General features: G+C 56.0%; 215 protein-coding genes, 3 tRNA genes, 1 other RNA gene and 1 other annotated feature. Of the genes, 86 read left to right on the top strand and 133 right to left on the bottom strand.

Features of this window, described 5'->3' with window-relative positions:
• The first annotated feature begins 403 nt into the window (after positions 1-403).
• Positions 404-1,036 (top strand): fimbria biosynthesis transcriptional regulator FimZ, encoded by a 633-nt coding sequence (fimZ, locus tag AC0TN7_RS16500; RefSeq protein ID WP_024906886.1) that lies wholly within the window; start codon positions 404-406, stop codon positions 1,034-1,036.
• A gap of 51 nt (positions 1,037-1,087) precedes the next feature.
• Here fimZ and sfmF read toward each other — a convergent pair whose 3' ends face one another.
• The 6 genes from sfmF to fimA all read right to left on the bottom strand — a co-directional run bounded on the left by sfmF (position 1,088) and on the right by fimA (position 7,099).
• On the bottom strand, positions 1,088-1,609 hold the full coding sequence (sfmF, locus tag AC0TN7_RS16495; RefSeq protein WP_024906885.1) for a fimbria assembly protein: 522 nt from the start codon (positions 1,607-1,609) through the stop codon (positions 1,088-1,090).
• Between the two features lie 9 nt (positions 1,610-1,618).
• Positions 1,619-2,626 (bottom strand): type 1 fimbria D-mannose specific adhesin FimH, encoded by a 1,008-nt coding sequence (gene fimH, locus AC0TN7_RS16490; protein ID WP_024906884.1) that lies wholly within the window; start codon positions 2,624-2,626, stop codon positions 1,619-1,621.
• Positions 2,619-5,180, bottom strand: a complete 2,562-nt coding sequence (locus AC0TN7_RS16485) for a fimbrial biogenesis usher protein (RefSeq protein WP_473702273.1) — start codon at positions 5,178-5,180, stop codon at positions 2,619-2,621. Before AC0TN7_RS16485 ends, fimH begins: the two co-directional genes overlap by 8 nt.
• Before the next feature lie 14 nt (positions 5,181-5,194).
• Positions 5,195-5,887: a type 1 fimbria chaperone FimC gene (fimC, locus tag AC0TN7_RS16480; RefSeq protein WP_024906882.1), complete on the bottom strand. Its 693-nt coding sequence runs from the start codon at positions 5,885-5,887 to the stop codon at positions 5,195-5,197.
• A 34-nt stretch (positions 5,888-5,921) separates the two neighbouring features.
• Positions 5,922-6,467, bottom strand: coding sequence for a type 1 fimbrial protein subunit FimI (gene fimI, locus AC0TN7_RS16475; RefSeq protein WP_048991450.1), 546 nt, complete (start codon positions 6,465-6,467; stop codon positions 5,922-5,924).
• 68 nt (positions 6,468-6,535) lie between these two features.
• Complete coding sequence (gene fimA / locus AC0TN7_RS16470; RefSeq protein WP_023310641.1) at positions 6,536-7,099, bottom strand: type 1 fimbrial major subunit FimA; 564 nt, start codon at positions 7,097-7,099, stop codon at positions 6,536-6,538.
• A gap of 309 nt (positions 7,100-7,408) precedes the next feature.
• Here fimA and folD point away from each other — a divergent pair, with 309 nt between their 5' ends.
• The 5 genes from folD to AC0TN7_RS16445 all read left to right on the top strand — a co-directional run bounded on the left by folD (position 7,409) and on the right by AC0TN7_RS16445 (position 11,967).
• Positions 7,409-8,275, top strand: a complete 867-nt coding sequence (folD, locus tag AC0TN7_RS16465; protein ID WP_008499332.1) for a bifunctional methylenetetrahydrofolate dehydrogenase/methenyltetrahydrofolate cyclohydrolase FolD — start codon at positions 7,409-7,411, stop codon at positions 8,273-8,275.
• A 1-nt stretch (position 8,276) separates the two neighbouring features.
• Positions 8,277-8,489 (top strand): ribosome-associated protein YbcJ, encoded by a 213-nt coding sequence (gene ybcJ / locus AC0TN7_RS16460; RefSeq protein WP_023310640.1) that lies wholly within the window; start codon positions 8,277-8,279, stop codon positions 8,487-8,489.
• A gap of 283 nt (positions 8,490-8,772) precedes the next feature.
• Positions 8,773-10,272 (top strand): PTS transporter subunit EIIC, encoded by a 1,500-nt coding sequence (locus AC0TN7_RS16455; protein WP_024906880.1) that lies wholly within the window; start codon positions 8,773-8,775, stop codon positions 10,270-10,272.
• 83 nt (positions 10,273-10,355) lie between these two features.
• On the top strand, positions 10,356-11,372 hold the full coding sequence (malI, locus tag AC0TN7_RS16450) for a Mal regulon transcriptional regulator MalI (protein ID WP_473702272.1): 1,017 nt from the start codon (positions 10,356-10,358) through the stop codon (positions 11,370-11,372).
• Between the two features lie 73 nt (positions 11,373-11,445).
• Positions 11,446-11,967 carry a metal-dependent hydrolase gene (locus AC0TN7_RS16445; protein ID WP_032646207.1) on the top strand — a complete coding sequence of 174 codons (522 nt, stop codon included), beginning with the start codon at positions 11,446-11,448 and terminating at the stop codon, positions 11,965-11,967.
• Between the two features lie 86 nt (positions 11,968-12,053).
• Here AC0TN7_RS16445 and cysS read toward each other — a convergent pair whose 3' ends face one another.
• A complete protein-coding gene (gene cysS / locus AC0TN7_RS16440) occupies positions 12,054-13,439 on the bottom strand; it encodes a cysteine--tRNA ligase (protein ID WP_473702271.1) in 1,386 nt (461 codons plus the stop codon).
• A gap of 174 nt (positions 13,440-13,613) precedes the next feature.
• Here cysS and ppiB point away from each other — a divergent pair, with 174 nt between their 5' ends.
• From ppiB to mnmH, 6 genes are all read left to right on the top strand, one after another.
• On the top strand, positions 13,614-14,108 hold the full coding sequence (gene ppiB / locus AC0TN7_RS16435) for a peptidylprolyl isomerase B (RefSeq protein WP_023334762.1): 495 nt from the start codon (positions 13,614-13,616) through the stop codon (positions 14,106-14,108).
• A 3-nt stretch (positions 14,109-14,111) separates the two neighbouring features.
• Positions 14,112-14,834, top strand: a complete 723-nt coding sequence (lpxH, locus tag AC0TN7_RS16430; RefSeq protein ID WP_473702270.1) for a UDP-2,3-diacylglucosamine diphosphatase — start codon at positions 14,112-14,114, stop codon at positions 14,832-14,834.
• Between the two features lie 136 nt (positions 14,835-14,970).
• Positions 14,971-15,180 carry a YdgH/BhsA/McbA-like domain containing protein gene (locus AC0TN7_RS16425; RefSeq protein ID WP_024906875.1) on the top strand — a complete coding sequence of 70 codons (210 nt, stop codon included), beginning with the start codon at positions 14,971-14,973 and terminating at the stop codon, positions 15,178-15,180.
• Between the two features lie 171 nt (positions 15,181-15,351).
• Entirely contained in the window at positions 15,352-15,861 is a 510-nt protein-coding gene (gene purE, locus AC0TN7_RS16420) for a 5-(carboxyamino)imidazole ribonucleotide mutase (protein ID WP_290094546.1), read from the top strand.
• Positions 15,858-16,925: a 5-(carboxyamino)imidazole ribonucleotide synthase gene (gene purK / locus AC0TN7_RS16415; protein WP_024906874.1), complete on the top strand. Its 1,068-nt coding sequence runs from the start codon at positions 15,858-15,860 to the stop codon at positions 16,923-16,925. The genes purE and purK overlap by 4 nt, the downstream gene beginning before the upstream one ends.
• A gap of 84 nt (positions 16,926-17,009) precedes the next feature.
• The gene (mnmH, locus tag AC0TN7_RS16410) at positions 17,010-18,080 is read left to right on the top strand and encodes a tRNA 2-selenouridine(34) synthase MnmH (RefSeq protein WP_024906873.1); all 1,071 of its coding nucleotides are present in this window, start codon (positions 17,010-17,012) and stop codon (positions 18,078-18,080) included.
• A gap of 88 nt (positions 18,081-18,168) precedes the next feature.
• Here the strand turns inward: mnmH and AC0TN7_RS16405 are convergent, their stop codons facing one another.
• The 3 genes from AC0TN7_RS16405 to ybbA all read right to left on the bottom strand — a co-directional run bounded on the left by AC0TN7_RS16405 (position 18,169) and on the right by ybbA (position 22,595).
• The gene (locus tag AC0TN7_RS16405) at positions 18,169-19,314 is read right to left on the bottom strand and encodes a porin (protein ID WP_024906872.1); all 1,146 of its coding nucleotides are present in this window, start codon (positions 19,312-19,314) and stop codon (positions 18,169-18,171) included.
• A 183-nt stretch (positions 19,315-19,497) separates the two neighbouring features.
• The gene (ybbP, locus tag AC0TN7_RS16400; protein WP_024906871.1) at positions 19,498-21,912 is read right to left on the bottom strand and encodes a putative ABC transporter permease subunit YbbP; all 2,415 of its coding nucleotides are present in this window, start codon (positions 21,910-21,912) and stop codon (positions 19,498-19,500) included.
• On the bottom strand, positions 21,909-22,595 hold the full coding sequence (gene ybbA, locus AC0TN7_RS16395; RefSeq protein WP_024906870.1) for a putative ABC transporter ATP-binding protein YbbA: 687 nt from the start codon (positions 22,593-22,595) through the stop codon (positions 21,909-21,911). The genes ybbP and ybbA overlap by 4 nt, the downstream gene beginning before the upstream one ends.
• Here ybbA and tesA point away from each other — a divergent pair.
• From tesA to AC0TN7_RS16380, 3 genes are read left to right on the top strand one after another with little or no spacing between them, the layout of a single operon-like run.
• Complete coding sequence (gene tesA / locus AC0TN7_RS16390; protein WP_024906869.1) at positions 22,566-23,189, top strand: multifunctional acyl-CoA thioesterase I/protease I/lysophospholipase L1; 624 nt, start codon at positions 22,566-22,568, stop codon at positions 23,187-23,189. The two genes, ybbA and tesA, sit on opposite strands and share 30 nt — an antisense overlap.
• 28 nt (positions 23,190-23,217) lie before the next feature.
• Entirely contained in the window at positions 23,218-23,988 is a 771-nt protein-coding gene (locus AC0TN7_RS16385; RefSeq protein WP_014882827.1) for an SDR family oxidoreductase, read from the top strand.
• 58 nt (positions 23,989-24,046) lie between these two features.
• On the top strand, positions 24,047-24,901 hold the full coding sequence (locus tag AC0TN7_RS16380; protein ID WP_024906867.1) for a co-chaperone YbbN: 855 nt from the start codon (positions 24,047-24,049) through the stop codon (positions 24,899-24,901).
• A 48-nt stretch (positions 24,902-24,949) separates the two neighbouring features.
• Here AC0TN7_RS16380 and fetB read toward each other — a convergent pair whose 3' ends face one another.
• Positions 24,950-25,732, bottom strand: a complete 783-nt coding sequence (gene fetB / locus AC0TN7_RS16375) for an iron efflux ABC transporter permease subunit FetB (protein ID WP_024906866.1) — start codon at positions 25,730-25,732, stop codon at positions 24,950-24,952.
• A complete protein-coding gene (fetA, locus tag AC0TN7_RS16370) occupies positions 25,725-26,396 on the bottom strand; it encodes an iron efflux ABC transporter ATP-binding subunit FetA (protein WP_473702269.1) in 672 nt (223 codons plus the stop codon). Before fetA ends, fetB begins: the two co-directional genes overlap by 8 nt.
• 143 nt (positions 26,397-26,539) lie before the next feature.
• Between fetA and AC0TN7_RS16365 the strand changes: the two genes are divergently transcribed.
• From AC0TN7_RS16365 to AC0TN7_RS16355, 3 genes are read left to right on the top strand one after another with little or no spacing between them, the layout of a single operon-like run.
• On the top strand, positions 26,540-27,379 hold the full coding sequence (locus tag AC0TN7_RS16365) for a hypothetical protein (RefSeq protein ID WP_024906864.1): 840 nt from the start codon (positions 26,540-26,542) through the stop codon (positions 27,377-27,379).
• Between the two features lie 44 nt (positions 27,380-27,423).
• Positions 27,424-28,338, top strand: a complete 915-nt coding sequence (locus AC0TN7_RS16360) for an SPFH domain-containing protein (protein ID WP_024906863.1) — start codon at positions 27,424-27,426, stop codon at positions 28,336-28,338.
• Positions 28,335-28,787, top strand: a complete 453-nt coding sequence (locus AC0TN7_RS16355; protein ID WP_032646195.1) for an NfeD family protein — start codon at positions 28,335-28,337, stop codon at positions 28,785-28,787. Before AC0TN7_RS16360 ends, AC0TN7_RS16355 begins: the two co-directional genes overlap by 4 nt.
• On the opposite strand, the gene cueR is transcribed toward AC0TN7_RS16355, so the two are convergent.
• The gene (cueR, locus tag AC0TN7_RS16350) at positions 28,784-29,194 is read right to left on the bottom strand and encodes a Cu(I)-responsive transcriptional regulator (protein ID WP_024906861.1); all 411 of its coding nucleotides are present in this window, start codon (positions 29,192-29,194) and stop codon (positions 28,784-28,786) included. The genes AC0TN7_RS16355 and cueR overlap by 4 nt on opposite strands.
• Before the next feature lie 108 nt (positions 29,195-29,302).
• Between cueR and copA the strand changes: the two genes are divergently transcribed.
• The 3 genes from copA to ybaK all read left to right on the top strand — a co-directional run bounded on the left by copA (position 29,303) and on the right by ybaK (position 33,325).
• On the top strand, positions 29,303-31,801 hold the full coding sequence (gene copA / locus AC0TN7_RS16345) for a copper-exporting P-type ATPase CopA (protein ID WP_267217125.1): 2,499 nt from the start codon (positions 29,303-29,305) through the stop codon (positions 31,799-31,801).
• A gap of 50 nt (positions 31,802-31,851) precedes the next feature.
• A complete protein-coding gene (locus AC0TN7_RS16340; RefSeq protein WP_248163508.1) occupies positions 31,852-32,646 on the top strand; it encodes a TraB/GumN family protein in 795 nt (264 codons plus the stop codon).
• 199 nt (positions 32,647-32,845) lie between these two features.
• A complete protein-coding gene (gene ybaK / locus AC0TN7_RS16335) occupies positions 32,846-33,325 on the top strand; it encodes a Cys-tRNA(Pro)/Cys-tRNA(Cys) deacylase YbaK (protein ID WP_045286621.1) in 480 nt (159 codons plus the stop codon).
• Between the two features lie 92 nt (positions 33,326-33,417).
• On the opposite strand, the gene ushA is transcribed toward ybaK, so the two are convergent.
• On the bottom strand, positions 33,418-35,070 hold the full coding sequence (gene ushA / locus AC0TN7_RS16330; protein ID WP_061715851.1) for a bifunctional UDP-sugar hydrolase/5'-nucleotidase UshA: 1,653 nt from the start codon (positions 35,068-35,070) through the stop codon (positions 33,418-33,420).
• A gap of 169 nt (positions 35,071-35,239) precedes the next feature.
• Here ushA and AC0TN7_RS16325 point away from each other — a divergent pair, with 169 nt between their 5' ends.
• Both AC0TN7_RS16325 and ybaL read left to right on the top strand, forming a co-directional pair.
• Positions 35,240-36,460, top strand: a complete 1,221-nt coding sequence (locus AC0TN7_RS16325; RefSeq protein WP_024906857.1) for an MFS transporter — start codon at positions 35,240-35,242, stop codon at positions 36,458-36,460.
• Between the two features lie 229 nt (positions 36,461-36,689).
• On the top strand, positions 36,690-38,366 hold the full coding sequence (gene ybaL, locus AC0TN7_RS16320; protein ID WP_024906856.1) for a YbaL family putative K(+) efflux transporter: 1,677 nt from the start codon (positions 36,690-36,692) through the stop codon (positions 38,364-38,366).
• A 92-nt stretch (positions 38,367-38,458) separates the two neighbouring features.
• On the opposite strand, the gene AC0TN7_RS16315 is transcribed toward ybaL, so the two are convergent.
• The 9 genes from AC0TN7_RS16315 to AC0TN7_RS16275 form a co-directional block, all read right to left on the bottom strand.
• Complete coding sequence (locus AC0TN7_RS16315) at positions 38,459-39,763, bottom strand: inosine/guanosine kinase (RefSeq protein WP_024906855.1); 1,305 nt, start codon at positions 39,761-39,763, stop codon at positions 38,459-38,461.
• Positions 39,764-39,825: 62 nt separating this feature from the next.
• Positions 39,826-40,788, bottom strand: a complete 963-nt coding sequence (hemH, locus tag AC0TN7_RS16310) for a ferrochelatase (protein ID WP_032646187.1) — start codon at positions 40,786-40,788, stop codon at positions 39,826-39,828.
• Between the two features lie 125 nt (positions 40,789-40,913).
• Entirely contained in the window at positions 40,914-41,558 is a 645-nt protein-coding gene (adk, locus tag AC0TN7_RS16305; protein ID WP_006809841.1) for an adenylate kinase, read from the bottom strand.
• Positions 41,559-41,786: 228 nt separating this feature from the next.
• On the bottom strand, positions 41,787-43,661 hold the full coding sequence (gene htpG, locus AC0TN7_RS16300; protein WP_267217128.1) for a molecular chaperone HtpG: 1,875 nt from the start codon (positions 43,659-43,661) through the stop codon (positions 41,787-41,789).
• Positions 43,662-43,771: 110 nt separating this feature from the next.
• Complete coding sequence (gene recR, locus AC0TN7_RS16295) at positions 43,772-44,377, bottom strand: recombination mediator RecR (protein ID WP_008499298.1); 606 nt, start codon at positions 44,375-44,377, stop codon at positions 43,772-43,774.
• Complete coding sequence (locus tag AC0TN7_RS16290; RefSeq protein WP_003858972.1) at positions 44,377-44,709, bottom strand: YbaB/EbfC family nucleoid-associated protein; 333 nt, start codon at positions 44,707-44,709, stop codon at positions 44,377-44,379. Before AC0TN7_RS16290 ends, recR begins: the two co-directional genes overlap by 1 nt.
• A gap of 53 nt (positions 44,710-44,762) precedes the next feature.
• The gene (gene dnaX / locus AC0TN7_RS16285) at positions 44,763-46,691 is read right to left on the bottom strand and encodes a DNA polymerase III subunit gamma/tau (RefSeq protein ID WP_024906852.1); all 1,929 of its coding nucleotides are present in this window, start codon (positions 46,689-46,691) and stop codon (positions 44,763-44,765) included.
• Positions 45,369-45,433: a sequence feature (DnaX frameshifting element), on the bottom strand. Its footprint overlaps the gene before it by 65 nt.
• Before the next feature lie 88 nt (positions 46,692-46,779).
• Entirely contained in the window at positions 46,780-47,331 is a 552-nt protein-coding gene (apt, locus tag AC0TN7_RS16280) for an adenine phosphoribosyltransferase (RefSeq protein WP_006176947.1), read from the bottom strand.
• 151 nt (positions 47,332-47,482) lie between these two features.
• Positions 47,483-47,860 carry a DUF454 family protein gene (locus AC0TN7_RS16275; protein WP_024906851.1) on the bottom strand — a complete coding sequence of 126 codons (378 nt, stop codon included), beginning with the start codon at positions 47,858-47,860 and terminating at the stop codon, positions 47,483-47,485.
• Between the two features lie 50 nt (positions 47,861-47,910).
• On the opposite strand from AC0TN7_RS16275, the gene priC reads away from it, so the two are divergent.
• On the top strand, positions 47,911-48,438 hold the full coding sequence (gene priC, locus AC0TN7_RS16270; RefSeq protein WP_061715855.1) for a primosomal replication protein N'': 528 nt from the start codon (positions 47,911-47,913) through the stop codon (positions 48,436-48,438).
• 14 nt (positions 48,439-48,452) lie between these two features.
• Positions 48,453-48,629 (top strand): pleiotropic regulatory protein RsmS, encoded by a 177-nt coding sequence (gene rsmS / locus AC0TN7_RS16265; protein ID WP_048991481.1) that lies wholly within the window; start codon positions 48,453-48,455, stop codon positions 48,627-48,629.
• A 1-nt stretch (position 48,630) separates the two neighbouring features.
• Here the strand turns inward: rsmS and mscK are convergent, their stop codons facing one another.
• Both mscK and acrR read right to left on the bottom strand, forming a co-directional pair.
• Entirely contained in the window at positions 48,631-51,978 is a 3,348-nt protein-coding gene (gene mscK / locus AC0TN7_RS16260; protein ID WP_248163504.1) for a mechanosensitive channel MscK, read from the bottom strand.
• A 113-nt stretch (positions 51,979-52,091) separates the two neighbouring features.
• Positions 52,092-52,745 (bottom strand): multidrug efflux transporter transcriptional repressor AcrR, encoded by a 654-nt coding sequence (gene acrR, locus AC0TN7_RS16255; protein ID WP_024906848.1) that lies wholly within the window; start codon positions 52,743-52,745, stop codon positions 52,092-52,094.
• Positions 52,746-52,885: 140 nt separating this feature from the next.
• Between acrR and acrA the strand changes: the two genes are divergently transcribed.
• From acrA to AC0TN7_RS16225, 6 genes are all read left to right on the top strand, one after another.
• Complete coding sequence (gene acrA, locus AC0TN7_RS16250; RefSeq protein ID WP_024906847.1) at positions 52,886-54,079, top strand: multidrug efflux RND transporter periplasmic adaptor subunit AcrA; 1,194 nt, start codon at positions 52,886-52,888, stop codon at positions 54,077-54,079.
• A 22-nt stretch (positions 54,080-54,101) separates the two neighbouring features.
• Positions 54,102-57,248, top strand: a complete 3,147-nt coding sequence (acrB, locus tag AC0TN7_RS16245; RefSeq protein ID WP_267217129.1) for a multidrug efflux RND transporter permease subunit AcrB — start codon at positions 54,102-54,104, stop codon at positions 57,246-57,248.
• Positions 57,249-57,758: 510 nt separating this feature from the next.
• The gene (gene tomB, locus AC0TN7_RS16240; protein WP_008499288.1) at positions 57,759-58,133 is read left to right on the top strand and encodes an Hha toxicity modulator TomB; all 375 of its coding nucleotides are present in this window, start codon (positions 57,759-57,761) and stop codon (positions 58,131-58,133) included.
• 27 nt (positions 58,134-58,160) lie between these two features.
• Positions 58,161-58,379: an HHA domain-containing protein gene (locus tag AC0TN7_RS16235; RefSeq protein ID WP_010428174.1), complete on the top strand. Its 219-nt coding sequence runs from the start codon at positions 58,161-58,163 to the stop codon at positions 58,377-58,379.
• A 205-nt stretch (positions 58,380-58,584) separates the two neighbouring features.
• Positions 58,585-59,136, top strand: coding sequence for a maltose O-acetyltransferase (gene maa, locus AC0TN7_RS16230; protein WP_024906845.1), 552 nt, complete (start codon positions 58,585-58,587; stop codon positions 59,134-59,136).
• 117 nt (positions 59,137-59,253) lie between these two features.
• Positions 59,254-59,721, top strand: a complete 468-nt coding sequence (locus AC0TN7_RS16225) for a YlaC family protein (RefSeq protein ID WP_024906844.1) — start codon at positions 59,254-59,256, stop codon at positions 59,719-59,721.
• Here AC0TN7_RS16225 and pdxR read toward each other — a convergent pair.
• Positions 59,693-61,153 carry a MocR-like pyridoxine biosynthesis transcription factor PdxR gene (pdxR, locus tag AC0TN7_RS16220; RefSeq protein ID WP_157188698.1) on the bottom strand — a complete coding sequence of 487 codons (1,461 nt, stop codon included), beginning with the start codon at positions 61,151-61,153 and terminating at the stop codon, positions 59,693-59,695. The genes AC0TN7_RS16225 and pdxR overlap by 29 nt on opposite strands.
• 101 nt (positions 61,154-61,254) lie before the next feature.
• Here pdxR and AC0TN7_RS16215 point away from each other — a divergent pair, with 101 nt between their 5' ends.
• Entirely contained in the window at positions 61,255-61,965 is a 711-nt protein-coding gene (locus AC0TN7_RS16215; protein WP_248272964.1) for a GNAT family N-acetyltransferase, read from the top strand.
• Here AC0TN7_RS16215 and ykgO read toward each other — a convergent pair.
• Positions 61,962-62,102, bottom strand: coding sequence for a type B 50S ribosomal protein L36 (ykgO, locus tag AC0TN7_RS16210; RefSeq protein ID WP_003859006.1), 141 nt, complete (start codon positions 62,100-62,102; stop codon positions 61,962-61,964). The two genes, AC0TN7_RS16215 and ykgO, sit on opposite strands and share 4 nt — an antisense overlap.
• A 2-nt stretch (positions 62,103-62,104) precedes the next feature.
• Positions 62,105-62,365, bottom strand: a complete 261-nt coding sequence (locus tag AC0TN7_RS16205; protein ID WP_006176933.1) for a type B 50S ribosomal protein L31 — start codon at positions 62,363-62,365, stop codon at positions 62,105-62,107.
• 219 nt (positions 62,366-62,584) lie between these two features.
• Here AC0TN7_RS16205 and AC0TN7_RS16200 point away from each other — a divergent pair, with 219 nt between their 5' ends.
• A complete protein-coding gene (locus tag AC0TN7_RS16200; RefSeq protein ID WP_267217130.1) occupies positions 62,585-64,150 on the top strand; it encodes an EAL domain-containing protein in 1,566 nt (521 codons plus the stop codon).
• On the opposite strand, the gene AC0TN7_RS16195 is transcribed toward AC0TN7_RS16200, so the two are convergent.
• Positions 64,143-64,415 (bottom strand): metal/formaldehyde-sensitive transcriptional repressor, encoded by a 273-nt coding sequence (locus AC0TN7_RS16195; protein ID WP_024906840.1) that lies wholly within the window; start codon positions 64,413-64,415, stop codon positions 64,143-64,145. The two genes, AC0TN7_RS16200 and AC0TN7_RS16195, sit on opposite strands and share 8 nt — an antisense overlap.
• A gap of 133 nt (positions 64,416-64,548) precedes the next feature.
• Between AC0TN7_RS16195 and AC0TN7_RS16190 the strand changes: the two genes are divergently transcribed.
• The gene (locus tag AC0TN7_RS16190) at positions 64,549-65,364 is read left to right on the top strand and encodes a nickel/cobalt efflux protein RcnA (protein WP_061715862.1); all 816 of its coding nucleotides are present in this window, start codon (positions 64,549-64,551) and stop codon (positions 65,362-65,364) included.
• A gap of 38 nt (positions 65,365-65,402) precedes the next feature.
• Here the strand turns inward: AC0TN7_RS16190 and AC0TN7_RS16185 are convergent, their stop codons facing one another.
• From AC0TN7_RS16185 to yczE, 3 genes are all read right to left on the bottom strand, one after another.
• On the bottom strand, positions 65,403-68,492 hold the full coding sequence (locus AC0TN7_RS16185) for a beta-galactosidase (RefSeq protein ID WP_267217131.1): 3,090 nt from the start codon (positions 68,490-68,492) through the stop codon (positions 65,403-65,405).
• A 102-nt stretch (positions 68,493-68,594) separates the two neighbouring features.
• Complete coding sequence (locus tag AC0TN7_RS16180; protein WP_267217132.1) at positions 68,595-69,665, bottom strand: LacI family DNA-binding transcriptional regulator; 1,071 nt, start codon at positions 69,663-69,665, stop codon at positions 68,595-68,597.
• Between the two features lie 78 nt (positions 69,666-69,743).
• Positions 69,744-70,355 carry a membrane protein YczE gene (gene yczE / locus AC0TN7_RS16175; protein ID WP_024906836.1) on the bottom strand — a complete coding sequence of 204 codons (612 nt, stop codon included), beginning with the start codon at positions 70,353-70,355 and terminating at the stop codon, positions 69,744-69,746.
• 86 nt (positions 70,356-70,441) lie between these two features.
• Here yczE and yczR point away from each other — a divergent pair, with 86 nt between their 5' ends.
• Entirely contained in the window at positions 70,442-71,863 is a 1,422-nt protein-coding gene (yczR, locus tag AC0TN7_RS16170; RefSeq protein WP_024906835.1) for a MocR-like transcription factor YczR, read from the top strand.
• Positions 71,864-71,946: 83 nt separating this feature from the next.
• Here the strand turns inward: yczR and AC0TN7_RS16165 are convergent, their stop codons facing one another.
• The 3 genes from AC0TN7_RS16165 to ffs form a co-directional block, all read right to left on the bottom strand.
• Entirely contained in the window at positions 71,947-72,162 is a 216-nt protein-coding gene (locus tag AC0TN7_RS16165) for a hypothetical protein (protein WP_023334722.1), read from the bottom strand.
• Entirely contained in the window at positions 72,159-72,410 is a 252-nt protein-coding gene (locus AC0TN7_RS16160; RefSeq protein ID WP_023310587.1) for a hypothetical protein, read from the bottom strand. Before AC0TN7_RS16160 ends, AC0TN7_RS16165 begins: the two co-directional genes overlap by 4 nt.
• 262 nt (positions 72,411-72,672) lie before the next feature.
• An RNA gene (gene ffs, locus AC0TN7_RS16155) (signal recognition particle sRNA small type) lies at positions 72,673-72,769 on the bottom strand.
• A gap of 170 nt (positions 72,770-72,939) precedes the next feature.
• On the opposite strand from ffs, the gene AC0TN7_RS16150 reads away from it, so the two are divergent.
• Complete coding sequence (locus tag AC0TN7_RS16150; protein ID WP_024906834.1) at positions 72,940-73,251, top strand: MGMT family protein; 312 nt, start codon at positions 72,940-72,942, stop codon at positions 73,249-73,251.
• 33 nt (positions 73,252-73,284) lie between these two features.
• Here the strand turns inward: AC0TN7_RS16150 and AC0TN7_RS16145 are convergent, their stop codons facing one another.
• On the bottom strand, positions 73,285-73,812 hold the full coding sequence (locus AC0TN7_RS16145; RefSeq protein ID WP_024906833.1) for a YbaY family lipoprotein: 528 nt from the start codon (positions 73,810-73,812) through the stop codon (positions 73,285-73,287).
• A gap of 200 nt (positions 73,813-74,012) precedes the next feature.
• Between AC0TN7_RS16145 and tesB the strand changes: the two genes are divergently transcribed.
• On the top strand, positions 74,013-74,873 hold the full coding sequence (gene tesB / locus AC0TN7_RS16140; RefSeq protein ID WP_024906832.1) for an acyl-CoA thioesterase II: 861 nt from the start codon (positions 74,013-74,015) through the stop codon (positions 74,871-74,873).
• 191 nt (positions 74,874-75,064) lie between these two features.
• Here the strand turns inward: tesB and amtB are convergent, their stop codons facing one another.
• From amtB to AC0TN7_RS16115, 5 genes are all read right to left on the bottom strand, one after another.
• Positions 75,065-76,354: an ammonium transporter AmtB gene (gene amtB, locus AC0TN7_RS16135; RefSeq protein ID WP_024906831.1), complete on the bottom strand. Its 1,290-nt coding sequence runs from the start codon at positions 76,352-76,354 to the stop codon at positions 75,065-75,067.
• A 35-nt stretch (positions 76,355-76,389) separates the two neighbouring features.
• Positions 76,390-76,728 (bottom strand): P-II family nitrogen regulator, encoded by a 339-nt coding sequence (gene glnK, locus AC0TN7_RS16130; RefSeq protein WP_008503304.1) that lies wholly within the window; start codon positions 76,726-76,728, stop codon positions 76,390-76,392.
• A gap of 220 nt (positions 76,729-76,948) precedes the next feature.
• A complete protein-coding gene (locus tag AC0TN7_RS16125) occupies positions 76,949-78,730 on the bottom strand; it encodes a SmdB family multidrug efflux ABC transporter permease/ATP-binding protein (protein ID WP_024906830.1) in 1,782 nt (593 codons plus the stop codon).
• Entirely contained in the window at positions 78,723-80,495 is a 1,773-nt protein-coding gene (locus tag AC0TN7_RS16120) for a SmdA family multidrug ABC transporter permease/ATP-binding protein (protein ID WP_267217141.1), read from the bottom strand. Before AC0TN7_RS16120 ends, AC0TN7_RS16125 begins: the two co-directional genes overlap by 8 nt.
• A gap of 30 nt (positions 80,496-80,525) precedes the next feature.
• The gene (locus AC0TN7_RS16115) at positions 80,526-80,984 is read right to left on the bottom strand and encodes an Lrp/AsnC family transcriptional regulator (protein WP_023310581.1); all 459 of its coding nucleotides are present in this window, start codon (positions 80,982-80,984) and stop codon (positions 80,526-80,528) included.
• Between the two features lie 115 nt (positions 80,985-81,099).
• On the opposite strand from AC0TN7_RS16115, the gene AC0TN7_RS16110 reads away from it, so the two are divergent.
• A complete protein-coding gene (locus tag AC0TN7_RS16110) occupies positions 81,100-82,146 on the top strand; it encodes a PLP-dependent cysteine synthase family protein (RefSeq protein ID WP_267217142.1) in 1,047 nt (348 codons plus the stop codon).
• 41 nt (positions 82,147-82,187) lie between these two features.
• On the opposite strand, the gene cof is transcribed toward AC0TN7_RS16110, so the two are convergent.
• A complete protein-coding gene (cof, locus tag AC0TN7_RS16105; RefSeq protein WP_024906827.1) occupies positions 82,188-83,006 on the bottom strand; it encodes an HMP-PP phosphatase in 819 nt (272 codons plus the stop codon).
• A 101-nt stretch (positions 83,007-83,107) separates the two neighbouring features.
• On the opposite strand from cof, the gene AC0TN7_RS16100 reads away from it, so the two are divergent.
• Together AC0TN7_RS16100 and queC are read left to right on the top strand one after the other, a co-directional pair.
• Positions 83,108-84,808 (top strand): SgrR family transcriptional regulator, encoded by a 1,701-nt coding sequence (locus AC0TN7_RS16100; protein ID WP_473702268.1) that lies wholly within the window; start codon positions 83,108-83,110, stop codon positions 84,806-84,808.
• Between the two features lie 66 nt (positions 84,809-84,874).
• Positions 84,875-85,570: a 7-cyano-7-deazaguanine synthase QueC gene (queC, locus tag AC0TN7_RS16095; protein WP_473702267.1), complete on the top strand. Its 696-nt coding sequence runs from the start codon at positions 84,875-84,877 to the stop codon at positions 85,568-85,570.
• A gap of 2 nt (positions 85,571-85,572) precedes the next feature.
• On the opposite strand, the gene AC0TN7_RS16090 is transcribed toward queC, so the two are convergent.
• From AC0TN7_RS16090 to bolA, 11 genes are all read right to left on the bottom strand, one after another.
• Positions 85,573-85,902, bottom strand: a complete 330-nt coding sequence (locus AC0TN7_RS16090; RefSeq protein ID WP_024906824.1) for an addiction module antidote protein — start codon at positions 85,900-85,902, stop codon at positions 85,573-85,575.
• Positions 85,889-86,242: a type II toxin-antitoxin system RelE/ParE family toxin gene (locus tag AC0TN7_RS16085; RefSeq protein WP_024906823.1), complete on the bottom strand. Its 354-nt coding sequence runs from the start codon at positions 86,240-86,242 to the stop codon at positions 85,889-85,891. The genes AC0TN7_RS16090 and AC0TN7_RS16085 overlap by 14 nt, the downstream gene beginning before the upstream one ends.
• A gap of 47 nt (positions 86,243-86,289) precedes the next feature.
• Positions 86,290-86,688, bottom strand: a complete 399-nt coding sequence (locus tag AC0TN7_RS16080) for a YbgC/FadM family acyl-CoA thioesterase (RefSeq protein ID WP_024906822.1) — start codon at positions 86,686-86,688, stop codon at positions 86,290-86,292.
• A 99-nt stretch (positions 86,689-86,787) separates the two neighbouring features.
• The gene (locus tag AC0TN7_RS16075) at positions 86,788-87,168 is read right to left on the bottom strand and encodes a helix-hairpin-helix domain-containing protein (RefSeq protein ID WP_417926962.1); all 381 of its coding nucleotides are present in this window, start codon (positions 87,166-87,168) and stop codon (positions 86,788-86,790) included.
• Positions 87,169-87,316: 148 nt separating this feature from the next.
• Complete coding sequence (gene ppiD, locus AC0TN7_RS16070; protein WP_024906820.1) at positions 87,317-89,188, bottom strand: peptidylprolyl isomerase; 1,872 nt, start codon at positions 89,186-89,188, stop codon at positions 87,317-87,319.
• 212 nt (positions 89,189-89,400) lie between these two features.
• Positions 89,401-89,673 (bottom strand): nucleoid-associated protein HU-beta, encoded by a 273-nt coding sequence (gene hupB / locus AC0TN7_RS16065; RefSeq protein ID WP_002444653.1) that lies wholly within the window; start codon positions 89,671-89,673, stop codon positions 89,401-89,403.
• A gap of 210 nt (positions 89,674-89,883) precedes the next feature.
• Positions 89,884-92,238 (bottom strand): endopeptidase La, encoded by a 2,355-nt coding sequence (lon, locus tag AC0TN7_RS16060; protein WP_023334706.1) that lies wholly within the window; start codon positions 92,236-92,238, stop codon positions 89,884-89,886.
• A gap of 182 nt (positions 92,239-92,420) precedes the next feature.
• A complete protein-coding gene (gene clpX, locus AC0TN7_RS16055; protein WP_024906819.1) occupies positions 92,421-93,695 on the bottom strand; it encodes an ATP-dependent protease ATP-binding subunit ClpX in 1,275 nt (424 codons plus the stop codon).
• Positions 93,696-93,821: 126 nt separating this feature from the next.
• Complete coding sequence (gene clpP, locus AC0TN7_RS16050) at positions 93,822-94,445, bottom strand: ATP-dependent Clp endopeptidase proteolytic subunit ClpP (protein WP_010428105.1); 624 nt, start codon at positions 94,443-94,445, stop codon at positions 93,822-93,824.
• 259 nt (positions 94,446-94,704) lie between these two features.
• Positions 94,705-96,003 carry a trigger factor gene (tig, locus tag AC0TN7_RS16045; RefSeq protein ID WP_024906818.1) on the bottom strand — a complete coding sequence of 433 codons (1,299 nt, stop codon included), beginning with the start codon at positions 96,001-96,003 and terminating at the stop codon, positions 94,705-94,707.
• Positions 96,004-96,333: 330 nt separating this feature from the next.
• Positions 96,334-96,651 carry a transcriptional regulator BolA gene (gene bolA, locus AC0TN7_RS16040; RefSeq protein WP_021241655.1) on the bottom strand — a complete coding sequence of 106 codons (318 nt, stop codon included), beginning with the start codon at positions 96,649-96,651 and terminating at the stop codon, positions 96,334-96,336.
• Between the two features lie 305 nt (positions 96,652-96,956).
• Here bolA and AC0TN7_RS16035 point away from each other — a divergent pair, with 305 nt between their 5' ends.
• The 8 genes from AC0TN7_RS16035 to AC0TN7_RS16000 all read left to right on the top strand — a co-directional run bounded on the left by AC0TN7_RS16035 (position 96,957) and on the right by AC0TN7_RS16000 (position 105,830).
• Entirely contained in the window at positions 96,957-97,535 is a 579-nt protein-coding gene (locus AC0TN7_RS16035; RefSeq protein ID WP_023310568.1) for a lipoprotein, read from the top strand.
• Between the two features lie 46 nt (positions 97,536-97,581).
• The gene (ampG, locus tag AC0TN7_RS16030; RefSeq protein WP_024906817.1) at positions 97,582-99,057 is read left to right on the top strand and encodes a muropeptide MFS transporter AmpG; all 1,476 of its coding nucleotides are present in this window, start codon (positions 97,582-97,584) and stop codon (positions 99,055-99,057) included.
• Positions 99,058-99,534: 477 nt separating this feature from the next.
• Complete coding sequence (cyoA, locus tag AC0TN7_RS16025; protein WP_014882770.1) at positions 99,535-100,482, top strand: cytochrome o ubiquinol oxidase subunit II; 948 nt, start codon at positions 99,535-99,537, stop codon at positions 100,480-100,482.
• 16 nt (positions 100,483-100,498) lie between these two features.
• Complete coding sequence (gene cyoB / locus AC0TN7_RS16020; protein WP_014168864.1) at positions 100,499-102,490, top strand: cytochrome o ubiquinol oxidase subunit I; 1,992 nt, start codon at positions 100,499-100,501, stop codon at positions 102,488-102,490.
• On the top strand, positions 102,480-103,094 hold the full coding sequence (locus tag AC0TN7_RS16015; protein ID WP_023334703.1) for a cytochrome o ubiquinol oxidase subunit III: 615 nt from the start codon (positions 102,480-102,482) through the stop codon (positions 103,092-103,094). The genes cyoB and AC0TN7_RS16015 overlap by 11 nt, the downstream gene beginning before the upstream one ends.
• Positions 103,094-103,420, top strand: coding sequence for a cytochrome o ubiquinol oxidase subunit IV (locus AC0TN7_RS16010; RefSeq protein WP_006176899.1), 327 nt, complete (start codon positions 103,094-103,096; stop codon positions 103,418-103,420). Before AC0TN7_RS16015 ends, AC0TN7_RS16010 begins: the two co-directional genes overlap by 1 nt.
• Before the next feature lie 11 nt (positions 103,421-103,431).
• Entirely contained in the window at positions 103,432-104,319 is an 888-nt protein-coding gene (cyoE, locus tag AC0TN7_RS16005; protein ID WP_013095848.1) for a heme o synthase, read from the top strand.
• 149 nt (positions 104,320-104,468) lie between these two features.
• Positions 104,469-105,830, top strand: coding sequence for an MFS transporter (locus AC0TN7_RS16000; RefSeq protein ID WP_248272976.1), 1,362 nt, complete (start codon positions 104,469-104,471; stop codon positions 105,828-105,830).
• A gap of 31 nt (positions 105,831-105,861) precedes the next feature.
• Here the strand turns inward: AC0TN7_RS16000 and AC0TN7_RS15995 are convergent, their stop codons facing one another.
• A complete protein-coding gene (locus tag AC0TN7_RS15995; protein WP_417926955.1) occupies positions 105,862-106,353 on the bottom strand; it encodes a YajQ family cyclic di-GMP-binding protein in 492 nt (163 codons plus the stop codon).
• A 121-nt stretch (positions 106,354-106,474) separates the two neighbouring features.
• On the opposite strand from AC0TN7_RS15995, the gene panE reads away from it, so the two are divergent.
• The gene (gene panE, locus AC0TN7_RS15990; RefSeq protein WP_024906815.1) at positions 106,475-107,386 is read left to right on the top strand and encodes a 2-dehydropantoate 2-reductase; all 912 of its coding nucleotides are present in this window, start codon (positions 106,475-106,477) and stop codon (positions 107,384-107,386) included.
• On the top strand, positions 107,349-107,939 hold the full coding sequence (gene yajL, locus AC0TN7_RS15985; RefSeq protein ID WP_024906814.1) for a protein deglycase YajL: 591 nt from the start codon (positions 107,349-107,351) through the stop codon (positions 107,937-107,939). The genes panE and yajL overlap by 38 nt, the downstream gene beginning before the upstream one ends.
• 69 nt (positions 107,940-108,008) lie before the next feature.
• Here yajL and thiI read toward each other — a convergent pair whose 3' ends face one another.
• Positions 108,009-109,457 (bottom strand): tRNA uracil 4-sulfurtransferase ThiI, encoded by a 1,449-nt coding sequence (thiI, locus tag AC0TN7_RS15980; protein WP_024906813.1) that lies wholly within the window; start codon positions 109,455-109,457, stop codon positions 108,009-108,011.
• A 191-nt stretch (positions 109,458-109,648) separates the two neighbouring features.
• Here thiI and xseB point away from each other — a divergent pair, with 191 nt between their 5' ends.
• The 4 genes from xseB to AC0TN7_RS15960 all read left to right on the top strand — a co-directional run bounded on the left by xseB (position 109,649) and on the right by AC0TN7_RS15960 (position 113,717).
• Positions 109,649-109,891 (top strand): exodeoxyribonuclease VII small subunit, encoded by a 243-nt coding sequence (gene xseB / locus AC0TN7_RS15975; RefSeq protein ID WP_008503331.1) that lies wholly within the window; start codon positions 109,649-109,651, stop codon positions 109,889-109,891.
• Positions 109,892-110,791: a (2E,6E)-farnesyl diphosphate synthase gene (ispA, locus tag AC0TN7_RS15970; RefSeq protein ID WP_008503332.1), complete on the top strand. Its 900-nt coding sequence runs from the start codon at positions 109,892-109,894 to the stop codon at positions 110,789-110,791. It begins immediately after the preceding gene.
• Between the two features lie 24 nt (positions 110,792-110,815).
• Positions 110,816-112,678 carry a 1-deoxy-D-xylulose-5-phosphate synthase gene (gene dxs, locus AC0TN7_RS15965; RefSeq protein WP_024906812.1) on the top strand — a complete coding sequence of 621 codons (1,863 nt, stop codon included), beginning with the start codon at positions 110,816-110,818 and terminating at the stop codon, positions 112,676-112,678.
• A gap of 64 nt (positions 112,679-112,742) precedes the next feature.
• Positions 112,743-113,717, top strand: coding sequence for an aldo/keto reductase (locus tag AC0TN7_RS15960; RefSeq protein ID WP_148769544.1), 975 nt, complete (start codon positions 112,743-112,745; stop codon positions 113,715-113,717).
• A 54-nt stretch (positions 113,718-113,771) separates the two neighbouring features.
• Here AC0TN7_RS15960 and thiL read toward each other — a convergent pair whose 3' ends face one another.
• From thiL to nrdR, 5 genes are all read right to left on the bottom strand, one after another.
• A complete protein-coding gene (gene thiL, locus AC0TN7_RS15955) occupies positions 113,772-114,743 on the bottom strand; it encodes a thiamine-phosphate kinase (protein WP_024906810.1) in 972 nt (323 codons plus the stop codon).
• A 77-nt stretch (positions 114,744-114,820) separates the two neighbouring features.
• Positions 114,821-115,240 carry a transcription antitermination factor NusB gene (gene nusB, locus AC0TN7_RS15950; protein WP_024906809.1) on the bottom strand — a complete coding sequence of 140 codons (420 nt, stop codon included), beginning with the start codon at positions 115,238-115,240 and terminating at the stop codon, positions 114,821-114,823.
• Positions 115,241-115,261: 21 nt separating this feature from the next.
• A complete protein-coding gene (ribH, locus tag AC0TN7_RS15945) occupies positions 115,262-115,732 on the bottom strand; it encodes a 6,7-dimethyl-8-ribityllumazine synthase (protein WP_006176874.1) in 471 nt (156 codons plus the stop codon).
• An 87-nt stretch (positions 115,733-115,819) separates the two neighbouring features.
• Complete coding sequence (gene ribD, locus AC0TN7_RS15940; RefSeq protein ID WP_024906808.1) at positions 115,820-116,923, bottom strand: bifunctional diaminohydroxyphosphoribosylaminopyrimidine deaminase/5-amino-6-(5-phosphoribosylamino)uracil reductase RibD; 1,104 nt, start codon at positions 116,921-116,923, stop codon at positions 115,820-115,822.
• A gap of 4 nt (positions 116,924-116,927) precedes the next feature.
• A complete protein-coding gene (nrdR, locus tag AC0TN7_RS15935; RefSeq protein ID WP_008503337.1) occupies positions 116,928-117,377 on the bottom strand; it encodes a transcriptional regulator NrdR in 450 nt (149 codons plus the stop codon).
• 152 nt (positions 117,378-117,529) lie between these two features.
• Here nrdR and AC0TN7_RS15930 point away from each other — a divergent pair, with 152 nt between their 5' ends.
• Positions 117,530-118,069, top strand: a complete 540-nt coding sequence (locus tag AC0TN7_RS15930; RefSeq protein ID WP_473702266.1) for a SadB/YajI family lipoprotein — start codon at positions 117,530-117,532, stop codon at positions 118,067-118,069.
• Positions 118,070-118,336: 267 nt separating this feature from the next.
• Positions 118,337-119,200, top strand: coding sequence for a nucleoside-specific channel-forming protein Tsx (locus AC0TN7_RS15925; protein ID WP_024906806.1), 864 nt, complete (start codon positions 118,337-118,339; stop codon positions 119,198-119,200).
• An 88-nt stretch (positions 119,201-119,288) separates the two neighbouring features.
• On the opposite strand, the gene AC0TN7_RS15920 is transcribed toward AC0TN7_RS15925, so the two are convergent.
• From AC0TN7_RS15920 to queA, 7 genes are all read right to left on the bottom strand, one after another.
• Positions 119,289-119,969, bottom strand: a complete 681-nt coding sequence (locus tag AC0TN7_RS15920; protein ID WP_048992545.1) for a helix-turn-helix transcriptional regulator — start codon at positions 119,967-119,969, stop codon at positions 119,289-119,291.
• Positions 119,970-119,983: 14 nt separating this feature from the next.
• On the bottom strand, positions 119,984-120,349 hold the full coding sequence (locus AC0TN7_RS15915; RefSeq protein ID WP_024906804.1) for a VOC family protein: 366 nt from the start codon (positions 120,347-120,349) through the stop codon (positions 119,984-119,986).
• A gap of 141 nt (positions 120,350-120,490) precedes the next feature.
• A complete protein-coding gene (gene secF, locus AC0TN7_RS15910) occupies positions 120,491-121,462 on the bottom strand; it encodes a protein translocase subunit SecF (protein ID WP_048225871.1) in 972 nt (323 codons plus the stop codon).
• 10 nt (positions 121,463-121,472) lie between these two features.
• Positions 121,473-123,320 (bottom strand): protein translocase subunit SecD, encoded by a 1,848-nt coding sequence (gene secD / locus AC0TN7_RS15905; RefSeq protein ID WP_071994447.1) that lies wholly within the window; start codon positions 123,318-123,320, stop codon positions 121,473-121,475.
• A gap of 27 nt (positions 123,321-123,347) precedes the next feature.
• A complete protein-coding gene (gene yajC / locus AC0TN7_RS15900; protein ID WP_003859109.1) occupies positions 123,348-123,680 on the bottom strand; it encodes a preprotein translocase subunit YajC in 333 nt (110 codons plus the stop codon).
• 22 nt (positions 123,681-123,702) lie between these two features.
• A complete protein-coding gene (gene tgt / locus AC0TN7_RS15895) occupies positions 123,703-124,830 on the bottom strand; it encodes a tRNA guanosine(34) transglycosylase Tgt (RefSeq protein WP_003859110.1) in 1,128 nt (375 codons plus the stop codon).
• A gap of 53 nt (positions 124,831-124,883) precedes the next feature.
• Positions 124,884-125,954, bottom strand: coding sequence for a tRNA preQ1(34) S-adenosylmethionine ribosyltransferase-isomerase QueA (gene queA, locus AC0TN7_RS15890; protein WP_032646148.1), 1,071 nt, complete (start codon positions 125,952-125,954; stop codon positions 124,884-124,886).
• A gap of 92 nt (positions 125,955-126,046) precedes the next feature.
• Here queA and acpH point away from each other — a divergent pair, with 92 nt between their 5' ends.
• Positions 126,047-126,628 carry an ACP phosphodiesterase gene (gene acpH, locus AC0TN7_RS15885; RefSeq protein ID WP_267217151.1) on the top strand — a complete coding sequence of 194 codons (582 nt, stop codon included), beginning with the start codon at positions 126,047-126,049 and terminating at the stop codon, positions 126,626-126,628.
• Positions 126,629-126,755: 127 nt separating this feature from the next.
• Positions 126,756-127,358: a peroxiredoxin gene (locus AC0TN7_RS15880; protein ID WP_008503347.1), complete on the top strand. Its 603-nt coding sequence runs from the start codon at positions 126,756-126,758 to the stop codon at positions 127,356-127,358.
• 43 nt (positions 127,359-127,401) lie between these two features.
• On the opposite strand, the gene AC0TN7_RS15875 is transcribed toward AC0TN7_RS15880, so the two are convergent.
• The 7 genes from AC0TN7_RS15875 to phoB form a co-directional block, all read right to left on the bottom strand.
• Entirely contained in the window at positions 127,402-128,787 is a 1,386-nt protein-coding gene (locus AC0TN7_RS15875) for a DUF3999 domain-containing protein (RefSeq protein ID WP_463727010.1), read from the bottom strand.
• Positions 128,784-131,399, bottom strand: coding sequence for a DUF2339 domain-containing protein (locus AC0TN7_RS15870; protein ID WP_463727011.1), 2,616 nt, complete (start codon positions 131,397-131,399; stop codon positions 128,784-128,786). The genes AC0TN7_RS15875 and AC0TN7_RS15870 overlap by 4 nt, the downstream gene beginning before the upstream one ends.
• Before the next feature lie 88 nt (positions 131,400-131,487).
• Complete coding sequence (gene malZ, locus AC0TN7_RS15865) at positions 131,488-133,305, bottom strand: maltodextrin glucosidase (protein ID WP_463727012.1); 1,818 nt, start codon at positions 133,303-133,305, stop codon at positions 131,488-131,490.
• A gap of 162 nt (positions 133,306-133,467) precedes the next feature.
• A complete protein-coding gene (proY, locus tag AC0TN7_RS15860; protein ID WP_024906796.1) occupies positions 133,468-134,841 on the bottom strand; it encodes a proline-specific permease ProY in 1,374 nt (457 codons plus the stop codon).
• A gap of 81 nt (positions 134,842-134,922) precedes the next feature.
• A complete protein-coding gene (gene brnQ / locus AC0TN7_RS15855; RefSeq protein WP_024906795.1) occupies positions 134,923-136,242 on the bottom strand; it encodes a branched-chain amino acid transporter carrier protein BrnQ in 1,320 nt (439 codons plus the stop codon).
• Positions 136,243-136,651: 409 nt separating this feature from the next.
• A complete protein-coding gene (gene phoR / locus AC0TN7_RS15850) occupies positions 136,652-137,947 on the bottom strand; it encodes a phosphate regulon sensor histidine kinase PhoR (RefSeq protein WP_090418053.1) in 1,296 nt (431 codons plus the stop codon).
• Between the two features lie 21 nt (positions 137,948-137,968).
• Positions 137,969-138,658, bottom strand: a complete 690-nt coding sequence (gene phoB / locus AC0TN7_RS15845; protein WP_008503265.1) for a phosphate response regulator transcription factor PhoB — start codon at positions 138,656-138,658, stop codon at positions 137,969-137,971.
• Positions 138,659-138,845: 187 nt separating this feature from the next.
• Between phoB and sbcD the strand changes: the two genes are divergently transcribed.
• Together sbcD and sbcC are read left to right on the top strand one after the other, a co-directional pair.
• Positions 138,846-140,051 carry an exonuclease subunit SbcD gene (sbcD, locus tag AC0TN7_RS15840; RefSeq protein WP_463727013.1) on the top strand — a complete coding sequence of 402 codons (1,206 nt, stop codon included), beginning with the start codon at positions 138,846-138,848 and terminating at the stop codon, positions 140,049-140,051.
• On the top strand, positions 140,048-143,179 hold the full coding sequence (sbcC, locus tag AC0TN7_RS15835) for an exonuclease subunit SbcC (protein ID WP_463727014.1): 3,132 nt from the start codon (positions 140,048-140,050) through the stop codon (positions 143,177-143,179). The genes sbcD and sbcC overlap by 4 nt, the downstream gene beginning before the upstream one ends.
• A 146-nt stretch (positions 143,180-143,325) precedes the next feature.
• On the opposite strand, the gene mak is transcribed toward sbcC, so the two are convergent.
• Positions 143,326-144,231 (bottom strand): fructokinase, encoded by a 906-nt coding sequence (gene mak, locus AC0TN7_RS15830; RefSeq protein ID WP_148768940.1) that lies wholly within the window; start codon positions 144,229-144,231, stop codon positions 143,326-143,328.
• Between the two features lie 123 nt (positions 144,232-144,354).
• Here mak and rdgC point away from each other — a divergent pair, with 123 nt between their 5' ends.
• Positions 144,355-145,269, top strand: coding sequence for a recombination-associated protein RdgC (gene rdgC, locus AC0TN7_RS15825; protein WP_023310540.1), 915 nt, complete (start codon positions 144,355-144,357; stop codon positions 145,267-145,269).
• 48 nt (positions 145,270-145,317) lie between these two features.
• On the opposite strand, the gene ppnP is transcribed toward rdgC, so the two are convergent.
• The 5 genes from ppnP to AC0TN7_RS15800 all read right to left on the bottom strand — a co-directional run bounded on the left by ppnP (position 145,318) and on the right by AC0TN7_RS15800 (position 147,954).
• Positions 145,318-145,605, bottom strand: coding sequence for a pyrimidine/purine nucleoside phosphorylase (ppnP, locus tag AC0TN7_RS15820; RefSeq protein ID WP_008503270.1), 288 nt, complete (start codon positions 145,603-145,605; stop codon positions 145,318-145,320).
• Positions 145,606-145,676: 71 nt separating this feature from the next.
• On the bottom strand, positions 145,677-146,354 hold the full coding sequence (locus AC0TN7_RS15815; protein ID WP_024906791.1) for an AroM family protein: 678 nt from the start codon (positions 146,352-146,354) through the stop codon (positions 145,677-145,679).
• Between the two features lie 237 nt (positions 146,355-146,591).
• A complete protein-coding gene (gene yaiA / locus AC0TN7_RS15810; RefSeq protein WP_023334675.1) occupies positions 146,592-146,783 on the bottom strand; it encodes a protein YaiA in 192 nt (63 codons plus the stop codon).
• 44 nt (positions 146,784-146,827) lie between these two features.
• Positions 146,828-147,352 (bottom strand): shikimate kinase AroL, encoded by a 525-nt coding sequence (gene aroL, locus AC0TN7_RS15805; RefSeq protein ID WP_061715888.1) that lies wholly within the window; start codon positions 147,350-147,352, stop codon positions 146,828-146,830.
• 143 nt (positions 147,353-147,495) lie between these two features.
• Complete coding sequence (locus AC0TN7_RS15800) at positions 147,496-147,954, bottom strand: YaiI/YqxD family protein (RefSeq protein WP_010428006.1); 459 nt, start codon at positions 147,952-147,954, stop codon at positions 147,496-147,498.
• 97 nt (positions 147,955-148,051) lie between these two features.
• Here AC0TN7_RS15800 and proC point away from each other — a divergent pair, with 97 nt between their 5' ends.
• Entirely contained in the window at positions 148,052-148,861 is an 810-nt protein-coding gene (proC, locus tag AC0TN7_RS15795; protein WP_473702265.1) for a pyrroline-5-carboxylate reductase, read from the top strand.
• 16 nt (positions 148,862-148,877) lie between these two features.
• Here the strand turns inward: proC and adrA are convergent, their stop codons facing one another.
• The 6 genes from adrA to AC0TN7_RS15765 form a co-directional block, all read right to left on the bottom strand.
• On the bottom strand, positions 148,878-149,981 hold the full coding sequence (gene adrA, locus AC0TN7_RS15790; RefSeq protein WP_473702264.1) for a diguanylate cyclase AdrA: 1,104 nt from the start codon (positions 149,979-149,981) through the stop codon (positions 148,878-148,880).
• Positions 149,982-150,083: 102 nt separating this feature from the next.
• Positions 150,084-150,404, bottom strand: a complete 321-nt coding sequence (psiF, locus tag AC0TN7_RS15785) for a phosphate starvation-inducible protein PsiF (RefSeq protein ID WP_023334671.1) — start codon at positions 150,402-150,404, stop codon at positions 150,084-150,086.
• Positions 150,405-150,493: 89 nt separating this feature from the next.
• Positions 150,494-151,909 carry an alkaline phosphatase gene (phoA, locus tag AC0TN7_RS15780; protein ID WP_463727016.1) on the bottom strand — a complete coding sequence of 472 codons (1,416 nt, stop codon included), beginning with the start codon at positions 151,907-151,909 and terminating at the stop codon, positions 150,494-150,496.
• 99 nt (positions 151,910-152,008) lie between these two features.
• The gene (gene iraP / locus AC0TN7_RS15775) at positions 152,009-152,269 is read right to left on the bottom strand and encodes an anti-adapter protein IraP (protein WP_024906786.1); all 261 of its coding nucleotides are present in this window, start codon (positions 152,267-152,269) and stop codon (positions 152,009-152,011) included.
• A 210-nt stretch (positions 152,270-152,479) separates the two neighbouring features.
• Positions 152,480-153,694, bottom strand: coding sequence for a multidrug efflux MFS transporter (locus AC0TN7_RS15770; RefSeq protein WP_024906785.1), 1,215 nt, complete (start codon positions 153,692-153,694; stop codon positions 152,480-152,482).
• 168 nt (positions 153,695-153,862) lie between these two features.
• Positions 153,863-154,546, bottom strand: coding sequence for an extensin-like domain-containing protein (locus AC0TN7_RS15765; protein ID WP_473702263.1), 684 nt, complete (start codon positions 154,544-154,546; stop codon positions 153,863-153,865).
• A gap of 103 nt (positions 154,547-154,649) precedes the next feature.
• Here AC0TN7_RS15765 and ddlA point away from each other — a divergent pair, with 103 nt between their 5' ends.
• Complete coding sequence (gene ddlA / locus AC0TN7_RS15760; RefSeq protein WP_208763549.1) at positions 154,650-155,750, top strand: D-alanine--D-alanine ligase; 1,101 nt, start codon at positions 154,650-154,652, stop codon at positions 155,748-155,750.
• On the opposite strand, the gene AC0TN7_RS15755 is transcribed toward ddlA, so the two are convergent.
• Positions 155,747-155,983 (bottom strand): DUF2754 domain-containing protein, encoded by a 237-nt coding sequence (locus tag AC0TN7_RS15755; RefSeq protein WP_208763548.1) that lies wholly within the window; start codon positions 155,981-155,983, stop codon positions 155,747-155,749. The two genes, ddlA and AC0TN7_RS15755, sit on opposite strands and share 4 nt — an antisense overlap.
• Before the next feature lie 247 nt (positions 155,984-156,230).
• On the opposite strand from AC0TN7_RS15755, the gene AC0TN7_RS15750 reads away from it, so the two are divergent.
• Entirely contained in the window at positions 156,231-156,530 is a 300-nt protein-coding gene (locus AC0TN7_RS15750) for a DUF2755 family protein (protein ID WP_024906782.1), read from the top strand.
• Here AC0TN7_RS15750 and AC0TN7_RS15745 read toward each other — a convergent pair.
• The 3 genes from AC0TN7_RS15745 to AC0TN7_RS15735 form a co-directional block, all read right to left on the bottom strand.
• Complete coding sequence (locus AC0TN7_RS15745) at positions 156,527-157,624, bottom strand: DUF1615 domain-containing protein (RefSeq protein ID WP_048990432.1); 1,098 nt, start codon at positions 157,622-157,624, stop codon at positions 156,527-156,529. The two genes, AC0TN7_RS15750 and AC0TN7_RS15745, sit on opposite strands and share 4 nt — an antisense overlap.
• Before the next feature lie 14 nt (positions 157,625-157,638).
• Positions 157,639-158,859 (bottom strand): peptide antibiotic transporter SbmA, encoded by a 1,221-nt coding sequence (sbmA, locus tag AC0TN7_RS15740; RefSeq protein ID WP_048990430.1) that lies wholly within the window; start codon positions 158,857-158,859, stop codon positions 157,639-157,641.
• Positions 158,860-158,973: 114 nt separating this feature from the next.
• On the bottom strand, positions 158,974-159,507 hold the full coding sequence (locus tag AC0TN7_RS15735; RefSeq protein ID WP_048990428.1) for an isochorismatase family protein: 534 nt from the start codon (positions 159,505-159,507) through the stop codon (positions 158,974-158,976).
• A gap of 204 nt (positions 159,508-159,711) precedes the next feature.
• Here AC0TN7_RS15735 and ampH point away from each other — a divergent pair, with 204 nt between their 5' ends.
• Positions 159,712-160,872: a D-alanyl-D-alanine-carboxypeptidase/endopeptidase AmpH gene (gene ampH / locus AC0TN7_RS15730; RefSeq protein ID WP_024906778.1), complete on the top strand. Its 1,161-nt coding sequence runs from the start codon at positions 159,712-159,714 to the stop codon at positions 160,870-160,872.
• 2 nt (positions 160,873-160,874) lie between these two features.
• Here ampH and AC0TN7_RS15725 read toward each other — a convergent pair whose 3' ends face one another.
• Together AC0TN7_RS15725 and AC0TN7_RS15720 are read right to left on the bottom strand one after the other, a co-directional pair.
• Complete coding sequence (locus AC0TN7_RS15725) at positions 160,875-161,498, bottom strand: helix-turn-helix domain-containing protein (protein ID WP_148768969.1); 624 nt, start codon at positions 161,496-161,498, stop codon at positions 160,875-160,877.
• A gap of 95 nt (positions 161,499-161,593) precedes the next feature.
• Positions 161,594-164,368 carry an autotransporter outer membrane beta-barrel domain-containing protein gene (locus tag AC0TN7_RS15720; protein WP_473702262.1) on the bottom strand — a complete coding sequence of 925 codons (2,775 nt, stop codon included), beginning with the start codon at positions 164,366-164,368 and terminating at the stop codon, positions 161,594-161,596.
• 451 nt (positions 164,369-164,819) lie between these two features.
• Between AC0TN7_RS15720 and hemB the strand changes: the two genes are divergently transcribed.
• Complete coding sequence (gene hemB / locus AC0TN7_RS15715) at positions 164,820-165,794, top strand: porphobilinogen synthase (RefSeq protein ID WP_023334658.1); 975 nt, start codon at positions 164,820-164,822, stop codon at positions 165,792-165,794.
• A 72-nt stretch (positions 165,795-165,866) separates the two neighbouring features.
• Positions 165,867-167,591, top strand: a complete 1,725-nt coding sequence (olsF, locus tag AC0TN7_RS15710; RefSeq protein WP_473702261.1) for a bifunctional ornithine lipid synthase OlsF — start codon at positions 165,867-165,869, stop codon at positions 167,589-167,591.
• Between the two features lie 69 nt (positions 167,592-167,660).
• On the opposite strand, the gene tauD is transcribed toward olsF, so the two are convergent.
• The 6 genes from tauD to mmuP form a co-directional block, all read right to left on the bottom strand.
• Positions 167,661-168,512, bottom strand: a complete 852-nt coding sequence (tauD, locus tag AC0TN7_RS15705) for a taurine dioxygenase (protein WP_463727020.1) — start codon at positions 168,510-168,512, stop codon at positions 167,661-167,663.
• Positions 168,509-169,336, bottom strand: a complete 828-nt coding sequence (gene tauC, locus AC0TN7_RS15700) for a taurine ABC transporter permease TauC (RefSeq protein ID WP_048225831.1) — start codon at positions 169,334-169,336, stop codon at positions 168,509-168,511. The genes tauD and tauC overlap by 4 nt, the downstream gene beginning before the upstream one ends.
• Entirely contained in the window at positions 169,333-170,100 is a 768-nt protein-coding gene (tauB, locus tag AC0TN7_RS15695; protein WP_024906770.1) for a taurine ABC transporter ATP-binding subunit, read from the bottom strand. Before tauB ends, tauC begins: the two co-directional genes overlap by 4 nt.
• Positions 170,101-170,110: 10 nt before the next feature.
• Positions 170,111-171,073: a taurine ABC transporter substrate-binding protein gene (gene tauA, locus AC0TN7_RS15690; protein ID WP_001018397.1), complete on the bottom strand. Its 963-nt coding sequence runs from the start codon at positions 171,071-171,073 to the stop codon at positions 170,111-170,113.
• Between the two features lie 212 nt (positions 171,074-171,285).
• The gene (gene mmuM / locus AC0TN7_RS15685) at positions 171,286-172,218 is read right to left on the bottom strand and encodes a homocysteine S-methyltransferase (protein WP_024906768.1); all 933 of its coding nucleotides are present in this window, start codon (positions 172,216-172,218) and stop codon (positions 171,286-171,288) included.
• Positions 172,205-173,605 (bottom strand): S-methylmethionine permease, encoded by a 1,401-nt coding sequence (gene mmuP, locus AC0TN7_RS15680; RefSeq protein ID WP_008503244.1) that lies wholly within the window; start codon positions 173,603-173,605, stop codon positions 172,205-172,207. The genes mmuM and mmuP overlap by 14 nt, the downstream gene beginning before the upstream one ends.
• 363 nt (positions 173,606-173,968) lie before the next feature.
• On the opposite strand from mmuP, the gene AC0TN7_RS15675 reads away from it, so the two are divergent.
• Positions 173,969-175,078, top strand: a complete 1,110-nt coding sequence (locus AC0TN7_RS15675) for an AI-2E family transporter (RefSeq protein WP_024906767.1) — start codon at positions 173,969-173,971, stop codon at positions 175,076-175,078.
• A 120-nt stretch (positions 175,079-175,198) separates the two neighbouring features.
• A complete protein-coding gene (locus AC0TN7_RS15670) occupies positions 175,199-176,983 on the top strand; it encodes a GGDEF domain-containing protein (RefSeq protein WP_473702260.1) in 1,785 nt (594 codons plus the stop codon).
• Between the two features lie 31 nt (positions 176,984-177,014).
• On the opposite strand, the gene AC0TN7_RS15665 is transcribed toward AC0TN7_RS15670, so the two are convergent.
• Together AC0TN7_RS15665 and AC0TN7_RS15660 are read right to left on the bottom strand one after the other, a co-directional pair.
• Positions 177,015-177,524: a hypothetical protein gene (locus tag AC0TN7_RS15665; protein ID WP_024906765.1), complete on the bottom strand. Its 510-nt coding sequence runs from the start codon at positions 177,522-177,524 to the stop codon at positions 177,015-177,017.
• Between the two features lie 16 nt (positions 177,525-177,540).
• Complete coding sequence (locus AC0TN7_RS15660) at positions 177,541-178,440, bottom strand: LysR family transcriptional regulator (RefSeq protein ID WP_023293192.1); 900 nt, start codon at positions 178,438-178,440, stop codon at positions 177,541-177,543.
• Between the two features lie 109 nt (positions 178,441-178,549).
• On the opposite strand from AC0TN7_RS15660, the gene AC0TN7_RS15655 reads away from it, so the two are divergent.
• The 7 genes from AC0TN7_RS15655 to catA all read left to right on the top strand — a co-directional run bounded on the left by AC0TN7_RS15655 (position 178,550) and on the right by catA (position 185,989).
• Positions 178,550-179,755 (top strand): L-dopachrome tautomerase-related protein, encoded by a 1,206-nt coding sequence (locus AC0TN7_RS15655; protein ID WP_024906764.1) that lies wholly within the window; start codon positions 178,550-178,552, stop codon positions 179,753-179,755.
• A 217-nt stretch (positions 179,756-179,972) separates the two neighbouring features.
• On the top strand, positions 179,973-180,584 hold the full coding sequence (locus AC0TN7_RS15650) for a flavin reductase family protein (protein ID WP_024906763.1): 612 nt from the start codon (positions 179,973-179,975) through the stop codon (positions 180,582-180,584).
• A 162-nt stretch (positions 180,585-180,746) separates the two neighbouring features.
• Complete coding sequence (locus AC0TN7_RS15645; protein WP_267217163.1) at positions 180,747-181,820, top strand: catalase family peroxidase; 1,074 nt, start codon at positions 180,747-180,749, stop codon at positions 181,818-181,820.
• Complete coding sequence (locus tag AC0TN7_RS15640) at positions 181,817-182,404, top strand: cytochrome b (RefSeq protein ID WP_024909479.1); 588 nt, start codon at positions 181,817-181,819, stop codon at positions 182,402-182,404. Before AC0TN7_RS15645 ends, AC0TN7_RS15640 begins: the two co-directional genes overlap by 4 nt.
• A 400-nt stretch (positions 182,405-182,804) precedes the next feature.
• Positions 182,805-183,299, top strand: coding sequence for a putative pterin-binding protein (locus AC0TN7_RS15635; RefSeq protein WP_024909477.1), 495 nt, complete (start codon positions 182,805-182,807; stop codon positions 183,297-183,299).
• Positions 183,300-183,316: 17 nt separating this feature from the next.
• A complete protein-coding gene (locus AC0TN7_RS15630) occupies positions 183,317-185,248 on the top strand; it encodes a putative bifunctional diguanylate cyclase/phosphodiesterase (RefSeq protein ID WP_024909476.1) in 1,932 nt (643 codons plus the stop codon).
• A gap of 63 nt (positions 185,249-185,311) precedes the next feature.
• The gene (gene catA / locus AC0TN7_RS15625; RefSeq protein WP_024909475.1) at positions 185,312-185,989 is read left to right on the top strand and encodes a type A chloramphenicol O-acetyltransferase; all 678 of its coding nucleotides are present in this window, start codon (positions 185,312-185,314) and stop codon (positions 185,987-185,989) included.
• A gap of 49 nt (positions 185,990-186,038) precedes the next feature.
• Here the strand turns inward: catA and AC0TN7_RS15620 are convergent, their stop codons facing one another.
• The gene (locus tag AC0TN7_RS15620) at positions 186,039-186,395 is read right to left on the bottom strand and encodes a hypothetical protein (protein ID WP_230581871.1); all 357 of its coding nucleotides are present in this window, start codon (positions 186,393-186,395) and stop codon (positions 186,039-186,041) included.
• A 341-nt stretch (positions 186,396-186,736) separates the two neighbouring features.
• On the opposite strand from AC0TN7_RS15620, the gene AC0TN7_RS15615 reads away from it, so the two are divergent.
• A complete protein-coding gene (locus AC0TN7_RS15615) occupies positions 186,737-187,546 on the top strand; it encodes a DUF4225 domain-containing protein (protein WP_024909473.1) in 810 nt (269 codons plus the stop codon).
• Here AC0TN7_RS15615 and AC0TN7_RS15610 read toward each other — a convergent pair.
• The 4 genes from AC0TN7_RS15610 to proB form a co-directional block, all read right to left on the bottom strand.
• The gene (locus AC0TN7_RS15610; RefSeq protein WP_020882780.1) at positions 187,543-187,857 is read right to left on the bottom strand and encodes a hypothetical protein; all 315 of its coding nucleotides are present in this window, start codon (positions 187,855-187,857) and stop codon (positions 187,543-187,545) included. The two genes, AC0TN7_RS15615 and AC0TN7_RS15610, sit on opposite strands and share 4 nt — an antisense overlap.
• A 637-nt stretch (positions 187,858-188,494) precedes the next feature.
• Positions 188,495-188,567, bottom strand: a tRNA-Thr gene (locus tag AC0TN7_RS15605).
• Between the two features lie 111 nt (positions 188,568-188,678).
• Positions 188,679-189,932 (bottom strand): glutamate-5-semialdehyde dehydrogenase, encoded by a 1,254-nt coding sequence (gene proA, locus AC0TN7_RS15600; protein WP_473702259.1) that lies wholly within the window; start codon positions 189,930-189,932, stop codon positions 188,679-188,681.
• 11 nt (positions 189,933-189,943) lie between these two features.
• Entirely contained in the window at positions 189,944-191,047 is a 1,104-nt protein-coding gene (gene proB, locus AC0TN7_RS15595) for a glutamate 5-kinase (RefSeq protein WP_008501877.1), read from the bottom strand.
• A 304-nt stretch (positions 191,048-191,351) separates the two neighbouring features.
• Between proB and phoE the strand changes: the two genes are divergently transcribed.
• On the top strand, positions 191,352-192,404 hold the full coding sequence (gene phoE, locus AC0TN7_RS15590) for a phosphoporin PhoE (protein ID WP_024909471.1): 1,053 nt from the start codon (positions 191,352-191,354) through the stop codon (positions 192,402-192,404).
• A 159-nt stretch (positions 192,405-192,563) separates the two neighbouring features.
• Here phoE and crl read toward each other — a convergent pair whose 3' ends face one another.
• From crl to gpt, 3 genes are all read right to left on the bottom strand, one after another.
• Positions 192,564-192,965: a sigma factor-binding protein Crl gene (gene crl / locus AC0TN7_RS15585; RefSeq protein ID WP_024909470.1), complete on the bottom strand. Its 402-nt coding sequence runs from the start codon at positions 192,963-192,965 to the stop codon at positions 192,564-192,566.
• A 57-nt stretch (positions 192,966-193,022) separates the two neighbouring features.
• Positions 193,023-194,267 (bottom strand): esterase FrsA, encoded by a 1,245-nt coding sequence (frsA, locus tag AC0TN7_RS15580; protein ID WP_267217177.1) that lies wholly within the window; start codon positions 194,265-194,267, stop codon positions 193,023-193,025.
• A gap of 104 nt (positions 194,268-194,371) precedes the next feature.
• Positions 194,372-194,830: a xanthine phosphoribosyltransferase gene (gpt, locus tag AC0TN7_RS15575; RefSeq protein WP_010427903.1), complete on the bottom strand. Its 459-nt coding sequence runs from the start codon at positions 194,828-194,830 to the stop codon at positions 194,372-194,374.
• Between the two features lie 260 nt (positions 194,831-195,090).
• Between gpt and pepD the strand changes: the two genes are divergently transcribed.
• On the top strand, positions 195,091-196,548 hold the full coding sequence (gene pepD / locus AC0TN7_RS15570) for a cytosol nonspecific dipeptidase (RefSeq protein ID WP_032646976.1): 1,458 nt from the start codon (positions 195,091-195,093) through the stop codon (positions 196,546-196,548).
• Positions 196,549-196,624: 76 nt separating this feature from the next.
• Here pepD and dinB read toward each other — a convergent pair whose 3' ends face one another.
• The 8 genes from dinB to AC0TN7_RS15530 all read right to left on the bottom strand — a co-directional run bounded on the left by dinB (position 196,625) and on the right by AC0TN7_RS15530 (position 203,831).
• Entirely contained in the window at positions 196,625-197,683 is a 1,059-nt protein-coding gene (gene dinB, locus AC0TN7_RS15565) for a DNA polymerase IV (protein ID WP_008500252.1), read from the bottom strand.
• A 107-nt stretch (positions 197,684-197,790) separates the two neighbouring features.
• Positions 197,791-197,994, bottom strand: a complete 204-nt coding sequence (nqrM, locus tag AC0TN7_RS15560; protein ID WP_023615899.1) for a (Na+)-NQR maturation NqrM — start codon at positions 197,992-197,994, stop codon at positions 197,791-197,793.
• Positions 197,994-199,217 (bottom strand): NADH:ubiquinone reductase (Na(+)-transporting) subunit F, encoded by a 1,224-nt coding sequence (gene nqrF / locus AC0TN7_RS15555; protein WP_267217178.1) that lies wholly within the window; start codon positions 199,215-199,217, stop codon positions 197,994-197,996. The genes nqrM and nqrF overlap by 1 nt, the downstream gene beginning before the upstream one ends.
• Positions 199,218-199,227: 10 nt before the next feature.
• Positions 199,228-199,824 carry an NADH:ubiquinone reductase (Na(+)-transporting) subunit E gene (gene nqrE / locus AC0TN7_RS15550; RefSeq protein ID WP_023334613.1) on the bottom strand — a complete coding sequence of 199 codons (597 nt, stop codon included), beginning with the start codon at positions 199,822-199,824 and terminating at the stop codon, positions 199,228-199,230.
• Between the two features lie 6 nt (positions 199,825-199,830).
• The gene (locus AC0TN7_RS15545) at positions 199,831-200,469 is read right to left on the bottom strand and encodes an NADH:ubiquinone reductase (Na(+)-transporting) subunit D (RefSeq protein ID WP_024909466.1); all 639 of its coding nucleotides are present in this window, start codon (positions 200,467-200,469) and stop codon (positions 199,831-199,833) included.
• Positions 200,462-201,256 carry a Na(+)-translocating NADH-quinone reductase subunit C gene (locus AC0TN7_RS15540; protein WP_024909465.1) on the bottom strand — a complete coding sequence of 265 codons (795 nt, stop codon included), beginning with the start codon at positions 201,254-201,256 and terminating at the stop codon, positions 200,462-200,464. Before AC0TN7_RS15540 ends, AC0TN7_RS15545 begins: the two co-directional genes overlap by 8 nt.
• A complete protein-coding gene (locus tag AC0TN7_RS15535) occupies positions 201,249-202,484 on the bottom strand; it encodes an NADH:ubiquinone reductase (Na(+)-transporting) subunit B (protein ID WP_267217179.1) in 1,236 nt (411 codons plus the stop codon). The genes AC0TN7_RS15540 and AC0TN7_RS15535 overlap by 8 nt, the downstream gene beginning before the upstream one ends.
• 3 nt (positions 202,485-202,487) lie before the next feature.
• Positions 202,488-203,831: a Na(+)-translocating NADH-quinone reductase subunit A gene (locus tag AC0TN7_RS15530; protein ID WP_267217180.1), complete on the bottom strand. Its 1,344-nt coding sequence runs from the start codon at positions 203,829-203,831 to the stop codon at positions 202,488-202,490.
• A 298-nt stretch (positions 203,832-204,129) separates the two neighbouring features.
• Between AC0TN7_RS15530 and dpaA the strand changes: the two genes are divergently transcribed.
• On the top strand, positions 204,130-204,870 hold the full coding sequence (gene dpaA / locus AC0TN7_RS15525; RefSeq protein WP_024909462.1) for a peptidoglycan meso-diaminopimelic acid protein amidase: 741 nt from the start codon (positions 204,130-204,132) through the stop codon (positions 204,868-204,870).
• Here the strand turns inward: dpaA and AC0TN7_RS15520 are convergent.
• Together AC0TN7_RS15520 and lpcA are read right to left on the bottom strand one after the other, a co-directional pair.
• Positions 204,841-205,608, bottom strand: coding sequence for a class II glutamine amidotransferase (locus AC0TN7_RS15520; protein ID WP_008500262.1), 768 nt, complete (start codon positions 205,606-205,608; stop codon positions 204,841-204,843). The genes dpaA and AC0TN7_RS15520 overlap by 30 nt on opposite strands.
• A gap of 46 nt (positions 205,609-205,654) precedes the next feature.
• On the bottom strand, positions 205,655-206,233 hold the full coding sequence (gene lpcA, locus AC0TN7_RS15515; RefSeq protein WP_010427884.1) for a D-sedoheptulose 7-phosphate isomerase: 579 nt from the start codon (positions 206,231-206,233) through the stop codon (positions 205,655-205,657).
• A 239-nt stretch (positions 206,234-206,472) separates the two neighbouring features.
• On the opposite strand from lpcA, the gene fadE reads away from it, so the two are divergent.
• Positions 206,473-208,917 carry an acyl-CoA dehydrogenase FadE gene (gene fadE, locus AC0TN7_RS15510; RefSeq protein WP_024909461.1) on the top strand — a complete coding sequence of 815 codons (2,445 nt, stop codon included), beginning with the start codon at positions 206,473-206,475 and terminating at the stop codon, positions 208,915-208,917.
• Positions 208,918-209,025: 108 nt separating this feature from the next.
• Complete coding sequence (locus AC0TN7_RS15505; protein ID WP_024909460.1) at positions 209,026-209,796, top strand: amidohydrolase; 771 nt, start codon at positions 209,026-209,028, stop codon at positions 209,794-209,796.
• 475 nt (positions 209,797-210,271) lie between these two features.
• Here the strand turns inward: AC0TN7_RS15505 and AC0TN7_RS15500 are convergent, their stop codons facing one another.
• From AC0TN7_RS15500 to dnaQ, 9 genes are all read right to left on the bottom strand, one after another.
• Positions 210,272-211,873 (bottom strand): gamma-glutamyltransferase family protein, encoded by a 1,602-nt coding sequence (locus tag AC0TN7_RS15500; protein WP_473702258.1) that lies wholly within the window; start codon positions 211,871-211,873, stop codon positions 210,272-210,274.
• Positions 211,874-211,882: 9 nt separating this feature from the next.
• Complete coding sequence (locus tag AC0TN7_RS15495; RefSeq protein WP_024909458.1) at positions 211,883-212,758, bottom strand: ABC transporter permease; 876 nt, start codon at positions 212,756-212,758, stop codon at positions 211,883-211,885.
• Positions 212,759-212,760: 2 nt separating this feature from the next.
• Positions 212,761-213,702: an ABC transporter permease gene (locus tag AC0TN7_RS15490; RefSeq protein ID WP_015571382.1), complete on the bottom strand. Its 942-nt coding sequence runs from the start codon at positions 213,700-213,702 to the stop codon at positions 212,761-212,763.
• A gap of 18 nt (positions 213,703-213,720) precedes the next feature.
• On the bottom strand, positions 213,721-215,235 hold the full coding sequence (locus AC0TN7_RS15485; RefSeq protein WP_024909457.1) for an ABC transporter substrate-binding protein: 1,515 nt from the start codon (positions 215,233-215,235) through the stop codon (positions 213,721-213,723).
• 2 nt (positions 215,236-215,237) lie between these two features.
• Positions 215,238-216,320 (bottom strand): ABC transporter ATP-binding protein, encoded by a 1,083-nt coding sequence (locus AC0TN7_RS15480; protein ID WP_024909456.1) that lies wholly within the window; start codon positions 216,318-216,320, stop codon positions 215,238-215,240.
• On the bottom strand, positions 216,317-217,330 hold the full coding sequence (locus AC0TN7_RS15475) for an ABC transporter ATP-binding protein (RefSeq protein WP_208763518.1): 1,014 nt from the start codon (positions 217,328-217,330) through the stop codon (positions 216,317-216,319). Before AC0TN7_RS15475 ends, AC0TN7_RS15480 begins: the two co-directional genes overlap by 4 nt.
• Positions 217,327-218,046 carry a FadR/GntR family transcriptional regulator gene (locus AC0TN7_RS15470; protein WP_463727028.1) on the bottom strand — a complete coding sequence of 240 codons (720 nt, stop codon included), beginning with the start codon at positions 218,044-218,046 and terminating at the stop codon, positions 217,327-217,329. The genes AC0TN7_RS15475 and AC0TN7_RS15470 overlap by 4 nt, the downstream gene beginning before the upstream one ends.
• Positions 218,047-218,425: 379 nt before the next feature.
• A tRNA-Asp gene (locus AC0TN7_RS15465) sits at positions 218,426-218,502 on the bottom strand.
• 132 nt (positions 218,503-218,634) lie between these two features.
• Entirely contained in the window at positions 218,635-219,366 is a 732-nt protein-coding gene (gene dnaQ / locus AC0TN7_RS15460; protein WP_055726119.1) for a DNA polymerase III subunit epsilon, read from the bottom strand.
• Between dnaQ and rnhA the strand changes: the two genes are divergently transcribed.
• Complete coding sequence (gene rnhA / locus AC0TN7_RS15455; RefSeq protein WP_175557791.1) at positions 219,320-219,898, top strand: ribonuclease HI; 579 nt, start codon at positions 219,320-219,322, stop codon at positions 219,896-219,898. The two genes, dnaQ and rnhA, sit on opposite strands and share 47 nt — an antisense overlap.
• Here rnhA and AC0TN7_RS15450 read toward each other — a convergent pair.
• A complete protein-coding gene (locus AC0TN7_RS15450) occupies positions 219,895-220,614 on the bottom strand; it encodes a class I SAM-dependent methyltransferase (RefSeq protein ID WP_024909452.1) in 720 nt (239 codons plus the stop codon). The genes rnhA and AC0TN7_RS15450 overlap by 4 nt on opposite strands.
• Positions 220,615-220,646: 32 nt before the next feature.
• Here AC0TN7_RS15450 and gloB point away from each other — a divergent pair, with 32 nt between their 5' ends.
• On the top strand, positions 220,647-221,405 hold the full coding sequence (gloB, locus tag AC0TN7_RS15445; RefSeq protein ID WP_267214414.1) for a hydroxyacylglutathione hydrolase: 759 nt from the start codon (positions 220,647-220,649) through the stop codon (positions 221,403-221,405).
• A gap of 68 nt (positions 221,406-221,473) precedes the next feature.
• A complete protein-coding gene (gene mltD, locus AC0TN7_RS15440; protein WP_032645479.1) occupies positions 221,474-222,838 on the top strand; it encodes a murein transglycosylase D in 1,365 nt (454 codons plus the stop codon).
• Between the two features lie 52 nt (positions 222,839-222,890).
• Here the strand turns inward: mltD and AC0TN7_RS15435 are convergent, their stop codons facing one another.
• The 3 genes from AC0TN7_RS15435 to AC0TN7_RS15425 form a co-directional block, all read right to left on the bottom strand.
• Entirely contained in the window at positions 222,891-223,664 is a 774-nt protein-coding gene (locus AC0TN7_RS15435; RefSeq protein WP_048990296.1) for a class I SAM-dependent methyltransferase, read from the bottom strand.
• Between the two features lie 75 nt (positions 223,665-223,739).
• Positions 223,740-224,540 (bottom strand): endonuclease/exonuclease/phosphatase family protein, encoded by an 801-nt coding sequence (locus AC0TN7_RS15430; protein ID WP_024909448.1) that lies wholly within the window; start codon positions 224,538-224,540, stop codon positions 223,740-223,742.
• 136 nt (positions 224,541-224,676) lie between these two features.
• Positions 224,677-225,852: an MFS transporter gene (locus tag AC0TN7_RS15425; protein WP_048990299.1), complete on the bottom strand. Its 1,176-nt coding sequence runs from the start codon at positions 225,850-225,852 to the stop codon at positions 224,677-224,679.
• Positions 225,853-225,956: 104 nt separating this feature from the next.
• Here AC0TN7_RS15425 and yafC point away from each other — a divergent pair, with 104 nt between their 5' ends.
• The gene (gene yafC / locus AC0TN7_RS15420; protein WP_024909446.1) at positions 225,957-226,862 is read left to right on the top strand and encodes a DNA-binding transcriptional regulator YafC; all 906 of its coding nucleotides are present in this window, start codon (positions 225,957-225,959) and stop codon (positions 226,860-226,862) included.
• Positions 226,863-226,891: 29 nt separating this feature from the next.
• Here the strand turns inward: yafC and dkgB are convergent, their stop codons facing one another.
• Complete coding sequence (dkgB, locus tag AC0TN7_RS15415) at positions 226,892-227,695, bottom strand: 2,5-didehydrogluconate reductase DkgB (RefSeq protein ID WP_024909445.1); 804 nt, start codon at positions 227,693-227,695, stop codon at positions 226,892-226,894.
• Positions 227,696-227,855: 160 nt separating this feature from the next.
• Positions 227,856-227,932: transfer RNA gene (locus tag AC0TN7_RS15410), tRNA-Asp, on the bottom strand.
• Between the last annotated feature and the right edge of the window lie 56 nt (positions 227,933-227,988).

The following is a 227,988-nucleotide window of genomic DNA, read 5'->3' as shown; positions in this document are numbered from 1 at the left end:
ATCAACATACAGAGATATCTGTTATTTTTTGTTATTACATAAAGATGAAAATATGCGGTAAATGAGATAATAGGATATTTCCGCTAATTTTAAAAAAATAGTGATTCAGATCCAGAAGATAATACAAACCCATACGCGGATATTAATTTACAGGGTTTTCGGAAAAAACTTACCCTGTATAATAAGATGCGTACCAAATTTGAATAAGAAAAACCTTTTTGCCAACACCAGCCTAATGAGATGACCGCGCTGAGGCATAGTTCTTTTCATTACGTAAACAAGGATGCTTTCGCTCTTTCCAGGGAAATACTACGGTATAGGGATCTGCACATTATATCCTTCCGGCATTTCGAGAGTTTTACCAAACTCTGCATAACGCTTTTAACAATCTGAGGCATTAAAAATGAAACCGGCATCCGTTATCATTATGGACGAACATCCTATCGTCAGAATGTCGATAGAAGTCCTGCTACAGAAAAATAAGAATATCGCAGTCAAGCTCAAGTCTGGCGATAGCCATGAAGTCCTTGACTGTATCCGCAATCACCCTATCGATCTGGTGATCCTTGACATTGAACTCACGGGCACGGATGCTTTCGCTTTACTTAAGAGAATCAGAAACTTAAACAAAGAGATTAAGGTTCTGTTCCTCTCGTCTAAATCAGAGCTATTTTACGCGGGTCGCGCCATTCGCGCCGGGGCAAATGGCTTCGTCAGCAAACGGAAAGATTTGGGTGAGATCTACAACGCCGTAGAAATGATCCTGATGGGCTATTCCTTTTTCCCGTCGGAAACGCTGAACTTTATAAACCACCTGGGTTCAGGGAAAGGGATGGCAGTAGATATGCCATTATCGAATCGTGAGGTCACGGTATTACGGTATCTGGCGAATGGATTATCCAATAAGGAAATTGCTGAACAGCTACTATTAAGCAACAAAACTATTAGCGCGCATAAATCCAATATTTATTCCAAGCTGGGTGTGCAAAGCATCGTAGAATTAATTGATTACGCCAAAGCGCACGAACTGCTTTAACCTGAATTCACTCCCTGCAGCTTATCTGAGCTGCAGGGAGTGCGGTCAGTGCTAATTATAGTTAATCATAAAGGTGGCATCCGCATCGGCTCGTCCGGGCTGAGGATTATCTGCGGTGGCAATATAATTGGCATAAAACGACAATGTCGCATTCCCCTGCGCATCAACCGACACCGGCTGGCTGGCCTGCTGGAGAGCCAGACGCGTTTTATCCGCATCCCTGATCTCTACCGCGACATGACTTGCTGTACTGGCGTCATTGAGCGCCAGCAAACCGTTATTGCTCCCGTCAGCTTTACCCGAAAACGTAATGGACGCCGCGCCCGGCGGGCAGCCGGTCAGCTTCAGCGTAAACGGCATGGGCTGCGTGCGGCTTCCGGTGGTGCTGAGCTGTTTCGTGGGCCAGGTGCCCAGCGTGACGGTCTTGTCGCTGTCGCTGCCCTCGGCAACGCAGGTAAAATCGACGATATTGCCGTAGAGCCGAATGTTAATTTCGCCCAACGCGGTGTCCGCCTGAGCCTGTGTGCAAAGCGCAAGAAGCGCCACGGTGATAAAACGGATCCCGTTTCGCATATTGGCTCCTTAGTCGTAATCCACGCGCAAGTACCCGCGCGAGGTGAAACGCCCTTCCGCTGGCTTATTGCCCGTCACGCTCACCGGCCAGACCCGGATCCCCACCTGCGCCTGCGCGCTGTCGTCAAGGCGGAACGGAATTTTGCTTGTCAGGTTGTTAGGCGTGAGCGGCGCTCCGCTCTCGTTGGCAATGATGAACCCCACATCCGGGTTATCCGACACCAGCACATTATCAGAGACTTTTTCCGCCTCGACGCGCATCGTCAGCATGGCGTTCGCCTCCACGTTGGTGCATTTGATCGCAATGGTTTTGCTTTGCGATGAGACGCCCTCCGGCTTGTTACCCACGCCCGCCTTGCTGAACAAAGAGGCGCCAATGTCACCGAAATCAAACTCCACCACGTTACCGGCATTAATGGCGCAGCTTTGCGGCACCTGAATGGTTCCGCTGTAGCTAATGGTATAGACCGGCGTGGTTAGCGGATCGGAGGAGGTAGTGGTGACGTAGACGCGGAACATGGTGGCACGCGGGATCACCACCATGTTGATAAAACGCCGGGTCACCTTAAGACGGAAGACCAGGCTGGAGTCCTGAACGCCAAACGGTTTGTTTTTGGAGACGTTAGGATGGCTCCCCATCTGGATATAGCTTTTTGGCGGGTAAAACACGCCAGCATAGCTGTCCGTGATTTTCATGGCCCCGTCCAGATAGTCGTTCAGCTTCAGATACTGGTAGCCATCGCTGGTCCCGGTGATTGGATAATCCGTCACATAGCTGCGCTTGGTGGTGTTCCCGGTCGTGCCCTTCGGGCAGACGGCATTCACCCCTACCCACTGCGATTTTTCGCTGAGCGTCACGACCTGTCCAATCTGGTTATTCGAGCTATTGAATTTATCCGTCAGGTCGTAATGCACCTCCGTCGGCACGCCTTTCTCATTGACGCACACGGTAGCGAATGCGTTTGTCGCGGGCAGTAACGCCAGCAGCGACAAGGCAAAGATTTGGGTTTTAATCACAGCTGATCCCCTTAAGTGTGATTGCCTGTTGCAGGCTCTGTTCAGACAAGCTGTAAGGTGCGCGACACTGGGACTGCGCCCCGTCGCCCCACTGGATCAGCAGTTCGCCTTCCAGCGGCAGCCCACTCAGGTAAATTTGCCCGTCATCCCCCACCATGCTGGTGACACCGCTTCGGGTTTCACGGACCACCGCGCCGAACGGCACGGGCTGGTTACCGCGCATCACCGTCAGCAGAGCGCGTACGCCAATGCGGGTATCAAAGCTGGCGCGCACCAGCGCGCCTTTCGTCGGCACCACGCTGCTCACGTTGTTTTCGATATCGGTGTTGTTGTTCATGGTGTTGGTATCCAGCGCCACGCGGTTGTAGCGATAGACGGTGGCATACGGCATCACCGCGTAGCCTCGCCAGTCGGTTTTCACCCCGGTCTGGTTTTCAATGCTGACGCCTGATGCCCCCGGCGCTTTGATCAGCACGTTGGTGTCGCCCAGCGGCTGGCTGAAGGTCACGCCGTCGGCGTGTCCGACCACCCCGCCGGAGAGCTGCCAGTTGAGATCGTGCTGATCGTCGCTGTAGTTGTAGCCCACGCCCAATGTGCCGTAAGTCGCCTGCCAGTTGGCGCTGGCGCTTCCGCTTGCGCCGTTGGTGCTGGTGTGTCCCTGGGTCACGCTGTAGTTCAGGTTGCGGTCCTCCAGCAGCGTTCCGCTGACGCCGGTTTGCCAGCTTGTGTCGCCATCGCTGTTTCGACTGGCGGATGCCGTAGCGTAGGCGCGGTCAATCGCGCTGTCCCTGCGATAGCCCTGACGGGTAAAGAGGCTGAACGGCACGGAGACGTTAAATGACGCGATCCGATCGGTGCCGTCTATCCCAACGGATTTGTTCCACGACCACGAAACGGAGTAGTTGATCCCCTTCACGCCGCCCGCATAGCCCAACTGGTACCAGAGGTTCGTCTCATCGGTTCCCCAGTAGGTCTGCTCGCTACCGGAGATATAGACCGAGCCGTAGTCCCCCAGCGACTGAGATACGTTGAGCTGGAAGCGGCCTTTTTTATTCCACGTCAGGTTGTGATAACTCTGCACGTCTGGAACATCGTTATCGTTCTGGCTATCGGCATACTGATAGCCTTCCATTGAGCGCCAGGCGACATCGTCGAGGGTGTAAAAGCCTTTCGTGGAGTAGCGGTAGCCCAGCAGCTGGAAGTTGGTGCCGAAGCCGTTAAGGGATTTCGCATAGAGGAAGCGCAGAGACTGCCCTTCATGCTTGCTGTCGTCCGCAAGCTGGCTGCGGGCGTGGGTGATATCGAGCGAGACCGCGCCCCAGTCGCCCAGGTTTTTTCCGGCTCCGACGGCCACCGCGGTATAGCGTGACGCCAGCTGTGTCCCGCCGTAGAGCGTGTAACCGTTGGCAAGACCGGTAATCAGGGTTCCCTGGGTGAAGAACGGCGTGTCCTGATCGCTGTTACCGCTGCGGTAATCCCCCGCGACGAGGTCGTACTTCCAGCGCCCTTCACGCTGCAGAAGCGGCACGGTGGAGTACGGCACGGTATAGCGCTGCTGGGTGCCGTCTTTCTCTTCGACCGTGACCTCCAGGTCACCGCTTGAGGAGGTCGGGTTAAGATCGGTAATGGCAAATGCGCCCGGCTGGACATAGCTTTGATAGATAACGTAGCCATTCTGGCGAACCACCACTTTGGCGGGCGTACGGGCGATCCCGCGCACGGTCGGCGCGTAGCCCTGCAGGCTGTCCGGGTACATGCTGTCAGACGAGAAGAGCCGCCCGCCGCGGAACCCCATGCTGTCGAAAACGTCATTCCCGGTATTGCTGTCGCCCAGCACCAGTTCGCTTTTCAGCGGGATAACGGTGCGCTGCGCCCAGGTGCCAATATTCTGCCACTCGCTGTGACGCTGCCCGTTATTCTGCGTGTACCGCCATGCGCCGTTGTTACGTAAACGCCAGGCGCCATAGTTCAACCCGCTTTGCAGGTTCAGATAATAGCTGTCGTCTTCGCTTCCCCGGTTACCGGTGAAGCTGTAGTTCACCAGCGCGGCGGGGATGCCTTCATCCCACTGTTCGGGCGGAATATAGCCCCGGGCGCTGTTCTGCAATGCCACCTGCGGCAGGCTGACGTCCAGACGCTGTGAGGCAAAGTTGAATACCGTTTCGCTGCCGGGTATGGCCGTAGCCAGCGGAACGCAGGTCTCGCCCTGCACCTTAGCCAGCTCGGGAAACGCCGCAACGTTGACGCCAAAGCGGTCAAGCATCGCGCGCGTAATGCAGGCCGATAAACCGCCCGCCACCGGCGGCGTGTTCTCGGCCTGCTCAAAACGCACGTCCTGGGTACCGATAAACTCATCGTTGCGCCAGATATCCACGCGATAAACGCCGGGTGCCTGCTGGTGTCCTTGTTCAAAACGCGACAAATCCGCCACGCTGGCGGTGTCGTCGGACAAAAAGGCCGGGTTGAAATAGCTTTCGCTCCAGCCAGCCTGCGGCCAGAGCGCAGCCATCAGCGCCAGCGCAACCGGGCAGTAACGTCTCTGGTGGTTTTTCATCGCCCTGACTCTGCTCACAGGTTGACGCTACGCGCCGGGGTGATGGCACCGTAGTCATTCACGCTCTGCCAGGAAAGCGTACCGCTGGCACCGGCTGGCAGCACCTGCTGAGCCGAGCTTTTCGGCGCAACCATCAGGTTATCCAGCTGCTGCCCGCCCAGCTTCAAATTGACGAGGGTGATGTAATACGGGGACGCGTTGCTAACTTTGAGATGGTTACCCGCGCGTTCGAACCGCAGCTGGGAAAGCGCCTCTTCCGGCTGCATCGCCAGGTTGTTAGGGCGTACAAACAGCTTGATGCGCGAGAGGATCGCCAGCTGCAGCACGTTATTGTTTTCCGTTTTGGCTTTGTTCACTGACGGGATCGCCTTCACGTTCATGTAAAACAGCGATTCGCGGTCGGCAGGCAGCGCCGGCCCGGCGTAAATAATACGCAGCGTGTTTTCACTGTTCGGCTCGCTAACAAACAGGGGCGGCGTGACGGCAAAGGTTTTTTCTTTTTGCCCGTTCGCATTTTCGATCCACGCGTTAATTAAATAGCGTTCCTGTTTGTTGCTGTTGGTGATCGCCAGCGACGTTTGCTTCGCCTCTGCCGGATAAATAACGCGGGTGGCCCCCAGCGCAATACCGCCGGATGCATTTGCGCAGGAAGAAACCATCATCAAAATAAACGATAAAAAAAGTCCTGGTTTAATTAGGGTATTCATCACAACCGTACCTTTAATAATGTGTTCGCAGGTGTTATGGATAAATCAACGTAAACCAGACATCCGACTGAATTTTGCCTGGCTCGAGATGTTCGGAAATAGCCCGATAGCGGGCGCTAAAATGGAACGCGAGCTCGCGAGTTTCGATCGGCAGCCAGCTGATGGCCGTGGCGTTTGGGATAATCTGACGCTGCTGTTCGTCAAAGAGCGCCAGCCCGACGCCGCTGCTGACAGGTGTTTCACCCGGCCGCGATGTCGCCAGAAAGACCTGCGGATCCTCTGCGGGTGTGACGCCCTGAAACTGGATCCCCACGGTGCGCGAAACATCCACGCTGCAGTCCAGCAGCCGCACGGTGAAAGGCACATTCACCGTGGAAAAACTGCCCACGCCGGAAAATGAATTGGTTCGGTACTGCCCCATGTCGATGCGCATATTCTGGCTATCGGGCGCCACGGCGCAGCCGCCGTTCACCAGTTCACCCCGAAGATGAACCTTGCCACCTTCGATCACCACGGTATGCGCCGATGCCGGGCAAGCCATCGCAAGGGTTAACAGCAGTAGTGTTCCAGTCCTTGTCATCCTTCGTTCCTGGCAATAGCGTATGACGGGCCTCGTCCCTGAGGCCTGAACATCCCTGTGCGGAGGAATTACTCGTATTTCATTACGAAGGTGGCGTCAGCGTTCGCCTGGCCCGGCTCGGTGGTGGCAGCCGTTGATTTATAACGCGCGGTGAACTTCAGGGTGTTGGTCCCTTCGATCAGCGTCTGCGCAGCAGAGAAGGTCGCGCCGTCTGGGGTCAGAACGCTGGATTTGCTGTCGAGGATCTCGATACCCACGCCTTTCGCGGTGTTGTCGTTGTTACCGGAGGTCACGGCCAGCAGGGTTTTGTCGGTTGGGTCGATCTGACCGGTGAACGCAACAGCTGCAGTTTTGGCAACCAGCGGATCGCAATCATTCAGTTCAATGTTGAATGGAATATTAGAGGTGGTGTCGCCCACTTTAGTAAATTTCGCGGTGCGATACTGACCCAGATTAACGGTCTGCTCGGAAGAATCCGTATTTACTGAACAAGCGGCATTAACCAGCTCACCTTTAAAATGTACGGTACCGCCATTTACGGAAACCGGCGCAGCAGGATCTGCTGCATTTGCGGCACCCGCAACCAGGGCCAAAGTTGCAATAACAGTAGAAGCAATGTTGCTGAGTTTCATGTCTATTCCTTTAAAATGTAAATAACCCTTCCCGCGAATAATCGGGAATAAGAAATACGTTCAATTGAGTAATTGAAAGCTTATTTCGGAGGAGACAAAGTAGCTCAGGAGGCGATTTTTAAATATGTCAAAACGCTGCCATTTCGCCAGGTCACATCCTAATCCCGCCTAAGAAATTGACCATCCCTTAAGAAGGGTTTTTGCGTCTTGCTGATAAAAACGCGTAAAGGGTGACTGACAGCGAGGCTCGCTTCTGACAAAATACACGCATCCCCCCTTTCAAACGTTACAGACGGAATCTTCTCTCTGATGGCAGCAAAGATTATTGACGGTAAAACGATTGCGCAGCAGGTGCGCTCTGAGGTCGCGGAAAAAGTGAAGGCGCGTAAAGCCGCCGGAAAACGCGCCCCCGGGCTGGCCGTTGTGCTGGTTGGCAGCAACCCGGCATCGCAGATTTATGTCGGCAGCAAGCGCAAAGCGTGTGAAGAGGTCGGCTTCGTCTCCCGCTCTTACGATTTGCCGGAAACCACCAGCGAAGCAGAACTGCTGGAACTTATTGACACTCTGAATGCCGATAAAGAGATCGACGGCATTCTGGTTCAGTTGCCGCTGCCAGCAGGTATCGACAACGTGAAGGTGCTGGAGCGTATCGCACCGGATAAAGACGTGGACGGTTTCCATCCGTACAACGTTGGCCGCCTGTGCCAGCGTGCGCCGCGTCTGCGCCCGTGCACGCCGCGCGGCATTGTGACGCTGCTGGAGCGCTATAACATCGATACTTACGGCCTGAACGCCGTGGTGATTGGTGCCTCTAACATCGTGGGCCGTCCGATGAGCATGGAGCTGCTGCTGGCCGGCTGCACCACCACCGTGACCCACCGCTTCACCAAGAACCTGCGTCATCACGTCGAAAATGCCGATCTGCTGATCGTCGCGGTCGGTAAGCCGGGCTTTATTCCGGGCGAGTGGATTAAAGAGGGTGCGATCGTCGTGGACGTCGGGATTAACCGTCTGGAAAACGGCAAAGTGGTTGGCGACGTGGTGTATGAAGATGCCGCCGCGCGCGCCTCTTACATTACCCCTGTACCGGGCGGCGTGGGTCCAATGACCGTCGCAACGCTGATTCAGAATACTTTGCAGGCATGCGAAGAATATCACGACGTAGAGGACGCGTAAGATGGCGACTTTTTCATTAGGTAAACATCCGCACGTTGAGCTGTGCGATCTGCTCAAGCTGGAAGGCTGGAGCGAAAGCGGCGCGCAGGCGAAAATCGTTATCGCCGACGGGCGGGTGAAAGTCGACGGCGTGGTAGAAACGCGCAAGCGCTGCAAGATTGTCGCGGGCCAGACCGTGAGCTTTGAAGGACAGAGCGTAACCGTTACGGCCTGAGCCCTTTGATGCCCGGTGGCGCTGCGCTTACCGGGCCTACGTACGGTCTCCGTTTGTAGGCCGGGTAAGGCGAAGCCGCCACCCGGCAATTTCTCTCACTATCCCCTCACACCCATCACGGTTATTTATCGATCCACTTCAAATAATCGCTATTTCATCTGTTGAAACGTGAAAATTCAGTTGCGCGTTTTTCACTCTTTGCCCACGATAAGTAGAACGTTCTACTAAAACGTTCTACTTACAATAACAGCGCCAAAAAAAGCGCTACTCGGGGGAAATCAGCATGAGTCTGATATCAGGGTTTGTTAAATCGCTGTCTAAGTTATCGATGATTGGTCGCGCCTTAATGCTGCCAATTTCACTGCTTCCCGCTGCGGGCCTGCTGCTGGCCTTCGGCGATAAGTTCCATCTGCCGCTGATGATGAACGCAGGCGGGGTTATTTTTGATAACCTGCCGATGCTGTTTGCCATTGGCTCCGCCGTGGGTCTGGCGTCAGAATCCGGCATCGCGGCGCTGTCTGCGGCCGTTTCGGTGTTTGTCACCAATATCACCATCAGCACCGTGCTGAGCATCACGCCGGAAATGGCCTCCCAGGGCGGGAAATACGCCATGGTGGTGGGCATTCCGACGCTGCAGATGGGCGTCTTTGGCGGCCTGATCTGCGGTATTCTCGCGGCCTGGTGCTATAACCGCTTCCACACCATGCAGCTGCCGGAGTTCCTGGGCTTCTTTTCCGGCAAGCGCTTCGTGGCAATTGCGACGGCGTTCCTCTCGTTCCTGATGGGGCTGCTGCTGCCGTACGTCTGGCAGCATATCCAGGCCGGTATCGACGCGCTCTCCGTGGTGGTGAACGGCGATAATCAGGCGGCATCGACCTTTATCTTCGGTCTGGTGGAGCGCGCGCTGATCCCGCTCGGTCTGCACCATATCTGGTATCCGTCGTTCTGGTACTCGTTTGGAGATTACACCACCCAGGCAGGCCAGGTGATCCATGGCGACCAGACCATCTGGTTCAAGATGCTGGAAGAAGGGGTGAAATCTTTCAGCAGCGATACCTACCAGAACGCCGGTAAGTTCATGCAGGGTGAATTCCCGCTGATGCTGTTCGCGCTGCCCGCCGCGTGCCTGGCGATGTATCACGAAGCCCATACGAAGAATAAGAAAATCGCGGCCGGTATTCTGTTCTCCGCGGCGCTCACCTGCTTCCTGACGGGGATCACCGAACCGGTTGAGTTTACCTTTATCTTCGTGGCACCGATTCTGTACGTCTTTAACGCCATCATGGCGGGTCTGGCCTACATGACCATGTACCTGCTGCATGCGCATATCGCCAAGTCGTTCTCTGCGGGCTTTATCGACTATCTGTCATTCGGGATCCTGCCGTCGTTTAACGGCTACCAGACCCACTTCCTGAGCGCCATTATCATCGGCATTCCAATGGGCCTGATTTATTACTTCACGTTCCGCTTTGTGATCCGTCGCTTCGACGTGAAAACGCCGGGCCGCACTGAAGTGACCGCCAACGCGGATGAGAAATCGGATTCTGAACTCGCGACCGAGATCATCACCCTGCTGGGCGGGGCGCATAACATCGACTCCGTCGGCGCCTGTATCACCCGTCTTCGCCTGGAAGTGACAAAAAGTGAGGTGGTGGATAAAGACGGCCTGAACGGACTCGGCGCGCGCGGCGTGGTCTTTGTCGGCGACAACGGTATTCAGGTGATTTTCGGTGCCAGAGCACAGTTTATCGCCCAGACCATGTCCACCATGATCGGCAAATAATAAGATGCCTGAACGACACGTCTCCTGTACGCTGGGAGACGTGTTTTATCTGGCTGATAATCGGCAAATTTCAGGGAGCGGTTTTGAAGAAAGTCAGCATTATTGATGTCGCGAAGCACGCGGGCGTGTCGGTTTCAACCGTCTCGCTGGTGCTGCGCCAGAAAGGGAAAATCTCAGAGGCAACGATCGAGAAGGTCAACGCTGCCATCAATACGCTGGGCTATGTTCATAACGTTGCCGCTGCCAACCTCCGCGCCAATACGTCCAACCTGATTGGCCTGATCCTCCGTGACTTTAGCGACAGTTTCTCCATCAAAGTGATGGCGAGCATCGTTCAGGATCTTGAAAAACAGGGGTATATGGTTTTTCTCGGCCAGCCCCAGAACGACCATGACCATCTTGAGCGCTGCCTGCTGTCGTTTAAGCAGCAGTGCGTCGCCGGGGTGATCTATCTGGCCTCGGATACCCGCACCGCCACCCTCCCGGAACAGATTCGCCACTGCCCGCTGCCGCTGGTGGTGGTCTCGCAGTCGCTGCTGGATGAAAAATGCAATCTGGTGATGCGCGATAACCGGCAGGCGGCCAATCTGGCGGTGCGTTATCTTATCGAGCGCGGTCATCGCAATATCGCCTACATTGGTGGACGCGAAGGCTGCCTTATCCGCGAACAGCGCCTGCTCGGTTTTCGCAGCGCGATGACGCAAAACGGGCTGGTCTGGCGCGATGAATACTCTCCGGCCTGCAGCGATGACACCCTGGCTGCGGGTTTCGCCACCCGCCAGCTGCTGGAAAAAAACAATACTATCACCGCCCTGCTCTGCCACTCGCCGGATGCCATGATCGGATCCATCTCCGGTATTCATCAGGTCGGGCGTACGGTGGGTAAAGATGTGTTTTTAACACAGCAGGTCGCGCTGGTCGGTTTCGAAGATATGCTCCACGTTAACCTCACCTCGCCGTCATTTACCTATGTCTCATCCGCCAGCGAAGAGACGGGGCGTCAGGCTGCCGGGCTGATTATTCGCACGCTAAAGGAGCCGACGCTGCAAACCCAGCGCATTACGCTTTCCGGGCAGCTTATCGCGCGCGAGTCGGCGTAAAATCAGAATTTCGCACAGGTTTTTTAGCGCGGAATGGCTGCTATATTTCCATGATTTGCCATGGATAATCACAATGCCTACCGTCATTACACACGCTGCTGTTCCGCTTTGTCTGGGCCTGGGCCTGGGAACCAAAGTGATTCCTCCCCGCCTGCTGTTTGCCGGGATTGTTCTCGCCATGCTGCCGGACGCCGACGTGCTGGCGTTTAAGTTCGGCGTCGCGTATGGAAATGTTTTCGGCCATCGCGGCTTTACCCACTCCCTGCTGTTCGCCTTTGTGGTGCCGATACTTTGCGTGCTGACTGGACGACGATGGTTCAGGGCCAGCCTGACGCGGTGCTGGCTGTTTTTAACGGTATCACTGCTGTCGCACAGCCTGCTGGATTCGATTACCACAGGCGGAAAAGGCGTCGGCTGGCTGTGGCCGTGGTCAGATGAACGCTTCTTTGCGCCGTGGCAGGTGATTAAGGTCGCGCCGTTTGCGCTCTCACGCTATACCACGCCGTACGGGCATCAGGTGATTATTTCAGAACTGCTGTGGGTGTGGCTGCCGGGGGTTGTGCTAATGGGAATGTTGTGGTGGAGAAGAAGGTAAAAAAAAGCCGGGTGGCGGCTGCGCCTTACCCGGCCTACTTTTACCCGTAGGCCCGGTAAGCGTAAGCGCCACCGGGCGTTACAGACTTACTTACGGCGCCAGGTGGTACCCTGCGGGCCGTCTTCCAGAATGATGCCCATCTCGGTCAGACGGTTACGCGCCGCATCGGCCGCCGCCCAGTCTTTCGCCTGACGCGCTTCCAGACGCGCTTTGATCAACGCTTCAATTTCCGCCACTTCGCCGTCATCCGCCTGCGCACCGCTCTGCAGGAACACGTCCGGATCCTGCTCCAGCAGGCCGAGCACGGAAGAGATCTTACGCAGATGGGACGCCAGCGCATTCGCCGCCGCCATATCTTCTGACTTCAGGCGGTTCACTTCGCGCGCCATGTCGAACAGCACGGAGTAAGCTTCCGGGGTGTTGAAGTCGTCGTTCATCACCTCAACAAAGCGTGCTTCGAACGCTTCGCCACCTGCAGCAGGAACAGACCTGTCGGTACCGCGCAGCGCGGTGTACAGACGCTCCAGCGCCGAGCGCGCCTGCTTCAGGTTCTCTTCGCTGTAGTTCAGCTGGCTGCGATAGTGGCCGGACATCAGGAAGTAGCGCACGGTTTCCGCGTCGTAATACTTCAGCACGTCGCGCACGGTAAAGAAGTTACCCAGCGATTTCGACATCTTCTCGCGGTCAACCATTACCATCCCGGAGTGCATCCAGTAGTTCACGTACTCGCCGCCGTGGGCGCAGGTGGACTGCGCGATTTCGTTTTCGTGGTGCGGGAACATCAGGTCTGAACCGCCGCCGTGAATGTCGAAGTGCTTGCCCAGCTGTTTGCAGTTCATCGCGGAACACTCAATGTGCCAGCCCGGGCGGCCTTCGCCCCACGGGGATGGCCAGCTTGGTTCGCCCTCTTTGGACATTTTCCACAGCACGAAGTCCATTGGGTTACGCTTCACGTCAACCACGTCAACGCGCGCGCCGGCCTGGAGCTGATCCAGATCCTGACGGGAAAGCGAACCGTAGGTTGGGTCCGTTGGCACCGAGAACATCACGTCACCGTTGTCGGCAACGTAGGCGTGACCGCGTGCGATCAGCTTTTCGGTGATCTCGATGATTTCGTGAATATGGTGGGTCGCGCGCGGCTCGCTGTCCGGGCGCTGAATATTCAGGGCGTCGAAATCTTTGTGCATCTCGACGATCATGCGATCGACCAGCGCGACAAAGCTTTCGCCGTTCTCATTAGCGCGCTTGATGATTTTGTCGTCGATGTCGGTGATGTTGCGCACGTATTTCAGGGTATAGCCCAGAAAACGCAGGTAGCGTGACACCACGTCGAAGGCGACAAAGGTACGGCCATGGCCAATGTGACAGAGATCGTAAACCGTAATACCACACACGTACATGCCGACTTCCCCGGCATGGATAGGTTTAAATTCCTCTTTTTGGCGCGCCATTGTATTAAAGATTTTTAACATCGAAGATTCCATGTAAACACGTGTGTGGTTGAAAACCGGCTATTCTACCCGTAATTCAAACCCGAAGCAGCACACAATGCAAGGTGATCGCATCCTGTGGTTATGCTATAACAAGCCCCTATAGATGACCCGAACGCGGGTCGACGTACCACAATAACGGAACAGGATGCAAAAATGGTTACTTTCCACACTAATCATGGCGATATCGTAATCAAAACCTTTGATGACAAAGCGCCTGAAACAGTTAAAAACTTCCTGGACTACTGCCGCGAAGGTTTCTACAACAACACCATTTTCCACCGCGTGATCAACGGTTTTATGATCCAGGGCGGCGGTTTCGAACCTGGCATGAACCAGAAAGCCACTAAAGAAGCGATCAAAAACGAAGCGAACAACGGCCTGAAAAACACCCGCGGCACGCTGGCGATGGCGCGTACTCAGGCACCTCACTCTGCAACCGCGCAGTTCTTCATTAACGTGGCTGACAACGACTTCCTGAACTTCTCCGGCGAAAGCCTGCAGGGTTGGGGCTACTGCGTATTCGCAGAAGTGGTTGAAGGTATGGACGTGGTTGACAAGATCAAAGCCGTCTCTACTGGCCGCAGCGGTATGCACCAGGACGTTCCTAAAGAAGACGTTGTGATTACAAGCGTGACCGTCAGCGAGTAATTCGTGGCGATACTCTTTATTGCGGATCTTCATCTGCAAACAGAAGAACCGGCGATAACCGCCGGTTTTCTGCGTTTTTTACGCGGTGAAGCGAAAAGCGCCGATGCGCTGTACATCCTGGGCGACCTCTTTGAAGCCTGGATTGGCGACGATGACCCTAACCCGCTGCACCGTGAAATGGCTTCGGCCATTAAAGCGCTGGTGGATTCCGGCGTCCCCTGCTATTTCATTCACGGCAACCGTGATTTCCTGATCGGCAAGCGCTACGCCCGCGAAAGCGGCATGACGCTGCTGCCGGAAGAGCAGGTGCTCGACCTCTACGGCCGCAAGGTGCTGATCATGCACGGCGACACGCTCTGCACCGACGATACCGGCTACCTGGCGTTTCGCGCCAAAGTCCACACCCCGTGGATCCAAACGCTGTTCCTCGCCCTGCCGCTGTTTATCCGCAACCGCATCGCCGCCAGAATGCGCGCGGGCAGTAAAGCCGCCAACAGCAGCAAATCCATGACCATCATGGACGTTAATCCTCAAGCGGTGGTCAACGTGATGGAAAAACATGGCGTTCAGTGGTTGATCCACGGGCATACTCATCGTCCTGACGTGCATTCCCTTATAGCCAACGGCGAACCGGCCCATCGCGTGGTGTTGGGTGCATGGCACTCAGAAGGATCCATGGTCAAAGTCACGCCACAGGGCGTGGAGCTGATCGCTTTTCCGTTTTAACCCCTTACAGCTCATTCTATTTTTTTGAACAATATTGGCAAATTGTTTCGATTTTAATCAGCCCGTGGTCGGCCTATTATTTATCACATCAGGGCATCACGCCCTATCCAAGATAAATTACTTAAGGAATACGACCATGAAATCCATCAAAACTTTCGTTGCAGTTACCGCTCTTTCCCTGGCTTCCTTCGGCGCTTTCGCGCAGAGCGTCAGCGCAACCGGTTCAACCCTTGACCGCGCAGAAGCGAAAATTGCTGCACAGGCTGCTGAACAGGGCGCGTCTTACAAAATCACCAGCGCGAAGGTCGACAACCGCGTGTATATGACCGCAGAACTGACGAAATAATGATTGCCCTTCGACAAAAACAGACCGCCAGAATGCGGTCTGTTTTGTTATGAATTGATGGCAACAACGGCTCAAGATTTAACCGCGCAACCGTTTTCCTTGCCCGTATAACATGCTATTCTCTGTGCCCTCGAAAGCAGTGTGTTTCGCACCACAGGAGTTTTAAGACGCATGTCTTCCCGCAATAATCCGGCGCGTGTCGCCATCGTGATGGGGTCCAAAAGCGACTGGGCTACCATGCAGTTCGCCGCCGAAATCTTTGAAATCCTGAATGTTCCGCACCACGTCGAAGTGGTCTCCGCGCACCGTACACCGGACAAACTGTTCAGCTTCGCCGAAAGCGCCGAAGAGAACGGTTATGAGGTGATCATTGCCGGTGCGGGCGGCGCAGCACACCTGCCGGGCATGATTGCCGCCAAAACCCTGGTGCCGGTTCTGGGCGTCCCGGTACAAAGCGCCGCGTTAAGCGGTGTGGATAGCCTCTACTCCATCGTCCAGATGCCGCGCGGTATTCCTGTCGGCACGCTGGCGATTGGCAAAGCGGGTGCGGCGAACGCTGCCCTGTTGGCCGCGCAGATCCTGGCGACGCACGATAAAGCGTTACATCAGCGTCTGGCGGCGTGGCGTAAAGCCCAGACCGACGAAGTGCTGGACAATCCGGACCCGCGGGGTGCGGCATGAAGCAGGTTTGCGTCCTCGGTAACGGCCAGTTAGGCCGCATGCTGCGTCAGGCCGGTGAGCCGCTGGGTATTGCCGTCTGGCCCGTCGGGCTGGACGCTGAACCTGAAGCCGTACCGTTCCACCAGAGCGTGATCACCGCCGAGATCGAACGCTGGCCGGAAACCGCGCTGACCCGCGAACTGGCGCGTCATAACGCCTTCGTAAACCGCGACGTGTTCCCGATCATTGCCGACCGTCTGACGCAAAAGCAGCTGTTCGACAAGCTCGGCCTGCCGACCGCGCCGTGGCAGCTCCTGTCCGATAAAAGCGAGTGGAATGATGTTTTCGCGATGCTGGGCGAGCTGGCCATCGTGAAGCGCCGCGTGGGCGGCTACGACGGCCGTGGCCAGTGGCGTCTGCGCGCAGACGACACTGCCGAGCTGCCGGACGACTGCTACGGCGAATGCATCGTTGAGCAGGGCATCAACTTTAGCGGTGAAGTGTCACTGGTTGGCGCACGCGGGCACGACGGACATACCGTCTTTTATCCGCTGACGCATAACCTGCATCAGGACGGTATTCTGCGCACCAGCGTCGCCTTCCCGCACGCCAATGCTGAGCAGCAGGCGCAGGCAGAAGAGATGCTTTCTGCCATCATGCACGAACTCGGATATGTGGGCGTCATGGCGATGGAGTGCTTTATCACCCCGTCCGGTCTGCTGATCAACGAACTTGCACCGCGCGTGCACAACAGCGGCCACTGGACGCAAAACGGCGCGTCCATCAGCCAGTTCGAACTGCACCTGCGCGCGATCACCGACCTGCCGCTGCCGCAGCCGGTGGTGGACAGCCCGTCGGTGATGATCAACCTGATCGGCACCGATCTGAACTACGACTGGCTGAAGCTGCCGCTGGTGCATCTGCACTGGTATGACAAAGAGGTTCGCGCGGGTCGTAAGGTCGGTCACCTGAACCTGAACGACAGCGACACGGGCCGCCTGAGCGCCACCCTGGAAGCCATGATCCCTCTCCTGCCGCCGGAATATGCGAGCGGTATCGTCTGGGCACAGTCAAAGCTCAAGTAAGACATCTGCGCCGGGGAGTTGACCTTCCCCTTCCCCGGCGTACAATCCCCGCCCATTGCTGCTGAGTTTTCTTCTGGAATAACCATGAACGATGGAACGGACTATCGCGCGATCCTCGCGTCTGATACCCCTTTAATCGACGTTCGCGCGCCGATTGAATTTGCCCAGGGTGCGATGCCCGCCGCCATTAACCTGCCGTTGATGAATGACGACGAACGCGCCGCCGTCGGCACCTGCTATAAACGCCAGGGCCCCGAGGCCGCGCTGGCGCTTGGCCATAGTCTGGTGAACGGCGAGACGCGTGAGACACGTATTAACGCCTGGCGTGAAGCCAGCCTTGCCCATCCTGAGGGCTTTCTCTGCTGCGCGCGCGGCGGCCAGCGCTCGCATATCTCGCAGGCCTGGCTTAAAGAGGCGGGCATCGACTACCCGCTGATCCGCGGCGGCTATAAAGCCCTGCGCCAGACGGCGATTCAGGTGACCATTGAGCAGTCACAAAAGCCGATAGTGCTTATCGGCGGCTGTACCGGAAACGGTAAAACCCTGCTGGTGAAGCAGCACGCGCAGGGCATCGATCTGGAAGGGCTGGCGCACCATCGCGGTTCGTCGTTTGGCCGCACGCTCACGCCGCAGCTTTCCCAGGCGAGCTTTGAAAACCACCTTGCGGTTGAGCTATTGAAAAAAGACGCCGCGCGCTGGGTGCTGGAAGATGAAGGCCGGATGATTGGCTCCAACCACCTGCCGGAGTGCCTGCGTGACCGCATGGTTGAAGCGCCTATCGTGGTGGTAGAGGATCCGTTTGAGATCCGTCTTGAACGCCTGCGCGAAGAGTATTTCGACCATATGTGGGCAGATTTTTCTGCTGCCTACGGCGAAGAAGCGGGCTGGAAAGCGTACAGCGAGTACCTGCACCACGGCCTGTTCGCCATTCGCCGCCGTCTGGGGCTACAGCGGTATGCAGAATTCACCGTGCTGTTAGATTCCGCGCTGCTGGAACAGCAACGATCTGGCAGCACGGACGCACACTTCAGCTGGCTTGTACCGCTCCTGAACGACTATTACGACCCGATGTACGGCTATCAGCTGGAGAAGAAAGCGGAGAAGATTGTGTATCGCGGGACGTTTGAAGACGTTGCAGAGTGGCTTGGTCGCTAAAAGAAAGCCGGGTGGCGGCTACGCCTTACCCGGCCTACGCGTGCTTTTGTAGCCCCGGTAAGCGCAGCGCCACCGGGGAACAGACGACTTAGAAGTCGTAACGCAGACGCACCAGGTTCATGTCGCCCAGGTCGTCGGTGCTGGAGGTGAACACGTGCTCGTAGTCCACGCGGAAACCGTAATCCAGCTGGAAGCTGATACCCACGCCGTTGTCGATGCGCTGGTAGTTGCGGCCATTCACGTAGTCAATACGGTCGCCCATGAAGTAAGGCTGGATAGATTTAACCGCATACTGACCAATTGGGAACTTGTAGCCCGCAAAGTATTCAATACCCCATGCATCACCGGCGAAGTAGTCGTTAACAGACACTTTTTTGGTGGTCATGAAGTTCTGATACCAGCCGCCGCCAACGGAGAATGTCCAGTTGTCCGGGGTCCAGCTCAGCGCGGTACCGAGGATGTTCTGGTCGTAGGTTTTGCTGTCGCCATTGGCCGGGTTACGCATATCCGCACGGGTGTAGTTCCACGCGGCACCCCAGGTCAGATCGGTGGTCAGGTGGTAATCCAGACCCAGTGAACCGCCGCCTTTACGCTTGTAGCGCAGGCCGTTGCCCGGCAGGTATTCGCTGTCTTCAAACAGGTAGGATGCATAAATGTCAGCATCGCCCACGGTTTTCTTATATTTCAGCATATTACGTGAACGGTAAGAGCCGTCGTAATCGCCTTTGATCCCGTTACCTGGTGCCTGACCGATCATGTCGTAGTCCCAGATATCGGTTTTCGCGCCCACCACATCATAGTAAACGCTGTTCTGTTGACCGAAGGTCAGCGTACCCCAGGTGTCGCTCTTCAGACCGGTGTAGAGCATACGACGCGTCGTGTCGTGGTCGCTTTCGCTGTAGTGGTTGTCCCAGTTGAACATTGCAGGGAAGTTCACGCCCAGCTCGTAGTAGCTTACCCAACTGATGTCATCAAACAGGTAGTAATCTGCTGCGAAACGGAAACGGGTGCCGCCGTCGAAGCCGTTACGCTTGTAAGAACCTTTGTCGCCGTCACCGGTCATCATGTTGAACTGTGGACGGATACTCCCACCCACAGTGAAGTTCAGGCGGCTCAGCGGGTTACCCGCCTGAGGATCCTGCTTAAGAACGGTGATTTCCGCCTGAGAAGCGAAGGTAGTCAATGCCACTGCCGCGCCGATCGTTGCCGCCAGCGCTGATTTTTTTATAGTCATTATTTTTCCTTAATAGACACGCTGCTAAATATTTAGCGGGTGAATATTAACTGGAAATAATCGGGCTGTGTGGTCGGGTTTTTAATGTTTTGTGCTACTAAATGAGTGGGTATTATCACTTTGTGCTTTTTAAACACTACGCACCGGCATTTGAAACCGGTGCGTAACTTTCACCGTGCTAAATCAACTCGCGAACTGACGGAACAGGGCTTTGCCCTTTAACAGCCGCGTGCCGAGCCAGCCTCCGCAGAGTGAAAGCAGCACAGCGCCACAGAGAGGCAGGATCAACCAGAGACGCCAGTCAGGCTCCCACGGGAAGTCGAAGACTTTTGTCTGCAACACCGCCAGCGCCGTCTCTGCGCCAATGGCTGCCACCAGACCCGCCACCAGCCCCAGCAGCGCAAACTCGCTCCAGAGCGTCATCCGCAGCAGCCGCTTTCCGGCCCCCAGCGTGCGGTAGACCACCAGCTCCTGATGGCGCTGGCGCATGCCTACCTGCACCTGGGCCAGCAGCAACAGCACGCCGCAGATCGTCACCAGCACCACCATGACCTCCAGCGCGCGGCTCACCTGCTCCAGAACCTGCCCTACCTGCTTCAGGATCGCTCCAATATCCAGCAGGCTGACCGTCGGAAACTCCCGGTTAAGCTGGGTCAGCATGCCGTTGCCGTTTTCCCAGCGGAAGCTGGTCAGCCAGCTCTGCGGCTGACCGTCCAGCGCCCCCGGCGGGAAGATAAAGAAGAAGTTTGGCCGCAGGCTTTCCCAGTCCACTTTACGCAGGCTGGTGACCTTCGCGGTAAAATCCTGGGTATCGCCGGTAAAGGTCACGCTGTCCCCAAGCTTCACGTTCAGGCGCGTCGCCAGCCCCTCCTCCATCGACACCTCTCCCGCTTTCGGCGGCCAGATGCCGGCGGTTATCGGGTTGTGGTCAGGGCGTTTCTCCTGCCAGGTCAGGTTCAGCTCGCGGTTAAGCGACTCGTCCTTGTTCCCCTCCGTTGGCTGCCCATTGATCTGCGTCAGACGCGCGCGAACGATGGGATAGAACGACTCAGGGATAATGTGATGCTCCGACAGGAAACCCTTTAGCGGAGTGACCTGTTCTGGGGCAATATTGATCAGGAAAAAGTTCGGGCTTTCCGGGGGAAGCTGCTGCTGCCAGCGATCGAGCAGATCGCCGCGCAGCACTAAAAGCAGCGCCAGCAGCATAAATGACAGCGAAAAGGCCGACAGCTGGCTGAGCGTTGACCAGGGCTGATGCAGCAGGCGGTTGACCGCCAGGCGCACGGGCAGGGATTTTACCGTTAGCCTCTTCAGGACGTTGAGCAGTATCCAGCCCAGCACGCCGCACAGCAGCGCCAGCACAACCGCCCCGGCCAGTACCGCCCAAAGCAGCGTGCTGCCCCCCATCAGCCACGCCAGCAGCCCCACCGCCACCGCAATAATCACCGGAAGGTAGAACTTCAGCGGCCAGACGTTCGCCACCACATCGCTGCGGAGCACGCGCAGCGGCTGCGTCGCGAGCAGCAGTCGGTAAGGACGTAGCCCTACCAGCAGCGAAATTACCGTCATCGCGCCGATTGCCCATAGCCACGGCCAGAGGCTGGCCGGCGGCAATGCGGCCGGTAGCACCGGTTTTAGCATCACCATCAGCAGTTTTTCAAACAGCAGCCCCATTATTCCGCCGGTCAGCGCGGACAGGACCAGCAGCATCAGCCACTGACCGACAATCAGCTTGCGCAGCTGCGCCCGGCCCGCCCCCAGGGTTTTGAGGATCGCCACCAGGTCGTAGCGGCTGCGGCAGTAGTGCCCCATCGCCACGGCCACCGCCGCCACCGCCAGCAGCAGGGTCAACAGGGCCGACAGCAGCAGGAACTGCTGAGAGCGCTCCAGAGATTTACCGAGCGCCCCTTCGTCCTGCTCCAGCCCGTACCAGCGGTGTTCCGGTTTGAGCTGCGGCAGAAGCCATTTTTCATATGCGTCAAGCTGGGCAGGCGTGCCGCCAAACTTATAGCGCCAGGTGACGCGGCTGCCCGGCTGTACCGCATGGGTTGCTGCTACGTCCGCGGTGTTCATCAGCAGGCGCGGCGCAAGCTGGAACGGGTTAAACCCAGAGTCAGGTTCCTGTACCACTTCCCCGGCAATTTTGAGGGTGGCGTCGCCGACGTCGATACTGTCGCCGGGTTTCAGATTCAGCAGCGCCATCAGACGCGATGCCAGCAGCACCGTACCGGGCGTGGGCTTTAATCCCGGCGGGCGGGTCTGCAAGTCACCGTACATCGGGTAGATATCATCGACGGCCTTGACGCTCGCCAGCTGCGGCGTGTCGCCCGCAAAGGTCATGGTCTGGAAGCTTACCTGCTCCCCCACCTTCAGCCCTTCTTTACGCGCTTCGTCAATCCAGCCCGGCGGCACGGGGCGGGAGCTTTGCAGCGCCCGGTCCCCCGCCATAAACTCCCGGCTCTGCTGGCTGAGTCCCTTTTCCATGCGGTCGCTGACGCTGCCGAGCGCCAGCACGCAGGCTACCGCCAGGCTTAACGCCAGCCAGACAATCAGCAGCGAGGGCGAGCGCCACTCGCGCCAGAACCAGCGGGTAATCATGCATCCTCCTGCAGAACACCGTTGACCAGCCGCAGGCGGCGGTCGCAGCGCGCCGCGAGCTGCGGATCGTGGGTCACGAGGATCAGCGTAGTGCCGTGCTCGCGGTTGAGCGAAAACAGCAGGTCGGCAATCCGGTCTCCGGTTTTACGGTCAAGGTTGCCGGTAGGCTCATCGGCAAACAGCACCTCAGGACGGCCGTTAAACGCGCGGGCCAGCGCCACGCGCTGCTGCTCACCGCCAGAAAGCTGGGCGGGAAGATGGTCGAGACGTTTACCCAGACCGAGCTGTTCCAGCAGCGCCTTCGCGTGAGCGCGGCTTTCACGGCTATTTTCACCGCGCAGCAGCGCCGGGAGCTCGACGTTTTCCAGCGCGTTCAGGGTCGGGATCAGCATAAAGGACTGAAAGACAAAACCCACGTGACGCGCGCGCAGCGCGGCCCGCGCCTCTTCATCAAGCTGATGCAGCGGCTGCCCGACAAGGTGGACCTCGCCGCTGCTGCCGTCGTCCAGACCGGCCAAAATCGCCAGCAGCGTGGACTTACCGGAACCGGATTCGCCAATCAGCGCGATGGTTTCAGCGCGTTTGACAACGAGTTCAACTCCAGTAAGGATGGAAAGCTCGTGTTCCCCCTGACCGACGGACTTCTTAAGATGATGAACTTCAACACTGTTTTCCGCTGGCATTTGCCCTTCCTGTTTTTGATTCTGATGACCTTCCGCGCGGCGGCAGCGGACACGTTACTGGTTCTTGGCGACAGCCTGAGCGCAGGCTATCGCATGGCGGCCAGCGCGGCCTGGCCCGCTCTGCTCAATGAAAAATGGCAGAGCAAAACGTCTGTAATCAACGCCAGCATCAGCGGTGATACCTCGCAGCAGGGCCTGTCGCGCCTGCCTGCGCTGCTCAAACAGCATCAGCCGCGCTGGGTGCTGGTGGAGCTTGGCGGTAATGATGGCCTGCGCGGTTTCCAGCCTCATCAAACGGAGAATACGCTGCGCACCATTTTGCAGGACATCAGGGCGGCAAATGCCCAGCCGCTGCTGATGCAAATTCGCCTGCCCGCCAACTACGGTCGTCGGTATAATGAGGCCTTTAGCGCGATCTACCCCAAGCTTGCCAAAGAGTTTGATATTCCGCTGCTGCCATTTTTCATGGAAGAGGTCTATCTCAAACCCCAGTGGATGCAAGACGACGGGATCCACCCCAATCGCGATGCGCAGCCGTTTATTGCCGACTGGATGGCAACGCGGCTGGCTCCTTTAGTTAAACATGACTCCTGATTAAGCGGAGATCCTGACAGGTAAAGTTATGCAAAAATCGGTCTTAATTACAGGATGTTCCAGTGGAATCGGTCTGGAAAGCGCGCTCGAATTGAAGCGCCAGGGGTTTCGGGTCCTGGCGGCCTGCCGCAAACCCGACGATGTCGAACGCATGAACGGGCTGGGCTTTACCGGCGTGCTGCTGGATATGGACTCGCCGGAGAGCGTTGAGCGCGCCGCCGATGAGGTGATCGCGCTGACCGATAATCGTCTGTACGGGCTGTTTAACAATGCCGGCTACGGCGTGTATGGCCCGCTGGATACCCTCTCCCGCGAAACGCTGGAGAAGCAGTTTTCCACCAATTTCTTCGGCGTGCATCAGCTCACCATGCGTCTGCTTCCCGCCATGCTGCCGCACGGTGAAGGGCGCATCGTGATGACGTCGTCGGTGATGGGGCTGATTTCCACCCCGGGACGCGGCGCCTACGCCGCCAGCAAATATGCGCTGGAGGCCTGGTCCGACGCCCTGCGCATGGAGCTACGCCACAGCGGCATTAAGGTCAGCCTGATTGAACCCGGCCCAATTCGCACCCGCTTTACCGAAAACGTGAACCAGACGCAGGCGGATAAACCGGTCGAGAACCCCGGTATTGCCGCACGTTTTACCCTCGGGCCAGAGGCAGTGGTGGCCAAAGTGCGCCATGCTTTTGAGAGCGAACATCCCAAAATGCGCTATCCGGTGACGCTGGTCACCCATGCCGTAGGCTGGTTAAAACGCCTGCTGCCGGGCCGGATGATGGACAAAATTTTACACGGCTGAGTTGAAGCGACGACGCGCATCCCCATGTAAAGAACAAACCGACAAAAGAGAAAGCCGCATGTCCGTACAGAATATCGTCAATATTACAGAAGCTAACCTGCAACAGACCCTTGAACAGTCGATGACCAAACCGGTCCTGTTCTACTTCTGGTCTGAACGCAGCCAACACTGCCTGCAGCTGACGCCGGTGCTGGAAAGCCTTGCCGCCCAGTACAACGGTCAGTTCATTCTCGCGAAGCTGGACTGCGACGCCGAGCCGATGGTGGCGTCCCAGTTTGGTCTGCGCGCCATTCCCACCGTCTATCTGTTCCAGAACGGTCAGCCTGTTGACGGCTTCCAGGGGCCGCAGCCGGAAGAGGCTATCCGCGCCCTGCTGGATAAGGTGCTGCCGCGCGAAGAAGAGCTGAAGGCGCAGGAAGGCATGGCGCTGATGCAGGAAGGCAAATACGACGAGGCGCTGCCGCTGCTCAAAGACGCATGGCAGCTGTCGAATCAAAACAGCCAGATTGGCCTGCTGCTGGCGGAAACGCAGATCGCCCTGCACCGTTCAGAAGACGCGGAAGCCGTACTCAAGACCGTTCCGCTGCAGGATCAGGACACCCGCTACCAGGGGCTGGTCGCACAAATTGAGCTGCTGAAACAGGCGGCGGACACCCCGGAAATTCAGCAGCTGCAGCAGCAGGTTGCCGACAACCCGGCGGACGCCGCGCTGGCAAGCCAGCTGGCGCTGCAGCTGCACCAGGTAGGGCGTAACGAAGAGGCGCTGGAGCTGCTGTTCAGCCATCTGCAAAAGGATCTCGCTGCCGCAGACGGTCAGGCGCGTAAGATGTTCCAGGAGATCCTGGCCGCGCTGGGCACCGGAGACGCGCTGGCGTCGAAGTATCGTCGTCAGCTGTACGCGTTGCTCTACTAACAAAAAATGCCCGGTGGCGCTAACGCTTACCGGGCCTACAAAACAGGCTTAACCCGTTTTCTTTAATTGCGTCACCACCAGCTGGTGACGCGCGTTGTAAAACTTCCGATAGGTCAGGTAGCAGGCAATGATGGTCGACAGGCTTGCCGTGGAAAGCAGCATAAACGTCACCATGATCTGATACTTAATCGCTTTTACCGGATCGATACCGGCAAAAATCAGCCCCGACATCATCCCCGGCAGGCTCACCAGCCCCACCGTTTTGGCGGAATCTACCGTTGGGATCAGCGATGACCGAATGCTCTCGCGAATCAGCCGCGCCGAGGCCACTTTTGGCGTTGCCCCCAGGCTTAGTTTCTCCTGTAGCTGCTGCTGTTCACTGCTGAATCGCTGGCCAAGGTTGTTGTAACAGAGCCCAACGGCCACCATCGCGTTCCCCGCAATCATCCCCGAGATAGGGATAACCTGCATCGGCGTAAACTCAATCGAGCCGGAGAGCACCAGCACCGCCAGCGTGAGCGCCGTCCCGGTGGTAATGGCGATAAACGACGAGATAAACGCTTTATCAATGTATTTACTGCGTTTTTTCGCATTCCACGCCGCGTTAAAGCAGATAAAGAGCACCATCAGCAGCGTCAGCACCGCGTGGTTAACGTTGAAGATATACTTCAGCACATAGCCGACGATGATGAGCTGAATCACCGCACGACAGATGCTCCACACAATATCTTTTTCCAGCCCCAGCTTTTCGCGGTAGCTGACCACAATCGCAATCAATACCAGCACCATCGAAAAGGCCAGCGATTCGTTGGTAATGTTATGTTCACCCACGGTTTGCCTCCTGCATTTTTCCGCCGTGCGGCTGAAGCGTAATCACGTCATCCGCATGGGTTATTTCGTTAGCATCGTGCGTCACCCACAGCACGGCAATATTTTGCTCCCGGGCGTAGCGATGAATAATCTCGTTGACGTTGCGCTTGTTGACGTCATCCAGCGCGCTGGTGATTTCGTCAAGCAACAACACCTTCGGTAAAAACTGCAGGTTGCGGATCAGCGAGACGCGCTGCTTTTCTCCGCCCGACAGCGCGTTGATGGATTTGGTCAGCGTCTCCTGCGCCAGGCCAAAGCGGGCCAGATCGTTGATAAACTGTTCCGGCTCCGGCGTTTTATTGCGGATTTGCCACGGGAAAATCAGGTTGTCATAAACCGTATCGCCAAAAAGCACGGGCGTTTGCACGCAATAGGAGACCTGCTGGCGATAGCTTTCCGGAGAGAGCGACGCAATATCCTGTCCTTCAAACAGAATGGTTCCCTCCGTCGGGCTGAGGAGTAAGGCCACCATCTTCAACAGCGTGCTTTTGCCGCAGCCTGAAGGGCCCGTGATTAACTTAAACTCACCTGGCGACAGGCTAAACCCGACGTGCTGCAGGATCGTGTTTTCCCCGACCCGAAATCCGACATCCCTGAGAAGTAATACGTTTTTTTTATCGTTCATTGCGCTTCCGTTAACCGCTTTTTGTCATAACCGTCTGTAGCATAATCCTTTCGCCCGCACAGAGCGAATAGCCTCACGCTAAAGCAAGTGTTAAACTTTTTGTTTGTTATTTGTCACCACCATCACTACAGGAAGTATGCGACATGGCACATATCTTTTATGAGTTTCCTTCCCTGAAGCCTGGTGTTCCTGATGTCGAAACATTAATGGAAGTCATCAAATCGTCGGAACTCACGCGTTTTGTCATTGGTGCAGAGGTGGTGGATTTTGTTAAGAAGGCGCTCATCGTGAACACCACGATCGGCAGCTTCAAAAATTGCTATTTCGCCTTCGACAACGGAACACACTTTCTGGAATTTGACGGTAAGGGAAAATCAAAACGTTTCAATGACGTACCCGACTGGTTCGTCTCTCCGGCGGAATTTTCACGCACCCAGTGGCTTATCAACCACAATCTTGCGGATGTAAAAGCCACTCAGTTCATTGACGTGCTGATGTCCTACCCGCTGAAAGAACGCCGCGCGCACTGTAATTTGTTATTTGGGCTGGAGCTGGAAAAGGTGAATGCGGTTCCGGCCGCAGGTAAAATCGGCAATAAGAACGGTAAAACCACCAAACCACGCGTGACCGATCTGGGATCGTTTGAATTGTTCCGTCAGTTCTTTGCACGAATGAAAACCGCCGTGCTGGCCGATGAGTTCCCTACCCTGCAGGTCCTGACGGGCATGGATAATCTGACAAAAGCGCCGCATAATTTAAAGCAGGGTATCAGAACCTGGTTTAAGGCCATCGCGGGCGACCTTCCACCGAATAACAAGCGCGTTGAAGCGGGGAATGCCGTACTGTTCTGCGCCCCCATTCGCGAACAGATCCAGCGTATCGAAGCGCTGGGGCTGGAGAATTACTACGAGGGATTATCGAAAGCCATTGCTGAAGCGGGTGATGGATTCATCTCTGACTTTACCTATACTTACGAGCAATAAACACACACTTTCACTCGTCACAGCATGCAAAACAGGAGGTTTTTATGCTTATCGTTGTTCCGGTCCTTATTTTCGTTGCGCTGGTTATCGTGGGCGCCGGCGTCAAAATTGTCCCTCAGGGTTATCAGTGGACCGTTGAGCGTTTCGGTCGATACACCAACACACTCCAGCCTGGCTTAAGCCTGATTGTTCCGTTCATGGACAGAATTGGTCGCAAGATCAACATGATGGAGCAGGTTCTGGACATTCCGTCCCAGGAAGTGATCTCCAAGGATAACGCCAACGTCACCATCGACGCCGTCTGCTTTATTCAGGTGATTGATGCGCCAAAAGCAGCCTATGAGGTCAGCAACCTGGAGCTGGCGATCGTCAACCTGACGATGACCAACATCCGTACCGTGCTCGGCTCGATGGAGCTGGACGAGATGCTTTCCCAGCGCGACAGCATCAACACCCGCCTGCTGCACATTGTCGACGAGGCAACGAACCCGTGGGGGATCAAGGTCACCCGCATCGAGATCCGCGACGTGCGCCCACCGGCGGAGCTGATCGCCTCCATGAACGCCCAGATGAAGGCCGAGCGTACCAAGCGCGCCTATATTCTGGAAGCCGAAGGGGTGCGTCAGGCGGAGATCCTCAAAGCGGAAGGTGAAAAACAGTCGCAAATCCTGAAAGCGGAAGGCGATCGTCAGTCCGCATTCTTACAGGCTGAAGCGCGTGAACGGTCGGCCGAAGCGGAAGCCCGCGCTACCCAAATGGTGTCTGAGGCGATTGCCGCCGGTGATATCCAGGCCGTGAACTACTTTGTCGCGCAAAAATATACCGACGCGCTGAAACAGATTGGCTCGGCGAACAACAGCAAAGTGGTGATGATGCCGCTGGATGCCAGCAGCCTGATGGGCTCTATCGCCGGTATTGCCGAACTGATCAAGGACAGCGGAAACGAGCGTAAAAAATGATTGAGCTGATCGTTGCACATCCTCATGCCTTCTGGCTAAGCCTCGGTGGCTTATTGCTGGCGGCGGAGATGCTGGGCGGCAACGGCTACCTGCTCTGGAGCGGTGTTGCTGCCGTCATTACGGGTCTTCTGGTCTGGATCCTTCCCCTGGAGTGGGCGTGGCAGGGCGCACTGTTTGCTGTGCTGACGCTGGTAGCCGCCTGGCTGTGGTGGCGCTGGCTCAACCGGCGGGTTAACGAGCAGAAACCGCTGGACGCGCACCTTAACCAGCGCGGACAGCAAATAGTCGGCAAACGTTTTACGCTCGACACCGCCCTGGTAAACGGGCGGGGGCATATGCGGGTGGGCGACAGCTCGTGGCCGGTGGTCGCCGACGACGACCTCAGCGCCGGCACGCGGGTTGAGGTCATTGCGGTGGAAGGCATTACCCTGCGGGTGAAAGCCTGTTAGGCAGAGGCCTTACGATGGCAGCAGCCGGCAAGATTGTCGATTATCGGGCAGTCGGCGCTGTCATCCCCCGGACAGGATTCCGCGAGCTGCAGCAGCTGTTCGCGCATCGCCTGCAGCTCGGTGATATGACGTTCAATCTCGGCCACCTTTTCCAGCGTGCGTTTTTTCACGTCGGCGCTGTGACGCTTCGGATCGTTGAACAGGTTAACCAGCTCGCCGCACTCTTCCAGATTAAACCCGACCTGTCTTGCCTGGCGCAGTAGCGTCAGCTCATCAATATGCAGTTTCGTATAGCTGCGGTAGCCGTTTTCGCTGCGCAGCGGCGGCGTGACCAGCCCCTTCTCTTCATAAAAGCGGATTGCCTTGCTGGTTAAGCCGGTTTTTTTTGCCACATCACTGATATTCACATTTCCCCCTTGACCTTCCCCTTGATGGAAGGTTTAACCTTCATAACAGTTAGTGAAAAGCGTTACTCCGGTCAACAACTGACCAAAATATTATACGGGAGTTTTGTTATGTCTCACACTATTGACCTGACGCTGGACGGCCTCTCCTGCGGCCACTGCGTCAAACGCGTTAAAGAAAGCCTGGAACAGCGCCCTGACGTTGAAAGCGCTGAGGTGACTATCGATCATGCCGCCGTCACCGGAAGCGCTAGCGCGGATGCGCTGATCGATACCATCAAGCAGGCCGGTTACGGGGCGGAGTTAAGCCACCCAAAGGCTAAACCGCTGGCAGAGTCATCATCCCCGTCGGAAGCACTGACAGCGGCCACTCCTGAGCTTCCGGTAGCTGATGATATTGATGACAGCCAACAGCTGCTGATCAACGGCATGAGCTGCGCCAGCTGCGTCTCCCGGGTACAAAACGCCTTGCAGGCCGTACCGGGCGTCGCGCAGGCACGGGTCAATCTTGCGGAGCGTACTGCGCTGGTGATGGGCAGTGCCTCCGCCGCAGATTTAGTGCAGGCCGTTGAGAAAGCGGGCTACGGGGCGGAGGCCATCGAAGATGATGCCGAGCGCCGCGAGCGCCAGCAGGAAACGGCTATCGCCACCATGAAGCGCTTCCGCTGGCAGGCCATCGTTGCCCTGCTGGTCGGTATTCCGGTGATGGTCTGGGGGATGATCGGCGACAACATGATGGTTACCGACGACAACCGCACGCTGTGGCTGGTGATTGGTCTGATTACCCTTGCGGTGATGGTGTTTGCAGGCGGACATTTCTATACCAGCGCCTGGAAGAGCCTGAAAAATCGCACCGCGACGATGGATACGCTGGTGGCGCTCGGTACCGGCGCAGCATGGCTCTATTCGATGAGCGTGAACGTCTGGCCCCAGTGGTTCCCGATGGAAGCGCGGCATCTCTATTATGAAGCCAGCGCGATGATTATCGGCCTGATTAACTTAGGCCATATGCTGGAAGCCCGCGCCCGTCAGCGCTCCTCGAAAGCGCTGGAAAGATTGCTCGATTTAACCCCACCGACGGCCCGCGTGGTCACGGACGAAGGGGAAAAGAGCGTCCCGCTGGCCGAGGTTCAGCCGGGCATGACGCTGCGTCTGACCACCGGCGACCGGGTTCCCGTTGACGGTAAGATAACCCAGGGCGAAGCCTGGCTGGATGAAGCGATGCTGACCGGGGAGCCTATCCCTCAGCAGAAATCAGACGGCGACGCCGTGCATGCCGGTACGGTCGTGCAGGACGGCAGCGTGCTGTTCACCGCCAGCGCCGTCGGCAGCCACACCACGCTGTCGCGTATTATCCGCATGGTGCGCCAGGCGCAGAGCAGCAAGCCGGAAATTGGCCAGCTTGCTGACAGAATCTCGGCCATTTTTGTGCCGGTGGTGGTTGGTATTGCCCTGCTGAGTGCGGCGATCTGGTATGTCTTCGGCCCCGCGCCGCAGATTGTTTATACCCTGGTGATCGCCACCACGGTACTGATCATCGCCTGTCCTTGCGCCCTTGGTCTGGCGACGCCGATGTCGATCATCTCCGGCGTTGGCCGCGCGGCCGAATTTGGCGTACTGGTGCGGGACGCGGACGCGCTGCAGCGAGCCAGCACCCTCGACACGCTGGTGTTTGATAAAACCGGCACGCTGACGGAAGGTAAACCGCAGGTGGTCGCCGTCCACACCGTGGGCGTGACGGAAGAGGATGCACTGCGTCTCGCCGCCGCGCTGGAGCAAGGGTCCAGCCATCCGCTGGCGCGCGCCATTCTCGATAAAGCGAATGCTTCTTCCCTGCCGCAGGTCAGCAATTTCCGCACCCTGCGCGGGCTCGGCGTCAGCGGCGAAGCAGAAGGCCACGCCCTGCTGCTGGGCAACCAGGCATTGCTCAATGAAAACGGTATTGATACCACCGCGCTGGAAAGCGAGCTGAAAGCGCAGGCGTCTCAGGGCGCCACGCCGGTTCTGCTGGCGGTGGATGGCAAAGCCGCCGCGCTGCTGGCCGTGCGCGATCCGCTTCGCCAGGACAGCGTGGACGCCCTGCAGCGCCTGCACCGTGCCGGTTACCGTCTGGTAATGCTGACCGGGGATAACCCGACCACCGCCAACGCCATCGCGAAAGAAGCGGGAATTGATGAGGTGATTGCGGGCGTACTGCCGGACGGTAAAGCGGACGCCATCAAGAAACTGCAAAGTCAGGGTCGTCAGGTGGCGATGGTCGGCGACGGCATCAACGATGCCCCGGCGCTGGCCCAGGCTGACGTGGGGATTGCGATGGGTGGCGGGAGCGATGTCGCCATTGAAACCGCTGCCATCACGCTGATGCGCCATAGCCTGATGGGCGTTGCCGACGCGCTGGCCATTTCAAAAGCCACGCTGCGCAACATGAAGCAGAACCTGCTGGGGGCGTTTATCTATAACTCACTCGGCATCCCGATTGCTGCCGGTATTTTGTGGCCGCTGACCGGCACGCTGCTTAATCCGGTGGTCGCGGGTGCGGCGATGGCGCTCTCCTCCATCACCGTGGTCAGCAACGCCAACCGGCTGCTGCGGTTTAAACCGAAGGATTGAACCTTGTACCCGTACGCGCTAGCATGAACCTTTCCGTTCATGGAGCGCGTATGGGTCTGTTTAATCGTATAAAAACATCGTTTCGCGCCCTTTTCCCTCGCCGTTACGCCTGGCCCGGTCTGGATATCTCGCTCCCCGGCGGGCAACACCTGCACCTGGTCGGCAGCATCCATATGGGTACGCAGGATATGTCTCCCCTGCCACCCGGCCTGATCAAACTGCTGAAACACGCCGACGCGCTGGTCGTTGAAGCGGACATTTCGGGTCAGGAGTCACCGTTTGCCGGGCTCGAGAGCGATCTCACCCTGGCGGAGCGCCTGGATGAAACCCAGCTTGCGGAACTGACGCGGGTCGCGGATGAGACGGGCGTCTCGCTCTCTATGATTGACACCCTGCCGCTCTGGCAAATCGCGATGGTATTACAGGCTACGCAGGCGCAGCGTCTGGGCCTGCGCGGTGATTACGGCATTGATTACCAGCTGCTGAACGCGGCAAGGGCGCGCAGTTTGCCCATCATCGAGCTGGAGGGGACGGACAGCCAGATTGCGCTTCTGCGGCAGCTTCCCGACGACGGCTTGATGCTGCTGGATGATACGTTGACCCACTGGCACACCAACGCGCGCCTGCTGCAGACCATGATTGGCTGGTGGCTGGATGCGCCGCCTGAGGACGGTAAGCTGGCGTTACCGTCGACGTTCAGCGAATCGCTGTATGATGTGCTGATGAATGCGCGCAACAAAGCCTGGCGGCAAACGCTGCATGCTTTACCTGCCGGGCATTACGTGGTGGCGGTTGGGGCGTTACATTTGTACGGAGAAGGGAATTTGCCGTCACTGTTAAAATAAAAAAATGGCCAATATTTCTATTGGCCCGTCAAAGAGGAATTTCATCGTTTTTATTATGCCGAAGGAGACCTTCGGTTGAGCCGATTGTCGCTCAAAGTGACCATCACTGCCAATACTATTGCGCAAGATGGTGCTATTTTTTAGACAAACGTCAGGCGTATGCTGTTGGCATGATTTGTCTGTCGTAAGAAGGATAGCTATGACTCCCGCCGTTAAATTACTCGAAAAAAACAACATTTCTTTCCGGATCCACACTTACGATCACGATCCGAACGAGACCAACTTTGGTGATGAAGTGGTGCGCAAGCTGGGGCTGAACGCTGACCAGGTTTATAAAACGCTGCTGGTGGCGGTGAACGGCGATATGAAGCACCTCGCCGTCGCGGTGACTCCCGTGGCAGGACAGCTGGACCTTAAGAAAGTCGCCAAAGCGCTGGGGGCGAAGAAGGTGGATATGGCCGATCCGATGGTGGCGCAGCGCACCACGGGCTACCTGGTGGGTGGGATCAGCCCGCTCGGACAGAAAAAACGCCTGCCGACGCTGATCGATGCCCCTTCACAGGAATTTGACACCATCTTTATCTCCGGCGGCAAACGCGGGCTGGACATTGAGCTGGCGGCGGACGATCTGGCGAAAATGCTGGACGCGAAGTTTGCGGATATTGCCCGCCGGGATTGAGGAAATTGCCCGGTGGCGCTGCGCTTACCGGGCCTACGGTTCGGATGTAGGCCGGGTAAGGCGAAGCCGCCACCCGGCACAAAATCCCCGCACTACTGCCAGCTCACCTCACCTTTCGGCTCATACGCATTCACGTCAATCGGTGAATTCTGCTCGATGAACTGCTTCAGCACTTCGGCATCGATAAAGCCGGTATTCACGTATCCCGGTTTATTATCAATATGCGGATAGCCGTCGCCGCCCGTGGCGTTAAAGCTTAACGTCGCCAGACGGTACGTTTTAGCCGGGTCAACCGGTTCGCCTTTGATCTTCAGGTCGTTAAGCTTGCCGTCTTTCGCGACGAAGCTGACGTTAGCAAACTGCGGATAGGCCCCGGAATCTGGCTTCATCTGCGCCACGGCGGTCAGGTAGTCAACAACCTCTTTCCCACTCATGTCGGCATAGACCACCACGTTGCCGAACGGCTGTACCTTCAGGACGTCTTTATAGGTGATGTTTCCGCCTTCGATGGAATCACGAATGCCACCGCCGCTCATTACGCCAAAGTCAGCGCCGGTGCGCGCTATTTGCGCCGCCAGCACCAGGTGTCCCATGTTGGTCTGCACGAAGCGAACTTTACTGCGGTCCCCTTCCAGGCGGCCATTGAGCGTGCCAATCTTCACGTCCAGCTGCGCCTTGCCTTTGTTCTGGAACGGCGTCAGCAGGGAGAGCATCTGCTGGTTCTCTGCAATTTCAGGCGTGTAAAGTACGCGCTCACTTTTCCCGTCCGGGTAGGTGACCTTCTTCTTCAGGTTGACCGGAATGAGTTGGTAGTGGACCAGCTTCATCTCGCCGTTACGGAACTCGAAATCTGCACGACCCACGTATTTGCCCCACTCGTGCGCCTGTACGATCCAGATACCGTTCTGACGGTCCGGCGCGCACGGCGTGCCCGGCACGTAGTCCACCTGCTTTTTGTTCTCCGAGGCCATACACACCGGATCCTGTGAGTGACCGCCCACAATCATTGCCAGCGAGCCTGCCGGCAGGCTGCGCGCCATCTCGACGTCGCCGGGAGCATTGGAGCCGTGCTCACCGTTGTCGTAGTGCCCCATGTGGGTGGTGGCGATAATCACGTCCGGCTTTTCGTTTTGCTGCAGCTCCTGAATCACCAGCTTCGCTTCGTCTGCCGGTTTGCGGAATTCGATATCGGTAAAGAACTCGGGGTTACCAATTTTCGCCGTATCGTCAGTGGTTAAGCCGATGACCGCGATCTTCAGATCCTGACGCTTAAACAGCGCCCACGGCTTAAACAGGCGTTCGCCGGTGCTTTTCTGATAAATATTGGCTGAGAGGAACGGGAATTTGGCCCATTTTTCCTGCTGACGCAGCACGGTCAGCGGATTATCAAACTCATGGTTACCCACGGCCATCGCGTCGTAGCCAATCAGATTCATGCCGCGAAAGTCGGGTTCGGCGTCCTGCAAATCGGATTCCGGCACGCCGGTATTAATATCACCGCCTGAGAGCAACAGTACGCTGCCGCCCTGAGCCGCCACCTCTTTGCGAATGCCATCCACCAGCGTTTTTTGTGCCGACAGGCCATATTCGCCGTATTCACTGCGCCAGAAGTGACCGTGGTGGTCGTTGGTATGCAGAATGGTAATTTTATAGGTTTTGTCTTTTTCATACGCCTGCGCGGGCAGGCTTACCAGCCCCCACGCCGCGATGAGCGCCAGCGCGACGCCCCGCTTCATTAACTTCATCTTCTCTCTCCCTGACCAATAGACAAAGGCAGAAATTACAGTGACTAATAAGAATAGACAAATAAGTTTTCATAATTGCGACTTTCTTCAAATGTCCCGGGCGGGTATGTTAGTCGGATAATAATTACACCCTGCATCTCTAATAACTAAAGACGTGGTACTTCTCTCTATGGCAATCAGTGAATCAACCCAGCCCGCTCCGGGCGCGCCGGCGTCGCCGCCTGCATCGCGCACCTCCTTTAAAGTCTTAGGCGCAATCAGTCTCTCGCACCTGCTCAACGACATGATTCAGTCGTTGATTCTGGCGATTTATCCGCTGCTGCAGTCTGAGTTCTCACTCACCTTCGTGCAGATCGGGATGATCACCCTGACCTTCCAGCTGGCTTCGTCGCTGCTGCAGCCGGTGGTGGGCTACTGGACGGATAAATACCCGATGCCGTGGTCGCTGCCGGTTGGCATGTGCTTTACCTTAAGCGGGCTGGTGCTGCTGGCCATGGCCGGGAGTTTTGAAGCCGTGCTGATCGCCGCCGCGCTGGTGGGTACCGGCTCGTCCGTGTTCCATCCGGAGTCCTCCCGCGTGGCACGGATGGCGTCCGGTGGTCGTCACGGCCTGGCGCAGTCGCTCTTCCAGGTGGGCGGTAACTTTGGTAGCTCCCTGGGCCCATTGCTGGCGGCGGTGATCATCGCGCCGTATGGCAAAGGCAACGTGGCCTGGTTTGTGCTGGCCGCACTGCTGGCGATTATCGTGCTGGCACAGATCAGCCGCTGGTATGCCGCTCAGCATCGCGTGAACAAAGGGAAACCTAAAGCGAAGGTTATTAATCCCCTGCCGCGCAATAAGGTTATCCTGGCCGTATCCGTGCTGCTGGTGCTGATTTTCTCGAAATACTTCTATATGGCGAGCATCAGCAGCTATTACACCTTTTATCTGATGCAAAAATTCGGATTATCGGTACAAAACGCGCAGATCCATCTGTTTGCCTTCCTGTTCGCCGTCGCGGCCGGTACGGTCATTGGCGGGCCTGTGGGTGATAAGATTGGGCGTAAATATGTCATTTGGGGCTCTATCCTCGGCGTGGCGCCGTTTACCCTTATTTTGCCGTACGCGAGCCTTGAATGGACGGGGATTTTAACCGTGATTATTGGTTTTATCCTCGCTTCTGCGTTTTCCGCCATTCTGGTTTATGCCCAGGAGCTGCTGCCTGGCCGTATCGGTATGGTTTCCGGACTCTTTTTCGGTTTCGCCTTCGGCATGGGCGGGCTTGGCGCAGCGGTGTTAGGGATGGTTGCGGATCACACCAGCATCTTCCTGGTTTATAAAATCTGCGCTTTCCTGCCGCTTCTTGGGATGTTAACCATATTCCTGCCTGATAACCGGCATAAAGCCTGAATTACGGGTAGCCAAAGTTTTACTTTGGCTACCTGACACCCTGATGCCATAAGGGTTTCTTCTTCATCCCCTCTCTGAATTTATCAAAATGCGCTTTTTTACGTGCATATTGCTGTTTTATTCAAACTTCAACAATTATTCATAAACATAAGGGTAAAAATTGTCATAAACTATTACTCGGTTTTTTGGTTTTCGCCAAAAAGGAACACCCACAACGAAAGGAGACGGAATGCACCACGCCACACCGCTTATCACCACCATTGTTGGTGGACTTGTGCTCGCTTTTATCCTCGGCATGATTGCCAATAAACTGCGTATTTCTCCTCTTGTCGGCTATCTGCTGGCAGGTGTTCTGGCGGGACCGTTCACGCCAGGTTTCGTTGCGGATACCAAACTGGCACCTGAACTGGCGGAATTGGGCGTGATTCTGCTGATGTTTGGCGTCGGTCTGCATTTTTCCCTGAAGGATTTGATGGCGGTAAAGTCGATTGCCATACCGGGAGCGATCGCCCAGATAGGGGTGGCGACGCTGCTGGGGATGGCGCTTTCGGCCGTACTGGGCTGGTCGCTGATGACCGGCATCGTATTTGGGCTGTGTCTCTCAACCGCCAGTACCGTGGTGCTGCTGCGCGCGCTTGAGGAGAGACAGCTGATTGACAGCCAGCGCGGGCAGATCGCGATTGGCTGGCTGATTGTGGAAGACCTGGTCATGGTCCTGACGCTGGTACTCCTGCCTGCCGTCGCCGGGATGATGGAAAAAGACAACGTCGGCTTCGCCTCGCTGGCGCTGGATATGGGCATCACCATTGGTAAGGTTGTGGCGTTTATCGCCATCATGATGCTGGTGGGCCGCCGTCTGGTACCGTGGATCATGTCCCGCAGCGCGGCGACCGGCTCACGCGAGCTGTTTACCCTCTCCGTGCTGGCGCTGGCGCTGGGCATCGCCTTTGGTGCCGTTGAGCTGTTTGATGTCTCCTTTGCCCTGGGTGCGTTCTTCGCCGGGATGGTGCTGAACGAGTCCGAGCTGAGCCACCGCGCGGCGCACGATACGCTACCGCTGCGCGATGCCTTCGCCGTGCTGTTCTTCGTCTCCGTCGGGATGCTGTTTGACCCGATGGTCCTGATCCATCAACCGCTGGCCGTGCTGGGCACGCTGGCGATCATCATCTTTGGTAAGTCGCTTGCCGCCTTCTTCCTGGTGCGAATGTTCGGTCACTCTCCGCGGACGGCGCTGACCATTGCCGCCAGCCTGGCACAGATTGGTGAGTTCGCCTTTATTCTGGCCGGTCTGGGCATGGCTCTGAATCTGCTGCCGCAGGCGGGGCAAAACCTGGTGCTGGCGGGGGCGATCCTGTCGATCATGCTGAACCCGGTGCTGTTTGCCCTGCTGGAAAAATACCTCGATAAAACCGAAACGCTGGAAGAGCAGACGCTCGAAGAGGCCATCGAAGAAGAGAAGCAGATCCCGGTTGATATTTGCAACCACGCTCTGCTGGTCGGCTTTGGCCGCGTGGGCAGCCTGCTCGGTGAAAAGCTGATGGCACAGGGCATTCCGCTGGTGGTGATTGAGACCTCACGCACCCGCGTCGACGAGCTGCGCGAGCGCGGTATTCGTGCGGTGCTGGGCAATGCGGCGAACGAAGAGATCATGAATCTGGCGCATCTGGACTGCGCCCGCTGGCTGCTGCTGACCATTCCTAACGGCTATGAAGCGGGTGAGATTGTGGCTTCCGCACGCGCGAAGTGCCCAACAATTGAGATTATCGCCCGGGCGCACTATGACGACGAGGTGGAGTACATTACCGAGCGCGGTGCAGATAAGGTGGTGATGGGCGAGCGCGAGATTGCTAACACCATGCTGACGCTGCTGGAAAAACCGCCAGTTGAAGAGGCGGTGACGGGGTAAGTTTGGTGCGGTCTGATTCCCTCACCCTGGCCCTCTCCCACGGGGAGAGGGAACAAACATTAAAAAAGGCAACTTACGTTGCCTTTTTACATTTACCGATCCCAATAAGCCTCTTCGAGGCTGTCTTCCCGTTCCGGCAGGCCACGCGTTAAGCGCGGTGAGTGCTGGTTCAGTACCTGATAGCTCACGCGGTTGGCGTACTTACACACCTGCGCCAGCGACGAATAGGTCAGCCAGCTGAACTTGTGCTTGCTGGAGTTCGGCACGTTGGTTTTGTGGTAGGCGTTCGCGGTGATGTCATGCAGCAGCGCGGCCAGCGCGCCGTCGCCCGCGCCGTTGGTGTTCATGATCTTCTCCGGACCACCCATATATGGCGCGATGTGAGAGTAGATCCGCAGCGGGTTGATGCAATCCTGATGGCGCATACCGCGGCTGAACTCGTACTGGTTAAACTCGGCAATCGCGCCGGGCAGCAGCGGGTGTTGGGTCTTGCGTTTGCTCTCTTCCTCCGTGAAGCCGGCCATATACAGCCCAACCGGGCCCGCGGTGCAGAGCACCAGGTCCACCCAGTCCAGCGCTTTGTCAGACGCCAGCAGCGGATCGCTTTCGCCGGTCAGCGCTTCGGCCTCCTCTTCGTTCATCGCCAGAATCGAGACGTGCTCTTTCAGGAAGGCCTGCCACCACTCCGGGTTATCGGCGATAACGAATTTCGTGCCCAGCGTCAGAACGACCGGCACGTTGTATTTCTTCGCATACTCAATCGCCTTCATGGTCGCTTCCGGCATGGGCTCACCCGGCTTGCAGCGCACCAGGTAGGAGGTCAGCACCAGCGCCGAGGCGCCCGCGATCACCTCTTCAGGAATACTCTCGGCGCGCAGCTTGTTCATGTGGCCAGGGCTGATGGCAAAGGTACGCTCCCCGGATTCGCCGATCAGCGTGAAGCAGCGGCCAATAGGCCCGTCAACGCCCTGCAGGTAGTTCAGATCGGTACGGCTGGAGGTGTTGCAGAGATAGCGGTAGGCATAGCCACCAATTTCGATATTGCTGCACATCACGCCGAGCAGCACCGAGCGGTCGTCTGCCAGCACGGAGTAGTTATGCATGGTATTGCCGATGGTACCGCCGGCGAACTGATGGGTAATCAGGTTTTCGCGCACCAGCTCCTGGTACAGCGCTTCGGCAACGTCATCCTCAATCACCAGCGAGTGTCCGGCGCTCAGACCGTAACGGGCGACGAACGCATCATCCACTTTCGCCTCAATGTCCACCAGCGTCTGATCGATACCGACGACCCACGCCGCGCTGGTTTCATTTTCTGGCTGGATTTGCTGCAGGAGCGGATCGCGGGCATCGACGGGAAAGTAGTGTTTGGATTTGCGTTTACCGGGAAATTTCATGGTCTGAACTGTACGAAGAATATGGGCCGGGAATGGTAGCACAAACCCGGCCCGGAGTGCGATCAGCGGCTGTTCGTCACCAGTGAGACCATCATGTCGATATGCTCAGGCGAGTCGTTAAGCGCCGGAATGTACTCGTACTTTTCGCCGCCAGCCTCCAGGAAAAATTCCCGGTTTTGCACCGCGATCTCCTCCAGCGTTTCCAGACAGTCTGCCGAGAAGCCCGGCGACATCACCTGAATATGCTTCACGCCCTTCTCACCGAGCATTTTGAGGGTTTCATCGGTGTACGGCGTCAACCACGGCTCGCGGCCGAAGCGCGACTGGAAGGTCATCATCACCTTCTCCGGCGGCAGGCCAAGGGCGGAGACCAGCTCGCGCGTGGTATCTCGGCAGCGCTGCGGGTAATCATCACCCTCGTTAGCGAAACGCTGCGGGATCCCGTGATAGGAAAGCAGCAGCAGATCCGGCTCGCCGTGCTTTTCAAACGACGCGCGCGCGCTGTTGGCAAGCGCCTTGATGTAGAGCTCGTTATCCGCGTAGTCGCGAATAAAGGTCACACCCGGAATGCGGCGGCGGGTCGCCAGAATGCGGGCCAGCTCGTCCCAGACGGCGGCCACCGTCGAGCAGGAGTACTGCGGGTAGAGCGCCAGCACGACGATATGGTCCACGCCCTGCGCCAGCAGGGATTCTACCGCGCTTTCCAGGGAGGGTTTTCCGTAGCTCATGCCGAGCGCGACGGGCATGTCCGGCAGGCGGGCGGCCAGCGCTTTTTCCTGACGGCGGCTGTAAACCATCAGCGGCGAGCCCTCTTCCATCCAGACAGACTGATAGAGTTTGGCGACGCGCGGAGAACGAATCGGCAGAATGACGCCACGCAGCAGCGGCCACCACAGCAGTCTCGGAAAATCCACGACGCGCGTGTCGCTTAAAAACTGTCGCAGGTAGCGTTTTACCGCGTCTGATGTAGGTGCTTCTGGAGTGCCCAGATTGGCAAGCAGGATGCCGGTTTTCGCCTGACTCATTCACGCCTCTTAACCATTTGATAGGTTGTCAATTGTAGCGGAAATGCGTTTAAACGAAACCCATTGCTGTAATAGGTAAGATGAGAATATTTCTCACCCGGAGGGCCCGGGTGAGAGAAATGCAATTAGCCGAGGATTTTTTCCAGCTCTGCACGTACGTCAGCCACGGCTTTGGTGCCGTCAACTTTAGCGTATTTGGTGTTACCCGCCTGCGCTTCTTTGGTGTAGTAGCCGATCAGCGGCGCGGTCATCTGATGGTATTCCACCAGGCGCTTGCGCACGGTCTCTTCCTGATCGTCTTTACGGGTGGTCAGCTCTTCGCCGGTCACGTCGTCTTTGCCTTCAACCTTAGGCGGGTTGAATTTGATGTGGTAAACGCGGCCAGAAGCAGCGTGTACGCGACGGCCAACGATGCGGTCAACGATCAGCTCGTCCGGTACGTCGAACTCCAGAACGTAGTCCACGTTGATGCCCGCTTCTTTCATGGCGTCAGCCTGAGGAATGGTGCGTGGGAAGCCGTCCAGCAGGAAACCGTTACGGCAGTCTTCCTGAGCAATGCGCTCTTTGACCAGAGCAATTACCAGCTCGTCGGTCACCAGCTTGCCTGCGTCCATGATGTCTTTCGCCTGTTTACCCAGCTCGGAGCCAGATTTTACAGCGGCGCGCAGCATATCACCGGTGGAGATTTGCGGAATACCGTATTTCTCCATGATGAACTGAGCCTGAGTTCCTTTACCCGCGCCCGGAGCGCCAAGCAGAATAATACGCATTGCGAAAATCCCCTCAAAAGTCGTTTCAATTTTTCAAAAGCGCTAAACAATACCACCAGAACGGGCATCGCTCAAGGAAGGCAGGAAGGCTGAAACGGTTAACGGGGGGAGATTATTTGGGAGGGTGCGAGGGATCCCCCTCACCCTAACCCTCTCCCCAAAGGGGAGAGGGAACTTGAACACCCTCTCCCCTTTGGGGAGAGGGCAGGGTGAGGGGCAGGTGTTTAATTACGCCAGCAGCAGCGCATTCACACGTTTAATGAACAGGTTAGGATCTTCCAGCGTGCCGCGCTCGGCCAGCAGGGACTGATCCAGCAGCAGTTCAACCCACTCGGCAAAGCGGGCGTCGTCCTGGGTATCCGCCGCGCGTTTCACCAGCGGATGATCCGGATTAAGCTCAAAGATATATTTCACTTCCGGCATCGCCTGGCCCGCCGCCGCAAACAGTTTCGCCATCTGAGTGCCCATTTCGTCGGCATCGGTGGTGACGATGGCTGGGGTGTCGGTCAGACGGTGCGTGAAGCGCACCTCTTTCACGCGGTCGCCCAGCAGGGTTTTCACGCGCTCAACGAACGGCTCCAGCGCCTTCTCGGCTTCTTTCGCGCTTTCGTCCACTTCATCCGCCAGCTTGTCGATGGACTCGTCGGCTTTGGCTACAGACTGGAAGGATTTACCGTCGAACTCGGTCAGGTAGTTCATCATCCACTCGTCGATGCGATCAGAAAGCAGCAGCACTTCGATGCCTTTCTTGCGCAACAGCTCCAGGTGCGGGCTGCTCTTCGCCGCCGCGTAGCTGTCGGCGGTGATGTAGTAGATCTTCTCCTGCCCTTCTTTCATGCGGGAGACGTACTCTTCCAGCGACACGGTCTGCGCGGAGGAGTCGGTATGCGTTGAGGCGAAGCGCAGCAGTTTGGCGATGGTTTCAACGTTCGCGGTGTCTTCTGCCGGGCCTTCTTTCAGCACCAGGCCAAACTGTTTCCAGAAGGTCTGATATTTTTCCGCATCGTCTTTCGCCAGTTTTTCCAGCATCTGCAGCGCACGTTTGGTCAGGGCGTTGCGCAAGTTACGGGTGACGGTGCTGTCCTGCAGAATTTCACGGGAGACGTTCAGCGGCAGATCGTTAGAATCGATCAGGCCGCGCACAAAGCGCAGGTAGTTCGGCATGAACTGCTCGGCGTCGTCCATGATAAAGACGCGCTGCACGTACAGCTTCAGACCGTGCTTGTGATCGCGGTTCCACATGTCCCACGGCGCCTGTGTCGGAATGTACAGCAGGCTGGTGTACTCCTGCTTACCTTCCACACGGTTGTGGCTCCAGGTCAGCGGGTCGGTAAAATCGTGGGCGATGTGCTTGTAGAATTCGTTGTACTCGTCGTCTTTAATTTCAGACTTGTTGCGCGTCCACAGCGCCTGCGCCTTGTTGATTTTCTCCCAGGAAACCACGGTTTCGCCGTCTTTCTCTTCCTGTTTTTCTATCTCGACCGGCAGGGCGATATGATCGGAATATTTGCTGATGATGGAGCGCACGCGCCAGTCGTTCAGGAAATCGTCTTCCCCTTCACGCAGGTGCAGGGTGATTTCGGTGCCGCGATCCGCTTTGGTGATGTCATCAACGGTGTATTCGCCTTCCCCTTTGGATTCCCACAGCACGCCGTTCTCGGCGCTGTCGCCCGCCGCGCGGGTACGCACAGTAACTTTGTCGGCCACGATAAACGCCGAGTAGAAACCGACACCGAACTGACCGATGAGCTGGCTGTCTTTCGCCTGGTCCGAGCCCATGGACTCGAGGAACGCTTTGGTGCCGGATTTGGCGATGGTGCCGAGGTGGTCGATCACCTCGTCGCGGTTCATCCCGATGCCGTTATCGGCGATGGTCAGGGTGCGGTTCTCCTTATTGAACGAGACGCGCACGCGCAGCTCGCCGTCGCCTTCGTACAGATCCGGGTTAGACAGCGCGCGGAAGCGCAGCTTGTCCGCCGCATCGGATGCGTTGGAAATCAGCTCACGCAGGAAAATTTCTTTGTTGGAATACAGGGAATGGATCATCAGGTGCAGAAGCTGTTTTACTTCTGACTGGAAACCACGGGTTTCTTGTCCTTTCATCTATGTCGACCTCAACAATGCCATTTAATGGGGTTTTAAAACGTTGAGTGAGAGATGGGGATACGGGGGGAAATTTTCAAGCGGAGGCCGCGCGCGCAGCCTCCGTTTGGTCAGAAAATAATCTTGTGACGCCCGGCCAGAGAGTGTGACAGCGTGGTGCCGTCCACCATCTCCAGCTCGCCGCCGACCGGCACGCCGTGGGCGATGCGGCTGGCGTCAACGCCGTACTGCGAGCACAGCTCGGCGATGTAGTTGGCGGTTGCCTCCCCTTCCACCGTCGGGTTGGTGGCGAGGATCACCTCTTTGATGGTTTCGGACTCAAGACGCTGTTCAAGGCGGTCAAGACCGATATCATCCGGACCAATGCCGTCGAGCGGGGAGAGATGCCCCATCAGCACGAAGTAGCGGCCGGAAAACTGCCCGGTTTGTTCGATGGCGTAGATGTCCGCAGGACTCTCCACCACGCAAATCTGACCGTTTTCCTGACGACGCGGGTTCGTACAGATGTTACACACGTCCTGCTCGGTAAAGGTGCGGCAATCCGCACAGTGACCAATTTCTGACATGGCGCGGGTTAAAGCCTGCGCCAGGCGCATCCCGCCGCTGCGGTCGCGCTGCAATAGCGTAAACGCCATGCGCTGCGCCGACTTCGGGCCAACGCCCGGCAGGCAGCGCAGTGCTTCCATTAACTGCGTGAGCAGCGGACTGGTTTGCATCAGAATGGCATCTTGAAGCCAGGCGGCAGCTGCATACCGCTGGAAACAGAGGCCATTTTCTCTTTCTGAGTTTCGTCGATACGGCGAGCGGCATCGTTAAACGCGGCTGCAACCAGATCTTCCAGCATCTCTTTGTCGTCTTCGAGCAGGCTTGGGTCGATTTCCACGCGACGGCAGTTGTGCGCACCGTTGATGGTCACCTTGACCAGACCGGCACCGGACTCACCCGTGACTTCCAGCTGAGCGATCTCTTCCTGCATCTTCTGCATTTTTTCCTGCATCTGCTGAGCCTGCTTCATCAGGCCACCCAGACCGCCTTTTCCACCAAACATAGGCTTCTCTCTTTTTCACGTTTAAGGATTACAACCGTAAGTCAGACTCACGATCAAATGGGGCGAATACTCTCTTCATCCAGATCGGCGTCGAAGAACCGGCGCAGGGTCTGAATGTTGTTATCCGCAATAATCGCCTCGCGCGCCTGCGCGAGCTTTTCTTCATAAATGGCCTGGCGCCACTCGAGCGGCGTTTTCACTGCCGGATTATCATCTTCAATGATAGTCAATTCAACCGGCGCGCCCTGTAATGTGGCGAGCGCCTCGGCCAGCGCCTTTTGCGCACCAGGGGAATTGAGGTGCCGCTGGCCCGGACGCAGGTGCAGACGCACCTGATTGCCGTCCTGCTCTTTCCAGGCGTTCAACGCGACCTGCTCCACCAGCTTCGGCAGCTGGAGTTTGCTGACCTCAGCGGCCCAGGCGTCGCGCGCAATGGACTCTTCGGCAAGCTTCGCGGAAAGCTCCGGCGTTTTCTCATGCTCCAGCGCCTTTTTCAGCGCTTTCGGCGTGGCGACCTCTTCCTTCACCTCTTCGGTGATGGTGGTTGCCTTCCAGCGGTAAGCCTCTTCTTTCACCGGGGCTTTCTGCTCGAGCGCGGACGGTGCCGGACGCGACTGTACGCGCTCCGTTACCGAGGCCAGTCGTTCAAGCGCGGCGTTGTTCACCGGCCGCGCTCTTCCTGGCGCTGCCGGTTCACTCTTTTTTGGTTTGGTTACTCCCTGGGCACGCTGCAGCTGGCTGCGTGCGGCAAGCACCGAACTGGTGGCATCCGACAGCGGTACGTTCTGCTGCGGCGGCGGTGTCGGCTGCGGTGGCACCTGCTGCGGCGACATCACCGCCGTAGGGGCGACCGGCGCGAAAGACTGCCGCGGCACTTCCGGCTCCGGCAATGGCATGCGCGGGTGGAACGCCAGCGCGCGCAGCAGCGTCATTTCAACGCCCATACGCGGATCCGGCGCGAACGGTAACTCTTTGCGGCCAATCAGCAGCGTCTGGTAGTACAGCTGCACGTCGGCAGGCGGCACGGTGCGGGCAAGTTCACGCATCCGCTGTTCAATGGTCGCCATATCCGCACCAATGGCGGAGGGAGAAAGCTGCAGCATAGCCACGCGGTGCAGCAGGCTGAGCATCTCAACCAACAGCCCTTCCCACTCAATACCCCGGGCAGCGGCGGCATTCACCTGCGACATCACGCGTTCGCCGTTGGCGGCAATCATTGCTTCGATAAGCGACAGCGCCTGATCGTCATCCAGCGTGCCGAGCATAGTGCTGACCGCCTCGGTGGAGAGCTTGCCGTCACCGCTGGCAATCGCCTGGTCGGTCAGGCTGAGCGCATCACGCAGGCTGCCGTCCGCCGCGCGGGCCAGCAGCTGCAGGGCGCGCGGTTCGTGGACAATCTTCTCTTCATCAAGAATATGCTCAAGCTGCGCGCGGATCTGCTCAACGTCCAGCGCCTTCAGATGGAACTGCAGGCAGCGCGACAGGATCGTGACTGGCAGCTTTTGCGGATCGGTGGTCGCCAGCAGGAACTTCACGTGCGCGGGCGGCTCTTCCAGCGTTTTCAGCAGAGCGTTAAAGCTGTGGCGCGACAGCATGTGCACTTCATCGATCAGGTAGACCTTGAAGCGGCCGCGCGCCGGGGCGTACTGCACGTTATCGAGCAGATCGCGGGTATCTTCCACTTTGGTGCGCGAGGCGGCGTCGATCTCGATCAGATCGACAAAACGCCCCTGCTCGATCTCCCGACAGTTATCACACACGCCGCACGGCGTGGCGGTGATCCCGGTTTCGCAGTTGAGACCTTTTGCCAGCAAACGGGCAATAGAGGTCTTACCGACGCCGCGGGTGCCGGAAAAAAGATAGGCGTGATGGATGCGACCTAGCGACAAGCCGTTCGCCAGGGCCGTCAGCACATGTTCCTGACCGACAACGTCAGCAAAGGTTTGTGGTCGCCATTTACGGGCTAACACCTGATAACTCATGGGCAGGCTCTGCAACGCTGGAAGGTGAATTTATGGAGGGGAATGCTATCACAACCTCACCCATTGAGCGAGGTTGTGAAAACCGGGATTAGTGACCCGGGAAAGGCACCAGGCAATAGCTGGTAATACCCTGTTTTTCCAGGCGCTGTTCACCGCCGAGATCGAACAGGTTGATGATGAAGGCCGCGTCGGTCACTTCCCCACCCAGACGACGGATCAGCTTCACGGTCGCTTCAATGGTGCCGCCGGTTGCCAGCAGATCGTCGACCACCAGCACTTTGTCGCCCGGCTTGATCGCATCAACGTGGATCTCCAGCTGATCGGTGCCGTACTCCAGCTCGTAGCTTTCTGCGATGGTTTCACGCGGCAGCTTGCGCGGCTTACGCACCGGCACAAAACCCACGCCCATTGCCAGCGCAACCGGTGCGCCAAACAGGAAACCACGGGCTTCGGTACCTACTACTTTGGTGATCCCGGCGTTTTTATAACGCTCGACCAGCAGTTCAATGCTGAGCGCGTACGCTTTCGGGTCTTCCAGCAAGCTGGTGACATCACGGAAAAGAATGCCAGGCTTTGGATAGTCCTGGATGCTTTTGATGCTGTTTTTCAGATATTCAAGCTGCTGTGCAGTTGCGGTCATCGGTTTGTGCCTAAATAAAACAGTGTTACTCACAGCGCGCAACGAGTCGGCCAAGGCAACAATTGTTTAACCTTTGACCAGGCGCACCTGTGCTCGAAAACGGTCGAATTTACTGGCTGCGCGTGATAATTGCAACAGCCATGATGAGGCTTCAGTGCTTTTGTTGCTTTTCATCAACCACGGGGATCCGCCACATAAAGAAAAGCAGGCAGGTCAGGATCGCCAGCAGCAGAATACGTACCCACATCATTTTCACCAGCCATAATGAAATAGCGAAGGTGATGAGGATCACTGCGATCGCGCGCGGCTTCGCGCCGGGCGGCATGGCCCGGTGTTTTTGCCAGTGCCGCAGATAGCCGCCAAACCATGAGCGGTAGAGCAGCCAGTGGTGAAAACGCGGCGACGAGCGGGCGAAGCACCAGGCCGCCAGCAGGATAAATGGCGTGGTCGGCAGTAAGGGTAAAAACACACCCAGCGTGCCAAGCACTACCGCGAGCCAGCCAATGATGATTAAAATAGTACGCTTCATAATGCGAATCGTTATCAAACTGAACGGCTACTTTACCACTGGAGAGCGCCTTGAAAACAGCACTGCTTCTTGAGAGGCTGCAAAATCAGCTGATTGCTCTGCGGGAGCAGGCTACACCGCTAATGGGGCACGCCACGCTGAAGCCGCGCTTTGACCGACAGCTTTTTCGTACCCGCAGCACCGTTATTCAGGATTACCTGGCGGAAGCGCAGACGAATCTCGACGAGCTTCGCCATGCGGTTGAGAGTGAACAGCAGGAACAGGTGGCGTGGCTTGCGGCGCATCTCACCGAGCAGATCACCGCGCTGCATCGCGAAATCGCCGCCTGGCCGCTGCGCGCCTGGGACAGCGCCTCCCCGGGGCTCGGTAAATGGCAGCGCAAGCGGCTGGAGAACCAGGAGTTTGAACGCCGACTGTTTGAGATGAAGCGCGAACGCGAGGTGCGTCTGAACAACAGCGAAACGCTGGAAGAGCAGCAGCTATTGATGCGCGAGATTAGCGCGCTGGAAGGACGCATCGTCCGCTGCCGTCAGGCACTGGATGACATTGAGCGCGTCATTGAACGTTTGACCCGTTAACAGGAGCCACACCCATGTCACTGGAAAATGCACCCGATGAGGTCAAGCTGGCCGTCGATTTGATTATGCTGCTGGAGAATCATGAGATCCCCGCCGAAACGGTGCTTAAGGCACTGGAGATTGTACGGCGGGATTTTGAGGGGAAACTTCCCCCCCACTCTAACCCTCTCCCACAGGGAGAGGGAAAATAGATTAAGCCGGAGTCGGGTCGTCGCCCTTAATGTCGCGCTTCACTTCCGTATGCTCATCACCTTTCTCGTTACGCAGGTGAACCTCAAGCTGGTTGAAGGCGATATTAATATCGTTTTCACGGCACAGACGATCGATAGAACGGTTAAGTTCATCCACCGTGTAGCTGCGGTCACGCAGTTCACGCACGTATAAACGCAGTTCGTGATCCAGCGTACTCGGCCCAAAGGTGGTGAAGAAGACCGCCGGAGCCGGATCGTGCATCACTTTCGGATGCTCAGACGCCGCCTTCAGCAGCACCTCTTTCACCTTATCCAGATCCGATCCATAGGCCACGCCCAGGCGGATCACCACGCGCGTCACCGTATCCGAGAGCGACCAGTTGATCAGACGCTCGGTCACGAACGCTTTGTTCGGGATGATCACCTCTTTGCGATCGAAGTCGGTGATGGTGGTGGCACGAATACGGATCTTGCTGACCGTACCGGAGAAGGTACCGATGGTAACGGTATCGCCGATACGTACCGGACGTTCGAACAGGATGATCAGGCCGGAGACAAAGTTACCGAAGATTTCCTGCAGGCCAAAACCAAGACCGACCGAGAGGGCGGCCGCCAGCCACTGCAGTTTATCCCACGAGACGCCAAGCGAACCAAAGACCGTCATCGCCCCAACAATAATGATCACGTAGTTGAGGATCGTCGTAATGGCGTAGGACGCCCCCTGGCGAAGATTCAGACGTGACAGGAGCAGCACTTCGAGCAGGCCTGGCAGGTTGCGGATCAGCGCCCAGGCCACCACCGACGACACCAGCGCAAACAGCAGGCTGCCCATGGTCACGCTTTTCATGACCGCCGCGCCCGCTTCGGTACCGTTGTATTGCCAGAGGGTAATACTGTCGAGATAGGCGAAAACGGTAATAAGATCGGACCAGATAGCCCAGAACATCACCGCAAACAGGGCGATCATCACCAGCATGGTGATACGCAGCGTCTGCTGGTTAACCTGCTCCAGCGCGATGGTTGGCTCTTCCTGCGGCTCCGCGCCTTCGGCCCCCTCTTTCACCTGATGCTGACGACGCGCAATGGCACGGCGATAGGCGATGCGGCGGGCCGCCACGCTCAGGCCGCGCAGTACGGTCTGATAGAGCAGGTTCCAGACGATCACCAGATAGACCGTTTCAATCCAGCGCCCGGACAGGCGCAGCGTGGTATAGAAGTAGCCCGTTGCCGTCAGCACCATCAGCGCCAGCGGAATGATCGCCAGCACCGTCACGGTGGCCAGACGAATGTTGTGGGACTCTTTATCACGCCAGCTGTCGCGGCACATCGGCCACATCAGGATCGCAATCAGCAGCAGGTTCAGCAGGATGACCAGTTGCCCCAGCACATCATCCATCAGATGCAGCGGGGAAAGCTCAGAAACAACCGACCAGAAGTGCAGCGGCAGGAGCGCCAGGCTGATGCGCACAATCTGGCGACGCCAGTGGCTGGTCAGCTGCGCAGGCATGTTGAAATGACGCACCGCCACGCCGTCTTTTTCCAGCACCTTCCAGCACACGCCAAACACCAGCCAGAACAGCGCCAGTTTTTTACTGAACGCCCACAGCAGATCGCTGACGTTGAGCTGCATGGTGAGCAGAATCAGGCCCACAGCCAGAATAATCAGGCACACCGGCAGGGCGCGAATGAGATCGATCAGAATCGCTTTTGGCGTATGAAGCTGGCTATCGTTACGCAGTTGCCCCACTTCGGAGGCCAGCTTCGCCTGGTATTTTTTCAGCCAGGCCAGACGCCAGCGGATCAGGCCAGCAATCAGCAGCAGCGGTAATCCCGCCAGCAAGGCAATCGTCACCGCAGGCCAGGCTTTCTCCCAGTTTACGGTGATCTTCATGCTCTTGATCTGCGTTTTAAGCGTCTCAGGGAAGGATTTAATCCAGTCCCAGTCCATCGGTTTGTTGCTGTTTACCCAGAAAATCTGCTGGGTCAGGATCTCCTGCAGACTTTTCGAGACGCTCACCAGCTGCTGCTGGTTGATTTGCAGGTTAATGGCCATCATCAGCTGGTTACCCAGCTGTTTGTTGAGCTGGTCCAGCAGCTCGCGACGCATATCGACGACCTGGAGCAGCGCGTCGTGCACTTCCGGGTTCACGTCGCTGGAATGGCCCTCTTCAATTTTGGCGACAAAGCTATCGCTCTGGAAAAGGGCATCGCGCTGCTGGTTGACGTCAAACTGTTCCAGACGCAAATCCGCGATGCGGTTGGTCATGTCTTCCAGCTCATCAGCGGACGGGAGCGTCTGCTGCTGCTGGTAGAGAATACGCGACAGCAGGAGGCTGCCCTTCAGGACCGCGATCTGCTCTTTGATGTTGCGCTCAGCCTGCAGCGCGCGATCCAGCCAGTTCTTCACTTTGATATTTTGCTGAACCAGTGAGTTACCCTTTTCCGTCGCCTGTATCAGGCGCTGGCTAAGCTGGTGGTTGGCGTCGAGCTCCTGTTTCACCAGCGGATTCGCCTGAATGCGGGCGGTCTCATCAGGCGATACGGCCTCCTGGGCGGTTTTTTCCGTCAGCGTCAGGCGCTTGCTGTTAACCGCCTCCTGCAACAGCTGAAGCTGGTGTTCAAGACGATTAATGTTGGCGGTGACGTAATCACGCTGTTTTTGCAGGGTGTCCTGCAGCACCGTATTCCCTTCCAGGCTTTTACGCTGCTGTTCAATCTGTGCGTTGAGCAACGTCTGCTGAACCAGCAGCAGCGTTTGCTGGGTCGGGCGCAGCGTGCCCTCTCCCACCGTCGTGCCGTTCAGACGGTTGCGGATCTGCTGCAGCTGCTGAGACGCGGAGTACATCAAGTTTTGCACGCGTTCCGGCTGGGTTTGCAGGGAGACAAGCTGGCTGTTATAGGTCGCGAGGTCGGACTGCGCGGTTTGCAGGTCGTCGAGCAGTTGCGCGACGCGCGATTCCAGCTGACGTAAAGAGAGCGTCGAGAGCGTCTTGCGCGTTTCGGTATCGTTATCGACGTCGCTCAGGGCGTTCAGTGATTCCGTCGCTTTGCGCATGTTTTCAGGAGCCTGCGCCACCTTCTGACGAAGCTGGGCGGTATCGGCTTTGACGCGTTCAATTTTATCCAGCGTTTCCAGCGTTTCCGTCAGATCCTGCTGGATGAGCTTATCCTGAGGAGAGAGCTCTTTTTGTTTGTTCAGCGCGTCGAGCTGCGACTGAACATCGCCACGCGAGGGAATGTCATTGCTGTTATCGGCGCGGGCCCAGGTCAGCGGCGCCGTGGCAAAGAAAAACAGCATCGCAAAGAGCAATGCAAAAACAGGATGTTGCGAGCGATTGATGGGCAGCATAGTTGTGAATGATGTCAGAAGATGACCGAAAATAGTCCGGCGTGAAGAATATCACGCTCGCCGGAAGCAGAATAGCGCGAACGTGAGCCTCTGAGATAAATCCTGGAAATGACTCAGGCAGTTAGCGACGGCGCGTCGCTGCGCAGCGACGGGCAGAGCTGTAGCATTTCCAGTAAAATCGCCACGTAGCTGCGGGCTTCCTCTTTGAGGTCAAAGGATTGCGGGGCAAACAGCCAGTTTTCCATCAGACCTGAAATGTAGCCGCGCATCAGGATAGCCGCCCGGCGGGTCAAGAGATTGGCCGGTAACAGCTTTGCCTGCATACACAAGTTCAGGTTCAGTTCGATACGGTCATAGCTTTCGAGGCTGAGGCTGCGTTGCGCCTGTTGCACCACCGCCATTTCGCCCACGAACTCGCATTTATGATAAATTATTTCCATCATTAATCTGCGACGTTCTTCAACTACCGTCGCTTCAAGGATATATACTAATATTTCTCTCATTACTGAGAGTGGATCATCAGGGAATTTTGCCCGATACTCACTCTCGAGATCGCTAATGCTGGACTCTGAAAGCTCCCAGATTTCACCGAACAGATCTGACTTATCTTTAAAATGCCAGTAAATCGCTCCCCGCGTCACACCGGCAGCCTGAGCAATTTGTGCCAGCGAGGTTGACGAAACACCCTGCTGAGAGAACAAACGTATTGCCACATCCAGAATGTGTTGTCGGGTTTCCAGCGCTTGTTGTTTAGTTTTTCGTGCCATAGGTGGGTGAATTTACAGGAGTCAGATTTACATACATTTGTGAATGTATGTACCATAGCATGACGATAATATAAACGCAGCAACGGGTTTTAGACTCAGGACCCTTGATCAATTTGAAATCGGACACTCGAGGTTTACATATGAACAAAAACAGAGGGTTAACGCCTCTGGCGGTCGTTCTGATGCTCTCAGGCAGCTTAGCGCTAACAGGATGTGACGACAAACCAGCTCAACAAGGAGCTCAGCAGGCGCCAGAAGTAGGCGTCGTGACGCTCAAATCTGAACCTCTACAAATCACCACCGAGTTACCAGGCCGTACAAATGCTTACCGCATTGCGGAAGTGCGTCCTCAGGTTAGTGGCATTATCCTGAAACGTAACTTCACCGAAGGCGGTGATGTGAAGGCCGGTGAGTCTCTGTATCAGATTGATCCCGCAACCTATCAGGCAAATTATGAAAGCGCGAAAGGTGACCTGGCGAAAGCACAGGCCGCAGCCAAAATTGCCCAGCTGACGGTGAATCGTTATCAAAAACTGCTCGGTACCAAGTACATCAGCCAACAGGATTACGATACCGCCCTGGCAGATGCGCAGCAGGCTAACGCAGCCGTAGTGGCAGCCAAAGCGGCGGTCGAAACCGCGCGCATTAACCTGGCCTATACCAAAGTGACCTCCCCTATCAGCGGTCGTATTGGTAAGTCTTCCGTCACGGAAGGGGCACTGGTGCAGAACGGTCAGACCACCGCGCTGGCGACCGTGCAGCAGCTTGATCCGATCTACGTTGACGTGACGCAGTCGAGCAATGATTTCCTGCGACTGAAACAGGAGCTGGCTAACGGCACCCTGAAACAGGAAAACGGCAAAGCCAAAGTGGAGCTGATTACCAACGACGGTATCAAGTTCCCGCAGGAAGGTACGCTGGAATTCTCTGACGTGACGGTCGACCAGACCACCGGTTCCATCACCTTACGTGCGATTTTCCCGAACCCTGACAAAAACCTGCTGCCAGGTATGTTCGTTCGCGCGCGTCTGGAAGAAGGAACGAATCCAACCGCCCTTCTGGTTCCACAGCAGGGTGTGACCCGTACGCCACGCGGCGATGCGAGCGCACTGGTTGTTGGAGCAGATGACAAAGTCGAAACGCGCAATATCACCGCCACCCAGGCGATTGGCGATAAATGGCTGGTGACGGAAGGTCTGAAAGATGGCGATCGCGTGATTGTTTCTGGTTTGCAAAAAGTTCGTCCTGGCGCGCAGGTTAAAGCACAGGAAGTGAAATCTGACGATAAACAACAAGCTTCGGCCGCTGGCCAGTCAGAACAAACCAAGTCTTAACTTAAACAGGAGCCGTTAAGACATGCCTAATTTCTTTATCGATCGCCCCATATTTGCGTGGGTGATCGCCATTATCATCATGCTGGCCGGGGGACTTGCGATCCTGAAGCTGCCTGTCGCGCAATATCCAACGATTGCGCCACCGGCGGTGACCATCTCCGCAACCTACCCTGGGGCTGATGCGAAAACGGTGCAGGACACCGTCACTCAGGTTATCGAACAGAACATGAACGGTATCGATAACCTGATGTACATGTCCTCAAACAGTGACTCTACCGGTACAGTTCAGATCACCCTGACCTTCCAGTCAGGTACGGATGCTGACATTGCGCAGGTTCAGGTACAGAACAAACTGCAGCTGGCGATGCCTTTGCTGCCGCAGGAAGTACAACAGCAGGGTGTGAGCGTCGAGAAATCGTCCAGCAGCTTCCTGATGGTTGTCGGCGTTATCAACACCAACGGCACCATGACGCAGGAGGATATTTCCGACTACGTGGGTGCCAATATGAAGGACGCCATCAGCCGTACTTCCGGTGTGGGTGACGTTCAGCTGTTCGGTTCTCAGTACGCAATGCGTATCTGGATGGATCCGAACAAACTGAACAACTTCCAGCTGACCCCCGTTGACGTGATCAACGCCATTAAAGCGCAGAACGCCCAGGTGGCAGCCGGTCAGCTAGGCGGTACGCCGCCGGTGAAAGGCCAGCAGCTTAACGCCTCGATCATCGCGCAGACCCGTCTGACCTCTGCCGATGAGTTCAGCAAAATTCTGCTGAAAGTGAATCAGGACGGTTCCCAGGTTCGCCTGCGCGACGTGGCAAAAGTGGAGCTGGGCGGTGAGAACTACGACATCATCGCGAAGTTTAACGGTAAACCGGCTTCCGGTCTGGGTATCAAACTGGCGACAGGTGCTAACGCCCTGGACACCGCCACGGCGATCCGCGCAGAACTGAAGAAAATGGAACCGTTCTTCCCGTCAGGTCTGAAAATCGTTTACCCGTACGACACCACGCCGTTCGTCAAAATTTCGATTCACGAAGTGGTTAAAACGCTGGTAGAAGCGATCATCCTGGTGTTCCTGGTGATGTACCTGTTCCTGCAAAACTTCCGCGCGACGCTTATCCCAACGATTGCCGTGCCGGTTGTTCTGCTCGGGACCTTTGCGATCCTGTCGATATGTGGCTACTCGATAAACACCCTGACGATGTTCGGGATGGTGCTCGCCATCGGCCTGCTGGTGGATGACGCCATCGTGGTGGTAGAGAACGTCGAGCGCGTGATGGCGGAAGAAGGTCTTCCGCCGAAGGAAGCGACCCGTAAATCAATGGGCCAGATCCAGGGCGCGCTGGTCGGTATCGCGATGGTGCTGTCAGCGGTATTTATCCCGATGGCCTTCTTCGGGGGCTCTACCGGTGCGATTTACCGTCAGTTCTCGATTACCATCGTTTCCGCGATGGCGCTGTCGGTGCTGGTCGCGTTGATCCTGACGCCTGCGCTGTGTGCCACCATGCTGAAGCCAATTCAGAAAGGCGGTCACGGCGAGCATAAAGGGTTCTTCGGCTGGTTTAACCGCATGTTTGACAAGAGCACGCACCACTACACCGACAGCGTGGGCAACATCCTGCGCAGCACCGGTCGTTACCTGCTGCTCTATATCATCATCGTGGTGGGGATGGCGTTCCTGTTCGTTCGTCTGCCAAGCTCGTTCCTGCCGGATGAAGACCAGGGTGTGTTCCTGACAATGGCACAGCTTCCTGCGGGTGCGTCGCAAGAGCGTACCCAGAAAGTGCTGGATGAAGTGACAGACTACTACCTCACCAAAGAGAAAGACAACGTTGAATCCGTGTTTGCGGTTAACGGCTTTGGCTTTGCGGGTCGTGGTCAGAACACAGGTATTGCCTTCGTTTCTCTGAAAGACTGGTCTGAACGTCCGGGCGAAAAGAACAAGGTTGAAGCCATCACCGGCCGTGCAATGGGCACCTTCTCGCAGATTAAAGATGCGATGGTCTTCGCCTTTAACCTGCCAGCGATTGTTGAACTGGGTACCGCGACCGGCTTCGACTTCCAGCTGATTGACCAGGGCGGTCTGGGTCACGAAAAACTGACGCAGGCACGTAACCAGCTGTTTGGCGAAGTGGCTAAGCACCCTGACCTGCTGGTCGGCGTGCGTCCAAACGGCCTGGAAGATACGCCGCAGTATAAAATCGACATCGACCAGGAGAAAGCCCAGGCGCTGGGCGTATCCATCAGTGACATTAATACCACGCTGGGCGCCGCCTGGGGCGGTAGCTACGTTAACGACTTCATCGACCGTGGCCGCGTGAAGAAAGTGTACGTGATGTCAGAGGCGCAATACCGTATGTTGCCAAACGATATCAACAGCTGGTTCGTGCGCGGCAGCAATGGTCAGATGGTACCGTTCTCGGCGTTCTCAACGTCACGCTGGGAATACGGTTCGCCGCGTCTGGAACGCTATAACGGTCTGCCATCGATGGAAATCCTGGGTCAGGCCGCGCCGGGCCGAAGCACCGGTGAAGCCATGAATCTGATGGAAGAGCTGGCGAGTAAACTGCCTTCGGGTATCGGCTACGACTGGACAGGTATGTCCTATCAGGAACGTCTGTCCGGAAACCAGGCCCCTGCCCTGTATGCGATTTCACTGATCGTCGTCTTCCTGTGTCTGGCAGCGCTGTACGAGAGCTGGTCAATTCCGTTCTCCGTTATGCTGGTGGTACCGCTTGGGGTTATCGGTGCGCTGCTTGCGGCAACGTTCCGCGGACTGACCAACGACGTGTACTTCCAGGTAGGCCTGCTGACAACCATTGGCTTGTCGGCGAAGAACGCGATACTTATCGTTGAATTCGCCAAAGATCTGATGGAGAAAGAAGGTAAAGGCCTTATTGAGGCGACGCTTGAGGCTGTTCGTATGCGTCTGCGCCCAATCCTGATGACATCACTGGCGTTTATCCTCGGCGTACTGCCGCTGGTTATCAGTTCCGGTGCTGGCTCCGGTGCGCAGAACGCGGTTGGTACAGGCGTTATGGGTGGTATGGTTACCGCAACCGTACTCGCTATCTTCTTCGTACCGGTGTTCTTCGTGGTGGTTCGCCGCCGCTTCAGCCGGAAGAATGAGGATATTGAACACACGCATTCGGTAGAACCTCACTGATACCGGTTTCACATGATAAAAAGGCCGCGTTAGCGGCCTTTTTCATTTTCAGAAAAAATCATAAATTACGCTTATTGTGGTTCTATTTATTTTCTGCCATCTTAAATAGACATATCATAATTAACTGATAACTTAATCGGTGAATTCAGGATTTTTTTAATTTCATTTCTCCGCTTAAGTTATTAGGAATATTCCTAATAAGAAGTTCTTACAAAGATAAGTCTGAATCTGAACTTTTCTCATCATTTTGCTAAGCCGATGAAACGTAAGGAAGCGATAAAGCACCCTCGTTAATTTGGATAAAAAAGTTGAGTCCGGGATGACCATTTGCGTACTTGCTCGCATGTCTGCGGTTTTATTTGTAATTTTTCGTAATCGCGCGATGAAATCCAGGAAGGAGTGGCTTATAGTTAGGTTATCAGGAACACAGCACTCATGTAGCTAAGTCAGTTGTATCCATCCCGACAATGATGTTCGGTGAGTAAGAAATCACTCAGAAGGGGATGCGCTATGGACGAGTACTCGCCAAAAAGGCATGATATCGCGCAGTTGAAATTTCTCTGCGAATCCTTGTACCATGACTGCCTTGCCAACCTTGATGAAAGCAACCATGGCTGGGTAAACGACCCAACGTCTGCTATCAATTTACAGTTGAATGAGCTGATAGAGCATATCGCAACCTTCGCACTTAATTATAAAATTAAGTACAATGAAGATAATAAGCTCATTGAGCAAATTGATGAATACCTGGACGACACCTTTATGTTGTTCAGCAGTTACGGCATTAACGCCCAGGATTTGCAAAAATGGCGTAAATCGGGGAACCGGCTATTCCGCTGTTTCGTCAACGTGAGCAGAGCTAACCCGGTTAGTCTTTCCTGTTAAAATTATTACAATTACTAAGGTGAATTTATGTCTGATAAACCACTCACAAAAGTCGATTATTTGATGCGCTTACGACGTTGTCAGTCAATTGACACGCTTGAGCGCGTCATTGAAAAGAATAAATACGAGCTTTCGGATAATGAGCTGGCGGTATTTTATTCAGCCGCTGACCATCGTCTTGCCGAGCTGACAATGAATAAGCTGTATGACAAAATCCCTACTTCTGTGTGGAAATTTGTCCGTTAATCTTTGAAGGGTGTCTGTAGAGTTCTACGCCTCGTTCTCAGTATTTACCTATCCCGTTATGCTCCCTGTGCCAAGGCCAGGTCTCCGTGTAAAACGTGTTTATCAGCAGCAATGTTGTGACGCCAGTCACATCGGCTTTTCGGGAACGTTCCCCTCCTGGCCTGTTCCGATTACCCTGCGGTAATCACATCCAGCGAGGTTTCCAATGAGCTTAGAAAAACAGAAGATGATTGCCGGTGAACATTATCGTCCCGGCGATGAGACGTTACGGGCCGACCGACTGCGAGCCCGCCATCTGGTCTACCGCTATAACCACACCGCACCTGATGAAAAAACAGAACGCCAGAACATTCTGGCGGAACTTCTGGGACAAAGCGAAGGCGCTTATATAGAACCAAGCTTCCGCTGCGACTATGGATATAACATTTATCTGGGCAAAAACTTTTACGCTAACTTCGACTGTGTAATGCTGGATGTCTGCCCTGTTCATATTGGCGATAACTGCATGCTCGCGCCGGGTGTTCATATTTATACGGCAACCCACCCGCTGGATGCGGAGGAACGCAATAGCGGCGTGGAGTTTGGAAAACCTGTCAGCATTGGCAATAACGTCTGGATTGGTGGCCGGGCGGTCATTAACCCTGGCGTCACCATTGGTGATAATGTCGTGGTGGCCTCCGGCGCCGTCGTGACGAAAGACGTCCCGGCTAACGTCGTCGTTGGCGGCAACCCGGCCAAAATCATTAAAACGCTGTGAGGTTACGGGGAGCCAACTGTTATGGTCTTTTAGCGCCAGACTGTTACTTTTTTCAGCCTGATGGCTCCCCTAAAATTGGCAGACACCCTGTATTGTCAACTCTCATGAAGGCAAAAAATGACCGAGATACAGCGCCTGCTTACCGCCACCATCGACGATCTTAACCTCCGCGAAAAGCGCGACAATCGCCCACGCTTTAGCATTAGCTTTATTCGCAAACATCCTGGACTGTTTGTCGCCATGTATGCCGCCTGGCTGGCGACGCTTATTGTAATGCTGACATCCGAAACGCTGGTGGACTCCGTCTGGCTGCTGGTTGTACTGTTTGTCGTCTTTAACGCCTTTTTCTTTTTCGACGTGAATCCGCGCTACCGTTACGAAGATATCGACGTGCTCGATTTCCGGGTCTGCTACAACGGCGAATGGTACAACACGCGTTTCGTGCCAGCGGAACTGATCGAAAACATCCTGCATTCTCCGGCGGTTGAAGCCGGGCAAAAAGAAAAGCTGCAGAAAATGGTCTCCACCAAAGGACAGCTCTCTTTCTATGATGTCTTTAGCCTTTCGCGCCCTGCTGCTGCGTAATGAGCGCCTGCAGACGTCGGATCCCCGGGGCAAACTGAGAAGCAGAGGTATTGCCGTAACCTAAAACCAGACCGGTTTGCCCCTGCTTCGCCTCCAGGTAGTACCCGCTCAGTGCAGCGGGGGCCAGTTGAAACGCCCTCGCCTGCTCCACCAGTTTCTGGTCATCAATATTGTCTATCGCCAGCGTCAGATGCATCCCGCCTTCACCGGCCAGAATACGGTGCGGCGCATGAAGCTCTGCGCCCAGCACCTCCCGCAGCTGGCGATAGCGTTTACGGTAGAGCCGACGCATGGCGGCAAGATGGCGAGCGTAATGACCGTCCTCAATGAACAGCGCCAGCGTGCGCTGTTCGGCACGGTGCCCACCGCGCAACAGCGAGCCGATGGCCGGACGAGCCGCTTTCGCCAGCGCTGGCGGTAACACCATAAATCCCATCCGGAGCGACGGAAACAGCGTTTTACTGAACGTCCCCAGATACACAACGGGCGCATTGTTGACCATTCCCAGCATCGCCGGTACGGGCTCACCGGCATAACGGAACTCGCTGTCGTAATCATCTTCAATGATCCACGCGTTGTGCTGCCGGGCCAGTTCCAGCAGCGCCAGCCGCCGCCGCGCGCTGAGCACGCTACCGTAAGGGAACTGGTGCGAAGGTGAGGTAAAAATCAGTGAGGGTGCAGGCGCATCCAGCCCTTCCCAGCACATTCCCTCGTCATCAACCGGTATTCCCGTCATTGCCAGGCCTGTTTTAACAAACGCGCTTTTTGCCCCGCTATAGCCGGGGTTTTCTACCCAGGCGATATCCCCCGGCTCGCTCAACAGCATCGTGCACAGGTTGACGCCTTCAAGTGCACCTTCGGTTATCACAATCTGGCTGGCGTCGCAGTCAATGCCGCGGGACAGGGCGAGATGCCGGGCAATCGCGGCCCGGAGCGACGGCTCGCCGGCCGGGTCGCCATACCCTAGCAGAGTATTTCCCTCCTCCCGCATCACGCGATCGTACAGTCGCCGCCACAGCGGCAGAGGGAAATAGTTGATGGCCGGCGTGCCTGGGGTAAACGCCAGAACAGGCGTGTCCCGGGGCACTGGCGCAGGCAGCAGCCCGACCCGTTTTGCGAGCGTGATGGCAGGGTCCGGCATTGTCCGGGTGACGGAACGGTGAGCTAACTGTGCCACCCGCGTTCCCTGGCGATTACGCTGCAAATACCCTTCGAGAGTGAGCTGGTCCAGCGCCGCATTGACGGTATTCCGGGAAAGGGAGAGCTGCTGAGCAAGCGTTCGCGAACCGGAAAGCTGGCTGCCGGATCGTAGCCTTCCGCACAGTATGGCCTCCCGCAGAGCAAGGTAGAGAGCGCGCTGGAGCGTCTCTTCTCCGCGTGTTTTCAGGGCTGCGTGGAGCAAGGTATAAAATTCATCACCCGGTATATTCATCTCGCCTCCTCGTGGCACCATCAAAACATAGCGCAGTGGTTCTTTTTAAGGAACCAGCAATTCACTAGTCTGAAGCTCTTTTCAACGTCACGGAAATTAAGATGAAGACATTCAATCAGTTCGGACAGCCGGTGGGCGAAGCGCTTACCGACTGGCAACCCCGTCAGCACCCGTCCCGGGTGGTCCTTCAGGGTCACTATTGTCGGCTTGAGCCGCTGCGCGTGGAGCATGCCCAGGCGCTGTTCTCCGCCTATTCCCTGGCCGAAGATACCCGCAGCTGGACGTGGCTACTGCGTGAACCCGATGCCACCGCAGAGGAGTTTGCCGAATGGGTGGCGAGCGTAAGTGAGTTATCCGATCCCATCCACTTTACCGTGATGGATAACCGGACTCAGTCCCCCGTTGGAACGCTGTCCCTGATGCGGATCGATCCTAAAAACGGGGTCGTGGAAGTGGGGCACGTTCACTTCTCTCCCCTGTTAAGCCGCACGCCCATGTCGACAGAGGCGCAATATCTGCTGATGCGGTATGTGTTCGATACCCTGGGCTACCGGCGTTATGAGTGGAAGTGCAATAGCCTGAACGAACCTTCTCGCAAAGCCGCCCTGCGCCTGGGTTTTCAGTTTGAGGGGCGCTTTCGCCAGGCGCTGGTGATAAAAGGCCACAACCGGGATACCGACTGGTTTTCGATTCTCGATAAAGAGTGGCCGACGCTGGCGAACGCCTTTGAACGCTGGCTTGCCACCGACAATTTTACTGCCGATGGCAAACAGAAAAGATCCCTGGAAAGCTGGCGAGAAACGCGCGTCTAGCGTCTTTTTTTACGTCCCTGAACCGCCTTAAAGCGCGGATTGGATTTGCAAATCACGTACAAGCGTCCCTTGCGTTTGACTATCTGGCAATCCGGGTGACGCTGCTTTGCACTGCGTAATGAGTTAAGTACCTGCATGGTTAGCCCCGCTTCGCATTGAGAAAGCCGCCAAAACGCTTGCGGAAGCGCGCTGCGCTACCGTCCGTGGAGAACGTTTTCTGCTTACCGGTATAAAACGGGTGCGATTTTGAAGAAACCTCGATGGTGATATACGGATATGTTTCACCGTCGAGTTCAATTTCGCGGTCGGTCTTAATGGTTGAGCCAACCTTGAAGTATTCATTCGCGCTGGTGTCGTGGAAGACCACGGTGCGATAGGCTGGATGGATATTGGGTTTCATCGTCAATCCTTTATGTTTTGTTATAACATAACAAAATAATATCCAGGACAGGTTCTAAAAACAACCCCTTCCTTCTGACGATATTTTCTGGTTTACCTGAGATAAAATGAAAACCAGGCCATCCACGTGCTATAACTATATCATTTCGCGGTAAAATCTTTCTCTTCAGGCAGGGAACTCAGTGCTCAGGAACGGGTATACGAGGAAGGACACGACAGCATGAAAACCCGACATCTGGTCAGTCTGGTGACTGGCGTACTTATCTTTTCCGTGCTGGTCCCCATTTGCCTGAGCATCTGGCTGGCCCATCGCCAGGCGGAAGATAAATTTGTCGATGCGCTGGAAAACTATGCCTCACGCGTGCTGATACGCACCGACAAGGTCGTGGATCAGGCGAAAGAAGCGCTTAATCATCTGCAGGCCTTTGAGGGCGTGCCGTGCAGCCCGTTGCAGTTAAGGGAGATGCGACGGGTCGCTTTTTCGTGGCGATACGTTCAGGAAGTGATTTATATCGACAACCTCAGGCCGCTCTGCTCCTCTCTTGAGCAAACCAGCCATGCGGCCCCTTTCCCCCCGCCGATGCGCATTACCGAAGACGGTTACAGCGCATGGCTGACCACGCAAAACGATCTTGGGTTTCATCGCTACATGGCCGTGCTGGGGCAAGGTCATTACCTTGTCCTGGTCGATCCGGCCTCACTGGTGGATGTCATCCCTTTCGGCGAGATAGCGATTGATGCAGCCCTTGTAGGAAGCACAACACACCGTATCTTCGCCAGCAGCAATACACTCGATCCGCATATCCGTGACATGATCAAAGGTCAGGAGATGACCAGCATACAGTACGACGGTTCAATGTACGTTATGAAGCCTGTACCTGAACTGGGATTTACCGTTGTCGCATGGGCTACGCTCAAACCGCTGGCGGAAACCTGGCACCGGCAGCTGCTTTTATGGCTCCCCTTCGGCGTCCTGATAAGCCTGCTTGCCGCGCTCTTTGTCCTGCGGATACTGCGTCGCATTCAGTCGCCGCGCAACCGCCTGCTTGACGCCATTAACAGCCGCGATTTTGTGGTTCACTATCAGCCCATCGTGGCGCTGTGTAGCGGAAAAATTGTCGGCGCAGAAGCGCTGACGCGCTGGCCGCAGCCGGACGGAAGCAGCCTCTCGCCTGATATTTTTATTCCCCTTGCTGAGCAAACCGGGCTTATCTCTCAGCTGACGCAGCTCGTTATCGAAAAAGTGTTCGAGGATATGGGCAACTGGCTGCACCTTCACCCCGATCAGCATATCTCCATCAACCTCGCCCCTGCCGATTTAACCTCCGGCACGCTGCCACCGCTGATGAGTCACTTGCTGAACAAATGGAAGGTCCACCCGAGCCAAATCGCCCTTGAGGTCACCGAGCGCGGCTTTGCCGATCCCAAAATCAGCGCGCCGGCTATCGCCGCATTCCGTCGTTCGGGGCACCCTGTCTATATAGATGATTTTGGTACGGGCTATTCCAGCCTGAGCTATCTGCAGGATCTGGATGTCGACACGCTAAAAATTGATAAATCGTTCGTGGATGCGCTGGAGTACAAAAACGTGACGCCGCACATTATTGAAATGGCGAAGTCGCTGCAGCTGGCGATGGTTGCGGAAGGCGTCGAGACCGCCGGGCAGCTCGCCTGGCTGCACCAGCACGGCGTGCAGTACGGACAGGGCTGGTACTACAGCAAAGCGCTGCCGAAAATGGAATTTATCCTTTGGGCAGAGAATAACCTCGGCACGCACGCTACTTAAGATAGGATTTGATCACCTGCAGCACCACGCCAAGATCGGCTTCACGCTGCGCTTCTTCAGGTTCTTTCACCACATGATCGGTTAAATGCCCTTCGATCACCTGCATCATCATGCCGTTGACCGCCCCGCGGATCGCCGCCAGCTGCTGTAACACCTCGGCGCATTCGTGATCGCTGTTCAGCATTTTCTCCAGGGCGTTGCTCTGCCCCTGAATTTTCTTCAGCCGAGTCAGTAACATTTTCTTGTCGCGAACGGTATGTGACATCTCTCTATCCCTTATTTTTGGCTTTTAAAGCATAACACGCTCTACTCCCCCTGAGTATTTTTCTACTGGGGGGTAGTATTAGACTACTGGGGGGGAGTAGTATTTGCAGACATTTTCCACGCCGGAATCCCCCATGACCGATTTTGCTTCACTCCTGCAGCAGGGTAATGCCTGGCTGTTTGTTCCCAGCGCTATCCTGCTTGGCGCGCTGCATGGCCTGGAACCGGGCCACTCAAAGACCATGATGGCCGCTTTTATCGTGGCCATCCGCGGCACGCTGAAACAGGCGGTACTGCTAGGCCTGGCGGCCACGCTCTCCCATACGGCGGTGGTTTGGCTCGTTGCTATGGCGGGATTATGGTTTGGTCGGGGCTGGGATGCGCATACGTCCGAACCCTGGTTCCAGCTGATCTCCGGGGTGTTGATCGTTGCGATCGCCCTGTGGATGGCGTGGCGAACCTGGAAAGAGAGCCAGCCACACGATCATCACCATCACCATCACGATCATCACCACCATGACCATCATCATGATCATCACCACCACGAACACCCGCTGGTTGAAGAGGAGTGGCAGGATGCCCACCAGCGCGCGCACGCGCAGGATATTAACCGCCGCTTCAGCGGTCAAAACGTCACCACCGGACAGATCGTCATGTTCGGCCTGACCGGCGGGCTTATCCCCTGCCCGGCCTCCATCACCGTTTTGCTGATCTGCCTGCAGCTGAAGCATTTTGCCCTCGGCGCAACGCTGGTATTCAGCTTCAGTATTGGTCTGGCGCTAACGCTGGTCGCTTCCGGCGCGATTGCCGCCTTAAGCCTCAAACATGCGACAAAACGCTGGCCCGGATTTAGCGAATTTTCCCGTAAAGCGCCGTGGATCTCCGCAGCGCTGATTACCGCGGTAGGGATTTATATGAGCCTGCACGGTCTGAGCGGCATTCTGAGGTAAGCGTGCGGCCACGCCCTGTGGCCGCCTCTCCTGGTCAGTTAAGGATTTTGCTGCCAGCTAAAGGTGTAGCGAAGCTGGCGTTTCTGCAGAATGAATTCCGGTGAAACGCTGGGGCTCCAGGAATCGTCGCCGCCCACGCCCATATGGAACGCATCGAGGTTGAGCCAGCACCCCGGCTCTTCCCGCAGCAAATGGTGATGGGTTGTCTCCCGCAGCTGCTGCTGGCTGTAGCGGCTCACCGAGAAATGGAACCTGCCATTCAGCTGATGCGTTCCCAGCACAAGTTCACGGGTATCGCAGCGCAAACCATTTTCCGTCGGGAAGATATACGGCGTGTGCATCTCCGCCAGGGGTAATGTCCAGCGTCCCTGCTGTGCCGCCAGCGTTCTGTCCGGGTAGTTTTCATGCGGCCCCAGCCCCAGCCAGGACACGTTTTCCGGCGTTTCGGCGAGATGAACGCTCAGGCCAATCCGTGCGGGTTCCGGGATATCGGACGCCATATCGACCTGAATATCGCCATGCAGAAAGCCCCGATCGTCCACCCGCCAGACTTTACGGCTCAGGAACAGCGTTTTGCCATGATACTCCCCGACGTGAAGGGTGTTGACCACGACTTCGCCCGCATGCTGCTCTGCCTCACAGCGCAAAACGCGTAAAGTGAGATCGTACATGCCCGCCGCTTTCCAGCGTTCAACCCAGGCATTCGGATCGATCTGCGTCGCTTCACTCACGCCAATGTCGTTGTCCAGCGGCGCACGGCTGACGTTATCCGTCAGAGGTGAAAGCAGCGTTTCAACGCCATTTCGCCACCAGTGGGTCAGGTTTCCGGATGCGCGATCGAACTGCCAGCGCTGTTGACCATGCGCGATCTCCAGGATGCGATCGCTTTGCGTTAACACCGGCGGCTCGCCCGCCGGGACTGACGGAGCAATAAAGAGTGGAGCGGGAAGCGGCCACTGATCCCACGCGCAGCGGTGGTCTGCCGGTGACCACGGCGTTGCCCGCGGCTGGCGTACTACAACATTCAGCCAGACTTCCCCCGGCTCGGCTTTCAATTCTGGCAGAGCGATCTCCAGACGCTGAGCGCCTCCAGGGGCTATCGCCAGCGTCACCTCGCCCGCAGCCAGCACCTCCCCGTCCCGGGCAACAGTCCAGCTCAGCACTTCGTTATCGGTGTGGCGGAACAGGTAGCCGCTTTGCACCTCAATCACCAGCGGAGAGGTGCTAACCCGCGTAAAGGTGAAGAACTGCTGGGCGCGCTGCGCCTCGTACAGCGCCGGGTGCGGCGTGCGATCGGGGAACACCAGCCCGTTAAGACAGAACTGTCGATCGTTCGGCTTATCGCCAAAATCCCCGCCGTATGCCCAGAACGTATTGCCCTCTTCATCTTGCTTCGTCAGAGCCTGATCGACCCAGTCCCAGACAAATCCCCCCTGCAGGCGAGGGTGGCTGCGAAACGCCTGCCAGTATTTCGCGAACCCGCCGAAGCTGTTCCCCATCGCGTGGGCGTATTCGCAGAGGATCAGCGGGCGTGTTTCATCCGGCATGCCGATCCATTTCTTGATTGACCATTTAGGCACTGCCGGGAAGGGCTGATCCTGATCGACCCGGGCATACATCGGACAGACAATATCAGTCGCCGCCGTGTTCGCGCCGCCACCTTCATACTGCACCGGACGCGTCGGATCCGTGGATTTCACCCAGCGGTACAGCGCGTCGTGGTTTGCACCGTGCCCGGACTCATTGCCCAGCGACCAGATGATAATTGAGGGATGATTACGATCGCGCTGCACCATACGGGTCACGCGCTCGCTCATGGCGGGCAGCCAGCGCGGATCGTCAGCAAGGCGGCTCATCGGCACCATGCCGTGGGTTTCGATATTGGCTTCGTCAACAACGTACAGCCCGTAGCGGTCGCAAAGCCGGTACCACAGCGGATGGTTCGGGTAGTGCGAGCAGCGCACGGCGTTGAAGTTGTGCTGCTTCATGATCTCGATATCGCGACGCATCGTCGCTTCGTCCATCACCTGGCCGTTTTCCGGATGATGCTCGTGCCGGTTAACCCCGCGGATCAGCAGCGGTTTACCGTTGAGCTTCAGCAGGCCGTTGCTGATTTCAACGCGGCGGAAGCCGACATCGCAGGCTTCCGTCTCCAGCACGTTGCCCTGCGCATCCAAAAGTGCGATCGTCAGGCGATAAAGCTCCGGGGTTTCCGCACTCCATAACGCGGGGGCTGTAACCGGGATCGCCGCCGTTAACCGCTCGGCCCAGTTGCCGCGTTCATCCACAATGGCAGAGCCTGACCGTTGGGTAGTGCTGCCACAGCGTTCACCGTTGCGCCACAGCGTTATCGCCACGTCGCACTCCGCGTAGTCAGCGCCTGTCAGCGAGACCTCGACTTTCAGCGTCGCGCGGTCCAGCTCCGCATTCAGATCGGTAACCACATGATAATCCGCAATGTGCGTCTCCGGCTTATGCAGCAAGGAGACATCGCGAAAAATGCCGCTCATGCGCCACATGTCCTGATCTTCCAGATAGCTGCCGTCGCACCAGCGCAAGACCATGACCGCCAGGCGGTTCTGCCCTGGGCGTAATGCCGCCGAGAGGTCAAATTCGGCGGGCAATCGACTGTCCTGGGAATAGCCTATCCACTGCCCATTGCACCACAGATGGAACGCCGAGTTCACGCCATCAAAAATAATTCGGGTTTGCCCGCTCTGCAGCCAGGCGTCATCCACATCGAATGTGAGCGAGTAACAACCGGTCGGGTTTTCCTGCGGCACAAAAGGCGGGTTGACGGGGATCGGGTAGGTGACATTGGTATAGATGGGCGTGTCGAACCCCTGCATCTGCCAGTTAGACGGCACGGGCATCGCAATGGCATCCGCGCAATCTTCTGTTACCCATGCCTGAGGAACCTGCTCCGGCGCTGAAAAGTAGCTAAACCGCCAGATCCCGTTGAGGGAGCGCCTGCTGAGGGAACCAGCGTCATCTCTGGCAGAAGATTCATTACGCCAGCTGTGCAACGGCGCGTGTGCGGCCAGACGGTTCCACTGGGTAACGCCGGGGTTTTCCCAGTCCCGACGGGCCAGGATGTCGCTGAGGGTCAGCGAAGATGTATGAGACATATCAACCTCTTTGCGAAGCGCTCACAATTTTGATTAACATGCCCTGGCACTCTGCGACGGTAAAGCGCCCAATCGCAGGGTAGCGAGTCCGATCACAAAGTTTTATTTGCGGGCAAGCTGCTCGGCCAGGAGTGCCAGACTTCTGAGCTGCTGCGCCAGATCCTCGCGTTCGGCCTGCTGCGTCGCGCGGCGCGCGGTGGAATGACGGGTAACCAGCGTTACCGGCAGCTGAACCTGCCAGCACGTCTCGCCTTCGGTGGGGGCCAGCAGCCACTCCACGCTGCGCTCACCCGCCTCGCGAAATGCCTGGCGAATGGTCGTCAGCGGCGGGGAAAACCAGGCGCTGTCAGCCGTATCGTCGAACCCGACCACCGACATCTGACCTGGAATCGCGATCCCCTTTTCAGCACAGGCGCGCATCACTCCGAGCGCCATTTGATCGTTAGCTACCAGAATGGCATCCGGCAATGCGCTACCCGACAGCAGCACATGTCCTTTCTCATAACCGCTGGCCGCGCTCCAGTCTCCATAAGCCACCGCAGCGGCGTCATGCCCCGCGCGGGCCAGAGCCGCTTTCCATCCCGCCAGGCGCGCCCGTGCAGAGACCGAGCTCTCCGGTCCGCTCAGCAGTGCAATGCGCTGATGTCCCAGAGAAAGCAGATGCTCAACGCCCAGATGCGCCCCCTGCTCTGCGTCAAACACGAGGCTGTGTACCTGCGCTGAGGGGGATACATCGAGGAACAGCACCGGAACAGGCGACGCCAGCGCCCTGAGCGCCTCGGCGTCAGGATCGTCGAGTGGCACATTCACCAGCAGCGCGTCCACCCGCTGCGCCAGCAGCGCCTGAAGCGCGGCCTGACACTGCTGCGGCTGCTCCACCATGGAGATAAGGACACTCGCCCCCTGTTCCGCCGCGCGGGATTTTACCGCCGACACAATTTGCGAGGGCGCATGCAGGGCCAGATCGGTGGTGATGAGTCCCAGCGTGCGGGTGCGTTTACCCGCCAGCTGCTGTGCCCGCAGGTTAGGAACGTAGTGCAGCTCCGCCATCGCCTGCTGCACCTTTTCCCGCGTGCGGGCAGACACATGTTCCGCGTCGTTAATGACGCGAGAGACGGTCTGATAAGAAACCCCCGCAAGGAGGGCGACATCATAGAGAGTGATCGCTTTCATGCATTGTGGCATCGCGTGAGTCGTGGCCCATTATTGTGGCACAGCGACGCCGTTAAAACATGTGAGCGCTTCGCAAAATTAGACAACCCGCTCCGGCTGGGGTATTTCCTCAATGCGCGGCTTCTGGCGGAACCAGGGCAGACAGAGCTGAATAAGCGGGCCAATGGTCAGGGCATACAGTACGGTTCCCACCCCAAACGTGCCGCCAAGCACGCACCCAATCAGCAGGACGGACACCTCAATGGAGGTGCGCACGCTGCGAATGGACCACCCCAGACGGGCATGAATGCCGGTCATCAGACCGTCGCGTGGGCCAGGGCCAAAACCTGCGCCAATGTACATGCTGGTCGCAATCGCGTTCATTACGATACCCGACACCAGGAAAGCGATGCGAACCGGTAACGAATCCAGTTCCGGAATAAGCGCCATGCTGGCGTCCGCCGCCAGACCGATACAAATCACGTTGCTGATGGTGCCCAGGCCCGGCATCTGGCGCAGGGGGATCCACAGCAGCAGCACCGCAGCGCCGGTCACAATGATCACCGTCCCGATCGTCATCCCCAGTTGCATCCCCACCCCAAGGTGAAAAACATCCCAGGGATCGACACCCAAATCGGAACGAATAAACATTGCGGTGGAAAGGCCATACAGTCCTAAACCGACATAGAGTTGTAGCAGACGACGTACCATTTTTATCTTCTCCAGTGAACCAGGCTTTCATCCTGACCTAAAATGGCACTATGATTAATGTCCAGTTTTCAAATAGTGGACTGCATATGTCATCACGTCGCTTCGGAAGCCAGTCTCTGGTACGCCTTTTAGGCCACTGGCAGCAAGCCTCATCCCGTACCCCGCTCTGGCGACAGCTGGCCGACGCGTTGCGTCTGTTAATCCTTGATGGCCGACTGGCGCTGAATACACGGCTACCGGGCGAGCGTGAGCTGGCCTCCGCGCTGGACGTGAGCCGGACCACCATCAGCAGCGCCCTCGCCCACCTGCGAGAAGAGGGTTATCTTGAAAGCCGCCACGGCAGCGGGTCACGCGTGCTCCTACCGGATACGCGCGCCGTTCCCACCCTTTCAGCGGCAAGTGCCGCACTGGATCTCTCTACTGCAGCCCTCAATGCCGGGCCGGAGATCCATCAGGCTTATGCCCATGCGCTCACGGCCATTACGCAGCATCTCTCGCTGACGGGCTACGATCAGCTTGGGCTGCCCACGCTGCGGGAGGCCATCGCTGCGCGCTATACCGCGCGGGGTCTTCCCACCCGGGCAGACGAAGTGATGGTGGTCAATGGCGCCGTCAGCGGCTTTGCGCTGGTGCTGCGGATGATGACCGGGCCGGGGGATCGCGTCGTGGTCGATCACCCCACCTATCCGCTGGCGATTGCCGCCATTCAGGGAGCGCAGTGTCGGCCCGTGGGGGTGTCGCTACCGGAAATCGGCTGGGATACGGATGGCTTCGCGGCAACGCTTGCCCAGACGGCGCCTCGCCTGGCGTATCTGATGCCAGATTTTCATAACCCCACCGGGCGCTGTATGGATATCGCGACCCGTCGGGCCATCACGGATATTGCTGCTCAAACCCGCACGGCGCTGGTGGTGGATGAAACAATGGTGGATCTCTGGTTTGACGCGCCTCCCCCGCCACCGCTGGCCGCTTTTAACACGCAGGCCACCGTCATCACCTTAGGTTCTGCCGGAAAAAGCTTCTGGGGAGGGCTGCGTCTTGGCTGGATCCGCGCCTCCTCGCGCACGATCGCCACGCTTGCCCAGACGCGGGATACTCTGGATTTAGGCTCGCCGCTGCTGGAACAGCTGGCGATGCTGTGGCTCATTAACAACAGCGAGACGTTTCTGCCCGCGCGCCGGAAGATGCTGGCGGAACGACGCGATCGATGCGGTGAACTGTTGCGCGAACATTTCCCGGACTGGAAATTCCATGAAGCGGAAGGCGGGCTCTCTTACTGGATAGAACTCCCGGGCATGCTGGCGACACAGCTTGCCGCGCGGGCTGAGATTCTGGGGATCAATCTGGGAACCGGTACACGGTTTGGTTTATCTGGCGCATTTGACCGCTATTTACGGATGCCCTTCTCGCTCGAATCGACAGAGCTTGAACAGGCGTTGCTGAGGATCAAACCGCTATGGCTCGCCCTGAATAAAAACGTGCCATCGTTAAAACGCAGCGTGATCTAATATTAAAAATTTTGAAGCAGATCATAAAAAATAAAAACTGCTGACTGTCACGGATACAGTCAGCAGTTTTCACTAGTCAGGAGTTAATGCTGAGCAGGAATAGGAAAACCTTTCAGTGAAATAACGAAGCTTTCACCGTCTTTCTTTATTTTTGCGCCGGTATCACACCAGTCAGACGCAATACGAAAGAACTCATCACTTCCGACATTCCAGCCAAGACGTACATGCTTCACGTAGCCTGAACGCAACAGATCGCAGGCCTCTTTGTAGTCACTGGCAGTTGACAGTTGTTGTTTCATTTTCTCTTCTTCAGAAGTTTGCGTAGAGCTTTGATTTCTTTAGGAGTAAAAGGAGAAACACTCTCTTCTTCCGTGTGCTGATTATCAATATCCTCTTCCGATACTCCCGCCTCTTCTACTGCTTCGAACGCCAGCAGCAGCAGTTTCTCTGTCGTCACGCTTAAGTTCTCGTTATTCACTTCCGCATAGTGGCGAAGCCTTTCTTTTAGCGCGTCATCAATCTTAACGTTTAATACCGCTGTAGCCATGTTTGTCACTTCCCTTCGGAATAAGTACTTTATTTAATACACGAAGTTAACAATGTTATCCAGATATATATTTTTTTGAGTTATGCCAGAAAATAGACGGCCAATGATAAAATGCCCGACTATTATTACAGGTTTATGACATTAATATTTCAGCGCGATGAAATATATATTACACGATATAGGCATAATATTATTGTGGGATAGCCGTCAAAAGTGAGAGGTGAAAGCAGGAAGATTTTATGAGGGCGGAAATGGGTGGGGGCCCTGCCAGCTACATCCCGGCACACACGTCGTCTGCCCTGGCTGCTTCCTTCCGGACCTGACCTGGTGAACAGAGTAGCGTTGCGGGAGAACCAACAGAGCCCCCATTGAGAGCGTTGATAACCAACGCGCTGGCGCATTATCCCTGTGCGAAGGCCCAATTGCAAGCCGCCAGGAACCGGATGCTGGTTTCTTGCGCAAACAGGCGCAGCAATCATGAAGATCCTGGTTTACCATAGCTTTCCAGAAACTCCCCACAGGTGAAGGTATGGACGAACACGACTCCTTTCCACAGCGCGTATGGCAAATCGTGGCCTCAATCCCGGAAGGCTATGTAACCACCTATGGTGATGTCGCACGCCTGGCCGGTTCACCGCGCGCGGCGCGACAGGTTGGAGGCGTCCTGAAACGGCTGCCGGAAGGCAGTACGTTGCCCTGGCATCGGGTGGTGAATCGTCATGGCGTCATCTCACTCACCGGGCCGGATCTCCAGCGTCAGCGCCAAGCGTTACTTTCAGAGGGGGTGCAGGTGTCAGGGTCGGGTCAGATCGATTTGCAGAAATTTCGCTGGGAATATTGACCCCTCTCCCGGAGGAGAGGGGCAATGCAGACATTACATCTGAGTCGGTGGGGTTGGCAGGGACGGCTGATTGGTCTGCGGCGCGACCGGCACTTCGGTCTGCTGCACCGGCACCAGGTTCAGGTCGATTTTGGTCCCACCGTTGTTAATCGCTTCCTGGACCGTATCGGTGATAAAGACCAGCTTACCGTTGATGGTTACCGCTGCGCTCAGCAGAATACGGGCGTTAGGCTGCACGTCCGACGGGTTATACGGCAACACGAAGCTAAACGGCGCCTGCTTGCCTTCAGTACGAACGGCACGCTGAGCCACGACTTTCGACGGTGCGTCGGCCAGGGAAGCATCAGACAGCGTCACGGTTAATACCGCATCCGGCGGCAGCGCAACTCTCTGTTTAATCCAGATGGTACCGGAAACGTTAGGCTGCTGAATGGATTGCTGCGAAAGGGTATTAATCCCGTTCGGGTCTGCTGCTGGCACTGGCACCTGGGCGCTCTTACCGGCACAGGCGGACAACGCCACCGCAATAGCTACACCACTTAGCATGGGCACGAGTTTCATTGAAGTCTCCTTATCAATGCACCAGCGGGATCGATCCCATCCGATGTCGTTTCAATCACATAACGTAGTTAAGTGTGGCACAACTCACTGATTAATGCCTGAAATCATCCTGATATTCAGATTATTCTACCCATCGGACCACTTTCATTTCTGCGTTATACTCAGCCTATCTTTCGCTACGGCGTTTATTGAGGACAACTATGAGTCAGGCACTGAACAATCTGCTGACATTACTGAACCTGGAAAAAATTGAGGAAGGACTCTTTCGCGGACAGAGCGAAGATTTAGGTTTACGCCAGGTCTTCGGGGGGCAAGTCGTTGGACAAGCGCTGTACGCTGCAAAGGAGACTGTCCCGGCAGACCGTCTGGTGCATTCGTTCCACAGCTACTTCTTACGCCCTGGCGATAGCGCGAAACCGATCGTGTATGACGTTGAGGTCCTGAGAGACGGCAACAGCTTCAGCGCGCGCCGCGTCGCGGCCATTCAGAACGGCAAGCCGATCTTTTACATGACCGCCTCTTTCCAGGCGCCGGAGCCCGGGTATGAACACCAGAAAGTGATGCCGCCGGCACCCGCGCCAGACGATCTCAAATCGGAAACGGATATCGCCCGTGCGCTGGCGCATCTGCTTCCGCCTCAGGTCAAAGAAAAGTTTCTCTGCGATAAACCGCTGGAGATCCGCCCGGTTGAGTTCCATAACCCGATGAAGGGCCACACCGCCGAGCCAAAGCGCCAGGTGTGGATCCGGGCTAACGGCACCGTGCCGGAAGATTTCCGCGTACATCAGTATCTGCTGGGCTACGCGTCTGATTTCAACTTCCTGCCGGTGGCGCTGCAGCCGCACGGCGTCGGCTTCCTCGAAAAAGGGATGCAGGTCGCGACGATCGATCACTCGATGTGGTTCCACCGTCCCTTCAACATGAATGAGTGGCTGCTCTACAGCGTGGAGAGTACGTCGGCGTCGAGCGCTCGCGGGTTTGTGCGTGGGGAGTTTTATACCCAGGACGGCGTGCTGGTCGCTTCAACGGTGCAGGAAGGGGTAATGCGTAATCGCGGGTGATTATGTGCGGCCTGATGCCCTCACCCTGACCCTCTCCCACAGGGAGAGGGAATACACACTAAAAACGGCAACCTGAGGTTGCCGTTTTGCTGTTACCTTGTGCGGCCTGATGCCCTCACCCTGGCCCTCTCCCACGGGGAGAGGGAACAAACACTAAAAACGGCAACCTCAGGTTGCCGTTTTGCTGTTTATTACGCGTTATACGCATTCTCGCCGTGGCTGTTGACGTCCAGACCTTCGCGTTCCTGCTCTTCAGGGACACGCAGACCGACGGTCATGTCCGCCAGTTTGTAGCCAATGAAAGCGACAACGGCAGACCACACCACGGTGATAGCAATACTTTCCAGCTGCACCAGCACCTGATGAACCATGGTGACGCCTTCTGCATAGCCCACACCACCGAGCGATTTCGCCGCGAAGATACCGGTCATGATACAGCCGACGATACCGCACACGCCGTGCACGCCAAACACATCGCATGGGTCGTCAACGCGCAGCAGACGTTTCAGTGCGGTCACGCCCCACAGACCCGCCAGACCGGACACCAGGCCGACCAGCAGCGCACCGCCCACACCGACATAACCACATGCTGGGGTGATGCCAACCAGACCGGCGATGGCACCCGAACAGGCGCCCAGCAGAGAAGGTTTACCGCGTACCGCCCACTCGCCAAATACCCAGGAGAGGATTGCACCCGCCGTGGCCACAACGGTGTTCACGAAGGCCAGCGCGGCGATTTCGTTTGCTGCACTCGCTGAGCCGGCGTTGAAGCCAAACCAGCCAAAGTAGAGGATAGCCGTACCGGTAAAGACCATCGGCAGGTTGTGCGGTTTAAACGCTTCTTTACCGAAGCCCACGCGTTTGCCAATCAGGTAGGCACCCACCAGACCCGCTACCGCGGCGTTGATGTGAACAACGGTACCGCCCGCGAAGTCCAGCGCACCGTGCGTTGCCAGCAGACCGCCACCCCAGACCATGTGCGCAATCGGCACATAGGAGAGCGTCAGCCAGACCACCACGAAGATCAGAACGGCAGAGAAACGAATACGCTCGGCGAGCGCGCCCACAATCAGCCCGACGGTAATACAGGCGAAGGAGCCCTGGAACGCCACGTGAATATACTGATAGAAGCTGCCCATCAGCGCGGTCAGCTCAATATTTTTCAGCATCACCCAGTCGAAGTTACCAAAGAACGCGTTGCCCGTGCCGAACGCCAGCGAGTAACCGTAAACCACCCACAGCACGCAGACCAGTGCGAACGTCACGGCAACCTGCGTCAGCATGGAGAGAACGTTTTTGCCACGGATCAGGCCGCCGTAGAACAGCGCAATGCCCGGAATGGACATGAACAGCACCAGCGCGGTGCTGATCATCATAAAGGCGTTATCGGCTTTGTCGACCACCGCAGGGGTAGCAGCCAGCGCCAGGCCCGGCAGCAGTGCCAGCGAACCCAGACCCGTTTTAAGTGTTGCTATCTTCATTTTCTCGATCCCTATCACTGTGTGCCAGGCGTTAATTACAGAGCCGCTTCGTCAGATTCGCCGGTACGAATGCGAATGACGCGCTGCAGTTCGGCAACGAAAATTTTGCCGTCGCCAATTTTGCCGGTATAGGCCGCTTTGCTAATGACATCAATGACTTCGTCAAGCTGATCGTCAGCAATCGCGACATCAATTTTTACTTTTGGCAGAAAGTTAACGCTGTATTCCGCCCCGCGATAAAGCTCGGCATGACCCTTCTGACGACCAAAGCCTTTCACTTCGGTGACAGTCAGTCCCTGAATACCCATTGAAGACAATGCTTCGCGCACGTCTTCGAGTTTGAATGGTTTGATTACAACCGTAACCAGCTTCATAGATCCCCTCCAGTCAGAATTCGGTAATGGCCGCAGCTTACGCAGAAGGTATTGCAAGGGGTGTGCCAGAAATGAAAACGAAGGGGAACAACGGTGTGATGAGCGTTACACGGTTCTGTTAAACGCCCGGGTGAAAAAAAACGCACCATGCCGGTGCAGGGTGCGTTTCAGTTTTGCACCAACAGGAATGACTGTTAGCGCGCCGCCTCATTTTAGTGCATCAGGCGCTAAGCGACTCTTCATCACGCACGCTGGCGGCCAGCTCTTCGCCCGCCAGCTGCAGCTGGTACATCTGCCAGTAGCGCCCTTTTGCTTCCAGCAGCTCACGGTGCGTACCGCGTTCAACGGCCTGTCCGCGATGCAGCACCAGAATGGTATCCGCATCGACGACGGTGGAAAGGCGGTGGGCAATCACCACCAGCGTCGTATGATCGCGTACCGCGGCCAGCGCCTGCTGGATAGCCTGCTCGGTGCCGGAGTCAATACTGGCCGTCGCTTCATCCAGAATCAGTATCTGCGGCGTTTCAATCAGCACCCGCGCCAGTGCCAGAAGCTGCTTTTGCCCGACAGAGAGATTGTTCCCCTGCTCGCCCAGCTTCGTGTTGATCCCGTCGCTGAACCCGCGCGCCAGCTCTGCCAGCTGCACTTTTTCCAGCACGTCCCAGACCTGCTCCTGGGTGTAGTCTCGCCCCAGGGTCACGTTGGCGTAGAAGGTATCGGCCAGAACGACCGGATCCTGCTGCACCATCGCAACGCCTTTGCGTAACACGGTGTGGCTGAGAGACGCAAGCGGGCGTCCGTCGAGGCGGATTTCACCTTGCGTGACCGGGTAATAGCCCATCAACAGGCTGGCAAGCGTGCTCTTACCACTGCCGGTATGCCCCACCAGCGCCACAAAACCGCGCGACGGAACGTCAAGCGTGATGTCCTGCAACACCAGGCGGTCTTCGCGATAGGCAAACGAGACGTTATCAAAGGTGATAGCCCCGCTTTGCAGAGGTCGCTCATCATTGCCGTAGGCCTGACGCGGCCTGTCCATCAGCTCAAAGACGCGCTCACCGGCGACGACCGCCTGTTGCAGCATCGATTGCTGCGTAGTGAGCTCGATCAGCGGCTCGTTGAGGCGTCCCAGATAGCTAATAAAAGCGTACAGCACGCCCACTTCAATCGTACCGTTTGAGCTCAGGCCAAAGAGCATCAGCAACCCACACAGCACCAGCGCCGAGAAAAGGCTCAGCAGCGGTCGCAGCAGGAAACCGTCCAGGCGCAGCGTCTGCATACGCGCCATATAGTGCGAACGGCTGGCTTCGCCCATGCGTTCGCCAAAGCGCGCCTGCTGGCGGAACTGCTGGATCACGCTCATGCCGTTGATCACTTCGTTGAAGCCATCATTGATGTCAGCCAGGTAAGCGCGCACCCGACGCACAATCGGCGTGCTGTAGCGCTGGTAAATCACCATAACAATCAGCACCGCCGGGAAGATGGTGATCGCCACCAGCGCCATGCGCCAGTCGAGGCTGAACATCGCCACCAGCATCGCGCCAATCAGCGCAGCGCTGCGTAATACCGTCGCGACCACGGTAACGTACAGATCGCGGATCACCTCGGTATCGTTGGTCACGCGCGAAATCACCTGCCCGACCGGCTGGATATCAAACTCGCTGAGCGGCTGGCGAAGCGCCGCGTCCATCACGTCCGTACGCAGCTGCTGTACAACGCCCACGGCTGCACGGTTAAACAGCAGCGACTGAGCATAGTGCAACCCTGCCGCCGTCAGCTGTAAGCCGACGTAGGCCACGCCTAAACCCGCCACCAGACCCAGCGGTAGATAGCTTTTGGCGACCATATTGTCGATAAAATAGCTGATGAGCAGCGGACCGCTCACCTCGGCAATTGCTGCAATCCAGAGCAAAAGCACGGCCACCGAGAGCGGTTTACGCCACGGTGAGCCGTAGGCCAGCAGACGTTTAAGCGTCGGCCACATCGTTCCGAGCTTACGCATTGGCGGCCTCCTCATCCTGCTCCGGCGCATCGTCCAGCGCCGCTTCAAGCTGTTGATAGCGGTACATATCGCGATACCAGCCCGGCTGCTCGGCCAGCGTTTCATGCTGCCCGCGCTGGGCAATGTGCCCGTGTTGTAAGACCAGAATTTCGGTGGCTTCGGTGAGCGCTGACAAACGGTGGGCGCTGATAATCACCGTGCGTCCGTCGCCCCACTGGCGCAGATTATGCAGGATTTCGTGCTCGGTACGGCCATCCACGGCAGAAAGCGCATCATCCAGGATCAGGATTTCCGCATTCAGCAGCAGCGCCCGGGCAATGGAGATACGCTGTTTTTGTCCCCCGGACAGCATGACGCCGCGTTCCCCAACTTCCGTTTCGTAGCCCTGCGGCAGGCGCAAAATGTCATCATGTACGCTGGCCAAACGCGCCACATGTTCAATCTCTTCCTGCGTCGCCGACGGACGTCCAAGGGCAATGTTGTTCGCCACGGTGTCCGAAAATAAAAACGGCGTCTGGCTGACTACCGCCAGACGGCCACGCCACTCATCCAGCAATAGCCTGGTCAGGGGAATATCGTGGAAGCGGATATCCCCCTCGGTGACGTCAAAGTGGCGCTGGAGCAGCGACAGCACGGTACTTTTGCCGGATCCCGTCGGGCCGCAGATGCCCAGCATCTGGCCCGGCTGTAGGGTAAAGCTGACGTTCTCCAGTACCGGATTCTCCGTATGCGGATAGATAAACTGCCGGACGTCGACGGTCATGACGCCGCGCCCTTCCGGTACCGCGTCGCTGCCGTCAACGACCACAGGCGCTTCGGCCAGCATGGCGCGAATGCGGCTATAGGCGGCACTGCCGCGCTCCACGATGTTAAACATCCAGGCCAGCGCCAGCATCGGCCAGATCATGAGCCCCAGATACATCGCAAAGCTGGTTAATTGCCCCAGGGTCAACGTGCCCTGCACCACCATCCAGCTGCCGCCGCCAATCGCCAAAAGGTTCGCCATGCCAATCGCGATATAGATCGTCGGGTCGAAGCGGGCGTCAATACGCGCAACGCGCATGTTTTTCGCTCCCGTGTCCGCCGCATCGGCCGCAAACAGCGCAGATTGCCGGTCTTCCAGGCCAAACGCTTTGATCATGCGAATGCTGGTCATGCTCTCCTGGGTGCGATCGTTCAGAGACGAAAACGCCGCCTGCGCCAGCTTAAAGCGCTCGTGCAGCTGTTCACCATAGCGATTGATCGCCAGCGCCATGATCGGCATCGGCAGAAGAGCGAGCAGGGTCAACTGCCAGCTGATCTGCGTGGACATCACGATCAGCACCGCACAGCCCATCACCAGCGAGTCCACCAGCGTCAATACCCCTTCCCCGGCGGCAAAGACCACACGATCGACGTCGTTAGTGGCGCGGGCGATGAGATCCCCGGTACGGTGGCGCAGATAAAATTCAGGATGCTGTCGGCTCAGCTGGCGGTAAAAATCTTCACGCAGCTCCACGGCCAGCTGATAGGACGCACCAAACAGCAGCACGCGCCAGACGTAGCGCAACAGATAAACAATGACCGCCGTCAGCACCAGCGTGCCGACCCACATCAACACCCGTGCGGTGGTGTAATGCTGTTCGGTGACGCCATCCACGACGTACCCCACCACTTTCGGCGGGATCAGCTGCAGGATGGCAATGATAATAAGCAGGGCTACTGCACCGAGGTAGCGTTGCCACTCCCGACGAAAGTACCAGCTTAATTGGGCAAATAATCGCACGCGTTTTGTTCCTGAAGGTATTTTACGAAGTTATTCAATAGGTAATGCTGTGGTGTATTTAATCTGTTCCATGGCGAAACTTGAGGTGACGTCCGACAAACCGGGTACGCTGTTCACCAGCCGCTTGTAGAAATCATCATAGCGCTTCATGTCGGCCACCTGGACGCGCATCAGGTAATCGTACTCGCCGGCCATGCGCCAGAAACCGAGCACCTCGGGCATCTCAGACACCTGAGTGACGAAGCGGCAATACCACTCGCTGCTGTGATGCTGGGTTTTAATCAACACAAATGCCGTCAGCCCAAGCCCCAGCTTTTCGGGATCTAATAACGCGACGCGCCCCAGAAGAATGCCGTCATCTTCCAGCTTCTTAAGACGCTTCCAGCACGGGGTGGTGGTCAGATTAACGGCATCTGCCAGCGCCTGCAAAGAGAGGGTACAGTCATTTTGCAGCAATGAAAGGAGCTTGCGGTCAATTTTATCTAGCATACCCACCTCACAGAGAAAATTTTTCTCCCTTCATTCTATTTTAAAGGCCAGATAGCAACAATTTTTTCTGTGCTTTTCGCTATGCTAGGCACAAAATGACAAACGGATAACGACGATGAATAGCACCTGGGTTAAACATGCGATCAGCGAAATCAATGCCGACTATCAGCGCTCGGCGGATACGCACCTGATTCGCCTTTCCCTGCCGGGATTTGACGGCATTCAGCTCTATCTGAAAGACGAAAGCACCCATCCTACCGGTAGCCTGAAGCATCGCCTGGCGCGCTCGCTGTTTTTATACGGTTTGTGTAACGGCTGGATCAAAGAAGGCACCACCATCATAGAATCCTCATCCGGTTCAACGGCGGTGTCCGAAGCCTATTTTGCCCGCCTGCTGGGTCTGCCGTTTATCGCGGTGATGCCGTCATGCACCGCAAAACGCAAAATCGAGCAGATCGAATTTTACGGCGGTCGCTGCCACTTTGTGGAAAGCGCCTGCGAAATCTACGCCGCCTCCGAAATGCTGGCCCGTGAGCTGAACGGTCACTATATGGATCAGTTCACCTTCGCCGAGCGCGCAACGGACTGGCGCGGCAATAACAACATTGCCGACAGTATCTTCCGCCAGATGACCCACGAACCGCATCCGGTTCCGTCGTATATTGTCATGAGCGCCGGTACCGGCGGCACCTCAGCCACGATCGGACGCTACATCCGCTGTCAGGGCTACGATACCCAGCTGATGGTGGTTGACCCCCAGAACTCCGTGTTCCTCGACTACTGGCAAAATCGCGATGCCAGTCTGCGCAGCCCGGTGGGCAGTAAAATTGAAGGGATTGGCCGCCCGCGCGTGGAGCCCTCTTTCATCCCCGACGTGGTGGACGAGATGATGCGCGTACCGGATGCCGCCAGCGTGGCAACGGCGCACTGGCTGGAAACGCAGCTGGGCCGCAAGGTGGGTGCCTCCACGGGCACAAATATGTGGGGCGCGCTGCAGCTTGCCGCACGTATGCGCGAAGAGGGTCGCACCGGTTCCATCGTCACGCTGCTGTGTGACAGCGGCGAGCGTTATCTTGAGACCTACTACAACGCGGAGTGGGTGCAGGCCAACATTGGCGACATCACGCCGTGGAAAGCGCAGATTGCGCAGCTTGTGAAATAAAAAAAAGCCAGACCGAAGTCTGGCTTGCTGGAAGGGTCTCACTATTCGGGGGAATATGGGAGGTTGTTGTTGTCCAGCCAATGCGTCAAAAAATGGGACACCGCTTCATTACGGCAGTGGCCGATAACCGGCAGATGAGGAAGTTCTGCTTTCAGCTGCGCCATCGCATTCCCCATGATCAGACCGCGACCTACGCTGCCCAGCATTTCGCGGTCGTTCATGGCGTCACCGAACGCCATACACTCCTGCAGCGTTAAGCCCAGGTGGTCGCTCAGAACCGCCAGAGCGGAACCTTTGTTACAGCCCACCGGCAGCACTTCCAGGCAATCCACCGCTGAGAAGGTCAGGTGCGCCCGGTCGCCCAGCGCCTCATTCAGTTGAATCCGTAAGCGGCACAGATCGTCGTGATCGCCGCAGAAGCAGATCTTAGTTACCGCATGGGCGGGGATCCGACGCAGATCGATAAGCTGGTATTTAAAGCCGCTGTAAACATGCGCGTGCAATAATTCCGGGATGTCGCTTCCGGTAAACCAGCCCCGATCGTTAAAGACGTGGATGCTGGCCTGCGTGTCCCAGGTGCTGTGCAGCACGATGTCCGCCACTTCAGGGTTGAGATCCTGTCGATGCAGCACGTCGCCTTCTACGGAGTGAATTCGCGTCCCGTTGCCGGTGATCAGAAAGGCGTCGAGGGAAAACGCCCCCAGCAGGTGGCGCATTTCCAGCACATGACGCCCGGTGGCAAACGTCAGGGTGACATTACGCTCGTGCAGGCGCTTCAGCGTGTTCAGGGTTTTTTCCCCTAAACGGTGATCCGGCATTAACAGCGTACCGTCCATATCAAATGCAGCGAGCCGAGCCATGATTACTCCCAAAATGTGATGCGGTTAACTTGTGCATCAGTATCGTGTGAGATATACGGAAGTAATAGTGAATAGATGATAATTATTGTTCCGGGTTTCTTATGCGCCAGCTCAATCGACTCAACCAGTATCACCGCCTGTGGCAGCCTTCCCTGGGTGCAACGCAACAGGTCACCATCAGCGAGCTGGCCGCCCGCTGTTTTTGTAGCGAGCGGCATGTCCGAACGCTGCTGCGTCAGGCCCAGGAGGCGGGCTGGCTGAGCTGGCGAGCGCAGTCTGGCCGCGGTAAGCGGGGTGAGCTTACGTTCCATGTCACGCCGGAGTCACTGCGCAATGCGATGATGGAGGAGGCGCTGAAGAGCGGGCAGCAGCATAACGCGCTGGAACTGGCCCAGCTTGCACCCGCAGAATTACGATCATTGCTGCATCCGTTTTTAGGCGGGCAGTGGCAAAACGACACGCCAACGCTGCGCATCCCCTATTACCGCTCACTGGATCCGCTTCAGCCGGGTTTTTTACCCGGTCGGGCGGAGCAGCATCTTGCGGGACAGGTATTCTCCGGACTGACGCGATTTCACGGCAACAGCAGTGAACCCACGGGCGATCTCGCTCATCACTGGGAGGTGTCGACGGACGGTTTGCGCTGGCATTTCTATATTCGTTCCACTCTGCACTGGCATAACGGCGATAAGGTCGAAACCGGACAGCTTCAGCAAAGCCTGAATGCGCTTTTTGCCTTACCCGCCCTGCGTAAACTGTTCCAGAGCGTCCTGCGCATTGACGTCACCCATCCCCAGTGTCTGACGTTCACACTGCACCAGCCGGATTACTGGCTGGCACACCGCCTGGCCACCTACTGTAGTCGGCTTGCACATCCCGAACAGCCCCTGACGGGCTGCGGCCCCTTCAGACTCAGCGTGTATGAGCCGGATCTGGTTCGTCTGGAAAGCCACGAACAGTACCATCTCAGCCACCCGCTGCTTAAGGCTATCGAATACTGGATCACACCGTCGCTGTTTGACTATGGGCTGGGTACCAGCTGTCGCCATCCGGTGCAGATCGCCATTGGCGAGCCGGATGAGCTGGAGAGTCTGCGCCTGGTGACGAACAGCACCAGTCTGGGCTTTTGTTATCTCACCCTGAAGCAAAGCCCGCGTCTGAGTGAAATGCAGGCACGACGGCTCATTAACATCATTCATCTCTCATCGCTTCTGCACACGCTTCCGCTCAACGAAGGGCTGATTACCCCAACAGAGGAGTTACTGCCAGGATGGGCAATCCCTCAGTGGTCGGATTTATCTCATGTCTCTCTGCCGACTAAGTTAACCCTGATTTACCATTTACCGGTTGAGTTACACACGATGGCGCGTCAGCTAAAACAGTATCTTGCGCAGCAGGGCTGCGAGCTAACGGTTATCTTTCACGACGCAAAAACCTGGGACGGATGCCAGCAACTGGCGGACGCGGACCTCATGATGGGTGACAGGCTGATTGGCGAAGCGCCGGAATATACGCTTGAACAGTGGCTGCGCTGTGATGCCCTATGGCCACATGTGCTTAGCGCACCGCAATATGCTCATCTGCAGGCCACCCTGGATGCGGTACAGACCCAGGCCGAAGATCAGGCCAGACATGCCGGGCTCAGGGCCATTTTTTCCCGGCTCATGGAAAAGGCGGTGATCACCCCACTGTTCAATTATCAATACCAGATCAGCGCCCCGCCGGGAGTTAACGGCATACGCCTCAATACCCGCGGCTGGTTTGACTTTACCGAAGCCTGGCTGCCCGCCCCTAAATCGTGAAGAAGCTGGTCGCCGTCGTGGTCTGACGGTAACATAACGTTTTTACCGTAACAGTCGAGATGATTTATGAAACGTGCCGTCGTCGTGTTCAGCGGAGGACAAGACTCTACTACCTGCCTGGTTCAGGCTCTTCATCAGTACGATGAAGTTCACTGTGTGACTTTCGATTATGGTCAGCGTCATCGCGCTGAAATCGATGTTGCCCGTGAACTTGCCCTGAAACTGGGCGCACGCGCGCACAAGGTGCTGGACGTTACGCTGTTAAATGAACTGGCCGTAAGCAGCCTCACCCGGGACAGTATTCCCGTCCCGGACTACGAACCCGATGCCAGCGGCATTCCGAATACCTTCGTTCCGGGTCGTAATATCCTCTTCCTGACCCTGACGGCGATCTACGCCTACCAGGTAAAAGCCGAATCGGTGATCACGGGCGTGTGCGAGACCGACTTCTCCGGCTACCCGGACTGTCGTGATGAGTTCGTGAAAGCGTTAAACCACGCCGTCAATCTGGGGATGGCGAAAGAGACGCGCTTTGAAACCCCGCTGATGTGGCTGGATAAAGCAGAAACCTGGGCGCTGGCGGACTACTGGGGCAAGCTGGACCTTGTTCGCAGCGAAACGCTTACCTGCTATAACGGTATCAAAGGCGACGGTTGCGGCCAGTGCGCGGCCTGTAATCTTCGCGCTAACGGGCTGAACCACTATCTTGCCGATAAAGTCGGCGTGATGGCCGCGATGCAGAAAAAGACCGGGCTTAAATAGGGCTATTTGACCGTGCTGTCGAACAGTTTCACACCGGCAGCACGGGTGACTTTCATCAGCGTTGTCAGCGTTGGGTTGCCGTTGTCTGATAAGGTTCGGTATAGCTGCTGGCGGGACAGACCTGCTTTGGTAGAAATTTCTCCGATACCGCCTCGCGCTTCGATGACCTGACGGAGTGCAATGAGATAAGCAGGGATCCCCTGGTCTTCATAGATCTCTTCCAGGGCCGTTTGCAGATAACGCTGAGCGTAGGAAGGATTCTCTCGCAGCATTTTCACAACAGCATCATGGTGGTTAACGGAGCTCGAATATTTTCGTTCAGCGGCACTCATTGGAATGTCCTTTTGTTTGATGATCTTTCCAGTAATCTACTGCCAGTTGGATATCTGCTTTTTGGCTCTTTTTGTCACCACCGATCAGTAACAATAAAACCTGCCGATTCTCTACTGAAAAATAGATTCTGTAGCCGGGGCCACTGTCGACTCGCATCTCCCAAACACCTTCCCTGAGATACCTGTAATCGCCAAAATTACGTTTTATCGCACGGTTAATCCGCATAAGGATCCGGAAAACCATATCCGGATCCTTTCGATTCATTCTGGCTACCCACTCTTCAAACGGCACTTTTCCGTCACGGGTCCGGTAACGTTCAACAACGTAGTCCCTGTCCATTATTCTATCCCTGAAAAACCCTTTTGTCTTTTATAAAAGACAAATTCCTACGCGATCATCAACTCCAGCTTTTCCCGCAGTTCCCCTTCCAGCGGCAGCGCTTTCTGCGTTTTCAGATCGATACAGACAAAAGTAATCAGCGCATCAGCCACCACCTGCCCTTCAGGATCGAGCGTCACCACCTGGCTTAGCACCCCGCTTTTGCCGTTGATCTGCTGCACCTGGCTGGTCACCGTGAGCACATCGCCCAGCACGGCCGGACGCCGGTAGTTGATATTGATATTGACGACCACAAACGCGATGTTGTGCGCGGTCAGCCACTGAAAACTTTCGCTATTTTCCAGCCCGTCCCAGCGCGCTTCTTCAAGAAACTCAAGATAGCGAGCGTTGTTCACATGCTGGTAAACGTCGAGATGAAAACCGCGTACTTTGATTTTTGTCTGCATAGCGCAATTGCCTTTACTGTTATTGTAGGATGAGAGGTCATAACTGGTATGACCTCTTTATCCTGGCAAAATTTTGCCGCAGTGCAAGAAATTGCGTAATTACAGCGTCAGGTGTGAGAGGTTGCGCTCAACCAGTGCGCCCCCCATGCCCGGAACCTGTTTGAGATCGTCGACCGTTTTGAAAGGACCATACTCTTCGCGGTAGCTGACGATGGCCTGCGCTTTTTTCAGGCCGACGCCATTCATCACGCGGGCCAGATCTTCCGCAGTGGCCGAATTGATACTCACCCGCGTACCGTCATCATCCGCATTTTTACCGGCGTCAGTCGCTTTGGTTTGCCCTTGCACCGGCGCGGCTGTGTCGGACTTGCTCTGCGTAGCCTGTGGTTTGGCGGCGGGCGTCGCCGCCAGCGCGCCCGCGCTCATCCCGGTGGTGGCAATAGCCAGCGTAATTAACAGTGCTTTGATTCCACATTTCATGCTGTTATCTCCTTGTTTGTTGACAGCCACGTCACGATAGCCGCCAGATAAACCCGGCACAAACAGCAGATTGCAGAAATGGAAAAGGCCGCGAAAGCGGCCTTTAGTTATTGCAGAGCGTTACGAAAATCTGCGAGCAGACACGTAATTACTGCTGCTGAGTCATCACATCACCCAGCTTGATTTTGGCTTCTTTACGCAGGTTGCTCATCATGGCTTCGAAGGCAATCTGAGCATTGTTCTGGGTAATCCCCTGAACCATCGCTTTCTTCTGCGCGTCTGGCAGGGTGCCGGCTTTCACTTCATCCAGCGCCAGCAGAACGACGTTACCCTGCGCATCGGTGGTGGTACCGAAGCTTGGCTTATCCTTTGCAGGCAGAGTCAGACCAAACGCGGCCTGGCTGATTGGATCCTGGCCGGTACGGCTCAGCGTTTTCGCTTCACCGAAGCTCAGGCCAGCCGCTTTCAGCGCGTCTTCTTTACCCGCTTTCAAATCAGACAGAATCTTCTCAGCATCCAGCTTCGCCTGCTGTTCCGCTTTGTTGTGCTTAACCTGGGCAACGACCTGATCCTTCACGTCCGCCAGCGGTTTGACCGCTTCTGGCTTGTGCTCGCTGACGCGCAACACAAACGCACGATCGCCGTCGACGGTAATGATGTCAGAGTTACTGCCCGGCGTGCCGTTCTCGCCCACCAGACCACCATTGAAGATAGCATCGGAAACCGGTTTAAAGTTCAGCTCTTCCGGCAGGTTGTCACGACCAAACCAGCCCGTCTCAACCGCCTTCACACCCGCCGCCTGCTCAGCCCCCGCCAGAGATTCGTTGTCGTTGCTGGCAGCATCGCTCACCTTCTGCTGCAGCGCGTAGTAGGCATCCAGCGCTTTTTCCTGTTTCACTTTCGCCGCGATATCGTCGCGAACCTCAGCCAGAGGCTTGGTTTTCGCCGCGGTGATGTCGTCCAGACGCACGACCAGGAAACCAACGGAAGACTTAATGACGCCAGAAAGTTGACCTTTATCTTTCAGACCGGCATTTTTCAGCTCATCCGGTGTGGTCGCGTCTTCCAGCCATCCCATATCACCGCCGTTTTTCGCAGAGATAATGTCGGTGGATTTCGCTTTCGCAACGGTCGCGAAATCAGCGCCTTTATTCAGCTCTTCCAGTACCGCTTTGGCATCAGCCTCGGTCTTCGTCTGAATCACGCTGTAGCGGTTACGCTGCGGCTGAGTGAACTGATCCTGATGCTGGTCGTAGTAAGACTGGATTTCCGCATCAGACGCGGTTTCCTGCAGCGCGGCAGCATCCAGCTTGATGTAGCTCACACGGAACTGCTCTGGAGAAACAAAGGAATTCTTGTTCTGCTCGTAGTAAGCGTTAACGTCAGCGTCGCTCACCTGCTGTTTCGCCGCCAGGGCGTTCACATCAATAGTCGCTTCGCGTACAACGCGCTGCTGCGCCACCAGCGCAGCCAGTTCGTCCGTTTCACCTTTGAGCATGAAATCGGTGCCCACAACGGCATTGATGAGCTGCTGGGTGGTCAGCTGATTACGCAGAGCCTGCGCGTACTGATCGGCCGTCATGCCCATCTGGTTGACGATGCTGTTATAACGCGCGTTGTCGAATTTACCGTTAGACTGGAAAGCCTGGGTGGAGAAAATGGCTTTTTTCACCTGCTCATCGCTGATGCCAAGGCCCAGTTTTTTGGCATACTGATCCAGAAGCGCTTCGTCGATAAGACGGTTCAGTGTCTGCTGGCGCAGGGTCTTCATGTACCCTTCGTTCGCCGCCAGTTCAGAGAATTGGTCGCCCAGCTGTTGCTGCATACGGTTACGTTCACCGGCAAAAGCATTCTCGAACTGACCACGGCTGATCTCCTGGCCATTCACTTTTGCGGCATAGTTTGCGCCACCGCCAATAAGGTAACTGCTCACGCCGGTCAATATGAACGACACGATAATGATACCGAAAATAATCTTGAGCACGAGACTGTTAGCAGCCGTGCGTAAGCTGTCCATCATGGTGTAACAACACTCCGCTGTAGGTGACTGGTTACCTGACGCTGACGGAAAATCCTGCCCGTCGCGCGTGAAGGTGTATTGTGACAAGAAAACGGGGCGATTGTCAGCCCACAACTCGCATAAACTCGCACAAATCAGGTCTGGACAAACAAAAAAGGCACATCAAATGATGCGCCCTTGTACTTTCCGGCTTCCCTGAAACGGGAAAGCAATCAGTTTACTGCGTCTTTCAGCGCTTTACCTGCACGGAAACCCGGCACTTTAGCAGCAGCAATGGTGATCTCTTTACCGGTCTGAGGGTTGCGGCCAGTACGGGCAGCACGCTCTTTAACAGCAAAAGTACCGAAGCCTACCAGTGCAACGTCGTCCCCAGCCTGCAGAGATTCAGTAACAGAAGCAATTAATGCATCTAAGGCACGTCCAGCTGCAGCTTTAGAAATATCAGCACCAGCAGCAATTTTGTCAATCAGTTGAGATTTATTCACTGTTCTCTTCCTCTCTTTATAATTTATATCGCGCCTGAATCCTTCACAACGCGACCGCGCAGCAGTTATATCAGGCCTGCCATGACCTTACAACACCCGTTGTTGATGGCTGACCTAATCAGCAATCTAAATTAGCTATACAAAAAAAGGCTGGCAAGTGCGAAATGACTTACCAGCCTTGTTTTTATTGACGCTCTTTGCGCGAGGTCACTATTTTGCGGTTACAACCTGCATTCCGGAGGGTTCATTCTGCAGTGCGAGACTGAGAACTTCCTCAATTCGCTTCACAGGATGAATCTGCAGATCGGCAATCACGTTGTCCGGAATCTCTTCCAGATCGCGTTTATTTTCGTAAGGGATCAATACGGTTTTGATCCCACCGCGGTGCGCCGCCAGCAGTTTTTCTTTTAAACCACCAATCGGCAGAACCTGACCACGCAGCGTGATTTCACCGGTCATTGCCACATCAGCACGCACCGGGTTCCCTGTCAGACAGGAAACCAGAGCGGTACACATGGCAATACCCGCGCTTGGACCATCTTTCGGCGTCGCCCCTTCAGGTACGTGCACGTGGATGTCGCGTTTTTCGTAGAAATCAGGGTTGATACCCAGTTTCTCCGCACGCGCACGAACCACGGTCAACGCAGCCTGGATGGACTCCTGCATCACTTCACCCAGCGAGCCGGTGTAGGTCAGTTTACCTTTACCTGGCACACAGGCGGTTTCGATGGTCAGCAGATCGCCACCCACTTCCGTCCATGCCAGGCCAGTCACCTGACCAACGCGGTTTTCGTTGTCCGCGCGACCGTAGTCGAAGCGCTGGACGCCCAGGTACGCATGCAGATTGTCGCCGTTAATCACAATGTGTTTCAGGCTCTTATCCAGCAGCAGCTGTTTCACCGCTTTACGACACAGTTTAGAGATTTCACGCTCAAGGCTACGCACGCCCGCTTCACGGGTGTAGTAGCGAATGATGCCAATAATCGCGCTGTCCTCGACGGTCAGCTCGTTGGCTTTCAGCGCGTTACGCTCGATCTGTTTCGGCAGCAGGTGCTGCTTAGCAATGTTCAGCTTCTCATCTTCGGTATAACCGGAGAGACGGATCACTTCCATACGGTCCAGCAGCGGGGCCGGAATGTTCATGGAGTTGGAGGTCGCCACGAACATCACATCGCTCAGGTCGTAGTCCACTTCCAGGTAGTGATCGCTGAACGCCACGTTCTGTTCTGGATCAAGCACTTCCAGCAGTGCAGACGCAGGGTCGCCACGCATGTCCGACGACATCTTATCGATCTCATCGAGCAGGAACAGCGGGTTTTTAACCCCCACTTTCGCCATCTTCTGGATCAGTTTACCCGGCATAGAACCGATGTAGGTACGGCGGTGACCGCGGATTTCCGCCTCATCGCGTACGCCACCCAGCGCCATACGGATATACTTACGTCCGGTCGCTTTGGCGATGGACTGACCCAGAGAGGTTTTACCCACCCCCGGCGGCCCGACCAGGCACAGAATTGGGCCTTTGATTTTGTTTACACGACTCTGTACCGCGAGGTACTCAAGAATGCGGTCTTTCACGCGTTCCAGGCCGTAGTGGTCGGTATCCAGGATTTCCTGCGCCTGACGCAGGTCTTTTTTGACCTTGCTGCGGGCGTTCCACGGAACCTGCACCATCCACTCAATATAGCCGCGTACAACGGTCGCTTCAGCCGACATTGGAGACATCATTTTCAGCTTCTGCAGTTCTGCTTCGGCTTTCTCTTTCGCCTCTTTCGGCATCTTCGCCGCGTCGATCTTACGCTTCAGCGCTTCGTTTTCGTCCGGCGCGTCGTCCATCTCGCCCAGCTCTTTCTGAATGGCCTTCATTTGCTCATTCAGATAGTACTCACGCTGGGATTTCTCCATCTGCTTTTTCACGCGGTTGCGAATGCGCTTCTCAACCTGCAGCAGATCGATTTCAGACTCCATCATCGCCATCAGGTATTCCAGACGTTCGTTAACGTCGGACATTTCCAGCACGGACTGTTTGTCAGCCAGCTTCAGCGGCATATGGGCAGCGATGGTGTCCGCCAGACGCGCAGGATCGTCGATGCTGTTCAGCGACGTCAGCACTTCTGGTGGGATTTTCTTGTTCAGCTTGATATAGCCTTCAAACTGGCTAATCGCGGTGCGCACCAGCACTTCCTGCTCGCGCTCATCGAGCTCAGGCGAATCAAGGTACTCTGCCTTCGCAGAGAAGTGCTCGCCATCGTCTGACAGAGTGGTAATACGCGCACGCTGCAGCCCTTCTACCAGCACCTTCACGGTGCCGTCAGGCAGCTTCAGCATCTGCAAAATAGAGGCCACGGTCCCGACGGTGAAAAGATCGTTTACACCCGGCTCATCCGTTGATGCTTCTTTCTGCGCCACCAGCATGATTTTTTTATCATGATCCATAGCGGCTTCGAGGCAACGGATAGATTTTTCCCGCCCTACAAATAAGGGTATGACCATGTGCGGATAAACCACCACATCGCGCAACGGCAATACGGGGATTTCAATGCGTTCAGAACGCTCAGGATTCATAGAGCTCTCTCTTAGTTAGTGTCCGCCAGGTAAGCTGGTCATGTCACTGTGCTTCACATAACCATTAACATGTATCCAGTATATGGGGATGTTTGCCACACATTCAACGCTATGAATACGGAAAAAGTAAAGGGGAGATAAAATCCCCCCTTTTTGATTAACTGCTTGTATGATTTGGTGAATTATTCGCCAGATGCCTGCTGTGCTTCCGGTTTGCCGTAAATCAGCAGCGGCTTGGTTTGACCGCTGATGACGGACTCGTCAATCACCACTTTCTCAACGTCTTCCATCGATGGCAGATCGTACATGGTGTCGAGCAGTGCCGCTTCAACGATAGAACGCAGGCCACGGGCACCGGTTTTACGGATCATCGCTTTCTTGGCAATGGCATCCAGCGCTTCGTCGCGGAATTCCAGGTCAACGCCTTCCAGATTGAACAGCGCCTGATACTGCTTGGTCAGCGCATTTTTTGGCTCTTTCAGGATCTGGATCAGCGCGTCTTCACTCAGTTCATTCAGCGTTGCCACAACCGGCAGACGGCCGATGAATTCAGGGATCAGACCGAATTTGATCAGATCTTCTGGTTCTACCTGAGACAGCAGTTCACCTTCGTTTGGTTTTTCGGACGTCGATTTCACCGTTGCGCCAAAACCAATGCCGGAGCCGGTTTCAACACGGTGGGAGATGACTTTATCCAGACCAGCGAACGCACCACCACAGATGAACAGGATCTTAGAGGTATCAACCTGCAGGAACTCCTGCTGAGGATGTTTACGACCACCCTGTGGCGGAACAGCGGCAACCGTACCTTCGATCAGCTTCAGCAGTGCCTGCTGTACGCCTTCACCCGATACGTCACGGGTAATGGACGGGTTGTCGGATTTACGGGAGATCTTGTCGATCTCATCGATGTAAACAATCCCGCGCTGGGCTTTCTGTACGTCGTAATCGCATTTCTGCAGCAGTTTCTGGATGATGTTTTCAACATCCTCACCCACATAACCGGCCTCGGTCAGGGTGGTGGCATCCGCCATCGTGAACGGAACATCAAGCAGACGCGCCAGGGTTTCAGCCAGCAGCGTTTTACCGGAACCGGTTGGGCCGATCAGCAGAATGTTACTTTTACCCAGTTCTACGCCATTGCTGGTGTCGCCGTTACGCAGACGTTTGTAGTGATTATAGACCGCTACCGCCAGCACTTTCTTGGCCTGCTCCTGCCCGATGACGTAGTCGTCAAGGTGATGACGAATTTCATGCGGCGTTGGCAGCGCGCTGCGCTCACGGTGCGGTGCGACTTCTTTAATCTCTTCGCGAATGATGTCGTTACATAAATCGACACATTCGTCGCAGATATACACGGACGGCCCGGCAATCAGTTTACGCACTTCATGCTGGCTTTTGCCGCAAAAAGAGCAGTACAGCAGTTTGCCCGAACCATCTTTGCGTTTATCTGTCATGAGTCCAAACCTCTTTTTAAGTTCTTTGTGCCGCACATGACGACGCAAATGCCAATCTAAGACGCAAGCTGCAATAAGCAGCGTGCCGCCCTACCTTAGTATAGCGGCACACTCGCGTCGCGGGCATCAATTACGATGGGTCAACACGGAGTCGACTAAGCCGTACTCAACTGCCTCTGGTGCAGAGAGGAAGCGATCGCGCTCGGTATCGCGCTCGATCTGCTCGAGTGGTTGACCCGTATGCTGCGCCATAAGTTCATTCATGCGCGCTTTTACTTTCAGAATTTCGCGGGCGTGGATTTCGATATCCGTCGCCTGCCCCTGGTAACCGCCCAGCGGCTGGTGAATCATCACGCGGGAATTTGGCAAGCAGAAACGCTTCCCTTTCGCCCCTGCTGTTAACAGGAACGCGCCCATAGATGCAGCCTGACCCATACAGATAGTGCTGACATCTGGCTTGATGAATTGCATGGTGTCATAAATGGACATCCCCGCTGTAATCACGCCCCCCGGGGAGTTGATGTACAGGTAAATGTCTTTTTCCGGGTTTTCCGCTTCCAGAAACAGCATCTGCGCCACGATCAGGTTAGCCATGTGGTCTTCCACCTGGCCGGTCAGAAAGATAACGCGTTCCTTGAGCAGACGGGAATAGATATCAAAAGATCGCTCACCACGTGAGGTCTGTTCAATAACCATTGGCACCAGAGCCATATGGGGTGCAAAGTTATCTCGTTCGCCACTGTATGACATTTCCGTCTCCTGGATCTAAATTGAAAACACCTGCTGTACTGATTGTAACCTTATGGACGGATTATCAGCCAGTCTCATTCATCGTGATTACGTACTTATGGGGTTCACAGTGCCCTATTTCAAGCATAACAACCTTTTGTTGTTACGCTAACACTGAAAGGGCGTTTTAGCACTCTTCCTGGGCTATTGGTGTGATAAAAAAAACCCGTCACCAAAAGGCAACGGGTTTTTGTTCAAACTTTAAACCGTTGGGGCGAAATTACGCCTGCTGGTTCATCAGTTCGTTGAAAGAGGTCGCTTTTTCGGACACTTTCGCTTTCGCCAGTACCGCTTCAACAGCCTGCTCTTCCAGGGCGACGTTGCGCATGTTGTCCATCAGCTCTTTGTTCTTACCGTAGAACTCGATCACTTCTGATGGATCTTCGTATGCAGAAGCCATCTCTTCGATCAGGCCTTTCACACGCTCTTCGTCAGCTTTCAGCTCGTGGGTACGAATCACTTCACCCAGCAGCAGGCCAACAACTACGCGGCGTTTCGCTTGCTCTTCGAACAGCTCGCGTGGCAGTTCCATCGCTTGCTGCTGGTTGCCACCGAAACGCTGTGCAGCCTGACGGCGCAGAACGTCGATTTCGCTGTCGATCAGGGCAGCTGGAACGTCGATGTCGTTGGCTTTCACCAGACCTTCGATCGCCTGAGATTTCACACGGTTACGCACCGCGCCGTTCAGTTCGCGTTCCATGTTCTTACGCACTTCGGTGCGCAGACCCGCTACGGAACCATCTTCCACGCCGAAACGCTTGATGAATTCTTCAGTCAGTTCTGGCAGTTCGCGCTCTTCAACTTTCTTCAGGTTGATAGCGAACTTCGCTGCTTTCCCTTTCAGGTTTTCAGCGTGGTATTCTTCCGGGAAGGTCACGTCGATAGTGAACTCTTCGCCAGCCTTGTGGCCTTTGATACCATCTTCGAAGCCTGGGATCATACGACCCTGGCCCATTGCCAGTACGAAGTCAGACGCTTTACCGCCTTCGAACTCTTCGCCGTCTACAGAACCGGTGAAGTCGATGGTGACACGGTCTTCAGCGTCAACAGCGCCTTCTTTCTCTTTCCAGTTCGCCTGCTGCTTGCGCAGGGTATCCAGCATGCCGTCAACGTCTTCGTCAGTCACGGAAACAACTGGTTTTTCAACTTCGATAGATTCCAGACCTTTCAGCTCAACTTCCGGGTACACTTCGAACTCTACGGAGTAGGTGAAGTCTTCGCCCAGTTTGTATTCGCCTGGAACGTAGTTCGGCGCGCCGGCCGGATTGATTTTTTCTTTGATGATCGCATCAATAAAGTTACGGCTCATCAGTTCACCCAGCACATCCTGACGCACGGAAGCGCCATAACGCTGAGCAACAACATTCATTGGTACTTTGCCCTTGCGGAAGCCGTCAATACGTACTTTTTTTGCTACGTTGACCAGCTCGCTTTTCACAGCAGTTTCGATGCTGTCAGCAGCGATAGTAATCGTTACACGGCGGCCAAGGCCTTGAGTGGTTTCAACTGAAACTTGCATCTTGTTACCTCAAAAAAATCACAGTGCTCGGTCAACTCTGAATCTGTCTGTTATACCGGGATGCTCTCTTAGTGCAGATTCACATTCCCTGTCGCCAGAATCATCCCGAAGACATTCAATAAGACGCGGCATTATAGCGGCATCACTTAGGTGAGTCGAGAACGGTTGGGGCATGTTGCTGCGGCTTTTTTCACACTTTAAGGCTATTTTTAGCCTTAAAATCGCACCATCCGCTCAAAACTCAGACAAAACAAAACGGCCCGTGGGCCGTTTTGAGGAAATCTGTAAGCAACATACTGGAAAAGCTCCAGCCGTTGCAAATCCGATTTATCAGGCGATTGTGCCTGCTCCGCGACAGGGCGGTGATGCAAAAACCGTATCCTGCAAGCCTTCCCATTCCTTAATGGTATAGGTATGCAGTGCCAGCGCATGTACGGTCGTGGAGAGTTCTTCCGTCAAGGTGCTGTAGATCAAGCGATGCCGATTCAGGAAACGTTCTCCCGTGAAGCGATCGCTAACCAGAACCACTTTGAAGTGGCTTTCAGAACCTGCCGGCACGTTATGACGATAGCTTTCGTCGACGACTTCGAGGAACACAGGGTTGAACGCCGCCCTTAATTTATCTTCTATATGCTCACGTATCATCATGAAATTACTCCTCCGACAACGCCAGGATGTCACCCATCCCTTTAAATGTTAGCCGCTTTTACCGTTTCCATTACACCTTGACAACAAATATTTAGCTTTCGTCTGATTTTCTCATTCAAACGAATGAAGTTCACTGTGAGACTCATACGTTTTGTCATACACGGATTGGGAAAAACGGTGAACTGGTCAGTTTTCGGACAAGGCGATGAATTTACATGCGTTGACCACTTCCCCTCGCCGTTGGCGATGTTATGATGGCGGCAATTTTTCTCTTTATATGCTTACGATTCGTTGAGAACCCGAAAATGTTAAAAAAACTCTTCTTTCCGTTGGTAGCCCTTTTTATGCTGGCAGGCTGCGCTACCCCGCCTACCACTATTGATGTCTCACCAAAAATCACCCTGCCTCAGCAGGACCCAAGCCTGATGGGCGTCACCGTGAGCATTAACGGTGCCGATCAGCGTCAGGATCAGGCGCTGGCAAAAGTGACCCGCGATAACCAGCAGGTTACCCTCACCGCGTCCCGCGACCTGCGCTTCCTGCTCCAGGAAGTGCTGGAGAAACAGATGACCGCTCGCGGCTACATGATTGGCCCAAGCGGCGCGGTTGATCTGCAGATCATCGTGAACAACCTGTATGCTGACGTGTCTCAGGGCAACGTGCGCTACAACATCGCGACCAAAGCGGATATCGCCATCATTGCCACCGCGAAGAATGGCAACAAGATGACCAAAAACTACCGCGCCAGCTACTCTGTTGAAGGTGCGTTCCAGGCCTCCAACCAGAACATTGCTAACGCCGTTAATAGCGTGCTGACCGATACCATCGCCGATATGGCGCAGGACACCAGCATTCACGACTTCATCAAGCAGAACGCGCGTTAATCCCGCTCGCTGACCCGGTGTATCACCGGGTCAGTTTTATAAGAACATGTCCAGCCATTACTTACGCATTTTCCAGCAACCGAAATCAGCGATTCTGCTGATCCTCGGCTTTGCCTCGGGTTTACCCCTCGCACTCACTTCCGGCACGCTTCAGGCGTGGATGACGGTCGAGAACATCGATCTGAAAACCATTGGCTTCTTCTCGCTTGTGGGCCAGGCCTACGTCTTTAAGTTCCTGTGGTCTCCGGTCATGGATCGCTACACGCCGCCTTTCCTCGGGCGTCGTCGCGGCTGGCTGGTGATGACGCAAATCCTACTGCTGCTGGCCATTGCGGCGATGGGTTTTCTTGAGCCCACCACGCAGCTTCGCTGGATGGCGGCGCTTGCGGTGGTGATTGCCTTCTGTTCCGCCTCTCAGGATATCGTGTTCGACGCCTGGAAGACGGACGTGTTACCTGCGGAAGAGCGCGGCGCCGGTGCGGCAATCAGCGTGCTGGGCTATCGCCTCGGGATGCTGGTCTCCGGTGGGCTGGCGCTGTGGCTTGCCGACCGTTACCTCGGCTGGCAGGGTATGTACTGGCTGATGGCCGCCCTGCTGATCCCCTGCATTATCGCGACCTTATTGGCGCCCGAACCGAGTGACGTTATCCCGGTTCCCCGCTCGCTGGAGCAGGCCGTCGCCGAACCGCTTCGTGACTTCTTTGGCCGCAACAACGCCTGGCTGATCCTGTTGCTCATCGTCCTTTATAAGCTGGGCGATGCCTTTGCCATGAGCCTGACCACCACCTTCCTGATCCGCGGTGTCGGTTTTGACGCCGGTGAAGTGGGTGTGGTGAATAAAACGCTGGGGCTGTTTGCGACCATTGTCGGGGCATTATACGGTGGCGTGCTGATGCAGCGCCTGACGCTGTTCCGCGCGCTGCTGATTTTCGGCATCCTTCAGGGCGCCTCTAACGCAGGCTACTGGCTGCTGTCGATTACCGATAAACATACTATCAGCATGGCCGCGGCGGTGTTCTTCGAAAACCTCTGCGGCGGTATGGGCACAGCGGCGTTTGTCGCCCTGCTGATGACCCTGTGCAACAAGTCATTTTCCGCCACGCAGTTCGCTCTGCTCTCGGCGCTCTCTGCCGTAGGCCGCGTATACGTTGGCCCGATTGCCGGCTGGTTCGTGGAAGCCCACGGTTGGCCAACATTTTATCTCTTTTCGGTCGTGGCTGCCGTGCCGGGGATTTTATTGCTGCTGGTGTGTCGCCAGACGCTGGAATATACCCAGCGGACCGAACACTTTATGCCGCGCACCGAATATCACCGCGCCTACCGTTTTGCGTTACGACTGTTAATGGCGGGCTGCCTTGCTCTGGCACTGTGGCTGGTGGTGCTCATTATTAATGCCAGCACGTCACTGGCACTCCCCTTCGAAGCCCTTCTGCTGGACGCAGGCGCCCTGCTGGCTATCGCCGGGATCCTGACCGGGGGCCTGCTCGATTTCATGGCCTTGCGTAAAACGCAGATGACCTGAAGAAAAATGCGAAAGGTTATTTCCCGTTGTAATCACTAACCGAAACTATAACGGCGAAATAGCCATCAACCGCAAAAAAAATATTTGTTGTTTTGTGCGGGATAGGATTTGGAAATTATTGGCTCCCATTCCAAAACGCTATTTTTCATTAAACGATTCAGCATGCGAGAGTTTGATTTTTCGTTTTTTAGATGTCTTTTTATTGATAATTAATTGTTAATTTTTTGTTTATTTTCAACAATGGTTATACCAATTGCCCCTTTTAGGGTATGCTTGGGGGTCCTTTCGTTATAAAGCCCATGCCATGCGGCTTCGGTCATAAAAACCGACATAATTTGCAACACTTGTGACACGTGCGGCAGAACCCGGTAACACCTTCCTGACACAGGCCTAATGATGTTTACAGTAATGTAACCTTCCCGTAAAATGCCCGCACACTTTAAACGCCACCAGACTCCGTGGAATTGAGGTCGTTAAATGAGACTCGGGAAATACAATAAAAGTTTGGGATGGTTGTCATTATTCGCGGGCACTGTATTACTCAGTGGCTGCGATTCTGCACTACTAGACCCCAAAGGACAGATTGGACTGGAACAACGTTCACTGATATTGACGGCTTTTGGCCTGATGTTGATTGTGGTTATTCCTGCCATTTTGATGGCTGTTGGTTTCGCCTGGAAGTATCGTGCGAGCAATAAAGATGCGAAGTATAGCCCTAACTGGTCACACTCCAATAAAGTGGAAGCTGTGGTCTGGACGGTACCTATTCTGATCATCCTGTTCCTTGCCGTACTGACCTGGAAAACCACTCACGCACTTGAGCCAAGCAAACCGCTGGTTCACGATGAGAAACCTATTACCATTGAAGTGGTCTCCATGGACTGGAAATGGTTCTTCATCTATCCAGAGCAGGGTATTGCTACCGTGAATGAAATCGCCTTCCCGGCGAACACTCCGGTTCAGTTCAAAGTGACCTCCAACTCCGTAATGAACTCCTTCTTCATCCCACGTCTGGGTAGCCAGATTTACGCGATGGCCGGTATGCAGACCAATCTGCACCTGATCGCGAATGAAGCAGGCACCTATGATGGTATCTCCGCCAGCTATAGCGGCCCGGGCTTCTCAGGTATGAAGTTCAAAGCTATTGCGACGCCGGACCGTGCCGCTTTCGACCAGTGGGTTGAAAAAGCGAAGCAGTCTCCAAACACCATGTCTGACATGGCGGCGTTCGAAAAAGTGGCTGCACCTAGCGAATACAACAAGGTGGAGTACTTCTCTAATGTGAAACCAGATTTGTTCAAAGACGTTATTGGCAAATTTATGGATCACGGCAAGAGCATGGACATGACCCAGCCTGAAGGCGAGCACAGCGCGCATGAAGGTATGGAAGGCATGGACATGAGCCACGCGGAAACCGCTCACTAAGGGGCCGAGGAAGAAAATGTTCGGAAAATTGACACTGGATGCAGTGCCCTACCATGAACCGATTATCGTGGTTACGGTGGCTGCAATTATCATTGGTGGCGCGGCCTTACTGGCCCTGATCACTTACTTCGGTAAGTGGAGCTACCTGTGGAACGAGTGGCTGACTTCGGTTGACCACAAAAAACTCGGTATCATGTACTGCATCGTCGGTATCGTCATGTTAATTCGTGGCTTTGCGGATGCGATCATGATGCGTAGCCAGCAGGCACTCGCTTCAGCGGGTGAAGCCGGCTTCCTGCCGCCGCACCACTACGATCAGATCTTTACCGCTCACGGCGTTATCATGATCTTCTTCGTGGCGATGCCGCTGGTTATCGGTCTGATGAACGTTGTCGTTCCGCTGCAAATCGGCGCGCGCGACGTGGCGTTCCCGTTCCTGAACAACCTGAGCTTCTGGTTCACGGTTGTCGGCGTTATTCTGGTTAACCTGTCACTGGGTGTGGGCGAATTCGCGCAGACCGGCTGGCTGGCTTACCCGCCGCTGTCAGGAATTGAGTACAGTCCGGGCGTTGGCGTCGACTACTGGATTTGGGCGCTTCAGCTCTCCGGTGTCGGTACTACCCTGACCGGTATCAACTTCTTCGTGACCATTATCAAGATGCGTGCCCCTGGCATGACCATGTTCAAGATGCCGGTATTTACCTGGGCATCTCTGTGCGCAAACATCCTGATTATTGCCTCCTTCCCAATTCTGACCGTCACCATCGCGCTGCTGACCCTGGACCGCTACCTGGGCACCCATTTCTTCACGAATGATATGGGTGGCAACATGATGATGTACATCAACCTGATTTGGGCCTGGGGTCACCCGGAAGTGTACATTCTGGTTCTGCCTGTGTTCGGTGTGTTCTCCGAAATCGCAGCAACCTTCTCGCGTAAACGTCTGTTTGGTTACACCTCTCTGGTGTGGGCAACCGTGTGTATTACCGTTCTGTCGTTCATCGTTTGGCTGCACCACTTCTTCACCATGGGTGCGGGCGCGAACGTAAACGCCTTCTTCGGTATCACCACTATGATTATCGCCATCCCTACCGGGGTGAAGATCTTCAACTGGCTGTTCACCATGTACCAGGGCCGTATCGTGTTCCACTCAGCGATGCTGTGGACCATCGGCTTCATCGTGACCTTCTCCGTAGGTGGGATGACCGGCGTACTGCTGGCGGTACCAGGTGCTGACTTCGTTCTGCATAACAGTCTGTTCCTGATTGCGCACTTCCATAACGTTATCATCGGTGGCGTGGTCTTCGGCTGCTTCGCTGGCGTAACCTACTGGTGGCCAAAAGCGTTCGGCTTCACGCTGAACGAGAAATGGGGTAAACGCGCGTTCTGGTTCTGGATCATCGGCTTCTTCGTAGCATTTATGCCGCTGTACGTTCTGGGCTTCATGGGTATGACCCGTCGTCTGAGCCAGCAGATCGATCCGCAGTTCCACCCAATGCTGATGGTTGCAGCGGGCGGTGCCGTGCTGATTGCCTGTGGTATCGCGTCTCAGCTGATTCAGTTCTACGTGTCTATTCGCGACCGCGACCAGAACCGTGACCTGACCGGTGACCCATGGGGTGGCCGTACGCTGGAGTGGGCAACCTCTTCTCCACCGCCTTTCTATAACTTTGCCATCGTGCCGCAGGTTCATGAACGCGACGCATTCTGGGAAATGAAAGAAAAAGGTGAAGCGTACAAGCAACCTGCTCATTACGAAGAGATCCACATGCCGAAAAACAGCGGTGCGGGCATCGTGATTGCCGCCTTCGCAACGGTATTTGGTTTCGCAATGATCTGGCACATCTGGTGGATGGCGATTGTTGGCTTCGCCGGCATCGTAATCAGCTGGATTGTGAAGAGCTTTGACGAGGACGTGGACTACTACGTACCAGTCCGTGAAGTTGAGAAGCTGGAAAATCAGCATTTCGACGAGATTTCTAAAGCGGGGCTGAAAAATGGCAACTGATACTCTGGCGCACTCAACTGCCCACGCGCATGAACATGCGCACCACGATACAGGACCGACCAAAGTCTTCGGTTTCTGGATCTACCTGATGAGCGACTGCATTCTGTTCTGCTGTCTGTTCGCGACCTATGCCGTTCTGGTGAACGGCACGGCGGGCGGCCCGGCTGGCAAGGATATCTTTGAACTGCCGTTCGTTCTGGTTGAAACCGCACTGCTGTTATTCAGCTCCATCACCTACGGCATGGCGGCTATCGCCATGTACAAAAACAACAAGAGCCAGGTTGTGTCCTGGCTGGCGTTGACCTGGTTGTTTGGTGCTGGATTTATCGGGATGGAAATCTATGAATTCCATCACCTGATTCTGGAAGGTTTCGGTCCGGATCGCAGTGGCTTCCTGTCCGCGTTCTTCGCGCTGGTAGGTACCCACGGTCTGCACGTCACCTCTGGTCTGATCTGGATGGCGGTACTGATGTTCCAGGTATCCCGTCGCGGCCTGACCAGCACTAACCGTACCCGTATCATGTGCCTGAGCCTGTTCTGGCACTTCCTGGACGTGGTGTGGATCTGTGTGTTCTCTGTTGTATATCTGATGGGGGCGATGTAATGAGTCATTCAAACGATCATGGCGCTTCCCACGGTAGCGTAAAAACCTACATGACAGGTTTCATCCTGTCGATCATCCTGACGGTGATCCCGTTCTGGATGGTGATGAGCGGTTCTGCGTCTAAGCCGGTTATTCTGGGTGCAATCCTGGTGACCGCGGTGATTCAGATTCTGGTGCATCTGGTTTGCTTCCTGCACATGAACACCAAGTCCGATGAAGGCTGGAATATGACCGCCTTTATCTTTACCGTGATTATCATCGCTATCCTGGTAGTCGGTTCCATCTGGATTATGTGGAACCTCAACTACAACATGATGGTTCACTAAGAGCGGCGAGTATGTTTAAGCAATACCTGCAAGTAACGAAACCAGGCATCATCTTTGGCAACCTGATCTCCGTGATCGGAGGGTTCCTGCTGGCCTCTAAGGGCAGCATTGATTACACCCTCTTTATCTACACGCTGGTCGGTGTGTCACTGGTTGTTGCGTCCGGTTGTGTATTTAACAACTACATCGACATGGATATCGACAAGAAGATGGAAAGGACCAAAAATCGGGTGCTGGTGAAAGGCCTGATCGCCCCTTCCGTCTCGCTGGTGTACGCCACCTTGCTGGGTATTGCTGGCTTTATGCTGCTGTGGTTTGGTGCTAACCCGCTGGCCTGCTGGCTGGGGGTGATGGGGTTCGTGGTGTATGTGGGCGTCTACAGCCTGTATATGAAACGCCACTCCGTCTACGGCACGCTGATTGGTTCTCTCTCCGGCGCTGCGCCGCCGGTGATTGGCTACTGCGCGGTCACGAACGAGTTCGACAGCGGTGCTCTGATCCTGCTGGCTATCTTTAGCCTGTGGCAGATGCCGCACTCTTATGCCATCGCGATTTTCCGCTTTAAGGATTATCAGGCAGCGAACATCCCGGTTCTGCCGGTCGTGAAAGGCATTTCGGTTGCCAAGAACCACATCACGCTGTACATCATCGCCTTTGCCGTGGCAACGCTGATGCTCTCTCTGGGTGGTTACGCTGGATATAAATATCTGGCGGTAGCGGCTGCGGTGAGCGTCTGGTGGCTCGGTATGGCGCTGCGCGGTTACAAAGTGGAAGATGACAAAGTCTGGGCGCGCAAACTGTTTGTGTTCTCGATTGTGGCCATCACCTCGCTGTCCGTGATGATGTCTGTCGATTTCATGGTGCCAGATTCACATAACCTGCTGACTTACGTCTGGTAAGCCACAACAGGTGAATAAAGGGGTGCTTCGGCACCCTTTTTTATTCACGGAATTTATTAATAACGCATGTAATATTTGTTAAATAACCCTTTATTTACCCCGCCCCTTCCCCGCACTACACTATGGCCTGCTTTTGAACTGAGGTGGTAATGAACGATTATAAAATGACGCCAGGCGAGCTTCGCGCGACCTGGGGCTTAGGGACTGTCTTCTCGCTACGGATGCTTGGCATGTTTATGGTCCTGCCTGTTCTGACCACGTACGGTATGGCGCTGCAGGGGGCCAGCGAGGCGCTAATTGGCCTCGCCATTGGCATTTATGGTCTGGCGCAGGCGGTGTTCCAGATCCCGTTTGGCCTGCTCTCTGACCGGGTGGGCCGAAAGCCGCTGATCGTCGGTGGGCTGCTGGTCTTTGTGCTCGGGAGCGTCATTGCCGCCCTCTCCCACTCCATCTGGGGAATTATTCTCGGCCGCGCCCTGCAGGGTTCCGGCGCGATTGCCGCTGCGGTGATGGCGCTGCTGTCAGACTTAACCCGCGAGCAGAACCGCACTAAAGCGATGGCGTTCATCGGCGTGAGCTTTGGCGTGACGTTTGCGATTGCGATGGTGCTGGGCCCCATTATTACGCACACATTGGGTCTGCACGCGCTGTTCTGGATGATTGCCGTGCTGGCGACCATCGGTATTGCCTTAACCCTGTGGGTGGTTCCGGACAGCAAAAACCACGTCCTCAACCGTGAGTCGGGGATGGTAAAAGGCTGCTTCAGCAAAGTGATCGTCGAGCCGCGCCTGCTGAAGCTGAATTTTGGCATTATGTGTTTGCACATCCTGCTGATGTCGACCTTTGTTGCCCTGCCCGGCCAGCTTGCCGCAGCGGGTTTCCCGGCGGCTGAGCACTGGAAAATCTATCTGGTCACGATGCTGATTTCGTTTGTCTCCGTCGTGCCGTTCATCATCTACGCCGAAGTGAAGCGCAAAATGAAGCGCGTCTTCGTGGGCTGCGTAGCGGTCCTGCTGATTGCCGAGATCGTGCTCTGGGGTGCCGGCCCGCACTTCTGGGAGCTGATTGCCGGCGTGCAGCTGTTCTTCCTGGCCTTTAACCTGATGGAAGCGTTGCTCCCGTCGCTTATCAGCAAAGAGTCCCCCGCCGGGTATAAAGGTACCGCGATGGGCATCTACTCCACCAGCCAGTTTCTCGGCGTGGCAATCGGCGGCTCGCTTGGCGGCTGGGTGGACGGCCTGTTTGATTCACAAACCGTGTTTCTCGCCGGTGCGCTGTTGGCGACAGTCTGGCTGCTGGTCGCCAGCACCATGAAAGAGCCGCGCTACGTGAGCAGCCTGCGCGTGGAAATCCCGAATGACGTTGAGATTGTCGATGCGCTGAAACAGCGTCTGGAAGCAAAAGAAGGCGTGACAGAAGTGCTGATTGTCCCCGAAGAGCGCAGCGCTTACGTCAAAATAGACAGTAAAATGACCAACCGCTTCGAAGTTGAGCAGGCGCTCAAAGCGTGAAAAAAAGCCCGGTTAAACCGGGCTTTTTATATTAATCGCGGAAGTTTTTAAACTGGAACGGCTGCCCCAGATCGCCGCCGCGCACCAGCGCCATCACCGACTGGAGGTCATCACGGGATTTCCCGGTGACGCGAATCTCTTCGCCCTGGATCTGCGCCTGCACCTTCAGCTTGCTGTCTTTGATGAGCTTAACGATCTTCTTCTGCACCGCGCTCTCGATGCCCTGCTTCAGCTTAGCTTCAACAAACCAGTTCTTACCGCTGTGCACAAACTCTTCCGGTACATCCAGAGACGTCCCTTCGATGCCGCGCTTTAACAGCTTGGCGCGCAGAATGTCGAGCAGCTGATTTACCTGGAAATCAGACTCGCTCAGCACCTTGATGGTCTTATTTGCATCGTTCAGCTCAAACGACGCCTCAACGCCACGAAAATCGAAACGTGACTCAACTTCGCGGCTTGCGTTCTCAACGCCGTTGCGAACTTCCTGGATATCAACTTCGGAAACAATATCGAAAGATGGCATCTTTTCTTCTCCCTTCACTTTTGTTGCGTTGCATAATACCCGCTACGAGGCATAACTCAACAGAAGCTTAGCTGTATAATTAAGCTGTAACACCTGGCGCAGTTGCAGGTGAGGAGGAACAATGAAAATTACAGTGCTCGGATGTGGAGCCCTTGGTCAGCTGTGGCTGACCGCGCTGTGCAAGCACGGACATGAGGTTCAGGGCTGGCTGCGCGTGCCCCAGCCCTATTGCAGTGTAAACCTGATTGGTGAAGACGGAAGCATCTTTAACGAATCCCTCACCGCGAACGATCCTGATTTCCTGGCGCAAAGTGACCTTTTACTGGTGACGCTCAAAGCGTGGCAGGTCTCAGACGCGGTAAAGACGCTGTCCGCCCAGCTCCCCCCCACTTCGCCCATACTGCTGCTGCATAACGGCATGGGGACCCTTGACGAGCTGAAAAGCGTTCCGCAGCCCCTGCTGATGGCGACGACCACGCACGCTGCCCGTCGCGACGGCAACATCATCGTGCATGTCGCCAGCGGGGTGACGCACATTGGACCCGCCAGAACGCAGGATGGCGACTACAGCTATCTTGCCGATGTGCTGCAGAAGGTGCTGCCGGACGTAGCCTGGCATAACCATATTCGTCCTCAACTCTGGCGCAAGCTGGCCGTAAACTGCGTGATCAATCCGCTGACGGCGCTGTGGAACTGTCCGAACGGAGAGCTGAAAAATCATCCACAGGACGTTGCGGTGCTGTGTGCAGAAATCGCGGCGGTCGTTGAGCGGGAAGGCCTGCACACGTCGGCGGACGATTTGCGCTGCTACGTCGAGCAGGTCATTGAGAGCACGGCAGAAAACGTCTCCTCGATGCTGCAGGACGTTCGGGCATTACGCCACACGGAGATCGACTATATCACCGGTTATCTGCTAAAACGCGCCCGCGCGCACGGCATCGCGGTGCCGGAAAACGCCCGTCTGTATGACCTGGTTAAACGTAAGGAGAGTGAATATGAGCGCGTCAGCCCTGATCTGCCTCGCCCCTGGTAGCGAAGAGATGGAAGCGGTCACCACCATTGATTTGATGGTGCGCGGCGGCATTAAGGTGACCACCGCCAGCGTCGCCAGCGACGGCAGCCTGGCGATTACCTGCTCGCGCGGCGTGAAGCTGCTCGCGGATGCCCCGCTCGTGCAGGTAGCCGACGGGGATTACGATATCATCGTTTTGCCCGGTGGCCTGAAAGGCGCGGAATGTTTTCGCGACAGCCCGCTGCTGGTCGAGACCGTGCGTCAGTTTCATTTATCCGGCCGCATCGTCGCCGCTATCTGTGCCGCCGCCGGAACGGTTCTGATTCCGCACGATATCTTCCCCATCGGCAACATGACCGGCTTCCCGGGGCTTAAGGATACGATCCCGGAAGAGCATTGGGTGGATAAACGCGTCGTCTGGGACCCGCGCGTCAACCTGCTGACCAGCCAGGGACCCGGCACCGCAATTGATTTTGGCTTAAAGATTATTGACCTGCTGGTCGGGCGCGAGAAGGCGTACGAAGTGGCATCGTCGCTGGTGATGCCGGCGGGGATTTATAATTATTACGAATAGGTGTTTTCTCCCTCTCCCTGCGGGAGAGGGCCGGGGTGAGGGCATCAGGCCGCACTCCCCGGCGAGAAACTACGGGCGATACACCTTCACATTCGCAAAGCCCTGCTCGCGCAGATACAGCGCCTGCAGGCGGCTCATCACCCCGCGCTCACACCACAGCAGGTACGTTTTGCTCTGGTCGAGATCGCCAAACTTCGTGCTCAGCTTGTAGAACGGCAGAGAAACCACGTCGACGCCTTCAACCTGCAGCGGCTTGTCATCCTGCTCATCAATAGAGCGGATATCCAGAATCGCATCGTTAGCACCGAAACCGCTCACGGTTTCAACTTCCACCACTTCCTGCTCGGTCTGCTGGGCAATCTCGCGGATATCAATGTTGGACGCTTCCGCCACCACTTTTTCCAGAATGCTGAAATCGAAGTGCTCTTCTTCCGCTTCGATCTTCGCCTTCACCGCTTTCACCGTTGGGCTTTTTGAGATCACGCCGCAGTATTCCGGCATGGTGCGGGCAAAATCTTCGGTGCCGATTTCGCGCGCCAGATCGATGATGTGCTCTTTGTCGTGGGAGATCAGCGGACGCAGGATCAGCGTATCAGACACGTTGTCGATCAGACGCAGGTTGGTCAGCGTCTGGCTGGAAACCTGGCCCAGCGCTTCGCCGGTGACCAGCGCCTGCACGCCGTAGCGTTCAGCCACTTTGGACGCCGCGCGCACCATCATGCGCTTCAGGATGACGCCCATCTGGCCGTCGTCTACTTTTTCGAGGATTTCGCCAACCACAGGTTCGAAGTTAATTGCCACGAAACGCACGCGGTGAGAGCTGCCGAAGCGGTTCCACAGGTAATGCGCCACCTGACGAACGCCGATCTCGTGCGCCGCGCCGCCCAGGTTGAAGAAGCAGTAATGCACGCGGCAGCCGCGGCGCATCAGCATATAGCTGGAGACGCCGGAGTCAAAGCCGCCGGAGATCAGGGACAATACGTCTTCCTGGGTGCCGATCGGGAAGCCGCCGATGCCTTCATAGCGCCCTTTCACCAGCAGCAGGCGATCGTTTTCGATCTCCAGATTGACGGTCACATCCGGGTTGGTCAGGCGCACGCGCGCAGACTCGACGTGCTGGTTCAGGCCGCCGCCCACGTAACGTTCCACTTCAATGGAGCTGAACTCGTGCTTGCCGCGACGCTTTACGCGCACGCAGAAAGTTTTGCCTTCGATCTGGTCGCGGTACTGGACCAGCGCTTTCTCGAAGATGTCGTGCATATCGCTGAACGGGACATCTTCCACTTCCAGGATATGGTGGATACCCGGAATACGGGTCAGGGCGTCGCGAATATCCTGACGTTTGTTTTCGTCTTTGGCACGGACCTCAACGTGGTCCCAGTGGCGCACCACGGCGAGGGTTTCGTCGTAGTGCTTTAATACGTTTCGAATGTTCCCGGTGAGAATTTTAATAAAGCGCAAACGCACAGATTGGCTTTTGATGGTGATTTCAGGGAACAATTTAATGATAAACTTCATGGCGGCAATGTTTCTTAGGCAAGCGTATTAAGGCTTGTAATGGAAAAGAGTACAGCAGCCCACACCCGTGGCTGCATCCAGGCGCGCAAGTATACCACCATCGCGCCGCTCCTGTGCACATTGCGCGTTATTTGATAATTGCCCTGAGTCCGTTACCATGTCGGGGCTGAGAATATAAGAGTCAATTCACTATGCCGAAGAAGAACGACGCACCGGCCAGTTTCGAAACTGCGCTGAGTGAACTGGAGCAAATTGTTACCCGCCTTGAGAGCGGCGATCTCCCGCTGGAAGAGGCGCTCAACGAATTCGAGCGTGGCGTGCAGCTGGCGCGCCAGGGGCAGGTCAAGCTGCAGCAGGCCGAGCAGCGCGTGCAGATCCTGCTTTCCGACAGCGAAGACGCGAAAACCACGCCTTTCACACCGGACGCCGAGTAAATGGATTTTGCCAATGAGCTTCAGGCGCGTGTCGTACGCGCCAACGACGCCCTGCGCCGTTTTATCGCGCCACAGCCTTTTCAGAACACTCCACTGGTTGAAGCCATGCACTATGGCGCACTCTTGGGTGGAAAGCGCCTGCGCCCGTTCCTGGTGTACGCCACGGGCAATATGTTTGGCATCAGCGATAACACGCTGGACGCCCCGGCAGCCGCCGTTGAGTGCATCCATGCCTACTCGCTGATCCACGACGATCTCCCGGCCATGGACGACGACGATTTACGTCGGGGTCAACCCACCTGCCATATCAAGTTTGGCGAGGCGAATGCCATTCTGGCGGGTGATGCCCTGCAAACGCTGGCGTTCTCGATTTTGAGCGACGCGCCGATGGCGGAAGTGGCTGACCGCGACCGCCTGGCGATGATCTCCGAGCTGGCAATGGCCAGCGGCGTAGCCGGCATGTGCGGCGGACAGGCGCTGGATCTTGAAGCTGAAGGACGTCAGGTTAATCTGGAACAGCTGGAGCGTATTCATCGCCATAAAACAGGGGCGTTGATCCGTTCCGCCGTTCGCCTGGGCGCGCTGAGCGCGGGTGAACAAGGGCGCAAAGCCCTGCCGATTCTGGACAGATACGCAGAAAGTATCGGTCTGGCATTCCAGGTTCAGGATGACATTCTGGATGTGGTGGGCGATACTGCAACATTGGGTAAACGTCAGGGTGCGGACCAGCAGCTTGGCAAAAGTACCTACCCCGCCCTGCTGGGCCTTGAGCAAGCCCAACGTAAAGCCCGGGATCTGATTGACGATGCCCGCCAGTCGCTAAATGAACTGGCCGCGCAATCGCTGGATACCTCGGCACTGGAAGCGCTAGCGGACTATATAATCCAGCGTGATAAATAAACTATATATCTCGATGAGCCTTTGATGAGTTTTGATATTGCCAAATACCCGACACTGGCGTTAGTTGACTCCACCCAGGAGTTACGTCTGCTGCCGAAAGAGAGCCTGCCGAAGCTGTGCGACGAGCTGCGTCGCTACCTGCTCGACAGCGTTAGCCGCTCCAGCGGCCATTTCGCCTCCGGGCTTGGCACGGTAGAGCTGACCGTGGCGCTGCACTATGTCTATAACACGCCGTTCGATCAGCTCATCTGGGACGTGGGCCACCAGGCTTATCCGCACAAAATTCTGACCGGACGTCGCGATAAAATTGGCACCATTCGTCAGAAAGGCGGCCTGCACCCGTTCCCGTGGCGCGGTGAGAGCGAGTACGATGTGCTGAGCGTCGGCCACTCCTCTACCTCCATTTCGGCGGGCATCGGGATTGCCGTTGCCGCCGAAAAAGAGAACAAGCAGCGCCGCACCGTCTGCGTGATTGGCGACGGTGCCATCACCGCCGGTATGGCCTTTGAGGCCATGAACCATGCGGGCGACATCAAGCCGGACATGCTGGTTATCCTTAACGATAACGAAATGTCGATTTCCGAGAACGTCGGCGCGCTGAACAACCATCTGGCGCAGCTGCTCTCCGGCAAGCTTTACTCCTCGCTGCGTGAAGGCGGCAAGAAAGTCTTCTCCGGCGTGCCGCCAATCAAAGAGCTGCTCAAGCGTACCGAAGAGCACATTAAAGGCATGGTCGTGCCGGGCACCCTGTTTGAAGAGCTGGGCTTTAACTATATCGGCCCGGTTGACGGCCATGACGTGCTCGGTCTGGTGACCACGCTCAAGAACATGCGCGACCTGAAAGGCCCGCAGTTCCTGCACATCATGACCAAAAAAGGGCGTGGCTACGAACCGGCGGAAAAAGATCCGATTACCTTCCACGCGGTACCGAAATTTGACCCGTCCAGCGGCTGTCTGCCAAAAAGCAGCGGCGGCATGCCGAGCTATTCAAAAATATTCGGCGACTGGCTGTGCGAAACCGCCGCGAAAGACAACAAGCTGATGGCGATCACCCCGGCCATGCGTGAAGGCTCCGGCATGGTGGAGTTCTCCAGAAAATACCCTGACCAGTATTTTGACGTTGCCATTGCCGAGCAGCATGCGGTTACGTTTGCGGCGGGCCTGGCCATTGGCGGCTACAAGCCGGTTGTCGCGATCTATTCCACCTTCCTGCAGCGCGCCTACGATCAGGTCATCCACGACGTGGCGATTCAGAAGCTGCCGGTGCTGTTTGCTATCGATCGTGCAGGCATCGTCGGTGCCGACGGCCAGACGCACCAGGGCGCGTTTGACCTGTCGTTCCTGCGCTGTATTCCGGACATGGTCGTCATGACGCCAAGCGACGAGAACGAATGTCGTCAGATGCTGTTTACCGGCTACCACTATCAGGATGGCCCAAGCGCCGTTCGCTACCCGCGCGGCAATGCGGTGGGCGTTGAGCTCCAGCCGCTGGAAAAACTGCCGATCGGTAAAGGTCTGGTGAAGCGTCGCGGTGAAAAAGTGGCGATCCTGAACTTCGGCACGCTGATGCCAGAGGCGGCGAAAGCGGCTGAAGCGCTGAATGCCACCCTGGTGGACATGCGCTTTGTGAAACCGCTCGACGAATCGCTGATCCTGAGTATGGCGGAGACGCATGACGTGCTGGTCACGCTGGAAGAAAACGCCATTATGGGCGGCGCGGGCAGCGGCGTGAACGAGGTGCTGATGGCAAATCGTAAAGCCGTGCCGGTGCTAAACCTCGGCCTGCCGGATCATTTCATTCCTCAGGGTACCCAGGATGAAGCCCGTGCGGCGATTGGCCTGGACGCTGCCGGTATCGAAGCTAAAATCCGCCGCTGGCTGGACTGACCCCTTCCCCCTTTTCCGCTCCTGCTATGCTTAAACCTGGTGTTTAAACAGCAGGAGCGGAACCGTGCAATACACTACGTTAGGAAAAACGGACCTTAAGGTTTCCCGACTTTGTCTGGGATGCATGACCTTTGGCGAGCCCGATCGGGGAAACCACGCCTGGACGCTGCCGGAAGAGAGCAGCCGTCCGATTATCAAACGCGCCATTGAGGGCGGCATTAACTTCTTTGACACCGCCAACAGCTACTCCGACGGCAGCAGCGAGGAGATTGTTGGCCGCGCCCTGCGCGATTTTGCCCGTCGTGATGACATCGTCGTCGCCACCAAGGTCTACTATCCGGTAGGCGACCTGGCTGAGGGCCTTTCTCGCGCACAGATCCTGCGATCCATTGATGACAGCCTTAGGCGCCTGAACATGGATTACGTCGACCTGCTGCAAATTCACCGCTGGGATTACAACACGCCAGTCGAGGAGACGCTTGAAGCGCTGAACGATGTGGTCAAAGCCGGTAAAGCACGCTACATCGGCGCGTCGTCTATGCACGCGTCGCAGTTTGCTCAGGCGCTGGATCTCCAGGCGCAGCACGGCTGGGCGCGCTTCGTCACCATGCAGGATCACTACAACTTGATCTATCGTGAAGAAGAGCGCGAAATGTTGCCGCTGTGCCATCAGGAGGGCGTGGCGGTGATCCCGTGGAGCCCGCTGGCGCGCGGTCGTCTGACCCGTCCGTGGGGAGAAACCACGGCCCGTCTGGTATCGGATGAAGTGGGAAAAAATCTGTATGGTGGTACAGAAGCCAGCGATGCGCTAATTGCCGAACGTTTAGCCGGGATCGCCGACGATACCGGTGCAACCCGCGCCCAGGTGGCGCTGGCCTGGCTGCTGGGTAAACGCGGCGTCGCGGCGCCGATTATCGGCACATCCCGGCAAGAGCAGCTTGACGAACTGCTGAATGCGGTGGATATCACGCTGACGCCGGAGCAGGTTGCCGAGCTTGAGACGCCGTATCAGCAGCATCCGGTGGTAGGATTTAAGTAAGCACGTAGGCCGGGTAAGGCGGAGCCGCCACCCGGCAATACAGAGCGCACAACATCACGCGAAGTGATCGTACCCTTTCCAGTCCAGCGTAACCGGCTCACCGTCTTTCACAAACTTCAGCCCTTCACTCTCCGGCATGATCTGACCGATGCAGGTAAATTTCGCGCCGAGATGCGCTAACGCCACATCCAGCGTTCCGCGGTTGAGCTCAGGCACCGTGAAGCACAGTTCGTAGTCTTCACCACCGGACAGCGCCCAGCGCAGGGCCAGCTCAGGCTCTACATGGCGAAGCAGTTGCTCAGACAGCGGGAACAGGTCTAGGTCAACGCGCGCGCCGACGCCGCTGGCCTTCAGAATATGGCCGAGGTCTGAGATCAGCCCGTCAGAGAGATCGATAGCCGAGCTCGCCCGCTCGCGCAGCGCCTGGCCGTGCAAGATACGCGGTGTTGGCCGCAGATGGCGTTTTACCAGATATGCCGCATCATCAGCATCTTCAACCGTTAAACGGTTCTGAAGGATCGCCAGCCCTGCCGCACTGTCGCCCGGCGTACCGGTCACGTAGATCCAGTCACCGGGTTTTGCGCCTGAGCGCTTAAGCGCACGGCCAAGCGGCACATAGCCGTGGATCGCCAGCGTCATCGACAGCGGACCGGCAGTGGTATCACCGCCAATCAGCTGCATATCATAGTAGCTAAGCTGCTCAAATAGCGCATCGCTAAAGGCTTCCAGCCAGGCTTCATCCACCTCTGGCAGGGTCAAAGCCAGCGTCAGCCACGCAGGATCGGCACCCATCGCCGCCAGATCGCTGACGTTCACCGCCAGCGCTTTATACGCCAGATCGGCAGGATCGATATCCGGTAAGAAATGACGGCCGCACACTAAGGTGTCGGTGCTGATTGCCAGCGTCTGTTTTTCGGGAATATTGAGAAGTGCACAGTCATCGCCAATGCCGGTTTCAACATCAAGACGAGAGGTTCTGACACGGTCGAAATAACGGGCAATCAGGGAGAATTCGCCGCATGCCATACGTTATGCCTCAGCAAATAAAAGAAAAAACCGGAGCCGCACTGCCCGTCAGGCAATGCAGGACTCCGGTTTGCGGATCACTTTTTGTGGGGACGGATCGCAGGTGCTGCTTTATCAAGTACGCCGTTTACAAACTTGTGGCTGTCTTCAGCGCCGAAGGTTTTCGCCAGTTCGATCGCTTCGTTGATGGCCACTTTATACGGCACATCATCACGTTTAGACAGCTCAAACAGCGCAATACGCAACACTGCTTTTTCTACCTGGCCCAGCTCTTCGAGCAGACGGGACAGGTAAGGCTTCATCAGACCATCGAGATACGCGCTATTAGTCGCCACTCCCGACAGCAGTTCACGGAAGTACAGAACGTCAACGTCTTTCACGTCCTGTTCTGACAGGAACTGGTATTCAACATCAGAGATGTCGTTCTGGGACAACTGCCAGGAGTAAAGTGCCTGGACGGCACATTCACGGGCGCGGCGACGAGCAGCAGGTTTCACGGAATTCCCCTTACAAAAAAATCAGGCCTTGATGGCTTTCAATACATTGATCATTTCAAGCGCGGTCAGTGCAGCTTCTGCACCTTTGTTACCGGCTTTGGTGCCAGCACGTTCGATGGCTTGTTCAATACTTTCGGTGGTCAGCACGCCGAACGCGACAGGAATTTCAGCATCCTGCGCAACGTGTGCCAGACCGTTGCTTGCACCGCCCGCAACGTATTCGAAGTGCGCAGTGCCGCCACGAATAACGGTACCCAGTGCAATCACCGCGTCATATTTACCGGTTTTCGCCAGCGCGCCCGCCGCCAGTGGCAGTTCGTAAGCGCCTGGAACCCAAACAACGGTAATATTGTCATCTTTAACCTGGCCGATACGTTTCAGGGCGTCAATAGCACCTTCCAGCAGGCTGTCGTTGATGAAGTTGTTGAAACGCGCAATGGTGATGGCGACGCGAGCGTCCGGGGTAGCTACAGCAGCTTCAATAATGTTCATACTCTTCCTTTACGGGTTCATTTGGCCCCGCAGGGGGGCGGATTTTATCATAATACTTTGCGCACTGCTTCCCTATTTCAGGAGCAATTACGCTGTCGTTAAGTGGAGGCAGACATCCGGACCTACCGGACGAATCTCGCTAAATTTGAGTTGCGGTGCGTCGGCCAGTTTTTCAAGGCCAGGCAGCACAAACAGGCCGCGCGCATCGTGACCTAACAGTTTAGGCGCAACGTAAACAATCAATTCATCCACCAGTCCGGCCTGTAAGAGCGCACCGGCGAGCGTTGGCCCGGCTTCGACCCAGATGCTGTTCACCTGCTGCTTGCCGAGCAGCATCATCAGCACCACCAGATCCAGATGACCGTTATGCTCCGCCACCATAATGCTGCGCACGCCTTCCGGCCATTCGCGCGTATCTTCTTTAGTGCGGGCAATCCAGGTTTCACCCGGCTGCTGGACGATGCGGTGCTCCGGCGTCACCCGGTTCTGGCTATCAATGACAATACGCAGCGGCTGACGCAGGTTCTCCTGCGGGTAAAGCGCCTGAGTATCGGCATTCAGTTCGTCCCAGCGCACGGTCATAGCCGGATCGTCAGCCAGAACGGTTTCACTGCTGGTGAGAATAGCATGGCTTTGCGCGCGCAGACGTTGCACATCGCGCCTTGCCTGTGGCGACGTGATCCACTGGCTTTCGCCGTTTGCCATCGCCGTACGACCGTCCAGCGAGGCGCCCAGCTTGAGCTGAATATACGGGAACCCCGTGCGCATGCGCTTCAGAAAGCCTTTGTTGAGCGCTTCCGCGTCCTGCATCATCAGGCCATGGCTGACGTCAATGCCTTCCTGCTGCAGGCGATACAGACCGCGTCCGGCTACCTGCGGATTCGGATCCTGCATCGATGCGACCACGCGCGAAACACCTGCCGCGATAAGCGCTTCGCAGCACGGCGGCGTACGCCCGTGATGGCTGCAGGGCTCCAGTGTGACGTAGGCCGTAGCACCGCGCGCCTTCTCGCCGGCCATGCGCAGCGCATGAACCTCAGCATGCGGTTCGCCGGCACGATAGTGAAACCCCTCCCCCACGATCTCGCCATCTTTGACGATAACGCACCCGACGTTCGGGTTAGGATGGGTAGTAAAACGACCGCGCTGCGCCAGCTTCATGGCTCTCGCCATGTAAATCTCATCCTGCATGAGCTTAATCCTGTAAGCGGGCGATCTCTTCGCCAAACTCTTTGATATCTTCGAAACTGCGGTAGACCGAAGCGAAGCGGATATAGGCGACCTTATCGAGCTTTTTCAGCTGCTCCATCACCAGGTTGCCGATCATTTTGCTCGGCACTTCACGCTCACCCAAACCACGAAGGTAAGATTTTATGTGGTTTAACGCCATTTCAACGTCGTCCGCGCTGACGGGACGTTTTTCCAGGGCCTTCAGCATCCCGCTGCGCAGTTTCTCTTCGTTAAACGGCTCTCGCACGTCGTTGCTTTTTACCACGCGCGGCATTACCAGCTCAGCAACCTCAAAGGTCGTGAAACGCTCGTTGCACACCAGACATTGCCGACGACGGCGTACGGATGACCCTTCGCCCACAAGACGAGAGTCGATGACTTTGGTATCCACAGCGGAGCAGAATGGGCAATGCATACGGTATCCCTGTTATCCGGTTAACTAATTTTCATTTTACCCTGATCTGGCCTGACAACAAAGGAAGAGCTTTTTGAGACAAAGGATCTATGTCTGACACGATGATGCTGGCTACCATTAGGACGATCCGTTATTTCAAGGAAATAAACGCAATGACAAGACGTTACCTGAAAATTTTGCTGGTGGGGAGCCTCTTCACCCTTAGCGCCTGTGCACAGCAAACCGAAGTCCGTCAGATGAAACAGAGCGTAAATACGCTCAATACGGCGATGGACAAACTGAACAAAGAAACGGTGAAGATCACCCAGCAAAACGCGCTGAATGCTAAATCCAGCAGCGGGGTTTATCTGCTACCGGGGGCGAATACGCCCGCGCGGCTCAATAGTCAGATTGGCACGCTGAAAATGTCTCTGGTGAACGTGGCGGCGAATGCAAATGGTACTCGCGCAACATTACGCATCCAGGGAGAATCCAACGATCCGTTGCCAGCCTTCAGCGGCACCGTCGAATGGGGACAGATCCAGGGCACCACGGAGAGCTACCAGGAGGTGAATGTTAACCGTCAGCTGTTCACCGCACCGGCCAGCGTGCTGGCTCCGAGCGATGTTGACATTCCACTGCAGATTAACGGACTGACTCCGGATCAGTTAGGTTTCATCCGCATTCACGATATCCAGCCCGCCGCTCAGTAACCCCACTTTTAGCGGAGTGAAATGTCACTCCGCTAACATTTACATTTCGTATGGATTGGCAACATAAATGATTGCCGCTACAATCCCGGCCGTTTAAAGTACGCAAACGTGAACGCAATCGATTACGCGTGTGAGAGATATGTGAAACAACACATATTTTTGTGAGCAGGGATTCCTATAATAGGCACCGCAGAAACACGAAATATTTAGAAACGCAATTCGCGCATTTTTCACTCCCGGAAGGGAATTTCAATCAGTGGCATGATTATGAAAAAAACATTACTCGCAGCTGGCGCCGTGCTGGCACTTTCTTCCTCTTTCACTGTTAACGCAGCGGAAAACGATAAACCACAATATCTCTCCGACTGGTGGCACCAGAGCGTTAACGTGGTCGGCAGCTACCACACGCGCTTTTCTCCGAAGCTGAACAACGACGTTTATCTGGAATACGAAGCGTTTGCTAAAAAAGACTGGTTTGATTTCTACGGCTATATCGATATTCCTAAGACCTTTGACTGGGGTAACGGTAACGACAAAGGTATCTGGTCCGACGGTTCCCCGCTGTTCATGGAAATCGAACCGCGTTTCTCTATTGATAAACTGACGGGTACCGACCTGAGCTTTGGTCCGTTCAAAGAATGGTATTTCGCCAACAACTATATCTACGATATGGGCGATAACAAAGGCAGCCGTCAGAGCACCTGGTACATGGGTCTGGGTACAGATATCGATACCGGTCTGCCAATGGGCCTGTCTCTGAACGTGTATGCTAAATACCAGTGGCAGAACTATGGCGCTTCAAACGAAAACGAGTGGGATGGCTACCGTTTCAAAGTAAAATACTTTGTGCCAATCACTCAGGTTTGGGGTGGCCAACTGACCTACATCGGCTTCACCAACTTCGACTGGGGCTCAGATCTGGGTGATGACAAGAACCGTACCAGTAACTCTATCGCGTCCAGCCACGTTCTGGCCCTGAACTACGATCACTGGCACTACTCTGTCGTCGCGCGTTATTTCCATAACGGCGGCCAGTGGAAAGGTGGGGATACCGTTAACTGGGGTGAGGGTGACTTCACGTCTAAATCAACCGGTTGGGGTGGCTACCTGGTTGTAGGTTACAACTTCTAATCAGTGTGGGTTTCGCCCGGTGGTGCTACGCTTACCGGGCCAACGATCCGAATGCAGGCCGGGTAAGGCGTAGCCGCCACCCGGCTTTTTACTGCTTAACCTTCCGCAAAAAATCTGCCAGAGACCTGTCCGCACTCTCGCTAAACCGCCTTTCCGTAGTCACAATATTGAGGCATCTGTCGAGCCGGAAACAGCGATAGTCATCGCGCCGTTCACACCACGCCGCCAGCAGCCAGCGCTCTCCCCAGAAGAACAGCCCCAGCGGCTGAACCTCACGATTAGACAGCTGTCCTGCTTCATCACGGTAATGCAGCGCCAGCACCTGTTGGGCGGAAATCGCCTGATGAATCCTGTCAAAATCGCTGCGGGAGTGGCTTTGCATGCAAAAATCCGGGGCGTAGATCCGCGTCTGCTCCGCCTTTCGACGACTCTCCTCGGGCAGAATCGCCAGCACCTTTTCCTGAGCCGACTCCAGCTCGCGCGACAGCGATTCGCCTCCCCAGGTTTTGAGCAGGCGAATCGCGACGATCAGCGCCTCAGATTCCTTATTTGTCAGCATCAGTGGCGGCAGGTCAAAACCCGACATCAGCCGATATCCGCTCCCTGCTTCACCTTCCACCGGCACACCGGAAAGCGACAGGTCGCGGATATCGCGGTAGACCGTGCGCTCGGACACGCCAAGCCGGTCCGCCAGATGCGCTGCCGTTGTCAGACGCCTGCCCCGCAGGATCTGCACAATCTGAAACAAACGGTCAGCGCGTCGGGTCATATATTATTCCGCTCTCAGGCAGGTTGATGGAGGCCGACGCGGTTACCCTCGCTGTCGGTAAACAATGCGATAGTGCCAATGCCATGCGGCAGTTCCAGCGGGCCAAACACGCACTCGCCGCCCGCAGAGGCGATGCGATCGAGCGTGGCCGCCAGATTGTCAGTATGCAGGTAAATAATAGCGCCCTGCAAAGACGGTGTAACGCCGTCAAATTTTGCCAGTGCGCCTCCGGTGGCGGGATCCTCATGCGGGAAAACCGCCAGCTCCGCGCAGTCCATTTTCTCGCGACGCAGCGCGAGCTGCATCACCGGCTCATAAAATTTGATGGCGCGCTCCATATCCGAGACCGGAATTTCAAACCAGTTAATGACGCTTTTCATACATCCTCCTGCCTGTTGTTTGGGTTCAGAAGGAGTCTACGACAGGGCTCCTGACAGCATACTGTCAGGAGTGTTTGTCAGAAGGAGATAAAAAAATCCCGGTCAACCGACCGGGATTTCGATAACGCGCTAAACGTCGCCTTACGGCAGAATGGACGGCTGATCCGCCCCTTCTTTCTCGACTTTCTGCTGGAGCAGGTGCTCGCGCTTCATGCCGAGTTTCAATGCCAGTGCGGACGCGACGTAGATAGACGACGCTGTACCGATGGTGACACCAATCAACATGGTCAGCGAGAAGCCTTCCAGCACCGGACCACCGAAGAGGAACAGCATCAGGATCACCATCAGGGTAGTACCGGAGGTGATCAAGGTACGGTGCAGCGTCTGGGTCAACGACACGTTAAAGATTTCGTACGGCGTACCGCGACGGATCTTACGGAAGTTTTCACGAATACGGTCAGATACCACGATACTGTCGTTCAGTGAGTAACCGATAACGGACATCAGGGATGCCACAATCGTCAGGTCAATCTCAATGTGGAACAGCGACAGTATGCCCATGGTGATCACCACGTCGTGCGCCAGAGCGATAACCACACCGGCCGCCAGTCGCCACTCAAAGCGGAAACCGACGTACACCAGGATGGAAATCAGCGCCACCAGCAGCGCCATCGCGCCGGTCTGCGCCAGGTCAGCACCCACACTTGGACCGACGAACTCAATACGCTTAACCGCTGCGTTCTGGCTGGTTGTTTCGTTAATCACGCTAACAACCTTACTGCCCAGCTCCTGGCTGCCGTTGGCATCGTGCACCGGCGGCATACGCACCATGATGTCGCGGCTGCTGCCGAAGTTCTGCAGCAGCGGCTCTTCAAAGCCCGCTTTCTGCAGCGATTCGCGCATCTGGTCCATATCGACCGGTTTTTCCAGGGAGATCTCGATGACCGTACCACCGGTGAAATCGAGACCCCAGTTAAAGCCTTTCACGCCCATAATGATGATGGACAGAATCAGCAGGAAACCTGAAATGCCGAAGGCCCAGTAGTCCCAGCGCATAAAGTCCCAGACTTTACGGCCGTGGTTCAATTGTTCAACAGTATATTCCTGTGCCACAACGCACTCCTCAGATAGACAGCTTTTTGACGCGCTTGCCGCCGTACAGCAGGTTCACGATGGCACGGGTGCCGACAATAGCGGTAAACATTGACGTTGCGACACCGATACCGGTTGTAATCGCAAAGCCTTTGATCGCGCCAGTACCCACTGCATACAGGATAAGAACCTTAATCAGTGTTGTTACGTTCGCATCGAAGATGGAGCTAAACGCGCCTTTATAACCTTCATCAATCGCCTGCTGAACAGAGCGACCGTTGCTCAACTCTTCTTTGATACGTTCGTTAATCAGTACGTTGGCGTCGACCGCCACCGCAAGGGTCAGAACGATACCCGCAATACCCGGCATGGTCAGCGTGGCCCCCGGCAGCAGGGACATAATGCCGATGATCAGCACCAGGTTCGCGATCAGCGCGGAGGTGGCAATCAGACCAAACTTCTTATAGAAGAAGATCATGAAGAGGATAGACACCACCAGACCGGCCAGACACGCTTCCAGGCCCTGCTGGATGTTTTGCATCCCCAGCGTTGGACCAATGGTACGTTCTTCAACAATCTGAATTGGCGCAATCAGCGCACCGGCACGCAGCAGCAGAGAGAGCTGACGCGCTTCGTTCGGGTTGCTAATACCGGTAATGCGGAAGCTGTTACCCAGACGAGACTGGATGTTGGCGATGTTAATCACCTCTTCCTCTTTCACCAGCACCGCACGACCGTTTGCATCTTTCTTACCGCTGTCTTTGTACTCCACGAACAGGGTTGCCATCGGCTTGCCGATGTTGTCCTTGGTGAAGTTAGACATGATGTTACCACCCGCGCTATCAAGCGAGATGTTAACCTGCGGCTGGTTGTATTCGTCCTGGCTCGACGTGGAGTCGGTGATATGGTCACCGGTAAGAATCACGCGTTTGTACAGCACAACAGGCTGACCTTCGCGAGTCTGTTTCACTTCGGAATCACCCGGAATACGCCCTGCGGCTGCAGCGGACTGATCGACGTTGGAGTTCACCAGACGGAATTCCAGGGTTGCGGTCGCACCCAGAATCTCTTTCGCACGCGCAGTGTCCTGGATACCCGGCAGTTCAACCACGATACGGTCAGCACCCTGACGCTGTACCAGCGGCTCAGCCACGCCCAGTTGGTTTACACGGTTACGCAGAATGTTGATGTTCTGCTGAACGGCATATTCACGCGCTTCTTTCAGACGCGCATCGGTCATCACCGCGCGCAGCTGGTTGCTGCCCTGAGAGGTGATGACCAGGTCACGGTGACGTTGGGTCAGGTAATCTACAGCCTGATCGCGCGCCGCACTGTCGCGGAACGTGATGCTCATGCCGTAATTATCTTCTTTACGCACGGTGGTGTAAGCGATGCCTTTATCACGCAGATCGCTGCGCAGGCTGTCGATATTCTGTTCCTGCAGCTTGCCAAGCGCGGTATCCATATCCACTTCCATCAGGAAGTGAACGCCGCCACGCAGGTCAAGACCGAGTTTCATTGGCTCTGCTTTCATCGCAGCCAGCCAACGCGGGGTTGCAGGGGCAAGGTTAAGCGCCACGACGTATTTGTCACCCAGCACGCCCATCAGCGCTTCGCGAGCGCGGAGCTGCGTGTCGGTGGTGTCGAAGCGAGCAAGAATTGCCCCCTCTTCCAGAGCCACAGACTTAGCGGTAATTTTTTCTTCTTGTAACGTTTTCTGGACCTGGATCAGCGTTTGCTCACTGGCGGCGACACCGCGCGCGCCAGTGATTTGAACAGCCGGATCCTCACCATACAGGTTGGGAAGCGCGTACAGCAGGCCGACGAGAATCACGACGACCAGCATGATGTACTTCCACAAAGGATAACGGTTTAACACGGCAGTTCCCTTTGGGAAAAGTTGGGATTACAGCGCCTTCATGGTGCCTTTCGGCAGAACGGCAGCTACGAAGTCACGTTTGATGACCACTTCAGTGGTGTCGTTCAGGGCGATAGCAATGTAGCCGTTTTCAGCCACTTTGGTTACGCGACCGACCAGACCACCGTTAGTCAGTACTTCATCGCCTTTCGCAATGGAGTTCATCAGGTTTTTGTGCTCTTTGGTGCGCTTCTGCTGGGGACGCAGGATCATGAAGTAGAAGATCAGACCGAACACAACCAGCATCAGAATCAGAGACATCGGGCTGCCCTGCGCTGGAGCACCTGTTGCCGCTACCGCATCAGAAATAAAAAAGCTCATTCAAATTCCCTCATTATTAAAATTAATCAACGTTCAACGGTGGAACATCCCGCCCCTGACGTTGGTAGAAATCGGTCACGAAGCTCTCTAATTTACCCTCTTCGATAGCCTTACGTAAACCAGCCATTAAGCGCTGATAATAACGAAGATTATGAATGGTATTGAGACGCGCGCCCAAAATCTCGTTACAACGATCGAGATGATGCAGATACGCGCGAGAATAATTGCGACAGGTATAGCAATCGCACTCGGAATCGAGCGGGCTGGTGTCACTCTTATGCTTCGCGTTACGGATTTTCACCACGCCATCGGTAACGAACAAGTGGCCGTTACGCGCGTTGCGGGTTGGCATGACGCAGTCAAACATATCAATGCCGCGGCGTACGCCTTCAACCAGATCTTCTGGTTTACCCACGCCCATCAGGTATCGTGGTTTATCCGCCGGGATTTGCGGGCAGACATGTTCCAGAATACGGTGCATGTCTTCCTTCGGCTCACCCACAGCCAAACCGCCGACAGCGTAGCCATCAAAACCTATCTCTACCAGACCTTTAACAGAGATATCGCGTAAATCTTCGTAAACGCTGCCCTGGATAATGCCGAACAGCGCATTTTTGTTCTGCAGAGAGTCAAAACGGTCACGGCTACGCTTCGCCCAGCGCAGGGACATCTCCATGGAGCGTTTTGCGTAGTCCCAGTCCGCCGGGTACGGCGTACATTCGTCGAAGATCATCACAATGTCAGAGCCGAGATCGTACTGAATCTCCATCGACTTTTCGGGATCGAGGAAAATCGGATCGCCGTTGATCGGGTTACGGAAGTGTACGCCCTGCTCGGTGATCTTGCGGATATCGCCCAGACTGAAGACCTGGAAGCCACCGGAATCGGTCAGGATGGGGCCTTTCCACTGCATGAAATCGTGCAGATCGCCGTGGAGCTTCATGATCTCCTGACCCGGACGCAGCCACAGGTGGAAGGTGTTGCCGAGGATAATCTGTGCGCCAGTGGCTTCTACTTCTTCCGGCGTCATCCCTTTTACGGTGCCGTACGTGCCCACAGGCATAAACGCGGGGGTTTCCACCACGCCGCGATCAAACACCAGGCGACCGCGACGCGCGCGACCGTCGGTGGTATCGAGTTCAAATTTCATTTTTTCTCCGACGTCAGAAAAACAGTCCAACGTTGTAAAACGGTGCCGCGGACTTATTCCCCGACACGCTCATTCAAAGCCAGCGGATTGTACGTGATAAACATCGCGTCCCCGTAGCTAAAAAAGCGATATTTTTGTTCTACCGCAGACTTGTAGGCATTCATCGTATGCTGATAGCCCGCGAACGCGGAAACCAGCATAATCAGCGTCGATTCAGGCAGATGGAAGTTGGTCACCAGCGCGTCAATCACTTTGTACTGGTAGCCCGGGTAGATAAAGATCTGCGTATCGCCAAAGAACGGCTCGATAAGATCGTTTTTCGCCGCCTGCGCGGCGCTCTCCAGCGAGCGCACAGACGTCGTCCCGACCGCCACGACGCGGCTACCGCGCGCTTTCGCCGCCAGCACCGCGTCCACCACATCCTGAGGCACTTCAGCATACTCAGAGTGCATGATGTGGTCTTCAATGCTGTCCACGCGCACCGGCTGGAAGGTCCCCGCGCCGACGTGCAGCGTCACGAACGCCATCTCCACGCCCTTCGCACGCAGTTTTTCCAGCAGCGGCTCATCAAAATGCAGGCCCGCGGTCGGCGCAGCGACGGCACCCGGTTTCTGGCTGTAGACGGTCTGGTACAGCTCGCGGTCGGCCTCTTCGTCCGGACGCTCAATATATGGCGGCAGCGGCATGTGACCGATGGCGTTCAGGATATCGAGCACCGTGCGCTCGTCGTCAAACGCCACCTCGAACAGCGCGTCGTGGCGCGCGGTCATGGTCGCCTTGATGCTCTCATCATCGCCCAGCAGCAGCTCCGCGCCCGGCTTCGGCGCCTTAGAAGCGCGAATATGTGCCAGAATACGTTTATCATCGAGCATACGTTCGACCAGCACTTCAATCTTACCGCCGCTGGCTTTACGGCCAAACAGGCGCGCCGGGATCACGCGGGTATTGTTAAAAACCAGCAGATCGCCAGGGTTGAGCTTGTCGAGCAAATCGGTGAAAGTACCGTGCGTCAGCTCGCCCGTTGGCCCATCCAGTGACAGTAATCGACAGCTGCTGCGCTCAGGCATGGGATAGTGAGCAATCAGGGATTCAGGTAGTTCAAAGGAGAAATCGGCGACGCGCATGACGTATACTCGTGACTTAAAAACAGGCGGCATAGTCTAGTGCTCACACCCTTTTGCTGCAACAACTAGCCGCCCCCGGACAAATAAAACGCATGAATTTTCTCGCTCACCTGCATCTCGCGCACCTTGCTGACAGCTCCCTCTCGGGCAATTTGCTGGCCGATTTCGTACGCGGTAATCCCGCAGAAGACTACTCCCCTGAGGTTGTCGACGGGATTTTTATGCACCGCCGCATCGACGTGCTGACGGATAAGCTGCCGGAAGTGACGGAAGCCAAAGCCTGGTTCCGCCCTGAAACGCGCCGCGTTGCCCCGATCACGCTCGACGTGATGTGGGATCACTTCCTGTCGCGCCACTGGGAACAGCTGTCGCCGAAGATGCCGCTGCCGGCGTTTGTGCGCTATGCCCACCAGCAGGTGTCGATTATTCTGCCCGACTCGCCGCCGCGCTTTGTGAATCTGAATAACTATCTGTGGTCGGAACGCTGGCTGGAGCGCTATCGCGAGATGGACTTTATCCAGAACGTGTTGAATGGGATGGCGAGCCGTCGCCCGCGGCTGGATGCGCTGCGGGATTCCTGGTATGACCTGGATGAACATTACGATGCGCTGGAGACCCGATTCTGGCAGTTTTACCCGCGCATGATGGCGCAGGCGAAAAACAAACAACTTTAATGGAGATTGGATTGATAGGTAAAAGCTGGCGGAACGATTGTCACCACCTCTTTGTCTTATCCATGAACACTCTCTATACTGGCTCGCGTTGCGTTCCAAATAACCTTAGTATCTACAGGAGAATCATATGGTTCTGGTAACTCGTCCGGCTCCGGATTTTACAGCTGCAGCAGTTCTGGGCAACGGTGAAATCGTTGAAAACTTCAACTTCAAACAGCACACCAACGGTAAAGCGACCGTTCTGTTCTTCTGGCCAATGGACTTCACTTTCGTTTGCCCGTCTGAGCTGATCGCTTTCGACAAACGTTATGAAGAATTCCAGAAGCGTGGCGTGGAAGTTGTTGGCGTCTCCTTCGACTCTGAATTTGTACACAACGCATGGCGTAACACCCCTGTCGACAAAGGCGGCATCGGTGCGGTGAAATACGCAATGGTTGCGGACATCAAACGCGAAATCCAGCAGGCTTACGGTATCGAACATCCGGACGCTGGCGTTGCGCTGCGCGGTTCCTTCCTGATCGACGCAAACGGCATCGTTCGTCACCAGGTTGTGAACGATCTGCCGCTGGGTCGTAACATCGACGAAATGCTGCGCATGGTTGACGCGCTGCAGTTCCACGAAGAGCACGGCGAAGTGTGCCCGGCTCAGTGGGAAAAAGGTAAAGAAGGTATGGCTGCTTCCCCAGACGGCGTGGCTAAATACCTGTCTGAAAACGTATCCAGCCTGTAATCGGCACGGTTTACGAAAAAGGCCCGCTTATGCGGGCCTTTTTTTATGCCTTACGCTGCGTTTCACGCCAGATGCGCCAGGCCATTCCCGCCAGCAGAAGCACGCCCGCAATCAGCACGCCCCACACCAGCAGGGCGTTCATCCAGCTCGCCCGATCGGCCGCAGAGGTGGCGGTCAGACGCCCCTCGCCGCCTAACGCAACGTCATCAACAATGTCGGCCTGCGGCAGGTTCGCCATAGCATAGGTCTTACGCAGGTCGGCTGGGATCAGCATGCCGGGCTCCACGCTGGCAGGCTTTGCGGCGCCGTTGCCCCAGGCAAGCACGTACGGCGCTTTCCCCTGGGCGTTAAACACCAGATCGTAGCGGTCGCGATGTCCCGTGACGCTCGGCAGGTATTCTGGCAGACGCGCATTCAGCGTCGTGATTTTCACTGCCTGCACCAGGCCCCCGTTAAGCGAAACCGGTGGCGACGTTTTTCCCTCAAGACGGTAAAGGACCTCTTTTTTCAGGGGGTGCCATGCGTCTTTTTCCGTACTCCGCCACGCTATCTCCACGGGAAGGACGCCATCGCCATTCAGTGAGATGCTGACAGCACTCAGCGGCTGCGGATGCGCCCAGCGCCACTGCGCTTCGCTTGTCGATAGCTGCTCCCCTTCCCCCTCAAGCTCGACCGCTTCCGGGATCGCCTGGGCAGGTGCGATGATTGCGTTAACGCCGGTCAAGGTTATCCCCTGGCTCTGCGCGTTCAGCACCACCATGAGATAGCGATTCGCATCGGGAGATAAAACCGTATCGGTATCGATCCGATCGAGCTTAAGACGATCCTGGCCGCTGACGGCGTCAAGTAATGGCATATCCTCGCGCAGGGTATACCAGCGCTTAAGATCCTCGCTGTAATAGACCGACGCCGTTCCCTGCCACGGCGTCTGAGGAGAATTCCAGAGCAGCTGCAGCTGGGATATGGCCATCTCCCCCGTAGCCTGCTCCGGCAGGGTCAGCAGATAATGTTGCCCGGCTGCGGCGGCTTTTTGCCGCTCCAGCACAATCTCAACGCCGTTTCCGGAGCGGAGCAGGATCTTATCGCTATCACCGGATCCTTGCGAAGCCGCAAGCGGCGAGGCATCCAGCGGGAAGAGGCGCAGCGCCGTGGATTGCACTGACGCCTGCGGACGCGTCGCGCTGACCAGGCTGAAGGGAACCGGCTCGCCCGACTGGTTAAAGACGCGGACATCATGCAGATCTGGCGACGTGCTTTGCTCATAGACGGCGAGCGGCAGCATCACCCGATACCACTGGGAAGGAACAGACGTATCGAGTGAAAGACCAAAAGCATAGTCCCGGGGCGATTCCGTTTGTCCCTCGTCGCAGAACGCCGGGCCGGAAAGCGCCAGCAGCGCGGTACACGCTACCGCTTTCATCCATTTCATTTTTCATCTCCTGTTTTGGGCGGTAGCGGTGAGAAATACCCCACAATCAGAACCAGTATCGCCACGCCGATAAACGCTACCGCGCGCGACAAACCGCCTCCGCCCGCGCTGTCCACCAGCATCAGTTTAACCATTACCACACCCAGCAACGCGGCACCGCAGAGCCACTCCTGCCGGGAAGCCCGACGGGTGGCATGGATCATGACCACCAGCGCGCTCAGCATCCAGAACAGGGCAAAACTGGTCTGGATAAGCCGCGAATCCCACAGCGATGCCATATTCCAGGCCACGTCGCCGTACCAGGCCAGGGCGCGCATCAGCGCACCGTTAAGCCACCAGAAGCCAAACGCCATGAGCGCGACGGCAGGCCACGGGCGCGCTTGCGCAAGCCACGCCGGGTAGTAGCGATCCACCGCCCGATAAAAGACCACCAGACCCAGCAACGCGAACGCGGCACCTTCCTCAAGCGGGTTCACCAGCGGCAGCCAGGTCTGACGATAGACCACGCCGTCCTGGAAATTGGTCACCACCAGCAATACCAGCAGCGCCACGACTACGGGAATCGGTGCCAGGCAGGCGTAGAGCGCGGGCCACTCCCGGAACGGCCACACGCGACGCCGTACCGCAGCAGAGAGCGCCATAATCACCCCGCCGCCTGCGGCCATCGCCAGTCCGCTGCCCCAGGCCGCCATGCCCCACGGCAGAGACCGGGCAAACCAGTAAAGCTCGGCGGCCAGCGCCAGTAAAATCATCCAGAACAGCGACAGATGCAGCGCCATCGCGATGCGCGGCAGGAGTCTTTCACCGTCGCGCCGCAGCAGCATTAGCGAGGCAGGAAGCGCAACGCACCAGGCCAGGTTTGACCAGCCGGCGGAGACGATCTGCTGGTGCCAGAGCTGATAACCCACCATCAGCAGCATAACCGGCCACAGCAGCCATTTGCTGGCGTCCAGCTCTCGCCACGCCAGACGAGCGGCCACCTGCCGCCAGCCCCAGACCGACGCCGCCGTCAGCGCCAGCACGCCCGCCAGAATCGGTAATTCCTGCGTCAGCGCCAGCCGCGATGCGCCCAATAGCGCCACGAGCCAGAACAGCAGCCCGCCTGCCAGCAGCGCCCAGCTGACCGGCATAAAGAGAGTCCGCCACAGCCAGGCCGCAGCCAGCCAGCAAAGGCTGAGGATGGCGAAGATAAGGAGCAGACTCAGCGACGTAACGCCGTTCGTTTGTGCCCACAGCGCGCTGCCGAGCGCCAGCACCAGCAGCGCCGTCCCGCTATAGCTCATGCGACGCTGGTGCTGCTGCACGCCCAGCCAGAGGATACCCAGCCCTTCCAGCGCCCAGGCCATCGCCGTCCAGCGCGCTGACAGCGCCAGCGGAATGGCGAGCGTCGCGAACCCGCCGCCGATAGCCAGCGCCGCCATGACCAGCGGTCGTCCGACGGAGGGATAGCGCCGCAGCGCAAGGAACGCGAGGGTAAGATAAAATGCGCCGTATCCCAGCGCACTCAGGGCCGGACCATATTCCCAGTGCCGGGTCATGCCGTACTGCATCCCAAAACCGATTAGCGGCGGGGCAAACAGCAGCACGCCGTCAATAATCTGCTTCCCTTTCTCCTGCGCCCGCAGCGACAGCGCCACGCTCAGGACGCCGAATATCAGCGTATTGGCAATCAGGAACAGCTGGCAGACCCAATAGTCTTCGTGCCGGTAGTCATTCAGCCCCCACATGCCGCCCACGCCGAACGTGAACAGCAACCCGAGCAGGTTCAGCTCGCGCCAGTGCTGCCAGATGCTGATAGCGAGAATGCCGATAGACAGCAGAAGATAGAAGGAGAACAGCGCAACAAAGCTGCCGCCCCCGGTAGACAAGAGGAGCGGCGCAAGGTAGCCGCCGAGGCTCGCCAGCATGGCAAGGCTCAGCGCCTTCTGCAGCACCGCCAGCCCGACGCTCGCCGCGCAAATCACCACCAGCAGCGCAAAGGCCAGCGTCAACGGCAACATTTGCCAGAGCCGGAAGGCGCCAAACACCGTCAGGTAGAGCACGCCGGTCGCCCCGCCCTGGAGGATCAGCGCATAGACGCGCTGCCTGTGCCGCAGTCGCCACCCGACCGCCAGCAGAACGATGGCAAACAGCGCCGTTGCCACGAGGCGCAGCTCAAGCGGGAACAGGGAATGTTCCACGGTATAACGCAGCAGGAATGAAAGACCAAGGAAAAGCAGCAGGATCCCAAGCTTCGCCAGCGGATTACCCTGCATAAACCAGCGTGCCAGCGACGTCAGGATGCCGCCAAAGGCAGAAGACTGTTTTGCCGCAGGCGCCGGGGCCGGGGCAGGTTCTGCCACGGCAGCGGGAGTATCGGGGCGCCAGGGGTCGACAGGCGCGGGAGCGTCTGCAACCACCGTCGCGGTCACAGCCTCCGGCGCGGCGGTCTGCACCGGCTCCGGCGCGTCCTCAGGCACGCCGCGCTGCTCAAGCGCCTCAATGCGCTGGCGCAGCCGGGCAATCTCCTGTCGCGCCGCCGTACTTCGATTAAAGCCTATAACCGCAAGCACGGGTGCCACCACCAGCGCAAATACCAGGAACAAACAGCCAAGGATGTAAAGCTCGTCCATGTTTCCACCTTCACCGTAAACGATCCGTTAAGATTGACACAAATAGTTGCATTTGCGCCATCTTAAAAGGTGGAAACATTAACAGGTCTTAGCTGCCGGACCAGATCGTTGCGGATACCGCAGGCAGCGCCAGCACGCCGTCCTGTATCGTCGCCTTGCCCTCTTTATTCTTCCACGTCGCTACCTTCAGCAGCGGTGAATCATCCAGCACCACTTCGCAGGCCTCGCCCCGGTTGATGGCCACCAGCACGCGCTGCTGGTTATAGACGCGAGCAAATACCACCACGTTATCGTGGGCGTACACCACCTGACAGCCGCCGTAGCGCAGGGCGAGACTCTGCTTACGCAGCTTTGCCAGCCGCTGATACAGGCTGAACAGCACCTTGTCCTGTTTCGCTGGCTCCCACGGGAAGGTTTTGCGGCAGAACGGATCGTTATTGCCGTCCAGCCCCACCTCGTCTCCGTAGTAGATGCACGGTACGCCCGGCCAGGTGAAGAGCCAGCTCACCGCCAGCGGCAGACGCGCGACATCCTTGCCCAGCAGGGATTTAAAGCGCGCGGTATCGTGGCTATCGAGCTGGTTAAACATCCGCAGCTGCTGCTGATGCGACAGGCCGGCGCGGTAGTTCTCCATCCACGCCATGCAGGTTTCAGCGTCGATATGATTCGGATCGTAGGAGATATCGGTGTTAGCGAGGAATCCCCACAGCGGGAAGGTAAAGCCGCGATAGTTCATCGCCGCATCTTCCGCATCGTTCTGCAGCCACTGGCGCGCGTCGCCAAAGTGCTCGCCAAAGACGAACGCCTCCGGCTGGGCCGCTTTTGCCGAGCGCGTAATCCCGGCGACGTGCTGAAGGTTTTCCCGCGCCCCGCCCGCTTCGCCGAGCATATGCACCACGTCCAGGCGCCAGCCGTCCATATTCCACGGCGCCTTCAACCAGTGACGCACGATGCTGTCTTCCCCGCCGTAAATCTCGTTCACAAGCGTTGGCGACTGGAAATCCAGCTTCGGCAGGCTCGGGTAGCCCAGCCAGTCCAGCGCACGGCCCTCCTCGTTAAAGCTGTACCAGTCGCGCTGCGGCGAATCCGGGTTATGACATGCCCCGCCCATCGACTGATTATGACGGTCAAACCAGGCGTGCGAATCTCCGCTGTGGTTGAACACGCCGTCAAGAATGAGGCGCATGCCTTCGTTTTGGGTGTTCTTCCGCAGGCGCAGCAGCGCCTCGTCACCGCCAAACTGCGCGTCAACGTGGCGATAATCTTCGGTATCGTATTTGTGTACGCTCGGGGCCTTAAACACCGGGTTGAGATACAGCGCCGTCACGCCCAGTTTTTTCAGGTACGGCAGCTTTTCGCTGATTCCGTCGAGATCGCCGCCGTAAAACGTCGATCCGCCCGCCTGCGCGGTTAATGGCTCGTCCCACGCTTTCAGGATAATGTCATGGCCCGCCGCATGGTGGTGATAGACCTTATCCTGGTCGGCAGTGCGTTTTTCGCTGCGCGCAAAACGGTCCGGGAAAATCTGGTAAAAGACCTGGTCGTTAACCCACTGCGGGCCGTTATCCGGATAATCGACTGCAAACTGCTCCAGCCGTGCGGGCGGGAAACGGCTAAACCCCTGCGGGGTAAACCACAGCTGGCGGTTATTCCACAGCAGTTTGAAGCTGTAACGGCGACGCGGCTGCCCGCTGCTCAGGTCGATATTCGCCCGCCAGGCGGTGATCCCCGGCTGCGGCTGGCTGCGCAGCTTGTGCATTTTCAGCCCGGTCTCTTCGTTATCGATTTCGGCGCGGAGCGTCACGCGTTCAGGCTGATTTTCCCCCGCCAGCCAGAGCGTAATCACAAGGTTGTCTTTGTTTTGCTTAACAAATGGGGCAACCGGAAGGTGCCAGGCGTTTAACATCACGAATCCCCTTTGATGAAATTGACGTCACCTTGCCACAGGGTGGTTAAGGATAGCTCATCACGATCGGGATTATTGGGGGAGGAGAAAGGAGGAGGAGGCATCAGTGCGGCCTGATGCCCTCCCCCCAACCCTCTCCCACAGGGAGAGGGAGAAAAAAGATTACTGCGCTTCTGCCAGCTGACGGTCGCGACGGCATTTAAACACCCAGCCCACCAGCAGCAGGACGATCCACGCGCAGCCCACGTACAGGGAAATGCGGGTATCCGGATGGTAGCCAATCAGGGCAATGATAAACACCAGGAAGATCAGCCCGACGACGGTCGTCGCAACGCCGCCCGGTACTTTGAACTTCAGCGCTTTCGCCTCATCCGGCGTCAGGCGACGGCGGAAGGCAATCTGCGACAGCAGGATCATGATCCACACCCACACCGTCGCGAAGGTCGCCAGCGATGCAATCACCAGGAAGACGTTCTCCGGCATGATGTAGTTCAGGTAAACCGAGAACAGCAGCGCCACGGTCATGACCACGACGGTCACCCACGGCGTGCCGCGGCGTGAGGTTTTGGCGAACACCTTCGGCGCACTGCCCTGCTCCGCCATGCCGTGCAGCATACGGCCCACGCCAAAGACGTCACTGTTGATCGCGGAGAGCGACGCGGTCAGCACCACAAAGTTCAGAATGCTGGCGGCAAACGCAATCCCCATGTGCTGGAAGGTCAGAACAAACGGGCTACCGTTGGTGCCCACCTGGTTCCACGGGTAAATGGACATGATCACAAACAGGGTGCCCACATAGAACACCAGAATACGCATTGGCACCGAGTTGATCGCGCGCGGAATAGACTTCTCCGGGTCTTTCGCTTCCCCGGCGGTAATACCGATAATCTCGATACCGCCGTAGGCGAACATGACCATCTGGAGCGACATGACCATGCCGAGCCAGCCGTTGCTGAAGAAGCCGCCGTTGCTCCAGAGGTTATGGATGCCGGTCGGCTGCCCGCCGTTGCCGATTCCCCAGATGATGATGCCAAAACCGGCCACAATCATGATGATGATGGTGGCGACCTTGAAGAAGGAGAACCAGAACTCCAGCTCGCCGAACACCTTCACGCTCATCAGGTTGACGGCGCAAATGATCAGCACCACGCTCAGCACCCATATCCAGTGCGGCACCGCCGGGAACCAGACGCCCATATAGATGCCAAACGCCGTCACGTCGGCAATCGCCACGATCAGGATTTCAAAGCAGTAGGTCCAGCCGGTGATAAACCCGGCCAGCGGGCCGAGGTTTTCCTGCGCGTAGCGGGAGAATGAACTGGCAGACGGGTTGTGAACCGACATTTCGCCGAGGGCGCGCATGATGATATACGCCGCCACGCCGCCGATGATGTACGCCAGCAGCACGCTGGGACCGGCCATTTTGATGGCATCTGCCGAGCCATAAAAAAGACCGGTGCCGATAGCAGAGCCCAGCGCCATAAAGCGGATGTGGCGCGTGCTCAATCCACGTTTAAGTTTGTTAGTGCTTTCCATTTAAATCTTGCCATTCAACACGAAAAAAACAAAAAACCACGGGGCCTTAAGCCCCGTGGTTAAACAGTTTGTTGCCGTTGATTAATGGGCGTTCGATGCGACCTGACGCCCTGCAGCACGGTCCCAGATAATGGCCAGAACCAGTGCAACAACGGTAGGCATCAACCAGGCCAGACCCTGCTCGGACAGCGGCAGACGCTGTGTCCATGCCGGCAGTATGTGCGCGAAAGCTGATGCTTTAATCCCGTCAAGGATACCAAAAATCAGGCTGATAAACATGGCTGGCGCAATAATTCGTGAAGAGTTGTTCCACCACGGGCGAGTAAAGCTCAGCACCACCAGCACGATGCACGGCGGATAAATCGCCGTCAGCACCGGAATAGAGACCTGAATCAGGTGGCTCAGACCGAGGTTTGACACCGCCATAGAGAAGATGCCGAGGATAAACACCAGGGTGCGGTAAGAGAGCGGCAGATACTGTGCAAAGAACTCTGCGCAGGCGCAGGTCAGGCCAACCGCGGTGACCAGACAGGCCAGGAAGATGAGCGCCGCCAGCAGCATACTGCCCGCACCGCCGAAGGTGTGCTGAACGTAGGCGTGCAGGATAGCCGCACCGTTGGCGTTCTGATCGACCAGCATGGCGCTGTCGGAGCCCAGACGGAACAGCGCCAGATACAGCAGCGTCAGACCCACACCGGCCATCAGGCCAGCCCAGATGGTATAGCGGGTCAGCAGGCGCGCTTCGGTCACACCGCGGGAACGCGCGGCGTTAACGATAACGATACCAAACACCATGGCGCCCAGCGTATCCATCGTCAGGTAGCCGTTCACAAAGCCGTTAGAGAACGCGGCGTTTTTATAGGCGTCCATCGCATCGCTAATCGGGCCCGCTGGCCAGACGATGGCCGCTACCGCCAGAACAATCAGCGCCACAATTTTGAGCGGAGCCAGGAAGTTACCCACGGTATCCAGCAGTTTGCCCGGATAGAGGGAAACCAGAATCACGATCGCGAAGTAGATCAGGCTGTAGATAAACAGCGGCATCGCGCCGTCACCGGTCAGAGGAGCAATCCCTACTTCAAAGGAAACGGTGGCCGTACGCGGGGTCGCAAACAGCGGGCCCACGGCCAGATAGCAGACGGTTGCCAGCAGAACGCCCGCCACTTTACCAATCGGGGTGCTAAGGCTATCCACACCGCCACCGACTTTCGCCAGCGCGACGACGGTGAGAACCGGCAGACCCACGGCAGTAATCAGGAAACCAAACGCGGCGGTCCAGACGTGTTCACCCGCCTGTAAGCCAACCATTGGAGGGAAAATGATGTTGCCTGCGCCAACGAACAGCGCAAATGTCATAAAGCCCAGCGCGATGATGTCACGCGATTTTAAGTGATGGGTCATAAAACCTTACTGCCTGTGGATGTGGTGTTGAAAACATTGAGATTTTCGATATCCCTGACGGGACGATACAGCCGAAAATTTGCTCAATTTCAGCGGGAAATGCTCCCGTCCTGGCGTGGAGAAGAATAGTTTTTCGATTTACCACGCAAATACAGTCGGTCTGACAGTATCTGGGGCGCAATTTAAACGCTTATAACGTTTAAAGGCAAGGTGGGATCGCAAAACCAGAACAATATGCCAGCATGAAAATACACGTTAGAATAATACGCTGTTTATAAGAAAAACCCATGGCTAATCATGCGAACAAAAAACAGACAGCCGTATAAAATTCATCCGCGTTTCGCTTGACTGCAAAGCAAACGGGCCAGCGATGGCTGACCCGTGGAAAGGTAAAATGACACGCCTGCCGTCAGGCGATCTTTTTGGCAATTAATCGTTCCGGAATAACGAAACTGAAACGGGTTCCTTTACCCAGCGTACTCTGAATATCGAGACGGCTTTCATGGTGATTCACCGCGTGTTTCACAATTGCCAGCCCCAGGCCGCTTCCGCCCGTCTGCCGGGATCGCGCTTTATCCACACGGTAAAAGCGCTCGGTCAGCCGCGGAATATGCTCCGGCGCGATCCCCGGCCCATTGTCTTCCACGCTAAACTCCGCCCCCGTTGGGGCATGGTGCCAGCGCACCACGATATTTGTCCCCTCAGGCGTATGATTCACCGCGTTATACACCAGGTTGGAAATGGCGCTACGCAGTTCATCTTCGCTGCCCAGCACCTTCAGCGTACTGTCGACCTCAAAGGTCAGGTGATGCTTTTTGTGGCTTAACGTCTGCGCTTCACGCTCCACGACCCGCAGCATCATCGGGACATCAATGGTGTCATTTAGCGCCAGCGTTGGCGCCGCTTCAATCTTCGAGAGCGTCAGCAGCTGCTTCACCAGCCCTTCCATCCGGTGCGTTTGCTCGCGCATGGTGTGCAGCGCTTTTTCACGCGGCGCGCCTTCCAGCGTTTGCTCCTGCATCATCTCCAGGTAGCCCTGCAGCACGGTCAACGGGGTTCGCAGTTCGTGACTGACGTTGGCGAAGAAGTTGCGCCGCGCCCCTTCCAGCTGGTGCATTTGGGTAACATCGCGCGCCACCATCAGCCACTGCTTATCGCTGTAGGGCATCACGCGGATCTCCAGATGGCGACCATTATTGAGCTTCAGATTGTGCGGACGGGTAAAATCACGCTTTTTCAGGTACAGCGTAAACTCGGGATAGCGCAGAAGGTTGAGGATATTTTGACCGTTGTCATCCGGCCAGCGCAGGCCCAGCAGCTGTTGCGCCAGGCCGTTACACCAGAAGATCGTCCCTTCTTCGGTCGTCAGAATCACGGCATCCGGCAGCGACTCTGCACCGCTGCGGAAACGCTTAATCAGGCTTCCCAGCTCGCGGCGACGCTTTTTATTACGCATCTGCATCTGATGCAGACCGTACAGCAGCGGCTCCCAGCTGCCGCTTCCCGGCGGCGGCGTCATACTTCGGTCAACCCACAGCCACCAGGAGAGGCGCAGCAGGTTCCAGAAATGCCAGATCAGCAGCCCGGTGACCGACGCCAGCAGAAACCACGGCAGGTGTCCAAGAAAGGCCCCAAGAAGGAAGGCCGGAATACAGCATAAGATCAGTTCAAAGACGAGCCTTTTCCATGACAGACGTTCCAGCACGCGTCACACTCCTGTCATTGTTCAGAAACGGGTAGAAAAACGATAACCCGTGCCGCGGACCGTCTGCACCATGCGATCGTGGCCGCTCAGTTCCAGTGCTTTTCGCAGGCGGCGAATATGTACGTCAACCGTCCGGTCTTCGACATACACGTTAGTTCCCCAGACGTTATTCAGCAACTGCTCGCGGCTGTACACGCGTTCCGGGTGGGTCATAAAGAAGTGCAGGAGTTTAAATTCGGTAGGCCCCATGTCGAGGGGATTTTCACCGGTCATCACGCGGTGTGAGGTGGGATCAAGGCTCAGCCCCTGCATCTCAATCACCTCTTCCACCGCCATCGGCGAAATACGGCGCATCACGGCTTTAATGCGGGCGACCAGCTCTTTTGGGGAGAACGGTTTGGTAATGTAATCGTCCGCGCCGGTCTCAAGACCGCGCACGCGATCCTCTTCTTCTCCGCGCGCCGTGAGCATCACAACCGGGATGTCGCGGGTCAGCGCTTCACGCTTCAGGTGTTTGATAAACTGCAGTCCGGAGCCGCCAGGCAACATCCAGTCCAGCAGAATCAGATCGGGCCAGGGTTCATTCAGCTGGTTCACTGCGCTGTCATAATCTTCCGCTTCAACCGGCTGGAAACCGTTTTGCTCGAGCACGAAGCACACCATTTCACGAATTGGAGCTTCATCTTCTACGACCAGAATACGTCTCGCCATACTTTGCCCTGTCTTATCTTATTTAAGTTACAAGTTTGTAATTCGGCGCCATTATGCGTCAGATTTATGACAGATTTATGAAAAACAGTACCACGATAACGGGCAAACCGTTGTTTTATTACAGCGGTTATTTTCCCTTCTCTGAACGTTTATAATCCTGCTTTCTCTTTTTTGCCACGGATCAGCTATGCGCATACTTCACACCTCGGACTGGCATCTGGGTCAAAATTTTTACAGCAAAAGCCGTGCGGCTGAACATGAAGCGTTCCTGAACTGGCTGCTGGAAACGGCCCGGACGCACGAGGTGGACGCGATTATTGTGGCGGGTGACATCTTTGATACCGGCTCGCCCCCCAGCTATGCGCGTGAGCTGTATAACCGCTTCGTGGTGAATCTGCAGCAAACTGGCTGTCACCTGGTGATTGTCGCCGGCAACCATGATTCCGTCGCCACGCTCAATGAATCCCGCGATATCCTGGCATTTCTCAATACCACCGTGGTCGCCAGCGCCGGGCACGCCCCACAGATCCTGAATAAACGCGACGGGTCGCCGGGGGCTGTGCTGTGTCCGATACCGTTTTTACGTCCGCGGGACATCGTGCAAAGCCAGGCGGGGCTGTCGGGTACAGAAAAGCAGCAACATCTCTTACAGGCCATCACAGACTATTACCACCAGCAGCACGCCGAAGCCTGTGCCCTGCGGGGTGACCAGCCTATTCCGGTGATTGCGACCGGGCATCTCACCACCGTCGGGGCCAGTAAAAGTGACGCCGTGCGTGACATCTATATCGGCACGCTGGATGCTTTTCCGGCGCAAAACTTCCCGCCAGCCGACTACATTGCGCTCGGGCATATCCACCGCGCGCAGGTTATTGGCGGCAGCGAGCACATCCGCTACTGCGGCTCCCCTATTTCGCTCAGCTTTGACGAAACTGGCAAAGCCAAATCCGTGCATCTGGTGAGCTTCAGCGAGGGAAAACTCCGCGCCGTCGAGACGCTGGAAGTACCGGTCACCCAGCCGCTGGCGGTGCTGAAAGGCGATCTCGATGCCATCACCGCCCAGCTGGAGCAGTGGCGCGGTGTCGAACAAGATCCCCCCGTCTGGCTGGATATCGAAATCACCACCGATGACTACCTGCACGATATGCAGCGCAAAATTCAGGCGCTGACGGAGGATTTGCCCGTCGAAGTCTTACTGGTCCGCCGCAGCCGCGAGCAGCGCGAGAAAATTCTGTTAAGCGCTCAACGTGAAACGCTCAGTGAACTGCGGGTTGAAGAGGTGTTTGAACGCAGGCTCTCGCAGGAAGAGATTGACGACGCGAAGCGCGCAAGACTCAGCGAACTGTTCAGCCATACCCTGCATGCGCTCAATGATGAGGAAGAAAACGCATGAAAATTTTGAGCCTGCGCCTGAAAAATCTCAACTCACTCAAGGGCGAGTGGAAAATTGACTTTACCGCGGAGCCGTTTGCCAGCAACGGGCTGTTTGCCATCACCGGCGCGACCGGAGCAGGAAAAACTACCCTGCTCGACGCCATCTGTCTGGCGCTTTATCACGAAACGCCGCGACTGCAGAAGGTCTCTCAGGCGCAAAACGATCTGATGACGCGCGACACCGCCGAATGCCTGGCAGAAGTGGAGTTCGAGGTAAAAGGCACCGCCTATCGCGCCTTCTGGAGCCAGAACCGGGCGCGCAACCAGCCGGACGGGAACCTGCAGGCGCCGCGCGTGGAGCTGGCGCGCTGTGAAGATGGCAAAATCCTGGCCGACAAAGTGTCGGATAAGCTGGAGCAAACCGCCGCGCTTACCGGGCTGGACTACGGGCGCTTTACCCGCTCGATGCTGCTCTCACAGGGGCAGTTTGCCGCCTTCCTTAATGCCAAACCGAGCGATCGTGCCGAGCTGCTGGAAGAGCTGACCGGCACCGAGATCTACGGCCAGATTTCCGCCATGGTGTTTGAAAAACATAAAGCCGCCCGCAGCGTGCTTGAAAAGTGCGAGGCGCAGGCGGCGGGCGTCGTGCTGTTGAGCGAAGAACAGCAGCAGCAGTTACAGCAAAGTTTGCAGGCACTTACTGACGAAGAGAAAACCCTGCTGGTTCAGCAGCAAAGCCAGCAGAAAGATTTTCAGTGGCTTACGCGTCATGATGAGCTCGTGCGCGAGCAACAGCGCGTCACCGCGACGCAGCTGCAGGCGCAACAGGCGCTGACGAACGCTGCGCCAGAGCTGGCAAAGCTCCAGCTTGCTCTGCCCGCCGCCCAGCTTCGACCGCTCTGGGAACATCAGCAGGAGCAAACCGCGCGTCTGGCACAGACACAGCAGCGAATTATCGAAGTAAATACTCGCTTACAAGCCAGAACCGCGCTGCGTTCACGTATCCGCAATGCCGCCCTGCGTAACCACGAGCAGCTTCAGACCGAACTGACGGCGCTGGCGCAGTGGCTGGCGGAGCACGAGCGCTATCGGCTGCTGGGCCAGGAGATTGCCGGCTGGCGCGCCCAGTTCTCGCAGCTTAACCGCGATAAAACGCAGTTAGCCTCGCTTGCTGCGCGGATGAGTGAATTACGCAACAGGCTGGCTGAGATGCCGGAAAATGCGCTGACCCTGACGGCGGATGAGGTCAGCGCGGCCATGGAGCAGCAGTCCCGGTCACGCACGCTGCGCCAGCGGCTAACGTCGCTGCATGCCCGCTATCAGCCGCTGCAAAAGCGCCTGCGCCAGAGCGGTGAAAGCGTGCAGAAGGCCCAGGCCGAACAAAATAAACTCAATGAAACGCTGACGCTGCGCCGCCAGCAGTACAAAGAGAAACACCAGCACTATCTGGACCTGAAGGCCCTGTGCGAACGCGAAGCGACGATTAAAGACCTGGAAAGCTATCGTGCCCGGCTTGAGGCCGGCAAACCCTGTCCGCTATGCGGCTCCAGCGAGCATCCCGCCGTTGAGCAATACCAGTCGCTTGAGCTGACGGATAACCAGCGCCGCCGTGATGCCCTGGAAAAAGAGGTCGCCGCGCTTAAAGAGGAAGGCCTGCTTGTGCTGGGACAGGTTAATGCCCTGACTCAGCAGATCCAGCGCGAGACAGACGAATTTCAGACGCTCTCTCAGGAAGAGCAAGCACTCACTAAAGAGTGGATTGAGGCCTGTGCTTCCCTGAATATAGCGTTGAATATTCAGGACGATATCACGCCATGGATGAACGAGCAGGAACAGTACGAGCGCCAACTTTATCAGCTCAGCCAGCGTCTGACCCTGCAAAACCAGTTGAACGAGCAGGAAGCGCAGGAGCGACAGTATCAGCAGCAGCTGACTACCGCGCGCCAGGCGCTGGAACACGCCCTGCTCTCGCTATCACTCAACGTACCTGAAGACGGAAATGAAGCCTCCTGGCTGCACGCCCGCGAAGCGGAATTCTCGCAGTGGCAGGAGAAGCAAACGCAGCACGGCGTGCTTCAGGAACGCATAAACGCCCTGAAGCCGCTGCTCGACGCGCTTCCGGCAACGAACAGCGCAGACGCCGAACCGGTTATTCCTGATAACTGGCGCGACATCCACGACGAGTGCGTGTCGCTACAGAGCCAGCTGACCGCGCAACAGCAGCAGGAGACGCTGGAGCAAGAGCGTCTGCAGCAGTCGCAGACGCAGTTCACCGCGGCGCTCTCGGCAAGCTGCTTTGCCGATCGGGACGCGTTCCTTGCCGCGCTGTTGGATGACGACGCTATTCGCCACCTCGCACAGCTGAAACAGTCGCTGGAAAGCCAGATACAGCAGGCCGCGGCCCTTTCCGGCCAGGCTAACCAGCAGCTGCAGGCTCATCTGGCGCTGCGGCCGGAAGGGCTCGACGCCGATGCACCTGCGCTGCAAAGCCAGCTGCAGCAGCTGGCGCAGCGGCTGCGCGAGAACACCACGCATCAGGGCGAGATCCGCCAGCAGCTTAAGCAGGACAGCGATAACCGTCAGCACCAGTTGGCGTTGATGCAGCAAATTGAAGAGACCGCGCGCCAGGCGGACGACTGGGGGTACCTGAACGCGCTGATCGGCTCCAGCACCGGCGACAAGTTCCGTAAGTTCGCCCAGGGGCTGACGCTGGACAATCTTGTCTGGCTCGCAAACCAGCAGCTTAACCGTCTGCACGGGCGTTATCTGCTGCAGCGTAAGGCCAGCGACGCGCTGGAGCTAGAAGTGGTCGATACCTGGCAGGCGGATGCGGTTCGCGATACCCGTACGCTCTCGGGCGGTGAAAGCTTCCTGGTCAGCCTGGCGCTGGCGCTGGCCCTTTCCGATCTGGTGAGTCATAAGACGCGGATCGATTCCCTGTTCCTGGATGAAGGGTTCGGCACGCTCGACAGTGAGACGCTGGATACCGCGCTGGATGCGCTCGACGCGCTGAACGCCACCGGGAAAACCATCGGCGTGATCAGCCACGTAGAGGCGATGAAAGAGCGCATTCCGGTGCAGATCAAGGTGAAGAAGATCAACGGCCTGGGGTATAGCAGGCTGGATAAGGTGTTTGCGGTGGAATGAATGGGGGTGGGTGCGGTCTGATGCCCTCACCCTAGCCCTCTCCCACAGGGAGAGGGTACAAACACCAAAAACAGCAACTTGAGTTGCTGTTTTGCTTTTACCTTGCCTCACCCTGGCCCTCTCCCACAGGGAGAGGGAATAAACGTTTATTCTGGCCATAACCACGCCGCGCCGCGCACGCCGCTGGAGTCCCCGTGCAGCGCTTTGCGGATCGGGGTTTCGCATTCACCGCCGAAGACCCACTGTTTCACCAGGTTCGGCACCGTGGCGTACAGCCGATCGACGTTGCTCATGCCCCCACCCAGCACTATCACGTCAGGATCGAGAATATTCACCACGTGAGCCAGCGATTTCGCCAGCCGCATTTCGTAGCGGCTAAGCGCCAGTTCGGCGACAGGATCCTGTTCTTCGACCAGACGCATGATTTCGTTGCCCTTGAGCGGCTGGCCGCTCAGACGGCGGTAGTCGGTCGCAAACCCGGTGCCGGAGATAAACGTCTCGATACAGCCCTGTTTTCCGCAGTAGCACGGAACTTCAGCGCGGTATTTAAGCTCGTCTTCATCCATCCACGGTAGCGGGTTGTGTCCCCACTCGCCCGCCGTGCCGTTGCCGCCGATATGGGCGCGCCCCCCGAACGCCACCCCCGCGCCGCAGCCGGTGCCGATAATAACGGCAAACACGGTCTGGGCACCCGCTGCCGCGCCGTCGATGGCCTCAGAGACCGCCAGGCAGTTGGCATCGTTGGCCAGACGCACGTCCCGGTTCAGACGCGCGCTTAAATCTTTATCAAACGGCTGGCCGTTGAGCCAGGTGGAGTTAGCATTTTTAACCACGCCGGTATACGGCGAGATCGACCCCGGGATCCCCATCCCGACGCTGCCGGTTTGTCCTGTGGCCTGCTCGGCCATCTCAACCAACCTGGCAATGGTCTCGATAGTCTGGTGATAATCATCGCGCGGCGTCGGCAGACGGTGGCGAAACAGCTGCTCCCCCTGCTCGCTCAGTGCGATAACTTCTGTTTTGGTGCCGCCCAAATCGATCCCAATACGCACAAGACTCTCCTCATTATTTTGATTATCAACAGAGTAGAAGCACGCTTCCCGATTAGCAATGCAAGCGATGCGACAATTCGTTATCATGCCCGCTGATTTAACGACAAGGCCGTGGAAATTATCATGCTGTGGTTCAAAAATTTGATGGTTTACCGTCTCAGCCGCGACGTTTCGCTGCGTGCAGAAGAGATGGAAAAACAGTTAGCCGCTTATACCTTTTCCCCTTGCGGTAGCCAGGATATGGCGAAAACCGGTTGGGTTCCGCCAATGGGTTCACAAAGCGATGCACTGACCCACGCCAGCAGCACGGGTCAAATCATCGTCTGCGCCCGTAAAGAAGAGAAAATCCTGCCGACGCCGGTGGTTAAGCAGGCGCTCGAAGCGAAAATTTTCAAGCTGGAAGCCGAACAGGGCCGCAAGCTGAAAAAGACCGAAAAAGATTCGCTGAAAGACGAAGTGCTGCACTCCCTGCTGCCGCGCGCCTTCAGCCGCTTCAGCCAGACCATGATGTGGATCGATACCGTTAACGGGCTGATCATGGTGGACTGCGCCAGCGCCAAGAAAGCAGAAGATACGCTGGCCCTGCTGCGCAAAAGCATCGGCTCGTTACCGGTCGTGCCGCTGGCGCTGGAAACGCCAATTGAGTTAACGCTGACCGAATGGGTACGCAGCGGTGCTGCGGCACAGGGTTTCCAGATCCTTGATGAAGCCGAGCTGAAAGCCCTGCTGGAAGACGGTGGCGTGATCCGCGCGAAGAAGCAGGATCTGGTGAGCGACGAGATCGCCGTACACATCGAAGCGGGTAAAGTGGTCACCAAACTGGCGCTCGACTGGCAGCAGCGTATTCAGTTCGTGATGTGCGACGACGGCTCCGTGAAGCGTCTGAAGTTCTGCGATGAGCTGCGCGATCAGAACGAAGATATCGACAGGGAAGATTACGCCCAGCGTTTTGACGCGGACTTCATCCTGATGACCGGCGAGCTGGCCGCGTTGATTCAGAATCTGGTGGAAGGTCTCGGCGGCGAAGCGCAGAGATAACGGGCAAAACGTAGGCCGGGTAAGCGTTAGCGCCACCCGGCTAATTTTTTATTTCAGGTAGCGGCACAGATAAGAGGTAGGCTCAGCCACCTGCAAATGAAATTCGCTGTGGCCAGGGACGTTGAAAACTTGTCCGGCAGCGTAAACTTTCCATTCCGTTTCACCCGGCAGCAGGACGTTCAGCGCGCCGCTGACCACCGTCATTTCTTCCGCTTCCGCGGTGCCAAAGGTGTATTCCCCTTCCGCCATTACGCCGACACTGGCGCGGCCAGTGCTGCTGCTGGTAAAACCAATGGATTTCACTTTACCGGAAAAGTATTCGTTACTCTGAAGCATGAACTGGCCCTTATATTTTTAGATAAAAATTCACTATAGGGGCCATGCTCATCACCTGTCACGCAAAATCATTACATGAGGAGTTCCGAGGCCAGGCGAGCCATCAGAACGTTGGATAACAGCACCGGCACATCCAGCGCTTTTTGCAGCAAATCACGATGATGCTGGTGGAACCCCAGGCAGTCCAGGATCAAGACATCTGCCCCTCTCTCCAGCAGCTCCTTCCCGGCAGCAATGAGTTTAGCGTCACTGTCCCAGAACGGATTTGCCAGCGCATACAAGGGCACTTTTTCCAGCACGTGCCATTTTGCCTCCTGGTTATCCATGAGCTCCTCAATGGGAACAATCACCCCCACCTGATGACCATCAACGATAGAGGCCACCAGCGGCGGAATGATGCGCATCGGTTCCAGCAAAATCGCATTACGCGCCGTGAGACCTTTAATGGGGGCAGTACTCATCAGCAAAATAACGTCATAACCTTGATTATCGAGCACTTCTATCACGCCCTGCAGCGAGCGCTCGATTTTCTGGCGTGAAACGTGCGCCAGTTTACCGTCACTTAATAACGTCGCCAGGGGATCCTCCCCCGCCTCGACAGCGTAGTCTTCCATGACCTCTTCCCGACTCATCTTCCCCAGCAGGCTGAGATGCGTTATCTGTTGTTCAGATACGTGCTCGGTTAAGAGCGGTAACACTTCGCTTACAGGGACCACACCAATGGTGAGGATCGCCAACGTTGCCTTCATTTTTATCGCCTTCCATTACTCCAACATCGTGTACACAGGTACAGGCTCACTACGCTGCACAGTTCAATTTTTCAACAAAACAGCACCAAGCGTAGCAGGTGATCCCGACATCGAAATGTAAAGATCGCCTGCCGATACCGGAGTTACTTGTAATAACTAAATATTAACTCCTGCTTAACTTTCCCGATGGGTAAAAAGTGTGATTCAGGCACGATCCTGGAGCGTTTAGGAAAACATTCAGGTTATGTCGGGATCTTCATAGCGCCGTTTCGCATCCAGCGCTTCCTGCTCAGTCTCGTGTTCACTGATCAGCGAGTCCGGTTTTGGGTGATCCGCACGCAGTTGATACCAGGTCACGGTATGACCCGTATGGCCTTTTTCAACGGTAACAATGCGCGCTTCACGCGGATAGGGAGGTCTGGTTGGCATAGCTCATCCTTTTTTTATGTCTGAGCTATAAGTATAGACGCCGCTTAGCTGGCACACGCCAAACGCAGGGCGGTAATAATCTGAATCACAACGTCTTCGGGAGTGGCTGACGCATCCACCACGTGGTGAGCCGCTTCGCGGTATAACGCATCGCGTTCGGCCAGCACTTCACTCACCTCTTCGTTGAGTGGCCTGGAGGTCAGCGCAGGGCGTTGCCCCTCTTCCGGAAAAGCTTCCAGACGCCCGACCAGAGCCGACACCGGCGCACTGAGATAAATCACGATCCCCTTTTCGCGCATAAAGTGACGATTACACTCCGCCAGAACAATGCCACCCCCGGTCGCGATCACGGCAGACGGGGTAGTGACCGCTTTCAGTGCGTCGGTTTCGCGTGCGCGAAAGCTCTCCCATCCCTCTTGCTCAACGATCTCAGCGATGGTTTTTCCGGCCTCGGTTTGCAGCCAGTGGTCGGTATCAACAAACTGGCGATGACACACGCGTGCCAGCTCCAGGCCAACGGTGGTTTTCCCACAGCCGCGGGGGCCAACTAAAAAGATGGGTTGGGTCATGCCAGGTGTTCCCCTTGATGCCGAATGGCTGAAGAGTGTAAAGAAATAATTGCAGAAGATGTTTCGATTACTTTACTGCAAAGCGGTACGGGATGACAACCCTGTGGAGGCCACACTGTACCACAAATTGACAATAATTATCATTACGCTGTGCGGCGCTTCACTTCCAGCAGCCATTTATCCAGTTCGGCAGCGAACTGCTGGCGATCGCGCTGGGACAAGCTGTCCGGTCCACCGGTCTGCACGCCGCTGGCCCGCATCGTATCCATAAAATCGCGCATGGTGAGCTTTTCCCGAATGGTCGAAGGCGAGTAACGCTCCCCGCGCGGATTGAGCGCCGCCGCCCCTTTCTCGAGCACTTCAGCGGCCAGCGGAATATCCGCAGTGATCACCAGATCCTCCGCGCTGCACAGGCGAACAATTTCGTTATCCGCCACGTCGAACCCGGCCGGCACGCGCAAAGAGCGGATGAACCGCGAAGGCGGCACGCGAATGTTCTGGTTTGCCACCAGCGTCAGCGGCATCTGAACGCGCTCGGCGGCGCGAAATAAAATCTCTTTAATCACATTCGGACACGCGTCCGCATCAACCCAAATCGCCATATTGTCTCCCCATAATGACTCTGTCGACTATTGTCGCCTGCATTTCGTTGTTAAGCTATCAATCAGAGAAAACAACGCATAATGACGGAGAATCGTGATGGACAAGAAAATCGGGTTTATCGGCTGCGGTAACATGGGCAAAGCCATCCTGGGCGGTCTGATCGCCAGCGGGCAGGTGCTGCCGGGTCAGATTTGGGTCTATACCCCGTCACCGGACAAGGTCGCCGCATTGCGCGATCAATACGGGATCAACGCTGCCGAAAGCGCGCAGGAAGTGGCCCAGGTCGCCGATATCGTCTTTGGCGCCGTCAAGCCGAACATCATGATCAAAGTGCTGAGCGATATCACCTCCAGCCTGAACAAAGAAACGCTGGTCGTGTCGATTGCCGCGGGCGTCACGCTCGATCAGCTGGCGCGCGCGCTGGGTCACGATCGTAAAATCGTCCGCGCGATGCCCAACACCCCTTCGCTGGTCAACGCCGGCATGACCTCCGTCACGCCTAACGCGCTGGTGACCACGGAAGAAGTGGCCGATGTGCTGAACATTTTCCGCTGCTTCGGTGAAGCTGAAGTGATTGCCGAATCGATGATCCATCCGGTGGTCGGCGTGAGTGGCTCAGCCCCTGCCTATGTATTCATATTTTTAGAAGCGATGGCCGACGCCGCCGTGCTTGGCGGAATGCCGCGCGCGCAGGCGTATAAGTTCGCCGCGCAGGCCGTCATGGGCTCCGCCAAAATGGTGCTGGAAACCGGCAAACACCCGGGTGAACTGAAAGATATGGTCTGCTCCCCGGGCGGTACCACCATCGAAGCGGTGCGGGTGCTGGAAGAGCGCGGGTTCCGCTCGGCGGTCATTGAAGCGATGGCAAAATGCATGGAAAAATCAGAGAAGCTGAGTAAATCCTGATACACTCCATCGGGCGTCAGGCCGCCACTTCGGTGCGGCCACGCCCGGCATTTTTCGCCCTGTAGAGCGCCACGTCAGCCGCCTTCAGCCATTCCCGATAATGTCCAAACTGCGGTCCCCAGGGGGCAACGCCTACGCTGATGCGCAGCGCTTCTTTTGGCGCGCACGGTAACGTCAGGTTTTCCAGCCGCTCATGCAACCGCGACATCACGGCGATGGCGCTTTCCGCTGCTGTCTGGGACATGATCACCGCAAACTCATCCCCACCAAACCGGCCGATAGCATCGCCTGACCGTACTGACCGCTGGAGCTGGCGCGTAATAGCAATGATCGCCTCATCGCCCACGTCGTGCCCCCAGGTGTCGTTGATGTTTTTAAAGTGGTCGATATCAATCAGCAGTATCGTGGCGGTGCTGTGGTCGCGCCGACAATGCTCAAATTCATTTCGCAACAGCATTTCCCAGTGTCGACGGTTAAAGACCCCGGTCATGCCGTCGCGGGTGCTCATCATTTCCAGCCGCTGCTTGTGCTCCGCAAGCCTGACGGCAGTGCGGTGGCTGAGCCAGGCAAACAGCATGGGATAAAGCACCAGCACCGGCAGCGCTAAGCCCCACTCCACCGGGTCTGGGTTAAAGACGGCCACGCGGCCGACAAGCGGCAGCGTCACCAGCGCGGAGAGCAGCGTCAACAGGATCCCCGGAATAAACAGACGACAGCCCCCGGAGCCCATCATATTCATCCCTACCATCATCACCAGCGCCGCCGTGGGTAACACGCTCATCCCCATCACGCCGATCCAGAGCCCGGCAATGATGGCATCGATCTTAAGATTGAATACTTCCTGCTGATGAGGTGACGCGGCCCGGCAGGATAACTGCCAGGCGAAATGGGGCCATACGAACGCCCAACCGACCAGTAAAAGCCACCAGCCGCCGGGTAAAAAATGGGTGACCAGCATTCCTGCAACCGGGAAAAACATCGCTGCCAGCCCCACGGCGCGCGCCAGCCTAACTCGCCGGGCAAACTGAATGCCGGCGCGGTGAGGGTCATCCTGAGAAAGGGTTAAATTCCACTCTTCCCGAATGCGCTTTTTGTTGTAATACGTTTCATCATTCATCATTTTTGGGAATATTCTGAAACATTTTCCCAAATTATAGAGAGGGGGTCTGCGGGGAAAGTATGAAATTTCGGGTGAGCCGCCGGAGCCGCTCACCCGTTAGAACTACACTTTTTTCTTCAGGCAGGCACTCATGAACTTGCTGCGGTCGTCCCCTTTCAGGGACTGTTCGGTTGCCTTCGCATTACACTCGCGCATTTTTTGCTGCTGCGGGGTCAGGCTTTTTTCAGCCGGCTTCGCGGCGCCGTTTTTGAGACAGTCGCTCATGTAGGTCTTGCGAGCATCGCCCTTCAGACTCTGAGACGTCGCCTGTTGATTACAGGTGGTCATACGCTGCTGCTGCGGCGTTAACGTTTTCTCTTCCGCGTTCGCCGAGGCGACCAGGAACAGGCCGGAGAGCAGAGTAACCAGTAATGTTGTTTTCATTGCACCATCCTTTTGTGAACATTCCCTGTAAGTCTGGTTCGTGACAGGAAAAAAACCAGCCGACAGATGTGATTTCCGCCGGGATTTTATCATTTCAGACCCAGCGCCGCCTTCATGGTGTAGAACAGATCCGTTTGATCGGTCAGGCCTACCACGTTGGCCGCATGCGGACCGTAGGCGGCAATGCGCAGTTGGGTGCCCGTGTGCTCCATGGACTCTTCTTCAGAGTTACCGTAGCTCATCACCATGACGGCGCCATCTTTGGTGTTCAGCGCCTGCGTCAGGCCAGGGGCCTTGGTATCTGGCGGAATGATCTGGCTGGCGTGCGCGTGGTCCGCGGTGACGATCACCAGGGTGTTACCGTCTTTTTTCGCGAACGCGAGCGCCTTCTGCACCGCTTCGTCCAGATCGACGGTTTCGCCAATCTGACCGCACGGATTCGCAGCATGATCCTGTTTATCAATCGACGCGCCCTCAACCTGCAGGAAGAACCCTTTTTCGCTCTTGCTCAGCAGAGAGATCGCTTTATCGGTCATCGCCGCCAGCGTCGGAATGCTGTCCGTACGTTTCGGGTTCTGCGTACAGGTCACAGCAGGCTGATCGATGTTGCCGTGATACGAGGCTTTTGGTCCTTCCCAGCGCACGGGCATGTTGCCGTCAGAGAACAGCCCCAGCAGCGGCTTGTCCTGGTTCGCCTCGCTTATCGCCGCCAGAGCATTTGCGTCACTCACCAGCTGATAGCCGCGAGCCTGCGCCTGCTCGCGCAGCGTTTTGCCCTGCCACTCGCCCGCCGTCGCGGTTTCCGCGAAGGTTTTCGCGCCGCCGCCCAGGGTCACGTCAGGACGCGCGTTCAGCAGCTGTTCCGTAATCGAGCCTTTGCCGCCTTTTTCCAGCGCATTCGTTGGGCATTTTTCACTGGTCACTGACGGGCCGTAGCATTTACGCGAGGTCACGTGCGCCACCAGCGCCGCGGGCGTTGCATCCTGGAGTTCCGCAGTGGAGACGTTGCCGGTCGCCAGGCCCGCCGCTTTTGCCATCTCCAGAAGGGTTTGATGATCTTTCTCGTGAATATCCACGCCCAGCGCACCATTATAGGTTTTCACGCCGGTGGACCACGCCGTGGCAGAGGCCGCTGAGTCCGTTACGTAATCCGGTTTACCGGTTTTTTTATCCAGCGCGTAATGGGTATATTGTCCGGTCAGAGGTAAAGCGTCGATACCTTTAAAAAAGCCGCCCGCTCCCTCGGCATAATTTCGCGCCGCCGTGATTTCGGAATCGCCCATTCCATCGCCAATCAGCAGAATAATATTTTTCGCCGGCTTATCATTCAGCGAAGCGCGAATAGCGGCAGTTTGATCTTCTGATAAACGGCGCGCGCCGCCAGGCTGGGTGATATCCCCTTTTGCCGCACGATTATCCAGCACGCTGGTTTGCGTCGTATCAGCATAAATGGCAGGGGTAATTAACAGGGGAAGTAATGCAATGAAAAGTGCGCTCTGTTTCAATTTATTTTCTCCATGTACAAATACATAAAAATAAAAACAGAGCGACTATAGGCATCCTGCATGACAATTCTATGACACGTCGTTACGTCCTGTGACGGTTTAGCTGCGCGGATGCCTTAACAGCTTCTTTACGTACTGGTGGAGCATCTCGGCATCCTCAACCGGAACCTGCGATTCAGGCCTGACGCTGTCCAGCGCACCTTCCACGCTCTCTATCAACGCCTGTTGATCGGTTTTTGCCATTTGTCGCAGCAGCGCGGTGACCACAATTTCAAGCGCTTCGACCTGAGCCACTAGCTCTTTTGACTCTTCTTCCTTTTGTGCCAGCTTAACCAGCAATTCAGCAATGAGGTTTTTCATCGTGCCAGTTCCTTTTTCAGTTTTGTCTGACGTTATCACTCTGAATCCATATTGCAAAGAGAAGAAATTAATTATGGTATGCAAAAGTGACACAGGAACAGAAATAAAGAGGTAGCGCCGTGATCGAAACGTTTTTCTATAAAAAGACGCCGCATTTTGTTATATAAAAATGCGGCGACCATAAGAATATATAATACATCTGCGAAAGTGTTATCTCGCCGATTTGGCCTCTGCCATTTGTCTGCGGCGTCGCAGCGCAATAGCCAGCTGGATAATATTGATTAAAACAACAATCGCTGTCGCCGCAAATACCCAGCGAAAACCGGCCATCGCGGAAACGGATGCGCCAATAAGCGGACCGGCAACATTCCCCAGATACATAAATGACTGGTTATATCCAAAAATACGCCCCGTCACCTGGTCGCTGGAATATTTAACCAGCAGGGTCTGCACCGCAGGCAACATGGCGCCATCAGCAAACCCGAGCAGAAATCGCAATACGCCAAGCTGAAGCGGAGAGGTGACAAACGACATCGCGAAGAAGAGTACCACCGCAAAGATCAGCGTCGCCATCAGGATGCGCGCCGTGCCGATCCTGTCACCCAGTTTTCCCAGACGCGGCGCGGAAATCAGGGCGGATACGCCCGGCACGGCGGCAATCATGCCGCTCAGAAAAGCGATATTGGTGCTATCCGGCTCCATCGACTTGATAAACAGCGCCAGAATCGGACCGACCGAACCGTTACAAAGCTGGATCACCATGGTGGTCACAAACAGGCTGATCATCAGTCCCGGATAGGGCAGCGAGGCGAAGACAGCCTTGCCGCTCAGACGTTCAGATTTACTGATAACCGGACGGCCCCCCTCTTTAATAAGAAAGAGCGTCACCAGAAAACTGACCACCAGCAGAACCGCAGTGATGATAAATACCGCGCGTAGCCCGACGTGGTCCGCCAGAAAGCCCCCCAGGAGCGGACCGCCGATGACGCCGCTGATCTGCGCCGTGGAGAGCGTACTCAGCGCCCAGCCGCTACGCTCGCGCGGCACCTGAGAGGCGACCAGCGCCATGGCATTCGGAATGTACCCGGATGTCAGCCCCATCACCGCGCGCAGGAAAAACAGCTGCCAGACGTTGGTGGCGAAGGCCTGCAGCAGAATAGCAATCGCCATCCCGAGCGAGGCGCGCAGCAGCATCAGCTTTCGGCCTTTCCGATCCGCCAGGCTGCCCCACATCGGTGACACAATGGCGGAGACCAGAAACGTGACGCTGAACGTCAGACCGGACCACATGGAGAGCGCTTCATGCGAAGTCACCCCCAGCTGCGAGACGTACAGCGGCAGGAACGGCAGGATCTGGCTGATGGCCAACCCGGTGAAGAAGCAGCCGAACCAGACCGAGATGAGATTAACTTTCCAGGATTCCATAAAGAAATAGTCTTCATTTTTAGGCGAATTCGCCGTCAGATTAGCAAGTTACGCGTTTTGACGTCGCACCAGAGATGCGGCCTGACTGACTTTGGTGTTTTATCTTCCCAGTCATCATATTTGTGAAATAAGTCACAATTCATCCATTTTCTGGCGGAATATTATGCTTCACCGACAGAGTCCGAAACCGCGCATGCCCAGATGAAAATGGTTGGCATGCGCCGCGTTATACTCCGGCCCCAGGCCGTTTCCGTAGTAGCTGCAGCTTGCCGCCAGCATGGCCTTCAGCCATGGCTGCGTTGTTGCCGCCTTCCAGCCGTTCATCACCGTGACGCGTTCACCGTTCGCCAGACGAAAAGCGGCAATATCCAGCGCCTCAGCCGTAGCATGTTCACTGCGTCGCGCGTCAGGGCGGTGGTAAATATTGCGGCAGGCAAAGCTGCCGAGATGATCGATACGCGCCAGGTCGCTGCCCGTATAGCGTTTTGTCAGCGGCCGGGCCTGCTGGCTGATAAAGAGGGCTGAGCTGAGCGCCAGCGGACAGCTGGCGAGAAAACTGCTGTTCAGGCCGACCGGACCGAAGTCACGCACGCGTACAACGTTGTTAAGCGGACACGCGCCGCCGCTGTCAGCCACCGGCTGGGTGCGGATGAGATCTCTTTGGTTAGCCTGCGAAAGCAGGCTCGCGCACGCCTCGGGGGTTAAGCGCCGAAGCTTATACTGGGTGATTCGACCCGGCGGGTCCTCAAGCGTCAGCGGCATGAAAGGGTTGTAGTAAGGCGGCAACCAGCGGTAACCCACCGTTGCGATGGCCAAAATGATAACTACGGTCAGCAGCGTTTTTCCTTTCACTCTCCCCCCTCAACATTCCCCAAAACATTATGGCAGAAGGCCGCGAAACCCGCCGGGCATCGTGGTATGTTATTGGCTTTTCGTCAGACTGGAAGAGAGTGAGATGGCTAAGCAGCGCGTAGGTATTGTCTTTGGGGGAAAATCAGCGGAGCACGAAGTGTCATTGCAATCGGCCAAAAATATCGTTGATGCGATCGATAAAAGCCGCTTCGACGTGGTGCTGCTGGGCATTGATAAACAGGGCCAGTGGCATGTTAACGATGCCAGCCAGTATCTGCTGAATGCTCACGATCCGGCACACATCGCCCTTAATCCTTCGGAAGTGAGCGTCGCCACCGTACCCGGCGTCGTGAAGGGGCAGCTTATCGACGCCGGCAATGCACAGGCTCTCGCCCAGATCGACGTTGTCTTCCCTATCGTTCACGGCACACTGGGCGAAGATGGTTCCCTGCAGGGAATGCTGCGCATGGCCAACCTGCCGTTCGTCGGCTCGGACGTCCTCGGCTCTGCCGCATGCATGGACAAAGACGTCACCAAACGCCTGCTGCGCGATGCCGGGCTGAACATTGCGCCATTCGTGACCCTCACCCGCGCCAACCGCGACAAACACAGCTTCGCGCAAATTAGCGGAGAGCTGGGTCTGCCGCTGTTTGTGAAGCCTGCAAACCAGGGCTCCTCCGTGGGCGTCAGCAAAGTGACCAGCGAAGCTCAGTTCACTCAGGCCGTCCGCCTGGCGTTTGAGTTCGACCATAAAGTGGTGGTTGAGCAGGGTATCAAAGGCCGTGAAATTGAGTGCGCCGTGCTGGGCAACGATTTCCCACAGGCGAGCACCTGCGGAGAGGTGGTGTTAAACAGCGACTTCTACTCGTACGACACTAAATACATTGATGACAAAGGCGCCCAGGTTGTCGTGCCTGCGGATATCGATCCGGCGGTTAACGATAAGATCCGGGCGATCGCTATTCGCGCTTATCAGACGCTCGGCTGCTGCGGCATGGCGCGCGTGGATGTGTTCCTGACGCCGGAAAACGAGGTGGTGATCAATGAAATCAATACGCTGCCGGGGTTCACTAACATCAGCATGTATCCGAAACTGTGGCAGGCAAGTGGCCTGAGCTACCCGGAATTGATCACCCGCCTGATCGAACTGGCGCTGGAGCGTCACGCCGCCGACAGCGCGCTTAAAAGTTCCGTAAACGGTTAATCGGCGCGCTTCGCCGACTCCGCCTCATCCGCTGTCGTCTCTTCAGGACGACGGCGGATAATCAACCCCGCCAGCCAGAAACTGATCACCCAGGTCACCAGCCCAACGGCATACGTTTGCCAGCCTTTTGCCTCAAACCCCAACAGGCCCACAACACCGTTAAGAATAAAGATCAGCCCGATAGCGAAGGCGTAGTAGTGCCAGTCTCGGCGTAGTTTGGACGTGAGATTCATAACAACTCCGGCAGGAAAAAAAGACATCCTCTCACAGATTTACGGCCAGGTCTGTGGCAGATACGGAAATTCTGAAACGCGACGCAATTTCAGTTAAGTCATGAAATTGTGATGTGCTGCAGAAATCAACAATCCAGGAGGATTCCGGCGCGTAAATTACCACGATTCTGATATTGACAAATGCGATGACCTGTCAAACTCACCCTGTACGAAGCGTATTAACAGAGCGATTTATCCGGAGGTCATCATGGCTGACTTTACATTGTCGAAACCGATTTTTGGCGGAAAACCAAAAACCTCCACGGCGGGTAATATCGCGTATGCCCTGTTTGTCCTGTTCTGCTTCTGGGCTGGCTCACAGCTGCTCAATATGCTGGTCCATGCGCCAGGCGTTTATGAACACCTGATGCAGGTACAGGATAACGGACGCCCGCGAGTTGAGATTGGCTTTGGCGTCAGCACCCTGTTCGGCCTGATTCCCTTCCTCGCGGGATGTATGATTCTGGGCGTGGTGGCATTAGCGCTGCGCTTTCGCCGTCGCCGTTAAAGCCCCATACAGCGAGCCCGGCGATCGTCCACGCGTTTTGCGAACCACGCGGTGGTCAGGTTACGCGTGATCTTCGGGCTTTCCAGCTGAATGCCCGGCAGGATAGCCCTCGGTAACGTTTTCCCGCTTTTCTGCTCTGCGAGCGCAAACACCTTCTTGTACAGATCCGTTTTCTCAAAGGCCAGGCTATCGCCTTTCTCAAGCTGACGGCGAATGTCGCTGTTGCTCAAGCCAAGCGTTGTCGATAATTTCCGTACGGCAAGCTCAGTGCTTCCCGCCTCGCTGCTGCCGTAAGCGATGAGATCGCCGTCCAGCGCGAGCTTAACGCCGCTTGCGCGGCTGACCGCACTCTGGAATGCCGCATTACGGCTGGCATACCAGCCGGCGTTAAAGTCGGCAAAGCGGTACAGCGGCTCATCGTAGTTCGCCGGGTAGTTCAGCAGGTGATACGTGCCGAACCACAGCCCGCCGCGCAGGGAGAAGACCTCCTGGCGCACCGTACCGTCGATTTTCCACGGATAGCCGTCGGTGTGTTTCTCCGCGAACGCGATGCTTACCTGCATTGGGCCTCCGGTGTGGACCGGGTTCAGTGAGCCAAACAGCTTTTGCCCCATTGGGACCATGCTGATGAAATCATCAAAGATGGCGCTAAGCTGTTTTTCGGTTTTCACCGTATCCAGCCGTTCGCTGTAGCTTTTGCCGTTCGGTGAGGTGATTTTAAGCGCGGTATGCACGAGGAACACCGGGATGTGCATGGACTCCGCGCGGCGGTCGATCTCTTTCCAGGCGATTTTATTCAGCCCCGGCACAGCCGGGTCTGACTGGTACATCGACTCCTGCTGCGCCACCGCCAGCACCGAACAAATGTTCTCCTCGGTCGGCGCGATCTTTTGGCTTTCAAAAGTTTTTGCCAGCGCGTCTGCCCACGCATTGCGATCCTTCACGCTGGCGGGCATTTTCTGCCGCACAACGCTTGCCACATCGACGGGCTTCTCCCCCTTTTTGAGCGGAGCAGCCCCTTTTTCGGCACAGCCTGCCAGCACAAGAGCGGCCAGCAAGGACAACGGTAACGCGCGCGGTACGGCAAAAGACATAGCAACGTCCTGTATTAGCTAAATGTGTTGGTGACTTCCTGCAGGTCACGATCGTCCAGCTCGCGTTCAAAGCTGCGCAGACGTTTGTAGATGGACATCAGTTCCACCAGCGTGGTCCAGGAGCTGATCAGATACTGGAATGAACTTCTGACCTGATCAAACACGTTGGTAATTTGGGTCATCAGTCCCAGGGTAATTGTCCCTGCAACTATTGACGGGAACAACAGGACTATTCCAAAAACAGTATCGGCCTGAAGATATAAAATACGTGCTATGTTGAAATACATGTAGTGGAAGTAGAGCTTAAAGTAGTTAAAACGGACGTTCTGAAATAACTCTTTTACCGTTGGTGGCGCAGCTCGTGATGGGTCATCCTCACCGTAAACGAGTTCTTTACGGTAAGCCGCTTCCACGCGCTGATTTTTAAATTGTAACCCCGGCAATTTGATCCCCACCACAGCAAGAAGCCCCGTTCCCATAAGAGACCAGACCAGTGCCGCAATAACCAAACCATAGGGTAAATGACCAACAATTGGAAGTTCAGGCACATGGGGTGAAAGTGCAATCAGAATCGGTAAAAAAGCGATAAGTTTCATCACAGCATTAAGCAAGCTGACCCCCATGTCCTCCAGCGTTGAGGCAAAACGCATGGTGTCTTCCTGCACACGCTGTGCAGCACCTTCGATGTGCCGCAGTCGTTGCCAATTTGCCATGTAATATTCGTTCATAGCAGTACGCCAACGGAAAACGTAATGGCTAACGAAGAAATTGTTCAGCACTGCCACTGTTACTGCAATCATGGCAATGCCGGTAAAACTAACGAGACTGGCATAGAGTTCATTAATCGGAACCTTATTCGGGGCGCTTAGTGCTTTTTGGATCAAATCGTAGAAGGGTGCATACCATGCATTAATTGCAACGCTCACTTCCACCATGAACCAGGTAACGAAAATGATCAGTGCAGATCCCAAAATCGACCAAAACTGCCAACGATGCGGAGAATATTTGAACCAGAAGAGTGCAAACAGCCCCACACATACCGTGTAGTAGGCATAAAATACGATAAAGCTCAGCGACCAGAAGCGCGCCGCGCTAATCGGCACCTCGCCTGTCGCCCCCGTGATGCGCGTCAGCCATGCGCCGCCGCCCGCCTGCCAGAAAATGACAGCGATCAGTGCCCAAATAAATGCCGACAGGAAAAAAGGCCCCGGCTTTGGGAAAAAAGACTTAAACATAATGCTTCCTTCTTGTTGTTATGGCTGTTGCTGTGTACAACACGTCACCACACGAAAACCTGCCCGAGCCAGCCTCCCGGCTCCGGCAAAAAGGTCAGACCCGAGCGTTAATTATTAGTTCGCTTTCCAGTTTTCAAGAATTGTTTCGGTGCGTTTCACCGCGAGAGGATTCGCCGGCGCAATGAAGTTACGCCAGACGTCGTTGTGATGGTTAATCAGGATCTGTGCTTCAGCAGCCGGGCGATTGGCTGTAGTATGGGCATCTTCCGCCACGGTGATGTGATAACCCCGGCTGACGCCGTTCTTAACCGTCGCATCGACGCAGTAATCGGTGGCGCAGCCGCAGATGACAAACTCGCGAATACCCTGCTCACGCAGCAGCGCCTCAAGCGCGGTGTTGTAGAAGGCATCACAGGCGGTTTTGGTCACGTAAAGCGCGTCAGCAGGCTGATGGAGTTCAGGCAGTAGTGCAAACCCCTCACTCCCCTCTTCCAGGCCACCAGCCTCAGTATGCTGAATAAAAATCACCGTGTCGGCTGCCTGCGTAAGCTGGTTGATCAGAGAGACACACTTTTCACGCTGATGACGAGGGGTTTCAAATACCCCGTTCTGCATATCGACAACCATAACCACACGCTTCTCAGACATACCGTTCTCCGTAAGATTGAGTGAAACTGGTGCCTATCATAAGCCCGATGTCACAAAATGGGAGATGGCTCGTAAGTAAATTGTTCATATTTACCCATGGTTACGTTTTTCTCGCTATCGTTATGCAATTCGGGGCATTGCGCGGTTCCGATTAGTAGTATAAATACCCATTACTTTCCTCATTCACTTCATGGATGCTTTTCGTTGAAACGTTGTCTGCTCTCTTTTGCCGCGCTGTGTGCGGTGAGCTTTTCTACCGCCCAGGCAGCCCAACCGCTGACGGCACCCGTTTTAGCTTCAGATATTGCCGATCGCTACGCGAACCTTATCTATTACGGCAGCGGCGCGACCGGGATGGCGATGGTCGTCATCGACGGCAACCAGCGTGTGTTCCGCAGCTTTGGCGAAACGCGCCCGGGAAATAACGTTCACCCGCAGCTGGATTCCGTTATCCGCATCGCATCCTTAACCAAGTTGATGACCAGCGAAATGCTGGTGAAACTGCTCGACCAGGGCGTGGTGAAGCTTGACGATCCGCTCAGCAAATACGCGCCGCCAGGTGCCCGGGTACCTACGTATCAGGGGACGCCGATCCGGCTTGTGAACCTTGCAACCCACACCAGCGCCCTGCCGCGTGAGCAGCCAGGCGGAGCAGCGCATCGTGACGTATTTGTCTGGCCAACGCGCGACCAGCGCTGGAGCTATCTGAGTACCGCCACTCTGAAAGCGGCACCGGGCTCGCAGGCCTCTTATTCAAACCTGGCGTTCGACCTGCTGGCGGATGCCCTCTCAACGGCGGCTGGCAAACCCTATACGCAGCTGTTTGAAGAGCAGATCACCCGTCCGCTCGGCATGAAAGACACCACGTTTACCCCGTCCCCGGATCAGTGCCGTCGCCTGATGGTGGCAGAGAAAGGCGCCAGCCCCTGTAATAACACGCTCGCGGCTGTGGGCAGCGGCGGGGTTTACTCCACGCCTGGCGACATGATGCGCTGGATGCAGCAGTTCCTTTCTTCAGATTTCTACGCTCGCACCAGCCAGGCCGATCGCATGCAGACTCTGATTTATCAGCGTACTCAGCTGCACCGCGTCATCGGGATGGACGTGCCGGGTAAAGCCGATGCGCTCGGCATGGGGTGGGTCTATATGGCGCCGAAAAATGGGCGTCCGGGTATTATTCAGAAAACCGGCGGCGGCGGTGGATTCATCACCTATATGGCCATGATCCCGCAGTCAAACGTGGGCGCGTTTGTGGTGGTCACCCGCTCCCCGCATACGCGTTTCGTCAATATGAGTGACGGGATTAATAACCTGGTGGCAGAACTGAGCGCCAATAAAGCCCAGGTGCTCACCGCGTCTAACTGATCTTAATATTCCGTGGGCAAGCGGTTGATGCTGACCAGCTTGCCCCGGCTCATATTGATGTAGTTACCTTGCCGCAGGGCAGCGAGAACCTCAGCAACCACTGAACGTGAAATACGCGTACTTTGTTGAATATGATTCATCACACCGATTTTTGAACGCAACGTTTCATCCCACTCCGCCATATTCAACAGCATGGCGCGGATCTGATGATAGGAATTATTTCCCACCAGCTGCATATCGCGTTTCTCAAGAATGTAATTTATCCAGGATAACCAACCGAAGGCCTCTTTCCATAGCGCGTTCTGTTGTATAAGTTGACGGGTGGTTTCAGTGGGCAAATAAAAACCCGTGCAGGATGTTTTGGCAACCACTCTATATCCCTGACTATGATTAATCATCACGCTGGACAGCCCCAAAATAAAAGGCGCTGTTGCGATGCCCATAAGCAGTTCATCTGAACAGCGATAGATTTTGATTATGCCTGTTTGGAATACGGTCGTGCGGGGCTCATAGCACTCCCCTGATGTAATTAATTGTTGTGGAGCAGATTTAAAAGGGGTACTGGCTGATTTCAAACACTGTTCGAGCCGGCGTAATTCAGAAAGTGGTTTCGCATTAACCTTCATGCAGACCTCAAGGCATCCGTATTTGTCGGTTCAATATTATTTTTATTACTTCTGTAAAAAGCGGGGGGAGGTAACGCCTCCCCCGCTTTTATTTATTACCAGGTATATTTCACACCCAGGTTTGCCCCCCAGTTCTGATCAACGTCGCCGCCGCCCAGATAAGTGGCATCAGTGTAAGCACTGAAGTTCTTCGTGAAGCTGAACTGGGTGCCCAGCCCTGCGCGCACAGCGGAGCCTTTCACGCCGTTATCAATGCTGTCACCGTTAATGTCGGCATTGTTATCGGCATCGTCATAAACGTAGGCCAGTTTGAAGTAAGGCGTCAGAGCCTGATCGCCACCGTAGTTGAAGGTATAACCCGTATCAACACCGAGTTCATAACGCAGGCTATCGTAAGATTGCCCATCCATGCGCATGTCATTGCTGAGACGATAATCATCGCCAGACTGGAACAGGCCAGACACGGCTGCGTATGGTGTGACGTAGCCGGACAGGTTTGGTTTCCAGTCATAGCCCAGTTTCAGCCCAAAACCAACTGCGTCATTGGTGGTGTTGCCGTCAACATACTGGCCGTTGCTCATGTTAGCAGAGAGATCGCTGTTGAAGCGGGTGTAGCTCAGGGAGCTGTCGAGGAAAAGATCGTTCATGAACTTCGCAGACGCGTAGATCATCGCCGTCTGGCTGTCCTGATCGACCTGACCGGTACGATCGCTGATATCCCCCTTCGCGAAACCTGCCGCACCACCGACGATCCACTTCGCATTATTACCGTCAATCTGGGTATCCAGACCGACCATAATACCGCTCACGTCCTGATCGTAGCTAAGAACGCCATTGTCGCCGTCGAAGTTACCGCCGAAGTAACTCACCCACGCCCCGCCGTTATCCGCCAGGCCGTGACGGCTGTTGGTCAGACGCGTACCTACGGTATCCTGCTGCAGATTCCAGATGTTGGTGTTGGCAGATGGGATGCTCAGCGCCATATTGGCGTAGTCGGTCAGCGCTTTCTGCTGGAGGACAACGGCGTCACCCTGCTGCTGCGCCTGGTAGGTATAGGCACCTAAATCGGCTTTGTTTGCAGCAGTAAAGCTGGCTGCAGTATCCGCGTTATTGTCATAGACGCGAATAATCTCTTTGTTTTTGTAATCGGCGACGGAACCGGCTCCGGTCGCGTTGTCGATACGGACCTTGTAGTTACCGGCGACGTCACCGTTCACTGACAGATGGCCATCAGAATTAATCGCCACAACGCCGTAGTCGTAATCGGCATTGTGCTTATCGTTGGTGATATAGCGTGCGTTGTTCAGATCGCTGTTCAGCACGTAATCACGGCTGGCAACGTTCAGCACACCACCATCGGTCAGTACCATATTGTGCGTATCAACCTGTCCCAGCCCCAGCGCCAGCTCTGCGCCGTTATCCACGGTGATGGTGTTGGCATACAGATCGGCCGTTTCTTCCGTCAGTGCCGCACGGCTATAGCTGTCCAGATACAGATGGTCGGTGGCCACGCCGCCGCTGTCGCCGATATTCAATGAGGAAGCATTGGTCAGGGTGATGGTATCCGCCAGCAAACCTGAGTTTTCAACATTGACCTGAGACTGGTTGTTGACCGCCAGCGTGTCGATGTTAGACACCTTGCGGGTATCCCACTCGGAGCCGTTATCCAGCGTGATGTTAAAGAGACCGCTCTGATACACCGCTTCGCCCGCAACATGTCCGTTGCTGTCATAGGTGGAGTCCGGCCAAATGCTGTTTGGAGACAGAGCGCTCCAGTCTACGTTGCTGTAGCCCAGGCCATACATCTGCGCCGTGCCGATAGCCTCGACGCTCGACTGCGCTGCACCAACCCATTTGCTGCCATTGGTCAGAGTAACGTCAAGCTTATCGGTACCGTCCCAGCCGTTGGTGGTTGGGTTATAGACACCGTCTGCACTGGTATCCGTTGCCGGATCGCCGTTCGGGTAGAAGTTGTTGTCGAAGGTACTGGAGAAAAGAATGTCGCCAGTCACGGTGGAGTGATCGAACGTGGCGCTGGTCTGCATCGCGTTATCAGACGCGCTGGCGGCCACAATCAGCGCCGCATCATCTGCCGCTGTCGCGTTGGTTTCACCATAGTCGCTCGGCTTCGCGGTTTGACCGTAGAATCCGCTGGTACCTAAATCGCTGTACGCACCAGAAGTCAGTACCGAATCTTTCACCAGTAGCGTGTCGGTAAAGACGTTGCTGCTGTTGGCTACGCCTTCAACACCGTCGTACGGGGTATTATCCAGCTCCTGATACCCCTGCGTCAGGGTAATACCCGCGACGTGAGAGTTATTCTGGATAACAATATCCGATTCAACATCCAGGGTAATTGCATTGCCCAACCCATAGGTATCAAGATAGTGGGTTTCGGTATTATCGCCATTTACCACATTGTAAGCATAATGCTCATAGGTGTCGTTAATGGTGGAGTGATCAACGGTCAGGCTAAAACGATCGTACTGAGAATGGGTCGTGCCGTCGGTATCTATACCATCAGCACACGAGGTGGTCATACACTCAGAGGTAATCATGCCATTAATGGTACTGTTGGAAATGCTTAATGCATTAGCCCGACCATTGATACCATCATCCAGATAGTATGTTGAAATAATACCATTCACGGTGGATTTATTAATCACCGGATAAATATCACCGTCGTGGGTAACGTCTGAGTAATCCCAGTCGGCATAGCCATAATACCAGGGTGTGGACGCTGTATTATCGTATCCGAAGGTATTATAAGTTGTACCGGAAATATCCTTCGCACTGGCCTGAGAAGCGATAGCCAGGGTGCAGGCTAATGCAAGTTGAGATACAACGAGTTTCTTTTTCCATGTTTGCATTGGGTCATCCCTCCTCAGGGACGTAAGCAAGTTTGTCCATCAATGAATTTGCAATATTTAATTGCGGAGGGAATTATGCAGTTTCATTTCGAAAAGGTTCAATGAATGTTTCCATTAAGTCCGTATCCAGACCAATAACACATCAAAAACAACAAACGCAGGGTTCACTCAAGATAAATATTATAAAAACAAAACGTTAAAATACAGACAAGCGAAGGAGAAATATATAACAACAAATAATAGATCATTTTTAATGATGCATCCCACTTAATATAGAAACAACACGAATACCTTACCCCCTATCAGTAATATACTAACCTGTATTAAATATTGATGAAATGAAACCTGACCTGCCGCATTTCGCAAAAAGCAAAATGCCCACTTTAGTAAAACACCCGTCTTCACTTTGAGGTACACTAGCCTTCTTTGTTCCACAAACATCAGGCATACCATGACCGATTTAATTGCACGCCCACGCCGCCTGCGCAAGTCACCTGCACTGCGCGCTATGTTTGAAGAGACAACCCTGACCTTAAACGATCTGGTGTTGCCGATTTTTGTCGAAGAAGAGATCGATGACTACAAAGCCATCGAAGCCATGCCGGGCGTCATGCGCATTCCGGAGAAATATCTGGCGCGTGAGATTGAACGCATCGCCAACGCGGGGATCCGCTCGGTGATGACCTTCGGCATCTCACACCATACCGATGCCACCGGCAGCGACGCGTGGAAAGAAGATGGCCTCGTCGCCCGCATGTCCCGCATCTGCAAAGAGACCGTGCCGGAAATGATCGTCATGTCCGATACCTGTTTCTGCGAATACACCTCACACGGCCACTGCGGCGTGCTGTGCGATCACGGCGTGGATAACGATGCCACCCTGCTGAACCTTGGCAAGCAGGCTGTCGTCGCGGCCGCGGCCGGTGCAGACTTCATCGCCCCATCTGCGGCAATGGACGGACAGGTTCAGGCGATTCGTCAGGCGCTGGACGCGGCGGGCTTTACCGACACCGCCATCATGTCTTACTCCACCAAATTCGCCTCCTCCTTCTACGGCCCGTTCCGTGAAGCGGCGGGCACGGCGCTGAAAGGCGATCGTAAAACCTATCAGATGAACCCGCTGAACCGTCGGGAAGCGATTCGTGAATCCCTGCTTGATGAAGCCCAGGGCGCAGACTGCCTGATGGTGAAACCGGCTGGCGCGTACCTTGATATCCTGCGCGATATCCGCGAGCGCACCGAGCTGCCGCTGGGCGCTTATCAGGTGAGCGGTGAGTACGCGATGATCAAATTCGCCGCCCTGGCGGGTGCCATTGATGAAGAGAAAGTGATCCTGGAAAGCCTGGGGGCGATCAAACGCGCGGGCGCGGATCTGATCTTCAGCTACTTCGCGCTGGATCTGGCCGAGAAAAAAATCCTCCGCTAATCTTCACCAAACTGCAATACAACCGACATCTGCTCCTTCTACTGTCTTCGCAAGACGGCAGGAGGAGTAATCATGTTTAGCCTCGATAGCGTTCTCGACGATCTTTGGCCTCAGGCGAGGCCTGCACCCTGGCAAAAAAGTCTGTTAAAAAGACTGTTTTACGAAGACGAATTTCAGCAATTTGCCGCAGCACACCGCCACCTGAAAGGCCTGGATATGGTGGAGCAAGTTCTGGAACACCTTGATATTCTCTGCACCGTTTCCGCCCGCGATCTTGAACAAATCCCCGAACATGGCCCGCTGGTCATCATTGCCAACCACCCGACGGGTACGCTGGACGGACTGGCGCTGCTGTATGCCGTCTCCCGCGTGCGGCGCGATGTTAAAGTCGTGACCAACCGGATGCTGACCCACCTTGAGCCCCTCAGCTCGCTGTTTATTCCGGTGGACAATATGGGCGGCAGGACAGCGAAAACATCCCTGGTGCAGATGGAACAGCATCTGCAAAACGCGGGCGTGCTGATCTTCTTCCCGGCAGGCGAAGTGTCCCGCCCCACGCGCAAAGGTATTCGCGATAAAAAATGGCAATCCGGCTTTATTAAACTCGCCGGCAAGCTGCGCGCCCCGTTGCTGCCGGTGCATGTTCAGGCGCATAACAGCCTGCTCTTTTATGCCAGCACGCTGGTCTCCCCGACGCTGTCGATGCTGTTGCTGATGCAGCAGATGTTCCGCCGCCGCCATAGCCAGCTGCCGATCAAAATCGGCCAGCAGATTGCGTGGCATCACTGGCACAGCGCCACCCTTTCGTCGCGTGAGATGGCCGAGCAGTGCCGTCAGCACGTGATGCGTCTTGGCAAGGGAGTGCCCGGCGTCTTTAAAACCCAGTGCGCGATTGCCCGTCCGGAAGATCGGGCTACCCTGAAACGCGCGCTGGCGCAGGCCGAATGTCTGGGCAAAACCAGCGACGGTAAAACCATCTATCTCTGGCAGCGTAACGGTCAGGAAGACGTCCCGCTGCTGCGCGAGCTGGGCCGCCTGCGCGAGATTGCCTTTCGCGCGGTGGAGGAAGGGAGCGGCAAACGCCGGGACACCGACAGCTACGACGATGATTATCTGCACCTGATCCTGTGGGATGAGGACGATCTGGAGATCGTCGGGGCCTATCGCTTTATGCCGACGGCCATGCAGATCGAAAAGCGCGGCGTTGAGGGGTTGTACAGCTATAGCCTCTTCCACTACGACGACAAAATGCAGGACGTGCTGGAGCACGGTATTGAGCTGGGGCGCAGCTTTATTCAGCCGCGCTACTGGGGGCGCCGCGGCCTGGACTATTTATGGTCCGGCATTGGGGCCTATCTGGCGCGTTATCCGCACTACCGCTACCTGTTTGGCCCGGTCTCCATTTCCGGTGGCTTACCGCCTGCCGCGCGGGATCTGCTGGTCGCCTTTTACCGCCTGTGGTTCCCGGCGACGCATCCGCTTGCCGCCTCGCGCCAGCCGTATCCCGCCTCCCTGCCGGACGTGCTGGCACAGTTTGGCGGCGTGGATTACGTGGACGATCTGACGAAGCTGAAGTCCCTGCTCGGCAATCTTGGCTGCGGTATTCCACCGCTCTACAAGCAATATTCCGAACTGTGCGAGCCCGGCGGCGTACAGTTTATTGATTTTGGCAGCGACCCGGCGTTCAACAACTGCGTTGACGGGCTGGTGCTGGTGGATTTGTGTTACCTGAAGGCGAACCGCTATCAGCGGTATATTGAGGCGCATTTAATACCCTCACCCCTACCCTCTCCCTAAAAGGGAGAGGGTGAAAATCGCACCGGGCAGTCCCCTCGCCCCTTTGGGGAGAGGGTTAGGGTGAGGGGATCAAGGAGCACGATAAAACGGCTTATCGCCCAAAATCGTCGCCCGCTGCATAATCCGGCGCTGCGGCAGATAGTCCGCATTGGCATAATGCTGCGTTACGCGGTTATCCCAGATCGCCAGATCGTTCTCCTGCCAGCGCCAGCGCACCTGAAACTCCGGCTTGGTGATATGCGCAAACAGGAAACCTAACAGCGCCTCACTCTCTTTTTCCGTCACGTCCACGATGCGCGTGGTGAACCCTTCGTTCACAAACAGCGCCTGTTTGCCCGTCACCGGATGGGTCCGCACCACCGGGTGCAGCAGCGGAGGATGTTTCGCCACAGCCTCCTGCCAGCGCTGATGTTCCTCTTCGGTTTTACGGTACTTGTACTCCGGGAACGATTTTTTGAAGTCGTGCTCCGCCCGCAGCCCGCTCAGTAGCGTCCGGAACGGCGCGGAGAGCGCCTCATACGCCGCAATCCCGCTGGTCCACAGCGTATCGCCGCCGGTTTCCGGCAGCAGCTTCGCCGCCAGAATGGCTCCGGCAGGCGGCGTCTCGATAAAGGTCACGTCGGTATGCCAGTTATCGTTATCCGGCGGGTTATCGTTGTGGGTGTCGAGGACGATAATCTCCTCCACCCCTTCCGCATGCGGATAGACCGGGTGGATATGCAGATCGCCAAAGCGCAGGGCCAGCGCGCGCTGCTGCTGCGGGGTGATCGCCTGCTCGCGCAGGAACACCACCTGATGGCGCAGCACCGCGTGGTACAGCTGCTCGAACTGGTTATCGCTCAGCGGACGGGTCACATCCAGGCCCGACACCTGTGCACCAATGTACGGCCCCAGCGGGGTGATGGTCAGACGTTCACTCATTGTATTTCTCCATGCCAGGGCGTCAGACGGCGTTGTAACGCGCGCAGCCCCAGTTCTAATCCGAAGGCGATCGCGGCGATCACCGCGATTCCTGCCAGCACCACGTCAGTCGCCAGGAACTCTCCCGCCGACTGCACCATAAACCCAAGTCCGCGCGTGGCCGCAATCAGCTCCGCCGCCACCAGCGTGGACCAGCCCACGCCAAGGCCGATGCGCAGCCCGGTTAAAATCTCCGGCAGTGCGCCCGGTAAAATCACGAACAGCAGCACCTGCGTACGGCTGGCTCCCAGCGACTGCGCCGCGCGGATCCGCACCTGCTGGGCGCTCTTCACGCCCGCCAGCGCCGACATGGCAACCGGGGCGAAAATCGCCAGATAGATCAGCAGGATTTTTGACGTTTCCCCGATGCCGAACCAGATCACCATCAGCGGCAGATAGGCCAGCGGCGGCACCGGGCGGTAAAGCTCAATCAGCGGGTCAAGGATGCCGCGCACCGTCGGGCTTAAGCCCATCGCGATCCCGACCGGTATCCCGATAATCACCGCCGCCAGCAGCGCCACCAGAATGCGCGCCAGGCTGGCACCTAAGTGCTGCCAGAGCGTGGCATCCATAAAGCCCTGCGGCCCGGCGATAGTAATGAGTTTGGCCAGCACCTGTCCCGGCGGCGGCAGAAACAGCGGGCTGACCCACTGCAGGGCAGCAACTGCCCACCACACCGCCAGCAGCACCAGCAGCGTACCGACGCTCAACGTGATTTGACGTGAGAAAGGCCAGCGCAGCGCCAGACGCGTGCGGCGCGTTTTTTCACTGAAGACGATGCTCATGAGAAGGCCTCCCGCTGTTCAAACACGCGGCTTAAAACGTACTCACGCTGTTCGATAAACAGCGGATCGGATTTGATGCTGCGCACGGGTTCCCCCGCGACGTAGCGGCGGGCGAAATCCAGCGGTAAGCGCTCCAGCACGCGGCCCGGCCCCGGCGAGAGCAGCACCAGCTCGGTGGCCATAAACACCGCCTCTTCGATATCGTGGGTAATCAACAGCACCTGCTTGCCCGTCTCATGCCACAGGCGCAGGAGCAGGGTTTGCATCTGCTCGCGGGTGAAGGCGTCGAGCGCCCCGAACGGCTCGTCCAGCAGCAACAGCTGCGGATTCGCTGCCAGCGCGCGGGCAATCCCGACACGCTGTCGCTGGCCGCCGGAAAGCTGCCAGATATAGCGTTTTTCCGCGCCTTCCAGCCCCACTTTTTTCAGCATCGCCCGCGCGGTTTCCAGCCGCTGTTCACGATTGATGCCCGCAAGCTGCAGCCCAAACGCCACGTTTTCCTGCACGTTGCGCCACGGGAGCAGGCCTTCATTCTGGAAGACCACGCCGCGCTCGGCGCCGGGGCCTTCCACCTTTTTGCCTTCCAGTTGAATGGTGCCATGCTGATAAGGGACAAACCCGGCGATCAGATTCAGCAGCGTGGTTTTTCCGCACCCGGACGGACCCAGCACCACCAGCAGTTCACCGCTGTCCAGCGTCAGGTTGATCTCCTCCAGCGCGGGTTTGCCACCGTAATCAGCAGACAGATTTGTAATATTCAGCATGGCGGACTCCTTATTTCACAAAACGATCGGTCACGTACTGGCTGTAATCCGTCGCTACCGCGGGCACTTTGCCCTGCTCTTTCAGGAAGGTGGCGGTATCAACAATCGCTTTGTTTACCGGCCCGGTCAGCTGCTGCACCTGCTGCGCGGGGGTCAGATAGGTATTGCCCTTCACCAGCCCCGGCACGTCCGCTTCCGGCACGCCGCTCAGGCGGGAGAGTTTTTCCAGGTTGGCGGGCTGCTTCAGCCATTCATCCGGGTTACTGATGTACGGCTGCTGGGCGTCAATCGCGCTTTTCGCGAAGGCTTTCACCACCTCAGGATGTTTCTCGGCGAAGTCTTTACGCACGACCCACACGTCGAGCGTTGGCGCGCCCCACTGTCCCACCTTTTCGGAGTCGGTCAGCACGGTGCCGTCTTTTTCCAGCTCGTTCACGGCCGGTGCCCACACATAGGCCCCGTCTATATCGCCGCGCTGCCAGGCCGCGATAATCGCCGGCGGCTGGAGGTTGATAATTTGTACCTGCCCCGGCTTGATGCCCCAGTGTTTGAGCGCCGCCAGCAGGCTGTAGTGGGTGGTTGAGATAAACGGCACGGCGATGCGTTTGCCGATCAGGTCTTCCGGTTTGGTGATGTTTTTCTTCACCACCAGCGCTTCAGAGTTACCGAGCTGCGAGGCGAGCAGAAACACCTCAATCGGCACCTGCTGGCTGGCCGCGACCGCCAGCGGGCTGGAGCCGATATTGCCGATCTGCACGTCGCCGGAGGCTAACGCACGCACGACGGAGGCCCCGCTGTCGAACTTGCGCCAGTCGACTTTCGCGCCGCTCTCTTTGGCAAAGGTGTTGTCCGCCTGCGCGACTTTCGCCGGTTCCGCAGAAGTTTGATACGCGACGGTGACGTCCACCGCCTGCGCCTGAAATGCCCACAGCGCCAGTGCGCCGAGAAGTGTGATTCGCGATGAAATTGCCATAGTGCCTGCTCCCCTTGTTGTTATGAGGGCAGTATTTCCAACGCGAGAATTTTGATAAAGGAATAAAAATGAATCGCTCATAACGATTCGTTTTTAGATAAAAAGCGGGAAAGGATAGTTGGTTTTGTGCGGTTGTTTTTTTCCCTCTCCCCGTGGGAGAGGGTCAGCGATCCGTAGGCCGGGTAAGGCGCAGCCGCCACCCGGCAAAGCACTCAGCGCTGCGCGTTCAGCTCAGCAATATCCTTCGGCGTGGTCCGACAGCAGCCGCCAATCAGCTTCGCTCCGGCGTCCAGCCACTGGGGCAGATACCCTGCCAGCGTCTCGCACGCTTCGCCGTGGTGATGCCAGGTTTTGGTTACCGCGTCATAATGCTCGCCCGAGTTCGGGTAAACCACCAGCGGCAGCGACGTCAGGCTTTGCAGGTGCTTCAGCGCCGCCGTGGTGTTTTCCAGTGCGATACAGTTAATCCCCAGCGCGACGATATGCGGAAAGTCGGCCAGCGCGCTGACCACGTCACGCAGGGGCGTACCGTCGCTCAGGTGCTCGCTGTCGCGCAGGGTAAAGGAGAACCACGCCCGGGCGCGGGGATATTCAGACAGCAACGCCGCCAGCGCCTTAATCTCCTCAAAGGACGGTAGGGTTTCGCAGGCCAGGAGGTCAGCGCCCGCATCCAGCAGCGCTTCCACGCGCGGGCGGTGGAAGTCGGTGAATGCTTCCGCACTGCGCACGTAGTCGCCGCGATACTCCGAGCCATCCGCCAGATAGGCGCCGTACGGCCCAACGGAGCCCGCCACCAGCAGCGTGCCCGCATGCGGATTTTCAGCCAGATACGCTTCGCGCGCCTTACGCGCCAGCTCCACGCTTCTGCCAATCAGCGCCCGGGACTGCGCCTCGTCCAGGCCGCGCGCCGCAAAACCCGCAGGCGTGGCCTGATAGCTGGCGGTGATCGCCACCTGCGCGCCCGCGCGGTAATAATCAAGATGCACTTCGCGGATAAGCTCAGGGTTTTCCATCAGCACTTTGGCAGACCAGAGGCTGTCTGCCAGGTTACAGCCGCGCGCTTCCAGCTCCGTCGCCATCGCGCCATCCAGCACCACAAACGGCTGCTTTTCAAGGAGGGCGGTAAGCGGATTATTCTGCGACATGTTCGGGCTCCTGCGATGTCATATTTCGGGTCAGATAGTAGGCACCATAACACAGGGCGACAAACGGAATCCCGCAATAAAGGGCAATGCGCTGGCTTGGGTCAAACCACAGGCCGACACAGGCCACCACGCAGAGGATAAAACCGAGCACCGGCACCAGCGGATACCACGGCGCGCGGTACTGCAGCGCAGAGAGCGGCTGACCGGACTGCAGATGACGACGACGGAAAACGAAGTGCGACGCGCAGATGCTGATCCAGACGGCCACCACCGCAAAGCCAGAAATCGCCGAGAGCGCGACAAACACCGTGTCCGGTGCCACGACGCTTGAGAATAGCGCCAGCACGCCGCCGAGCATAGAGACCGAGAGCGCCGTCAGCGGCACGCCGTTTTTGTTCACGCGGGCAAAGCAGCGCGGGAGCGTTTTCTCATTAGAGAGCGACCACAGCATGCGCCCGGAGGCGTACAGCCCGGAGTTCGCCGCCGAGAGGATCGCCGTCAAAATCACAAAGTTAAAGATATCCGCCGCGTAAGGAATACCAACCTTTTCGAACACCAGCACGAACGGGCTTTTTTCTACCCCGGCCTGCTGCATCGGGATCAGCGCCGCCAGCACAAACACGGTGCCGATAAAGAAGATAATCAGGCGCGCAATGGTGGTGCGGATCGCGACCGGGATGACCTTGTGCGGATTTTCCGTTTCCCCCGCCGCGATGCCGATAAGCTCGGTCCCGGAGAAGGCAAAGTTCACCGCCACCATGGTCATCAGGATCGGCAGGCCGCCGTGCGGGAACCAGCCCTCGGCGGTGATGTTGCTTAAGCCCGGCGCGGGTGAACCGTCCTGCATCGGGATAAAGCCAAAGACCGCCGCGCCGCCAAGAATAATGAAAGCGATGATGGTGATGACTTTCACCAGGGAGAACCAGAACTCGCCTTCCGCAAAGAAGCGCGTTGAGATGACGTTCAGGCCAAAAATCACCACGCAGAAGACCACGCACCACGCCCAGACGGGCACCTGCGGGAACCAGTACTGCATGCAGAACCCGGCGGCGGTAAAGCTCGACCCGAGCGCCACCGTCCAGGTGAGCCAGTAGAGCCACGCCACGGTGTAGCCCGTCGCCGGGCCAAGATAGCGGGCGGCATAGACGTGGAACGCGCCGGTTTCCGGCATCGCCACGGAGAGCTCGCCCAGACATTGCATCACCAGCCAGACCACCAGGGCGCCTATCAGGTACGCCAGCAGCGTGCCCGCCGCCCCGGTCGTGGAAATGATGTAGCCGGTATTGAAGAATAACCCTGTCCCAATCACGCCACCCAGCGAGAGCATAATCAGGTGGCGTGTTTTCATGGTGCGCTTAAGCTGCCCATTTTCTTGTTGTGTTTGCATATTACCTTCTATACGTATGGACATCTAAACATCCAAAGAAGGTGTGTTATACCGCGATTGTTAATAAAAAGCTAGATGACCAGACGCAAACGGGCGCGCCGCGCGCTGAGTCTGGGGTGGGTTGTGAGGATCACATAGAGAATCGGACGCCAGGCCATAAGCACCTCCGCAAGCAGATACTTACAGCATGGTGCGGGAAAAGGCGCTCTTCGGTCAGTCGAAAGTGGTATCCGTAAAGCGCGAAGTCATACCGTAACACTGCCCGCGGGACGGGTAAGGCGCAGCCGCCACCCGATGCAAGGTTGGTAATTCTCACAATCAGTTCTATAGTCGACACAGTTTATGAGTAACCAGGACTGACTGATGCGCTTTAACGGACTGACTAAAGGTTTCTTTATTTTCATTCTCGCCCTTGTGACCTGGGCCTTCTTCGACGTGCTGTCGCCCTACTTCTCCGCGATACTGTGGGCCGCCATTCTGACCGTCATCTTCAACCCGGTAAAAAACAAGCTGCGCGCCGCGCTGGGGGATCGCAACGGGCTGGCCTCGCTGTTGACCATCGGTATTATCTGCCTAATCGTCTTTATCCCGCTGATGGTGATCCTCTCCTCGCTCGCCATTGAGCTGAACGTGGTTTACACCAAACTACAGGAGAACAACACCCAGTTCCCGGAAGTGGTGGCGAGCATCTTCAACCACCTGCCTGACTGGGCCAGCGGTTTCCTCGCGGATCACAACCTGACCAACGCGGCGCAGATCCAGAAAAAACTCTCCGATGTCGCCCTGCAGGGCGGACAGTATCTCGCCGGCAGCGCGTTTCTGATTGGCAAGGGAACGTTTGGCTTTGCGATTAGCTTCGGCATCATGCTGTATCTGCTGTTCTTCCTGCTGAAAGACGGCCCGTATCTGGTGCGCCAGATCCTCGACTCCTTACCGCTGTCTGATTTCGCCAAGCAGCACCTGTTCGCCAAATTTGTCGGCGTGTCGCGCGCCACGGTAAAAGGGACGGCGGCAGTGGCCGTGGTTCAGGGCATACTCGGCGGGATTGCGTTTGCTATTGCGGGTATTGACGGCAGCGTGCTCTGGGGCGCATTGATGGCGTTCCTCTCTCTGGTGCCCGCCATCGGCTCGGCGATTGTCTGGGTGCCCGCCGCCATCTTCCTGTTCGCCACGCACCAGATCTGGCAGGGGCTGTTTATTGTCGGCTTCTTCGTGATCGTCGTCGGGCTGGTGGACAATATCCTGCGCCCGCTGCTGGTGGGGAAAGACACCAAAATGCCGGACTACCTGATTCTGATCTCCACCCTCGGCGGCATGGAGCTGTACGGCATTAACGGTTTTGTGATTGGGCCACTCATCGCCGCGCTGTTTATCGCCTGCTGGAACCTCTTCTCAGGGCGCGATCACGAAGGTAACGCCGAAGAGCTGGACCCCGATTTCATCGAAGAAGGAAAAAACCCTCCAGATTTGTAAGGACGTGACGATAAAGACCACACCAGGCGGCGCTGTGCCGCCTTTTTTTTACGCCTTAAATCAAACGTTTTCTATAATTTAAAGAACGCCATCCTACTCATGTCGTAAAAGGATCATCTGGTGCGAATCGCGACGATAACAAACTGGGCCTATGGTGCCACGGTCTGCCTGACCATCGCCTCCGGCATTATCATGCTGTTGGCATCCAATGCTGACACGGCAGAGCGCCAAGCCGTTGAACAGCGACAGCGATTTGATCAGCTCACAGAGGATGTTGAGACAGACGCCTGGGCACAGTCCGATTTAGCACGCCTCTATGTCATCAAAAAAGATCCCCAAACGTTAAAAGAATACAATCAGTCAGAGAATTACCTTAAGAACATTGAAATACGGCTGGAAAAACTGCGGGACAACGGCGCATCGGATGATGAGCTCTCCCTGCTGCGCGAAGGCATAAAAATCATCGATGAGCTGCAGGACGAACAGCAAACCGCCCTCGCCAGCCTTGAACGCGGAGAAGACGCCCAGGCCGTTGCCTTACTCTATGGTCAGCCCTATGAGCAGGAGCTGGATCGCGCGCAGAATCAGATCGATCACTTTCGCCAGATACTGGACAAGCGCGTTATCGGCTCCGTTAAAGATGCGACAAAAAAATCGAAAGCGCTGCGTACCGCCTCTGAGCTGACGGTCGGCCTGACCGCCCTGCTGTTCCTGTTTGTGCTCGGCTTTATATTGAAACGCCGCGTGCTGCGTCCCGTGGTGCGCCTGAGCGACGTGGTGCACCGTCTGGCATCCCAGGATTACGCGGTTGAAACGCCCAATTTCAACCAGATCGATGAGATAGGCGATATGGCCCAGGCCATCAGCATCTTCCGTGAAAACGGCCTGGCACGACAGCGTCTGGAAAAAGAGCGCGATGCCGACTGGGCCATCCGCGAGCTGCTGGCGCGCATGACCCAGCGGCTGCAGGGGTGTGAGAACTTTAACGATGTGATTAACGTGGCGGAGCTGTTTGCCCCCAATATCGCACCGGGGATCGCGGGCCGGCTCTACGTCCTTGACCGCGAGCCGTGGCAGATGCGCTGCGTCGCGCAGTGGCTTTCGCCGGTTGGTGAAGAGACGACATTCCATCCGGACGAGTGCTGGGCCGTGCGACGCGGGCAAAGTCACCCGCCGGTGAACGGTGAGCCGGATATTGCCTGCTACCATCTTCCGGCATCCCAGGCGGAAAGCGCGCTTTGCGTGCCGCTTATCGCTCAGGGCGAGGCCATTGGCCTGCTCTCCTTCCAGAATATCACGGCGGACAATGCCCCTTCCCGCGCGTATCTGGAGCTGATGGCCGAGGCGCTCGGGCTGGCGCTGGCCAACCAGCGTCTGCGCGACGCGTTGCTGGAAAAAGCGTTGTTTGATCCGCTCACCGGCCTGCGTAATCGTCATCATCTGGAAGATACCCTGCAAACCCAAACGGCACAGGCGATACGCACTGGCGTACCGTTAAGCTGCATGATGATTGATATCGACCACTTCAAGAGCATTAACGATCGGTTCGGCCATGAAGCGGGCGATCTGGTGATCAAAAGCGTGGCGTCAATTGTTCAGCGGGCCGCACATGACAACGGACTGGCATTCCGCTACGGCGGCGAGGAGTTTCTGGTGCTGCTTTCCGGTGCCGATGAAGCAGAAGCGTACGCCTGCGCGCAGAAGATTTACACCGGCGTGCATGAGCTGTCGCTTCGCTACGGGCTGACCGAGATTGGGCCGGTGGACGTGTCGATTGGGATTGCCAGCTACCCACAGCATGCCCAGACCGACAACCTGTTGCGCGCCGCGGATGTGGCCTTGTACCGGGCGAAAGAGCTGGGCCGCTCGCGGATTGTGAGTTTTGGGATGCTGGAGGCGGGCTGACGCTAATTCTCGCGCCCTGACTTTCCCCGGTTCAGGCGCGCGTGATAGCCCAAAGCACCACAATCCCCAGGGCATTGCTCCGCTTTTCCACATACAGGGTGGTATCGGAATAAACGTCACCCTGCGGGTTACAGATGCGGATCTCCTTCTTTAATTCCGGCTCGTAGACTTCCGCACCCGAGCAGCTGTGGCGGGTACTGGACTCATACCGGTAAGGTTTGCTCCAGGCCGAATAGTCCCCCTCCAGCAGCCAGGCCGTTGTAAAGACCACGAACATGGCAACCGGCAGGCTGCAAATAAAGAAGCCGAGGTAGATTTTTACCGCGCCAGCAAGGCGCTTACCTTTCAGTCTCCCCTTTCTGATGAAATAGACCATCGGCACCAGCGCCAGCAGCAACGCCCCACAGGCAAGGTACTGCTCCCCGCGGATCGAAAGGTATGTCACGCGGTAAATGTTGACTGACCAGACCACAAAACCCGATATCAGTGCTATCCCGCTCACGATGAGTGGGATCCAAAAGGAAAAACGCGCTTTTTTCATGGTGGACTCGTCCTTGTCATTCTTGTCGGGTCAGAAGGTCAATCATTGCCCGGGTGGCTGCTGACTGACGCCGGTGCGGGGCAAACAGCACGGAGAAAGGTCGCGATCGTCCCCGAAGGTGCGGCAGCACCTCAACTAACTGGCCGCCCTGTATTCTGTCGCGAACGATAAATTCATAGCTCTGGCAGATCCCCATCCCCTGCTCCGCCAGCGAAACCACGCCGAGTACATCGTCTGATATTTCGATGGTTGAACCCGGCAACCAGTCAATATCGCGCCCTTCATCATGAAATACCCAGGGGGCGATGCGCCCGGTGCGCGGCATGATAAACGGCAGGCACTGATGGCGCTGCAGCTCTTCCAGCGTCTGAGGCTTTCCTCTCCGATGCAGGTAGTCCGGAGAGGCGACCAGAAGCAATGCCGCGTCTTCCAGCTTACGCGCCACAAGTCCACTGTCAGGCAACTGTCCCAGACGGATCGCCAGATCGAACCCCTCAGCGATCAGGTCAACGTTGCGATTGGTAATGTTCAGCTCCACCTGTACGCGTGGGTAGCGTTGATTATAGTGCGCCAGCAGCGGCGGCAAGCGGTAGTGGGCATAGGTGGTCGGGACACTCATTCTCACGCGACCGGTCAGATCGCCCTCCTGACCCCGGCCAACGCGTTCGGCGTCATCGAGCAGAGAAAACGCTGAGCGAGCCTGCTCAAGATAGACGCGTCCGGCTTCAGTCAGCCCCACCCGGCGCGTCGTGCGCTGTAAAAGTTGCCGTCCAAGACGCGCTTCCAGACGGGTGACCGCGCGGCTCAGTACCGAAGGGGTGGTTGAAAGGGCAACAGCTGCGCCCGTAAATGAGCCGTGCTCAACCACAGCAATGAAGACTTCAACGTCGCCGAGGTAATCGAATTTCCGGCTCATTTTGCTCTCTCAGGAACAAATGTTTTTCAATTTGGCTAATTTATCTCCCGTTGGGCAATGAGTAAAGTGGCCAGCATTCATCACCTGAACGTTCCACTGGAGTCTGTCAATGTTCAACCGTCCCCATATTCTGCCCGCCATCGCAATGGCGGCGTTGTTCCCTTTCTCGAGTATTGTCAACGCGGCGAACCACCCGCCTCTGGAGCGCTGGCGAAGCTACGCCGGCGTGAGCTGGGATACCGCTCAAGACGGAAAGATACCTGCGACGTTTTCCGGTTCGGTCAATGCCCCTATTGCAGGTATCCACTTTGATGCAATGGACCGGGCCTTTGTCAGCACGCCCCGGCTGGTTTCCGCCGCAGCACCCGCCACGTTAAGCATTCTGGATACGACGGCGCAGTCTGGCCCTGCCCGCCTGACGGCGTTTCCCTCCCGCGAGGGGAATGCGGTGAACACCGATCCGGCTCAGAGCCTGCGCAACGTGCTCGGTTTTTATATTGACCGTAAAAACGGCTGGCTATGGGCGCTGGACATGGGGTTTGTTGCAGGCGAAACAGAGTCCCCCGTGGGGGCGCAGAAACTGGTCGTACTGGATCTCCACTCTGGCCGCACCATCAAACGCATCGCCCTGGACGGCGTAGCGGACCGCAAGGCCAGCTTTCTTAATGATGTGGTGGTCGATGAGAACCGCCGTGTCGCCTATATCTCCGACAGCGGCTCGCGGAGTGCGCCTGAAAACCAGGTGGGACTAATTATCGTCGATTTCGCTACCGGTACGGCCCGGCGCGTGCTCGATCGTCACCCTGCGCTGCAGATTGAGCCAGGCGTTAACGTCGTCTCGCACGGGACTGAAGTCTGGCCTGGTAAACCATTACTGATTGGTATCAATGGCATTGCGCTTTCACCCGATGCGGGCATGCTGTACTGGACGGTGACAACCGGCACGCGCGCCTATGCGGTACCGACCGCGATACTGAGGCAGCCTGCGTCAACCAATGCGCAAATCGCCGGGCAGATCCGCGATCTGGGACGCGTGGGGGGCAACACCGACGGAATGGTGACAGATGTAAAAGGTAACCTCTACATTACCGATGTCACACGCAATGGTATCGTCAGATACGATCCTGAAACCCATTCCATGTCGCTCATTGCGGCAAGCGAAGAGGTGCGCTGGCCAGACACGCCGGCAATCCGTCCGAACGGAGACCTGGTATTTACCTCGAGTCGCCTCAATGACCACTTCGCGGGAACCGTTAAACCGGGAGAAGAACGCTATGATTTGTGGCGCTTGCGTCTCGATGCTTTACAAAAATAAGGGCAAGTAAACCAGGAGACCTGCATATATGGGCTCATAATTTCACACGTTCTTATTTCCTTAAAGGCTGAACGTGATGTCTTCCCCCTGCTCAGAAAGAAGTGGTTAACATTGCGCTCCTGGAAATTCCGTGAGGCGCGTTTTACTTCGCGCTTCACCGAAGTAACGCACGTTTGCACAACGTAGACTGGGTCTCCTTTAATCAGAGGATGATAAAATGAAAACCCAGCAGGTCGATTTTGCTTCTTTATATTTTGGTACACCGGTCGCCATTATCTCCAGCCAAAATCCTGACGGTTCAACCAACCTGAGCCCGGTCTCCTCGTGGTGGATCCTTGACCGGAATATCGTGTTCGGGCTTGGCACCTCCGGAAAATGTTATGAAAATATCACGGGTAACCCCGATATTGTTCTGAACATACCGGACAGTAGGCTCTGGCAGAATATTGAAGCTATCGCAAATAAAACGGGAAAAGCATCGCCACCGGAATGGAAGAAAAAGATGGGATATGTTTTTGAACAGGACAAATTTAGCTGCGGGAATTTCCATAAGGAAAAGGCGGTAACGATTAACTCGTTGAGAATTAAAGAGTGTCCTGTACAAATAGAGGCTAAGGTTTGCGGGATATCGCTCCTGACCGGTTCGCAGGGAAACCTGGTGTCCGTTGATGCCACGATAACCTGCGTCCACATATCTGAGGCATTATTAATTCATACTCAGAGAGGAGTAAAATTTAATGTGGAGAAATGGAACCCCCTCTATTATCTATTTCGCCACTATTTCTCGCTGGGTCACCGACTCGGTCACAACTTCCGACACGATGAGTAACCCGGACTTTTTGACAGCGGAAAGGTTTAAACTTTTCGTGATATTCTTTCTTTACGCCCCTTAGTTCCTATACTCGAGCCATATTCGCCACTGTATTAACACCTGTCACGCGCAATACGTTGCGCATAACAGATGAAGATATTTTGTTCTGGAAAAACGTCTATGTCGAAACTGGATTTGAGGTCCAAAAAAACCTGGGGCGCGCTGGCTGCAATCGCCGTTGTCGCCGGTACATTAGCATCTGCTTTTGCATGGACGGCGGGCTGGCTTGGTTCACGCACGGTCAGCCAGGCACTGGTAGGGGAAACACCGAAACCCTTCCCGCCGGGTTTTCGCCGCGCGCATGGAAAAGGCATCTGCTTTGCCGGCACCTTTACGCCAAACGGCTCGGCGGTTTCTCTTTCAACCTCCCGCCTCTTCTCACAGCAGGAAGTGCCCGTGGTGGGTCGATTCTCTATTGGTACTGGCGATCCGCATGCCCCGGATAGTACGACCAAAACCCTGAGCATGGCGCTGCTGCTGAAGACAGATGACAAGCAACAATGGCGGATGGCGATGAACAACGAGCCTTTCTTCGCCACGCACAGCCCGGAAGGTTTTCTGGCCTTGCGAAAAGCCACGGCCGTTGATGTGGCCACCGGAAAACCGGATCCGCAGCTTCTGGCAGACTTTTTAAAAGCGTACCCGGAGGCGGAGAAATACCTTAAATGGGCGGCACAAAAACCCGCGCCCGGCAGCTTCGCAGGCGCGACGTTTTACAGCATTAACGCCTTTTACCTTGTGAACGCGCAGGGGGATCGCCAGGCCGTTCGCTGGATGATGCGTCCGCACGAGCCTTTCCTGTCGATAAACGATGAGCAACGACAGAAAGCCGATGACAACTTCCTGTTCGAGAACCTGCGTCAGCGCCTGGCGCAGAAGCCACTCTACTGGGATTACGTTTTGCAGCTCGCACAGCCGGGCGATCCGGTGGATGACCCATCCCAGCCGTGGCCGGACGATCGCAAAAAGGTGGTAGCCGGCACGCTGGAAGTGACGCGGGTCGAAGCACAATCCACAGGTGCGTGCCGCGACGTTAACTTTGATCCTTCTGTCGTTCCCGCAGGCGTTGCGGTGTCTGATGATCCCATCTTAAACGCCCGCTCCGCTGCCTACTCCCACTCTTTCAGCCGCCGTGAGCGGGAAATCGGCTACGGCAAGGCCACCGAAGCCGTGCAAAAGCAGGAGGTAAAATGAGCTCAAATAAAGATATGCGAGCGCACGCGCCGCAGCATTTCAATACCCTGGCGCGAACCCTGCACTGGCTGATGGCGGTGATGATCCTGGCCATGCTTTTCATCGGTGCCGCGATGATGACGTCGTTACATCATCGGATTTGGTTAATCGACCTCCACCGGCCTCTGGGTATCGCCATTTTACTGCTGGCACTGGTTCGTCTGGTCAACCGGCTCCTGAGCCGCACGCCCCCACTTCCTGCCGATTTGCCCGTCTGGCAGGTGCTTGCCGCAAAGGCATCACACTGGATGCTGTATGGGTTAATGCTGGCAATGCCTCTGCTGGGCTGGGCGCAGCTGTCGGCAGCGGGCCTGCCAATTGTCATGTTTGATGGCGTCAACCTGCCGGCGATTGTCCCGACCAGTCCAGCACTCTATGCCTGGTGCCACGACGCCCATAGACTTCTGGCAAAGTTGCTTTTTGCCGTGGTGCTGGTCCATCTCTCCGCCGCACTCGTTCATGCGTGGATCTACCGGGACACAGTGTTTGCCAGCATGGCGAAAGGGGGTAAGTCGGCGTCAGCCATCCGGGATGACGTGAAGTAAGGCAAGCGGTAGGGGACACGCACAATCAGAATGTTCGTGTCCTCGCTTATCATCATCATCCTGAAACAGCGCACACAACCGGGGCGCGTATTTCGTCGCCAGATTCGCGCGCCAAAAAGCCACGGACACCCCGCAATTATCGTGGAAGATAATATCTCTCAATTAAAGCGGTTATTTTTTAAACAGAAGAGCATTTATGGCCGCAATTTTAGCTTTTATCAAAAAGTTAAGCGTCGCTCTAGTATCAAACACCCTGACACTCACAACACCTAACTCATTGATTAAAATGAGTTTACATCAATAAAAACGATAAAACCCCCTACTCCCCAACAAAATATATCAACTCGTGTGATATCTAAATTATAATTCTTATACTTCTGTTAAAAAGGTGGAGGTCAAAATGCGATTAACCCTACTGTTGTTATGCTGTCTGGTACAAAGTGTAACCTGGGCTGGCGACCTGCCAAAACCAGTTGGTAAACCCATTTTAACGATTTACGGTAATATAGAAAATACCAATGAAAATGGAAAAGCAGTGTTTGATCTCGCCAGCCTTGAAAAACTCGGAGTAGTGAGTTTCGAGACGACTTCACCCTGGTATAACGGTCGTACGAAGTTTGAGGGTGTCCCCATGAGCAAGCTCATGGATTATGTGGGTGCAAAAGGTACGAACGTTAATGTTATTGCGCTCAATGATTACTCAACCGTCATCCCTCTCAGCGACTTTAAAAAATACAACGCCATCCTTGCCTTAAAGGTCAATGGCGAATATATGCGCATCCGCGATAAAGGCCCATCGTTCATTGTATACCCCTATGACAGTCTTCCTGAGTTGAATAATCAGATTTATTACTCACGATCAGCATGGCAGGTAAGCAAAATGAAGATTGAGTAGTCGTTCAGGAGAACATAATGAACAGGATACTGGTTGGTATCATTTTTTCTCTTTTTATCACGACAGGATATATTGCATACCTTGTTTATGATCGACAGCAGGAATTGCAAAAACTGACTCAATACACTGAGTCCTGGTCCGTGGCACAACTGGTATCAGAGTATTACCGTTTTGAATCATGGCTTGGTCTATACGCAACCGATACTGATGACGTTACGATAGACCAGGTCCGTATGCGCCTCGAAATTATGCTCAGTCAGGGCGATTTAATGAAGGGGGGCGATTTAGGTCGCTACATTAACAGCGATAAAACGCATCAGGAGCTCGCTTTACGCTTAGAAAAAATACTGGCCTATCTGGATAGTCATCTTGAAAAAATGAGCCATCCGGAGTTACAGGCATACCTGACAAATATGCATGAGCTCGACGCACCGCTCAGCCAGCTGTCTGCAACAGCATTAACAAAAGATATTAACACTGTTAATGAATCCAACAACAAAATACAAATCCTGTATTATATTTATTCCGCACTTTCTTTGCTTCTGGTGATTTTAAGCTTTATTCTTGGCTTTTTAATGATCTACCAGAATAAAAACATTCTGAAAGCACACATGCAGGTTAAAAGCCTTGCTGACGAACTTCAAATATCAAAAGAAAAACTGCAAATTCAGAACTCGAAGCTGGAATATGATGTTTATCATGACTCCCTCACCGGCATGAAAAACCGCCTTTTCTTCTGGGACGATCTCAACAAAATTAATCTTCAGGCAGATAAAAACCACGTCCCCGTCACGGTGATGTTATTTGATTTAGACCGCTTCAAAGAGGTCAACGATACCTATGGCCATGATACGGGAGATTTGCTGCTGAATCAGGTATCCCGACGGCTGACCTCGATGAGCAGCGCAACGGATACGTTTTACCGTTTGGGCGGAGACGAATTCGCCCTTCTCTCCAGCGGACTCACGGAAACCGCCGCCGTTTCGCGCGCCAAAGAAATCAGCGATCATATCAGCCAGCCCTATACGATTAATAACCAGCTGATAAAAATTGCCACCTGCGTGGGCATCGTTTTATCAGATAATGAACGACGCTCTGATTATCTTTACAAATTTGCCGATCTGGCCCTCTACGAAGCGAAAAAAGAAGGTTCGCAGCAGATTAAAGTCTTCCGGCAGTGGATGCTGCAAAGACTGCAGGAAAGCAGGACCCTTGAACATGATATGGCTCTGGCGATCGATCACAATGAATTCGTTGTGTATTACCAGCCTATTGTCGATGCATTCAGCAATGAAATTTACGGCTATGAAGCGCTTATTCGCTGGATACACCCGGTGAAAGGGATACTCGCGCCAGACTATTTCATTTCCGTCGCTGAAAAAACGGGGATGATCAATGAGATCGGCAAGTCGGTGCTTGAGATGGCCTGCCGGGAAGCGGTGTCCTGGGCGGTGCCGGCCAGGATCTCGGTGAATGTCTCACCCGTTCAGCTAGGCACTAAATCGTTTACCACGATGGTACAGTCCATTCTGAAAGAGACGGGGCTACCGGCCAACCGACTTGAGTTAGAGGTAACAGAGTCTTCGCTCTTCAGTGACAGCAACATGCCGATCACTATTCTCAAAAAGCTCCGGGCACTGGGCGTAAAAATTTCCATCGATGATTTCGGAACGGGATATTCCTCGCTTTCACGATTGAGTGAACTGAATTTTGATAAAATTAAAATCGACAAATCCTTTGTGAACCCGATATCCACGCAGGATGATGCCCTAAATATCGTTAAGTTGATTACCGGCATGGCGAAGAGCCTCAATATGCGGGTCATTGCTGAAGGTGTTGAAACCGAAGCGCAGCTTGAACGTCTTCAGGCGCTTGGCTGCGATCTCGTGCAGGGATACCTGTTCGGAAAACCACAGGCTGAGATTGACAGGAAGATTAGATACGGTTGAAATGGTTGTGCGGTTGTTTCTGGCCCTAAATCATGTAGACGATTGATAATCAAAGGTTAAACAATGAAAAAAACAGCCCCGGCCTATACGCCTGTTGATTTATCTCGTTGGCCAAGGAAGGAGCATTTTGAAGTCTTCCAGTCATTTGCTGAATGCACAATTAACCAAACCGTTCTGATCGACATTACCGCGCTGCGAAAACATATCAAAGCGGTGGGCTGGAAGTTTTACCCCACGATCATTTTTCTCCTGTCTAACATCATGAACCGGCATCCTGAGTTCCGCATGGCCATGAAGGACAATGAGCTTGTCGTCTGGAATGAAATTCATCCAAGCTATACGATTTTCCATCCCGAAACGGAGACGTTTTCGTCATTGTGGAGCCACTATGACGGCAATATTCATCACTTCCAGAACACGTATGCAGAAGATACGGCCCGCTATGGAAATAACCTTTCTTACTGGCCGAAGGAAGAGTCCCGGGAAAATGTCTTTTTCGTGTCGTCGATTCCGTGGGTAACGTTTACGAACTTTAATATGAACATTGCGCACATGAAGAACTTCTTTTCGCCTATGTTCACGTTTGGAAAATACTACGAGCAGGATGGAAAAGTGCTGCTGCCGCTCGCGGTGCAGGTCCATCATTCGGTGTGCGATGGCTTCCATGTGGCAAGGATGTTTAATGAGTTGCAGGAGATGTGTGATGGTTTGTCGGGGCTGTCAGAGGAACCTGGCGCATGATGCCTAAGAAGTGTTGATGTTTTCCTTCTGTCAGGAGTGAGTGAGAAGCCTACCGGCCTTTCATCATTTTATGCGCTTTCCATGTGAGGCCAAGTGGAATCAGATACCAGACCGCAATAACGCCAATAATTGCAACAGGTAAGTAATATAACAGCAGCGAGGGCGTATAAAAGATGGGAAGGAAAATCAGCGGTGCAAGGATAAGCATCAGACAGATAATCCCTCCATAAAAACGCTTGCTCAGTTCATCTATTAATGTTGAAAGCGTTTCGCCAGTATTTTCATTACTACTCAATACCTCTTTCAGACGAGACAATTGCTTATTCGAAAAACCATTATCCAGTAGATCTTTTTCCGTTAGTTCACTGGTCATTTGCTCGCCTATCTTCATGGTAGTTATGTTCATGCAAGAATACCCTTAAGATGTGCTTTTTTAAACACTAGCCCAACTGAGGAATTACCAGAGATAGCAGACAGGATTGAGGATCAATAAGCACTATGAATCGCCACAGGTTTAACAGACGCCTCAGAGTCATGTTGGACTGACCCCATCCCGGTAGACGATCCTGCACGTACTCCAGGACGTTTGATACGTCGGACAATGAAAAATAGAGAATTACCGCGTGGAGTCCCAGAGTTTGATTATGTGTTCGTTCCGCTAAAATCAGACGTTGGGAAAGCATTTCCTGTTGTCTTCGACCTTATTGCACGTAAAATGACCAGACACATTTTGGGAAGGAGTCTTTAATGGATATTGCGCTGCTCAACAGGGGCTGGAACAGAACATGGTCAGATACCATGGTGAATCTGGAAGCCCGGAAACTCGTCGAAACAGCAAATCGGCTATCAGCATTCTATTTGCAAGATGGGATAACACGTATCAAGTTTGTTGGAGAGATAAAACAGGTTGTAGATAAAGAATTTGAAACAGCACGACGAGCTAAAACCGATGAAGAATGTATTGTATGCATCAAAAATCTTCGTGCTGAAACAGACAACCTGCTTGAACAAGAGCGTCTATTAAAAACCAAGTCCGCACAGCTTTACGCGAAGGTCGAGTTTGTTAAGGAAAATAATAAAATCGTCGGTTATGTTATATCCGCTGTAAATGTGGTGCTATCAGGCGTGGTTCTCTTTGGTGGCTTTATGATGTTATCCACTATGGGGCCGATTGGTATGCTGGCTGGGGCAGTCCTGATTGCCGATGGAATGAACGGATTAACGAAAGAAGTGCTCAACTTTGATCAGCCAGCAGGACATATACCCTCGCAAGGTATCATTGCTGACTCCGCGATGCATACGGCCCAGTTCATGGGATTTAATCCTAACACGGGCTTGGCTCTCTATAATGGTGTTACTCTTGGTGCCAGTGTGTACAGCATTGTTGGACTCGCTCGAAAAACTGGAGCCTGGAGATTATTCCGCTGGCTTCCACACGATTACTATCGCAAAGTCAGCACAATGAGCACTCCTAAGCTAACAATGAAGATTGTCGGTTATGGTGTTAAAGCAAAAGTGATTTTCGATCTATTGACAACCGAAAATGGAACCAGTTAATCCTTGATAGTTTTTCGGTAACGCCAGGATTTATAGGAAATTACCGGCGGCTGTGCAAAGGACATAATGGCAACCCCAAAGATCATCGCCAGCCCCCATGCAAATGCTCTATCAGGTGAGCTGAAGACGATAAGTAGCAGTAGGATTAAGGCACACACAGCCACCACTCCCGCTAAGGTAACAAATCGCCTAGCGAGGTCATTTATGGCCTCTCCAAGCGTTCCTCCATATTTTTCAATATTGCTTTTTATCTTCTGCAATTCGGGCTGCGTAAACCCTGAACGTAACAAAGCCTCATCAGTCACTTTCATATCGTCTCGTCCCTTATCTTCCAGAAGTGCTTTCCCAATCGCTGATTGTACAAGCAATCATACTGATGAACTTTACAGCAATCCACATGATGTTTGTGCAATGTATCAGATTTAAGACAATAGAAGCCATAAAGCCCCGTTAGTGGTACAAGCAACAAGCGGAGCGTAGCGACTTCATCAGGCCAACCTAGTTGGTTTCGCTTTGCGAAAGTCACCAGTGACCAAATCAGATTGTCAGAGAGATCACACCTTATCAGGGTGCTCGTGTACCTTTCGGAGCGTGAGCGAAGCGCTGGCAGAGCCGGATCTGTTGCTACCGGGGCATTACCACTATTCACCTGTTTACGCAGCCACAAGGCCGCACATCGGGCTTAAATGCGTGTGATCAATCTGTTTCGGGATGGTTTAGAGACGTTGGCAGCGTCATCAGCTTCGAGTTGATAGCGGTTCGTGGGGACTGTTCACGCTTTGTACCTGTTCGAGCTTTACAACTACAGGCCGCTACGTGCTAACATCCCTGAATAGCCACTGTTAACCATAGCGGCAACTGTTGGTCATAGAATCCCTTAAAAAAGGTTGTATCTTGAGAACAAAAATCGTCTTAACTTATTGTTTTTAAAGGATTTTGTTGTGTGAGTGCCGATAATAGGAGTCGAACCTACGACCTTCGCATTACGAATGCGCTGCTCTACCAACTGAGCTATATCGGCCCTGAGAGGCCGGTTACGAATGTAACCACGGGGCAAAAGGTTAGATCTATCCGGGTGATGCGTCAATGCCCTTTTGAATCAAACGGCTACTTTTGCATCACCCGTGATTATTTACGCACGAATCGTATCGTCGCCGAAGCCGATCCACTTATACGTGGTCAGCGCTTCCAGCCCCATCGGACCGCGCGCGTGTAGTTTCTGCGTGCTGACCGCCACCTCGGCACCGAGACCAAACTGGCCGCCGTCGGTGAAGCGAGTTGAGGCATTAACGTATACCGCAGAAGAATCCACTTCGTTCACAAAGCGATCGGCATTGCGCAGCGTACGCGTCAGGATCGCATCAGAATGCTGCGTCCCATGTTCACGGATGTGTGCAATGGCGTCGTCAAGGTCGGTAACGATTTTCACGTTCAGATCCAGTGACAGGAACTCGTCGTCGTACTGCTCCACGTTGACGGGAACGACGTTAGCCGGGCCATCCTGCAGCAGTTCGAGCGCACTGGCGTCAGCATGCAGCGTCACGCCGCTCTCTGCCATCTGTTTGCTCAGGGCCGGCAGGAAGGTGTTCGCAATATCCTGATGCACCAGCAGCGTTTCTACGGTGTTACAGGTGCTTGGACGCTGGGTTTTCGCGTTAACGATAATCTTCAGCGCAGGTTCAATCTCCGCGCTGTCGTCGACCACGATATGGCACACGCCGATACCGCCGGTGATCACCGGAATCGTCGACTGCTCGCGGCACAGCTTGTGCAGGCCCGCGCCGCCGCGTGGGATCAGCATGTCGATGTATTTGTCCATGCGCAGCATTTCGTTGACAAGCGCGCGGTCCGGGCTCTCGATCGCCTGTACGGCACCCGCCGGTAAGCCACACTCCTCCAGCGCCTGCTGAATGACTTTTACCGTCGCGGCGTTGGTGCGCCAGGTCTCTTTCCCACCGCGCAGAATAGCGGCGTTACCGGTTTTCAGGCACAGGGAGGCGACATCCACCGTCACGTTTGGACGGGCTTCATAAATAACACCGATAACGCCGAGCGGCACGCGTCGGCGCTCCAGGCGTAAACCGCTGTCGAGCAGCCCGCCGTCGATCACCTGCCCTACCGGGTCGGCCAGATTGCAGACCTGACGAACATCGTCGGCGATGCCTTTCAGGCGGGCCGGGGTCAACGCCAGACGGTCGAGCATGGCTTCGCTCAGACCGTTTCGACGCGCCTCAAGTAAATCCTGCTCGTTGGCGAGCAAAATCTCCTGGGACTGTGATTCCAGATAATCAGCGATTTTTTCCAGCACGCGGTTTTTCTCGCGGCTGGAAAGGAGCGCCAGTTTGTAAGAGGCGGCCTTCGTAGCGGCGCCCATTTGTTCCAGCATGTTCTGGCTCCTTAACGAATAATCATGTCATCGCGATGTACGGCAACCGGGCCATATTCATAGCCCAGAATGGCGTCGATCTGCTGTGAGTGGTGACCCGCGATGCGGCGCAGGGCATCGCTGTTATAACGGCTTACGCCGTGGGCGATGTCGCGGCCTTCGAGGTTACGGATACGGATCACTTCACCACGGGAGAAGTTGCCTGTCACGCTTTTAATTCCTTTAGGAAGTAATGAACTTCCTCGTTCCAGAATCGCGGCGGTTGCCCCTTCATCGACGACGAGTTCGCCCGCAGGCGGCGCGCCAAATATCCAGCGTTTACGGTTTTCCAGCGGGGATTCCTGAGCGTGGAAGCGGGTGCCGACCGAGATGCCTTCCATCACGTCACCAATCACGCCAGGGCGGCTGCCCGCCGCAATGATGGTGTCGATACCGGCGCGGCACGCCACGTCAGCGGCCTGCAGCTTGGTCCCCATGCCGCCCGTTCCGAGGCCGGACACGCTGTCACCGGCGATGGCGCGCAGCGCATCGTCGATACCGTGAACGTCGGTAATCAGCTCGGCTTCCGGGTTGGAGCGCGGATCGGCAGTGAACAACCCCTGCTGATCGGTCAGAAGCAGTAATTTATCGGCACCGGCCAGAATGGCAGCCAGCGCAGAGAGGTTATCGTTATCGCCTACTTTGATTTCAGCGGTAGCAACGGCATCGTTCTCGTTAATGACCGGAACGATATTGTTGTCCAGCAGCGCACGAAGGGTATCGCGGGCGTTCAGGAAGCGCTCTCTGTCTTCCATATCCGCACGCGTCAGCAGCATCTGCCCGACGTGGATGCCATAGATAGAGAACAGCTGTTCCCAGAGTTGAATGAGTCGGCTTTGCCCCACGGCGGCCAGCAGCTGTTTGGAGGCTATCGTCGCGGGGAGTTCGGGGTAACCCAGGTGTTCACGCCCGGCGGCAATCGCCCCGGAGGTCACAATCACAATACGATGCCCTGCGGCATGTAACTGAGCGCACTGACGTACAAGCTCAACAATGTGGGCGCGATTTAGGCGGCGCGATCCGCCTGTTAAAACACTGGTACCGAGTTTTACCACCAGCGTCTGGCTGTCACTCATGATTCTCTGCCGTTCAACGATAAGGGAAAGTAATGTCGAACGAACGTTTTAGCAGGAGTCAGCCCCGTTGCCAACTGCCTTAGCACATCGCGAAACACTTTGTTGCGCGGGATCAGGAAGCGTAGCGGGAGAATTTGACACTTTTATTACCGAAATAATAAATCACAGTTTTTTAAAATTATTCTTAGTTTGTCATAAAAGTTTCATTCCAGAACGATAAAACCCTTCCTGTTTTTTCACGGGACTTAAGCATGAGCTTATCGTCCAGCGAATTTTTTAGCGCGTTTATAAGACAGGATCGAAAATGAAAAAGAGCACTCTGGCATTAATGGTTATGGGCGTAGTGGCTTCTGCATCCGTTCACGCAGCTGAAGTTTATAATAAAGATGGTAATAAGCTGGACGTGTACGGCAAAGTGAAAGCCATGCACTACATCAGCGATGATGCCACCAAAGATGGCGATCAGACTTACGTTCGTTTCGGTTTTAAAGGCGAAACCCAGATTAACGATCAGCTGACGGGCTATGGCCGTTGGGAATCTGAATTTGCAGGTAACAAAGCCGAGAGCGACTCCTCTCAGAAAACCCGTCTGGCGTTCGCGGGCCTGAAGCTGAAAAACTTTGGTTCTCTGGATTACGGTCGTAACCTGGGTGCCCTGTATGACGTTGAAGCATGGACCGACATGTTCCCTGAGTTCGGCGGCGACTCTTCCGCGCAGACCGATAACTTCATGACCAAGCGTGCGACCGGTCTTGCTACCTACCGTAACACCGACTTCTTCGGCGCGGTTGACGGCCTGGACATGACCCTGCAGTACCAGGGCAAAAACGAAAACCGTGACGCCAAGAAACAGAACGGTGACGGTTTTGGTACCTCTCTGACCTATGACTTCGGCGGCAGCGATTTCGCCGTCAGCGGCGCTTACACCAACTCTGACCGCACCAACGCGCAGAACCTGCTGGCGCGTGGCCAGGGGCAGAAAGCCGAAGCCTGGGCAACCGGTCTGAAATATGACGCGAACGATATTTATCTGGCAGCGATGTATTCAGAAACCCGCAATATGACTCCAATTTCTGGCGGATTTGCAAATAAAGCGCAGAACTTTGAAGTGGTCGCACAATATCAGTTCGACTTTGGTCTGCGTCCGTCCCTGGGTTATGTCCAGTCTAAAGGCAAAGATATCGAAGGTATTGGTGACGAAGATCTGGTGAAATACATTGACGTTGGCGCGACCTATTACTTCAACAAAAATATGTCCACCTTTGTTGATTATAAAATCAACCAGATTGACGACAAAAATAAACTGGGCGTGAGCAGCGATGACATCGTTGCCCTGGGTATGACCTACCAGTTCTGATGATGCGAAATAAAAAACCGGCCTGTGCCGGTTTTTTTATTTCGGGGATTAATGCGGACTGGTGCCCTCACCCCGACCCTCTCCCTCGGGGAGAGGGAGAAAACCATCATTTTTTGTAGGCCGGGTAAGGCGAAGCCGCCACCCGGCGCAGGGACACCATCAGGCAGTCAGCTTCACCGCTTCACTGGAAAAGTTATCTGCGGGCTCGAGCTTGAGATCCAGAGTCGCCAGCAGTGCACGAGCCTTATCATGGAACTCTTTTAGCGTATATTCCAGGCGGTCAATCACTTCCTGATCTTTAATAGAGGTGGCCTGCCAGTTGCCGTCTTTATTAAACAGGCCAAACTGGTAGCTATACGTAAAACGTTTTTCCTCTGCTTCCATTTCCATCCACCAGCCCCAGAATTCACGTTTTTCGGGTGCAGGCTTCACGTTGACGCATACAGCCAGGCAGTCGAAAAAAAAGCGATTCTCTTCACACTGCTCTTCTCGAATATACGGGCCGAGAGCCATAAACTTCTTAATCAGTCTACTTTTCGGGTGTCCACTCGGTAACGTCATTGCGATCTCCTTTTGTGAAGCCACTGTTTTACCAAACCAGCAAAATTTAGCAATCTATTAACACAATCTCTGAGCGATCCAGCGCGTAATCTCTTTCAGCGCTTTATCGAAATTCTGATAGACCGGGCTGAACGGCACTTCTAGCAATTTGCCATCCGCAGATGACGACGTGATTAAGCGCGACTCTTCTTCCGGACTGAACGGATCGTTTTTCCAGAATCCCGACAGCATCGGCGTTGGGCAGCGACGTCCCAGCAACCCTTGCGTTTTTAACGAGTAGCGATTGAGCTCAACGCGCAGCGCTTCGTCTGATGCATCATGCATGCCAAGACGGCTGGCCAGCACATCAAGGTACATTTCAGGTACGCTCCCCTGGCGTGCAGGATCGCTGAGCAGGGCGTGAACGACCGGACCAAGGCAGGCGACGGCTTTCAGGCGAGAAGATTCAAGGTAAGCCAGACGCACCGCGACGTTTGCACCAAAGCGGAAGCCAAATGCCGCCACGCGGGTGTGGTCGACCCACGGAATGTTTTCCAGCGCTTTTAGCGCATGCTGGTGCAGCAGGCTGGAATCCTGAGTCAGTTTCCATTTGGAGGAGAAGCCGATTGAGGGCATATCCAGCGTCAGCATGGCGATCCCTTTTGGTGCGAAGTAGCGCTCATACAGGCTGTAATAATCGATCTGCAACGAATCCAGCCCACCGCACATAAGGACGGTCGGGAACGGGCCTTCACCTTCAGGCATATGCAGGAACCCGGTAATGGATGACCCACCCGGAATGGTAAACTCGAGTTCGCGCATCTGGCCCGGCAGGCGTTGGGCCGCCTCTTCGTAAGCGCGATTCGCCAGCGCCTGTGCCTGTTCGGCCAGCTCATCACCTTTCAGATGTGGATACGCGGCAATAGCGTAGAGATTGGCCGCATGCAGCCAGAGCTTGCCGCTGCGCGTGGCATCCTCTTCCTGGGTGGCTTTCTGCTGCCAGAGCATCGCCTGTTTAGACCACTCGTAGATCCAGTTTCCGCCGCGATATCCCACTACCGTATCATAGAGTTCGCTGTCGGTACGCTCGGCTTCACTCATCACGATACGCGCCTGCACATCAAGGATTTCACGAGGATCGATACCGCGCCAGACCCACATCAGGCGGTTAATCATACGATACCAGTGGGGCACGTTTTTACCGTCTAACGCGGACTGGACGGCAGGCTGGGTCCCCGGATTAAAGCGACGCACCAGCGTCGACGTTTCAGGGTGTTTGAAACGGGGTTTGAAAAGTGTCTCGGTGAGATTCGCCTGCGTCATTGCGTTGCCTCCATGAATACGTCATATGAAGACTATTGTAACGCGTGGCAGGCCAAAAAGAACAACGCCCGGCATAGCCGGGCGTGTAAAGTTACGTACTGGTATTAACGGCCTGAAATCGGCGGTACGAAGACCACGCCCATATCCCATGGCTGTTCAATCCAGGTATCCTGCGGGATATCAATCACGTAATCATCAACCAGCGGACGGCCAGCAGGTTTCGCGAAGATAGTGACGAAATGTGCTTTCGGATACATTTCGCGGATAGCGACCGCAGTACCGCCGGTATCCACCAGGTCATCAATCACGATGAAACCTTCACCGTCGCCTTCCGCGCGTTTCAGCACGGTCAGCTCACGCTGGTTGTCATGGTCATAGCTGGAGATGCAAACGGTATCGACATGACGAATACCCAGCTCACGTGCCAGCAGCGCCCCCGGTACCAGACCGCCACGGCTGACGGCAATAATGCCTTTCCACTGTTCGGAAGGCATCAGACGCGCAGCCAGTTTGCGTGCGTGAATCTGCAACATGTCCCAGGTGACGACGTATTTTTCGCTCATGTGAAGTGTCCCAGCCTGTTTTTATACGGCTTAAAAAGTGTTCGAGGGGGAAATAGGTTGCGCGAGATTATAGAGATCTGGCGCACTAAAAACCAGTGTTTAGCGCCCTCTGCCTGTGTTTTTACATGCTTTATGCTACCAGCCAGCAGAGAAAGTGGTATTCTCAGTTTCATCTCGCAAGCCTGACTTGTGGTAACTATTAACCTGCTAACCCTGTGACCTGCAACCCTGTTTGCAGCGCCTCGACAAGGAGACTTATCGTGTCTGAACTGTCTCAATTATCTCCGCAGCCGCTGTGGGATATTTTTGCCAAAATCTGCTCCATTCCACACCCTTCCTACCATGAAGAACAGCTTGCCGAACATATTATGGGCTGGGCGAAGGAAAAAGGTCTGCATGCGGAACGTGACCAGGTTGGCAACATTCTGATCCGCAAACCCGCCACCGCAGGCATGGAAAACCGCAAACCGGTTGTGCTGCAGGCGCACCTGGACATGGTGCCACAGAAGAACAACGACACCGTTCACGACTTCACCAAAGACCCAATCCAGCCGTACATCGACGGCGACTGGGTGAAAGCACGCGGCACCACCCTGGGCGCGGATAACGGCATCGGTATGGCCTCTGCGCTGGCGGTACTGGCTGACGACAGCGTTGAGCACGGTCCACTGGAAGTGCTGCTGACCATGACCGAAGAAGCAGGAATGGACGGCGCGTTCGGTCTGCAGGCGAACTGGCTGCAGGCGGATATCCTGATCAACACCGACTCTGAAGAAGAAGGTGAGATCTATATGGGCTGCGCGGGCGGGATTGATTTCATCTCTACCCTGCCGCTGTCACGCGAAGCAATTCCTGCCGGTTTCCAGACCTTCAAGCTGACGCTGAAAGGTCTGAAAGGCGGCCACTCCGGCGGCGATATTCACCTGGGTCTGGGCAACGCCAATAAGCTGCTGGCGCGCTTCCTGGCAGGCCATGCGGCTGAGCTGGATCTGCGTCTGGTTGATTTCAACGGCGGTACCCTGCGCAACGCGATCCCACGCGAAGCCTTCGCCACCGTGGCAGTACCGGCGGCAAAAGCCGACGAGCTGAAAAAACTCTCCACCGTATACCTGGATATCCTGAAAAACGAACTGTCAGCAAAAGAGAAGAACCTGACCGTGGTGCTGGAATCCGTCTCCACGGATAAAGCCGCGCTGACCGCGAAGTCTCGTGACACCTTCGTTCAGCTGCTGAACGCGACGCCAAACGGCGTGATCCGCAACTCTGACGTGGCGAAAGGCGTGGTGGAAACCTCACTGAACGTGGGCGTGGTGACCATGAGCGACGACAGCGCGGAAATCATCTGCCTGATCCGCTCCCTTATCGACAGCGGTAAAGAGTACGTGGTGAGCATGCTGGAATCGCTGGGTACGCTGGCGGGCGCGAAAACGTCTGCAAAAGGCAGCTACCCGGGCTGGCAGCCGGATGCAAGTTCACCGGTGATGGCGCTGGTGCGTGAAACCTATCAGCGTCTGTTCAACAGCACCCCGAACATTCAGGTGATCCACGCCGGTCTGGAATGTGGTCTATTCAAGAAACCGTATCCGGACATGGACATGGTTTCTATCGGGCCAACCATTACCGGTCCGCACTCCCCGGATGAGCAGGTTCATATCGAAAGCGTCGGTCACTACTGGACGCTGCTGACTGAACTGCTGAAAGCGATCCCCGTTAAGTAATTCCCTCACCCCAGCCCTCTCCCACAGGGAGAGGGTGAACAACGCAGGCCCGGTAAGCGTAGCGCACCGGGCTTTTTTACAATCCTAATACCAGCTGTCGCTCTAACTGCGGATCCAGCAGCGTGACGTGCAATCCCACCAGCCTCACCCCTCGCCCGCCTCGTCTTTCTTCCCATGCCTTTTTTGCCGTCGCGATAAGATCGTCTTTATTCAGTCGCGGCCAGACGTGTTCCTGCGTGGTCTGCTGGAAGTCGTTGAATTTTAATTTGATACCCTGACGGGCAATCAGCAGGTCCGGCTTCACCTTGCTTAAGCGTCGCTCCAGCTCCGGGTAAAGCTGTTCCGTGATAATGGTTTCGCATTCGGACCAGTCATGAATATCTTCAATGAGGGTGCGCTCAACGCCGACGGATTTCCGTAGCCGTTCACTGTTCACATCGCGATCGTCAATCCCCTGGCTGCGCTCCCACAGCACGCGGCCAAACTTCCCAAAGCGCTTCAGCAGCATGGCGAGGTCGCTTCGCTGTACGTCTTCGCAGGTCCGTAGCCCCATGCTTTCCAGCTTTGCGGCGGAGACTTTCCCGACGCCTGGGATTTTACCGAGCGGTAGCGTTTTCAAAAACGCAGGTACCTCTTCCGGCGTGATGACGTACTGGCCGTTGGGCTTATTTAAATCGGAGGCGATTTTGGCGAGGAATTTAACGGGCGCGACCCCCGCCGATGCCGTCAGATTCAGCTCGTTGAAAATCGTCTGGCGGATCTCCTGCGCCATCAGCGTGGCGGAGCCGTGGCAGTGCACGCTGTCGGTCACATCCAGATAGGCTTCGTCCAGCGACAGCGGCTCTATCAGAGAGGTATAGCGGGAAAAGATTTCCCGAATATGAAGGGAAGCCTCTTTATAGGCGTCGAACCGCCCGGGCAGAAGCGTGAGATGAGGGCAAAGCTTTAAGGCCATCGCCGTCGGCATGGCGCTGCGCACGCCAAATTTGCGCGCAGGATAGTTGGCGGTGCTGATGACACCACGCTGAACGCGGCTGCCGCCAATGGCGATGGGAATATCCCGCAGCGCCGGGTTGTCACGCATCTCCACTGCGGCAAAAAAGCAGTCCATATCAACATGGATTATTTTGCGCATAGTAAGCCCTCACTCATCACTGGATAAGTATACAGTAAACAAATGAGGATTGAGAAGTGTGCGTGGGAATTGTCGGGTGGCGGCTTCGCCTTACCCGACCTGGCAGATTAAATGATGCGCTGCTGCTCGCGGGCCATTCTTTTTTTCCGCGCATCGCACGGTTCCGGGCAGTCGCAGACCTTTTCCATCCCAATGGAGGAAATACCGCCGCAGCTGCCCTGAATGCTTTTCCGTTTAACGATCCAGCCTAACGACATGCCGAAGATGACAAGCACAAAAACCACAAAGGTTGCCAGAAACGTCAGCATCATCAGCCTCCAAAATCATCGAGCATGATATTCTCATCTTCGACGCCGAGATCTTTCAGCATCTTAATCACGGCGGCGTTCATCATCGGCGGACCACACATATAGAACTCGCAGTCCTCGGGCGCCGGGTGCTGTTTGAGGTAGTTTTCATACAGCACGTTGTGGATGAACCCCGTATAGCCCGTCCAGTTATCTTCCGGCTGCGGATCGGAGAGCGCCACATGGAAGGTAAAGTTCGGGTTTTCACGCGCCAGCTGTTCAAACTCGTCGTCATAGAACATTTCGCGCAGCGAACGCGCCCCGTACCAGAAGCTGATTTTACGCTTGCTGCCGAGCCGCTTGAGCTGGTCAAAAATGTGCGAGCGCATCGGGGCCATACCGGCACCGCCGCCGATAAAGACCATTTCCGCATCGGTATCTTTCGCAAAGAACTCCCCGAACGGACCGGAGATGGTCACCTTATCTCCCGGCTTCAGAGACCAGATGTATGACGACATTACGCCCGGCGGTGCATCCGGCACATTCGGTGGCGGCGTGGCGATACGCACGTTGAGCATGATGATGCCCTTCTCTTCCGGGTAGTTGGCCATCGAGTAGGCGCGCAGCGTCGGCTCTTTTACCTCGGATACAAAACGGAAGAGATTGAATTTGTCCCAGTCGGCGCGGTACACCTGCGGAACGTCAAAGTCCGCATACGCCACGGTATGCTCAGGACACTCAATCTGAATGTATCCCCCGGCGCGGAACGGAACATCTTCCCCTTCCGGTACCCGCAGCTTCAGCTCTTTAATAAAGGTGGCTTTGTTATCATTAGAGATAACTTCACATTCCCATTTTTTGACGCCGAAAATCTCTTCCGGCAGCGCAATCTTCATGTTCTGGCGCACCGCGACCTGGCAGGCCAGACGGCAGCCCTCTTTTGCCTCACGCTTAGTGATATGCGCCAGCTCGGTGGGCAGAATATCGCCACCGCCCTCTTTTACCGTCACGCGGCACTGCCCGCAGGAGCCGCCGCCGCCGCAGGCTGAGGAGACAAAAATACCGTTACCGGAGAGCGTGTTGAGCAGTTTATCTCCCGCAGGCGTGCGGATCTGATTCTGCGGATCGTCATTAATATCAATCACCACGTCGCCGGAATTCACCAGCTTCGCCCGCGCCGCCAGAATGAGTCCTGACAGCACCAGTACGATCAGCGTGAACATCACCACGCCAAGAATAATTTCCATCTGTTAGCCCTTATAGCTGCACACCGGAGAAGGACATAAAGCCCAGCGCCATCAGCCCGGTGGTGATAAAGGTGATCCCTAAGCCACGCAGACCCGCAGGCACGTTGGCATATTTCATTTTCTCGCGGATCCCCGCCATGGTGACAATCGCCAGCATCCAGCCGATACCGGAGCCGAAACCGTACACCACAGATTCACTGAAGTTGTAATCACGCTGAACCATAAACGAGACGCCGCCGAAGATGGCGCAGTTCACCGCGATCAGCGGGAGGAAGATCCCCAGCGCGTTGTACAGCGACGGGAAGTACTTATCGAGGATCATCTCAAGGATTTGCACCAGCGCCGCGATCACCCCGATAAAGGTGATGAAGTTCAGGAAGCTGAGATCAACCCCTTCCACCAGCGCGCCGTCCCGCAGCACGAAGTTGTACACCAGATTGTTAATCGGAACCGAAAGCCCCAACACAACCGTGACCGCCACCCCCAGCCCAAATGCCGTGGAGACCTTTTTAGACACGGCGAGGAACGTACACATGCCGAGGAAAAACGCGAGCGCCATGTTTTCAACAAACACCGCGCGCACAAACAAACTCAGGTAATGAGCCATCGTCGGTTACTCCTTTTCCTGCTGTTCTGGCTTCAGGGTACGAATCAGCCAGATCAGCAAACCGATAATGAAGAATGCGCTAGGGGCCAGCAGGAACAAACCGTTTGGCAGATACCAGCCGCCGTTTTGCACCGTGTCCAGCACCGTGATGCCAAACAGCTTGCCGCTGCCAATCAGCTCGCGCAGGAACCCCACGGTCAGCAGGATCGCGCCGTAGCCCAGGCCGTTGCCGATACCGTCCATAAAGCTCGCCAGCGGCGGCATTTTCATGGCGTAGGCTTCCGCACGCCCCATGACGATACAGTTGGTGATGATCAGCCCGACAAACACCGAGAGCTGTTTGGAGGTTTCATAGGCGAAGGCGCGCAACAGCTGATCGACCACGATCACCAGCGAGGCGATGATCGCCATCTGCACGATGATCCTCACGCTGTTGGGAATGTGGTGGCGGATCATCGAGATAAACATGCTCGAAAACGCCGTGACCAGCGTGACGGCCAGCGTCATCACCACCGCCGTTTCCAGCTTGGTCGTTACCGCCAGGGCCGAACAGACGCCCAGCACCTGCAGCGTGATCGGGTTATTGGCGAGCAGTGGGCCAATGAGCACCTTTTTCACTTCTTTCAGTTCACCGGTATCAGCCATTGTTCAGCGCTCCTTCACGTACGTTTTTCAGGAAAGGACCAAAGCCCAGCTCTCCCATCCAGAAATCAAAACTGTGCTGCACCCCGTTTGAGGTGAGCGTGGCGCCGGAAAGCCCGTCGACCGCGTAGTCGTCACCGGGACGTGCCGCCCCTTTCATCACCTTCAGCGCAGGAAGACCGTTATCGTCGAGCACTTTCTTGCCGACAAACTGTGCCCGCCAGTTCGGATTTTCCACTTCGCCGCCCAGCCCCGGCGTTTCGCCCTGGTCATAATACGTAATGCCTTTAACGGTGCGGCCATCCGTATCCAGGGCCACAAAGGCATACATCATTGACCACAGGCCGTTGCCGTAGATCGGCAGTACCACTTCCTGAATGCGTTTTTGGGGGTCACGCACCAGGTAAATTTCGGCCAGGTTGCTGCGGCGCTTAATCCCGGCGGGATCTTGCGATGCCTCGAGCGTCACGCTCATCTGCGGATCTTTCAGCGCCAGCGCCTGGTTGAAGGTTGCCGGGTCTTTATCCAGCAGTTCACCCGTTTTTAAATCCACCAGCCGCGCGGAAATACGTTCGGCAAAGACGGCCGAAACGTCGTCTGCGCTCATTCCTTCCTGCATCAGCCCGGCCACGGCCAGAATGTTGCGCTGTTTATCCAGCGCGCGTTGCTCCTGCTGCAGGGGTTTTAACCCCACGGCAGAACCGGCCACGACGATGGAACAGACCAGACAGAGCACCAGCACCACCAGCAGCGTTTTGCTGATGCTGTCGTTATTTTTAACCTCAGCCACGCGCCTTCCTCCGCTTGATGTTGGCCCGCACCACCAGGTAGTCGAACAGCGGCGCAAACAGGTTGGCAAACAGAATGGCCAGCATCATCCCTTCCGGATACGCCGGGTTGACCACGCGGATCAGGACACACATCGCGCCAATGAGCACGCCATAGCTCCATTTACCTTTGTCTGTAAACGAGGCCGAGACCGGGTCCGTCGCCATGAACATCATGCCGAACGCGAAGCCCCCCAGCACCAGATGCCAGTACCACGGCATGGAGAACATCGGGTTGGTAGTAGAACCGATAACGTTGAACAGGGTGGCGGTCAGCACCATGCCGATCATCACGCCCGCCACAATCCGCCAGGAGGCCACACGTCCGAAAAGAATGATCGCCCCGCCAAGCAAAATCATCTGCGTCGAGACTTCACCGATGGAGCCCGGAATGTTGCCAATAAAGGCATCAAGCCAGGTGACTGGCTGACCCGTCGCGTTGTTCACCAGCGTTTCGCCACCGTGGGCTGCCCACTGTGAAAGCGGCGTCGCGCCGGAAAAACCGTCTGCCGCCGTCCAGACCAGATCGCCTGAGATTTGCGCCGGATAGGCAAAGAAGAGGAACGCACGTCCCGCCAGCGCCGGGTTGAGGAAGTTCCGCCCGGTGCCGCCGAAGATCTCTTTGGCAATCACCACGCCGAAACTGATGCCCAGCGCTGCCTGCCAGAGCGGTAAGGTGGGCGGGACAATCAGGGCAAACAGAATCGAGGTCACGAAGAAGCCTTCGTTGATCTCGTGTTTACGGATGATGGCAAACAGCACTTCCCAGAAGCCGCCCACGATAAATACCGTGAGGTAAATCGGCAGGAAGAACACCGCGCCCAGCGTCATCATACTGATCCAGCCCGCGTCTGCAGCGAAGCTCACCCCTAACGAATGGGCCAGACGGTAGTGCCAGTCAGACTGGAGCACCTGCGCCAGCTGCTGCGCATCGTACATGTGGTGCAGCGCCGGTATGCTCTGCAGACCGACGTTGTACATCCCCCAGAACATCGCCGGGAAGACCGCAAACCATACCAGGATCATCATCCGCTTAAGGTCGATGGCGTCGCGAACGTGCGCCGCGCCTTTCGTCACCAGCCCCGGCGTGTAGAAAATAGTCGCCGTTGCTTCATACAGCGGGTAGTACTTTTTGAGCTTCCCTTCGGTAAAGTGCGGCTCAATTTTTTCAAAGAGGTGTTTTAAGCCCATCGGTTATCCTTCCTGCTCAATGCGGGTTAACACCTCGCGCAATACCGGTCCATATTCGTATTTTCCCGGACAGACATAGGTACAGAGCGCCAGATCTTCTTCGTCAAGTTCCAGACAGCCCAGCGCCTGAGCGCTGTCGGTATCACCGGCGAGCAGATCGCGCAGCAGCATGGTCGGCAGAATATCCAGCGGCATGACGCGCTCGTAGTTACCAATCGGGACCATGGCGCGCTCGCCACCGTGCGTACTGGTCGAGAAGCTAAACAGCTTATTACGCAGGAAATGGCCCAGCGTGGTGCGGGTGACGGAATATTTTTCCGCACCGGGCAGCACCCAGCCGAACAGCTCTTTCTCACGCCCTTCCTGCACAATGCTGACCTGCAAATGGAAACGTCCCAGATACGCGTGTGCATTGGCAGCATGGCGTCCGCTGAGGACCGAACCGGAAATCAGGCGGTTTTCACCCTCTTTGGTTTCCCCCACCAGCAGTTCATTGATGTCTGCGCCCAGCAGCGTCTTCACCAGGCGCGGGTGTGCAGCCTGCGGCCCGCCGATGGCGATGACGCGTTCCGCGCAGAGTTCACCCGTAGTAAAAAGCTTACCGATGGCGATGACGTCCTGATAATTCAGATGCCAGACCCGTTTCGTCAGGCTTACCGGCTCAAGAAAGTGGATGTGCGTTCCGACCAGACCCGCCGGATGCGGGCCAGCAAACTCATTAAACGTGACCTGCCCCTGCGGATGCCCGCCAAGCTTGCCGCCGCCGGCCTGGCAAACGTGGACTTTCCCTGACGTGAGGCGGGTTAAAACGGTCAATCCGGCATCGAAGGCTTTGCGCTGTGCCAGGATAACCGGCTGCGGATCCACGCTAAGCGGGTTGGTGTCGATGGCCGTGACGAAAATCGCGGCCGGTTCCGTGCCCGGAACAGGGGATTTGCTGAAGGGACGCGTACGAAGCGCGGTCCATAAACCGGACGCCAGAAGCTGAGCCTGAACGGCGTCACGGCTCAACGACGCGAGGTCTGCGGCATCGTAATGGGCGAATTCACGCTGTTCGTTGCCTTCAATGCGGATAACCACCGACTGCAGAACGCGCCGTTCGCCACGGTTAATCGCCACAACGGTGCCACTTGCGGGGGCCGTGAACACCACGCCGGGATTTTTTTTGTCCTCAAAGAGCGCCTGTCCTTTGATCACGCGACCGCCTTCCTGTACCAACATAGAAGGTCTCATTCCCAGGTAGTCGTCGCCCACAATGGCGACATGATGAACGCTTGCGCCTGTCGAAACGTGCTGCGCGGGCACGCCTGCAATCGGCAGATCAAGTCCTTTTTTTATTTTAAACATGTGGTTAGCAGGTTTCCATGAACAACAATCCAGTGGCCGCGAAGTGTAACATTTTCCCCTTCTCGCGGGCAGGGAATCCGCCGTCGCGCGCGCCAAATTGCGAGCTAATGCGCAAAGTTCCTGGAGCCATCGCGATTTTGATGGTTTATAAAGTAAAACTAATTTGTAAACTCACCGCCCGGCTCTTGCGAAAATCTATAGCGGTGCTAATGTGAGCGCTCCTAACAGAATAATCTGATTTCGGGTCTCTTTTGCCGTCCTGGCAAGTTGGTCATGGTTTTATCAAGGAACTAGTAGTATGCGTAAAATCGCATTGTTCATTGCGATGCTTCTGATTCCGTGCATGTCGTTTGCCGGACTGCTCAGCAGTAATAGCTCAACGACGCCGGTCAGCAAGGAATATAAACAGCAGTTAATGGGATCGCCGGTTTATATTCAAATCTTCAAGGAAGAACGCACTCTCGATCTGTTTGTGAAAATGGGCGAGACCTATCAGCTGCTTGATAGTTACAAAATTTGTAACTACTCCGGCGGGCTAGGGCCAAAACAGCGTCAGGGCGACTTCAAAAGTCCGGAAGGGTTCTACAACGTTCAGCGCAGCCAGCTCAAGCCTGACAGCCGCTTCTATAAAGCCATTAACATCGGCTTCCCGAATGCCTATGACCGTGCGCACGGTTATGAAGGTAAATACCTGATGATCCACGGTGCCTGCGTGTCTATCGGCTGTTATGCGATGACCGATTCCGGCATTGATGAGATATTCCAGTTCGTGACCGGCGCGCTGGTCTTTGGACAGCCTAGCGTACAGGTCAGCATCTATCCGTTCCGCATGACGGACGCCAACATGGCGCGTCACAAGTACTCATACTACGCGGATTTCTGGAAACAGCTGAAGCCAGGTTACGACTACTTTGAGCAGACCCACAAGCCACCGGTGGTCTCTATCGTAGATGGCCGTTACGTGGTCAGCAAACCGCTGAGCCACGAAGTCGTCCATCCACAGCTGGCGTCAAATTACACGGTCCCCGAGACAAAATAGCACCCACTCGCCTGGCATAATCTTTTGCCAGGTTTCGTTGCCCGTCAGCGGCTGCGTTGCAATGACTGTGACCACATCGTTCGGTGTGGTCTCCTTCTGAAAGTCTATCTCCACATCCTGATCCAGCAGCGTCGCCACGCCAAACGGCGCACGGCGGGTGATCCAGAACAGATTCGTCGAGCAGAACGCCATCACATAGCGGCCGTCAGAGAGCAGCATGTTGAACACGCCTTTTTCACGCAGCTCGGTCGCCAGCGTAGCGATGTATTTGAACACGGCAGCCATGTTGCCTGGCGTGCGGGGATACCGCTCCGTCAGCTTGTGCAGCAGCCAGCAGAAGGCTTTTTCGCTATCCGTTTCGCCGACCGGGCGGAAATTGCCCGTCTCCAGCGACTTATAGCCCGTGAGTTGCCCATTGTGCGCGTAGGTCCAGTTACGGCCCCACAGCTCGCGGGTAAACGGATGGGTATTTTCCAGCGCCACTTCGCCACGGTTAGCCTGACGGATGTGGGCGATCACCGAGCGGGACTTGATGGGATAGTCCTGCACCAGTTTGGCAATCGGTGAGTTAAAGCTGGGCTGTGGATCTTTGAACGTGCGACACCCTTTGCCTTCGTAGAAGGTGATGCCCCAGCCGTCTTTATGCGGCCCGGTTCCTCCACCGCGCTGAACCAGCCCGGTGAAACTAAAGCAGATATCGGTTGGCACATTGGCGCTCATCCCGAGCAGTTCGCACATACGTCACCTCCACAACAGCGGGGGCAAGAGTGCCCCCAGCGAAGTCTTACTTAACCATCTCTTTTTCGATCAGCTGGATCAGGATGTGGATCACTTTGATGTGAATTTCCTGAATACGGTCAGCATAACCGAAGTGCGGAACGCGGATTTCAACGTCCGCCGTACCGTCCATCTTACCGCCATCTTTACCCGTCAGGGTGATGACTTTCATCCCTTTTTCACGCGCGGCAGCGATCGCTTTGATCACGTTGCCGGAGTTGCCGGAGGTAGAAATCCCCAGCAGCACGTCGCCTTCACGGCCTACCGCTTCAACGTAGCGGGAGAAGATGTGATCGTAACCGAAGTCGTTGCCTACGCAGGAGATGTGGCTCACGTCTGAAATCGCAATCGCCGGGTAGCCCGGGCGGTTTTCGCGATAGCGTCCGGTCAGCTCTTCTGCAAAGTGCATCGCGTCGCAGTGGGAACCGCCGTTACCGCAGGAGAGCACTTTGCCACCGGCTTTGAAGCTGTCGGCCAGCAGGACCGCTGCGCGCTGAATAGCGTGAATATTGGCATCATCTTTCAGAAAGTTCGCCAGCGTTTCCGCCGCTTCGTTCAGTTCGTTACGAATAAGATCCTGGTACATGAGGATAATCCTTCAGTATTGATGAAATAACACAGTGGAGTGTACCGGATAGCGCGAAAAGCGAGAAGCTAAAGCCATGCGAATCGTCCGGCGTTTTGATTTTTTGTGCCGGCTAAAACACGAACAATGTGAACCAGGTTGTAATTATTTTGTAAACACATTGCTAAAGGAATTTACATCAACTACAACCATATCATCACAAGTGGTCAGACCTCCTACAAGCAAGGGAGCTTTTCTTTATGATGATTTTGAGCATTCTCGCAACCGTTGTTCTGCTCGGTGTGTTGTTCTATCACCGCGTAAGTTTATTCCTGAGCAGCCTGATTCTTCTGGCCTGGACGGCTGCGCTTGGCGTCGCAGGTCTCTGGAATATCTGGCTTTTAGTCCCTCTTGCCATCATTCTTCTGCCGTTTAACCTGGCGCCGATGCGTAAATCAATGATCTCTGCGCCGGTGTTCAAAGGCTTCCGCAAAGTGATGCCGCCAATGTCGCGTACCGAGAAAGAAGCGATTGATGCGGGCACTACCTGGTGGGAAGGCGACCTGTTCCAGGGCAATCCGGACTGGAAAAAGCTGCATAACTACCCGCAGCCGCGCCTGACCGCTGAAGAACAGGCCTTTATTGACGGCCCGGTAGAAGAAGCCTGCCGTATGGCAAACGACTTTGCCATCACCCACGAAATGGCCGATCTGCCGCCAGAGCTGTGGGCGTACCTGAAAGAGCATCGCTTCTTCGCGATGATCATCAAGAAAGAGTACGGCGGTCTGGAGTTCTCCGCTTACGCTCAGGCTCGCGTGCTGCAAAAGCTGGCAGGCGTTTCCGGGATCCTGGCGATTACCGTTGGCGTGCCTAACTCCTTAGGGCCGGGCGAACTGCTGCAGCATTACGGTACGGAAGAGCAGAAAGATCACTACCTGCCGCGTCTGGCACGCGGTCAGGAAATCCCGTGCTTCGCGCTGACCAGCCCGGAAGCGGGCTCCGATGCGGGCGCGATCCCGGATACCGGCGTGGTCTGCATGGGCGAGTGGCAGGGCGAGCAGGTGCTGGGCATGCGCCTGACCTGGAACAAGCGTTATATCACCCTGGCACCTATCGCCACCGTGCTGGGTCTGGCCTTTAAGCTCTCTGACCCGGAAAAACTGCTGGGCGGTGAAGAAGATCTGGGCATTACCTGTGCGCTGATCCCAACCTCTACCCCAGGCGTCGAGATTGGTCGTCGTCACTTCCCGCTGAACGTGCCGTTCCAGAACGGTCCGACCCGCGGTCAGGATATCTTTGTGCCGATTGACTACATCATCGGTGGCCCGAAAATGGCCGGTCAGGGCTGGCGTATGCTGGTGGAATGTCTGTCGGTGGGCCGCGGCATTACCCTGCCTTCGAACTCAACCGGCGGTCTGAAGTCGGTCGCGATGGGGATTGGTGCCTACGCTCACATCCGCCGTCAGTTCAAAATCTCCATCGGCAAGATGGAAGGTATCGAAGAGCCGCTGGCGCGTATCGCGGGCAACGCCTACGTGATGGATGCTGCCGCCACGCTGATTACCTACGGCATTATGCTGGGCGAAAAACCAGCCGTACTGTCCGCCATTGTGAAGTACCACTGTACCCACCGCGCGCAGCAGTCAATCATTGACGCGATGGATATCGCGGGCGGTAAAGGCATTATGCTCGGCGAAGGCAACTTCCTGGCGCGCGGCTATCAGGGCGCACCGATTGCCATCACCGTGGAAGGGGCAAACATCCTGACCCGCAGCATGATGATCTTCGGTCAGGGCGCAATTCGCTGCCATCCTTACGTTCTGGAAGAGATGGCCGCCGCGCAGAACAACGACGTGGATGCCTTCGATAAGCTGCTGTTCAAACATATCGGTCACGTGGGCAGCAACAAGGTGCGCAGCTTCTGGCTGGGCCTGACGCGCGGCCTTACCAGCGCCACGCCGACCGGCGATGCGACCAAACGTTATTACCAGCATCTGAACCGTCTGAGCGCCAACCTGGCCCTGCTGTCTGACGTTTCCATGGCGGTGCTGGGCGGCAGCCTGAAGCGTCGCGAACGTATCTCTGCCCGTCTGGGCGATGTGCTGAGCCAGATCTTCCTGGCCTCTGCGGTCCTGAAACGTTACGACGATGAAGGCCGTCAGGAAGCGGATCTGCCGCTGGTGCACTGGGGCGTGCAGGATGCGATGTATCAGGCTGAACAGGCGATTGACGATCTGCTGGCGAACTTCCCGAACCGCTTTGTGGCAGGCGCCCTGCGCGTGGTGATCTTCCCGACCGGTCGTCACCACCTGGCGCCGTCCGACAAGCTGGACCACAAGGTGGCGAAGATCCTGCAGGTACCGAGCGCAACCCGCTCCCGTATCGGTCGTGGTCAGTATCTGACGCCGACGCCACATAACCCGGTGGGTCTGCTGGAAGAAGCGCTGCTGGACGTGATGGCTGCCGATCCGATTCACCAGAAGATCTGTAAACAGCTGGGCAAAAACCTGCCGTTTACCCGTCTGGACGAACTGGCAAAACAGGCGCTCGCCGGTGGCATTATCAATAAAGATGAAGCCGCTCTGCTGGTGAAAGCCGAAGAGAGCCGTCTGCGCAGTATTAACGTGGATGATTTCGAACCGGACGAGCTGGCGACGCAGCCGGTAAAGCTGCCGGAGAAGCACCGCAAACCTGAAGCGGCATAACGCGTTTCGCTTATACAAACCCCGCCTCGCGCGGGGTTTTTTATTGCCACATTTTCTCGTTATGTCGTGCTACAGTGTCAAAAAGTGGTCGTTTGAGGAGTCTGAATTGTGCCTGGTCTGAAGATTTCTATTTTGCAGCAACCTTTAGTGTGGATGGATGGCCCCGCCAACCTGCGCCACTTTGATCGCCAACTGGAAGACATTACCGGGCGTGATGTGATTGTCCTGCCGGAAATGTTCACCACCGGCTTCGCCATGGAAGCGGCACAACAGTCAATGCCGCAGGATGAGGTGGTCGCCTGGATGCATGTCAAAGCGCAGCAGACTAATGCGCTGATTGCCGGGAGCGCCGCCCTGCAGACCGAACGCGGGCCGGTGAACCGCTTCCTGCTGGTCGAGCCGGAAGGAAAAGTGCATTTTTACGATAAACGCCACCTGTTCCGCATGGCGGATGAGCATCATCACTATGAAGCAGGTCACGAGCGCGTGGTGTTCGAGTGGCGAGGCTGGCGTATTCTGCCGCTGGTTTGCTACGACCTGCGTTTCCCGGTGTGGTCGCGTAACCGCAACGATTACGACCTGGCGCTGTATGTCGCCAACTGGCCTGCACCGCGCTCCCTGCACTGGCAGTCGCTGCTGGTGGCGCGCGCGATTGAGAACCAGGCGTACGTGGTGGGCTGTAACCGCGTGGGAACGGACGGCAACGGACATCACTACCGCGGCGACAGCCGGGTGGTGAATCCGCAGGGCGAGATCATCGCCACTGCCGAGCCGCACCAGGCGACGCGCATTGATGCGGAGCTGTCGTTAACGGCGCTGAAAGAGTACCGGGAGAAGTTTCCGGCGTGGCAGGATGCGGATCCGTTTAGCATCGGCTGAAATTTTCCCCTCACCCAAAGGGTTGAGAGATCCCCATAAAATAATGCCAGCAAAGACGACTCCCTCTCCCTTGAGGGAGAGGGCTGGGGTGAGGGGGAACATACGACTGCGGAGGTTATTCCGTTCACTTTATGTTCCTCGCTACTCTGTAACGACACAACCTGTGAACGTGCCAGGGTGGCTCAGTCGCCACCACCCTGGCGACCCGGGCTCCCGGCGGTAAATCGCCGCTTCGCGGTGCCCTCGGCTTATTCCTTCCGGCTTGTCGGGGACGGGCGGAGGCAACGTCCATGTAAAGCCCGCCCTCTCGGCGCATCCCTGCGCCTCGCCCCGGCCTACAGGAAACGCCTCAGCGATTTACAGCCGGATCAGGGCATCGCTGTAAGTCATTAATTATCCTGAAACAATATTTATCGCTTCCGGCTAAAAAATTACCGGGGATCCCTCAGCCCAAAGGGAGAGGGAGGATAAAACATTAACTCACCAACGCCTGCCCGTCTTTGCGGCTTTCCGTCGCGGCCACGTAGTGCCCTTCCGGCAGGCGATAGATCACCTGCGCCCCGCCAAAGTTGTAATCCTGCAGCGGATCTTCCACCACGATCTGATGCCCGCGTTCGCGCAGCGCGGCAATCGTATTGCGATCGAACGTTGATTCAACGATCACCTCCCTGCCCTGCACCACGCGCCAGCGCGGGGCGTCGATTGCCGCCTGCGGGTTTTGCCCGTGCAGCATGATGCGCAGCGCCATCTGCATGTGCCCCTGCGCCTGCATCGGGCCGCCCATCACGCCGAAGGACATCAGCGGCTGGCCGTTGCCGTCCATCGCAAAGCCCGGAATAATGGTGTGGAACGGACGCTTGCTACCCGCCAGCGCGTTCGGGTGATTAGGATCCAGCACAAACCCGCAGCCCCGGTTTTGCAGGCTGATCCCGGTATCCGGCACCACGATGCCTGACCCAAAGCCCATATAGTTGGACTGAATAAACGAGACCATCATCCCGCTGGCATCCGCGGTGCTGATGTAGACCGTGCCGCTCTGCGTCGGGGAACCGTAGACAAAATCAGATGCGCTGTCGTGGTTGATCAGCGCCGCGCGCGACTTCAGGTAATGGTCGCTCAGCAGCTCTTTCGCCGCGAACGCCATGTGTTCTTCATCCGCCACGTAGCGGTCGAGATCCGCCAGCGCCAGCTTCATCGCCTCAATGGAGAGATGCAGAGACTGCACGGAATCCGGATGATGCTTCTCAATGCCGCACTGCTCAAGAATGCCGAGCGCAATTAGCGTGGCGATCCCCTGACCGTTAGGCGGCAGCTCCTGCACCGAACCGCCCGCGAAGTCGCGCGACAGCAGCTCTACCCAGTCCACGCGATGGTTGGCTAAATCCTCAGCCGTCAGGTGCGCGCCGTGTTCTTTGGCAAAAGAAGCGATTTTCTGTGCCAGCTCGCCGCGGTAAAAGGCTTCGCCGTTGGTGCGGGCGATCAGCTCCAGCGAGTTCGCCTGCGCCGGGTTACGGAAGATCTCCCCCACGCGCGGGGCGCGGCCTTCCGGTGCGAAGCAGGCGCTAAAGCCCGGCTGATCTTTCAGCTTGCTATAGCCGCGCTGCCAGAGATGCCCAATCAGCGGCGAGACCGGGAAACCGTTGCGCGCATAGTCAATGGCGGGCTGCGCCAGCGTGGTCAGCGGCAGCGTGCCGAAGCGTTCCGCCATGGCGACCCAGCCGGATACCGCCCCCGGCACGGTCACCGCGTCCCAGCCAATTTCCGGCACCGCGGTTTTTCCGGCAAACAGATCCGCATGCCAGCTCGCAGGAGAACGACCGGACGCGTTCAGGCCGTGCAGCTTTTCGCCGTCCCAGACGATGGCAAAGGCATCGCTGCCAATCCCGTTGCCGGTCGGCTCGACCACCGTCAGCGCCATCGCGGTGGCAATGGCCGCATCCACGGCATTCCCGCCCAGCTGCAGCATCTTCATGCCCGCCTGCGCCGCCAGCGGCTGAGACGTCGCAACGGCGTTATGGCCCAGCATCGGCGGGCGGCGTGAATCGTAACCGGACGTAAAATCAAGCGCTTTGGTCATCATGACTCCTTAGTCATGGCGCGGATCGAGCGCATCGCGCAGCCCGTCGCCGAGTAAATTAAAGCCCTGCACGGCAAGGAAAATCGCCACGCCGGGGAAAATGGACATCCACGGGGCCTGCTCCAGAAACCCTTTCGCGGTGTTGAGCATGGACCCCCAGGACGGATTGGGCGGCTGCTGTCCCAGCCCTAAAAACGACAGGCTGGCTTCAGCGATTATCGCCGAGGCAATCGCCAGCGTGGCCTGCACCAGGATCGGCGACATCACGTTGGGCAGGACGTATTTAATGATGATCCAGCGATCCGGTAGGCCAATCGCCCGCGCGCCGTCGATATACTCTTCGTTGCGAATGGCGATCACCTGGCCGCGCGTCAGGCGGGCAAAGATCGGCATCGCGGAGAGGCCAATGGCGATCATCGCGTTGGTCAGGCTTGGGCCCAAAAATGCCCCCAGCGCGATCGCCATGATCAGGAACGGACAGGCCAGCAGCGCCTCGATAAAGCGCGAGATCACGCCGTCCCACATCTTCTGGAAGTAGCCCGCCACCAGCCCCAGCGGCACGCCGATAACCACCGCAATAACGACCGACATACAGCCCGCCATCAGCGAGGTGCGAGCCCCCCAGATAATGCGGGATAAGATGTCGCGCCCCAGCTCGTCGGTGCCGAACCAGTACATCGCCGACGGCGCTTTGCGCACCGCCAGGAAGTTGGCTTTCACCGGGTCGAACGGGGCGATCCACGGCGCCAGCAGCGCCACCAGCACAAAGAACCCCACCACCACCGCGCCAATCACCGCGCTTTTATTGCCGAGGAATTTCTTCAGTACCCGGTTCTGCGCGCGCGGCAGCGCGGGCGTAACGGTTTGCGTCGTCAGTTCCGCCATGGTTAACCTCGCATTTTCGGGTTGATAAGGACGTAGAGCACGTCGGCCAGCAGGTTGAGCATCAGGAAGCCAATCGCCACGATCAGCACCACGCCCTGCACCACCGCGTAGTCACGGTTAAACACCGAGTCGACGATCATCTTGCCAAAGCCCGGAATGGTGAAAACCTGTTCGGTCAGCACCGCACCGCCCAGCAGCTCGCCAAACAGCAGCGTGGTGAGGGTAATCACCGGCACCAGCGCGTTGCGAAACGCGTGCTTTAAGATCACCGCCTTCGGCAGCAGCCCCTTAGCGCGCGCGGTGCGGATGTAATCCGCCTTTAGCACGGCAATCATCGAGGCGCGGGTATGGCGCATCAGCGTTGCCGCGAGGCCCGTTCCGAGAACGGACGCGGGCAGCAGCAGCGTACGCAGGTTCTGGATCGGATCTTCACTGAACGGCACGTAGCCGGAGGCGGGTAGCCACTGCAGGTTCACCGAAAAAACCAGAATCAGCAGGATCCCCAGCCAGAAGTGCGGGATCGAGATCCCCGAGATCGCCACGAAGTTCGCCCCGTGATCGACCCAGCTGTTTTTGTTCACCGCCGCGAGGATCCCCATGCTGATGCCAAACACCAGCGCGATAATCATCGCCAGCAGGGACAGCTCCAGCGTGACCGGCAGCTTGCTGGCGATCAGCTGCGTCACCGGCTCGTGCGTGCGTAAGGAGACGCCCAGATCCCCCTGCAGCGCCCGCGTCAGCCAGTGGAAATACTGCACGGGGATCGGCGCATCGAGGTTCAGCTCCGCACGCAGCTGAGCGATGACCGCCGGATCGCGCTCCTCGCCAGCCATGGCGATCAGCGGGTCGCCGGGCAGCAGCTTTTGCAGCCCAAACACCATCATGCTCACCAGCAGTAGCGTCGGGACGGCCAGCAGCAGACGTTTGCAAATCAGTTCCAGCATGGGCTCTCCTCAGGACGGTTATTTCGCCAGCGTCAAACCCGCCAGACGCACGATGCCGTCCGGGTAAGGCTTAAAGCCCTGCACGCTTTTGTTCAGGCCGAAAATGCGCGGCTCGAAGTAGAGGTAGGCAATAGGCATGTCGGTTTGCAGCTGCTTCACCACCTTGTCGTACAGCGGCTGGCGCGCGGCCTGGTCGGTGCTCTGGCGTGCCTGGGTCAGCCACTCATCCACCTGCGCATTACTGTAGCGGCCGTCGTTCAGGGTGCCTTTACTGTTGATAAAGCCGTAGATGCTGCCGTCCGGATCCGGGCGACCCGACCAGCCGGAGAAGCTCAGCTGATAGTCACCGCTCTGCTGGCGATCGAGCAGCGTGGCGAATTCGGTCATCTGCAGGTTCAGGGTGAAGCCCGCCTCGGCCACCATCGCCTGCAATACCTGCCCCACCTGCTGCGAGGTTGGGTTGTTCGGCACCAGCAGGTTGACGGTCAGCGGCGCGGTCACACCGGCGGCTTTCAGCAGCGCTTTGGCTTTATCGACGTCACGCGGCGGGACCGGCAGGTTAACGTGATACGGGCTGACCGGTGAAAACGCCTGGTTGGCCGGGGTGTAGAGCCCTTCAAAGACCACCTGGTTTAGCGCATCGCGGTCGATAGCCTGCGAGAAGGCCTCGCGCACGCGGGCATCCTTAAACGGATCGTTCGCCGGCACCTTGCCGTTGTTGATGTTAAAGGTGATGCCCTGATAGCCCAGGCCCGTTACCTTTGCCAGCGCCAGCTTGCTGTCAGCCTCGACGGTTTTCACATCGCTGGCGGCGATGCCTTCGGTCAGGTCGAGATCGCCCGCACGCAGGTTCGCCAGACGCACGGAGGCATCCGGGATCGGCAGATAGATGATTTTGTCGAAGTGGTAGGCGTCTTTGTTCCAGTAGTTGTCGAAGCGGGTCAGCACGATGCGGTCCTGGGACACACGGCTGTCGAATTTATACGGGCCGGAACAGACGGGATGGGCGGCAAAATCAGGCTTTTTCGCCGCTTCAGGGGCCATCATCGCGCCCGCGCGGTCGGTGAGCTGCATCAGCAGCGCGGCATCGGGGGTCTTCAGGTGCAGCGCAATCTGCATTGGGCCGGTGACCTCGACCGATTCAACGGAGGAGATCTCGCTTTTACGCAGGGAGCCTTTTAAGGTCAGGGCGCGGTCGAGGTTATATTTTGCCGCGGCGGCATCGAATTTCTCTCCGTCGTGGAAGGTGACGCCTTCGCGCAGATTGAGCGTCAGGGTTTTACCGTCCGCACTCCACGCCCAGTCTTTGGCCAGACCGGGAACAACCTTCAGATTTTCATCCACGTCCACCAGCCTGTCGCACAGGGAGGCAAACACGAAGCGGCCATAGTAGGTGCGCGCCAGATGCGGGTCGAGCATGTCCGGGTCAGCGCCCAGACCGATTCGCAGCACGCTTTCAGAATGGGCGGGCAGCGCCGCGCCAAGCAACATAACACTTCCCAGTACGGTCAAAAGAGAATTACGCATTGTCATTATCATGAGTTCCTTGAAGGAAGGGACGAGTGAGTGGCCGCGTGTTCAAACAGCGCGCGGCGGCGCAGAAAAGCGGCGGATGGCGGTGCAATCTGGATAACGCTGCGATCGCGGTTGATCTCCTGCCAGCGGTGGCAGGCAACCTGACGCCCGCCGTCGAGCACCTGATTGATCGGCTCGACCTGACGGCATTCGTCGGTGACGTACGGGCAGCGGGTGTGGAAACGACAGCCGGACGGCGGGCTGGCTGGGTTGGGCAGATCCCCCTGCAGCAGCGGCGCATCTCGCTCAATGCCCGGCTGCATCTGCGGCGCCGAGGCGATCAGCGCCTGGGTATAGGGATGCAGCGGCGCGTCAAAAATCTCATCCACGGTGGCAAGCTCGACGATTTGCCCAAGATACATGACCGCCACGCGGTCGCTCATATGGCGGATCACCGCCAGGCCGTGGGCGACAATCACCATCGTCAGCCCCAGCTGGTGCTTCAGGCTTTCCAGCAGGTTGACCACCTGCGCCTGAACGGAGACGTCCAGCGCGGATACCGGCTCATCACCCAGCAGCAGCTTCGGTCCCGAGGCCAGCGCGCGCGCAATGCCGATACGCTGGCGCTGCCCGCCGGAAAACTCGTGCGGATACCGGCCGGCCCAGGCGGCGGGCAGGCCAACGGTTTTAAGCAGCTCGGCAACGCGGTACTGGCGATCCGCTTTTTTCATGTTCTGGTGCAGCCACAGCGGCTCGCCGACGATCTGCTCCACCGTCATGCGCGGGTTCAGGGAGGCGAAGGGATCCTGGAAGATGATCTGCAGCTCGCGCCGGAGTTGATTGAGGCGCGCCCCCGAGGCATGCGTGATCTCTTCCCCCTGGTAAAACACGCGCCCTTCGCTGGCGGCCAGCAGGCGCAGCAGCAGACGGCCAAGCGTGGATTTTCCGGAGCCGGATTCGCCGACGATCGCCAGCGTTTCGCCCGGCATCACGGCAAGCGAAACGCGATCGACCGCCGTGACAAACCGTGCCGGAGTAAAGAGTTTTTTCGGGCCGGGGAAAAGCTTGCTGAGGTCACGGGCTTCAAGAATGGGCGCGGTCATGCGATTTCTCCCAGGGCAATGTGCTGTTCGAGCGGCACGCGGAAGCAGGCGACCTGATGACCCGCACCGAGCGTAGTAAGCTGCGGTTTTTCAGCGTGGCAGCGCGTCTGCGCAAACGGGCAGCGCGTCGCGAAACGACAGCCTTTCGGCATGGATTCCGGGAGCGGGACCGCGCCGGGAATGGTGGAGAGCTGGCCCTTGCGTGCGCCCAGCGAGGGGATCGAGCCCATCAGGCCGATGGTGTACGGGTGCTGCGGGTCGGCAAAAATAGCCTCCACGCTCCCCTGCTCCACCACCTGCCCGGCATACATCACGGCGACCTGCTGGGCGACTTCTGCCACCACGCCTAAATCGTGGGTGATCATCAGCACTGCCGTGCCGGTTTCCTCTTTTAAGGCGTTGAGCAAGGCAAGGATTTGCGCCTGGATGGTGACGTCGAGCGCGGTGGTGGGCTCGTCAGCAATCAGCAGTTTGGGATGGTTAATCAGCGCCATCGCAATCATCACGCGCTGGCGCATGCCGCCGGAAAGCTGGTGGGGATACGCTTTCAGGCGCATCTCTGCCGCCGGGATCTGTACCTTCTCGAGGATCTGCAGCGCGACCTTCATCGCCTCTGCGCGCGAGACGTTCTGGTGTCGTATAACCGCTTCGCTAAGCTGATCGCCCAGCGTAAACGCCGGATTGAGCGAGGTCATCGGCTCCTGAAAAATCATCGCCAGCTCGCTGCCGCGCAGATCGGCATATTCCCGCGGTGAGAGCTTGCGCAGATCGTGGCGGCGGAACTGCATCTCCCCGCTGACGATCCGTGCGCTGGCGGGCAGTAACCCCATCAGCGCCAGTGAGGTGATACTTTTCCCGCAGCCGGACTCCCCCACCAGCGCGAGCGTTTCGCCCGCCCTGACGGTCAGAGAAATACCATCAAGCACGCTAACCGGCGAGCCAGCAAACGTAACGTTGAGGTTTTGCACTCGCAATACGGGCGTGGCGTCCTTAAAGGGTATTGTCGTCATGGCGTGAAGTCGTCCTCGAGGTGGATCGCCTGAATCAGGGCGGTTTGCAGGCTGAGCAGGTGTTCGCGCATGGCGGTCGCGGCTTCATTTGGCTGGCGATGGATAATCGCAGCCATGATCTTGTGGTGGTGGTCGTTATAGCTGTCGACACGTTCGGGGGTGCGAGCCAGCTCGCGCAGATGCTGCCAGCCCGGTTCACGCCGCACGGCATCAATGGCATCAAACAGGCCGAGCATCAGACGGTTGCCCGCCGCCTCGGCAATCGCACGGTGAAAGGCGCTATCCCACAGTTCGTTGAGATCGCGGTCATCCGGGCTGACCTTATCGATGCGTTCCAGCATGCGCTGCATGAGCGCTAGGTTTTCCCTGGTGGCACGAAGTGCCGCAAGCCGGGCTAAGCCGGGTTCGAGCTGTAGACGAGCTTCCATCACTTCCAGAAGGTTGGTCTGCTGAACCAATCCCTGAAGGGCCAGCGGTTCAACAGGTGCCGCCGGACCAATAAAGGTCCCTTTGCCCTGCTTACGCCAGATTCGCCCCTCTTCTTCCAGCACGTCCAGCGCACGACGCACTTCACGTCGCCCTACGCCGAGAGTTTCCGACAGCTCACGTTCCGTGGGCAGCGGTATGCCTGGTGTTGACTCATGCTGGTTGATTAGCCCGCGCAGCTGCTCAAGCGCGGTGCTGGAATTGGCCAGAAACCGTGACGGTTTTTCCATATTGGTTCGCTCGCTTTAATCATAATTTTATTTTTATTAACGATAAGTTATTGATATGGAATGAAGCTTATCGTGCTAATGATTAAGCAATAACCAAACCAATACGCAATTGGTTCGGTTATTTTTTGGAAAGCGGGAGATAACCAAATGATTCTGCGTGAATTATTTTTACAGAAAGACACATTCTGACTGAGGTCTGAAGAGAGGAACGGTGGTTAAATGCACAATATCAGTGCAGATAACGCACTGTATTTGTGCAATTGTTAATTAATTGCACCATAGATATTAACTTTTTGTTAACGATGGTTGAGGGGATGAGATTACAGAATGCTGAAACGACGAAGGCCTGAATCATTTCTGATTCAGGCCTTCTGAATAGTGGCGGAACGGACGGGACTCGAACCCGCGACCCCCTGCGTGACAGGCAGGTATTCTAACCGACTGAACTACCGCTCCACTGTTCCCGTTTGGGGAACGAGGCGCATATTACGGTGCGCCTCCGATCTCGTCAACGCTTTTTCTCGCGTTTTGAATCGTTTGCTGCAAAAATCGCCCAAACGATGATTTTACAGGCATTCCGGCGTTTTTTCAGGCGCGCCACATACAGCTACCGCCCTTCTTCTGGACCAGATCAAGCCGGGATTCGTGGTTATGAAGCTCTTCATCACTGGCTAAAACAACCCGCAACCGGCTTGCCTGACGGACAACACGCTGAATGCCCGCTTCGCCTTGCGTCTGCTGGGATTCATTTTCCATACTGAACTTCATTGAGGTCTGCCCGCCGGTCATCGTCAGATAGACATCCGCCAGGATCTGGGCATCGAGCAACGCCCCGTGGAGCGTTCGTTTGGTATTGTCTATCTCGTAGCGCGAGCAGAGCGCATCCAGGCTGTTACGCTTGCCGGGAAACATCTTCCTTGCCAGCGCCAGGCTGTCCGTCACCTTACAGAAGGTATTCGTCTTCGGGATATCACGATTAAGCTTGCTGAATTCATAATCCATAAAGCCGATATCGAACGAGGCGTTATGGATGACAAGCTCGGCACCCTTGATATATTCCAGGAACTCGTCAGCGACATCAGCAAACGTCGGCTTATCCAGCAAGAACTCATCGGCAATCCCGTGAACGCCGAACGCTTCCGGATCCACCAGCCGATCGGGTTTGAGGTAGACGTGGAAGTTGTTCCCCGTAAGACGACGGTTCACCACTTCAACGGCGCCGATCTCGATGATCTTATGCCCTTCGTAGTGCGCGCCGATCTGGTTCATACCGGTGGTTTCGGTATCGAGGACAATCTGGCGAGTAATTGCAGTGCTCATAGCGGTCATTTATGTCAGACTTATCGTTTTACTGAACGTTTCGAATACAGGAAGTCTACCAGAGATGCGTAAACAGGTAGAAATTTTCACCGATGGATCTTGTCTCGGTAACCCAGGCCCCGGCGGTTACGGCGCGATTATGCGCTATCGCCAGCACGAAAAAACTTTTAGCGAAGGCTATTTTCTGACCACCAACAACCGGATGGAGTTGATGGCGGCCATCGTGGCGCTGGAGGCGTTAAAAGAACATTGTGACGTGGTGTTAAGCACCGACAGTCAGTACGTGCGCCAGGGGATTACCCAGTGGATCCATAACTGGAAAAAACGCGGCTGGAAAACCGCCGATAAGAAACCGGTCAAGAACGTCGATCTCTGGAAACGTCTTGATGCTGCGCTGGGCCAGCACCAGATTAAGTGGGAGTGGGTTAAAGGCCACGCAGGCCACCCGGAAAACGAACGCTGCGACGAACTGGCGCGTGCTGCGGCATCCAATCCCGCTCATGAAGATGCGGGCTATCAGCCCGACGTTTAATCGGTTTTTTTGTACTGCCGCGTGGCGCCGACGGTCTGGCGGATGGGCGTTTTCGACTTGCTCTGCTTCATGGGGTTAAGCGTAAGGGGAATGGTTCGCTTACGCGCGACGATAAACTGCAAACAGCCCAACGCGGGGAGGTGGGTACTCAGTACAACGCCCCCCTGCCGCGCCCAGGGCAGCACCTGAAAACCACCGTAGCAGAGCACTTCAAAGTTCAGCAACGAAAGCCAGTCGAGCTGGCGCATCATGGTGAACATCCGGCTGTTGTAAGGTGGGGCCCGGCGTAGTACCGGTACCAGCTTACGCAGGCCCATCAGGCTTAGCGGATTAAACCCGCTCAGTACCAGCCAGCCGTCATCAATCAGCACGCGATCGGCTTCGCGAAGCAGACGATGCGGATCGCTGCACCAGGGCAGCGTGTGGGCGAGCAAACAGGCATCAACGGATTTCTCTGCAAACGGCAGATGCAACGGGTCTGCCTTCACCTGAACCGGCGCTCCGCCGAGAGAGACGTTGACCTGATGCGAGATAGCGCAGCTTTCGGTATTGATTTCCGCGCTGAGATTGCCAATCTTAAGCAGGTGAAAGCCATACATCTTCGCAAGCCAGGGCTTCAGCTGTTGTTCTAACGCTTCGCGATAGTATTCACCCCAGGGCAATTCCGCCCAACGTTCCGGTGCTGCGACAGTCTGAGGTATCCTTGCCGGTTTCATCAAAACACCCGCCACGCTATAAGAGGTAATGTATGAATCTTATCAGTATTCCAGCCTTTGAGGACAATTACATCTGGGTTTTGGTTGACGACGATCGCCGATGCGTCATTGTCGATCCCGGAGAATCCTCCCCCGTTCTGCGCGCAATAAAAGAGAACGGCTGGCAGCCGGAAGCCATTCTGTTGACGCATCACCATCACGATCATACTGGCGGCGTGCCTGAACTGCGCGCTCATTTTCCGCATCTGGTGGTTTACGGACCGGCGGAGGCACAAGATAAGGGCGTCACGCAAGTAGTCGAAGAAGGCGAAACTATCCTCATACGCGAGTGGGAGTTTTCCGTATTTGCTACACCAGGTCACACTTTGGGACATCTGTGTTTCTACAGTAAACCTTATCTTTTTTGCGGCGACACGTTGTTCTCCGGAGGCTGCGGAAGACTGTTTGAAGGCACGCCAGCTCAAATGCACCAGTCTTTACAGAAGATTAATGCGTTACCCGATGACACCATTATTTGTTGCGCCCATGAGTATACATTAGGAAATATGAAGTTTGCCGTGAGCCTCTTACCCGAGGATCGGGCGATTCAGGATTATTATCACAAAGTGAAGGAGTTACGTGCAAAAGACCAAAAAACACTACCCGTAATTCTGAAAAATGAGCGCCAAATTAATTTATTTTTACGAACAGATGATATTGATTTAATTAATAAAATTAACCAAGAAACAAATTTGCAACAACCAGAACAGCGATTTGCATGGTTAAGGTCAAAGAAAGATAACTTCAGATAATTGCGGGTTGCCTTTTCAAAATTTCGCCGTTATTATCGCTCGTCTTTTAAGCAACTATTGACACACACATGAAGGCAAAAGCGATATTACTCGCCTCTGTCCTGCTTGTAGGTTGCCAGTCGCAGAACGGCAGCAACGTACAACAGCACGCACAGAGCCTTTCTGCAGCTGGTCAAGGGGAAGCAGGGAAGTTTGCAAGTTCGGCGCGCTGGATGGACGATGGAACATCTTTCGCGCAGGATCAAGACTTGTGGACCTCTATTGGCGACGAGCTAAAGATGGGAATTCCGGAAAATACCCGGATTCGCGAACAGAAACAGAAGTATTTAAGTAATAAGAGCTATCTCCACGATGTAACGTTACGGGCAGAGCCGTATATGTACTGGATAGCCGGGCAAGTTAAGAAACGTAACATGCCTATGGAGCTGGTACTCCTACCCATAGTGGAGAGCGCTTTTGACCCACACGCGACGTCTGGCGCCAATGCCGCAGGCATTTGGCAGATCATTCCGAGCACCGGGCGAAACTATGGTCTGAAACAGACCCGCAACTATGATGCGCGTCGCGATGTTGTCGCTTCAACGACAGCCGCTCTCGACATGATGCAACGTCTGAACAAGATGTTTGACGGTGACTGGCTGTTAACGGTCGCAGCGTACAATAGCGGCGAAGGTCGTGTACTGAAGGCAATGAAAGCGAATAAAGCACGGGGTAAATCCACCGATTTTTGGTCGCTCTCACTGCCACAGGAAACAAAGATTTACGTACCGAAAATGCTGGCATTGAGCGATATTCTCAAGAACAGCAAGCGTTACGGTGTACAACTGCCAACACCAGACGAAAGTCGTGCACTGGCGCGTGTTCGCCTCAGCAATCCGGTTGATATTCAACAGGTTGCTGATATGACGGGTATGTCGGTAAGTAAATTGAAAACCTTTAATGCTGGCGTTAAAGGCTCAACCCTGGGGGCAAGTGGCCCGCAGTATGTAATGGTTCCGCAGAAACATGCTGAGCAGTTACGTGAGTCTTTAGCTTCGGGTGAAATCGCCGCCGTTCAGTCAACGCTGATCGCGGATGTCTCATCAGTTAACAGCCGCAGTTATAAGGTTCGTTCAGGTGATACGCTTTCGGGCATTGCGTCACGTCTTGGCGTGAATGCAAAAGATCTGCAGCAGTGGAATAACCTGCGCAGTTCAGGCCTGAAAGTGGGTCAGACTCTGACGGTAGGTGCAGGTAGCAGCGCACAGCGTCTCGCCAGCAACAGTGATAGCATTACCTATCGCGTGCGCAAGGGCGATTCACTGTCCAGTATCGCAAAACGACACGGCGTGAACATCAAGGATGTGATGCGCTGGAACAATGATACTGACAATCTGAAACCTGGCGACCAGCTGACGCTGTTTGTGAAGAACAGCGCGACGCCAGACTCCTGATAGCACGATCGAAAGATAAAAAGGCACCGATTCCCCTCGGTGCCTTTTTTGTTTATCCCGCTTTTTGCGCTTCAGCCATGATGGTATCGCTGGTAAACGAGCCATCGTCCTGCAGTTCAAAGTATGCCTTTACCTCTGCGGACGCACTCTCCTGATACAGCCTGATTGCCTGGCTTAATGCTTCCGGGGTGCGCATACGCGCGATCCACGAGCTGAACTCAAGCGGTAAGCGGTCTGTAATCAACGCACGCGCGATCAGCCCCGCTTCAGTGATAAATGACAACCACTCTCCGCCGGCGTAGTTTTGCACGTGCGAGGTATCGCGCAGCGCTTCGACCGTCTGCAGCCAGATATTGCGCACCGGATGTCCAGGGGACATCACATCCATAATAATGAAGATGCCACCCGGCTTCAGAACACGTCTGACTTCGCGTAATGCCTGGCCAACATCATGCCAGTGGTGCGCGGAGTAACGGCTGATCACCACCTCAAACGACGCATCATCAAAAGGTAATGATTCGGCATAGCCCTGACGCGTATCAATGTTGTCCAGCCCCTTCGCTTTCGCCGCCTCGGCAACGACGTCCAGCATCTGGCTTGATAAGTCATACGCGGTAACGTGCGCGACATGCTGTGCAGCCGTAAAGCTGGCATGCCCTGCCCCGCAGCCTAAATCCAGCACGTGGGCCTGCGGGAATGCCGCCAGACGTTCACCGAGACGCACCAGATCGCGGCCAGAAGCATGCACTGCGCTGCTCAGGTAGGCATTTGCCTGAGAACCAAACTGTTTTTCTACGTTGTCATGATGGGAGTGTGTTGTTGTCATTGTACTGTCCTTTGTGAGTGGAAAATAAAGGGCAGCACCCGCGCAGGCCTGCCCCACGGCAGACCTGACACACCATTATTTATCAGGTTTGCCGGGACTGAATTCGACTAGTAGAGGGTTATGATCCGAGGCGCGCGTCACCAGAACAGAGGCGTCATGCACGCTCAAACCACGATAGAAGACAAAGTCGAGAGGACGACCAAAGGCTTTTTTGCGCTGGTCATCGCTAAAACGAACTTCACGCAGCGACATTTCGCGCGCAAAGCGATACAGCGCGTTCATGCGTGGACGGCTCCAGGCATTGAAATCGCCCGCCATAATAATGGGCCCGCTGTGATGCGCAATCTGATCGCCAATGGGAAGTAACTGCTTACTGTAGACATCCACGCCCAGGCTGAAATTTACCGCGTGGATATTCACGACCATCAACATACGGGTATCCGGCAGCGGATAGACCGTCACCAGCGCCGATTTTGCCAGACGCAGAATAGGTTCACGTTCGCGCAGAGGACAGCAATAGACGGGATGTGCTGCTGAAAGCGTCATCACGCCTGAGGGGTGTTGTGGCAGAACAAATGCAGGCACCTGGTCGGCGGCAAGATAGTTCGTGGTGGCAAACCGGACCAGCTCAGGGGTGGTTTGCGCCTCCTGGAGCAGAACCAGATGGGCATCTTTGCCAAAATTCTTGAGGACCGATAACCACTCTGCACGCTGCTGCTTAAAGATATTCCACACCAGTACACGGATTTTTTCATCGCTGCTTAACGGAGTGCCGGCGGGTAATGCCTGGCTTATGCTCGCAAATGACCCCGGAGGCAAGATCCTCTCCGCGGGCATTCCGGCAACATAACGCATGGCATAGGTATTTTTTCGCACTTTTGGAAACAGCCTCTGTAACATGAACCAGCCCGGAAAACGGACTGGTTCTAATGTTATAGGGACTTTAGGTCATACTTTCAACGCAATTTCTGAGAAACCGCTTTCCAGTTTTGTAAGCAATCACTTACTGATTTTATCCCAGCGCGACACGAGCGGGTTTATCAAGACGTCCACTCAGGCCAATCAACAGGAAGGCGACCAGGACAATCACCGCGCCAATCCATGGGGTCTGAGTTAATCCAACATGCTCTACGGTTTGTCCGCCAATGATGGAGCCCAGCGCGATGCCGATATTAAATGCGGCAATGTTCAGACCCGATGCCACATCCACCGCATTTGGCGTATAGAGCTCGGCTTTCTGGACAACGTAAACCTGAAGCCCGGGCACATTACCAAAGGCAAAGATCCCCATGACCAGCACCGTGACCAGCGCGACGTAGTGTAGCGAAGCCGTGAACTGGAAAATCATCAGCAGAACAACCAGGGCGGCGAAGATGAATTTCAGCGCCGGTACCGCACCATGCTTATCCGCAAGCTTGCCGCCCCAGATATTGCCAATCGCAACGGAAATACCGTATCCCAGCAAAATCCAGCTCACGGCATTGGGGGAGAAGCCTGCCAGGTCCTGCATCATCGGTGCCAGGAAGGTGAAGGCGGTGAATACGCCGCCATAGCCCAGCGCCGTGACCGCATAGATGATCAGCAAACGCGGATGCGTGAGCACCTTCAGCTGATCGCGCAGGCTGGCGCTGGCCCGGCCAGGAATATTCGACGGTACCAGCAGCAGGCTGGTCACCAGGGCAATGACGCCCAGTAAGGAGACGGCCAGGAACGTTTCACGCCAGCCGAAGTGCTGTCCGATAAACGTGCCCAGCGGTACGCCCGTAACAAGAGCGACGGTCAGCCCACCGAACATGATCGCAATGGCAGACGCCGCTTTCTCCTTGGGTACCAGGCTGGTTGCAATAGTGGAACCAATCGAGAAGAACACCCCGTGTGCAAGGCCGGTCAACAGACGAGCGATGACCAGCGTGGTGTAGTCCGGTGCCTGCCAGGCCAACACGTTGCCGGCGGTGAACAGCACCATCAGCGCGACTAACAGCTGCTTACGCGGAAAACGTCCGGTCAGGGCCGTCAGCACGGGCGCACCGACGGCGACGCCCAGGGCATAGATGGACACCAGCAGCCCGGCGGAAGGCAACGAGATCGCAAGCTGGTTAGCAATGGTGGGAACCAGCCCCACGATAACAAATTCGGTCGTGCCAATTGCAAAGGCACTGATCGTCAGGGCAAGAAGCGCCAGTGGCATAAAATACTCCGTATCATCAGGATTAAGATGACAGGCAGTATGCGCCAGTGCTTAAATAACAAAAATGGTCAAAATATCAATAGAATTTTGCGGGTGGTGCAACAATGAAAGCAACGTCAGAAGAGCTGACAATCTTTGTCGCCGTCGTCGAAAGCGGCAGCTTTAGCCGCGCGGCCGAACAGCTGGGACAGGCTAACTCAGCCATTAGCCGCTCGGTAAAAAAGCTGGAGATGAAGCTTGGGGTGAGTCTGCTCAACCGAACGACGCGTCAACTGAGCCTGACGGAAGAAGGAGAGCGTTATTTTCGCCGCGTGCAGTCGGTACTGCAGGAGATGGCTGCAGCGGAGACGGAGATTATGGAGACCCGCAGCACGCCGCGTGGGTTACTGCGCATTGATGCGGCCACGCCGGTGGTGCTTCACTTTCTGATGCCGCTGATTAAACCTTTCCGCGAACGTTATCCGGAGATGACGCTCTCTCTGGTCTCCTCAGAGACGTTTATCAACCTCATCGAGCGTAAAGTGGATGTGGCTATCCGGGCAGGAACCCTGACCGACTCAAGCTTGCGTGCCCGCCCTCTGTTTGCCAGCTACCGCAAAATTATCGCATCACCAGAGTATATTGCTGAACATGGTAAACCGGAGACGGTCGAAGAACTGAAGCAGCATCTGTGCCTGGGCTTTACGGAGCCGGTGTCACTGAACACCTGGCCTGTCGCCTGTCATGATGGTCAACTTCATGAAATTACCTGCGGATTATCCTCAAACAGCGGGGAAACGTTGAAGCAGCTGTGCCTTACCGGGAATGGCATCGCCTGTTTATCGGATTACATGATTGATAAAGAAATTGCGCGCGGTGAACTTGTGGAGTTAATGGCCGATAAGCGTCTGCCGGTAGAGATGCCTTTTAGCGCAGTGTATTACAGTGACAGAGCGGTAAGCACGCGCATACGGGCCTTTATTGACTTCCTGAGTGAACATATAAAAACAGCTCCCGAAGGAGCTGTGTGAGGGTTCAGGTTACAGAGGGTGGGTAAAACTTAATCCCAGTGAGGGGCTAAGCCTTCCGGGCTGACCAGGCGATCGTTGCACTCCAGGGCTGCGATCGCTTTTTTATCGTCAGCATCCAGGTGAAGATCCGTTGCTAACAGGTTGCTGGCCAGGTTTTCACGCTTAGTTGATGATGGGATCACGGCATAACCTTCCCCCATTGCCCATGCCAGAATCACCTGCGCAGCAGTCGCGTTATGTTTCTCAGCGATACGCGTAATCACTTCATCTTTCAGCGCTTTACCGTAGGCCAGCGTCATGTATGACGTGATGTGGATCCCGTGCTGTTTTGCCCAGTCCACGACTTTGCGGTTTTGCAGGTATGGCGACAGCTCAATCTGGTTGGTCGCAATATTTTCTGCGCCAACAGCGGCAATGGCTTTTTCCATCAGCGGAATGGTGAAGTTGGAGATCCCAATTTCGCGGGTTAAGCCCTGCTTTTTCGCTTCCAGCAGCGCCTGCATGAATTCTTCCACGGAGACGGCATCGTTTGGTGATGGCCAGTGGATCAGCGTCAGATCGACGTAGTCAGTACGCAGTTTTTTCAGGCTCTCTTTCAGGCTAGGGATAAGCTTGTCTTTGCTGAGATTCTCAATCCAGATTTTCGTGGTAATGAACAGCTCATTACGCGGTACACCGCTCTCTTCGAGAGCTTGTCCAACGGCAGCTTCGTTTTCATAGATCTGTGCCGTATCAACTGCGCGATAGCCCAGTTCGAGTGCGGTTTTAACTGATGCGATAACAACGTCGTCTTTCAGGCGGAAAGTGCCCAGACCAAATGCAGGGAGAGTCATAATATTCCTCAATCGTTATGTTCGTAAACTGAGGACGATTATCGCTGGCGGTGTTATAGAGAAAAAGATCGCAAAACGCAGAGGATTTTTGCTAATTTCGCAATAATTAAACGTCAGATAAGAAAAAAGCCCTGAGCGTTAGCTCAGGGCTTTTAATAAGTGGCGGAACGGACGGGACTCGAACCCGCGACCCCCTGCGTGACAGGCAGGTATTCTAACCGACTGAACTACCGCTCCACCGAAGACTGCTTGTAACCACCGGATTTATGCACCGGCTTACTACTTAATTTGAT

The sequence above is a fragment of the Enterobacter sp. PL_is511 genome (assembly GCF_055816065.1).
Note: the sequence above shows the minus strand (reverse complement) of the source record. Positions and strands in the feature narration are given on the sequence as shown.

What these genes read in the sequence shown, in the direction of transcription:
- fimZ (WP_024906886.1), top strand. Translation starts at nt 404, where the DNA reads ATGAAACCGGCATCCGTTATCATTATGGACGAACATCCTATCGTCAGA.
- sfmF (WP_024906885.1), bottom strand. Translation starts at nt 1,609, where the DNA reads ATGCGAAACGGGATCCGTTTTATCACCGTGGCGCTTCTTGCGCTTTGC.
- AC0TN7_RS16485 (WP_473702273.1), bottom strand. Translation starts at nt 5,180, where the DNA reads ATGAAAAACCACCAGAGACGTTACTGCCCGGTTGCGCTGGCGCTGATG.
- fimC (WP_024906882.1), bottom strand. Translation starts at nt 5,887, where the DNA reads ATGAATACCCTAATTAAACCAGGACTTTTTTTATCGTTTATTTTGATG.
- fimI (WP_048991450.1), bottom strand. Translation starts at nt 6,467, where the DNA reads ATGACAAGGACTGGAACACTACTGCTGTTAACCCTTGCGATGGCTTGC.
- fimA (WP_023310641.1), bottom strand. Translation starts at nt 7,099, where the DNA reads ATGAAACTCAGCAACATTGCTTCTACTGTTATTGCAACTTTGGCCCTG.
- folD (WP_008499332.1), top strand. Translation starts at nt 7,409, where the DNA reads ATGGCAGCAAAGATTATTGACGGTAAAACGATTGCGCAGCAGGTGCGC.
- ybcJ (WP_023310640.1), top strand. Translation starts at nt 8,277, where the DNA reads ATGGCGACTTTTTCATTAGGTAAACATCCGCACGTTGAGCTGTGCGAT.
- AC0TN7_RS16455 (WP_024906880.1), top strand. Translation starts at nt 8,773, where the DNA reads ATGAGTCTGATATCAGGGTTTGTTAAATCGCTGTCTAAGTTATCGATG.
- AC0TN7_RS16445 (WP_032646207.1), top strand. Translation starts at nt 11,446, where the DNA reads ATGCCTACCGTCATTACACACGCTGCTGTTCCGCTTTGTCTGGGCCTG.
- cysS (WP_473702271.1), bottom strand. Translation starts at nt 13,439, where the DNA reads ATGTTAAAAATCTTTAATACAATGGCGCGCCAAAAAGAGGAATTTAAA.
- ppiB (WP_023334762.1), top strand. Translation starts at nt 13,614, where the DNA reads ATGGTTACTTTCCACACTAATCATGGCGATATCGTAATCAAAACCTTT.
- AC0TN7_RS16425 (WP_024906875.1), top strand. Translation starts at nt 14,971, where the DNA reads ATGAAATCCATCAAAACTTTCGTTGCAGTTACCGCTCTTTCCCTGGCT.
- purE (WP_290094546.1), top strand. Translation starts at nt 15,352, where the DNA reads ATGTCTTCCCGCAATAATCCGGCGCGTGTCGCCATCGTGATGGGGTCC.
- purK (WP_024906874.1), top strand. Translation starts at nt 15,858, where the DNA reads ATGAAGCAGGTTTGCGTCCTCGGTAACGGCCAGTTAGGCCGCATGCTG.
- mnmH (WP_024906873.1), top strand. Translation starts at nt 17,010, where the DNA reads ATGAACGATGGAACGGACTATCGCGCGATCCTCGCGTCTGATACCCCT.
- AC0TN7_RS16405 (WP_024906872.1), bottom strand. Translation starts at nt 19,314, where the DNA reads ATGACTATAAAAAAATCAGCGCTGGCGGCAACGATCGGCGCGGCAGTG.
- ybbP (WP_024906871.1), bottom strand. Translation starts at nt 21,912, where the DNA reads ATGATTACCCGCTGGTTCTGGCGCGAGTGGCGCTCGCCCTCGCTGCTG.
- tesA (WP_024906869.1), top strand. Translation starts at nt 22,566, where the DNA reads ATGAACTTCAACACTGTTTTCCGCTGGCATTTGCCCTTCCTGTTTTTG.
- ybbA (WP_024906870.1), bottom strand. Translation starts at nt 22,595, where the DNA reads ATGCCAGCGGAAAACAGTGTTGAAGTTCATCATCTTAAGAAGTCCGTC.
- AC0TN7_RS16385 (WP_014882827.1), top strand. Translation starts at nt 23,218, where the DNA reads ATGCAAAAATCGGTCTTAATTACAGGATGTTCCAGTGGAATCGGTCTG.
- AC0TN7_RS16380 (WP_024906867.1), top strand. Translation starts at nt 24,047, where the DNA reads ATGTCCGTACAGAATATCGTCAATATTACAGAAGCTAACCTGCAACAG.
- fetA (WP_473702269.1), bottom strand. Translation starts at nt 26,396, where the DNA reads ATGAACGATAAAAAAAACGTATTACTTCTCAGGGATGTCGGATTTCGG.
- AC0TN7_RS16365 (WP_024906864.1), top strand. Translation starts at nt 26,540, where the DNA reads ATGGCACATATCTTTTATGAGTTTCCTTCCCTGAAGCCTGGTGTTCCT.
- AC0TN7_RS16360 (WP_024906863.1), top strand. Translation starts at nt 27,424, where the DNA reads ATGCTTATCGTTGTTCCGGTCCTTATTTTCGTTGCGCTGGTTATCGTG.
- AC0TN7_RS16355 (WP_032646195.1), top strand. Translation starts at nt 28,335, where the DNA reads ATGATTGAGCTGATCGTTGCACATCCTCATGCCTTCTGGCTAAGCCTC.
- copA (WP_267217125.1), top strand. Translation starts at nt 29,303, where the DNA reads ATGTCTCACACTATTGACCTGACGCTGGACGGCCTCTCCTGCGGCCAC.
- AC0TN7_RS16340 (WP_248163508.1), top strand. Translation starts at nt 31,852, where the DNA reads ATGGGTCTGTTTAATCGTATAAAAACATCGTTTCGCGCCCTTTTCCCT.
- ybaK (WP_045286621.1), top strand. Translation starts at nt 32,846, where the DNA reads ATGACTCCCGCCGTTAAATTACTCGAAAAAAACAACATTTCTTTCCGG.
- ushA (WP_061715851.1), bottom strand. Translation starts at nt 35,070, where the DNA reads ATGAAGTTAATGAAGCGGGGCGTCGCGCTGGCGCTCATCGCGGCGTGG.
- AC0TN7_RS16325 (WP_024906857.1), top strand. Translation starts at nt 35,240, where the DNA reads ATGGCAATCAGTGAATCAACCCAGCCCGCTCCGGGCGCGCCGGCGTCG.
- ybaL (WP_024906856.1), top strand. Translation starts at nt 36,690, where the DNA reads ATGCACCACGCCACACCGCTTATCACCACCATTGTTGGTGGACTTGTG.
- AC0TN7_RS16315 (WP_024906855.1), bottom strand. Translation starts at nt 39,763, where the DNA reads ATGAAATTTCCCGGTAAACGCAAATCCAAACACTACTTTCCCGTCGAT.
- hemH (WP_032646187.1), bottom strand. Translation starts at nt 40,788, where the DNA reads ATGAGTCAGGCGAAAACCGGCATCCTGCTTGCCAATCTGGGCACTCCA.
- adk (WP_006809841.1), bottom strand. Translation starts at nt 41,558, where the DNA reads ATGCGTATTATTCTGCTTGGCGCTCCGGGCGCGGGTAAAGGAACTCAG.
- htpG (WP_267217128.1), bottom strand. Translation starts at nt 43,661, where the DNA reads ATGAAAGGACAAGAAACCCGTGGTTTCCAGTCAGAAGTAAAACAGCTT.
- recR (WP_008499298.1), bottom strand. Translation starts at nt 44,377, where the DNA reads ATGCAAACCAGTCCGCTGCTCACGCAGTTAATGGAAGCACTGCGCTGC.
- AC0TN7_RS16290 (WP_003858972.1), bottom strand. Translation starts at nt 44,709, where the DNA reads ATGTTTGGTGGAAAAGGCGGTCTGGGTGGCCTGATGAAGCAGGCTCAG.
- dnaX (WP_024906852.1), bottom strand. Translation starts at nt 46,691, where the DNA reads ATGAGTTATCAGGTGTTAGCCCGTAAATGGCGACCACAAACCTTTGCT.
- apt (WP_006176947.1), bottom strand. Translation starts at nt 47,331, where the DNA reads ATGACCGCAACTGCACAGCAGCTTGAATATCTGAAAAACAGCATCAAA.
- AC0TN7_RS16275 (WP_024906851.1), bottom strand. Translation starts at nt 47,860, where the DNA reads ATGAAGCGTACTATTTTAATCATCATTGGCTGGCTCGCGGTAGTGCTT.
- rsmS (WP_048991481.1), top strand. Translation starts at nt 48,453, where the DNA reads ATGTCACTGGAAAATGCACCCGATGAGGTCAAGCTGGCCGTCGATTTG.
- mscK (WP_248163504.1), bottom strand. Translation starts at nt 51,978, where the DNA reads ATGCTGCCCATCAATCGCTCGCAACATCCTGTTTTTGCATTGCTCTTT.
- acrR (WP_024906848.1), bottom strand. Translation starts at nt 52,745, where the DNA reads ATGGCACGAAAAACTAAACAACAAGCGCTGGAAACCCGACAACACATT.
- acrA (WP_024906847.1), top strand. Translation starts at nt 52,886, where the DNA reads ATGAACAAAAACAGAGGGTTAACGCCTCTGGCGGTCGTTCTGATGCTC.
- acrB (WP_267217129.1), top strand. Translation starts at nt 54,102, where the DNA reads ATGCCTAATTTCTTTATCGATCGCCCCATATTTGCGTGGGTGATCGCC.
- tomB (WP_008499288.1), top strand. Translation starts at nt 57,759, where the DNA reads ATGGACGAGTACTCGCCAAAAAGGCATGATATCGCGCAGTTGAAATTT.
- AC0TN7_RS16235 (WP_010428174.1), top strand. Translation starts at nt 58,161, where the DNA reads ATGTCTGATAAACCACTCACAAAAGTCGATTATTTGATGCGCTTACGA.
- maa (WP_024906845.1), top strand. Translation starts at nt 58,585, where the DNA reads ATGAGCTTAGAAAAACAGAAGATGATTGCCGGTGAACATTATCGTCCC.
- AC0TN7_RS16225 (WP_024906844.1), top strand. Translation starts at nt 59,254, where the DNA reads ATGACCGAGATACAGCGCCTGCTTACCGCCACCATCGACGATCTTAAC.
- pdxR (WP_157188698.1), bottom strand. Translation starts at nt 61,153, where the DNA reads ATGAATATACCGGGTGATGAATTTTATACCTTGCTCCACGCAGCCCTG.
- AC0TN7_RS16215 (WP_248272964.1), top strand. Translation starts at nt 61,255, where the DNA reads ATGAAGACATTCAATCAGTTCGGACAGCCGGTGGGCGAAGCGCTTACC.
- ykgO (WP_003859006.1), bottom strand. Translation starts at nt 62,102, where the DNA reads ATGCAGGTACTTAACTCATTACGCAGTGCAAAGCAGCGTCACCCGGAT.
- AC0TN7_RS16205 (WP_006176933.1), bottom strand. Translation starts at nt 62,365, where the DNA reads ATGAAACCCAATATCCATCCAGCCTATCGCACCGTGGTCTTCCACGAC.
- AC0TN7_RS16200 (WP_267217130.1), top strand. Translation starts at nt 62,585, where the DNA reads ATGAAAACCCGACATCTGGTCAGTCTGGTGACTGGCGTACTTATCTTT.
- AC0TN7_RS16195 (WP_024906840.1), bottom strand. Translation starts at nt 64,415, where the DNA reads ATGTCACATACCGTTCGCGACAAGAAAATGTTACTGACTCGGCTGAAG.
- AC0TN7_RS16190 (WP_061715862.1), top strand. Translation starts at nt 64,549, where the DNA reads ATGACCGATTTTGCTTCACTCCTGCAGCAGGGTAATGCCTGGCTGTTT.
- AC0TN7_RS16185 (WP_267217131.1), bottom strand. Translation starts at nt 68,492, where the DNA reads ATGTCTCATACATCTTCGCTGACCCTCAGCGACATCCTGGCCCGTCGG.
- AC0TN7_RS16180 (WP_267217132.1), bottom strand. Translation starts at nt 69,665, where the DNA reads ATGAAAGCGATCACTCTCTATGATGTCGCCCTCCTTGCGGGGGTTTCT.
- yczE (WP_024906836.1), bottom strand. Translation starts at nt 70,355, where the DNA reads ATGGTACGTCGTCTGCTACAACTCTATGTCGGTTTAGGACTGTATGGC.
- yczR (WP_024906835.1), top strand. Translation starts at nt 70,442, where the DNA reads ATGTCATCACGTCGCTTCGGAAGCCAGTCTCTGGTACGCCTTTTAGGC.
- AC0TN7_RS16165 (WP_023334722.1), bottom strand. Translation starts at nt 72,162, where the DNA reads ATGAAACAACAACTGTCAACTGCCAGTGACTACAAAGAGGCCTGCGAT.
- AC0TN7_RS16160 (WP_023310587.1), bottom strand. Translation starts at nt 72,410, where the DNA reads ATGGCTACAGCGGTATTAAACGTTAAGATTGATGACGCGCTAAAAGAA.
- AC0TN7_RS16150 (WP_024906834.1), top strand. Translation starts at nt 72,940, where the DNA reads ATGGACGAACACGACTCCTTTCCACAGCGCGTATGGCAAATCGTGGCC.
- AC0TN7_RS16145 (WP_024906833.1), bottom strand. Translation starts at nt 73,812, where the DNA reads ATGAAACTCGTGCCCATGCTAAGTGGTGTAGCTATTGCGGTGGCGTTG.
- tesB (WP_024906832.1), top strand. Translation starts at nt 74,013, where the DNA reads ATGAGTCAGGCACTGAACAATCTGCTGACATTACTGAACCTGGAAAAA.
- amtB (WP_024906831.1), bottom strand. Translation starts at nt 76,354, where the DNA reads ATGAAGATAGCAACACTTAAAACGGGTCTGGGTTCGCTGGCACTGCTG.
- glnK (WP_008503304.1), bottom strand. Translation starts at nt 76,728, where the DNA reads ATGAAGCTGGTTACGGTTGTAATCAAACCATTCAAACTCGAAGACGTG.
- AC0TN7_RS16125 (WP_024906830.1), bottom strand. Translation starts at nt 78,730, where the DNA reads ATGCGTAAGCTCGGAACGATGTGGCCGACGCTTAAACGTCTGCTGGCC.
- AC0TN7_RS16115 (WP_023310581.1), bottom strand. Translation starts at nt 80,984, where the DNA reads ATGCTAGATAAAATTGACCGCAAGCTCCTTTCATTGCTGCAAAATGAC.
- AC0TN7_RS16110 (WP_267217142.1), top strand. Translation starts at nt 81,100, where the DNA reads ATGAATAGCACCTGGGTTAAACATGCGATCAGCGAAATCAATGCCGAC.
- cof (WP_024906827.1), bottom strand. Translation starts at nt 83,006, where the DNA reads ATGGCTCGGCTCGCTGCATTTGATATGGACGGTACGCTGTTAATGCCG.
- AC0TN7_RS16100 (WP_473702268.1), top strand. Translation starts at nt 83,108, where the DNA reads ATGCGCCAGCTCAATCGACTCAACCAGTATCACCGCCTGTGGCAGCCT.
- queC (WP_473702267.1), top strand. Translation starts at nt 84,875, where the DNA reads ATGAAACGTGCCGTCGTCGTGTTCAGCGGAGGACAAGACTCTACTACC.
- AC0TN7_RS16090 (WP_024906824.1), bottom strand. Translation starts at nt 85,902, where the DNA reads ATGAGTGCCGCTGAACGAAAATATTCGAGCTCCGTTAACCACCATGAT.
- AC0TN7_RS16085 (WP_024906823.1), bottom strand. Translation starts at nt 86,242, where the DNA reads ATGGACAGGGACTACGTTGTTGAACGTTACCGGACCCGTGACGGAAAA.
- AC0TN7_RS16080 (WP_024906822.1), bottom strand. Translation starts at nt 86,688, where the DNA reads ATGCAGACAAAAATCAAAGTACGCGGTTTTCATCTCGACGTTTACCAG.
- AC0TN7_RS16075 (WP_417926962.1), bottom strand. Translation starts at nt 87,168, where the DNA reads ATGAAATGTGGAATCAAAGCACTGTTAATTACGCTGGCTATTGCCACC.
- ppiD (WP_024906820.1), bottom strand. Translation starts at nt 89,188, where the DNA reads ATGATGGACAGCTTACGCACGGCTGCTAACAGTCTCGTGCTCAAGATT.
- lon (WP_023334706.1), bottom strand. Translation starts at nt 92,238, where the DNA reads ATGAATCCTGAGCGTTCTGAACGCATTGAAATCCCCGTATTGCCGTTG.
- clpX (WP_024906819.1), bottom strand. Translation starts at nt 93,695, where the DNA reads ATGACAGATAAACGCAAAGATGGTTCGGGCAAACTGCTGTACTGCTCT.
- clpP (WP_010428105.1), bottom strand. Translation starts at nt 94,445, where the DNA reads ATGTCATACAGTGGCGAACGAGATAACTTTGCACCCCATATGGCTCTG.
- tig (WP_024906818.1), bottom strand. Translation starts at nt 96,003, where the DNA reads ATGCAAGTTTCAGTTGAAACCACTCAAGGCCTTGGCCGCCGTGTAACG.
- bolA (WP_021241655.1), bottom strand. Translation starts at nt 96,651, where the DNA reads ATGATGATACGTGAGCATATAGAAGATAAATTAAGGGCGGCGTTCAAC.
- AC0TN7_RS16035 (WP_023310568.1), top strand. Translation starts at nt 96,957, where the DNA reads ATGTTAAAAAAACTCTTCTTTCCGTTGGTAGCCCTTTTTATGCTGGCA.
- ampG (WP_024906817.1), top strand. Translation starts at nt 97,582, where the DNA reads ATGTCCAGCCATTACTTACGCATTTTCCAGCAACCGAAATCAGCGATT.
- cyoA (WP_014882770.1), top strand. Translation starts at nt 99,535, where the DNA reads ATGAGACTCGGGAAATACAATAAAAGTTTGGGATGGTTGTCATTATTC.
- cyoB (WP_014168864.1), top strand. Translation starts at nt 100,499, where the DNA reads ATGTTCGGAAAATTGACACTGGATGCAGTGCCCTACCATGAACCGATT.
- AC0TN7_RS16015 (WP_023334703.1), top strand. Translation starts at nt 102,480, where the DNA reads ATGGCAACTGATACTCTGGCGCACTCAACTGCCCACGCGCATGAACAT.
- AC0TN7_RS16010 (WP_006176899.1), top strand. Translation starts at nt 103,094, where the DNA reads ATGAGTCATTCAAACGATCATGGCGCTTCCCACGGTAGCGTAAAAACC.
- cyoE (WP_013095848.1), top strand. Translation starts at nt 103,432, where the DNA reads ATGTTTAAGCAATACCTGCAAGTAACGAAACCAGGCATCATCTTTGGC.
- AC0TN7_RS16000 (WP_248272976.1), top strand. Translation starts at nt 104,469, where the DNA reads ATGAACGATTATAAAATGACGCCAGGCGAGCTTCGCGCGACCTGGGGC.
- AC0TN7_RS15995 (WP_417926955.1), bottom strand. Translation starts at nt 106,353, where the DNA reads ATGCCATCTTTCGATATTGTTTCCGAAGTTGATATCCAGGAAGTTCGC.
- panE (WP_024906815.1), top strand. Translation starts at nt 106,475, where the DNA reads ATGAAAATTACAGTGCTCGGATGTGGAGCCCTTGGTCAGCTGTGGCTG.
- yajL (WP_024906814.1), top strand. Translation starts at nt 107,349, where the DNA reads ATGAGCGCGTCAGCCCTGATCTGCCTCGCCCCTGGTAGCGAAGAGATG.
- thiI (WP_024906813.1), bottom strand. Translation starts at nt 109,457, where the DNA reads ATGAAGTTTATCATTAAATTGTTCCCTGAAATCACCATCAAAAGCCAA.
- xseB (WP_008503331.1), top strand. Translation starts at nt 109,649, where the DNA reads ATGCCGAAGAAGAACGACGCACCGGCCAGTTTCGAAACTGCGCTGAGT.
- ispA (WP_008503332.1), top strand. Translation starts at nt 109,892, where the DNA reads ATGGATTTTGCCAATGAGCTTCAGGCGCGTGTCGTACGCGCCAACGAC.
- dxs (WP_024906812.1), top strand. Translation starts at nt 110,816, where the DNA reads ATGAGTTTTGATATTGCCAAATACCCGACACTGGCGTTAGTTGACTCC.
- thiL (WP_024906810.1), bottom strand. Translation starts at nt 114,743, where the DNA reads ATGGCATGCGGCGAATTCTCCCTGATTGCCCGTTATTTCGACCGTGTC.
- ribH (WP_006176874.1), bottom strand. Translation starts at nt 115,732, where the DNA reads ATGAACATTATTGAAGCTGCTGTAGCTACCCCGGACGCTCGCGTCGCC.
- ribD (WP_024906808.1), bottom strand. Translation starts at nt 116,923, where the DNA reads ATGCAGGATGAGATTTACATGGCGAGAGCCATGAAGCTGGCGCAGCGC.
- nrdR (WP_008503337.1), bottom strand. Translation starts at nt 117,377, where the DNA reads ATGCATTGCCCATTCTGCTCCGCTGTGGATACCAAAGTCATCGACTCT.
- AC0TN7_RS15930 (WP_473702266.1), top strand. Translation starts at nt 117,530, where the DNA reads ATGACAAGACGTTACCTGAAAATTTTGCTGGTGGGGAGCCTCTTCACC.
- AC0TN7_RS15925 (WP_024906806.1), top strand. Translation starts at nt 118,337, where the DNA reads ATGAAAAAAACATTACTCGCAGCTGGCGCCGTGCTGGCACTTTCTTCC.
- AC0TN7_RS15920 (WP_048992545.1), bottom strand. Translation starts at nt 119,969, where the DNA reads ATGACCCGACGCGCTGACCGTTTGTTTCAGATTGTGCAGATCCTGCGG.
- AC0TN7_RS15915 (WP_024906804.1), bottom strand. Translation starts at nt 120,349, where the DNA reads ATGAAAAGCGTCATTAACTGGTTTGAAATTCCGGTCTCGGATATGGAG.
- yajC (WP_003859109.1), bottom strand. Translation starts at nt 123,680, where the DNA reads ATGAGCTTTTTTATTTCTGATGCGGTAGCGGCAACAGGTGCTCCAGCG.
- tgt (WP_003859110.1), bottom strand. Translation starts at nt 124,830, where the DNA reads ATGAAATTTGAACTCGATACCACCGACGGTCGCGCGCGTCGCGGTCGC.
- queA (WP_032646148.1), bottom strand. Translation starts at nt 125,954, where the DNA reads ATGCGCGTCGCCGATTTCTCCTTTGAACTACCTGAATCCCTGATTGCT.
- acpH (WP_267217151.1), top strand. Translation starts at nt 126,047, where the DNA reads ATGAATTTTCTCGCTCACCTGCATCTCGCGCACCTTGCTGACAGCTCC.
- AC0TN7_RS15880 (WP_008503347.1), top strand. Translation starts at nt 126,756, where the DNA reads ATGGTTCTGGTAACTCGTCCGGCTCCGGATTTTACAGCTGCAGCAGTT.
- AC0TN7_RS15875 (WP_463727010.1), bottom strand. Translation starts at nt 128,787, where the DNA reads ATGAAATGGATGAAAGCGGTAGCGTGTACCGCGCTGCTGGCGCTTTCC.
- AC0TN7_RS15870 (WP_463727011.1), bottom strand. Translation starts at nt 131,399, where the DNA reads ATGGACGAGCTTTACATCCTTGGCTGTTTGTTCCTGGTATTTGCGCTG.
- malZ (WP_463727012.1), bottom strand. Translation starts at nt 133,305, where the DNA reads ATGTTAAACGCCTGGCACCTTCCGGTTGCCCCATTTGTTAAGCAAAAC.
- proY (WP_024906796.1), bottom strand. Translation starts at nt 134,841, where the DNA reads ATGGAAAGCACTAACAAACTTAAACGTGGATTGAGCACGCGCCACATC.
- brnQ (WP_024906795.1), bottom strand. Translation starts at nt 136,242, where the DNA reads ATGACCCATCACTTAAAATCGCGTGACATCATCGCGCTGGGCTTTATG.
- phoB (WP_008503265.1), bottom strand. Translation starts at nt 138,658, where the DNA reads ATGGCGAGACGTATTCTGGTCGTAGAAGATGAAGCTCCAATTCGTGAA.
- sbcD (WP_463727013.1), top strand. Translation starts at nt 138,846, where the DNA reads ATGCGCATACTTCACACCTCGGACTGGCATCTGGGTCAAAATTTTTAC.
- sbcC (WP_463727014.1), top strand. Translation starts at nt 140,048, where the DNA reads ATGAAAATTTTGAGCCTGCGCCTGAAAAATCTCAACTCACTCAAGGGC.
- rdgC (WP_023310540.1), top strand. Translation starts at nt 144,355, where the DNA reads ATGCTGTGGTTCAAAAATTTGATGGTTTACCGTCTCAGCCGCGACGTT.
- ppnP (WP_008503270.1), bottom strand. Translation starts at nt 145,605, where the DNA reads ATGCTTCAGAGTAACGAATACTTTTCCGGTAAAGTGAAATCCATTGGT.
- AC0TN7_RS15815 (WP_024906791.1), bottom strand. Translation starts at nt 146,354, where the DNA reads ATGAAGGCAACGTTGGCGATCCTCACCATTGGTGTGGTCCCTGTAAGC.
- yaiA (WP_023334675.1), bottom strand. Translation starts at nt 146,783, where the DNA reads ATGCCAACCAGACCTCCCTATCCGCGTGAAGCGCGCATTGTTACCGTT.
- aroL (WP_061715888.1), bottom strand. Translation starts at nt 147,352, where the DNA reads ATGACCCAACCCATCTTTTTAGTTGGCCCCCGCGGCTGTGGGAAAACC.
- AC0TN7_RS15800 (WP_010428006.1), bottom strand. Translation starts at nt 147,954, where the DNA reads ATGGCGATTTGGGTTGATGCGGACGCGTGTCCGAATGTGATTAAAGAG.
- proC (WP_473702265.1), top strand. Translation starts at nt 148,052, where the DNA reads ATGGACAAGAAAATCGGGTTTATCGGCTGCGGTAACATGGGCAAAGCC.
- adrA (WP_473702264.1), bottom strand. Translation starts at nt 149,981, where the DNA reads ATGATGAATGATGAAACGTATTACAACAAAAAGCGCATTCGGGAAGAG.
- psiF (WP_023334671.1), bottom strand. Translation starts at nt 150,404, where the DNA reads ATGAAAACAACATTACTGGTTACTCTGCTCTCCGGCCTGTTCCTGGTC.
- iraP (WP_024906786.1), bottom strand. Translation starts at nt 152,269, where the DNA reads ATGAAAAACCTCATTGCTGAATTGCTGGTTAAGCTGGCACAAAAGGAA.
- AC0TN7_RS15770 (WP_024906785.1), bottom strand. Translation starts at nt 153,694, where the DNA reads ATGGAATCCTGGAAAGTTAATCTCATCTCGGTCTGGTTCGGCTGCTTC.
- ddlA (WP_208763549.1), top strand. Translation starts at nt 154,650, where the DNA reads ATGGCTAAGCAGCGCGTAGGTATTGTCTTTGGGGGAAAATCAGCGGAG.
- AC0TN7_RS15755 (WP_208763548.1), bottom strand. Translation starts at nt 155,983, where the DNA reads ATGAATCTCACGTCCAAACTACGCCGAGACTGGCACTACTACGCCTTC.
- AC0TN7_RS15750 (WP_024906782.1), top strand. Translation starts at nt 156,231, where the DNA reads ATGGCTGACTTTACATTGTCGAAACCGATTTTTGGCGGAAAACCAAAA.
- AC0TN7_RS15745 (WP_048990432.1), bottom strand. Translation starts at nt 157,624, where the DNA reads ATGTCTTTTGCCGTACCGCGCGCGTTACCGTTGTCCTTGCTGGCCGCT.
- sbmA (WP_048990430.1), bottom strand. Translation starts at nt 158,859, where the DNA reads ATGTTTAAGTCTTTTTTCCCAAAGCCGGGGCCTTTTTTCCTGTCGGCA.
- AC0TN7_RS15735 (WP_048990428.1), bottom strand. Translation starts at nt 159,507, where the DNA reads ATGTCTGAGAAGCGTGTGGTTATGGTTGTCGATATGCAGAACGGGGTA.
- AC0TN7_RS15725 (WP_148768969.1), bottom strand. Translation starts at nt 161,498, where the DNA reads ATGAAGGTTAATGCGAAACCACTTTCTGAATTACGCCGGCTCGAACAG.
- AC0TN7_RS15720 (WP_473702262.1), bottom strand. Translation starts at nt 164,368, where the DNA reads ATGCAAACATGGAAAAAGAAACTCGTTGTATCTCAACTTGCATTAGCC.
- hemB (WP_023334658.1), top strand. Translation starts at nt 164,820, where the DNA reads ATGACCGATTTAATTGCACGCCCACGCCGCCTGCGCAAGTCACCTGCA.
- olsF (WP_473702261.1), top strand. Translation starts at nt 165,867, where the DNA reads ATGTTTAGCCTCGATAGCGTTCTCGACGATCTTTGGCCTCAGGCGAGG.
- tauD (WP_463727020.1), bottom strand. Translation starts at nt 168,512, where the DNA reads ATGAGTGAACGTCTGACCATCACCCCGCTGGGGCCGTACATTGGTGCA.
- tauC (WP_048225831.1), bottom strand. Translation starts at nt 169,336, where the DNA reads ATGAGCATCGTCTTCAGTGAAAAAACGCGCCGCACGCGTCTGGCGCTG.
- tauB (WP_024906770.1), bottom strand. Translation starts at nt 170,100, where the DNA reads ATGCTGAATATTACAAATCTGTCTGCTGATTACGGTGGCAAACCCGCG.
- tauA (WP_001018397.1), bottom strand. Translation starts at nt 171,073, where the DNA reads ATGGCAATTTCATCGCGAATCACACTTCTCGGCGCACTGGCGCTGTGG.
- mmuM (WP_024906768.1), bottom strand. Translation starts at nt 172,218, where the DNA reads ATGTCGCAGAATAATCCGCTTACCGCCCTCCTTGAAAAGCAGCCGTTT.
- mmuP (WP_008503244.1), bottom strand. Translation starts at nt 173,605, where the DNA reads ATGCAAACACAACAAGAAAATGGGCAGCTTAAGCGCACCATGAAAACA.
- AC0TN7_RS15675 (WP_024906767.1), top strand. Translation starts at nt 173,969, where the DNA reads ATGCGCTTTAACGGACTGACTAAAGGTTTCTTTATTTTCATTCTCGCC.
- AC0TN7_RS15665 (WP_024906765.1), bottom strand. Translation starts at nt 177,524, where the DNA reads ATGAAAAAAGCGCGTTTTTCCTTTTGGATCCCACTCATCGTGAGCGGG.
- AC0TN7_RS15660 (WP_023293192.1), bottom strand. Translation starts at nt 178,440, where the DNA reads ATGAGCCGGAAATTCGATTACCTCGGCGACGTTGAAGTCTTCATTGCT.
- AC0TN7_RS15655 (WP_024906764.1), top strand. Translation starts at nt 178,550, where the DNA reads ATGTTCAACCGTCCCCATATTCTGCCCGCCATCGCAATGGCGGCGTTG.
- AC0TN7_RS15650 (WP_024906763.1), top strand. Translation starts at nt 179,973, where the DNA reads ATGAAAACCCAGCAGGTCGATTTTGCTTCTTTATATTTTGGTACACCG.
- AC0TN7_RS15645 (WP_267217163.1), top strand. Translation starts at nt 180,747, where the DNA reads ATGTCGAAACTGGATTTGAGGTCCAAAAAAACCTGGGGCGCGCTGGCT.
- AC0TN7_RS15640 (WP_024909479.1), top strand. Translation starts at nt 181,817, where the DNA reads ATGAGCTCAAATAAAGATATGCGAGCGCACGCGCCGCAGCATTTCAAT.
- AC0TN7_RS15635 (WP_024909477.1), top strand. Translation starts at nt 182,805, where the DNA reads ATGCGATTAACCCTACTGTTGTTATGCTGTCTGGTACAAAGTGTAACC.
- AC0TN7_RS15630 (WP_024909476.1), top strand. Translation starts at nt 183,317, where the DNA reads ATGAACAGGATACTGGTTGGTATCATTTTTTCTCTTTTTATCACGACA.
- catA (WP_024909475.1), top strand. Translation starts at nt 185,312, where the DNA reads ATGAAAAAAACAGCCCCGGCCTATACGCCTGTTGATTTATCTCGTTGG.
- AC0TN7_RS15620 (WP_230581871.1), bottom strand. Translation starts at nt 186,395, where the DNA reads ATGAACATAACTACCATGAAGATAGGCGAGCAAATGACCAGTGAACTA.
- AC0TN7_RS15615 (WP_024909473.1), top strand. Translation starts at nt 186,737, where the DNA reads ATGGATATTGCGCTGCTCAACAGGGGCTGGAACAGAACATGGTCAGAT.
- AC0TN7_RS15610 (WP_020882780.1), bottom strand. Translation starts at nt 187,857, where the DNA reads ATGAAAGTGACTGATGAGGCTTTGTTACGTTCAGGGTTTACGCAGCCC.
- proA (WP_473702259.1), bottom strand. Translation starts at nt 189,932, where the DNA reads ATGCTGGAACAAATGGGCGCCGCTACGAAGGCCGCCTCTTACAAACTG.
- proB (WP_008501877.1), bottom strand. Translation starts at nt 191,047, where the DNA reads ATGAGTGACAGCCAGACGCTGGTGGTAAAACTCGGTACCAGTGTTTTA.
- phoE (WP_024909471.1), top strand. Translation starts at nt 191,352, where the DNA reads ATGAAAAAGAGCACTCTGGCATTAATGGTTATGGGCGTAGTGGCTTCT.
- crl (WP_024909470.1), bottom strand. Translation starts at nt 192,965, where the DNA reads ATGACGTTACCGAGTGGACACCCGAAAAGTAGACTGATTAAGAAGTTT.
- frsA (WP_267217177.1), bottom strand. Translation starts at nt 194,267, where the DNA reads ATGACGCAGGCGAATCTCACCGAGACACTTTTCAAACCCCGTTTCAAA.
- gpt (WP_010427903.1), bottom strand. Translation starts at nt 194,830, where the DNA reads ATGAGCGAAAAATACGTCGTCACCTGGGACATGTTGCAGATTCACGCA.
- dinB (WP_008500252.1), bottom strand. Translation starts at nt 197,683, where the DNA reads ATGCGCAAAATAATCCATGTTGATATGGACTGCTTTTTTGCCGCAGTG.
- nqrM (WP_023615899.1), bottom strand. Translation starts at nt 197,994, where the DNA reads ATGATGCTGACGTTTCTGGCAACCTTTGTGGTTTTTGTGCTTGTCATC.
- nqrF (WP_267217178.1), bottom strand. Translation starts at nt 199,217, where the DNA reads ATGGAAATTATTCTTGGCGTGGTGATGTTCACGCTGATCGTACTGGTG.
- nqrE (WP_023334613.1), bottom strand. Translation starts at nt 199,824, where the DNA reads ATGGCTCATTACCTGAGTTTGTTTGTGCGCGCGGTGTTTGTTGAAAAC.
- AC0TN7_RS15545 (WP_024909466.1), bottom strand. Translation starts at nt 200,469, where the DNA reads ATGGCTGATACCGGTGAACTGAAAGAAGTGAAAAAGGTGCTCATTGGC.
- AC0TN7_RS15535 (WP_267217179.1), bottom strand. Translation starts at nt 202,484, where the DNA reads ATGGGCTTAAAACACCTCTTTGAAAAAATTGAGCCGCACTTTACCGAA.
- AC0TN7_RS15530 (WP_267217180.1), bottom strand. Translation starts at nt 203,831, where the DNA reads ATGTTTAAAATAAAAAAAGGACTTGATCTGCCGATTGCAGGCGTGCCC.
- dpaA (WP_024909462.1), top strand. Translation starts at nt 204,130, where the DNA reads ATGCGTAAAATCGCATTGTTCATTGCGATGCTTCTGATTCCGTGCATG.
- AC0TN7_RS15520 (WP_008500262.1), bottom strand. Translation starts at nt 205,608, where the DNA reads ATGTGCGAACTGCTCGGGATGAGCGCCAATGTGCCAACCGATATCTGC.
- lpcA (WP_010427884.1), bottom strand. Translation starts at nt 206,233, where the DNA reads ATGTACCAGGATCTTATTCGTAACGAACTGAACGAAGCGGCGGAAACG.
- fadE (WP_024909461.1), top strand. Translation starts at nt 206,473, where the DNA reads ATGATGATTTTGAGCATTCTCGCAACCGTTGTTCTGCTCGGTGTGTTG.
- AC0TN7_RS15500 (WP_473702258.1), bottom strand. Translation starts at nt 211,873, where the DNA reads ATGACCAAAGCGCTTGATTTTACGTCCGGTTACGATTCACGCCGCCCG.
- AC0TN7_RS15495 (WP_024909458.1), bottom strand. Translation starts at nt 212,758, where the DNA reads ATGGCGGAACTGACGACGCAAACCGTTACGCCCGCGCTGCCGCGCGCG.
- AC0TN7_RS15490 (WP_015571382.1), bottom strand. Translation starts at nt 213,702, where the DNA reads ATGCTGGAACTGATTTGCAAACGTCTGCTGCTGGCCGTCCCGACGCTA.
- AC0TN7_RS15485 (WP_024909457.1), bottom strand. Translation starts at nt 215,235, where the DNA reads ATGACAATGCGTAATTCTCTTTTGACCGTACTGGGAAGTGTTATGTTG.
- AC0TN7_RS15480 (WP_024909456.1), bottom strand. Translation starts at nt 216,320, where the DNA reads ATGACCGCGCCCATTCTTGAAGCCCGTGACCTCAGCAAGCTTTTCCCC.
- AC0TN7_RS15475 (WP_208763518.1), bottom strand. Translation starts at nt 217,330, where the DNA reads ATGACGACAATACCCTTTAAGGACGCCACGCCCGTATTGCGAGTGCAA.
- AC0TN7_RS15470 (WP_463727028.1), bottom strand. Translation starts at nt 218,046, where the DNA reads ATGGAAAAACCGTCACGGTTTCTGGCCAATTCCAGCACCGCGCTTGAG.
- dnaQ (WP_055726119.1), bottom strand. Translation starts at nt 219,366, where the DNA reads ATGAGCACTGCAATTACTCGCCAGATTGTCCTCGATACCGAAACCACC.
- AC0TN7_RS15450 (WP_024909452.1), bottom strand. Translation starts at nt 220,614, where the DNA reads ATGAAACCGGCAAGGATACCTCAGACTGTCGCAGCACCGGAACGTTGG.
- gloB (WP_267214414.1), top strand. Translation starts at nt 220,647, where the DNA reads ATGAATCTTATCAGTATTCCAGCCTTTGAGGACAATTACATCTGGGTT.
- mltD (WP_032645479.1), top strand. Translation starts at nt 221,474, where the DNA reads ATGAAGGCAAAAGCGATATTACTCGCCTCTGTCCTGCTTGTAGGTTGC.
- AC0TN7_RS15435 (WP_048990296.1), bottom strand. Translation starts at nt 223,664, where the DNA reads ATGACAACAACACACTCCCATCATGACAACGTAGAAAAACAGTTTGGT.
- AC0TN7_RS15425 (WP_048990299.1), bottom strand. Translation starts at nt 225,852, where the DNA reads ATGCCACTGGCGCTTCTTGCCCTGACGATCAGTGCCTTTGCAATTGGC.
- yafC (WP_024909446.1), top strand. Translation starts at nt 225,957, where the DNA reads ATGAAAGCAACGTCAGAAGAGCTGACAATCTTTGTCGCCGTCGTCGAA.
- dkgB (WP_024909445.1), bottom strand. Translation starts at nt 227,695, where the DNA reads ATGACTCTCCCTGCATTTGGTCTGGGCACTTTCCGCCTGAAAGACGAC.